General features: G+C 44.2%; 223 protein-coding genes, 1 other RNA gene, 7 pseudogenes and 1 riboswitch (2 of these 232 cut by a window edge). Of the genes and pseudogenes, 188 read left to right on the top strand and 43 right to left on the bottom strand.

Features of this window, described 5'->3' with window-relative positions; genetic code table 11:
* The 6 genes from sleB to rpsA all read left to right on the top strand — a co-directional run.
* Positions 1–179: the end of a spore cortex-lytic enzyme gene (gene sleB, locus QNH15_RS14460; protein ID WP_283889085.1), read on the top strand. 715 nt of this gene lie to the left of the window's left edge; only the last 179 of its 894 coding nucleotides appear in the window; its start codon lies off the left edge, out of view; its stop codon occupies positions 177–179.
* Positions 180–193: 14 nt separating this feature from the next.
* Complete coding sequence (ypeB, locus tag QNH15_RS14455) at positions 194–1,543, top strand: germination protein YpeB (RefSeq protein WP_283889084.1); 1,350 nt, start codon at positions 194–196, stop codon at positions 1,541–1,543.
* Between the two features lie 117 nt (positions 1,544–1,660).
* Entirely contained in the window at positions 1,661–1,840 is a 180-nt protein-coding gene (locus QNH15_RS14450) for a DUF5359 family protein (protein ID WP_283889083.1), read from the top strand.
* A gap of 132 nt (positions 1,841–1,972) precedes the next feature.
* Positions 1,973–2,647: a (d)CMP kinase gene (gene cmk / locus QNH15_RS14445; protein ID WP_283889082.1), complete on the top strand. Its 675-nt coding sequence runs from the start codon at positions 1,973–1,975 to the stop codon at positions 2,645–2,647.
* Positions 2,648–2,650: 3 nt separating this feature from the next.
* A complete protein-coding gene (locus tag QNH15_RS14440) occupies positions 2,651–3,232 on the top strand; it encodes a lysophospholipid acyltransferase family protein (RefSeq protein WP_283889081.1) in 582 nt (193 codons plus the stop codon).
* A 75-nt stretch (positions 3,233–3,307) separates the two neighbouring features.
* Positions 3,308–4,453 carry a 30S ribosomal protein S1 gene (gene rpsA / locus QNH15_RS14435; protein WP_283889080.1) on the top strand — a complete coding sequence of 382 codons (1,146 nt, stop codon included), beginning with the start codon at positions 3,308–3,310 and terminating at the stop codon, positions 4,451–4,453.
* A 77-nt stretch (positions 4,454–4,530) separates the two neighbouring features.
* Here rpsA and QNH15_RS14430 read toward each other — a convergent pair whose 3' ends face one another.
* Complete coding sequence (locus tag QNH15_RS14430) at positions 4,531–4,671, bottom strand: YpzI family protein (RefSeq protein ID WP_074440490.1); 141 nt, start codon at positions 4,669–4,671, stop codon at positions 4,531–4,533.
* Between the two features lie 92 nt (positions 4,672–4,763).
* On the opposite strand from QNH15_RS14430, the gene QNH15_RS14425 reads away from it, so the two are divergent.
* The 33 genes from QNH15_RS14425 to QNH15_RS14265 all read left to right on the top strand — a co-directional run bounded on the left by QNH15_RS14425 (position 4,764) and on the right by QNH15_RS14265 (position 32,125).
* The gene (locus tag QNH15_RS14425) at positions 4,764–5,375 is read left to right on the top strand and encodes a YphA family membrane protein (protein ID WP_283889079.1); all 612 of its coding nucleotides are present in this window, start codon (positions 4,764–4,766) and stop codon (positions 5,373–5,375) included.
* Between the two features lie 127 nt (positions 5,376–5,502).
* A complete protein-coding gene (der, locus tag QNH15_RS14420; protein WP_129475233.1) occupies positions 5,503–6,816 on the top strand; it encodes a ribosome biogenesis GTPase Der in 1,314 nt (437 codons plus the stop codon).
* 15 nt (positions 6,817–6,831) lie between these two features.
* The gene (plsY, locus tag QNH15_RS14415) at positions 6,832–7,419 is read left to right on the top strand and encodes a glycerol-3-phosphate 1-O-acyltransferase PlsY (protein ID WP_283889078.1); all 588 of its coding nucleotides are present in this window, start codon (positions 6,832–6,834) and stop codon (positions 7,417–7,419) included.
* An 18-nt stretch (positions 7,420–7,437) separates the two neighbouring features.
* Positions 7,438–8,478 carry an NAD(P)H-dependent glycerol-3-phosphate dehydrogenase gene (locus QNH15_RS14410; protein WP_283889077.1) on the top strand — a complete coding sequence of 347 codons (1,041 nt, stop codon included), beginning with the start codon at positions 7,438–7,440 and terminating at the stop codon, positions 8,476–8,478.
* An 87-nt stretch (positions 8,479–8,565) separates the two neighbouring features.
* Positions 8,566–8,826: a stage VI sporulation protein F gene (locus QNH15_RS14405; protein WP_061970689.1), complete on the top strand. Its 261-nt coding sequence runs from the start codon at positions 8,566–8,568 to the stop codon at positions 8,824–8,826.
* A gap of 174 nt (positions 8,827–9,000) precedes the next feature.
* A complete protein-coding gene (locus QNH15_RS14400) occupies positions 9,001–9,201 on the top strand; it encodes a DUF2768 domain-containing protein (RefSeq protein ID WP_129475239.1) in 201 nt (66 codons plus the stop codon).
* A 14-nt stretch (positions 9,202–9,215) separates the two neighbouring features.
* The gene (locus tag QNH15_RS14395; RefSeq protein WP_283889076.1) at positions 9,216–9,932 is read left to right on the top strand and encodes a hypothetical protein; all 717 of its coding nucleotides are present in this window, start codon (positions 9,216–9,218) and stop codon (positions 9,930–9,932) included.
* Between the two features lie 295 nt (positions 9,933–10,227).
* A complete protein-coding gene (gene spoIVA, locus QNH15_RS14390) occupies positions 10,228–11,706 on the top strand; it encodes a stage IV sporulation protein A (RefSeq protein ID WP_061970681.1) in 1,479 nt (492 codons plus the stop codon).
* A 263-nt stretch (positions 11,707–11,969) separates the two neighbouring features.
* The gene (locus tag QNH15_RS14385; RefSeq protein WP_061970679.1) at positions 11,970–12,242 is read left to right on the top strand and encodes an HU family DNA-binding protein; all 273 of its coding nucleotides are present in this window, start codon (positions 11,970–11,972) and stop codon (positions 12,240–12,242) included.
* Positions 12,243–12,431: 189 nt separating this feature from the next.
* Entirely contained in the window at positions 12,432–12,998 is a 567-nt protein-coding gene (gene folE / locus QNH15_RS14380; RefSeq protein WP_061970677.1) for a GTP cyclohydrolase I FolE, read from the top strand.
* A gap of 24 nt (positions 12,999–13,022) precedes the next feature.
* Positions 13,023–13,244 (top strand): trp RNA-binding attenuation protein MtrB, encoded by a 222-nt coding sequence (gene mtrB / locus QNH15_RS14375; RefSeq protein WP_061970674.1) that lies wholly within the window; start codon positions 13,023–13,025, stop codon positions 13,242–13,244.
* A 117-nt stretch (positions 13,245–13,361) separates the two neighbouring features.
* The gene (locus tag QNH15_RS14370; RefSeq protein ID WP_283889075.1) at positions 13,362–14,069 is read left to right on the top strand and encodes a heptaprenyl diphosphate synthase component 1; all 708 of its coding nucleotides are present in this window, start codon (positions 13,362–13,364) and stop codon (positions 14,067–14,069) included.
* A 3-nt stretch (positions 14,070–14,072) separates the two neighbouring features.
* A complete protein-coding gene (locus QNH15_RS14365) occupies positions 14,073–14,780 on the top strand; it encodes a demethylmenaquinone methyltransferase (RefSeq protein ID WP_283889074.1) in 708 nt (235 codons plus the stop codon).
* Between the two features lie 16 nt (positions 14,781–14,796).
* Positions 14,797–15,660 (top strand): UbiA-like polyprenyltransferase, encoded by an 864-nt coding sequence (locus tag QNH15_RS14360; protein ID WP_283889073.1) that lies wholly within the window; start codon positions 14,797–14,799, stop codon positions 15,658–15,660.
* A 65-nt stretch (positions 15,661–15,725) separates the two neighbouring features.
* On the top strand, positions 15,726–16,574 hold the full coding sequence (locus QNH15_RS14355) for a menaquinone biosynthesis protein (RefSeq protein WP_283889072.1): 849 nt from the start codon (positions 15,726–15,728) through the stop codon (positions 16,572–16,574).
* 9 nt (positions 16,575–16,583) lie between these two features.
* Entirely contained in the window at positions 16,584–17,549 is a 966-nt protein-coding gene (hepT, locus tag QNH15_RS14350) for a heptaprenyl diphosphate synthase component II (RefSeq protein WP_061970661.1), read from the top strand.
* Positions 17,550–17,649: 100 nt separating this feature from the next.
* Positions 17,650–18,093, top strand: coding sequence for a nucleoside-diphosphate kinase (gene ndk / locus QNH15_RS14345; protein ID WP_061970659.1), 444 nt, complete (start codon positions 17,650–17,652; stop codon positions 18,091–18,093).
* Positions 18,094–18,203: 110 nt separating this feature from the next.
* Positions 18,204–18,986: a CheR family methyltransferase gene (locus tag QNH15_RS14340; RefSeq protein ID WP_283889071.1), complete on the top strand. Its 783-nt coding sequence runs from the start codon at positions 18,204–18,206 to the stop codon at positions 18,984–18,986.
* Between the two features lie 353 nt (positions 18,987–19,339).
* Positions 19,340–20,380 carry an anthranilate phosphoribosyltransferase gene (gene trpD / locus QNH15_RS14335; protein ID WP_283889070.1) on the top strand — a complete coding sequence of 347 codons (1,041 nt, stop codon included), beginning with the start codon at positions 19,340–19,342 and terminating at the stop codon, positions 20,378–20,380.
* On the top strand, positions 20,361–21,119 hold the full coding sequence (gene trpC / locus QNH15_RS14330) for an indole-3-glycerol phosphate synthase TrpC (protein ID WP_283889069.1): 759 nt from the start codon (positions 20,361–20,363) through the stop codon (positions 21,117–21,119). Before trpD ends, trpC begins: the two co-directional genes overlap by 20 nt.
* Complete coding sequence (locus QNH15_RS14325; protein ID WP_283889068.1) at positions 21,109–21,768, top strand: phosphoribosylanthranilate isomerase; 660 nt, start codon at positions 21,109–21,111, stop codon at positions 21,766–21,768. Before trpC ends, QNH15_RS14325 begins: the two co-directional genes overlap by 11 nt.
* Complete coding sequence (gene trpB / locus QNH15_RS14320; protein WP_283889067.1) at positions 21,749–22,957, top strand: tryptophan synthase subunit beta; 1,209 nt, start codon at positions 21,749–21,751, stop codon at positions 22,955–22,957. Before QNH15_RS14325 ends, trpB begins: the two co-directional genes overlap by 20 nt.
* Position 22,958: 1 nt before the next feature.
* A complete protein-coding gene (trpA, locus tag QNH15_RS14315; protein WP_430667167.1) occupies positions 22,959–23,765 on the top strand; it encodes a tryptophan synthase subunit alpha in 807 nt (268 codons plus the stop codon).
* An 18-nt stretch (positions 23,766–23,783) separates the two neighbouring features.
* A complete protein-coding gene (gene hisC, locus QNH15_RS14310) occupies positions 23,784–24,896 on the top strand; it encodes a histidinol-phosphate transaminase (RefSeq protein ID WP_283889065.1) in 1,113 nt (370 codons plus the stop codon).
* A gap of 317 nt (positions 24,897–25,213) precedes the next feature.
* Complete coding sequence (locus QNH15_RS14305) at positions 25,214–26,473, top strand: tetratricopeptide repeat protein (protein ID WP_283889064.1); 1,260 nt, start codon at positions 25,214–25,216, stop codon at positions 26,471–26,473.
* A gap of 93 nt (positions 26,474–26,566) precedes the next feature.
* Positions 26,567–27,103, top strand: coding sequence for a ReoY family proteolytic degradation factor (locus QNH15_RS14300; protein WP_283889063.1), 537 nt, complete (start codon positions 26,567–26,569; stop codon positions 27,101–27,103).
* A gap of 90 nt (positions 27,104–27,193) precedes the next feature.
* The gene (locus tag QNH15_RS14295; protein WP_283889062.1) at positions 27,194–27,655 is read left to right on the top strand and encodes a YpiF family protein; all 462 of its coding nucleotides are present in this window, start codon (positions 27,194–27,196) and stop codon (positions 27,653–27,655) included.
* Between the two features lie 133 nt (positions 27,656–27,788).
* Positions 27,789–28,292 carry a Rieske (2Fe-2S) protein gene (locus QNH15_RS14290; protein WP_061970638.1) on the top strand — a complete coding sequence of 168 codons (504 nt, stop codon included), beginning with the start codon at positions 27,789–27,791 and terminating at the stop codon, positions 28,290–28,292.
* 3 nt (positions 28,293–28,295) lie between these two features.
* Positions 28,296–28,967, top strand: coding sequence for a menaquinol-cytochrome c reductase cytochrome b subunit (gene qcrB / locus QNH15_RS14285; protein ID WP_061970636.1), 672 nt, complete (start codon positions 28,296–28,298; stop codon positions 28,965–28,967).
* A 138-nt stretch (positions 28,968–29,105) separates the two neighbouring features.
* On the top strand, positions 29,106–29,864 hold the full coding sequence (locus QNH15_RS14280; protein ID WP_283889061.1) for a menaquinol-cytochrome c reductase cytochrome b/c subunit: 759 nt from the start codon (positions 29,106–29,108) through the stop codon (positions 29,862–29,864).
* 68 nt (positions 29,865–29,932) lie between these two features.
* On the top strand, positions 29,933–30,517 hold the full coding sequence (lhaT, locus tag QNH15_RS14275; RefSeq protein ID WP_283889060.1) for a lipoprotein heptaprenylglyceryl N-acetyltransferase LhaT: 585 nt from the start codon (positions 29,933–29,935) through the stop codon (positions 30,515–30,517).
* A gap of 58 nt (positions 30,518–30,575) precedes the next feature.
* Entirely contained in the window at positions 30,576–31,376 is an 801-nt protein-coding gene (locus QNH15_RS14270) for a sporulation protein YpjB (protein WP_283889059.1), read from the top strand.
* A 71-nt stretch (positions 31,377–31,447) separates the two neighbouring features.
* Positions 31,448–32,125, top strand: coding sequence for a zinc metallopeptidase (locus tag QNH15_RS14265; protein WP_283889058.1), 678 nt, complete (start codon positions 31,448–31,450; stop codon positions 32,123–32,125).
* Positions 32,126–32,223: 98 nt separating this feature from the next.
* On the opposite strand, the gene QNH15_RS14260 is transcribed toward QNH15_RS14265, so the two are convergent.
* The gene (locus QNH15_RS14260; RefSeq protein ID WP_283889057.1) at positions 32,224–33,096 is read right to left on the bottom strand and encodes a YitT family protein; all 873 of its coding nucleotides are present in this window, start codon (positions 33,094–33,096) and stop codon (positions 32,224–32,226) included.
* A 143-nt stretch (positions 33,097–33,239) separates the two neighbouring features.
* Between QNH15_RS14260 and QNH15_RS14255 the strand changes: the two genes are divergently transcribed.
* From QNH15_RS14255 to QNH15_RS14160, 20 genes are all read left to right on the top strand, one after another.
* A complete protein-coding gene (locus QNH15_RS14255; RefSeq protein ID WP_283889056.1) occupies positions 33,240–33,578 on the top strand; it encodes a nucleotide pyrophosphohydrolase in 339 nt (112 codons plus the stop codon).
* A 1-nt stretch (position 33,579) separates the two neighbouring features.
* A complete protein-coding gene (gene dapB, locus QNH15_RS14250) occupies positions 33,580–34,383 on the top strand; it encodes a 4-hydroxy-tetrahydrodipicolinate reductase (protein ID WP_283889055.1) in 804 nt (267 codons plus the stop codon).
* A 15-nt stretch (positions 34,384–34,398) separates the two neighbouring features.
* On the top strand, positions 34,399–34,815 hold the full coding sequence (gene mgsA / locus QNH15_RS14245; protein WP_283889054.1) for a methylglyoxal synthase: 417 nt from the start codon (positions 34,399–34,401) through the stop codon (positions 34,813–34,815).
* Positions 34,812–35,504 carry a bacillithiol biosynthesis deacetylase BshB1 gene (bshB1, locus tag QNH15_RS14240; RefSeq protein WP_283889053.1) on the top strand — a complete coding sequence of 231 codons (693 nt, stop codon included), beginning with the start codon at positions 34,812–34,814 and terminating at the stop codon, positions 35,502–35,504. Before mgsA ends, bshB1 begins: the two co-directional genes overlap by 4 nt.
* A gap of 10 nt (positions 35,505–35,514) precedes the next feature.
* The gene (gene bshA / locus QNH15_RS14235; RefSeq protein WP_283889052.1) at positions 35,515–36,642 is read left to right on the top strand and encodes an N-acetyl-alpha-D-glucosaminyl L-malate synthase BshA; all 1,128 of its coding nucleotides are present in this window, start codon (positions 35,515–35,517) and stop codon (positions 36,640–36,642) included.
* Between the two features lie 8 nt (positions 36,643–36,650).
* A complete protein-coding gene (locus QNH15_RS14230) occupies positions 36,651–37,838 on the top strand; it encodes a CCA tRNA nucleotidyltransferase (RefSeq protein WP_283889051.1) in 1,188 nt (395 codons plus the stop codon).
* On the top strand, positions 37,823–38,809 hold the full coding sequence (locus tag QNH15_RS14225; protein WP_283895576.1) for a biotin--[acetyl-CoA-carboxylase] ligase: 987 nt from the start codon (positions 37,823–37,825) through the stop codon (positions 38,807–38,809). Before QNH15_RS14230 ends, QNH15_RS14225 begins: the two co-directional genes overlap by 16 nt.
* 207 nt (positions 38,810–39,016) lie before the next feature.
* Complete coding sequence (gene panB / locus QNH15_RS14220; protein ID WP_061970608.1) at positions 39,017–39,850, top strand: 3-methyl-2-oxobutanoate hydroxymethyltransferase; 834 nt, start codon at positions 39,017–39,019, stop codon at positions 39,848–39,850.
* Between the two features lies 1 nt (position 39,851).
* A complete protein-coding gene (gene panC, locus QNH15_RS14215) occupies positions 39,852–40,709 on the top strand; it encodes a pantoate--beta-alanine ligase (RefSeq protein ID WP_283889050.1) in 858 nt (285 codons plus the stop codon).
* An 8-nt stretch (positions 40,710–40,717) separates the two neighbouring features.
* Positions 40,718–41,101, top strand: a complete 384-nt coding sequence (gene panD / locus QNH15_RS14210; protein ID WP_283889049.1) for an aspartate 1-decarboxylase — start codon at positions 40,718–40,720, stop codon at positions 41,099–41,101.
* 83 nt (positions 41,102–41,184) lie between these two features.
* Positions 41,185–43,995: an ATP-dependent DNA helicase DinG gene (dinG, locus tag QNH15_RS14205; protein WP_283889048.1), complete on the top strand. Its 2,811-nt coding sequence runs from the start codon at positions 41,185–41,187 to the stop codon at positions 43,993–43,995.
* 85 nt (positions 43,996–44,080) lie between these two features.
* Positions 44,081–44,251: a YpmA family protein gene (locus QNH15_RS14200; RefSeq protein WP_283889047.1), complete on the top strand. Its 171-nt coding sequence runs from the start codon at positions 44,081–44,083 to the stop codon at positions 44,249–44,251.
* A 14-nt stretch (positions 44,252–44,265) separates the two neighbouring features.
* Positions 44,266–44,745, top strand: coding sequence for a cell wall elongation regulator TseB-like domain-containing protein (locus tag QNH15_RS14195; protein ID WP_283889046.1), 480 nt, complete (start codon positions 44,266–44,268; stop codon positions 44,743–44,745).
* 18 nt (positions 44,746–44,763) lie between these two features.
* Complete coding sequence (locus QNH15_RS14190; protein ID WP_283889045.1) at positions 44,764–45,948, top strand: pyridoxal phosphate-dependent aminotransferase; 1,185 nt, start codon at positions 44,764–44,766, stop codon at positions 45,946–45,948.
* Positions 45,949–46,026: 78 nt separating this feature from the next.
* Positions 46,027–47,319: an asparagine--tRNA ligase gene (gene asnS, locus QNH15_RS14185; RefSeq protein ID WP_283889044.1), complete on the top strand. Its 1,293-nt coding sequence runs from the start codon at positions 46,027–46,029 to the stop codon at positions 47,317–47,319.
* 192 nt (positions 47,320–47,511) lie between these two features.
* On the top strand, positions 47,512–48,231 hold the full coding sequence (locus QNH15_RS14180; protein WP_283895574.1) for a DnaD domain-containing protein: 720 nt from the start codon (positions 47,512–47,514) through the stop codon (positions 48,229–48,231).
* A 56-nt stretch (positions 48,232–48,287) separates the two neighbouring features.
* Complete coding sequence (nth, locus tag QNH15_RS14175; RefSeq protein WP_283889043.1) at positions 48,288–48,974, top strand: endonuclease III; 687 nt, start codon at positions 48,288–48,290, stop codon at positions 48,972–48,974.
* Positions 48,961–49,425, top strand: coding sequence for a YpoC family protein (locus QNH15_RS14170; protein ID WP_283889042.1), 465 nt, complete (start codon positions 48,961–48,963; stop codon positions 49,423–49,425). Before nth ends, QNH15_RS14170 begins: the two co-directional genes overlap by 14 nt.
* Positions 49,426–49,479: 54 nt before the next feature.
* Positions 49,480–50,751, top strand: a complete 1,272-nt coding sequence (locus QNH15_RS14165) for a glycosyl hydrolase family 18 protein (RefSeq protein WP_283889041.1) — start codon at positions 49,480–49,482, stop codon at positions 50,749–50,751.
* Between the two features lie 114 nt (positions 50,752–50,865).
* Positions 50,866–52,031, top strand: a protein-coding gene (locus QNH15_RS14160; RefSeq protein ID WP_283889040.1) for an IS3 family transposase whose coding sequence is annotated in 2 segments (ribosomal slippage) — positions 50,866–51,142 and positions 51,142–52,031 — 1,167 coding nt in all. Because the reading frame shifts where the segments join, the coding sequence is not laid out codon by codon here.
* 60 nt (positions 52,032–52,091) lie between these two features.
* Here the strand turns inward: QNH15_RS14160 and QNH15_RS14155 are convergent.
* The 3 genes from QNH15_RS14155 to QNH15_RS14145 all read right to left on the bottom strand — a co-directional run bounded on the left by QNH15_RS14155 (position 52,092) and on the right by QNH15_RS14145 (position 55,788).
* Positions 52,092–54,770 (bottom strand): PBP1A family penicillin-binding protein, encoded by a 2,679-nt coding sequence (locus QNH15_RS14155; protein WP_283889039.1) that lies wholly within the window; start codon positions 54,768–54,770, stop codon positions 52,092–52,094.
* Positions 54,771–54,846: 76 nt separating this feature from the next.
* A complete protein-coding gene (gene recU / locus QNH15_RS14150) occupies positions 54,847–55,455 on the bottom strand; it encodes a Holliday junction resolvase RecU (RefSeq protein ID WP_283889038.1) in 609 nt (202 codons plus the stop codon).
* Positions 55,456–55,539: 84 nt separating this feature from the next.
* Positions 55,540–55,788, bottom strand: a complete 249-nt coding sequence (locus QNH15_RS14145; RefSeq protein ID WP_061970577.1) for a glutaredoxin family protein — start codon at positions 55,786–55,788, stop codon at positions 55,540–55,542.
* A 111-nt stretch (positions 55,789–55,899) separates the two neighbouring features.
* Here QNH15_RS14145 and QNH15_RS14140 point away from each other — a divergent pair, with 111 nt between their 5' ends.
* Entirely contained in the window at positions 55,900–56,886 is a 987-nt protein-coding gene (locus tag QNH15_RS14140; protein ID WP_283889037.1) for a DUF2515 family protein, read from the top strand.
* Positions 56,887–57,054: 168 nt separating this feature from the next.
* Here the strand turns inward: QNH15_RS14140 and QNH15_RS14135 are convergent, their stop codons facing one another.
* Entirely contained in the window at positions 57,055–57,177 is a 123-nt protein-coding gene (locus QNH15_RS14135) for a hypothetical protein (RefSeq protein WP_276203847.1), read from the bottom strand.
* A 191-nt stretch (positions 57,178–57,368) separates the two neighbouring features.
* Here QNH15_RS14135 and QNH15_RS14130 point away from each other — a divergent pair, with 191 nt between their 5' ends.
* The 8 genes from QNH15_RS14130 to QNH15_RS14095 all read left to right on the top strand — a co-directional run bounded on the left by QNH15_RS14130 (position 57,369) and on the right by QNH15_RS14095 (position 63,662).
* Positions 57,369–57,887, top strand: coding sequence for a MerR family transcriptional regulator (locus QNH15_RS14130; protein WP_283889036.1), 519 nt, complete (start codon positions 57,369–57,371; stop codon positions 57,885–57,887).
* A 62-nt stretch (positions 57,888–57,949) separates the two neighbouring features.
* The gene (locus QNH15_RS14125; RefSeq protein WP_283889035.1) at positions 57,950–58,324 is read left to right on the top strand and encodes a YppE family protein; all 375 of its coding nucleotides are present in this window, start codon (positions 57,950–57,952) and stop codon (positions 58,322–58,324) included.
* A 150-nt stretch (positions 58,325–58,474) separates the two neighbouring features.
* Positions 58,475–59,002, top strand: a complete 528-nt coding sequence (locus QNH15_RS14120; RefSeq protein ID WP_283889034.1) for a hypothetical protein — start codon at positions 58,475–58,477, stop codon at positions 59,000–59,002.
* A gap of 5 nt (positions 59,003–59,007) precedes the next feature.
* Positions 59,008–60,231, top strand: coding sequence for a DEAD/DEAH box helicase (locus QNH15_RS14115; protein WP_283889033.1), 1,224 nt, complete (start codon positions 59,008–59,010; stop codon positions 60,229–60,231).
* Complete coding sequence (locus QNH15_RS14110; RefSeq protein WP_283889032.1) at positions 60,232–60,702, top strand: hypothetical protein; 471 nt, start codon at positions 60,232–60,234, stop codon at positions 60,700–60,702.
* A 170-nt stretch (positions 60,703–60,872) separates the two neighbouring features.
* Complete coding sequence (gene trhO, locus QNH15_RS14105; RefSeq protein ID WP_283889031.1) at positions 60,873–61,784, top strand: oxygen-dependent tRNA uridine(34) hydroxylase TrhO; 912 nt, start codon at positions 60,873–60,875, stop codon at positions 61,782–61,784.
* A gap of 149 nt (positions 61,785–61,933) precedes the next feature.
* The gene (locus QNH15_RS14100; RefSeq protein ID WP_283889030.1) at positions 61,934–63,283 is read left to right on the top strand and encodes an IS1182 family transposase; all 1,350 of its coding nucleotides are present in this window, start codon (positions 61,934–61,936) and stop codon (positions 63,281–63,283) included.
* A 193-nt stretch (positions 63,284–63,476) separates the two neighbouring features.
* Positions 63,477–63,662: a hypothetical protein gene (locus QNH15_RS14095; protein ID WP_061970556.1), complete on the top strand. Its 186-nt coding sequence runs from the start codon at positions 63,477–63,479 to the stop codon at positions 63,660–63,662.
* A 40-nt stretch (positions 63,663–63,702) separates the two neighbouring features.
* On the opposite strand, the gene putP is transcribed toward QNH15_RS14095, so the two are convergent.
* Complete coding sequence (gene putP / locus QNH15_RS14090; RefSeq protein ID WP_283889029.1) at positions 63,703–65,196, bottom strand: sodium/proline symporter PutP; 1,494 nt, start codon at positions 65,194–65,196, stop codon at positions 63,703–63,705.
* Positions 65,197–65,501: 305 nt separating this feature from the next.
* Positions 65,502–66,890, bottom strand: a complete 1,389-nt coding sequence (locus QNH15_RS14085; RefSeq protein WP_283889028.1) for a peptide MFS transporter — start codon at positions 66,888–66,890, stop codon at positions 65,502–65,504.
* A gap of 202 nt (positions 66,891–67,092) precedes the next feature.
* On the opposite strand from QNH15_RS14085, the gene QNH15_RS14080 reads away from it, so the two are divergent.
* Both QNH15_RS14080 and QNH15_RS14075 read left to right on the top strand, forming a co-directional pair.
* Complete coding sequence (locus QNH15_RS14080) at positions 67,093–67,590, top strand: metallophosphoesterase family protein (RefSeq protein WP_283889027.1); 498 nt, start codon at positions 67,093–67,095, stop codon at positions 67,588–67,590.
* A 271-nt stretch (positions 67,591–67,861) separates the two neighbouring features.
* A riboswitch (ZMP/ZTP riboswitch) is annotated at positions 67,862–67,940 on the top strand.
* A 112-nt stretch (positions 67,941–68,052) separates the two neighbouring features.
* Positions 68,053–69,252, top strand: coding sequence for a phosphoglycerate dehydrogenase (locus QNH15_RS14075; protein WP_283889026.1), 1,200 nt, complete (start codon positions 68,053–68,055; stop codon positions 69,250–69,252).
* A 64-nt stretch (positions 69,253–69,316) separates the two neighbouring features.
* On the opposite strand, the gene QNH15_RS14070 is transcribed toward QNH15_RS14075, so the two are convergent.
* Positions 69,317–69,673: a DUF2512 family protein gene (locus tag QNH15_RS14070; protein ID WP_283889025.1), complete on the bottom strand. Its 357-nt coding sequence runs from the start codon at positions 69,671–69,673 to the stop codon at positions 69,317–69,319.
* A gap of 123 nt (positions 69,674–69,796) precedes the next feature.
* On the opposite strand from QNH15_RS14070, the gene mutM reads away from it, so the two are divergent.
* The 10 genes and pseudogenes from mutM to QNH15_RS14020 all read left to right on the top strand — a co-directional run bounded on the left by mutM (position 69,797) and on the right by QNH15_RS14020 (position 79,984).
* Entirely contained in the window at positions 69,797–70,606 is an 810-nt protein-coding gene (gene mutM / locus QNH15_RS14065; protein WP_283889024.1) for a bifunctional DNA-formamidopyrimidine glycosylase/DNA-(apurinic or apyrimidinic site) lyase, read from the top strand.
* Positions 70,607–70,820: 214 nt separating this feature from the next.
* The gene (locus QNH15_RS14060) at positions 70,821–72,203 is read left to right on the top strand and encodes an extracellular solute-binding protein (protein WP_283889023.1); all 1,383 of its coding nucleotides are present in this window, start codon (positions 70,821–70,823) and stop codon (positions 72,201–72,203) included.
* A 42-nt stretch (positions 72,204–72,245) separates the two neighbouring features.
* Entirely contained in the window at positions 72,246–73,160 is a 915-nt protein-coding gene (locus tag QNH15_RS14055; protein ID WP_430667166.1) for a carbohydrate ABC transporter permease, read from the top strand.
* 11 nt (positions 73,161–73,171) lie between these two features.
* Positions 73,172–74,002 carry a carbohydrate ABC transporter permease gene (locus tag QNH15_RS14050; protein ID WP_061970541.1) on the top strand — a complete coding sequence of 277 codons (831 nt, stop codon included), beginning with the start codon at positions 73,172–73,174 and terminating at the stop codon, positions 74,000–74,002.
* 110 nt (positions 74,003–74,112) lie between these two features.
* Entirely contained in the window at positions 74,113–75,261 is a 1,149-nt protein-coding gene (locus tag QNH15_RS14045) for a GntR family transcriptional regulator (protein ID WP_283889022.1), read from the top strand.
* A 17-nt stretch (positions 75,262–75,278) separates the two neighbouring features.
* Positions 75,279–76,301: a Gfo/Idh/MocA family protein gene (locus QNH15_RS14040; RefSeq protein ID WP_283889021.1), complete on the top strand. Its 1,023-nt coding sequence runs from the start codon at positions 75,279–75,281 to the stop codon at positions 76,299–76,301.
* A gap of 16 nt (positions 76,302–76,317) precedes the next feature.
* Complete coding sequence (locus QNH15_RS14035) at positions 76,318–77,451, top strand: Gfo/Idh/MocA family protein (protein ID WP_283889020.1); 1,134 nt, start codon at positions 76,318–76,320, stop codon at positions 77,449–77,451.
* A gap of 167 nt (positions 77,452–77,618) precedes the next feature.
* On the top strand, positions 77,619–78,416 hold the full coding sequence (locus QNH15_RS14030) for a formate/nitrite transporter family protein (RefSeq protein ID WP_283889019.1): 798 nt from the start codon (positions 77,619–77,621) through the stop codon (positions 78,414–78,416).
* 174 nt (positions 78,417–78,590) lie between these two features.
* Positions 78,591–79,262, top strand: a pseudogene (locus QNH15_RS14025) (5-oxoprolinase subunit PxpA); the annotation flags it as partial.
* Positions 79,263–79,363: 101 nt separating this feature from the next.
* Positions 79,364–79,984: an NTP transferase domain-containing protein gene (locus QNH15_RS14020; RefSeq protein WP_283889018.1), complete on the top strand. Its 621-nt coding sequence runs from the start codon at positions 79,364–79,366 to the stop codon at positions 79,982–79,984.
* A gap of 7 nt (positions 79,985–79,991) precedes the next feature.
* Here QNH15_RS14020 and QNH15_RS14015 read toward each other — a convergent pair whose 3' ends face one another.
* Together QNH15_RS14015 and QNH15_RS14010 are read right to left on the bottom strand one after the other, a co-directional pair.
* The gene (locus QNH15_RS14015; protein WP_283889017.1) at positions 79,992–80,549 is read right to left on the bottom strand and encodes a PadR family transcriptional regulator; all 558 of its coding nucleotides are present in this window, start codon (positions 80,547–80,549) and stop codon (positions 79,992–79,994) included.
* A 155-nt stretch (positions 80,550–80,704) separates the two neighbouring features.
* Positions 80,705–81,183: pseudogene (locus QNH15_RS14010) on the bottom strand (cytochrome P450); the annotation flags it as partial.
* 133 nt (positions 81,184–81,316) lie between these two features.
* Here QNH15_RS14010 and QNH15_RS14005 point away from each other — a divergent pair.
* The 15 genes from QNH15_RS14005 to QNH15_RS13940 all read left to right on the top strand — a co-directional run bounded on the left by QNH15_RS14005 (position 81,317) and on the right by QNH15_RS13940 (position 97,265).
* On the top strand, positions 81,317–83,623 hold the full coding sequence (locus tag QNH15_RS14005) for a DEAD/DEAH box helicase (protein ID WP_283889016.1): 2,307 nt from the start codon (positions 81,317–81,319) through the stop codon (positions 83,621–83,623).
* Positions 83,592–84,842: a ribonuclease H-like domain-containing protein gene (locus tag QNH15_RS14000; RefSeq protein WP_283889015.1), complete on the top strand. Its 1,251-nt coding sequence runs from the start codon at positions 83,592–83,594 to the stop codon at positions 84,840–84,842. Before QNH15_RS14005 ends, QNH15_RS14000 begins: the two co-directional genes overlap by 32 nt.
* 373 nt (positions 84,843–85,215) lie before the next feature.
* Positions 85,216–85,788: an SLOG family protein gene (locus QNH15_RS13995; RefSeq protein WP_283889014.1), complete on the top strand. Its 573-nt coding sequence runs from the start codon at positions 85,216–85,218 to the stop codon at positions 85,786–85,788.
* 184 nt (positions 85,789–85,972) lie between these two features.
* Positions 85,973–86,281 (top strand): cell division regulator GpsB, encoded by a 309-nt coding sequence (gpsB, locus tag QNH15_RS13990; protein ID WP_420889640.1) that lies wholly within the window; start codon positions 85,973–85,975, stop codon positions 86,279–86,281.
* Positions 86,282–86,360: 79 nt separating this feature from the next.
* Positions 86,361–86,753, top strand: an RNA gene (rnpB, locus tag QNH15_RS13985) — RNase P RNA component class B.
* A 109-nt stretch (positions 86,754–86,862) separates the two neighbouring features.
* Positions 86,863–87,999 (top strand): THUMP domain-containing class I SAM-dependent RNA methyltransferase, encoded by a 1,137-nt coding sequence (locus tag QNH15_RS13980; RefSeq protein ID WP_283889013.1) that lies wholly within the window; start codon positions 86,863–86,865, stop codon positions 87,997–87,999.
* A gap of 270 nt (positions 88,000–88,269) precedes the next feature.
* Positions 88,270–88,479, top strand: a complete 210-nt coding sequence (locus tag QNH15_RS26210; protein WP_430667094.1) for an N-acetylmuramoyl-L-alanine amidase — start codon at positions 88,270–88,272, stop codon at positions 88,477–88,479.
* Between the two features lie 34 nt (positions 88,480–88,513).
* Positions 88,514–88,714 carry a hypothetical protein gene (locus tag QNH15_RS13975; RefSeq protein WP_283889012.1) on the top strand — a complete coding sequence of 67 codons (201 nt, stop codon included), beginning with the start codon at positions 88,514–88,516 and terminating at the stop codon, positions 88,712–88,714.
* 169 nt (positions 88,715–88,883) lie between these two features.
* Positions 88,884–89,588 (top strand): DUF421 domain-containing protein, encoded by a 705-nt coding sequence (locus tag QNH15_RS13970; RefSeq protein WP_283889011.1) that lies wholly within the window; start codon positions 88,884–88,886, stop codon positions 89,586–89,588.
* A gap of 82 nt (positions 89,589–89,670) precedes the next feature.
* Positions 89,671–89,865: a hypothetical protein gene (locus tag QNH15_RS13965; protein WP_283889010.1), complete on the top strand. Its 195-nt coding sequence runs from the start codon at positions 89,671–89,673 to the stop codon at positions 89,863–89,865.
* 121 nt (positions 89,866–89,986) lie between these two features.
* Positions 89,987–91,501, top strand: a complete 1,515-nt coding sequence (locus QNH15_RS13960) for a carboxypeptidase M32 (RefSeq protein ID WP_283889009.1) — start codon at positions 89,987–89,989, stop codon at positions 91,499–91,501.
* Positions 91,502–91,673: 172 nt separating this feature from the next.
* Positions 91,674–92,090, top strand: a complete 417-nt coding sequence (locus QNH15_RS13955) for a CoA-binding protein (RefSeq protein ID WP_283889008.1) — start codon at positions 91,674–91,676, stop codon at positions 92,088–92,090.
* 175 nt (positions 92,091–92,265) lie between these two features.
* On the top strand, positions 92,266–94,239 hold the full coding sequence (parE, locus tag QNH15_RS13950) for a DNA topoisomerase IV subunit B (protein WP_283889007.1): 1,974 nt from the start codon (positions 92,266–92,268) through the stop codon (positions 94,237–94,239).
* 3 nt (positions 94,240–94,242) lie between these two features.
* Positions 94,243–96,681 (top strand): DNA topoisomerase IV subunit A, encoded by a 2,439-nt coding sequence (gene parC, locus QNH15_RS13945; RefSeq protein WP_283889006.1) that lies wholly within the window; start codon positions 94,243–94,245, stop codon positions 96,679–96,681.
* 83 nt (positions 96,682–96,764) lie between these two features.
* A complete protein-coding gene (locus QNH15_RS13940) occupies positions 96,765–97,265 on the top strand; it encodes a metal-dependent hydrolase (RefSeq protein ID WP_283889005.1) in 501 nt (166 codons plus the stop codon).
* Positions 97,266–97,301: 36 nt separating this feature from the next.
* Here QNH15_RS13940 and QNH15_RS13935 read toward each other — a convergent pair whose 3' ends face one another.
* Positions 97,302–97,733 carry a DUF4395 domain-containing protein gene (locus QNH15_RS13935; protein WP_283889004.1) on the bottom strand — a complete coding sequence of 144 codons (432 nt, stop codon included), beginning with the start codon at positions 97,731–97,733 and terminating at the stop codon, positions 97,302–97,304.
* A 147-nt stretch (positions 97,734–97,880) separates the two neighbouring features.
* On the opposite strand from QNH15_RS13935, the gene QNH15_RS13930 reads away from it, so the two are divergent.
* The 7 genes and pseudogenes from QNH15_RS13930 to QNH15_RS13900 all read left to right on the top strand — a co-directional run.
* Positions 97,881–98,162, top strand: a complete 282-nt coding sequence (locus QNH15_RS13930) for a hypothetical protein (RefSeq protein ID WP_061970486.1) — start codon at positions 97,881–97,883, stop codon at positions 98,160–98,162.
* 79 nt (positions 98,163–98,241) lie between these two features.
* Positions 98,242–98,787: a GNAT family N-acetyltransferase gene (locus QNH15_RS13925; protein WP_283889003.1), complete on the top strand. Its 546-nt coding sequence runs from the start codon at positions 98,242–98,244 to the stop codon at positions 98,785–98,787.
* A 93-nt stretch (positions 98,788–98,880) separates the two neighbouring features.
* Positions 98,881–99,123, top strand: coding sequence for a transcriptional regulator SplA domain-containing protein (locus QNH15_RS13920; RefSeq protein ID WP_061970480.1), 243 nt, complete (start codon positions 98,881–98,883; stop codon positions 99,121–99,123).
* A 15-nt stretch (positions 99,124–99,138) separates the two neighbouring features.
* Positions 99,139–100,170, top strand: a complete 1,032-nt coding sequence (gene splB, locus QNH15_RS13915) for a spore photoproduct lyase (protein ID WP_283889002.1) — start codon at positions 99,139–99,141, stop codon at positions 100,168–100,170.
* A 135-nt stretch (positions 100,171–100,305) separates the two neighbouring features.
* Positions 100,306–100,791, top strand: coding sequence for a DinB family protein (locus QNH15_RS13910; protein ID WP_283889001.1), 486 nt, complete (start codon positions 100,306–100,308; stop codon positions 100,789–100,791).
* Between the two features lie 257 nt (positions 100,792–101,048).
* Positions 101,049–104,903, top strand: coding sequence for a beta-galactosidase, LacZ type (lacZ, locus tag QNH15_RS13905; protein ID WP_283889000.1), 3,855 nt, complete (start codon positions 101,049–101,051; stop codon positions 104,901–104,903).
* 98 nt (positions 104,904–105,001) lie between these two features.
* Positions 105,002–105,307: pseudogene (locus QNH15_RS13900) on the top strand (MGMT family protein); the annotation flags it as partial.
* A 45-nt stretch (positions 105,308–105,352) separates the two neighbouring features.
* Here QNH15_RS13900 and QNH15_RS13895 read toward each other — a convergent pair.
* A complete protein-coding gene (locus QNH15_RS13895; protein WP_061970472.1) occupies positions 105,353–105,532 on the bottom strand; it encodes a hypothetical protein in 180 nt (59 codons plus the stop codon).
* Positions 105,484–107,586, bottom strand: a complete 2,103-nt coding sequence (locus QNH15_RS13890) for a molybdopterin oxidoreductase family protein (protein WP_283888999.1) — start codon at positions 107,584–107,586, stop codon at positions 105,484–105,486. Before QNH15_RS13890 ends, QNH15_RS13895 begins: the two co-directional genes overlap by 49 nt.
* A 232-nt stretch (positions 107,587–107,818) precedes the next feature.
* On the opposite strand from QNH15_RS13890, the gene QNH15_RS13885 reads away from it, so the two are divergent.
* Positions 107,819–108,559 (top strand): L,D-transpeptidase family protein, encoded by a 741-nt coding sequence (locus QNH15_RS13885; RefSeq protein WP_283888998.1) that lies wholly within the window; start codon positions 107,819–107,821, stop codon positions 108,557–108,559.
* A 367-nt stretch (positions 108,560–108,926) separates the two neighbouring features.
* Positions 108,927–109,421 (top strand): cytoplasmic protein, encoded by a 495-nt coding sequence (locus QNH15_RS13880; protein ID WP_283888997.1) that lies wholly within the window; start codon positions 108,927–108,929, stop codon positions 109,419–109,421.
* 197 nt (positions 109,422–109,618) lie between these two features.
* Here the strand turns inward: QNH15_RS13880 and QNH15_RS13875 are convergent, their stop codons facing one another.
* The 5 genes from QNH15_RS13875 to QNH15_RS13855 are packed head-to-tail and all read right to left on the bottom strand — an operon-like array spanning position 109,619 to position 113,536.
* The gene (locus QNH15_RS13875) at positions 109,619–109,963 is read right to left on the bottom strand and encodes a MaoC/PaaZ C-terminal domain-containing protein (protein WP_283888996.1); all 345 of its coding nucleotides are present in this window, start codon (positions 109,961–109,963) and stop codon (positions 109,619–109,621) included.
* On the bottom strand, positions 109,935–110,354 hold the full coding sequence (locus tag QNH15_RS13870; RefSeq protein ID WP_283888995.1) for a MaoC family dehydratase: 420 nt from the start codon (positions 110,352–110,354) through the stop codon (positions 109,935–109,937). Before QNH15_RS13870 ends, QNH15_RS13875 begins: the two co-directional genes overlap by 29 nt.
* A complete protein-coding gene (locus tag QNH15_RS13865; protein ID WP_283895570.1) occupies positions 110,351–111,445 on the bottom strand; it encodes an acetyl-CoA C-acyltransferase in 1,095 nt (364 codons plus the stop codon). The genes QNH15_RS13870 and QNH15_RS13865 overlap by 4 nt, the downstream gene beginning before the upstream one ends.
* Entirely contained in the window at positions 111,441–112,910 is a 1,470-nt protein-coding gene (locus QNH15_RS13860) for an AMP-binding protein (protein WP_283888994.1), read from the bottom strand. Before QNH15_RS13860 ends, QNH15_RS13865 begins: the two co-directional genes overlap by 5 nt.
* Positions 112,911–112,957: 47 nt before the next feature.
* Positions 112,958–113,536: a biotin transporter BioY gene (locus QNH15_RS13855; protein ID WP_283888993.1), complete on the bottom strand. Its 579-nt coding sequence runs from the start codon at positions 113,534–113,536 to the stop codon at positions 112,958–112,960.
* 204 nt (positions 113,537–113,740) lie between these two features.
* Between QNH15_RS13855 and QNH15_RS13850 the strand changes: the two genes are divergently transcribed.
* The 14 genes from QNH15_RS13850 to QNH15_RS13785 all read left to right on the top strand — a co-directional run bounded on the left by QNH15_RS13850 (position 113,741) and on the right by QNH15_RS13785 (position 130,358).
* Complete coding sequence (locus QNH15_RS13850) at positions 113,741–114,793, top strand: anthranilate phosphoribosyltransferase (RefSeq protein WP_283888992.1); 1,053 nt, start codon at positions 113,741–113,743, stop codon at positions 114,791–114,793.
* Between the two features lie 118 nt (positions 114,794–114,911).
* Positions 114,912–115,220, top strand: coding sequence for a DUF4870 domain-containing protein (locus QNH15_RS13845; protein WP_283888991.1), 309 nt, complete (start codon positions 114,912–114,914; stop codon positions 115,218–115,220).
* Positions 115,221–115,494: 274 nt separating this feature from the next.
* Complete coding sequence (locus QNH15_RS13840) at positions 115,495–117,177, top strand: NucA/NucB deoxyribonuclease domain-containing protein (RefSeq protein ID WP_283888990.1); 1,683 nt, start codon at positions 115,495–115,497, stop codon at positions 117,175–117,177.
* A gap of 117 nt (positions 117,178–117,294) precedes the next feature.
* Entirely contained in the window at positions 117,295–117,516 is a 222-nt protein-coding gene (locus QNH15_RS13835; protein WP_283888989.1) for a spore germination protein, read from the top strand.
* A 77-nt stretch (positions 117,517–117,593) separates the two neighbouring features.
* A complete protein-coding gene (locus QNH15_RS13830; protein ID WP_347343382.1) occupies positions 117,594–119,165 on the top strand; it encodes a PucR family transcriptional regulator in 1,572 nt (523 codons plus the stop codon).
* Between the two features lie 150 nt (positions 119,166–119,315).
* Entirely contained in the window at positions 119,316–120,779 is a 1,464-nt protein-coding gene (locus tag QNH15_RS13825; protein WP_283895566.1) for a CoA-acylating methylmalonate-semialdehyde dehydrogenase, read from the top strand.
* 15 nt (positions 120,780–120,794) lie between these two features.
* Complete coding sequence (locus tag QNH15_RS13820) at positions 120,795–122,141, top strand: aspartate aminotransferase family protein (RefSeq protein WP_283888988.1); 1,347 nt, start codon at positions 120,795–120,797, stop codon at positions 122,139–122,141.
* A gap of 298 nt (positions 122,142–122,439) precedes the next feature.
* The gene (locus tag QNH15_RS13815) at positions 122,440–123,330 is read left to right on the top strand and encodes a nitrilase-related carbon-nitrogen hydrolase (protein WP_129475358.1); all 891 of its coding nucleotides are present in this window, start codon (positions 122,440–122,442) and stop codon (positions 123,328–123,330) included.
* Positions 123,331–123,358: 28 nt separating this feature from the next.
* Positions 123,359–124,732 carry an NAD(P)-dependent oxidoreductase gene (locus QNH15_RS13810; RefSeq protein WP_283888986.1) on the top strand — a complete coding sequence of 458 codons (1,374 nt, stop codon included), beginning with the start codon at positions 123,359–123,361 and terminating at the stop codon, positions 124,730–124,732.
* A 25-nt stretch (positions 124,733–124,757) separates the two neighbouring features.
* A complete protein-coding gene (gene preA / locus QNH15_RS13805) occupies positions 124,758–126,026 on the top strand; it encodes an NAD-dependent dihydropyrimidine dehydrogenase subunit PreA (protein ID WP_283888985.1) in 1,269 nt (422 codons plus the stop codon).
* Positions 126,027–126,041: 15 nt separating this feature from the next.
* Positions 126,042–127,460, top strand: a complete 1,419-nt coding sequence (gene hydA, locus QNH15_RS13800; protein ID WP_283888984.1) for a dihydropyrimidinase — start codon at positions 126,042–126,044, stop codon at positions 127,458–127,460.
* Positions 127,461–127,497: 37 nt separating this feature from the next.
* On the top strand, positions 127,498–127,728 hold the full coding sequence (locus QNH15_RS13795; RefSeq protein ID WP_283888982.1) for a hypothetical protein: 231 nt from the start codon (positions 127,498–127,500) through the stop codon (positions 127,726–127,728).
* A gap of 63 nt (positions 127,729–127,791) precedes the next feature.
* On the top strand, positions 127,792–129,042 hold the full coding sequence (locus QNH15_RS13790; protein WP_283888981.1) for a M20 family metallo-hydrolase: 1,251 nt from the start codon (positions 127,792–127,794) through the stop codon (positions 129,040–129,042).
* 146 nt (positions 129,043–129,188) lie between these two features.
* Positions 129,189–130,358, top strand: a complete 1,170-nt coding sequence (locus tag QNH15_RS13785) for a prolyl oligopeptidase family serine peptidase (RefSeq protein WP_283888979.1) — start codon at positions 129,189–129,191, stop codon at positions 130,356–130,358.
* A 26-nt stretch (positions 130,359–130,384) separates the two neighbouring features.
* On the opposite strand, the gene QNH15_RS13780 is transcribed toward QNH15_RS13785, so the two are convergent.
* Both QNH15_RS13780 and QNH15_RS13775 read right to left on the bottom strand, forming a co-directional pair.
* A complete protein-coding gene (locus QNH15_RS13780) occupies positions 130,385–130,885 on the bottom strand; it encodes an FUSC family protein (protein WP_283888978.1) in 501 nt (166 codons plus the stop codon).
* Positions 130,886–130,969: 84 nt separating this feature from the next.
* Entirely contained in the window at positions 130,970–131,506 is a 537-nt protein-coding gene (locus QNH15_RS13775; protein ID WP_283888976.1) for a GNAT family N-acetyltransferase, read from the bottom strand.
* A 132-nt stretch (positions 131,507–131,638) separates the two neighbouring features.
* On the opposite strand from QNH15_RS13775, the gene QNH15_RS13770 reads away from it, so the two are divergent.
* The gene (locus QNH15_RS13770) at positions 131,639–131,962 is read left to right on the top strand and encodes a winged helix-turn-helix transcriptional regulator (protein WP_283888974.1); all 324 of its coding nucleotides are present in this window, start codon (positions 131,639–131,641) and stop codon (positions 131,960–131,962) included.
* Between the two features lie 66 nt (positions 131,963–132,028).
* On the opposite strand, the gene QNH15_RS13765 is transcribed toward QNH15_RS13770, so the two are convergent.
* Genes QNH15_RS13765 through QNH15_RS13755 form a run of 3 tightly spaced genes read right to left on the bottom strand, consistent with a single transcriptional unit; the run spans position 132,029 to position 136,072 of the window.
* Positions 132,029–133,876: an ABC transporter ATP-binding protein gene (locus QNH15_RS13765; protein WP_283888973.1), complete on the bottom strand. Its 1,848-nt coding sequence runs from the start codon at positions 133,874–133,876 to the stop codon at positions 132,029–132,031.
* Positions 133,873–135,597 (bottom strand): ABC transporter ATP-binding protein, encoded by a 1,725-nt coding sequence (locus tag QNH15_RS13760; protein WP_283888972.1) that lies wholly within the window; start codon positions 135,595–135,597, stop codon positions 133,873–133,875. Before QNH15_RS13760 ends, QNH15_RS13765 begins: the two co-directional genes overlap by 4 nt.
* A 16-nt stretch (positions 135,598–135,613) precedes the next feature.
* Positions 135,614–136,072, bottom strand: a complete 459-nt coding sequence (locus QNH15_RS13755) for a MarR family winged helix-turn-helix transcriptional regulator (RefSeq protein ID WP_283888970.1) — start codon at positions 136,070–136,072, stop codon at positions 135,614–135,616.
* Between the two features lie 250 nt (positions 136,073–136,322).
* Between QNH15_RS13755 and QNH15_RS13750 the strand changes: the two genes are divergently transcribed.
* From QNH15_RS13750 to QNH15_RS13600, 31 genes and pseudogenes are all read left to right on the top strand, one after another.
* Positions 136,323–138,005, top strand: a complete 1,683-nt coding sequence (locus QNH15_RS13750) for a propanediol/glycerol family dehydratase large subunit (protein WP_283888968.1) — start codon at positions 136,323–136,325, stop codon at positions 138,003–138,005.
* Positions 138,006–138,017: 12 nt separating this feature from the next.
* On the top strand, positions 138,018–138,602 hold the full coding sequence (locus QNH15_RS13745; protein WP_283888966.1) for a propanediol/glycerol family dehydratase medium subunit: 585 nt from the start codon (positions 138,018–138,020) through the stop codon (positions 138,600–138,602).
* Positions 138,602–139,024, top strand: a complete 423-nt coding sequence (locus tag QNH15_RS13740) for a diol dehydratase small subunit (RefSeq protein ID WP_283888965.1) — start codon at positions 138,602–138,604, stop codon at positions 139,022–139,024. The genes QNH15_RS13745 and QNH15_RS13740 overlap by 1 nt, the downstream gene beginning before the upstream one ends.
* A gap of 2 nt (positions 139,025–139,026) precedes the next feature.
* Positions 139,027–140,862: a diol dehydratase reactivase subunit alpha gene (locus QNH15_RS13735; RefSeq protein WP_283888963.1), complete on the top strand. Its 1,836-nt coding sequence runs from the start codon at positions 139,027–139,029 to the stop codon at positions 140,860–140,862.
* Positions 140,852–141,151 (top strand): glycerol dehydratase reactivase beta/small subunit family protein, encoded by a 300-nt coding sequence (locus QNH15_RS13730; RefSeq protein ID WP_283888962.1) that lies wholly within the window; start codon positions 140,852–140,854, stop codon positions 141,149–141,151. The genes QNH15_RS13735 and QNH15_RS13730 overlap by 11 nt, the downstream gene beginning before the upstream one ends.
* A gap of 21 nt (positions 141,152–141,172) precedes the next feature.
* Positions 141,173–141,586, top strand: coding sequence for a GlcG/HbpS family heme-binding protein (locus QNH15_RS13725; RefSeq protein WP_338082307.1), 414 nt, complete (start codon positions 141,173–141,175; stop codon positions 141,584–141,586).
* A gap of 127 nt (positions 141,587–141,713) precedes the next feature.
* The gene (locus QNH15_RS13720) at positions 141,714–142,484 is read left to right on the top strand and encodes a response regulator transcription factor (RefSeq protein WP_283888961.1); all 771 of its coding nucleotides are present in this window, start codon (positions 141,714–141,716) and stop codon (positions 142,482–142,484) included.
* A gap of 39 nt (positions 142,485–142,523) precedes the next feature.
* Positions 142,524–143,732: a sensor histidine kinase gene (locus QNH15_RS13715; protein ID WP_283888959.1), complete on the top strand. Its 1,209-nt coding sequence runs from the start codon at positions 142,524–142,526 to the stop codon at positions 143,730–143,732.
* Positions 143,733–143,829: 97 nt separating this feature from the next.
* On the top strand, positions 143,830–145,200 hold the full coding sequence (locus tag QNH15_RS13710) for a M28 family peptidase (RefSeq protein WP_283888957.1): 1,371 nt from the start codon (positions 143,830–143,832) through the stop codon (positions 145,198–145,200).
* Positions 145,201–145,323: 123 nt separating this feature from the next.
* Positions 145,324–145,860, top strand: a complete 537-nt coding sequence (locus QNH15_RS13705; RefSeq protein ID WP_283888956.1) for an RDD family protein — start codon at positions 145,324–145,326, stop codon at positions 145,858–145,860.
* A gap of 102 nt (positions 145,861–145,962) precedes the next feature.
* A complete protein-coding gene (locus tag QNH15_RS13700) occupies positions 145,963–146,835 on the top strand; it encodes a YitT family protein (RefSeq protein ID WP_283888955.1) in 873 nt (290 codons plus the stop codon).
* A gap of 173 nt (positions 146,836–147,008) precedes the next feature.
* A complete protein-coding gene (locus QNH15_RS13695) occupies positions 147,009–147,887 on the top strand; it encodes an aldo/keto reductase (RefSeq protein WP_283888953.1) in 879 nt (292 codons plus the stop codon).
* A gap of 201 nt (positions 147,888–148,088) precedes the next feature.
* Complete coding sequence (locus QNH15_RS13690) at positions 148,089–149,084, top strand: thiamine pyrophosphate-dependent dehydrogenase E1 component subunit alpha (protein ID WP_283888951.1); 996 nt, start codon at positions 148,089–148,091, stop codon at positions 149,082–149,084.
* A 21-nt stretch (positions 149,085–149,105) separates the two neighbouring features.
* Positions 149,106–150,137 carry an alpha-ketoacid dehydrogenase subunit beta gene (locus QNH15_RS13685; RefSeq protein WP_283888950.1) on the top strand — a complete coding sequence of 344 codons (1,032 nt, stop codon included), beginning with the start codon at positions 149,106–149,108 and terminating at the stop codon, positions 150,135–150,137.
* 28 nt (positions 150,138–150,165) lie between these two features.
* Positions 150,166–151,407: a dihydrolipoamide acetyltransferase family protein gene (locus QNH15_RS13680; protein ID WP_283888948.1), complete on the top strand. Its 1,242-nt coding sequence runs from the start codon at positions 150,166–150,168 to the stop codon at positions 151,405–151,407.
* A 15-nt stretch (positions 151,408–151,422) separates the two neighbouring features.
* Positions 151,423–152,805 carry a dihydrolipoyl dehydrogenase gene (lpdA, locus tag QNH15_RS13675; protein WP_283888947.1) on the top strand — a complete coding sequence of 461 codons (1,383 nt, stop codon included), beginning with the start codon at positions 151,423–151,425 and terminating at the stop codon, positions 152,803–152,805.
* A gap of 21 nt (positions 152,806–152,826) precedes the next feature.
* The gene (locus QNH15_RS13670) at positions 152,827–153,600 is read left to right on the top strand and encodes an acetoin reductase (protein ID WP_283888946.1); all 774 of its coding nucleotides are present in this window, start codon (positions 152,827–152,829) and stop codon (positions 153,598–153,600) included.
* Positions 153,601–153,764: 164 nt separating this feature from the next.
* Entirely contained in the window at positions 153,765–155,612 is a 1,848-nt protein-coding gene (locus QNH15_RS13665) for a sigma-54-dependent Fis family transcriptional regulator (RefSeq protein ID WP_283888945.1), read from the top strand.
* A 64-nt stretch (positions 155,613–155,676) separates the two neighbouring features.
* Positions 155,677–156,078 (top strand): DoxX family protein, encoded by a 402-nt coding sequence (locus tag QNH15_RS13660; protein WP_283888944.1) that lies wholly within the window; start codon positions 155,677–155,679, stop codon positions 156,076–156,078.
* Positions 156,079–156,161: 83 nt separating this feature from the next.
* Positions 156,162–157,997: a sigma-54 interaction domain-containing protein gene (locus QNH15_RS13655; RefSeq protein ID WP_283888942.1), complete on the top strand. Its 1,836-nt coding sequence runs from the start codon at positions 156,162–156,164 to the stop codon at positions 157,995–157,997.
* A 164-nt stretch (positions 157,998–158,161) separates the two neighbouring features.
* Entirely contained in the window at positions 158,162–159,247 is a 1,086-nt protein-coding gene (locus QNH15_RS13650; RefSeq protein WP_283888940.1) for a tartrate dehydrogenase, read from the top strand.
* Positions 159,248–159,261: 14 nt separating this feature from the next.
* Positions 159,262–160,707, top strand: coding sequence for an aldehyde dehydrogenase family protein (locus QNH15_RS13645; protein WP_283888938.1), 1,446 nt, complete (start codon positions 159,262–159,264; stop codon positions 160,705–160,707).
* Positions 160,704–161,477: an SDR family oxidoreductase gene (locus QNH15_RS13640; RefSeq protein WP_283888937.1), complete on the top strand. Its 774-nt coding sequence runs from the start codon at positions 160,704–160,706 to the stop codon at positions 161,475–161,477. Before QNH15_RS13645 ends, QNH15_RS13640 begins: the two co-directional genes overlap by 4 nt.
* Positions 161,478–161,505: 28 nt before the next feature.
* Positions 161,506–162,864: an MFS transporter gene (locus tag QNH15_RS13635; RefSeq protein ID WP_283888936.1), complete on the top strand. Its 1,359-nt coding sequence runs from the start codon at positions 161,506–161,508 to the stop codon at positions 162,862–162,864.
* Positions 162,824–163,681, top strand: coding sequence for an energy-coupling factor transporter ATPase (locus QNH15_RS13630; protein ID WP_283888935.1), 858 nt, complete (start codon positions 162,824–162,826; stop codon positions 163,679–163,681). The genes QNH15_RS13635 and QNH15_RS13630 overlap by 41 nt, the downstream gene beginning before the upstream one ends.
* On the top strand, positions 163,678–164,550 hold the full coding sequence (locus QNH15_RS13625) for an energy-coupling factor transporter ATPase (RefSeq protein ID WP_283888933.1): 873 nt from the start codon (positions 163,678–163,680) through the stop codon (positions 164,548–164,550). Before QNH15_RS13630 ends, QNH15_RS13625 begins: the two co-directional genes overlap by 4 nt.
* On the top strand, positions 164,547–165,401 hold the full coding sequence (locus tag QNH15_RS13620) for an energy-coupling factor transporter transmembrane component T family protein (RefSeq protein ID WP_283888932.1): 855 nt from the start codon (positions 164,547–164,549) through the stop codon (positions 165,399–165,401). The genes QNH15_RS13625 and QNH15_RS13620 overlap by 4 nt, the downstream gene beginning before the upstream one ends.
* Positions 165,402–165,428: 27 nt before the next feature.
* Entirely contained in the window at positions 165,429–165,986 is a 558-nt protein-coding gene (locus QNH15_RS13615) for an ECF transporter S component (protein ID WP_283888931.1), read from the top strand.
* A complete protein-coding gene (locus tag QNH15_RS13610; protein WP_283888929.1) occupies positions 165,986–166,954 on the top strand; it encodes a P1 family peptidase in 969 nt (322 codons plus the stop codon). The genes QNH15_RS13615 and QNH15_RS13610 overlap by 1 nt, the downstream gene beginning before the upstream one ends.
* A gap of 18 nt (positions 166,955–166,972) precedes the next feature.
* A complete protein-coding gene (locus tag QNH15_RS13605; protein WP_283888927.1) occupies positions 166,973–168,190 on the top strand; it encodes a M20 family metallopeptidase in 1,218 nt (405 codons plus the stop codon).
* Positions 168,191–168,266: 76 nt separating this feature from the next.
* A pseudogene (locus QNH15_RS13600) lies at positions 168,267–168,443 on the top strand (LUD domain-containing protein); the annotation flags it as partial.
* Positions 168,444–168,613: 170 nt separating this feature from the next.
* On the opposite strand, the gene QNH15_RS13595 reads toward QNH15_RS13600, so the two are convergent.
* Positions 168,614–170,212 (bottom strand): glycoside hydrolase family 10-like protein, encoded by a 1,599-nt coding sequence (locus QNH15_RS13595; RefSeq protein WP_283888925.1) that lies wholly within the window; start codon positions 170,210–170,212, stop codon positions 168,614–168,616.
* A 268-nt stretch (positions 170,213–170,480) separates the two neighbouring features.
* On the opposite strand from QNH15_RS13595, the gene QNH15_RS13590 reads away from it, so the two are divergent.
* Complete coding sequence (locus QNH15_RS13590) at positions 170,481–171,188, top strand: YukJ family protein (protein ID WP_283888924.1); 708 nt, start codon at positions 170,481–170,483, stop codon at positions 171,186–171,188.
* 18 nt (positions 171,189–171,206) lie between these two features.
* On the opposite strand, the gene QNH15_RS13585 is transcribed toward QNH15_RS13590, so the two are convergent.
* On the bottom strand, positions 171,207–172,052 hold the full coding sequence (locus QNH15_RS13585) for an AraC family transcriptional regulator (protein WP_061970352.1): 846 nt from the start codon (positions 172,050–172,052) through the stop codon (positions 171,207–171,209).
* A 220-nt stretch (positions 172,053–172,272) separates the two neighbouring features.
* Between QNH15_RS13585 and QNH15_RS13580 the strand changes: the two genes are divergently transcribed.
* The 24 genes from QNH15_RS13580 (at position 172,273) to QNH15_RS13465 (ending at position 202,176) form a co-directional block, all read left to right on the top strand.
* Positions 172,273–173,280, top strand: a complete 1,008-nt coding sequence (locus QNH15_RS13580; protein WP_283888919.1) for a Gfo/Idh/MocA family protein — start codon at positions 172,273–172,275, stop codon at positions 173,278–173,280.
* A 25-nt stretch (positions 173,281–173,305) separates the two neighbouring features.
* Entirely contained in the window at positions 173,306–174,526 is a 1,221-nt protein-coding gene (locus QNH15_RS13575) for an ABC transporter substrate-binding protein (RefSeq protein WP_283888917.1), read from the top strand.
* 18 nt (positions 174,527–174,544) lie between these two features.
* Positions 174,545–175,486, top strand: a complete 942-nt coding sequence (locus QNH15_RS13570; RefSeq protein WP_283888916.1) for a carbohydrate ABC transporter permease — start codon at positions 174,545–174,547, stop codon at positions 175,484–175,486.
* Positions 175,486–176,322 (top strand): carbohydrate ABC transporter permease, encoded by an 837-nt coding sequence (locus QNH15_RS13565; protein WP_283888914.1) that lies wholly within the window; start codon positions 175,486–175,488, stop codon positions 176,320–176,322. The genes QNH15_RS13570 and QNH15_RS13565 overlap by 1 nt, the downstream gene beginning before the upstream one ends.
* A gap of 28 nt (positions 176,323–176,350) precedes the next feature.
* Positions 176,351–177,319: a sugar phosphate isomerase/epimerase family protein gene (locus QNH15_RS13560; RefSeq protein WP_283888913.1), complete on the top strand. Its 969-nt coding sequence runs from the start codon at positions 176,351–176,353 to the stop codon at positions 177,317–177,319.
* Positions 177,310–178,509 carry a Gfo/Idh/MocA family protein gene (locus tag QNH15_RS13555; protein WP_283895560.1) on the top strand — a complete coding sequence of 400 codons (1,200 nt, stop codon included), beginning with the start codon at positions 177,310–177,312 and terminating at the stop codon, positions 178,507–178,509. The genes QNH15_RS13560 and QNH15_RS13555 overlap by 10 nt, the downstream gene beginning before the upstream one ends.
* Before the next feature lie 207 nt (positions 178,510–178,716).
* A complete protein-coding gene (locus QNH15_RS13550; RefSeq protein WP_283888912.1) occupies positions 178,717–181,815 on the top strand; it encodes an efflux RND transporter permease subunit in 3,099 nt (1,032 codons plus the stop codon).
* Between the two features lie 163 nt (positions 181,816–181,978).
* The gene (locus tag QNH15_RS13545) at positions 181,979–184,723 is read left to right on the top strand and encodes a bifunctional YncE family protein/alkaline phosphatase family protein (protein WP_283888911.1); all 2,745 of its coding nucleotides are present in this window, start codon (positions 181,979–181,981) and stop codon (positions 184,721–184,723) included.
* A 145-nt stretch (positions 184,724–184,868) separates the two neighbouring features.
* Positions 184,869–185,972 (top strand): 5-methyltetrahydropteroyltriglutamate--homocysteine S-methyltransferase, encoded by a 1,104-nt coding sequence (locus tag QNH15_RS13540; protein WP_283888910.1) that lies wholly within the window; start codon positions 184,869–184,871, stop codon positions 185,970–185,972.
* 149 nt (positions 185,973–186,121) lie between these two features.
* A complete protein-coding gene (yhfZ, locus tag QNH15_RS13535; RefSeq protein WP_283888908.1) occupies positions 186,122–187,042 on the top strand; it encodes a GntR family transcriptional regulator YhfZ in 921 nt (306 codons plus the stop codon).
* A gap of 27 nt (positions 187,043–187,069) precedes the next feature.
* The gene (locus QNH15_RS13530) at positions 187,070–187,414 is read left to right on the top strand and encodes a PRD domain-containing protein (protein WP_283888906.1); all 345 of its coding nucleotides are present in this window, start codon (positions 187,070–187,072) and stop codon (positions 187,412–187,414) included.
* A 15-nt stretch (positions 187,415–187,429) separates the two neighbouring features.
* Positions 187,430–187,795 (top strand): DUF2620 domain-containing protein, encoded by a 366-nt coding sequence (locus QNH15_RS13525; RefSeq protein WP_283888905.1) that lies wholly within the window; start codon positions 187,430–187,432, stop codon positions 187,793–187,795.
* Positions 187,796–187,826: 31 nt separating this feature from the next.
* Complete coding sequence (locus QNH15_RS13520; protein WP_283888904.1) at positions 187,827–189,125, top strand: YhfT family protein; 1,299 nt, start codon at positions 187,827–187,829, stop codon at positions 189,123–189,125.
* A 12-nt stretch (positions 189,126–189,137) separates the two neighbouring features.
* Entirely contained in the window at positions 189,138–190,058 is a 921-nt protein-coding gene (locus QNH15_RS13515) for a phosphotriesterase family protein (protein WP_283888902.1), read from the top strand.
* Between the two features lie 47 nt (positions 190,059–190,105).
* Positions 190,106–191,173: an aminotransferase class V-fold PLP-dependent enzyme gene (locus QNH15_RS13510; RefSeq protein WP_283888901.1), complete on the top strand. Its 1,068-nt coding sequence runs from the start codon at positions 190,106–190,108 to the stop codon at positions 191,171–191,173.
* 13 nt (positions 191,174–191,186) lie between these two features.
* On the top strand, positions 191,187–192,350 hold the full coding sequence (locus tag QNH15_RS13505; RefSeq protein ID WP_283888900.1) for an alanine racemase: 1,164 nt from the start codon (positions 191,187–191,189) through the stop codon (positions 192,348–192,350).
* Positions 192,351–192,380: 30 nt separating this feature from the next.
* Positions 192,381–193,661, top strand: a complete 1,281-nt coding sequence (locus QNH15_RS13500; RefSeq protein ID WP_283888898.1) for a serine hydrolase — start codon at positions 192,381–192,383, stop codon at positions 193,659–193,661.
* 36 nt (positions 193,662–193,697) lie between these two features.
* Positions 193,698–194,504, top strand: coding sequence for a histidinol-phosphatase (locus tag QNH15_RS13495; RefSeq protein WP_283888897.1), 807 nt, complete (start codon positions 193,698–193,700; stop codon positions 194,502–194,504).
* Between the two features lie 188 nt (positions 194,505–194,692).
* Positions 194,693–196,219 carry an acyl-CoA synthetase gene (locus QNH15_RS13490; RefSeq protein WP_283888896.1) on the top strand — a complete coding sequence of 509 codons (1,527 nt, stop codon included), beginning with the start codon at positions 194,693–194,695 and terminating at the stop codon, positions 196,217–196,219.
* 28 nt (positions 196,220–196,247) lie between these two features.
* Positions 196,248–197,549: an MFS transporter gene (locus QNH15_RS13485; RefSeq protein ID WP_283888895.1), complete on the top strand. Its 1,302-nt coding sequence runs from the start codon at positions 196,248–196,250 to the stop codon at positions 197,547–197,549.
* A 185-nt stretch (positions 197,550–197,734) separates the two neighbouring features.
* Positions 197,735–197,935: a DUF3311 domain-containing protein gene (locus QNH15_RS13480; RefSeq protein WP_283888893.1), complete on the top strand. Its 201-nt coding sequence runs from the start codon at positions 197,735–197,737 to the stop codon at positions 197,933–197,935.
* On the top strand, positions 197,932–199,434 hold the full coding sequence (locus QNH15_RS13475) for a sodium:solute symporter family protein (protein WP_283888892.1): 1,503 nt from the start codon (positions 197,932–197,934) through the stop codon (positions 199,432–199,434). Before QNH15_RS13480 ends, QNH15_RS13475 begins: the two co-directional genes overlap by 4 nt.
* Before the next feature lie 4 nt (positions 199,435–199,438).
* Positions 199,439–201,079 (top strand): amidohydrolase, encoded by a 1,641-nt coding sequence (locus tag QNH15_RS13470; RefSeq protein ID WP_283888890.1) that lies wholly within the window; start codon positions 199,439–199,441, stop codon positions 201,077–201,079.
* Positions 201,076–202,176 carry a C45 family autoproteolytic acyltransferase/hydrolase gene (locus tag QNH15_RS13465; protein WP_283888889.1) on the top strand — a complete coding sequence of 367 codons (1,101 nt, stop codon included), beginning with the start codon at positions 201,076–201,078 and terminating at the stop codon, positions 202,174–202,176. The genes QNH15_RS13470 and QNH15_RS13465 overlap by 4 nt, the downstream gene beginning before the upstream one ends.
* Before the next feature lie 112 nt (positions 202,177–202,288).
* Here the strand turns inward: QNH15_RS13465 and QNH15_RS13460 are convergent, their stop codons facing one another.
* The 5 genes from QNH15_RS13460 to QNH15_RS13440 form a co-directional block, all read right to left on the bottom strand.
* The gene (locus tag QNH15_RS13460; RefSeq protein WP_283888888.1) at positions 202,289–203,119 is read right to left on the bottom strand and encodes a carbohydrate ABC transporter permease; all 831 of its coding nucleotides are present in this window, start codon (positions 203,117–203,119) and stop codon (positions 202,289–202,291) included.
* The gene (locus QNH15_RS13455; protein ID WP_430667165.1) at positions 203,119–203,958 is read right to left on the bottom strand and encodes a carbohydrate ABC transporter permease; all 840 of its coding nucleotides are present in this window, start codon (positions 203,956–203,958) and stop codon (positions 203,119–203,121) included. The genes QNH15_RS13460 and QNH15_RS13455 overlap by 1 nt, the downstream gene beginning before the upstream one ends.
* A gap of 134 nt (positions 203,959–204,092) precedes the next feature.
* The gene (locus QNH15_RS13450) at positions 204,093–205,358 is read right to left on the bottom strand and encodes an ABC transporter substrate-binding protein (protein ID WP_283888884.1); all 1,266 of its coding nucleotides are present in this window, start codon (positions 205,356–205,358) and stop codon (positions 204,093–204,095) included.
* A gap of 213 nt (positions 205,359–205,571) precedes the next feature.
* Positions 205,572–206,630: a LacI family DNA-binding transcriptional regulator gene (locus tag QNH15_RS13445; RefSeq protein ID WP_283888882.1), complete on the bottom strand. Its 1,059-nt coding sequence runs from the start codon at positions 206,628–206,630 to the stop codon at positions 205,572–205,574.
* Positions 206,631–207,174: 544 nt separating this feature from the next.
* Positions 207,175–208,155 carry a LacI family DNA-binding transcriptional regulator gene (locus QNH15_RS13440; protein ID WP_283888880.1) on the bottom strand — a complete coding sequence of 327 codons (981 nt, stop codon included), beginning with the start codon at positions 208,153–208,155 and terminating at the stop codon, positions 207,175–207,177.
* A 222-nt stretch (positions 208,156–208,377) separates the two neighbouring features.
* Here QNH15_RS13440 and QNH15_RS13435 point away from each other — a divergent pair, with 222 nt between their 5' ends.
* The 7 genes from QNH15_RS13435 to QNH15_RS13405 all read left to right on the top strand — a co-directional run bounded on the left by QNH15_RS13435 (position 208,378) and on the right by QNH15_RS13405 (position 217,286).
* On the top strand, positions 208,378–209,385 hold the full coding sequence (locus QNH15_RS13435; RefSeq protein WP_283888878.1) for a TRAP transporter substrate-binding protein: 1,008 nt from the start codon (positions 208,378–208,380) through the stop codon (positions 209,383–209,385).
* A gap of 17 nt (positions 209,386–209,402) precedes the next feature.
* Complete coding sequence (locus QNH15_RS13430; protein WP_283888876.1) at positions 209,403–209,927, top strand: TRAP transporter small permease; 525 nt, start codon at positions 209,403–209,405, stop codon at positions 209,925–209,927.
* Positions 209,928–209,941: 14 nt separating this feature from the next.
* A complete protein-coding gene (locus tag QNH15_RS13425; RefSeq protein ID WP_283888874.1) occupies positions 209,942–211,237 on the top strand; it encodes a TRAP transporter large permease in 1,296 nt (431 codons plus the stop codon).
* Between the two features lie 27 nt (positions 211,238–211,264).
* Positions 211,265–213,658, top strand: a complete 2,394-nt coding sequence (locus tag QNH15_RS13420) for a glycoside hydrolase family 31 protein (protein WP_283895374.1) — start codon at positions 211,265–211,267, stop codon at positions 213,656–213,658.
* A gap of 612 nt (positions 213,659–214,270) precedes the next feature.
* Entirely contained in the window at positions 214,271–215,947 is a 1,677-nt protein-coding gene (locus tag QNH15_RS13415) for a M4 family metallopeptidase (RefSeq protein ID WP_283895372.1), read from the top strand.
* An 80-nt stretch (positions 215,948–216,027) separates the two neighbouring features.
* The gene (locus QNH15_RS13410; RefSeq protein WP_283895370.1) at positions 216,028–216,411 is read left to right on the top strand and encodes a hypothetical protein; all 384 of its coding nucleotides are present in this window, start codon (positions 216,028–216,030) and stop codon (positions 216,409–216,411) included.
* A 275-nt stretch (positions 216,412–216,686) separates the two neighbouring features.
* A complete protein-coding gene (locus tag QNH15_RS13405) occupies positions 216,687–217,286 on the top strand; it encodes a CalY family protein (protein ID WP_283895368.1) in 600 nt (199 codons plus the stop codon).
* Between the two features lie 52 nt (positions 217,287–217,338).
* On the opposite strand, the gene QNH15_RS13400 is transcribed toward QNH15_RS13405, so the two are convergent.
* The 3 genes and pseudogenes from QNH15_RS13400 to QNH15_RS13390 all read right to left on the bottom strand — a co-directional run bounded on the left by QNH15_RS13400 (position 217,339) and on the right by QNH15_RS13390 (position 218,786).
* Positions 217,339–217,728: a DoxX family protein gene (locus QNH15_RS13400; RefSeq protein WP_283895366.1), complete on the bottom strand. Its 390-nt coding sequence runs from the start codon at positions 217,726–217,728 to the stop codon at positions 217,339–217,341.
* 93 nt (positions 217,729–217,821) lie between these two features.
* Positions 217,822–218,205: pseudogene (locus tag QNH15_RS13395) on the bottom strand (DUF2690 domain-containing protein); the annotation flags it as partial.
* Between the two features lie 107 nt (positions 218,206–218,312).
* Complete coding sequence (locus tag QNH15_RS13390) at positions 218,313–218,786, bottom strand: DUF2690 domain-containing protein (RefSeq protein WP_283895362.1); 474 nt, start codon at positions 218,784–218,786, stop codon at positions 218,313–218,315.
* Positions 218,787–219,018: 232 nt separating this feature from the next.
* Between QNH15_RS13390 and QNH15_RS13385 the strand changes: the two genes are divergently transcribed.
* The 4 genes from QNH15_RS13385 to QNH15_RS13370 all read left to right on the top strand — a co-directional run bounded on the left by QNH15_RS13385 (position 219,019) and on the right by QNH15_RS13370 (position 222,782).
* Positions 219,019–219,927: an ArsR/SmtB family transcription factor gene (locus QNH15_RS13385; RefSeq protein ID WP_283895360.1), complete on the top strand. Its 909-nt coding sequence runs from the start codon at positions 219,019–219,021 to the stop codon at positions 219,925–219,927.
* 124 nt (positions 219,928–220,051) lie between these two features.
* Positions 220,052–220,681, top strand: a complete 630-nt coding sequence (locus QNH15_RS13380) for a carbohydrate ABC transporter permease (RefSeq protein WP_283895358.1) — start codon at positions 220,052–220,054, stop codon at positions 220,679–220,681.
* A gap of 13 nt (positions 220,682–220,694) precedes the next feature.
* Complete coding sequence (locus tag QNH15_RS13375; RefSeq protein WP_283895356.1) at positions 220,695–222,455, top strand: glycoside hydrolase family 2 protein; 1,761 nt, start codon at positions 220,695–220,697, stop codon at positions 222,453–222,455.
* A gap of 3 nt (positions 222,456–222,458) precedes the next feature.
* The gene (locus QNH15_RS13370) at positions 222,459–222,782 is read left to right on the top strand and encodes a beta-galactosidase (protein WP_283895354.1); all 324 of its coding nucleotides are present in this window, start codon (positions 222,459–222,461) and stop codon (positions 222,780–222,782) included.
* Between the two features lie 1,107 nt (positions 222,783–223,889).
* Here QNH15_RS13370 and QNH15_RS13365 read toward each other — a convergent pair.
* On the bottom strand, positions 223,890–224,294 hold the full coding sequence (locus tag QNH15_RS13365; protein ID WP_283895352.1) for a hypothetical protein: 405 nt from the start codon (positions 224,292–224,294) through the stop codon (positions 223,890–223,892).
* A gap of 171 nt (positions 224,295–224,465) precedes the next feature.
* A complete protein-coding gene (locus tag QNH15_RS13360) occupies positions 224,466–224,966 on the bottom strand; it encodes a hypothetical protein (RefSeq protein ID WP_283895350.1) in 501 nt (166 codons plus the stop codon).
* Positions 224,967–225,232: 266 nt separating this feature from the next.
* Between QNH15_RS13360 and QNH15_RS13355 the strand changes: the two genes are divergently transcribed.
* Positions 225,233–225,913, top strand: coding sequence for a hypothetical protein (locus tag QNH15_RS13355; RefSeq protein WP_283895349.1), 681 nt, complete (start codon positions 225,233–225,235; stop codon positions 225,911–225,913).
* A 552-nt stretch (positions 225,914–226,465) separates the two neighbouring features.
* Here QNH15_RS13355 and QNH15_RS13350 read toward each other — a convergent pair.
* The 6 genes and pseudogenes from QNH15_RS13350 to QNH15_RS13325 form a co-directional block, all read right to left on the bottom strand.
* Positions 226,466–226,711 (bottom strand): hypothetical protein, encoded by a 246-nt coding sequence (locus QNH15_RS13350; RefSeq protein ID WP_283895348.1) that lies wholly within the window; start codon positions 226,709–226,711, stop codon positions 226,466–226,468.
* 166 nt (positions 226,712–226,877) lie between these two features.
* Positions 226,878–227,501: a phosphatase PAP2 family protein gene (locus QNH15_RS13345; protein ID WP_283895346.1), complete on the bottom strand. Its 624-nt coding sequence runs from the start codon at positions 227,499–227,501 to the stop codon at positions 226,878–226,880.
* Between the two features lie 280 nt (positions 227,502–227,781).
* Positions 227,782–227,964 (bottom strand): annotated as a pseudogene (locus tag QNH15_RS13340) (helix-turn-helix domain-containing protein); the annotation flags it as partial.
* Between the two features lie 109 nt (positions 227,965–228,073).
* On the bottom strand, positions 228,074–228,493 hold the full coding sequence (gene arsC, locus QNH15_RS13335; protein ID WP_283895345.1) for an arsenate reductase (thioredoxin): 420 nt from the start codon (positions 228,491–228,493) through the stop codon (positions 228,074–228,076).
* A 21-nt stretch (positions 228,494–228,514) separates the two neighbouring features.
* Positions 228,515–229,813 (bottom strand): arsenic transporter, encoded by a 1,299-nt coding sequence (locus tag QNH15_RS13330; RefSeq protein WP_283895344.1) that lies wholly within the window; start codon positions 229,811–229,813, stop codon positions 228,515–228,517.
* Between the two features lie 14 nt (positions 229,814–229,827).
* Positions 229,828–230,181 (bottom strand): ArsR/SmtB family transcription factor, encoded by a 354-nt coding sequence (locus QNH15_RS13325; RefSeq protein ID WP_283895342.1) that lies wholly within the window; start codon positions 230,179–230,181, stop codon positions 229,828–229,830.
* Positions 230,182–230,254: 73 nt separating this feature from the next.
* Here QNH15_RS13325 and QNH15_RS13320 point away from each other — a divergent pair.
* Positions 230,255–230,404 (top strand): annotated as a pseudogene (locus QNH15_RS13320) (arsenical-resistance protein); the annotation flags it as partial.
* Between the two features lie 141 nt (positions 230,405–230,545).
* Here the strand turns inward: QNH15_RS13320 and QNH15_RS13315 are convergent.
* On the bottom strand, positions 230,546–230,686 hold the 3' end of the coding sequence (locus QNH15_RS13315; RefSeq protein ID WP_283895339.1) for an ArsI/CadI family heavy metal resistance metalloenzyme. It continues 309 nt past the right edge of the window; 141 of the gene's 450 nt are visible here — the last part of the coding sequence; its start codon lies beyond the right edge, outside the window; its stop codon occupies positions 230,546–230,548.

The following is a 230,686-nucleotide window of genomic DNA, read 5'->3' as shown; positions in this document are numbered from 1 at the left end:
ATGGACAAATTTATTTAACTCCGAATGAAAGGGCTAAGAAAGCCGTCATGGATGCATTGAATGGCTGGGATCCAACCGGTGAAGCACTGTATTACTTTAACCCGGATACAGCTACATCAGGCTGGATTTGGACACGGCCTCAAATTAAAAAAATTGGTAAGCATATCTATACCAAATAACGGAGGTGATTTCCTTGATACGAAATGTATTGATTGCTCTTCTAGTAGTGGCCGTTGCAGGTACAGGGTATTGGGGATATAAACAGCAGCAGGAAAAGAATGCGATACGAATTCAGTCAGAAAATAACTATCAGCGCGCGTTCCATGATTTGAACTTTAATATCGATGCACTGCACGACAAAATCGGTGAGACTCTTGCCATGAACTCAAAGCGCCAAATTTCCCCGACATTGGCACAAGTATGGCGCTTAACGTCAGAAGCGCATAATAATGTGGGACAGCTGCCTCTCGGATTGCTGCCGTTTAATAAAACGGAGGATTTCCTGACGAAAATGGGAGATTTCAGTTACCGTGTCTCATTAAGGGATCTTGAAAAAAAGCCACTCACGGATAAGGAATACAATAAATTGAAGGAACTTTATGCGAATTCTTCCAGCATTCAGAATGACTTGCGCAAAACAGAAGCAGTGGCAAGCAAAAAGAATATACGCTGGACAGATGTCGAAATGGCATTGTCCAAAAAAGACCAGCCACAGGATAATACGATTATTGACGGTTTCAAAACGGTTGACAAAGCTTCACAAGGATATGGTGAAACCGACTTCGGGCCGGAAGTAGCAAGCATGCATAATGCGAAAAAACGAAACGTGAACAAGCTTGAAGGCCGCAACATCACGAAGGAAGAAGCCAAAAAAGAAGCAATTAAATTCTTCCAATTAAAGAAAAATGTAAAGATTACTGTAAAAGAAACGGGTAAAGGCTCTCAATACCGGGCCTATTCCATTACGATGTATAATCCGGATACAAAAGCCACCACGTACATGGATGTGACCAAAAAAGGAGGATACCCGCTCTGGGTGCTTCAGGATCGTAACGTAGGTGCACAAAAAATCAGCGTGAATAAAGCGCAAAAAGAAGCCATATCCTTTCTAAACATGCACATGAAAAGCAAAATGGAAGTGGTATCGGCAAACCAGTATGACAATATTGCTGTATTTACCTTTGTCAGCACAAAAGACGGAGTGAGAATTTATCCTGACACGGTCTCCATCAAAGTCGCACTCGACAATGGTGATATCATGGGGTACCAGGGCACAGATTTCCTCACTTCCCATTATGACAGGAAGATTCCGGCTGCAAAAATTACGGAGCAGCAGGCAAGAACGAAGCTTAACCCGAAATTTAAAGTGATGGAAAAGCACATGGCCATCATTCAGAATGACGTTAAACAGGAAGTGTACTGTTATGAATTCCTCGGTGTGCTCGGCGATGAAACATACATTATTTATATCAGTGCGCAAAATGGGGATGAAGAGCAAGTGAAGAAATTGCGCGAAGGGCAGCCAGATTACGCTTCCTTGTAAGGAAGGTTTGAAGGAACAAAGGAAAAGTCATTTGACTTTTCCTTTTTGCCGTGCCTTTACAGGGTATAGAGGGACAGGGGATTGGTTATATTAGTTCCAAATATGGAGGGGACTGACATGAAAAAAGTAGAAAATCTGCTCGTAAAGCTTGCTCTGATTCATCTGGTTTTTCTTCTATTGTCTCAATGGGTGCTGACACATGACAGCTGGAAGAGGAATGTCAATAAGAGCATTTATTATGAAGGGGTCATCAAAGGAAACCAGCCAAGGACAACCGAGACCATAGACCACCAATAAGCTTTATGGTATAGTTAATGGCGGAAAGTTACCTATGAATAGTTATGATTCTTAGCTTACAAAAAAGCAGGGTAAATACCTGCTTTTGTTCGTATGGTACTAAAATATGTTGTTTGATAAGCAGGAGGAAACATGAACAAGAAATTAAAAATCGCCATTGACGGACCGGCCGGAGCGGGTAAAAGCACAGTCGCCAAGTTGGTCGCAGATCAGCTTTCCTACATTTACATAGATACAGGAGCAATGTATCGTGCACTTACTTATAAAGCGCTTGAGTCGGGCAGTAATTTGCATGAAGGCAGTGTTTTGCAGTCCCTTCTAAAAGAGACGGAGATCGAGCTTGAAATCACCGATGCCGGACAGGCTGTTATTCTTGACGGTAAAAATGTTTCAGAGGAAATTCGAAGCGCCGAGGTCACAAATAATGTTTCATTTGTTGCCACTCCCCAGGATGTGCGTGAGGAGATGGTCCGCCGGCAGCAAAAGCTGGCAGCCCAGGGCGGCGTCGTGATGGATGGCCGTGACATTGGCACACACGTTATGCCGGATGCGGAACTGAAGGTGTTTCTGGTGGCATCCGTAGAAGAACGTGCCAAGCGAAGATATGAAGAGAACCGGAATAAAGGGTACGAAACCAGCCTGGAACAACTAAAAGAAGAAATCAGCCTGCGCGATAAGCGTGACTCTGAGCGGGAATTTGCTCCTTTGAAAAAAGCAGATGACGCAATAGAGCTTGACACCACATCAATGTCCATTCAAGATGTTGTTAATGAAATTCTTCATTTGGTGAGTGAAAGGGCTGAATAATAAGTGAACCTTTACAGATTTGGGAAGATGGTCTGCGGCGCATTTTTAAAAAGCATGTACCGCATCGAGGTTAGAGGAGTGGAAAATATTCCCAAAACCGGCGGGATTCTGCTCTGCAGCAACCATATTAATAATTTTGATCCTCCGCTCGTCGGAGTAGCCGCGTCAAGAGATGTTCATTTTATGGCCAAGGCAGAGCTTTTTGACATGCCCATCCTAAAAACGCTTCTACCCAATATCAATGCATTTCCGGTCAAACGCGGAATGAGCGATAAGCAAGCGTTGAGAAACGGCCTGAATCTGCTAAAAGAAGGCAAGGTCCTCGGTCTTTTTCCTGAAGGCACAAGAAGCAAGACAGGAGAACTCGGACAGGGGCTTGCCGGTGCCGGTTTTTTTGCTTTAAAATCCGAAGCTGCAGTCATTCCATGTGCCATTAAAGGACAGTATAAGCGCGGCAAAACAGTTACCGTAATTTTTGGTAAACCGATTGATTTTTCTGAAATGAGGGAGCAAAAAGCTTCCGCTAGGGACGCAACAAACCTTATAATGTTAAATATAGAAAAGCTTCTAAAGGAATCATCGTAAAAGGCATACTGTATACATCCTTCAAATTGAAGGTTGAAAATATATACTTATACGAAATTGAGGAGGCAGTGACATATGGCTGACGAATTAAACACAAGTCTAGAAGAAACAAAGGTCCTTGAAGTGGGGGATATCGTAGAAGGTACCGTTTTAAAGGTTGAAGATAAACTGGCCATTCTTGATGTGAGCTACAAACAGGATGCGGTTCTTCCCGTCAATGAAATTTCCAATGTTTTTGTGGAAAAAGCTTCAGATTTCCTGAAAGAGGGGGACAAGGTTACAGTGAAAGTCACGTCCCTGACAGAAGATCAGCTGACCGTTTCAAAAAAAGCGGTGGATACTGTGAACTCATGGGAAGAACTCAACAAAAAGTTCGAGCAAAATGAGACATTTGAGGTTACCGTTCATGAAGTGGTCAAAGGCGGCCTTGTGGTTGACCTTGGTGTTCGAGGCTTTATTCCGGCCTCCATGGTCGAAAAACGATTTGTTGAAGATTTCACCGATTACAAAAACCGCACACTTGAAGTAAAGATTGTTGAGCTGGATCAGGAAAAGAACCGTGTGATCCTTTCACACCGTGCGGTTGAAGAAGAACTGGAATCCCAAAAGAAACAAGAACTGCTCAATAACCTTGAAGCAGGACAAGTGCTTGACGGAACCGTTCAGCGTCTTACTGATTTCGGTGCGTTTGTGGATATTGGCGGTCTTGACGGTCTTGTCCATATTTCCCAGCTTTCGCACAAACGGGTTGAAAACCCATCCGAAGTGGTATCGGAGGGAGATACAGTAAAAGTAAAAGTGCTTTCGGTTGACCGCGACAATGAGAGGGTTTCCTTGTCTATCAAAGAAACACAGCCCGGACCGTGGGAAAGCAATGTTTCCAGCTTATCCCCCGGAAAAGTTATTCAAGGCACCGTTAAACGTCTTGTTTCCTTCGGTGCATTTGTGGAAGTAGCTCCTGGTGTTGAAGGTCTTGTCCATATTTCCGAGATCAGCAACCGCCATATCGGAAGTCCTGGTGAGGTATTGTCAGAAGGTGAAACGGTTACCGTAAAAATCCTAGATGTAGACACGAAAGAGAAAAGAATTTCACTCAGCATTCGTGCAGCCCAGGAAGATACTGAGCAGAAGGATATCCGAAATAATTTTCCTAAAGAAGAAAAAGGATTTTCTCTTGCAGACATGATTGGCGATCAGCTCAAAGGGCTTAAAAAAGACTAATTAAAAAGAACTCCGTCATTCTTTCCACACCTATCTTGTAGAAAGAACTCCACGGAGTTCTTTTTTTGAAGGGAAAATTAATCCTTCTGGTGGTTTCTTTTTCTGGCTTCTTCTGGTCCTTCGAGTGATGTTGCACCTGAGTATTTTAAGGACTGGTCACGATCGGATTCTACACGGTGTGATTCTCTCAGCTTTTTCTCCTGGCGGTCTTTTCCCATCTGGATTTCCTCCTTTCGCTTTTCTTTTATTATGACTGTGTGATTAGGTTTTATTCGATTGAGCCATAATGGAGGATGAGGAGGAGAGCAACATGGATGGTATTTTCTTTTATTGGTTTACATGGATTGGCTGGGCCTACTGCTCATTTTTGATGAAAGCAAGCCGGCGAAGGACGATTTATTCCATAATGCTTTTAATGATCGTGATCTTGCAGGGGTTTACACTGAGAGCGGGGAATTTATTACTCCATTTTTCGTTTGTATTTTTGCTGGTGTGCGGTTTTCTTTTTGCATTCAGGCTGGATTTTAAACGAATGCTGTCATTTGTCTTTTGTTCCTGTTTGATTGCTCTTGCCTATAACGCCATGATTCTTTTCGCCATGTATGATCCGGTATGGATAGTTCTGGAAGTGAAATGGCTGCTTGCAGGGGTACTGTTCCTTTTATCTCTGTTTTTAATGCGGGAAACAAGTCTGAGGCCGTTTATGCTGGGAGCCGGGATGGCTGTCGGTGAAATGGTGTATCATTTCATTATAAAAAAACTGACGTTTGATATTGAGCTGGGCAGCCTGACATTTTTTGATGTTTTGACATTGTCAATTGCACTCTGCTTTGCATGGGAAGGACTTCATCAATTTTCAGCTTACGTTTATGCAGAAACAGTAAAAGGAAAAGGGAGAGTGCTGAAGCGGGTTTCCCGGTAAGCGTGTCTCGTCGCCTGGTGGTTGTGGGTTGGACTTTTATCTGCTAAAATAAATGAGCTAACTCTAGGCCCTTCATGACGGAAGGGTTTTCTTTTTTGGGAATTATTAAGTAAAAGGATGTGTCGACATGCAAAAGCCAGTATTGGCCATCGTCGGAAGACCAAACGTGGGAAAGTCCACGATCTTTAATCGGATTGTAGGAGACCGGGTATCCATTGTGGAAGATATGCCGGGTGTAACGAGAGACAGAATCTACAGTTCGGCTGAATGGCTGAACCGTGAATTTAATATTATTGATACAGGCGGAATAGAAATCGGGGATGAGCCACTGTTACACCTGATGAGGCAGCAGGCTGAAATCGCCATTGACGAAGCGGATGTGATCTTGTTTTTGGTGGATGGAAAAGAAGGAGTAACCGCTGCGGATGAAGAAGTGGCCAAGCTTCTTTATCGGTCAAAAAAACCGGTTGTCCTCGGTGTGAACAAGATTGACAATCCGGAGCGCAAGGAACTTATCTATGATTTTTATTCACTGGGTATGGGTGAGCCTTATCCATTGTCCGGTTCTCATGGGATCGGTCTTGGAGATATGCTTGATGCTGTATTCAGCCACTTTCCGCAGCAGCCGGAGGGCGAGGAAGATGAAGAAACCATCCGTTTCTGCTTGATCGGCCGACCGAATGTCGGAAAATCCTCGCTTGTGAACTCCATCCTCGGCAAGGAGAGAGTGATTGTCAGTGATATTGCAGGAACAACTAGAGATGCTATTGACTCTGAATTTACTCGTGAAGGCCAAAAGTATACGATTATCGATACAGCAGGCATGCGTAAAAGAGGGAAAGTGTATGAGTATACCGAAAAATACAGTGTACTGCGCGCTTTAAAGGCGATTGACCGTGCGGATGTCGTTTGTGTGGTGCTGAATGCCGAAGAAGGCATCATTGAACAGGACAAGAAGGTGGCAGGCTTTGCCCATGAGGCAGGAAAAGCGGTCCTTATTATTGTGAACAAATGGGATGCGATTGAAAAGGATGATAAGACACTCCGTGAATTTGAGCAAAAGATCAGGGATCACTTCCTTTATTTAAGCTATGCGCCGATTCTTTTTGTTTCGGCTAAAACCAAGCAACGTCTTCATGCCCTTTATCCGTTGATCAACCAGGTGGCGGAGAACCATGCTCTGCGTATTCAAACCAACGTATTAAACGACGTGATTATGGATGCAGTTGCCATGAATCCAACACCGACAGATAACGGAAAACGACTGAAAATAAATTATGCAACACAGGTGGCAACCAAACCGCCGACCATCGCTCTCTTTGTTAATGACCCTGAACTTCTTCATTTTTCGTACAGACGCTTCCTTGAAAACCGGGTAAGAGAAACATTTGGTTTCATTGGCACTCCGATCAGAATTATTGCCCGCAAGAAAAATGATTAGGTGCTGGTGCCTTTTATGGACATTCTTTTATTATTCATTGGAGCCTACCTTTTAGGTTCCATCAGTTTCAGTTACATCATTACCAAAGGGTTGAATAAGGGAGATATACGAAAGCTTGGCAGCGGAAATGCCGGTGCCACCAACACACTGCGGGTAATCGGGGTCGGCCCTGCCATTTTTGTACTTTTGCTTGACGTGCTAAAAGGCATGGTTCCAGTCTGGGTAGCCTTGTCTCTTCATTTTCCTCTGACCACGGCCATTATCGCAGGCGGTATGGCCATCATCGGACACAATTGGCCGGTGTATTATGGATTTAAAGGGGGGAAGGGCGTCGCAACCACGATTGGTGTGTTTGTTGTGGCCTCGTTTTTTCCTTCCCTGATTGCCGGTATCCTGGTGATTCTTATTATTGCGTTAACACGTTATGTTTCTTTGGGGTCGATTGTTTTCATGATTTTAACACCGGTTTTAATGTTTGTTTTTCGATCAGTGCCAGTTGAGGCAGCACTCATTGCCTTGTTGATTGGCTTGCTTTCCATTTGGAGGCACCGTACCAATATTTCCAGACTGTTAAATGGAAATGAACGAAAATTAGGACAATAGGTAAGGAGTGGAATAGGAATGGAAAAAGTTGCTGTAATCGGAGCAGGAAGTTGGGGAACAGCCTTGGCCCTTGTACTTGCCGATAATGGACATGATGTCCGATTATGGGGGAGAAGGCAAGAGCAGATCAACGAAATTAATACCATACATACAAATGAAAAATATTTACCTGGTGTCGTTCTTCCAGCAGGAATTGTTGGCTACAACCATTTAAAGGAAGCGGTGGAAGGAGCACGAACTCTGCTGCTTGTCGCTCCTACAAAAGCGATGCGGGAAGTGCTGCGTGATCTTGTTCCTGTACTTGATGAGCCTGTGACCCTGGTTCATGCCAGCAAAGGGATTGAGCCTGAAACCTATAAACGGGTATCAGAAATCATTGAAGAAGAGGTTCCCGCCGAAAAACGGCGGTCCATTGTTGTTCTTTCAGGACCGAGTCATGCTGAAGAAGTTTCACTCAGGCAGCCGACGACAGTGACTGTTTCATCTTCTGCTATTGAAGAGGCAGAGTTTGTACAGGATTTATTTATTAACCAGAACTTCCGTGTCTACACCAACCCTGATATTGTCGGTGTTGAACTTGGGGGCGCCTTGAAGAACATCATTGCATTAGGAGCAGGCATGTCAGACGGTCTGGGCTATGGCGATAATGCAAAAGCGGCCCTGATTACACGGGGTCTTGCTGAAATCGCAAGACTGGGAACGAAAATGGGAGCAAATCCATTAACATTCTCGGGCCTGACCGGCATAGGCGATTTGATCGTAACATGTACAAGTGTTCACAGCCGAAACTGGCGGGCGGGCAATATGCTTGGCAAAGGCGAGGCGCTTGATGATGTCCTGAAAAAAATGGGCATGGTAGTGGAAGGCGTAAGAACAACGAAAGCAGCCTACCAGCTCGCCAAACAGGAAAAGGTGGAAATGCCCATAACGAGCGTGCTTCATGATGTCCTGTTTGATGGTAAAGATGCAAAAGAAGCGGTCGATGAACTCATGAAAAGAAGCCGTACTCATGAGGTGGAAGACGTTTCTTCCCTCATTTCAGACGGGCTCGCAGAATAAACGCACCGTCCTTCTCCCGGATTTCTATCACGATTATTAGACCTATGCATAGGATAGTGGTGAATAGGTTGTGGAGGAGGACGAAAAATGGATCGTAATCATCAATTTTTTGATAAAGTTGAAAAGAAAACGAACGTAAAAAAGGAAGATATTTTCAAACTGGCCCAAACGGTCAGTAATGAAAATTTACGGGATGAACGCACATTAAGAAGACTGATCTCCCAGGTAGCCTCCTTGGCCGGTGTTCCTGTTTCCAAACAAAAAGAAGACCAGATTGTCAGTGCTGTAATTAATAACAATGTACCCCTTGATTTTAGTACATTGTCCAAAATGTTCGACAACAAGTAGGGGAACGCACAGCCAATCTCTCTGCAGGTCGGAATACTTAGTCATCTAAGCAGGCGGTGCAACGCGCACCAGCCTGCCTTTTTTTTGCAGATTATGCCTCTTGAATTAAATAAGAGCGCTTACGCAATTCTTATATTTTATGCTATAATTTACGCTGTAAAAAGGAGGATACATATGGACGCAGGATTAATGAAAATGTGGGTCGCTCTGTCATCCATCGGTCTAATGTTTATTGCCGTTTTTTCGATTATGATCAGCAGGGCGAAATTAAAAGGCTTTTTTAAATACATACTGGCAGCTATCGCATATCTTTGCATGTTCACGGCAGGCATTTTAATTGTACTCGTCGTCTTTAGCGGTCCGGTGAAAGGATAAGGAAAGCAGCTGGAATGAAAAAAATATGTTTAATTATCGCAAGCATCTGTATGCTTTTCAGCCTGACAGGTTGCTTGTATCCTGATCAACAGAAAGCTGAGAACCGGGTCCCCTATAATGACCAGATTCAAATGGTGCAGGGAGCGGTGAATGACTACAAAAAAGATACCTCCGTTTTGCCGATTAAGAATAAGGATGCATCCACTGATATTTATGAAAAATATCCCATTGATTTTGGACGACTGGTACCCAAATATATGCAGCAGCCTCCAGGCAATTCGTTTGAAAAAGGCGGAACCTTTCAGTATGTGCTCATAGACGCGGAAACGAAGCCGAAGGTAAAGCTGATCGATCTTGTGATCGTAAACAAAGCCCAGGATCTCGAGCTTCGTCTCAAGGAATATACCCGCACGCACAAATATCCTCCCTATGACAAGATTTTGGCCAGTGGCAGGTATACCCTCGATTACAAAAAGATGGGGTATAAGGAAGCACCCTATGCCGTAAGCCCTTACAGCGGGAAAAATCTTCCGTTTTTTGTGGACAATGACTCGAAAGTACACGTGGATTATTCGATTGATTTATACGAAGCGCTAAAAAAATCAAAAGATAATAAAGAAGGAAAAGACATTCGCCCTCTGCTGACGAAAAATTCCTATTTTGTTCCTGTGCGTTCAGTTCCCTATAGCGTGAAGAATGGAGAACCCGAGTTCCTGATCGGTAAACGGTAAGTTTATAGGGTGCGGCACAAATAATAGTCATGAACTCTCCCCTTTTTTAATACATTCATAGAAAAGGAGGAGAGTTATTTATATAAAAAACGGACATGGTGAACACCTGGACAGTTTGCACACGGAAGGTCACAAGCAATTGTGCTTCTCTCCCGGTCTATACAACGAACTCAGGTCCACGCTCTTTTTTGTATGAAAAAACTTTCATTCCTTATCATATTTTTGGGACAACATCATATAGATGTAATGTCCAAGAATAGCATCCGGAACTTATTTGGATCGGGAGGGAATTGAATTGGAAAAAATCGATATTTTCAAAGATATCGCTGAACGGACAGGAGGAGACATTTATCTCGGAGTAGTCGGTGCTGTTCGTACAGGGAAATCAACGTTTATCAAGCGGTTCATGGAACTGGTGGTGCTTCCGAACATTCAAAACGACGGCGAGCGCCAGCGGGCACAGGATGAGCTTCCGCAGAGCGCAGCAGGCAAGACCATCATGACGACTGAACCGAAATTCGTTCCAAACAATGCAGTGAGTATTCATGTGGCAGAGGGCCTTGATGTGAATGTCCGTCTTGTGGACAGTGTCGGATACGCTGTACCGAGTGCAAAAGGCTATGAAGATGAAAATGGCCCACGCATGATACACACTCCGTGGTATGATGAACCGATTCCTTTTCATGAGGCAGCCGAAATCGGAACAAGAAAAGTCATTCAGGAGCACTCCACGCTGGGCGTGGTTGTGACGACGGATGGTTCGATTGGTGAAATACCAAGATACGATTATATTGAATCCGAAGAGCGTGTCATTGAAGAGCTGAAAGAGGTAGGCAAACCGTTTATTCTGGTGGTCAATTCCGTTCACCCGCACCATCCGGATACCGAACAGCTGCGCAAGGAATTAAATGAGAAATATGATATTCCCGTACTTGCGATGAGTGTGGAAAGCATGACAGAGCATGATATTAACAATGTGCTTCGAGAAGTTCTTTACGAATTCCCGGTTCTTGAAGTCAATGTGAACCTGCCAAGCTGGGTGATGGTCCTGCGGGAGGAACATTGGCTGAGAGAGAGCTATGAGGAAGCTGTGAGAGAAACCGTGAAAGACATCCGGAGATTAAGAGATGTAGACCGGGTTGTCGGCAGTTTCAGCGATTTTGAGTTTATTGATGATGCGCGTCTTGCGGGGATTGAAATGGGGCAGGGAATTGCCGAAATCGATCTGTTTGCTCCCGATGATTTGTATGACCAGATCCTAAAAGAAGTTGTGGGAGTGGAAATCAGGGGAAAAGACCACCTGTTACAATTGATGCAGGAATTTGCCTACGCGAAGCAGGAGTATGATCAAGTGGCGGATGCTCTCAGAATGGTGAAGCAAACCGGCTATGGAATTGCGGCTCCTGCACTATCTGATATGAGCCTCGATGAGCCTGAAATCATCCGCCAGGGCTCGCGCTTCGGAGTCCGCCTGAAAGCGGTGGCCCCGTCGATTCATATGATCAAAGTGGATGTTGAATCGGAATTTGCCCCGATTATCGGTACGGAAAAACAGAGCGAAGAGCTGGTCAGGTATTTGATGCAGGATTTTGAAGAAGACCCGCTTTCCATTTGGAACTCCGATATTTTTGGACGTTCACTCAATTCAATTGTACGCGAAGGCATCCAGGGCAAAATCTCGCTCATGCCGGAAAATGCAAGGTACAAACTGAAGGAAACATTGGAACGCATCATAAACGAGGGCTCCGGAGGATTAATAGCCATTATTTTATAGCAAAAGACTCCTATTTGGAGTCTTTTTTGCATGGAAAGAAAGGAGGTTATTCCAAAAAATAGGCCTTTTGGCCAAGGGAAAAGGGGTTTTTCGCTATTTTTCGCATAAAAACATTGAATTCTTATGGCTTATCGTTTAATATAAGGCTTGTCATCAAAGTATTTAGTAAATCCTGTATAAAACAGGAGCGAGAGCTTTATGATAGTAGTACAACCGAATATTTAGAGCATAGATACAGCGTTCTTTGAGAGGAGGTGAATGGAATGAACAAGACTGATCTTGTAAACACAGTAGCTGAACAAACTCAACTTTCTAAAAAGGATGCCACTAAAGCTGTTGATGCAGTTTTTGAGGCAATTGCTGATACGCTAAAAGAAGGTGATAAGGTACAACTTATCGGTTTTGGTAACTTCGAAGTTCGTGAGCGTGCAGCTCGTAAAGGCCGCAACCCGCAAACTGGTCAAGAAATCGAAATCGCAGCAAGCAAGGTACCTGCTTTCAAACCAGGAAAAGCCCTTAAGGATGCTCTAAAATAAGCTTATACATAGGGCAAGCAAGAACCGCATTGTGCGGTTCTTTTATTTTTTATGTAAAACATGCGACTTTAGCCCCCTACCTTTGCCTTTGCCTGATTCATATGCTAGAATCGGTTTAGAAAAACGTACAGCAATCGTTAAGTAAAAACTACTTGGAACGTTGCACGAACGAAATTGGAGGATAATGCAGTGAAGGAATTTGATCAGGCGAAAATAGAACAGGCGGTTACCATGATTCTTGAGGCCATTGGCGAAGATCCATCGCGTGAGGGCCTTGTCGATACACCAAAACGAGTGGCTAAAATGTACCAGGAAGTTTTTCAGGGGCTGAATCAGGATCCGAAAGAGCACTTTGCCACTATTTTCGGGGAAGACCATGAAGAATTGGTTCTCGTTAAGGATATTCCTTTCTATTCCATGTGTGAACACCATCTGGTTCCTTTTTTCGGAAAAGCCCATATCGGCTACATCCCTAAAGGAGGAAAGGTGACAGGCCTCTCCAAACTGGCGCGTGCAGTTGAAGCCGTTACTCGCCGGCCGCAGCTGCAGGAAAGAATCACGTCAACTGTCGCTGATTCTCTAGTTGAAACACTGAACCCGCACGGCGTGATTGTTGTTGTTGAAGCCGAACATATGTGCATGACCATGCGTGGAGTAAAGAAACCCGGCTCGAAAACCGTAACTTCTGCCGTAAGAGGAGTTTTTGTAGATGATGCAGCCGCCCGAGCAGAAGTTCTTACTTTTATTCGGAGCTAAAATTTTAGGAACGGAGTGTACGGAATGAAGGTAAATGAGAATGAGTTTTTCGTCATCAAGGCAAAAGAAAACGGAGTCAACGTCATCGGTTTGACAAGAGGGACAGAGACCCGCTTCCACCATTCAGAGAAGCTGGACAAGGGCGAAGTTATGCTCGCACAATTTACAGAACATACGTCTGCTGTGAAAGTGCGGGGCAAAGCCGTTATTTATACACGGCATGGTGAAGTCGACACGGAAGTATAAAAAAAGCTTGGCACGAGCCAAGTTTTCTTTATGCAGTAATCAATAGTTGAATGCTCAATATGATATGATACATAATAGATAGAGTAAGCTTTAGTTGCAGGATGCGGGGGCAGTGACATGAGGATCATCCATGAAGTGAATAAGTTAAATGAATACGTTTTACAGAAAATGGAACATTCGTTTTTAAAGGAATATGTTAATGTTCCCCAGTTAAACCAGGATAAATGTCTGATCACCTATTCGCTGCTGGCCGAGAGCGGATACGAGGGAGAGGAGCTGCAAGAGTTATATGCTGCGGTTATGCTTGTTCAATGTGCATTGGACACGCATGAAACGATCTTGAAGATCAGGGACGGTCATGTCAAGGAGAGGCAGTTGACCGTACTGGCAGGAGACTATTACAGCAGCCTTTACTACTTTATGCTTTCCGTCTGTGAGGATGTGGCGTTAATTCGTGCACTCTCTTTGGGGATTCAGGATGTCAATGAAAACAAGATGCGGCTTTTTTACAGCAAACATATAAAGCCAGAAGAGGTAACCAACAGTATAAAAGGAATGGAGGCAGGGATTTTAAACCGTGTCGCCCGTCATCTGAAGAAAGAACAATACATACCTTTTATCTCAGAATTTTTGTTTATTTCTGCCACCTCCCATTGCCCTGACTCTCTTTTTTCAAATTATCATCTCCAAATTAAAAATGATGTGCTGCTTGCCCGGCATAAATTGAAAACACAAAAGCAGCCGTTATCGCTAAAACCAGTCATGGAAAAGAGAATGAGGGGACTGCTTGACGGGCCTCACTATTTATTGCCGGAGGAAGGGTAAGCCATGGAACAATTAAAGGAACAGAGAGTCCACTCGGTATTTGAAAAAATATCGGATCAATATGATTTCATGAACAATGTGATCAGCTTCCAGCGGCATAAAAGCTGGCGGAAAGACACGATGAAACAGATGGCCGTTAAAGAAGGAAGCATGGCGCTTGATGTTTGCTGCGGAACGGGTGACTGGAGCATTGCGCTGGCAGAAGCTGTTGGCAAGAAGGGGCATGTCAAAGGCCTGGACTTTAGCCAGAACATGCTTGAAGTCGGTAAGAAAAAAGTAGAATCGCTTAACATGGAAAATGTGGAGCTGATCCATGGCAACGCTATGGAGCTGCCATTTGAAGATAATACCTTTGACTATGTAACGATCGGGTTTGGACTGAGAAACGTACCCGATTATCTGCAGGTAGTTAAAGAAATGAGCCGCGTCGCCAAACCTGGAGGCAAGGTCGTCTGTCTAGAAACCTCTCAGCCTACCACCCCGGTGGTCAGGCCTCTGTTTCGTTTTTATTTTTCAGTGATCATGCCCGTTCTTGGCAAGCTTCTTGCAAAAAGCTACAACGAATACTCATGGCTTCAGGAATCGGCAGGGGAGTTTTTAAACAGAAACGAACTGAAGTCCCTGTTTGAAGAAGCCGGGTTGACCCGTGTCATGGTTAAGCCATATACGTTCGGAACGGCGGCTATGCACATGGGAATTAAACAAACATAGAAAGAGAGATTGCCTTGTGTTTAAGAAATTAGCTATCATTCTTGAAATGATAAAATTCGAACATACCTTGTTTGCTCTTCCGTTTGCTTTCCTTGGAGCAATACTGGGAAATGTGGTGGAGGAAGGAACGTTTCCCTCCCTGATGGAGTGGGTTTGGATTACCCTTGCGATGGTAGGCGCGAGAAGTGCAGCAATGACGCTGAATCGTGTAATTGATGCGAGAATCGACCAGAAAAATCCGAGAACCGCCATGAGGGCCATCCCGGCAAAGCTGATCAGCATGAAAGAGGCAGCTTTGTTTATTGCCGGTTCTTTTGTACTGCTTTTTGTCAGTGCCTACCAGCTGAACATCCTGTCTGTCTGGCTGTTGCCGCTTGCTGTTTTCTTTCTGGTATTCTATTCATATACAAAGCGGTTTACCTATCTATGCCATGTCATTTTGGGCGGGACCATCGCCCTCGCTCCTCTTGGCGGATGGGTGGGAGCAACCGGAACATTGTCAGCTGAAGCGTTTTTGCTCTATGCCGGTGTCGTGTTTTGGACTGCCGGGTTCGATGTGATCTATGCCACTCAGGATGCGGACTATGACAGGAAGCACGGATTATATTCCATCCCTTCTTATTTCGGCATTCCCAAGGCCCTTGTTATCGCTCGCATTTTTCATTTGATCAGCTTTACAGCTTTTCTTGTTTTAGGGGCGGTATCCTCCTTTGGCTGGGTTTATTTCGCAGGTGTATTTTTGTCCGGTACGATTATGGTATATGAACACTCCATGGTTTCTGCCGATGACCTGTCAAAGCTGAACCTTGCGTTTTTTACAATGAACGGAATTTTGAGTGTTGTTATGTTTATTTTCTCTTTGGGAGATTTGCTTTTATAAAAGTTTTTGCTGTAGGGGTAACAACCTGGGAAGCATCATGAATCATTCAGAAGGTGGGGAGAGTAATGGCGCTGAATATTGGCGAAATTAAATATACTAACATTCTTCCTTTGTTTTTTTATTTAAATAAAAAGGAAATTGAAAAGACCGGAGCCCAGTTTATCCCGCAGGTTCCGGCCGAATTAAACCGCAGAATGGCAAGGGGAGAAATTGATCTGGGCGGAATATCGTCATTTGCCTATGGCGAGAACAGTCACCAGTACAGTCTTTTTCCCAACCTGTCTGTTTCTACGTACGGAAAGGTAGGTTCCATTCTTTTATTCTCCAAAACAAAAATTGAAGAGTTGGACGGACGAAGTATAGCCCTGACCTCAAGCTCGGCAACTTCAGTCGCATTATTGAAGGTGATCCTAAAAGAATTTATAGGCGTGAATCCTTACTATGAAACAATGACTCCGAATTATGACGAGATGCTCTCCAGCCATGATGCTTGCCTCCTGATCGGAGAGGATGCGATTAAAGGCGGCTGGAGGCAGGAAAAAGATATTTACGTCTACGATCTTGGAGAACTATGGTATGAGAACACCAACCTTCCAATGACGTATGCCGTCATGGCAGTAAGAAACGATGCGATCAAAAGAGAAGCTCCACTCTTGGAGAAACTCCTGATTCAAATGACGGAAAGTAAAGGCCGTACAAAGGCGGATGGCTATCAGGAGATGATTGAAGATGTCCTTCATGAGCATGGCGGCGAATCCGCGTTTTGGTCCCATTACTTCCAGGGCATTAATTATGATTTGAGTGAAAACCATATTAAGGGGCTGAAGCTTTATTTTGAACTGGCCTATAAGCATTCCTTCATTCAATCTCTTCCTGAATTTACATTTTTCAATTATTCCTTACAGGGCATTTAGGTGAAGAAAATGAAACTGACAGAACTGTATACGCATGTTAAAAAGGATTTACAACAGATTGAAAAAGAACTGGAACAGACCATTTCCTCTCAGCACCCTATTATGCAGAACGCAGGAAACCAGTTGCTGAAAGCGGGCGGAAAACGAATCCGCCCCGTTTTTGTAGTGCTTTCCGGACATTTTGGAAATTATGATATTGAACCTGTCAAAAAGGTGGCAGCTGCTCTTGAAACCATCCATATGGCTTCGCTCGTTCACGATGATGTGATTGATGACGCTGAATTGCGGCGTGGAGCAAAAACGGTAAAGGCGGCTTACGACAACAAAGTAGCCATGTATACGGGCGACTTCCTGTTTGCCAAGGCGATTGAACTGATGTCGGATATTCATCAAATTGCCGCACATCAGATTTTGTCTTATGCCATGAAGGAAATGTCCCTTGGCGAAATCCAGCAAATCAGGGAACAATATGATCTTAATCAGAATGTCCGGCAGTATTTGCGCAGGATCAAAAGAAAAACCGCACTGCTTATTGCCATCAGCTGCCAGCTTGGCGCCATTGCTTCGAATGCTTCAATCGAGCTTCAGCAGCGACTGTACCGCTTTGGATATTCGGTTGGAATGGCGTATCAGATTACCGATGACATCCTGGACTTTACGGGCACCGAGAAAGAGCTGGGTAAACCCGCAGGCGGCGATTTGAGGCAGGGCAATATTACCCTTCCTGTTTTTTATGCCATGCAACAGCTTCCCGGACTTAAAGAGAAAATCGGCCGTTTTTACAAAACGATGGATGAAAGCGAGCTTTCATCTATTATTGATACAATAAAGACCAGCGGATCCATCCAGCGTGCCTCCAAAACGGCACAGTCTTATTTGGCTGATGCGCTTGCTGCAGCGGAAGGTCTGCCTGCGGGACAGGCGAAAAACAGCATGATCAAGATTGCTAAATATATTGGCCGCCGGAAATTTTAACACGTTGCTAAATACCTTAATCTTTGTTACTATTTTCTAGGGGTTGAAGATTATAGACGACCCTCAAAAGCAACTACATAGAAGATAGGGGAGAATTATTGTGGAACAAACGTTTCTAATGGTAAAGCCCGACGGTGTACAACGCAATCTGATCGGAGAGATCGTTTCACGATTCGAGAAAAAAGGATTCCAGCTTGCTGGTGCAAAATTGATGACCATTTCACGCGAGCTTGCGGAAAATCATTATGCTGAGCACAAAGAACGTCCTTTTTTCGGTGATCTTGTAAACTTTATTACATCCGGGCCTGTATTTGCAATGGTATGGCAAGGTGAAAATGTAATTGCAACTGCAAGAAACATGATGGGCAAAACCAACCCTGGCGAAGCTGCACCTGGCACCATCCGCGGAGATTTTGCTGTTCAGGTGAGCAACAATGTGATCCACGGATCTGATTCTCCCGAGAGCGCTGAACGTGAAATCGGATTATTCTTTCATGAAGAAGAGCTCGTACAATACGAAAAAGCAGGTTCTTCCTGGATTTAATGTAAGCGTTACAAACCAGCCCGCTGCGGCTGGTTTTTTCATTTTGTAGAAAAGTAAAAGTTGTCCCTTTTCAACCGATAAATAAGGTATCACCACAAAAAAGGGGAAGAATGATGGATCAGGATTACATGCGTTTCGTTGAGAGGATCAATTTGTTAACTTCTATTGATTTGTCTCTGTATAAAGAGGCTCAGATGAAAAGACGCCTTACCGCTCTGCGCGATAAAAAAAATCATGCCAGCTTTTCCGGCTATTATGATGCATTAAAAGGAGATCAGCGCCTGATGGATGAATTTCTCGAACGGATGACCATCAATGTTTCCGAGTTTTTCAGAAATCCTGAACGATGGGATGTGGTTCGGCATAGGATACTTCCAGAGCTTATCGCCCAAAAGAGGAAATTGAAGCTGTGGAGTGCCGCATGTGCTGCAGGAGAGGAGCCGTATACCCTTTCCTGTCTTTTGCATAATGATTCATCAAAGAGAGAATATTCCATTCTTGCAACAGATCTTGACAAGGCCGCCCTTAAAAGAGCGCAGGAAGGGATTTATGACAACAACGCACTGAAGCACGTGCCTGAAGCAATAAGGTCCTCATGTTTTAGCGATACTGAAAAAGGAACAGCCATAGGGGCCCATCTAAAAAAAAACATAAGGTTTAAACAGCATAACTTGTTGCTGGATGCCTTTGAAGATGGATTTGATCTGATTGTCTGCCGGAATGTTATGATTTACTTTACGGAAGAAGCTAAAGAGGAACTGTTCCGTAAATTTTCAGAAGCATTGAGGCCGGGAGGTTATCTGTTTGTAGGCAGCACCGAACAGATTTTTTACCCGGGAAGATTCAATTTGCATCCCATGGAGCCGTTTTTTTATCAGAAGCCGATCAGTTGAACAGATATCGATGATTCTTGCGGGTTGACAAATTGAAGTAAATGCTTTATCTTGTGTTTTAACGATTTAGTTTAGTTGATCAGAGTTTAGAGATGAATTTAGAGAACCAGAGTGAGTTTAGCAGAGAGATGAGAATAGCCGAGAATGATGAGTGGAGCGGAGCAGAGGGTTTATTACATAGATATCACCCATGCCTCTTCGTGCATGGGTTTTTTTGTCCCCTTTTTTTCCTCATTCATTCTCCATCCTGATGGAGGTGGATCAACACATGTTTTGTCTTCCAATTTATTTAACCCCGGTATGAAACGCGCCTTGCACCCTAATGCCTATACAATCATTAAGGAGGAATCGCAATGGCGATCAAAGAACTGCTTCAAAAAGGAATCCTGGGAGAAACGTATTCAGAAAGTGAAGCTTACGAAATGATGAATGAAATATTGGAAGGGAAAGCAACAGAAGTTCAACTTTCCAGTTTGCTTACCATACTGCGTCTCAGAGGAGAAACGATTTCTGAGATCATCGGTTTTTCCACTGCGATTCTTGATCACACTTTACCTTTGCACGTCGATTTTCCGCAGCTTCTTGACACGTGCGGAACCGGTGGCGACGGGGCTTCCACTTTTAATATCTCCACAGCTTCAGCGCTCATGCTTTCATCAGATGGCGTGAAAGTCGCAAAACACGGAAATTCGGCCGTTACTTCCAAAAGCGGAAGTGCCGATGTATTGAGCAGGCTTGGTATCCAATCGAGCAGTGATGTATCTGAAATTAATCGAAATCTGGATGAGTTTTCTTTATGTTTTCTTTTTGCGCCGAATTATCATCCGGCACTTCGCCATGCCAGCCAGACGCGAAAAGGCCTTTCATTCCGAACCGTGTTTAATATCCTTGGGCCACTTGTAAATCCCGCACATCCTACACATCAGCTGATCGGAGCGTTTAACCGGGAAACGGCCGAAAAAATGGCGATTGCCATTTCACAGTTTAAGAATCAGAGAACGTTGGTTGTAACCGGGGAGGACGGCCTGGACGAGTGCTCGATATTTGCACCGACACACTTCTTTGAAGTGAAAGATGGCCAGGTTTCAGAATTTACCCTTTCACCGGAAGATGTGGGGCTCACGTACGGTAAACTGGAGGAAGTGACCGTTTCATCCAGCCAGGAAAGCGCCGCTCTAATCCAGGGAGTCCTTAAGGGGAATGCACCTGAATCGGCACGCAATATTGTGGTTTACAATACGGCGGCATCGCTATACCTCACCGGAAGATCGGATAGTATCCGGGAGGGAGTGTCTTATGCCCAGGATCTTATTGCCAGTGGCAAAGCCCTTGAGCACCTTGAAATGATACAAAACCAGACAGGAGGAGTACCCTATGCTGCAACAAATTCTTGAAGTGAAAAAAGAAGAAATAACAAAGCTTGACCGCGAGTTTGATGGCCAGCCGAACCAGAAAAAGGTATCCCTATATGAAGCGATTGCCAATTCCAGCCGAAAACCGGCCCTGATTGCCGAGGTGAAAAAAGCCTCTCCTTCCAAAGGAGTCATTAAGGAACATTATGTGCCGTCTGAAATTGCAGCGTCATATGAACAGGGAGGAGCCGCAGCCATTTCCGTTCTGACGGATCAGCGTTTCTTCCGCGGACATGCAGCTGATCTTGTGGCTGTAAAGCAAATGGTCTCGCTGCCTGTGCTAAGAAAGGATTTTATCATTGATAAGGTACAGATTAGGGAGAGTGCCCATATTGGTGCTGATGCGATTTTATTAATCGCGGCAGCCATGGAGCCCGGAAAGCTTCATGAACTGTATGAGTATGCTCGTGAAGAAAATCTGGACTGTCTGGTAGAGGTTCACTCTGTGGAAGAGCTGGAAGGGGTCCTTAATGTATTTACCCCAAAATTAATCGGAATCAATAATCGCGACCTCAGAACCTTCAAAACGGATGTAACACATACCGAGGCCATCGCTCGCCATATTCCAGACGGGATACTGACCGTGAGCGAAAGCGGGATCAAAACGGCAGAAGATCTAACGTTTTTGCGTGAGCATAACATCGATGCCATTTTAGTGGGGGAAACCTTGATGCGCGCTTCTTCTCCGGGAAAAGGAATTCAGCTGCTGTATGGTGAATAAGAATATCGCGGTAAAGTATTGCGGATGCAGGAGCAGGGAAGATTTGGAGCTTGTCATGAATTCTTCTGCAGGGTATGCGGGATTTATTTTTGCGCAAAGCAAACGAAAGGTGAGGCCGGAAGAAGTCTCACTCTGGTTAAAGGAACTTCAACCCGTTCCTCAAAAGCTCGTGGGTGTATTTGTGAATTCATCCATTGTGGAGATTGAACAGGCACTTAATGTGCTTCCTCTTGACGTGATTCAGTGCCACGGGGACGAAACACCCCAGTTTCTGAAGCAGTTAAAGAAGAAGACTGGCAAAACCATTTGGAAAGCGGTCAGGCATGAAGAGGAAGGATGGAAGGCACTGGCAGAATACGCGGGCGCTGCTGACGGTTATGTCATCGATGCCAGAGTGGCAGGTGCATATGGAGGGACAGGCACGGCGTTTGACTGGGAAGCTGTACCCTTTTATCTTGAGGCTGCTTCGGTGCAAGAAGTGCCGTGCTTCATTGCAGGAGGAATTTCAGCCAGTAATATCACCAGGCTGCTGAGCTTTCAGCCTCATGGAATTGATATCTCGAGTGGAATTGAAATGGACGGCAAGAAAAGCAAAGAGGCAATTTCAGAATTGGAAGGGATGATCATCAATGAAAACAGTATATCCTGACAGCAAGGGAAGATATGGCCAGTTTGGCGGGAAGTTCGTACCTGAAACGATTATGTTTGCACTGGAAGAGCTGGAAAGAGGTTTTTTGGAAGCAATCAATGATGAAGATTTCAAAAAGGATCTTGAACATGAGCTTACACATTATTCAGGAAGACCTACTCCGTTAACCTATGCAGGGAAGCTGACCGAACGGCTTGGCGGAGCGGGCATCTATCTGAAAAGAGAGGATCTGAACCATACCGGCGCACACAAAATCAACAATGCGATCGGACAGGCGCTCCTCGCCAAACGGATGGGGAAAAAGAAGATCATTGCAGAAACAGGAGCGGGCCAGCATGGCGTGGCGGCGGCAACTGCGGCGGCACGCTACGGGCTTGAATGCAAAGTATACATGGGGGAAGAAGACATCCGGAGGCAGGAATTGAATGTGTTCCGAATGAAACTTCTTGGAGCAGAGGTCATACCCGTAACCAGCGGAACACGGACCTTGAAGGATGCGACAAACGAAGCCATCCGGCAGTGGGTATCAGCGGTGGAAGATACGTTTTATTTGATCGGTTCCGCTGTTGGTCCGCACCCTTATCCGAAAATTGTTAAAGAGTTTCAAAGTGTGATCGGGTTTGAAGCGAAAGCCCAGTACAAGGAGATGAATGGCGGAAAGCTGCCCGAGAAGGTCGTAGCCTGTGTGGGAGGAGGAAGCAATGCGATCGGCATTTTTGCCGGATTTGTCGATGAGAATGTAAAGCTTGTAGGCGTTGAAGCCGGAGGCAAGGGAATCCTGACAGGACTGCATGCAGCCACAATGGCCAACGGGAGAGAAGGCGTTATCCACGGTTCTCTTACGTATCTGCTCCAGTCAGAGGAAGGGCAGATCCATGAGCCTTATTCGATCTCGGCGGGACTTGACTATCCAGGTGTGGGACCTGAGCATGCCTACTTAAAATTCACTAAACGGGTGGATTATCAATGTATTACCGACGAGGAAGCGCTCGAGGCACTGAACATTCTGTGCCTGGAAGAGGGGATTCTTTGTGCGCTTGAGAGTGCGCATGCTGTTGCCCAGGCGATCAAAGAAGCAAAAACCATGAGCCCTGACGAAAATATGATTATATGCATCTCCGGCCGCGGAGATAAGGATGTTCATACTCTGTTTGAACAGCAGAAGGAGGAAGATTCCCATGACCAATAGGATGAAAGAGTTTCAGAAGCAAAAGACGCCACTTTTTGTACCCTTTATTACAGCTGGCGATCCTTCTCCAGAAGCGACAGTTGACCTTGCTCTTGCCCTGCAACAGGAAGGAGCTTCGGCCTTGGAACTGGGGATTCCCTATTCCGATCCGCTCGCTGATGGACCGGTCATCCAGCGTGCGTCCCTGCGTGCTCTTAAAAACGGGATGTCGCTCGAAAAGGCGATACAGCTAGTCTCCATTATGCGGGAGAAAGGACTGACGATACCGGTTATCATCTTTACTTATTACAATCTTTTGTTACAATTGGGAGAACAGAAATTTTTTGAATTGGCAGCACAGCATGATATTGACGGGCTTCTTGTGCCGGATATGCCGTTTGAAGAAAGCAAAGAGCTTCATGAGGCGTGCCAGCAACATGACTTGAGCTTCATTTCCCTGGCTGCCCCTACGACATCCAAGGAGCGGCTGGGAGAGATCAGCCGAACGGCCCAAGGCTTTTTGTACTGTATTTCATCCCTTGGCGTGACAGGGACAAGAACTTCATTTGCCAATGACCTGAACCGTTTTCTGGAAAATGCCAAGGCTTCAAGCCAAGTTCCGGTACTTGTGGGCTTCGGTCTTTCCAGCAGGGAACAGATGCAGCAGTTTGAAGGGAAATGCGATGGATTTATCATGGGCAGTGCCATTGTCAAAAAAATTGAAGAACTGGGGCCTGAACTTGTGAACGAGGAAACAAAGAACAAAGCCATTGCGGCGTTTTCTGATTTTCTGTCCAAAGTGGTCCCGGTGAAGAAAGTGTACAGTTAACAGAAAGGAAGGGTCTTTGTGGAGGCGAAAAAACAACTGCAGAATTTAACACCCTATCAACCGGGAAAACCAATTGAAGAAGTAAAACGAGAATACGGTCTGACTAAAATTACAAAATTGGCGTCAAACGAAAACCCTTATGGCAGCTCCCCGTCAGTACGTGATGCCATTATTGCAGAAACCGCTCATCTTGGATTATATCCGGATGGCTACAGCGCAGAACTGAGAGAAGAGCTTTCTGAATTTTTGGGAGTTAAACAAGAAAAACTCATTTTCGGTAACGGTTCGGACGAAGTTGTCCAGATTCTTTCAAGAAGTTATTTGCGTGAAGGCACCAATACGGTGATGGCGGAACATACCTTTCCACAATATAAGCATAATGCAATAATCGAAGGGGCAGAAATCCGTGAAGTCCCGCTAATTAACGGTGAGCATGACCTTAAAGGCATGCTCGGAGCAATTGATGAAAACACGAGAATTGTCTGGCTCTGTTCTCCAAACAATCCGACGGGGCACTATATCAGCCAAAAAGCTTTTGAATCCTTTATGGCCGAGGTGCCTGAGCATGTTCTCGTCGTAAGTGATGAAGCGTATTATGAATACGTGGTGGCGGAGGATTATCCTGAAACCATTCCTTACCTCTCACAATATCCTAACCTTGTAATCATGCGGACTTTTTCAAAGGCCTATGGTCTGGCAGCACTAAGAATCGGCTATGGAATTGCGGACGAGCGCATTATTCGCGCCATTGAACCGGCTAGAGAACCGTTCAACACTTCAAGAATTGCCCAGGCAGCTGCCCGTGCAGCCATTAAAGACCAGGACTTCCTTGCATCATGTCTGGACAGGAACAGAAAAGGACTCAAGCAGTATTACGACTTTTGCGAGAAGAATGGACTGTCCTATTATCCGTCACAGGGTAATTTTATTTTGATGGATTTTAATGAAGATGCCAATAAGCTGTTTCAGCATTTGCTTGAAAGGGGCTATATTGTCCGCTCGGGAGCGGCGCTCGGGTTTCCAACAAGCCTGCGGATCACGGTAGGCGATGAGATCCAGAACAAGGAGATTATCAGCCACTTGGAAACTTATCTGGAGACGGCAGCCGGTATAAAAAAGGAAACCGTATAATAAATCACAAGAAAGAAGCCATCGAGTGGCTTCTTTCTTGTTGTATTCAAAATTTTCGAAAAATACGGTTGATTTTTATCATGTACCTGCTATACTATAACTAATATGGTTTCTCTCCACTCCTATCCATATTATTGTTTTCCCTGACAGCGCTTTCACCGTCGGGGATTTTTTTATTGGAAGGCAATCATATCTTTGGAAGAGGCCTCATAGCCTGTCTATAGAAGGTTAGCCAAACGTACCTTTTGAAGTACACCCTTACTCTCATGTATAATAATCGTATAGAACAATTGTAGTGAGAGAAGGAGTTATTGCCAGTGGAAAAGTTACAGGAAGCCATTACCCTTGTTGAAATGGGACATGTTCAGGAGGGTATCCAGCTAGTTGAAGTTTTAAGAAAAGAAGCCGATCATCAAACCTTGTATGACATTGCCAGGCTTTATGAAAATTGGGGCCATCTTGATGAAGCATTAAAGATTGTTACCCAGTTGAGAGCGCTCTATCCGGAAGAAGGCGACCTTACCATCTTTGCGGCTGAACTCCTCATTGAAATGGAAAAAGAAGATGAAGCCCTTGAAATACTGGGGCAAATCAGTACCTATGATGAATCATATGTCCAATCCCTTCTTTTGCAGGCTGACCTTTACTTCATGCAGGGTCTGCATGAAGTGGCAGAGCAAAAGCTGCTGAAAGCCAGAAAAAGCAATCCGGAGGAACCAGTTCTTGCATATGCGCTCGGTGAACTTTATTTGGAACGGGGCGATTTCCTGAAAGCCGCTGCCTTCTTTAAAGAAGCCGAACCGATTGCAAACACCCTTCCGGAAGGAGATCTTTACTTAAGGCTTGCCGAATCGCTGAGCAGAGGAGGCAAGTTTGAGGAAGCGCTTGAGTACTACAAAAAAGGCTTGGAGATTAAAAAAGAATTGCACAGTTTGTTCGGTTATGGCCTGACAGCCTTTAAAACAGGTGAGTTTAAAACGGCAATTACAGCCCTGACAGAATTAAAAGACCTTGATCCTGATTATACGACCCTTTATCCCCTGCTTTCTTCTGCCTATGAGGAAGAAGGAGCGCTTGACGAAGCATTGGAAGCTGTCCGGGAGGGGATTGCCAAGGATGAATTCAATGAAGACCTGAAAGTCCGCGCAGCAAAGCTTTTGTATCGAATGGGCAATCAGGAAGAAGGTGAGCGCTTTGCAAGAGATGTCATTGCGCTGAACCCTTCCAATGCAGATGCCGTTCTTCATCTGTCTTCACAGCTGAAGAAAGAAGAGCGGTTTGATGATATCATCGAGCTCCTCACGCATGTAAAGGGACAGGGAGATGAGACGCCTGAGATGGCATGGGACCTCGCCTATGCCTACAAGGAAGCAGAAGAATTTGAAGCCGCTCGTAGACAATATGAATCAGCTTATCCTAATTTTAAAAACCATGAAGTCTTTTTAGAAGAATACGGAATGTTTCTGATTGAAGAAGGAGAACCTGAAAAGGCATCCACAGTCCTGAAGCATGCCTTGTCATTAAACCCAAACCTTTATCATCTGGAAGAAACCATCAGCAGGCTGGAAGAATTTTAATTCAATTATTCTTTCCGGAAAGCAGGATTTATCGAGCAGGGCAAGAATATACTAAAGTAATATACTTTGGTTAGGAATGATGGGGGGATCACAATGAGCAGCACCGTTTCTGTCCTTGAAAAAAAGGATTTTATTAAATGGTTTTTAAATCATTATCAATTAAAAAAACGTGAGTGCGTCTGGTTGTTAAACTACCTTGTCAGTGACGACCAGCTCATGGAAAAGGTTCACTTTGTAGAAAAAGCCGAGTACTGCCCTAAAGCCATTATCATGTCAGCTCAGTGTACGGATGGGGTTCCGTTCCGTTTTTACAAACAAAACGTGCTGACGACCGATGCTGAGAAATCATTCCACGACATTCGCCTTAACCAGGAAGAAGATATTTTTATAGAACTTAATTTCAACTCCTCGAGACTAACGCCAGAGTACGCGTCCGTATTGGAGGAAAATCCGCACCTGCCTGACAATATGGTAACGGACCGCAAATACGGACTATGGGCCGAACTCATATTGGATCAATCAGTTTCCCAGTTCAAAAGACAAAAAATACTGGTGAAGATTGATCAGGCACTGGACCAAAAGGATGAAGTTGCATTCCAAAAACTTACGGATGAACTAAGAAAATTGTAGCCCTCTTTCAAAAAAAGAGGGCTTTATTTTTTATTTTCTGATACGATGATGAATACAACGACAATACATACATAAAAAGGAGTTTCGCAGATGAAATGGAGTTCAGGAGATATTACCGTTTACCAGCAGTCAAAAGAGTTTGTGGATACTGCCATCATCCCGCTGCTTCCTCTGTCGTTCGGTGCTTCCATCAGGACAAGCGCCAGCATGGCAGATTATGCGACGCTGATCGGAGAGGAGACTGAGCGGCAGCTTCACGGACGGCTGTTTCTTTTCCCCCCGTTCACGTATTTGATGGAGGAAGACAGTGAAACGTTGATGCTTCGCCTGCATTCCTGGGTGAAGGAACTCAAGGATGAAGGACTCCGCCATGTTTATTTTCTGACGAGTGACCCGGAGTGGAAAAAGCGAGAGCAGGAGCTTGGGGAAACTCTCTTATGGATGCCTGTCATTCCGATGGAGACGATGGATGCCGATTACCGGGAGGAAATTGTCAAAGAGCAAGTGAAACAGCTGTTTCAAGTCATTTTGCATAAATGGCAGGAAAGCTAAAAAGCAAGCATTGGAGATTCAGGTTCATATTGACAGTAAAAGTCAACTTACGCTATCATGTTAATGTCCTAGTAATATGTGTGTAAACCAATTGTCCGGATGGACGTTATTTACAGCAAGGGGGGGAAACGAAATGTCTAAGGAAGATATCTCCAGGCGCCAGTTTTTGAACTACACATTAACCGGAGTTGGAGGATTCATGGCTGCAGGAATGCTGATGCCCATGGTGCGTTTTGCCATCGACCCCATTCTTGAAAAGGGTGCGAGCCAGGATATGGTAGCGGTTACTGAAGTCAGCAAAATCGGCAAGGAACCAAAGCGTTTTAACTTCAAAATCAAGCAGAAAGACGGCTGGTATGAATCAGAGGTGACCCAATCAGCATGGGTTTACAAAAACGGAAAAGGTGAATTAATAGCGCTTTCACCGGTTTGTAAACATTTGGGCTGCACGATTGACTGGAATACTGATCCTGCCCATCCGAACCAGTTTTATTGTCCTTGCCATGGGGGCCGTTATGAGAAGGACGGTACGAATATTAAAGGTACACCGCCTCTTGCGCCTCTCGATGTGTACGACAGCCAGGTAAAAGACGGAAAATTGTATCTAGGAAAGGCAAAACCACGAAAGGGGGCGTAATCAGTGCTGCAAAAGATTTACGACTGGGTAGACGAGCGTTTGGATATTACGCCGCTCTGGCGAGATGTGGCTGACCATGAAGTGCCTGAGCACGTGAATCCCGCCCATCATTTTTCCGCGTTTGTTTATTGTTTTGGAGGATTGACGTTTTTCATTACCGTCATCCAAATACTGTCTGGAATGTTCTTGACCATGTACTATGTTCCGGATATTGTAAATGCCTGGGAATCTGTGTATTATCTGCAGAATCAAGTGGCATTCGGTGTCATTGTTAGGGGAATGCATCACTGGGGAGCCAGCTTGGTAATTGTTATGATGTTTTTACATACTTTACGCGTATTCTTCCAGGGAGCATATAAGAAGCCTCGTGAATTGAACTGGGTGGTAGGAGTATTGATCTTTTTCGTTATGCTTGGTCTTGGTTTCACAGGGTACTTGCTGCCTTGGGATATGAAAGCGCTATTCGCAACGAAGGTTGGGATCCAGATTGCTGAAACAATTCCCGTTATTGGACCGATTGCAAAAACTTTCCTTGCTGGAGGAGAAATTATCGGGGCGCAGACGCTTACACGCTTCTTTGCCATTCACGTTTTCTTCCTGCCGGCTGCACTTTTGGCGCTGATGGGAGCCCACTTTATCATGATTCGTAAACAGGGGATCTCCGGACCGCTGTAAAACTGTTTTCTTAATTATCTTTATTTTTAAAATTCAGCTTGAAACCGCTCTTTCAGGTAAAGAGAGGATGTTGGCTTTTGGAAGCGTCCACTGTTGATTTAGAAAGCTTCCAGACGCTACGAAAAGGGAGGGAGAAAGATGCATCGAGGCAAAGGAATGAGATTTGTAGGCGACTCGCGTGTCCCTGCAGAGCGAAAGCCAAACATTCCAAAAGATTATTCAGAGTATCCCGGAAAGACAGAAGCATTCTGGCCAAACTTCCTTTTAAAAGAATGGATGGTAGGTGCCGTCTTTTTAATAGGGTATTTAATCTTAACCATTTCGCACGAATCTCCGCTGGAGCGTAAGGCAGATCCCACAGATGCCGGGTATATCCCGCTTCCTGACTGGTATTTCCTTTTCTTGTACCAGCTATTGAAATACAAGTATGCTGCCGGTGATTATGTATTAATCGGTACCATTGTTATTCCGGGTCTTGCGTTTGGAGCATTGCTGCTTGCCCCATGGCTGGACAGAGGGGCTGAAAGACGTCCTTCGAAACGGCCGGTTGCAACAGGTTTAATGCTTATTGCACTAATTTCCGTTACATACCTGACGTGGGAGTCCGTTGTAACCCATGACTGGGAAAAGGCAAAAGAGCAAGGGAAGATCGTTAAGACCAATATTGATAAAAATGATCCTGGTTATCAAGTGTTTAAAAGTCAGTCATGTGTAGGCTGTCACGGATCGGAGCTGTCGGGCGGAACGGGTCCATCTCTGATCGGAACCGGGCTAAAGCCAGAGGATATTATGAAAATTGCCAAGGAAGGCCGTGGAGCGATGCCTGCCAACGCTTACAAGGGCAATGAAGAAGATTTAAAAAAATTGGCTAACTTTATATCTAAACTGGAAAAATAGCAATGGAAAAAAGCTGGCTTCTATAGTCGGCTTTTTTTTACATCATTCAGCATGTTAGGAGAAAAGAAATGATCTATCTTTACGGAATCCTGAAGCAAAGGTGGTTTTTAACCTGTTTGCTGATTGTCAACATAATCGGGACAGCTTATGGATACTACTGGTATAAAGACCAGCTGGCGGCGACGCCGCTGAAATTTGTTCTTTTTGTGCCGGACAGCCCTACAGCAAGTCTGTTCTTTGTCTTTGTGCTTATTGCATTTCTGTTCGGAAAAAATATTCCGTATATCGAAGCACTGGCTGCCGTCAGCTTATTTAAATATGGCATATGGGCGGTGGGAATGAACATTGCTGGCGGCCTGGTGGCTCCTCCACTGTATTGGGAAAGCTACATGTTGATATTTTCACATTTGGGGATGGCCATAGAAGGACTTTTGTACGCCTCATATTATAAGATCCGGCTTCGCCACATGGCTGTCGCCGCTCTGTGGGTGTTCCATAATGAGATGATTGACTATGTTTACGGAATGATGCCCCGTTACGATATACTCGCCGACCATATGCAACTGATCGGCTACCTGACCTTCTGGTTGAGCGCATTTTCAGTTGCACTGATCTATGTGCTAACCCGTGACGTGCAGCATCGCGGTAAATAGAGGTCTATCCTTGTCCGTTTTCTCATATGATGGGTTATACCGTATGGGAGGGACAGGAATGGGAATAAAACGAAAAACCGCTGCAGCGTTAAGCGCTTTTCTGCTTTTGATGCCGGCTGCTGTGCATGCAATCGGCAGCGGCCGGCATGCAGACTTTGACAATGTTACTCAATTGTCGGATAAAGCGCTGGAGCTTGCCAAGGAAGAACGGTATAAAGAAGCAAGCGAGGTTCTCTTCTATATGTCATCCCAGTTTGGCAAAGATGTGGCAAATAGTGATCTTGCGGATGACAAAATCCGAATGGTGGACATGACCATGGAGAATACGATAGAAGCTCTGGGCAGGGCAGAGGAAACCCGTGATGTGAAAATCAGCCGCTTGACTGGCGTCCGGCTGCTTATGGACGCTCTGGTTTCAGACCATCAGCCACTGTGGAAACAGACGGAGTACCAAATCATGAACCCGATTAAATCGATGCAGCTTTCTCTAAAAAAGAAGGAAGATCAGTCATTTCAGGAGGCTGCAAACGAATTTTTGGCGAATTACAACATGATCCGCCCCGCTGTCAGCATGGACGTGACAGAAGCCGTCTTTGACCAGGTCGACCGGGATGTGGAATATATCGAAAACACAAGAACTAACATGATTTCATCGAAGGAAAGCCGCGAAAAACTCACTTCGATTCAGGGAGATTTTGAAAAACTGTTTGATGCAAAAGAAGACACTTCAGATCCTTCTTTATTTTGGCTGATTTTTTCGATCGGAGGCATTATTTTCTCTACATTATTTTATGTCGGATGGAGAAAATATAAAGCAGAGACAGAGAGTGAAAAGGCAGTAGAGTGGCCGGAGGAATGAGCGTTCTAATTGACATAAGAGCTGCAGATTAATAAAATTAGAGTATAACTAATAGTGGAGGAATGCCATAAATGTCTTTTCTCATCTACTTTGCACTTTTGTTGATTATCCCGCTTTGGGCTCAAGGAAAAGTGAAAAGTACCTACAATAAATATTCCAAAGTTGAAAACTCTACAGGTAAAACGGGAGCTGAAGTTGCCCGTGAAATACTGGACCGAAATGGGTTGTACAATGTGGCGGTGGAGCCGATTCGCGGCCGTCTGTCCGACCATTATGACCCACGTACAAAAGTGGTCCGCCTATCGGAAGAAAATTATTACGGCCATTCAATCGCCGGCTCTGCTGTCGCTGCCCATGAAGTGGGACACGCGATCCAGGACAAAGAAAGCTATGCACCGCTGCGCTTTCGGCATGCATTGGTGCCTGTTGCCAATCTCGGGTCCAACTTTTCGTACCTTCTGATTTTAGCAGGCATACTCTTCACATCAGCTAACCTGCTGTTGGTCGGTATTGTCTTTATGGCCGCAGCCGTACTGTTTCAACTGGTGACGCTGCCGGTAGAATTTAATGCCAGCAGCCGGGCTATGGACCAGATTGTATCCACCGGCATGATCCGTAACAATGAAGAGCGCCAGGCAAGAAAAGTGCTGAATGCCGCTGCACTCACATACGTGGCAGCCGCGCTCGTCGCCGTTCTCGAACTTCTGCGCTTTGTGCTCATGTTCGTTGGCATGAATAATGATGATTAAAATTGATAAAACCTCCGCATTCAGCGGAGGTTTTTTGTTGCGTATTTGTGTTCAAAGCCTCCAACGTCTGCGCTTCTAAGCGGACGCCTCAGCTTTTCTTATAACCCTATTGGGTTTTTGTCTGCGTCGAGTGTGAAGCCTTCTCCGAGGACTTCGTGAACGTCGTTGACGGTCACGAAGGCGTGCGGATCGACTCGTTCAATAACCTGCTTGAGACGGACAATTTCATTACGGGCGAATACACAGTACAGCACTTCCTTCTGTGTGCCGGTAAAGCTTCCCTTGGCCGTAAGAAGGGTAGCTCCCCGGTCCATTTCTTTCATGATCAGGGCAGCGATTTCGGTGTTTTTTTCGGAGATGATCATCGCTGCTTTTCCGGCATACGCGCCTTCCTGCATGAAATCAATCACCCTTGCGCCGACAAATACGGCGACCAGGGTATACATGGCTTCTTTATAATCGAGATAGACAAGCGAGATGGAAATAACGACGAAATCAAACATGAACATCGTTTTCCCCATGCTCCATCCCATAAATTTATGACCGAGCCGTGCAATGATATCCACTCCGCCTGTTGTTCCGCCGTAACGGAAAATAATACCGAGCCCGATGCCGATAAAGACGCCAGCGAACAGGGCTGCAAGCGGCATATCGTGTTTCAGGTCAACCCTGAGCGAAGAGAAACGCTGAAAAAGGTATAGAAAAAGAGACACACCAAGCGTACCGATTAACGTATAAATGAATGCATTTTTTCCAAGCAGCCTCCAGCCCACAAAAAAAAGCGGGAGGTTGAGCGCCAGGTTTGAATATGAAGGGTCAATATGAAACAAAAAGTAAAGAATGAGGGTAATGCCGGTGAAACCGCCTTCTGCCAGATTGTTCTGCATGTTGAAATGCACGATGCCAAAAGAAAAGATGGCGGAGCCTAATAAAATAAAAAAGACGTTTTTAGTGCGGATGGGAAAAGTCATATGTTCCTCCTGATCGGTTACGTTGCCTTGATGGCGTTTTCATTATAATGCAAAAACGGGGGGCGTTCAATCGCTCAAGAAATTTGTCAAATGCTTTATTCTCCGCTAACATTAACGTAGGATTGAACAAGAGGTGATATACGATGAACAAGACCATGCAAGAGATGCAAAAAGAAGTAGATACATACATCAGCCAGTTCAAAGAAGGCTATTTCAGCCCCCTGGCCATGACCGCCCGAATGACCGAAGAGCTTGGCGAGCTTGCCCGTGAAGTTAACCACTATTATGGTGAAAAACCGAAAAAATCAACTGAAAAAGAACAAACGATCGAAGAGGAACTTGGCGATGTTTTCTTTGTCTTACTATGTTTTGCCAATTCACTCAATATTAGTATGGAAAAATCGTTTGATATGGTCATGAAAAAATTCAATACAAGAGATAAAGACCGTTGGACACGGATTGAAGAAGGAGAGGAACAATAAGATGAACAAGGAAATATCTATTGTCATTGCAGGACCGCGAGGAAAGATGGGGAGCGAGGCTGTCCGGATGGTAACAGAAACCGCTCATTTTAAACTTGTTGCCGTTATTGATTCAAGAAATGAAGGCATGAAGTTGAAGGATGTCGAGGGCATGCCTGCGCTTGATATTCCGGTGTATGTGGATGCGCCAAGGTGTTTTTCGGAAATCCGTCCGGATGTTCTGATTGACCTGACAAAACCCGATGTAGGAAAAGTTCATCTTGAACAGGCACTGGAGCACAATGTTCGTCCGGTGATCGGAACTACCGGTTTTTCCGACGAAGATCTTGAACGACTGAAAAACCTCGCATCCGAACGTGAACTTGGGGCCATAATTGCCCCAAACTTTGCCGTTGGCGCCGTTTTGATGATGAAGTTTGCGCAGATGGCTTCAAGATACCTTCCGGATATCGAAATTATTGAAAAGCATCATGACCAAAAACTGGATGCCCCGTCAGGAACAGCGCTGAAAACTGCACAGTTGATCCGTGAGGTCAGAGAATCCAAACAACAGGGGCACCCTGATGAAAAAGAAGACCTAAAAGGAGCAAGAGGCGCCAAACTCGACGGCATCCGGATTCACAGTATCCGCCTGCCAGGGCTTGTTGCCCATCAGGAAGTCATTATGGGCGGAGAAGGACAAACACTGACCATTAAGCACGATTCCATGAACCGGGCTTCATTCATGCCTGGTGTCAAACTGGCGGTCGAAGCGGTCATGAATGTGGACCATCTTGTTTACGGCTTGGAAAATATTATTGAATAAAAAGGGTGGGGAACGATGAGAATTGCGTTGGTGGCGCATGATAATAAAAAACAGGAAATGATTAATTTTGCCGTTGCTTATGAACCGATTTTGAAGAAGCATGAATTGTATGCCACAGGCACTACAGGGCAAAAAATTATGGAGGCATCCGGATTAAATATCCACAGATTTCAATCCGGCCCGCTTGGTGGCGATCAGCAGATCGGTGCGTTAATTGCGCAGAACGAGATGGATCTTGTTCTTTTTTTCCGTGATCCCTTAACCGCACAGGCACACGAACCCGACATTTCCGCGCTCATTCGCCTCTGTGATGTTTACCAGATTCCGGTCGCTACGAACGTGGCGAGCGGAGAGCTGTTCATCCGGGCCATGGAGCGGGGCGATTTTAATTGGAGAACCATAATTAGAGAGAGAGAAGGGCAATCATCATGAAATTAGAAAGCTGGCTCGCGTTTGGCGCTCATTCGGACGATGTTGAAATTGGAATGAGCGGTTCCATAGCGACGCATACGGCCAATGGAGGAAGGGTTACCATTTGTGACCTTACCCAGGCCGAACTTTCATCCAACGGTACGGTGGAGCGAAGGAAAGAAGAAGCAAAGAATGCTGCTGCCGTGCTTGGAGTCACCGAACGGCTGAATCTGGGTCTTCCCGACCGCGGTCTCTTCCTGAAAGAGGAATATATCGCGTCGATCGTTTCGGTCATTCGAAATGTAAAACCGGACAGTATTTTTGTTCCTTATCCGAAGGACCGCCATCCGGACCACGGCAATTGTTCGAAGCTTGTGGAAGAAGCGGCATTTTCCGCAGGTGTGAATAATGTAGTGGATCCCGATGGGCTGCCTTCTCACAGGGTGAAAAATATTTATTTTTATTTTATCAACGGCTTCCACAAGCCTCATCTGCTCGTTGATATATCGTCTGTTTTTGAAAAAAAGGTGGCGGCGCTGAATTGTTATGGAAGCCAGTTCGTTAAAAGCGATGAAAGCTTTGCTACACCGCTTGTTAATGGATACATTGAATCGGTCAGCGCCAGGGAAAAGATGTTTGGCTTTGAAGCGGGTGTCGCCTACGCGGAAGGGTTCATCACCAAAAAGCCTTATTTATTAAAGACATTGTAAGGAGAACCATATGAAGCTGAAAATTGGAATTACATGTTATCCTACCGTTGGCGGTTCCGGGGTTGTAGCTACTGAGCTTGGAAAACTGCTGGCTGAAAAAGGGCATGAGATACATTTTATTACCTCTGCCCTGCCCTTCCGCCTTGGAAAAGTATATGCAAATATCTTTTATCATGAAGTGGAAGTCAACAATTATTCCGTCTTTAAATACCCGCCGTACGATTTGGCATTGGCTAGTAAAATGGCGGAGGTTGCCAAGCGTGAAAAGCTGGATATTATCCATGCGCATTATGCGATACCGCACGCGGTGTGTGCTTTTTTGGCGAAGCAGATGGCAGGTGAACAGCTGAAGATTGTCACCACCCTCCACGGAACTGACATTACGGTCTTGGGATATGATCCTTCTCTGAAAGAGATGATCAAATTCGGAATTGAAAAGTCGGATGCTGTAACGGCCGTATCCAATAGTTTGAAAATTGATACGTATCGCCTGCTTGGCGTGGAAAATGAGATTTATCCCATCTATAACTTTGTAGATGAGCGTGAATATTTTAAGCGGGATGCGAGCCATCTGAAAAAAGGATATGGCATCATACCGGAAGAAAAGGTCATTATTCATATTTCCAACTTCCGGACCGTTAAACGGGTACCTGATGTCATTAAGGCGTTTCATAAAATCGTAAGTGAAATTCCGGCAAAACTTTTATTGATTGGAAACGGTCCGGAATTTACGGTCGCCTGCAAGCTTGTCCAGGAACTCAACATTGAAGAACATGTTCTCTTCCTTGGAAAGCAAGAAAATGTGGCTGAATTGTTTTCCATAAGTGACCTGAAGCTTCTCCTTTCTGAAAAAGAGAGCTTTGGGCTGGTTTTGCTTGAAGCAATGGCTTGTGGAGTACCTGTCGTTGGAACAAACATTGGTGGAATACCGGAAGTGATTCTGGACGGGGAAACGGGATACATTTGCGAACTGGGAGACATCGATGGCATCGCCCGTGCATCGCTTTCCATTTTGACGGACGAAAGTAAGAAACAGAGATTTTCCTATCAGGCAATGCAGCATGTAAGAGATCATTTTCATTCTTCCAAGATCGTGGAAGATTATGAGCAGCTATATTATAGTGTTTTAAAAGGATAGGATGCCAAATGAAAGATCTTTTTAAAGGTGCACAATATATCATGGACAGGTTGGAAGAGGCAGGATTTCAGGCTTATATGGTTGGCGGCTGTATCCGGGATCTTTTGCTGGACAGGAAAATGGGGGATATTGATATCGCCACTTCCGCGCTTCCGGTGGAGGTTTCTTCCCTGTTTCCAAAAACAATACCCGTCGGTATTGAACACGGAACGGTGATTGTTCGGTATGAGGCGGTTTCATATGAAGTGACAACGTTCAGAAAAGAAGGAAAGTATGTGGACCGCCGTCATCCTTCGTCTGTTCAATATATTGATTCCCTTGAAGAGGATCTGGCAAGAAGAGATTTTACCATCAATGCGATGGCCATGGACCGATTCGGGACTATTCATGACCCTTTTGGCGGAAGACAGGATCTTCAAAATCAGCTCATAAAAACCGTCGGAGATCCCCTTGATCGACTCCTTGAGGACCCTCTCCGAATCATGAGAGCCCTCCGCTTTTGGTCGGTCATGGGGTTTACGCTTGAGACCCAGACGAAAAGGGCCTGTGTGTCTTTGTCGAAAGAATTGAGGGAAATTGCGGTTGAACGCCTTGCAGTCGAGTTTACTAAGCTTCTTGGGGGGATGGATGCTCCAATCTGCCTGGCGTTTATCTTTGAAGAAGGATTTTCTTCTTCATTGCCAGAACTCGAGAGATACAAAGACAGGGCGGACTCGCTTTCTTCATTTGGGTGGACCGGTTTAGAAAAGGATGAAGAAAGATGGGCCGCTCTTCTTTTTTTGCTTGGGGTTTTTGATTTGACTGGCTTTTTAAAAGCCTGGAAACGGTCCAATGCCCTCATCCGGGAGGTTGGTCTGCTCTTCCGTTTTTTGGACAAGGATGTACGGCAGCCGGTCTATTTGTACGAACTAGGCGAGGAACGGGCCGTGTCCTGTTTACGGATAAGGAATCTGCTGCAGGGGAAAAAGGCCAATGAAGAGCTCAGCGAGCTACAGGAATCCTATCGCAGGCTGCCCATCCATTCGAGAAAGCAACTGGCAGTCAATGGCCGGGACGTTGTGAAATCGTTTGAAAGGGAAAAGGGGCCCTGGATTCAGGAGATTCTTGGTGAAATTGAAAAAGGTGTCATCGAAAAGACAGTGCAAAACAATAAAGAGGAAATTCTGAGTTGGGTAAGGAGTTGGAAGGGAAAATGAGACAGCATTTGCTGCAGATGCTCATGAACAATGAGGGGGAGTATGTTTCGGGACAGCAAATCAGCGATAAACTGAACTGTTCGCGCACAGCGATCTGGAAGCATATTGAGGAATTGCGCAAGGAAGGATATGTGATTGAAGCGGTGCCTCGCAAGGGATACCGGATCCAATCTGCACCTGACCGAGTCACAGCGGCAGAAATCAATGCGCGGCTCAAAACAGAGGTTCTCGGGAAGGACATCATGTACGAGGAATCTGTTAAAAGTACACAAGAGATTGCTCAACGGCTTTCACAGTCTGGTGCGTATGAAGGAACGCTGGTGGTTGCCGATGAACAGACCGGCGGACGCGGGCGTCTCGGACGCCAATGGCAGTCGCCAAAAGGAACAGGAGTCTGGATGAGCCTTATTCTTCGCCCGGACATTCCTCTCCAAAAGGCTCCACAGCTTACCCTGCTGGCAGCGGTCGGCATCACCAAAGCCATCTCGAAAGTTACCGGTCTCCGTCCGGAGATCAAATGGCCGAACGACATTCTGGTTAATGGAAAAAAGGTTGTCGGAATCTTAACGGAACTGCAGGCGGAATCCGACCGTGTACATGCGGTCATTATCGGCCCAGGTATTAATGTAAACGTGGGAAGTGACGATTTTAACGACGAGCTCAAGGATATTGCCACCTCCCTGAAAATAGAATCAGGAAAAGAAATCAAACGGGCAGAACTCATTTCAGTCATTCTTAAAGAAATGGAAGAACTTTATCATGATTATTTAAATAACGGATTCGCGCTCGTGAAGCTTATGTGGGAAAGCTACGCAAACAGCATCGGACGGCGCATTCGCGTGCGCACCCTCAATCAGCAGATTGAAGGCATCGCAAAAGGCATTACTGATGATGGAATTTTGCTTCTTGAGGATGATGAAGGGAACATTCACCCGATTTATTCGGCTGACATTGAGATTCCCGGAACCTGAATATTGTGGTAAAGTAATAGGTGTAGAAAAGGCGGTATCCTGCGTTTAGGAACTGCACTTTCTGAGAAGGAAAGATTAACGTATTAATCTGCCTAGATCCATAAAGGACCGGGACAGAGGGATTGCAGAAACACACGTACTTTAAAACCCCTCTGATTACTTCGAGGGGTTTTTCCTCTGTGCCTCCTTAAAAAAGGAGGAGTAAGGATGAAAACGACTCAAAGTTTTCTTGCAATGAAGCAAAACAAGGAAAAGATCGCAATGGTGACAGCCTATGATTACCCATCTGCCCAACTGGCTCAAAGAGCAGAAGTGGATGTGATTCTGGTGGGTGATTCGCTCGGGATGGTGGTTCTTGGATATGACTCAACCGTTCCGGTTACAGTGGATGACATGATCCACCATGCCAAAGCGGTAAAACGGGGAGCGCCAGATACCTTTATTGTCACCGATATGCCGTTCATGAGCTATCACGGCACAAGGGCTGAGACCGTTAAAAACGCCATGAGAATCATGCAGGAAACAGGTTCACAGGCCCTTAAACTTGAGGGAGGAAAAAGCGTCATCGAGACCATCCGCTATCTGGTGGAAGGCGGCGTTCCTGTTATCGGCCATCTTGGTCTTACGCCGCAGACGGCCGGTGTGCTGGGCGGCTATAAAGTACAGGGAAGAGAATCCGCACAGGCCAGGCAGCTATTTGATGATGCGAAACGGGTAGAGGACGCCGGAGCTTTTGCTCTTGTTCTCGAATGTGTGCCTAAGCAGCTCGCCCAACTGATTTCCGAATCGATCAAAATACCGGTGATTGGCATTGGAGCCGGTAGTGAAACGGACGGTCAGGTGCTTGTCTACCATGATTTGATCGGATATGGTTTTCACCATATACCGAAATTTGTGAAAATGTTTGCCCACTCCGCCCATCCGATGCTGAAAGGGATTGAAACGTATGTTTCCGAAGTGAAAGCCGGAACCTTTCCTGATGAAGCGCATTCGTTTTCCATGAAACCAGAAGAAGCACAAGCGCTGTACGGAGGGAAATAAATTGAAAATCATAAAAAGCATCCAAGAGATGAGCGCATACAGCCAAGCACAATTGGCAGCAGGAAAGAGCATCGGGTTTGTTCCGACGATGGGGTATCTTCATGAGGGGCATGGAGCTCTTATGGACAGAGCACGAAAAGAAAATGATTGTGTAGTTATCAGCATTTTTGTCAATCCGCTTCAATTTGGACCAAATGAAGATTTTGAACGGTATCCAAGGGATTTTGCACGGGATGAAAATGTGGCGATAAACAATGCGGTTGACGTAGTATTTTATCCGGAAGTGCATGAGATGTATCCGAATAACCCATCTGTCGTTTTGCACGTGAAAAGAAGGGTTCAAGCACTTTGTGGGAAAACAAGGGAAGGGCACTTCGATGGAGTGGCAACCGTTCTTTCCAAACTGTTTCACCTTGTTTCCCCTACAAGAGCTTATTTCGGAATGAAGGATGCTCAGCAGGTGGCGGTTGTTGAAGGATTGATTACCGATTTGAATTATCCAATGGAACTGGTGGCCTGCCCGACTGTGCGGGAAGAGGATGGTCTGGCAAAAAGCTCGAGAAACGTTTACTTATCACCGCAGGAGAGAAGAGAAGCGCCTGTATTATTCCGCTCGTTGAAATTGGCAGCAGAACTCCTGGAAAAAGAGAAAAATATTACACTTGTGAAAGAAAAAATGGTAGAGTATGTAGAGACAGAAACAAGCGGAAATGTCGATTATTTTGAGATTCTTTCCTACCCTGAACTTGAGGAAGTTCCCTACTCCACGCAAACCATGATCATCGCGCTTGCCGTCCAGTTTGAGAATGCCAGGCTGATTGATAATCTACTGATTACACCCAAGGAAAGGGACCTATAGGTGATGTTATGTACAGAACAATGATGAAAGGCAAGATCCATCGCGCCCGTGTAACAGAATCGAACTTGAATTACGTGGGAAGCATAACGATAGATGAAGATATTCTTGATGCGGTTGACATGGTTCCCAACGAAAAGGTGCAAATCGTCAACAATAATAATGGGGCAAGATTTGAAACCTACATCATTCCCGGTCCCCGAGGAACTGGAGTGATGTGCCTGAATGGTGCAGCTGCACGCCTTGTGCAGGAAGGCGATGTTATTATTGTGATTTCATACTGCATGCTTTCTGAAGAGGAAACCGCGGCTCATCAGCCAAGGGTTGCGATCATGGATGAAAACAACCGTATTACAGAAATATTAGGTTATGAACCGGCTTCAACGATTCTTTAACCCCTTCTTCAAGGGGTTTTTCTATTTACATACAAGAGCTGCACTGCTTATAAGTGCATGCCGTTTGACCCGAGGTGAAAAGGATGAACAACCGTTATGTTGTTATTGATGTAGAAACGACTGGAAACTCCCCCGCACGTGGAGACCGGATCATTCAGATCGGAGCTGTGGTGGTTGAAAATGACATAATCGTTGACCGTTTTTCTTCCTTTGTGAACCCGGAAATCCCCATTCCTCCGTTTATTGAGCAGCTTACCGGGATCAATGATGAGATGGTTACGGATGCCCCTTTGTTTGAAGAGATTGCACCGGCCATTTTACAGATGCTTGAAGGATCTTATTTCGTCGCCCATAACGTATTATTTGATTTGAACTTTTTGCAGGAAGAGTTTGAAAACAGCGGGTACCGGCGATTTTCCGGACCAATGATTGACACCGTGGAACTTTCCAGAGTTTTATTGCTGCAGGCCGACAGCTATCAGCTGGGGCAGTTGGCAGATTATCTGGGTATTGTCCATGAAAACCCCCATCAGGCCGATAGTGACGCGGAAGTAACCGCACATTTGCTCGTTCAGCTGCTCGATAAGCTCAACACTCTTCCGCTCTTGACGCTTCAGCGACTTGAACCTTTTTTGAAAAAGATGCAGAGCAGTCTGGAGGAAATCGTAAAGGACATCATCATTTCGAAGTCTTCCAGAATAGAAGATGAGGAAGGAATGGATTATTTCCGGCAGCTCGCGATCAAATCTTTTTCACCGGTTGAAAAAGAGGACATCGGAGCAGACGCCGGCGTAGACCCTCAATCATTGCTTCGCACCCTTGCGGAGGAAATGGAACATTATGAAACAAGAGAAAGTCAGCAAAAGATGATCGGTATGGTTTTTGAAGCCATGGAAGATCATCAGCATGCCGTGATTGAAGCCGGAACGGGTGTTGGAAAGTCGCTTGGCTACCTTATCCCTTCCTTGGTGTACGGAAAGCAGCATGACCGGCCGATCGTCATCAGTACACATACGATTCAGCTTCAGCAGCAGCTTATGGAGCGGGATATTCCCATTCTGAAGAACATTTTGCCGTTCCCCTTTCATGCCACAGTCCTGAAAGGCCGCAATAACTATCTGTGCCTGCGCAAGTTTGAACAATCACTGGATGACAGCTACGATGATAATTACGATACGAATCTGACAAAGGCCCAACTGCTCGTCTGGCTGACTGAAACCACCCAGGGCGATGTTGAAGAGTTAAACCTTGCATCAGGCGGCAAGCTGTTCTGGCAACAGGTGAAAAGCGATTCGGGCTCATGCCTGAATCAGCGGTGTCCCTGGTTTTCCAGATGTTTTTATCATCGGAAACGAAAAGAGGCCATGGTGTCGGACCTTGTCATCACAAACCATGCTCTTTTGTTTACCGATGTAAAATCCGACGCCCAGCTGCTGCCTTCTTACAAGGAAGTAATTATTGACGAAGCCCATCATGTGGAGGAAGTAGTAAGCGATCATTTCGGCGTTCAAACGGATTATTTTGTGTTTGTAAGGTTGCTTGAACGCATGGGCACAAAGGAAGACAATGGGCTTGTGCAAAAACTTTACGAACTGACAGAGACCACAGAAGTACCAGGACTGGAAGAGTCCCTGGACAAAATCGCCATGAAGCTGCCAGATCTGAAAATGGAACTGGATGATTTGTTCCGTACCCTTCGTGACTATGTGCTTGAAGCCAAAAAAAGCAGCATGAACGACTTTGGCCGCGTGAGCTACCGGTACGGGGAACGGGAGGGAAAACGCGTAGCCTGGCAGGCGATCATGGAGATGTCCCAGCGTGTTCATTTTGAAGTCAATGATTTGGAAAAGCTGTTAAAAAAAACGACACAGCTTTGCGAAGAAAAAGAAGACCATTTCAACTTTAAACAAAAAGGGCTTGTCGCCGATTTTAATGGTGTGAGAAACCAGTTGCAAGAGGAAAAAGAAAAACTGCGTCACCTGTTATGGGAGGTGAACGATGATGAAGTATTCTGGCTTGAGGTGGAGGCGAAGGGGGCAAAAAATGCCGTATATCTGTACAGCAAACCGATCGTTATCGGGGATATGCTGGCTGATGAATTTTTTGCCAAGAAAAACAGCGCGGTTCTTACTTCAGCAACGCTATCGGTCAGAAACTCGTTTCAGTATATGACCTCCCGGTTGGGTCTCGATGATTTCGGGCCAATTACTGCTAATCTTCCATCACCGTTCTCGTACGATCAGCAGGTGAAGTTCATGGTTCCTGAGGATGTACCGCTCATCAATGAAGTGGACCAGGAAACCTTTGTTGCCGTTATTGCCCGGCAGCTGTACCATATTGCCAAAGTGACCAGAGGCAGGATGCTTGTTCTGTTTACCTCAAGCGACATGCTCAGGGAAACCTACAATGTTTTCAAAAACATTTCGAATTCAGATGAGTTTGTCCTGTTTGGACAGGGAATTGACAGTGGAAGCCGGGCACGTTTGACGAAGAATTTCAAGAAATTTGAACAGTCGATTCTGTTTGGCACAAGCAGTTTTTGGGAGGGGATCGACATTCCGGGCGAAGATCTGTCCTGTCTTGTCATCATCCGGCTTCCTTTTGCCCCGCCTGATAATCCGGTAACCGCAGCCCGATCAGATAAACTTAAGAAAGACGGCGGCAATCCGTTTATGGAACTTTCCCTGCCGCAGGCCATCATCCGCTTCAAGCAGGGGTTTGGACGATTGGTCCGTACACAAAGGGATAAGGGTGTCGTATTTGTCTTCGACAGAAGGATAACAGAGACGCGCTACGGCAAGTCGTTCATTACTTCTCTGCCGCCGGTACCCGTTCAAAAGGGTCTGATGGCCGACCTGCTCACCGATCTTGAAGGATGGCTCGATCCGTCATAAAATAGATGGAGATTGCCTGTCCCAAAATTGGCAGAAGTCTGATATAGTAAGTTACGAGATGGAATTGGGTAAGGAGGCAGCAGATTTGGACAGCAGAATCAAAGTTCTTTCCACTGTGAAGATCGGCAAATCGCCTGACCTTTACAAGGTTGTGACCGAATTAAACAAAACATTGAAATATAAGGATGTCATGTTCGGTCTGGCACTCGATGAACAGGATGAAAATAAAATGATATTTACCATCTACAAAACGTAAAAAGGGTGCACGAGATGAAAAAATGGTGGATTATTCTGGGGATTGCCTGTATCGGAATTATCCTCTGGCAGAGCATTTCACTGTATAATAAGATTCTTTCGAACCGTGATGCGGAACAGGAGAGAGCAGTACAGGCTGCACAAAACGATTATCATTTAAAGGTTGACCAGGTGGATTATTATCACGGGAATCAGGCGCTGGATGTGCTAAGCGGTACCTCCGGCAAGTATGGCAAAGTATATGTGATGGTTAATAACAAAGGCAAGACCAAACTGGTAAAACAAAGTGATGGCCTGACAAAGCAGCAAATGAAGAGCTATGTGGACAAAAACTTCAACCCAAAGAAGTGGGTGAATCTCCGGCTTGGAATGGAGAACAACCAGGTGGTATGGGAAGCCGTTTATCTGGATGATAGCGGAAGGTATACGTTTTACTACGGCGATTTCCAAACTGGAGAACGCTATAAAAAATACAGCATCAAGCAAGAAATCTAAAAGTGAGGGATGAGAAGAATGGAACTGGCAAACCGAGTAAAAGCACTTACACCATCTACAACACTGGCCATCACGGCAAAAGCGAATGCATTAAAAGCAGAGGGGCATAATGTGATTGGACTGGGCGCAGGAGAACCGGACTTTAATACCCCTGAACACATCATTGAGGCTGCCTACCGGGCCATGAAGGAAGGACATACGAAGTATACCGCTTCAGGAGGCCTGCCTGCTCTTAAAAAGGTAATTGCAGAAAAATTCAAGAAAGACCAGAATCTCGACTATTCACCTCAGGAAATTGTAGTTGGGACGGGAGCGAAACAATCGCTCTATTCACTTTTTCAAGTTTTACTAAACGACGGAGACGAGGTCATTATTCCAACACCGTACTGGGTGAGCTACCCCGAGCAGGTGAAACTGGCAGGCGGCGTACCGGTTTATGTGGTAGGCAAGGAAGACAATGCGTTTAAAATTACACCTGCACAGCTGGAAGAAGCGGTGACAGGACAAACAAAAGCGATCGTCATCAATTCCCCAAGCAATCCAACAGGCTCTTTGTACAATGAAGAAGAACTGAGACAAATCGGGGAAGTATGTTTAAAACATAATATTCTTATCATCTCGGATGAAATCTATGAAAAATTAATTTATGGCGGTGCACAGCATACATCCATTGCCCAGCTTTCTCCGGAGCTGAAAGAACAAACCATAATTATTAACGGGGTTTCAAAGTCCCATTCCATGACGGGATGGAGGATCGGCTATGCGGCAGGCAACAGCACGATCATTAAAGCAATGACCAACCTGGACAGCCACAGCACCTCCAATCCAACCACGATTTCCCAATATGGCGCGATTGCTGCTTATGAGGAAAGCCAGGAACCGGTGGAAGAAATGAGGAATGCTTTTGAATCCCGCCTGAATACCGTCTATGAAAAGCTGATTCAAATTCCGGGCTTTTCATGCGTGAAACCCAAAGGTGCGTTTTATCTTTTCCCGAATGTGAAGGAAGCGGTTAGAATGACCGGCTTTAACAGTGTGGATGAATGGGTGGCAGCGCTCCTTGAGGAGGAGAAAGTTGCGCTTGTTCCGGGTTCAGGGTTTGGATCACCGGACAATGTAAGGCTTTCTTATGCTACATCCCTTGAAAAATTTGAGGAAGCTTTGGAGCGGATTGCCCGGTTCATGGAAAAAAAGAGCAAATAATAGATTTTGAGGGTATTTGATTTTTATAAGTGATTAGATGATAATCACTTATACATAGAATGATTTGGAGGGTGTCACGTGAAAACAACAATATCCCAATTAAAAAGCCATATCGATAAGACAGTAACCATCGGTGCCTGGCTGAGCAATAAGCGCTCGAGCGGCAAAATTGCATTCTTGCAGCTTCGGGACGGAACGGGCTTTGTTCAAGGAGTGGTCGTTAAAGCTGAAGTGGCTGAAGACATCTGGACAACAGCCAAAGGACTTACACAGGAAACCAGTCTGTATGTGACAGGGAAAGTCCAGCAGGACGACCGCTCTCAAACAGGTGTGGAGCTCGTTGTTTCAGACGTGAAGGTCATTCATGAAGCAGTGGATTATCCGATTACGCCAAAAGAGCATGGCACAGAGTTTCTGATGGATCACCGCCATCTCTGGCTGCGTTCCAAACGCCAGCATGCGATTATGAAAGTCAGAAATGAAATTATTCAGTCCATGTATGAGTTTTTCCACAAAAATGAATTTATCAAAGTCGACCCGCCTATTTTGACAGGCAGTTCCGCCGAAGGAACAACGACTTTGTTCCATACCAAATATTTTGACGAAGATGCATATCTTTCTCAAAGCGGACAGCTGTATATGGAAGCTGCAGCCATGGCGCTTGGAAAGGTATTCTCGTTCGGTCCGACTTTCCGTGCCGAAAAGTCAAAAACACGTCGCCATTTGATCGAATTCTGGATGATTGAGCCTGAGATGGCTTTCGTGGAGCATGAAGAATCCCTCGAGATTCAGGAGCAGTTTGTCAGCCATGTGGTACAATCCGTGCTTGAACGCTGCAAGCTTGAACTGACTGTGCTAGGCCGAGATCTTTCCAAGCTTGAAAATGTAAAAGCTCCGTTTCCGCGGATTTCTTATGATGATGCGATTACACTTCTGAAAGAAAAAGGATTTGATGATATCGAGTGGGGAGAAGATTTTGGTGCGCCTCATGAAACAGCGATTGCCGAAAGCTTTGACAAGCCTGTTTTTATCACCAATTATCCAAAAGAAATCAAGGCCTTTTATATGAAGCCGCATCCTGAACGAGATGATGTCGTGCTTTGCGCCGACCTGATTGCACCGGAAGGCTATGGGGAAATCATCGGAGGAAGCCAGCGTATTGACGATCTTGAACTCATGAAAGCCCGCTATGAAGAGCATGGACTTACAGATGATGCCTACAAATGGTATCTTGAGCTCCGCCAATATGGCAGTGTGCCGCATTCCGGATTTGGTCTGGGTCTTGAGCGTACTGTCGCCTGGATTACCGGCGCCGAACATGTGCGTGAAACCATTCCGTTCCCACGTCTGCTGAACCGACTGTATCCTTGATTTTTTAAACTTACTTTAGAAAAAACTTTTAAAAAACCTCCTCTTTAAGGAGGTTTTTCACCTTTCACCCGGGACCTGTCTGTAGGGCGGTTACACCTATCCGTCTTAAGCTTCATCGATGTTTTCACGGCAACATCATGATTGGGGAAAGAAGGCTTACTCGTGGTATACTGATGAAGAAGGGGTGTTATGATGGAAAAGGCATTATTTTTGAAATGGCTGTCAGAAGGAACGATTTCAATACCCCATGTTCTGTTTAAGCATTACCGGTCCATCGGACTTCAGGACGAAGAATGCATGCTACTTCTGCATGTACATACATTTATAGAATCGGGGAATCCCTTCCCGACTCCGGAGGAGCTTTCCGGAAGGATGAGTATTACCCCGACACGTTGCATGGGAATGCTGAGAGGTTTTATCCAGCAGGGGTTATTGGAGATCGGCCAATATGAAGACGATGAAAGAGGCATGTACTACGAAGCGTATTCCCTGAATCCGCTTTGGGAAAAATTGCTTTCGATCCTTTCCGGCCAGGAAGCTGAGCGGGACTTAGCCAATAAAGAAAAAGAAGAACAAAGTGTCTATACCATTTTTGAACGGGAATTTGGACGGCCGCTGTCCCCCATGGAATGCGAAACTCTGAAGATTTGGATCGATCAGGACAGGCATACTTCGCCATTGATCATTTCCGCGTTAAAGGAAGCAGTCATGACAGGTAAGCTTAATTTTCGCTATATCGACCGGATTCTGTTTGAATGGAAGAAGAATAATATACAAACACCAGAACAAGCCAGAACGTACGGAGAGAAGTTCAGGGCGCGGCAAAACAAACCTGCGGCCAGGCCGGCAGAATCCACTGACAGCCGCAATCAATTCTCTGTTCCCGTATATAACTGGCTTGAGCAATCATAGACGAGGAAAATCTCGTCTGTTTTTGCATGCAAGGGTATTAAATCAGGAGGATGACTATGCTGAATAAAACAGAGATTGCTTATTGCTTGGATACCATAGGAGAGATGTTTCCCAATGCCCATTGCGAACTGAATCACAGCAATCCCTTTGAACTCACTATCGCTGTTCTTTTATCGGCACAGTGTACAGATGCCCTGGTGAACAAAGTCACACCGGGGCTCTTTGCCAAATATAAAACACCAGATGATTACCTCAAGGTGCCGATTGAGGAATTGCAGGATGATATACGTTCCATAGGACTGTACCGGAACAAGGCAAAAAATATACAAAAGCTGTGTTATATGCTGCTGAACGATTATGGCGGCAAGGTGCCCGAGGACCGGGATGAGCTTACAAAGCTGCCGGGTGTCGGGAGAAAAACGGCCAATGTTGTCGTTTCTGTTGCCTTTGGCATTCCGGCCATAGCCGTGGATACGCATGTGGAACGGGTGACAAAGCGTTTGGCCATCTGCAAATGGAAGGACTCTGTGCTGCAGGTTGAAGAAACATTAATGAAAAAGGTGCCTAAAGAACAGTGGGGCATCACTCATCACCGTCTCATTTTTTTCGGAAGGTATCATTGCAAGGCACAAAGTCCGCGCTGTCCGGAATGCCCGCTGCTTGAACTATGCCGGGAGGGCCAAAAACGAATGAAATTGAGCGTCAAAAAAGCTCAACTTGTAAAAAAAGATGAAAATTCCTGATTCCATGAACCATCCGCTTTTTTTTGGAAAGGACAATAAGCGGGCAGAAGTCCCGTTTAGGGAAGACATAGAGGCCATTAGCTTTCCGCATCAATGGCCGTTGTCCCCTGAGCAGCTGCAGAATAAGTTTGATCAGTGGAAAACAGAGGGTGAGAGGATCAGGCAGTTATTTTCAGACCGGAAGCCCCTGGAAGCAAGAGGCCCCATGATCCGCCAGCTGAGCTGTTTCATACAGGCGCTGTATTGGTCCAACAAAAGAAGGGTGGACGATTTGGTTCAATGGCACGACACAGTGCCCTCCCTCCCGGTAAAGCCTGTCAATATCGTGGAGCGGCTGGAGATGATTATTAACCGGCCCGCCCATTTTACAGCGTGGATTCAGCTGAATGAGCTGTTTTCGGAACTGGAAAAAAAGGTTGCTACCCATTCCCGTTTCCCCCACAAGGAATAGGGACAGATTCTTATCACATAGAATGTGTCATGAGAACGTCTAGGAGGGGGAGTTATGCAAATCCATATCGTCAAGAAAGGGGATTCGTTGTATAAGCTGTCACAATTTTATAATTTACCTTGGCAAAAAATTGCTTCAGTGAATGCCCTTGGCCAGCAGGATGTGCTGGCAGTCGGACAAACGCTGCTTATTCCTGCGCCTTTTGAATATAAAGTAAAAAAAGGGGACACGTTCGAAAAGATTGCCGCAAAGCTAGGCGTTACGAAAGCGGAACTTCAGCAGGCAAATCCTGAAGTATCGGAAGGCCAGCTGATGGAAGGGCTCGCACTCACTTTGCCCCAGAAACGCAAACGCACGATTACAACGAACGCTTTCGCCGAACCTTCGGATAAGTCCCAGGAAAATTTTAATCATGCGGCCAAGGCATTGAGCTATATCTCTTTGTTCAGCTATGAAGTGAAAGAAAATGGTGATCTGGAACCCTTGGATGATGGCTCGTTTTTACAGGATATCAAAACAGAAAATGTCCGTCCGCTTCTTTCATTGACAACCATAAAAGATGGAGCGTTCAGCAGGGAACTGGCTACCACTATTTTAAAAAACCAGGCCATCAGCAATAAGGTGATCGAGAATACAGCGAAAGTCATGAAAGAAAAAGGGTATGTGGGTGTTAACGTGGATTTTGAATATATCGGGGGAGAGAACAGGGAGCGGTACAACCGGTTCCTGCGCGCCATGACCGAACGTATGCATAAAGACGGGTATATATCCACTACAGCTCTTGCTCCCAAGACCAAAGAAAAACAAAAAGGAATTTGGTACGAAGGGCATGACTACAAGGCACATGGACAGACCGTGGATTATGTGATCCTCATGACATATGAATGGGGATACAGTGGTGGTCCCCCATTGCCGGTAAGCCCGCTCACAGAAGTGAAAAAAGTGATTGACTATGCGGTAACAGTGATTCCGAGAAGCAAAATCCTCATGGGAATCAACCTGTACGGCTATGACTGGAAGCTTCCCTTTGTTCAGGGAGGGCCGCAGGCCAAGGCGCTCAGCCCGGTTCAGGCCGTACAGCTCGCAGCCAAGCGAAAAGCGGCGATCCAATATGACAGCAAGGACCATGCTCCGTATTTTGTATATTATGATAAAGAAAAGAAAGAGCATAAAGTCTGGTTCGAGGATTACCGCAGCATGAAAGCCAAATTTGACCTGATCGATGAATACAAGCTGGGAGGCGCCAGCTTTTGGAATCTCGCTTTTGATTATCCGGGTTTGTGGAATTACCTGGAGGACCGGTACAACATCCGTTTTCAATCATAAAAAGAACGCCGCCCTGGCTGACCGGGGCGTAGACTAACCTAAGTAAATAAGACACAATAAAACACCTTCGAAATGTTACACTTAAAACAAGTGAGAATTCGGAGGTGTTTTTGCATGGGCAAAAACGTATATTCAAGTGAAGTGAAGTGGGCTGTGATTAAAGATAAAATGAGCGGCCAATTGACCAACCAGGAGATTATGGAAAAGCACGGGATTAAGAACAAAACGCAAATTAGTACCTGGATGAAATGGTATAAAAATAATGAGATCCATCGGTTTGATCAGCCGATTGGAAAGCAATACACCTATGGGCTTGGTCCAGACATCCTGAGTGAGGAAGAGAAAAAAGAGAAGAAATATGCCCATTTAAAACAGGAGAACGAAATCTTAAAAAAGTACTTGGAGATGGTAAAGGAGTTGAAAGAGAAGTAGTCCTGCAGCTTGTGGAGAAATTGCGGAAAAAGTATACGGTCTCTGCCGTTCTATCCGTATTAAATGTGCCGCGGGCGAATTACTATCGCTGGGTCAAGACGCTTCCGTTGAAATCATTAAGCAGAGAAGAAACGGTCATTATTTCATTGTGCAAGGAAACAAAATATCGATATGGACACCGCAAAATCAAAGCCTTATTATGGCGTCAGCACCAAGTAAAGCTCAATCGAAATACCGTTCAGCGCATAATGCAGAAACATCATCTTCAATGCAGGGTAAAGCCGAAAAAAAGATGGAAATCCCAAGGAGAAACGATCGTGGTGGCCCCCAACCTATTAGAGCGAAATTTTCGGGCCAGCGCGCCCAATCAGAAATGGGTGACGGATATTACCTATATTCAATATGGATCGTCTACCCTTTATTTATCGACGGTTATAGATTTATATAATAACCAAATTGTAGCCTATAAACTCTATACACATCAGCAAACCCCCTTAGTCATGGATACGCTAAAAGAGGCTTTGGACCATAGAGGGAACCCGAAAGGGGTAATTCTCCATTCCGATCAGGGCAGTGTGTATACTTCCTATGCCTTTCAGAACTTTGTGAAAGAGGAAGAAGTAATCAGCAGCATGTCGCGAAGGGGCAACTGTTGGGATAACGCCGTCATCGAGTCGTTTCATTCCAATTTAAAATCGGAACAATTTCAGTATGTAAAATTCAATTCTTTATCTTTAGATAAGGTACGTGAGCAAATTGACCATTATATAAACTACTACAATGAAGAAAGAATACAAGAAAAATTAGGCTACCATTCACCCATGGAATTTGGTCGAATGGCAGCCTAATAAAGGTGTTTTATTCTTGTCTCATTTCAATATGGCAGTCTAGCGGCGTTCTTTTTTATTCTATTGGTTAAGATCCGGAAGGGCAGGGAATTGCTGATGGTTCTGTCGCTGCTGCTGCCGTTGATTTTGGTTATTCCCATTTCCCTGGCCATTTCTATGGCCGTTTTGGTTTCCTTCAGGGCCTTGTGGATTTTGCGGCTCTGTCGTGTTTGGCTGCCCGGTACCGCCTTGCTGGTTTCCGCCTTGATCAGGCTGATTATTTTCGCCGCCTTGGTTTTGGTTCTGATCACCATGCTCCTGATTTTGATTGCCGCCCTGCTCTTTTTTGCCACCCTGGTTTTGATCGCCAGGATTATTTTGATCAGGCGGAGTACTTTGTGCAGGAGGCTGTTCGCCAGGAACGGTGACCGACGTTTGCGCGGGCGGGCTTTCCTTATTCGTTTCACTGTTGATGGCGGTCACTTGGAAGCTGTAGGTTTTTCCTGCTTCTGCGTTAGGAACGGTAAAGGACTGGTCCTTGATCGTTTGTTCGGCTGCCTGTGTGCCATCCACACTTGCGGCTACTTTATAAATGGTCTTATCATTGCCTTTATAGTTCCATTTTACATCAATGGCATTTTTCTTTTTATTGTACTCGGCTTTAAGGCCTTCAATGGAAGCGGGTTGGTCGTATTTATCAGATACTTCATTTGGCTCTGTACCGCGTACGAACAATTCATGCGTTTTCTCGTTCTCAGGTGTAAATTCGCCTGCCTTTTTATTGGTGCCTTTTTCAAGCGTGACATCGACAACTGAATTCGGTTTTTTGAAATCTGAACCATCATGGTTAAGCCTGCTCATGACCTCTTTAAAGATGAGCTTGGAATAGTTCCGCTGATTTGTATCCAGATAATGAACCCCTTCATTGTCCTTTTTGCTATTGTAGCCTGTCCACACGGCTGCGGAGTAGGAAGGAGTATAACCTGCCATCCAGGCGTCATTTGTTGCACTTTTCGGGATTCCGTTGGCGTCCCTGAACTCCTTCGGCAGGTTGGTGGTTCCTGTTTTTCCGGCAAGATTTAAGCCGGGAACATTCGCCATTGCCCCTGTTCCTCCGCTTTTCATGACACCCTTGAGCATGTCGGTGATCATATAAGCGGTAAAGTCATTCATCGCCTTGACCGGTTTAGTATCCGGCTTAACAACGTCGCCATTTGGAAATTCAATTTTTCGGATCGTCGTTGGTGCATTGTAGACCCCTTCGTTACCAAAGGCTGCGTAGGCACCCGCAAGATTTAGCGGTGTGATCCCTTTCTGGAATCCTCCGATGGCATAGGCGGGAGGCGCTGAATCAATATTGATGCCAAGCTTGTTGGCAAAATCAACGGCTTTATCTTCGCCCACTTCCATAAATGTGCGGACGGCCGGCGTATTTTCTGATTTTACAAGCGCCTGGCGCATGGAAACCTCGCCGAACTCCTCATCATTAAAATTATGGATGGTCGAACCATTAATCGTAATAGGTGAATCCTTCAAAATGTGGCCGGTATTCCATTTAAAATGATCAATGGCCGGACCATAGTCCAAAATTGGCTTAATGGTGGAACCTGGCTGGCGCTGATTTCCGGAAGCGTAGTAGGCACTCATAAGGTTTTCCTCACGGCCGCTTCCAATGGCGCGGATGCTGCCTGTTTTTGTGTCGACGATCGCGATGCCTGATTGCAGTTTTTTGTTTTCGTTTTTAAGGAACGAAGCGTTTTGCAGAACATCTTCGGTGGCTTCTTGCGCTTTCGTATCCATGTTGGTGTAAATTTTCAGCCCATCGGCAAACACATCGACATTTTTCATGCCATCCATCTTATGAATGTCTTTGATTACCTGCTGAAGATAGGCTTCATGGATGCGCGTTTCCTGAAGGCTTCCTTTGTGCAGGCCTTTCGTAACCGGTGTGGCTTTTGCTTTGTCTGCTTCCGCCTTCGTAATATAACCGTACTTTTCCATTTGACCCAGAACGACATTTCTTCGTTTTTCTGCAGCTTCGGGGTGATTCAATGGATCATAGTTGCTTGGTGCTTTTGGAAGCCCAGCAAGCAATGCGGTTTGCGGAAGCGTCAGCTGATCGAGCCGGTCCACATCGAAATAGGTTTTGGCCGCTGTTCCGATGCCGTACACGTTGTGACCAAAGTAGATTTTATTGAGATACATTTCTAGAATTTGTTCTTTCGAGTATTTCTTGTCAAGTTTAATCGCCAAATAAGCTTCCTGGATCTTACGGGTCAACGATTTTTGATTCGTTAAAATGGTGTTTTTTACCACCTGCTGTGTAATCGTGCTTCCTCCCTGGGAACCGAAGCCGCCGGTTACATTGGCGAGGGCAGCACCGAAGATACGGCGCACATCAACGCCGGGATGTTTATAGAAACGAACATCTTCGACTGCGATGAATGCATCCCGAACGTTTGGCGGAATATCCTTTATTCCTGCTTTTACCCGGTTTTGCTCAGAAAAGAGCGAGGTGACCATTTTTCCGTCTTTATCATAGATCTGGGAAGACAAAGGCGTCTTCAATTTGTCAGGATCGAGTTTCGGTGATTTCGCCATAATGACTCCGACCGATATCGCTCCAATAATAAACATAATAACGATAAAAGCTAAAATCGCTTTAAAAAAAGGGAACTTCTTTTTCTTTTTTGGGGCAGGTTGTTTTCCGTTTTCGGCTGCCTGCCTTCGTTCTTGCCTGCTGCGGTATTCATTCGACATAGTTGTATCAACCTTTCAATAACTGCAATGTACATTATGATTATTCGTCAAAAAGGCGCTGTTTATGAACCTTGCCTTAATCTTCGTCATGAAAGTACATTTTATCAATGATTTTAAGATAGTCAATTCTCGGCAAAAAACCCGATGAGATGGGTTGTCCGAGCGACTCAATCTCCTTTTTTGGAATCGACTTTCTTCCGTTCGTTTGATCGTTCCAGTAGGGGATCAGGTGGCGGGCGTCGAGAAGGTAGATTTCGTTTAATGTTGAAAAGCGCAGAATGATGAAGGCAATTCCGCCATGAGCAAGAATCGCTTCCATATGCCGAATCTGGTGTTCATGAAAATTGCGAAGCGGAAAAGAAGTTTTGTTTTTCGTTTCCTTCGCTTCAAAGTCAATATACTTTCCCCGGTATATGCCGTTATAATCCGTGGTTGAAGCAAGCTTAAAGTAGGCTTCCTTAATTACAGCTGCAGACCGCTTGGGGTATTCAACATTGACAATTTGAACCGGTGTCGGTTTTTTATGAATGACGGCAATACCCCGTTCCAGATAGTATTCATTGCTTTTGTTCAGATCTTCCTCCAGTGTCATTCCCCGGTTTCCGTAAGAAACAGTATTTTTTGAAGTGGGGGGAGACAGGGCAGAAGACGGTTTTTTTCCATTAGGATATTGAATCGGTGCCATGTTTTCACATCCTTTTAAAGAATGGCAAATAAAAACTATGTCAGCATGATGGCCGGCATAGTCATTTTCCCTTTGTTCATTTTCTTATCCCAGTTGAAGAAGGGATTCCAGTTCGTCTTGCTTGAATCCAAGCACAATGTTTTTTGATTCTCCGTCCATGATGACGGTTACTGGAGTGGCACTGGCTCCAAGGTCAATCACTTCATTCATGTATTGAGGGTTCTTGCGGATATCGCGCTCCTCGAATGGGATTTGTTTTGAAGTCAGCCATTCTTTTTCAGCAAAGCATGGGGAACAAGTTTCCTGCGTGTAAATAATTACTTTCTGCTTCATGGTTAATCCTCCAGAGAGATTCTTATCCTTTCATTTTAGCGTTTTTCTTTCTGTCTTACAAATATTTTACCAACAGTTGCGAAGGCTAAAAGAAATGAAGGGAGGGCTTATATGGTCATCAGTGCATGGGGAAAGGCGATTGTTGAGGAAATCCGGCAGAAAACAGATGCCGGCAATCTTGATAATATTTCACGTACCGTATTATATGAACACTTTTTTAGAAACCATCCGGAAATCAAGTGGTCGTTTCTCGCTTCTCTTGTTTCAAGAAATGCGGGATATAACATGTGTGACCTGGAAGGTGAATGGATCAGCCGCTCCATTCCGCCTCATTATCGAAACCTTCTTTTCCTAACTTATGAACGGGCGAACTGGTTGATTTTTTCCGATGCATACCCCCAGTTGCTTCTATATGAAAAAAGCAAGGAGGCAGGAGAACCTCTCTTTTCGCTTCTTCCATTCTTTAATGTTTCTGCCTTTATGCAAAACGAATGGCTTGCGTTTTGGCAAAAAAGGGATGAAGAGCGGCTTTGGACATCCCTCATCATTAATGAACAGCATTTGATCCAAAAACCGGTGATTGAGCACCCGGTATACCGGAGGCGGGTTTTTTTGTCTATCCCCTACAGGCTTCAGAACTGGCTTCATTTCAGCACTGTGCTTTTTCCCACCCTGAACGGAGAAATTTATGGCTTTTCCGTACATGGTTTCCGAAAGGTGCAAAACCGCATTTTGCTTGGAAGAAGGCTGGCCTGGCTATTGTTTCGGTCTCCGTACGCAAAAGCTTTTGATGAATTTTCGCGGGTCATACCCCACACCGGATCCCGGCATGACTATGAACAATACGTTTATCCCAACCAGAGGCGGGAACCGGAACTTCTCAGGCTTATATATCCACTTGTGCAGCATGGCCGTCCTTCGCTGCCCGACTGGAGCCGGAAAACAAAAAACCTGCAGGCGTATTACCATAAGCTCACTATTCCGAGAAACATTAACTTAACAAACTGGTATCACCATAAAGAATTGCAGCTGCAGCTCGGTATCTTGCTGCAGGAATTGATATTTAAAGATAAAAATGGTTCGAAAAAAGAACGTTAAAAAAGTGTCCCGGATGAGCGGGACACTTTTTGTAGGTTCAGCTTTTCATGATCCAGCTTCAGGACCCAGAGACTCGATCATTTCACTCTTTGTCAGAAAACAAAAAACGTTTTATGACAAAGACCTCCAATGCTTTTCGTCTCTATACGGGTCCTTCAGCTTTTCTCTTTATGTAGCTGGGTAGTTGGGGCCTTCCAGTTTTTTGTCGCCGTATCCTTCTTTTTTTTCCTGTTCAGGGGCGTTTGTCATTTTTTCCTGCTCCTGCTCCAGGCTGTTTTCGTGCTGTTCCATGTTTCTTCACCTCCTTCTCGTAGTGTTAGGCAGTAGGTCCTGTTTCATACAGGATAACAGTGTCGAAAGGCGGGTTTTTTTGAATAAAACCACTTTCTTTGCCGAATCAGTTCTAGTTTTGTCACCTGTGAAGGGAAACGCTAAAGAGGAGTGAATACTTGTGTTATAAGATAACGGGGAGGGAATTAGAAATGGAAATGGTGTTTAAAACAAAAACGGTTTCGGAAGAACTTGGTGTCAATCCAACTACCATTCAGCGCTGGGTAAAGCATTTCAATCTTGCGTGCCAGAAAAACGACCATGGTCATTATCTGTTTTCCGAGCAGGATATTGAAGATTTGCGGGAAATCAAAAAACAGCTGGACGCTGGTTTACTAATGGGTGATATTCAAATCGCAGCAGCAAAGATTAAAACGCCTGAGGCAAAAGGCCAGCCGGCAGGAGCGTTTGATGAACGGTTCGATCAATTGATGGCCCAGATCGAAAAGCTGGAAAAAAAGCTGGAGGAAAAAGCAGACGATGTATTGTCATACCAGGTTTTGCAGCATGCAACAGAAATGGATGACATGATGAAGCGGCTGGTTAAAATAGAAGAAAAAATTGAAGATATTGAAGTAAAACTTTTAAAAATGCCGGATGGGGCACAGGAAGATGCTTCAGGGTTTAAAAAACAGCGCCGCAATTGGCTGGTGGGACTTTTCACGCTGTAACCTTCTTTTAAAGGAAGCTCGTGCATTTTGTCCTTTGTTTTGATAGGATAGAGGGGTCAGGAGTGAAATCATTACGTATGGAACAACGTCTTATTCAACTTACTCAACAGCTGCTGGGTAAAAACAAAGCAGCAATGGACCAATATCTTACCAAAACAAAAAAAGAAGGGTATGAAGTCGACTTCTATGGCGAGGTTAAGCCGTTTGCCGACGAAATCCGGATGTTAACAGAGGAATGGAAACCCCTTGCGCTTAAGTGGGTGGAAAACAACCGTCCAAAGTATATCCATGTGCCCCAGATAAATGATACGTTTGATAATCTGAACTTTATTGCGGTATTTGCCTTCCAGCTCGACACCCGGGAAAAACGATTTACCGAGATGATCAAATCCATTGATTATGTCCTGAGTACTTTGCTGGATCGGCTTCTTTCATAAAAGACGGAAACTGCCACCGTCTTTTTTATTTTGCCCGTTATAAATTCGCGCTGGCCGGATGAAATGGGTAAAATAAAAGAAATGAAATTGTCATTCATTAAAATAATTTCACGTACCGTATTATAATGATTTAAAAGAAAGGGTACTTACATGTTTGATCCGACCATCTATGAAAACTTGAAAGTTATTCTTGAGGGAATGGCTTACGATCTTGATTTTGAAGGAGTTTTAAAAGTAACCGGCCGGAAAGACCTCGTTGACTTGGCTTCGATGAGCAGAACCTACAGTTTAGAGGTTTTGTTAAGCGGCAAAAAAGAAAAGGATGTTCGCGCGAAAATCGGATTAAAAGCTGGTTTAGAAGATCTGGCTGATGAAATAATGGAAAGAGAAACCGAACGTACAGGCTGTATTTTTTCTGTTACTTTTTACACCACTGTACAGGATATAGAAGCAGAATGTTCCAGGATTGGTGAAGCTATGAGAAGACTGTGGAAAACGGATGGAGAGGTTACACAAACTCTTTCCTATATTTATGGTTTGCCAAGAGGAAGCTACCAGAATCAAATCGATGTTGTCATCCATCTCAAATTGCATGAAGAAAATAGTGAACAGCTTGAGGATTATGTTAACCGGATCCTTCTTGCTGCTGAACGAATACTAAATAAAGGGGGACGTTAATCGTTATGGCTACAAAAACACCGATTCAAGAATTACAGCCTTATTTGCAGGAGAATTGGAAGGAGGCGGCTTTCGATTCCTTAACGCCAGTTCAGAAAGAAATGCTGCCGTTTATGCTTGAGCGAAAGGATCTTGTCGTAGAATCACCGACAGGGACAGGAAAAACGCTCGCCTATTGTCTGCCCTTACTTGATAAGATTGATAGCTTATCGACGGCATTGCAGGCTGTTGTAATCGCGCCAACTAAAGAACTTGTGATGCAAATTCACTCGGTCCTTCAGGAATACGCGAAAGGAAGCAACATTACAGGGACAACATTAATCGGCGGGGTAAATGTGCAGCGACAAGTGGAAAAGCTCAAGAAAAAACCGCATTACATAGTCGGTACACCGGGAAGAATCCTGGAGCTTTATAAAAATAAAAAAGTAAAGCTTCATGAGGTGAAAACCATTGTTGTCGATGAAGCTGACATTGTTTATGATATGGAATTAATGGATGAAGTACAGAATATTGTTAAAGGAACGATGAAGGATCGTCAGCTTGTTTTTGTGTCAGCAACCATTTCTAACAAAGCAGAAGAGATCGCCAAAGAGTGGATGAATACTCCGCATTTCATAAAAATCAGCCGTGATACAGAAGCACGGGAGTCCATTGCAAATATCTATCTGATTTCTGAAAGACGTGATAAAATAGATAATCTGAGGCGCATAATTCGACACAATTCGAACATGAAAGCGATCGTTTTCTTTGGGGCCAATTTAAAACTTGAAGAGATCGCCGCCAAGCTTGCTTACCGGGGCATTACTGTAGGTGTATTATCCGGACAGGCAACAAAACAGGAACGGCAAAAGGTAATGAGAGAATTTCGTTCCAGCAGCCATGCGTTGCTTCTTTCTACAGACCTTGCTGCCAGAGGACTTGATATTAGCGGATTAACACATGTTATTCATTTCGATCTCGCCGATTCCGAAAAACAATTCATACACCGTTCGGGCAGAACAGGAAGAGCGGGACAAACAGGAACCGTCATTTCGCTGGTTACCGAGAGAGAGGAAAATGTTCTGTTAAAATGGGCAAAAAAGCTCAATATGCCTGCAGAAAAGGCAGTGATTAAGCAGGACCAGCTGCTGCCGGCTTCACAGATTCAGCAGAAGCCAGCCAAAAAGAGAAATCCAAGGAAATCAACTCCCCAGCGAAGCGGTAATTTTATAAAAAAGAAGGGGAAGTAATTGCTGGTTAATGAAAGATTGGTACAAAAAATAAATCAAATGGTTGAAAACTTTAATATTTCGGTGGACATTCACATTGAAGCCAAATGCCCGCTGAACCGGAATATCGGAGGCAAATATAATGCGGGCGAACAGTGCATCACATTGTATCTGGAAGAAATTCAGGCACAAAGCGAGTGGTTGTTTCCCAATGAGGATGTTTTCGTAGAGTATGCGAGTGTCATTTTTGCTCATGAAGCAGGACACGCCACAGATCCTTATTTGCAAAAACTCGTGGAGCTTTATGATTCGACAGAAGATGAATTCAAACGCAAAAAAATTGAACTGCTTGTAGAAGTTCAAGCATGGAAGATCGCCAAGGAGCTCGTACAGGAGCTTCCTGATGAATTTTTCAGTAAAATAAAGAGAATTTCCTTAGAACATCATTATGAAGCTGTCTCGCAAGGTTTCAAGGATGAAGGGGTTGCCTAAACCGGAAAGGTCCTGTGCCAAGAGCACGGGACCTTTTTTATTAAGAATCAAATGAATCATACTTTTATACATAGCTGCACCGGGAAATGCTGCTAATAAGAGGTCTGCCCTTTTTCTTGGAAATTTGATATGATAGTTGAGTTGAAACTACGCAATTGGAGTGAAAATAAGTGAATTATCAGGTATTGCTTTTTTATAAATATATTGCGATTGAAGATCCGGAAGCGTTTGTTTCCTCTCATCTTGATTACTGTAAGTCAGTAGGCTTGAAAGGGCGAATTTGGGTGGCGAAGGAAGGGATCAATGGTACGGTCTCCGGAACGTTGGAGCAAACATCTGAATATATGAACCATATGAAGAACGACGAACGTTTTCAAGATATGGTTTTTAAAATTGAAGAATCGGATCATCATGCGTTTAAAAAAATGAAGGTCCGGCTCAAAAAGGAAATTGTAAATTTAAGTTTGGATGATGATGTGAATCCGAACGAACTTACAGGAAAACATCTTACCCCGAAAGAATTTTATGAAGCATTGCAGCAGGAGGATGTGGTAATCCTTGATGCCAGAAATACGTATGAATACGACCTTGGGCACTTTAAAGGAGCCATCCGGCCGGAGATCGAAAACTTCAGAGATCTTCCTGCTTGGGTCAGAGATAATTTTGATAAATTCAAAGATAAAAAGGTGCTGACATATTGTACAGGAGGGATCCGCTGCGAAAAGTTTTCTGGATTTTTGATAAAGGAAGGATTTCAGGATGTTTCCCAGCTCGAAGGCGGCATCATCTCCTATGGCTATGATCCTGAGGTAAAAGGAGATCTTTGGGACGGAAAATGCTATGTATTTGATGAAAGAACCTCGGTCGCGGTTAATCGTGCAGGAACGGAAAAGGTAGTCGGCAAATGCTATCACTGCGGAAAGCCGGAGGAGCGGTATGTTAAATGCGGAAATCCCGAATGCAATCAACATCTATTAATGTGTGAACCTTGTGAACACAGGTCTAAAAGAGCGTGCAGCACGCAATGCAGAGATCATGAACGGAACCGTTATGTCACAGAGAAAAATATAGCTCCATCATAAATCGTAAAAAAAGCATCCTTTGACAAAAAGGATGCTTTCAGGCTGTCGAGAAACTCTCGACAGTCTATTTTTTTATCCATCAACTTTATTTATTCACCGCGTTAATTTGTTATAATATAACTAACAAATAAGGATCGGACGGTGTTTGTATGTATAAGCCTAAAAAGGATACTCAGAATGAAGCAGAGTTTGTTTTTATCGAAGATTTGGTTCCTGAAGACCACCTCTTGAGGAAGATTGATCGCTATATCGATTTTTCTTTTATCGGTGAGAAAGTTCGTCCTTATTATTCAGAATCTACAGGACGTCCTTCGGACCCTATTCTGCTTTTCAAGATGATGTTCATCGGCTATTTCTACGGCATTCGCTCAGAACGACAACTTGAACGAGAAGTCAAAACCAATATCGCTTATCGCTGGTTTCTTGGCTTAAAACTGAATGACCCTGTTCCAGATCATTCCACGATCAGTTGGAACCGGCGGACTCGTTTCAAAGATACCCACGTCTTTCAAGAGATCTTTGATGAGATCGTCCTTCAAGCCATGAATCATAAAATGGTGGGAGGAAGAGTCTTATTTTCCGATTCTACCCACCTTAAAGCGAATGCCAATAAACATAAATTCACAAGAGAAGAAGTGGAAGCAGAAACAAGAGGATACATTGAAGAATTAAATCAGGCGGTCGAGGAGGACAGAGAAAAGCACGGAAAAAAGCCCTTAAAAGAGAAAGAGGAGGTGAAAGAAAAGAAGCAAATTCGCAAAAGTACGACTGATCCCGATTGTGGTTTTATGTCGCGAGACCATAAACAAGAAATGTTCTGTTATTTAGATCATAGAACGACCGATATGAAATTCAATATTATCACCGATGCCTATGTCACCCCTGGGAACGTGCATGATTCTGTGCCTTACCTTTCTCGTTTAGACCGCCAAATCGAACGATTTCAATTAGGGGTAGAAGCTGTGGCTTTAGATTCAGGCTATCTCACCACTCCGATTTGTAAGGGACTTTATGACCGGACGATTTTCGGGGTGATCGCCCACCGCAGATACCACCCAACAAAAGGGCTGATGCCGAAATGGAAATTTACATACGATAAAGAACGGGAAGTATATGTTTGTCCCAATGGCCAGGAACTCGTCTACTGCACAACCACAAGGGAAGGATATCAGGAGTATAAATCGGATCCCAAGCTATGCGCAGAATGCCCACTATTAAATGAGTGCACGCGTTCAAAAAACAAACAAAAAGTCGTAACGCGCCATGTCTGGGAAGAACATAAAGAAAAAGTACGCGACAACAGACTGTCGGCTTCTGGAAAGATGCTTTATAAATTTAGAAAAGAAAAGGTGGAGCGAAGCTTCGCAGATTCGAAAGAGCTGCATGGGCTTCGCTATTGCAGGTTGAGGGGATTACAGAATGCGAGTGAGCAGGTGCTTCTCACAGCAGCCTGTCAGAATATGAAAAAGATCGCCACACACCTAGCCAAGCTTGGCTAGGTGTGTGAGGATCTTTTTCTTCAGAGAAATCACACAACAGGGCAGTAATTCTAAACAAATAAAAAAGCTTGTGGAGAAAAAACAGAGCTTTCTCCACAAGCTGAAAGCATCCTTTGACAAAAAGGATGCTTTTTTAGCCGGGAGTCTACGGTGTATAATGAACAGGAGAGATAACAGGGAAGGTGTGTAGTTGATGATCGATGTAGAGATGCCGGAAAATAAACTGGAACTGCTGCCTGCTGTATTTATTTTTATTATTTTCGTGATCCTTGCATGGATGACAGTCAAGTTCCTAAAAAAACTTCATGAACGTGAATTGAAAAAAGCAGAAGAGGCAGAAGCAAAAATGAAAGAATATTATCTTCATAATAAACATTAAATAAAAAAACGAGGCAGCTCAATGCGGCCTCGTTTTTTATTTAAGCGTTCTTCATGTTGTTTACTTCTTCTGTCAATGTTTCTTCCATCTCTGCAAATGTGTTTTGTACTTTGTTGGTTGGTGATTTCGTCAACAAACTTACAACTACAACAGCAATAAGGCTGAGGAAGAAACCAGGAATCATTTCATATACCTGCTCTTTTAAGCCAGGGAACTGTACCCAGGTAATAACAGCTACAGCACCGACAATCATACCAGCAAGTGCTCCCCATTTGGTCATCCGTTTCCAGTAAAGACTGAGCAAAATCGCTGGACCAAACGCTGAACCAAAACCAGCCCACGCATAGCCTACAAGAGACAGGATTGTATCATTTGGGTGGTAGGCAAGGATAGACGCAATAACGGCTACAAGCAATACAGCCAAACGTCCAATGGTTACAAGCTCTTTATCTGAAGCTTCTCGGCGGAAGAAGGCTTTATAAAAGTCTTCTGTCATCGCACTGGATGTAACCAGCAGCTGAGACGAGATCGTACTCATGATCGCAGCCAGAATGGCAGCGAGCAGGAATCCGGTGATCAGCGGGTGAAACAGTATCGTTGAAAACTTGATAAATACTGTTTCCGGATCGCCCAGTTTAATTCCTGATTTATGGAACCATGCGATTCCGACCAAACCAGTAAGGACTGCTCCCAGCAAGGAAATACCCATCCAACCCATTCCGATACGGCGGGCAACTTTTAAATCTTTGATGTTCGTAATCGCCATAAAGCGGACGATGATGTGGGGCTGTCCAAAGTATCCGAGTCCCCAGGCAAGCATGGAAATCAGGCCAATTGCTGACGTACCTTTAAACAGATCAAACTTGGTTGCATCCATCTGTTTAACGGTATCAATCGTTGATTGCACTCCGCCTACGTCTGTAAAGGCGACAATAGGCACAAGCACAAGGGCAATAAACATGATGATGCCTTGTACAAAGTCAGTCCAGCTTACCGCAAGGAATCCCCCAAACAGCGTGTAAGCAACCACTACTCCGACGGTAACGAATAATCCCACTTTGTAATCAAGGTTAAAGGAACTTTCAAACAAGCGGCCGCCTGAGACCAATCCGGCAGAAGCATAGAAAGTAAAGAAAACCATGATGACAATCGCTGAAACAAATCGTAAGATCCTGGCTTTGTCGTTAAAACGATTTTCCAAAAAGTCAGGAATAGTAATGGAATCATTCGCTACCTCAGTGTAGGTACGCAGGCGTGGAGCTAGTACAAGATAGTTTACATACGCTCCAATCAATAGTCCTACGGCAATCCAAATACTTGATAGTCCGGTCGCATACATGGCTCCGGGTACACCCATAAGCATCCATCCGCTCATGTCTGAAGCTCCTGCTGAAAGCGCGGTAACCGCGGGTCCAAGACCTCTGCCTCCAAGCATGTAATCCGACAGATCGGACGTTTTCTTGTACGACCAATATCCAATTCCTAGCATGCCGGCCATATAGATAGCCAGCGAAGTGATAACACCAATTTGCACCAAATCTCCCCTTTTTTAAGTTTTTCTTTAGCAGCTGGTCTTTTTCATCTTTGAGCAGCTGCAGGTTCTTCCTCGACGAAAGTGCTTACGGTTACTTAACCTAACAAAAACTTTACATCCCTTCAAGTCGCGAGCTGGTTGCTAATCGATTGGAAAAACAGGTTGAGCGTATACAGGACAAGAGGTTCAGGGGATACAAGAGAGGGATAAAGTAAAACAATTTCAAATTTTCAGTCAGGGAATTACCACAAAAAAAGAGGATTCAGATCCATAAGAAAATGGACCAAGAATCCTCGTACAAAACGTTATTGAGCGGACATTTTTACCAATTTTTTGGATAGTCCTAATAGGACCAGCCCAAGGAAAATTGTCACACCGCCGATAATCATAAACACTTCGAAATAACCAAGTGACTCAGTGGTTGAAGCCAATTGTCCGGCAAGGATATTTGCAAATCCGGACCCAGCAAGCCACACACCCATCAACAGTGAAGCCAGCTTAACTGGTGCAAGCTTACTTACCATGGACAAACCTACTGGCTGCAGGCATAGCTCCCCGATCGTATGAAGGAAGTAGGTAAGGACCATAAAGATCATATTGGCCTTAACAGCAGAAGAGTCGCCTGTTCCTGTTTGAAGAAGAGCAGGGATAAGAACAGCAAATCCGGCGCCAAGCAAGATCATACCTGTTGCCATTTTGGTTGGTGTAGCCAAATCGCCACGCTTCGTTTTTGATAATTTTACCCATAGTACAGAAAGAATTGGCGCAAAGATGACGATAAAAAGAGGGTTTAATGACTGGAACCAAGAGGTTGGAACGGTCCATCCAAATACCGTACGGTCAATAAACTTGTCTGTATAAAGGGTTAACGAACTACCGGCTTGTTCAAATCCGGCCATAAAGAAAATAACAAAGAATGTTAAAATAAAGATAACTTTAATTCGGCTTTTTTCAGCCTTGGTAAGAGGTTTCTTTTTCTCTTCTGTGCTGATTTCATTCTGCGAAACGCCAACCGGCTTTTTGCCGATGTCTCCCAAATACTTATTGCCAAGAAGGTTGAACAGAAGCTGCCCGACAATCATGCCGATCGCAGCAGCAAGGAATCCGAATTTGAACCCGAAGTGCTCAACCCCATTTACCGTAGTCTTAAAGTAATCTTCAGCCAGGAAACCAACAATTAATGGAGAGAAAAAGGCTCCAATGTTAATACCCATATAGAAAATGGTAAATGCAGCATCTTTACGTGCATCGCTTTGCGGGTATAGATCCCCAACGAGTGTAGAAATATTAGGCTTAAAGAAACCATTCCCGATAATCAATAAGGCTAGCCCAATGTAAAATGCCGCATGGCTTTGGTTGGCAAACAATACAAAGTTACCAAGTGCCATTGTGACACCGCCAATGGTGATCGCCAGACGTTTCCCTAAGAAACGGTCGGTTAAATATCCTCCTATCAACGGGGTAAAATAAACGGCGCCGGTGAAGAATCCGTAAATACTAAGCGCAAGGCCTTCACTCATACCGAGTCCGCCGCTAATCAACGATTTTGTTAAATAAAGAACAAGAATTGCTCTCATGCCATAATAACTGAATCTTTCCCACATCTCAGTGAAGAAGAGCAAGTATAGGCCAGGTGGATGTTTCTTTTTTGGCTGGAGCTGAATGTCCTGCTCCACTTTAACAGTTGCTTCCATCTTGATGCCTCCAATATATTTAAACTATTAATATTTTAATTTACTAAATATTTAGTAGTCAATGAAAATTATAGGAAAATGTTATTATAATTTAATTATGAAAATAATGAATTATCTAAATATAAAGCGTTTTCCTTGCTGATACAGTGAAAATTGACCCGTGCCAAATGAATCAAAAAGAAATAAGGAGCTGAATTTTTCTGTGAAAATTGTTGTGTTATCGGATACTCACATGCCCAAAAGGGCCAAAAAAATACCTGAGAGGCTAATTGCCGATCTCAAGACTGCTGATTTAATCATCCATGCCGGTGACTGGCAGACACCAGATGTGCTTCATCAATTGAAGCAGTATGCTCCGGTTGAGGGGGTAACCGGAAATGTTGACGGACCCGAAATGAGATATTTTTTCAATGAAACCCTTTTATTGAATGTGAATCAATTTATTATAGGTGTGGTTCATGGCCATGGCACCAAACAAACAACTGAAAAAAGGGCAATAGCCGCATTTAATGTAGTAGATGTGGATTGTATCATCTTCGGCCACTCGCATATTCCAAAAAATTACCGCCGTAACGGAGTCTTAATGTTAAACCCCGGCTCACCGACGGATAAAAGAAGGGAAAAGTGTTATTCCCATGCAATTCTTACAATTGATGATGAGATGACTGCCAAACATATATTTTATGATAATAAAGATTAACATTATTAATCATTATACACCTTTCATTTCATGTTTTCAAAAATTGGAATTTATCCCTTATGCCTTATGACATATTAGCAGTGTTTACATATTTATCATCTTTCAAAGTGATGAGAACTTGCTCGGTAAATAATATGATTTCAACCAGCAACAATGACAATATCAGCCAGATTCCAGAATATTTAGCCATACTAGGAATGATATTAACAGAATTTTTACGAAATAAGTGTTGATACGTGCAGAAAAGTCTGATAGAATGATACAAAATCTAAAGGCTATGTGTAACTGGCGAAACGCGGATCACCGCGAGGGAGCACATAGTGTCGTTGCCGTTCGCCTGGGCAGAGGTAAGGGGATATTTATCCCTTTGCCTCTTTTCGTTTATTTGTCAAGGCATGTTCACCTTATCTTTTTGGCAAAGAGGCGAGACAAAAACCCATAAAAAAAGAGGAGAGAACCAAAATGACCACAACTGCATTGGAAACAGTAAAGACCATCAAAACCTTGAACAATATCGCGGAAAGCGGATTGAAGGTTTTCAGCAACGGGGTTTATAAGATTGATAATGAAAGTGAAAATCCTGATGCCATTGTTGTACGAAGCTTTAATATGCATGCTTTAACTTTCGGTGATGAACTAAAAGCCATCGCGCGTGCGGGAGCCGGTGTCAACAATATTCCGGTCGATCAATGCACAGAAAAGGGAATTGTTGTTTTCAATACTCCAGGTGCAAATGCCAATGCTGTAAAAGAAATGGTTCTTACTACACTGATGGCTTCTTCCCGTAACCTGTTTGCAGGCATAGCCTGGACAAAAACCCTTGAAGGGGAAGGAGACCAAATTCCAAAACTGGTTGAAGCAGGGAAAAAGCAGTTTGTCGGAAAAGAAATCAAAGGAAAAACACTAGGTGTCATCGGTTTAGGGGCGATAGGTGCGCTCGTCGCCAATGATGCGCTCGATCTTGACATGGATGTTATCGGTTTTGATCCATTCATCTCTGTGGACACAGCATGGAACCTGTCCAGAAATGTCCAGAGGGCGATGACGATTGAGCAGCTGTACGCAGAGTGTGACTATATTACGGTTCATGTTCCCTTTACACCAGATACAAAAGGAATGTTTAATCAAAAGGCCTTTAACGAAATGAAACCCGGAGTGCATATCCTAAACTTCTCCCGTGGTGAGCTTGTAAACGAAGCTGATATGCTGGCCGCACTGGAAGACGGTACTGTTGGCCGCTATATTACGGATTTTCCAAACGAAAACGTGCTGAAGATGAAGAATACGGTTTCTATTCCACATCTTGGCGCATCCACAAATGAATCTGAAGAAAACTGTGCCATTATGGCTACCCGACAGGTCAAAGAATTTTTGGAAACCGGTAATATCAAGAACTCTGTTAACTTTCCAAACGCCTCTTTGCCATATACAGGTAAGCTTCGAGTGGCCGCGTTTCATGAAAATGTGCCCAATATGGTCGGTCAAATCACTCAGGCGGTGTCCAGCTATCATTTGAATATTGCCGACATGGTGAACAGAAGCCGGGGCGGATATGCGTATACCATTGTTGATATTGACAATAAGGTAAATGGCGACGTCATTCCGGGACTGGAAGAAAAAATTAGAAACATTGAAGGTATTGTAACAACACGTGTCATTTAAAGAGGTTCTCGTACGAAAAAAGACCGTCATTCCAAGAATGGAATGGCGGCATTTTTATTTAGATTTAAATGGGTTCGCTATGAGCCCTGTGGGTTGCCAAAAGAAAACGGTGAGTTACATATTCCAGAACACCGAGCAACAGGCTCGTCAATAATGCCCCATACCATGTCATGGATGCCTCCCATTGAAAGTTCGAGGCATAGTAAACAAGGATCCATGAAACCAGAACATCAATGAGGACACTGATCCAAAGTACTCCTTTTCTTAAAACAAAATATTCGAGTGGCACACCAAGTACCGCCAGGGTGATGGCAACAACGGCAATTTGCCAATAGTCCTCAAAATGTACGCCTGGAAAGAAAACGGCGGAAAGAATTAACACAACGGGAATCGCTATAAGTTTTATGATCAGACTGCTCATGTTGTACCTCCTACCTCCTGTTCTTCCTTGATATTGTAACCATGATGATAAACTTTCATGTCTGAACGACAGAAAAATGGCAAATACTAAACGTCAAATAAAAGGGAGCGGGAGGTTTGAAAGATGCCGGAATTACCAGAAATGGAAACCTTCAGAACGATTTTATCCAATCAATTAAAAGAAAGACCCATTATTCAAGTGGAGATTAACCGGGAAAAATCCATTAATCTTAATCCGTCGCTTTTCACTGCTCATGTGAGAGGAGCCGTGATTACTGACATTAGAAGGCGGGCCAAACATTTGATTTTCCAATTGAATAACGGAAATGCCCTGCTTCTTCACCTCATGCTCGGAGGCTGGATGTACATTGGAAATGACGAAGACAACCCTGAGAGAACCAAGCAGGTGATTTTGTCTTTTGGTGATCGAAAGCTGTATTTTATTGGGCTTAGATTGGGCTACCTTCATTTATTAACAGCAGCGCAATTGAAAGAAAAATTGGAGGAACTGGGTCCGGAACCGCTGGATCCCAATTTTACAGAAGAAATCTTTCTAGAGCATCTAAGCAAGAAAAGGGGAACACTGAAAGCAGTGCTCATTGACCAGAAGTTTATTGCAGGGATTGGAAATTGTTATTCCGATGAAATTTGCTGGCAGGCCCGGCTGCAGCCGGAACGAAAAGCTTCTGAATTGACTAAGGACCAAGTCCGCCTGCTGTTTCAAGCCATTCAACCTATACTCACGAGGGGTATTGAACACGGTGGTTATATGGAGAATCCCACCTATAAGGGAGACCAAAAGACGGGTGGATATAACCACCATTTGCTGGTATATGACAGAGAAGGCCAACCTTGCAGGCGCTGTGGAACACTTATTCAAAAAACAGAGATTGCTTCCAGAAAATCATTTTCATGTCCTGACTGCCAGAAATAATCGGTAAAGACCATAATTATGCAAGGAGACAGAAATGTCTTCTTTTTTTATTAAATAATATGTTGACATATACCATCTATATCATTTAAGTTATTGATAGGAATTATTTACTGAAAATTCAGAAAGGAGGCCTTTTTTAATTTATTTTGAAAGCGCTATCATACTTACCTCCAAGAATCTACATACATTCCATTAATATTGAGGAGGGGTTGAAATGAAAGTAAAAAGCTGTAAAAAACTTGCGGCTGTAACAGTGATCGCAGGAAGTGTCCTTTTTAGCTCGGCATGTTCGGACAGTGATTCTGCTTCAGGGAAAAAAACGGCAGGTGATAAAAACACAATCAGCATTACGTTCCGTGATGGTGGAGGAACGAATAAAGGACTGACACAATGGTTGAATAACGACATAATCCCAGCGTTCAAAAAAGAGCATCCGAAAGCAAATATTAAGCTATCGCCCATCAGCGCTTCGGAAGGTGATTATTTTGCAAAGGTTGCGCTCATGCTAAAGTCAGATCAATCGGCTCCTGACATCGTGACAGAAGATACCTTTATGGTGAACTCCGATGCCAGCGCAGGGTACCTTGAACCGCTTGATAACAGGATCGAAAGCTGGGATGAATGGGATCATTATATTGATAATGTTAAAAATGGTGTAAAAGCACAGGACGGAAAAACATATGGTGTGCCTTTTAATACTGATTCACGCGGACTTTGGTATAACAAGGAAGTATTTAAAAAAGCAGGTCTGCCGGTGCCATGGGAGCCAAAGTCGTGGGATGATATATTAACCGCTGCCCGAACGATTAAAAAGAAGTCTCCTGATGTGATTCCTATGTGGATGAATTCCGGAAAAGCAACTGGTGAAGCCACATCCATGCAGACATTTGAAATGCTATTGTACGGAACAGAGTATCCTTTATACGATGAGAACAAGCAAAAATGGATTGTTAATAGCCCTGGGCTGGAGGATACGTATACATTCATTGATACGATTTATAAAGAAAAGCTTGGACCGAATTTATCCCAAGTTCTCAATGGGCAGGGTGGAACGATTGCTTATACCCAGCTGATGCCGAAAGGGAAAATTGGAATTGGCCTGGACGGAATCTGGCAGGCTGGGAACTACCGGAAAGACGGGCCGGCTCCTTGGCCAGTTGCATTTGATAAGCTTGGCTTTACGGCAATGCCAACACAAAAGGGGCAAGCGCCTGGAACAACTTCAATGTCAGGCGGATGGGCGTTCTCCATTCCCAAAAAATCAGATAATAAGGATTTATCGTGGGAGTTCATTAAATTTGTTTCCTCAAAAGAAAACAACCTTAAACTGCTGCTGAAAGAAAACAATTTGTCACCGCGTAAGGATGTTTCAAAAGAGAAGGAGTATCTGGATCTGCCGATGTTTAAAGAGGCATCAGAGTTTTTGAAGAACACTCATTTTAGGCCATCTGTTGATAAATATCCATCTGTGTCAACGGTTATTCAATCAACTGTTGAAGATGTGGTAACAGACAAGCTCTCACCAAAACAGGCGGTTGAAAACTACAAGAAAAACGTAACTCGCGTCGTGGGAAAAGACAAGGTGATCGAACGTTAACTTGTATGGAAAGGAGTGATTCTTGTGGATGCAAACCCTGTGATCTCTTCGTCAACTGCGGTTGATGGAGGATCCACCTCTCGTAAAAAGCATAAGAGAAAGCTGTGGGCGTCCGCTCTATTTTTGCTGCCGGCCTGGTTATTGCTGCTTATTTTCTTTATTGGACCCATTCTTTTAACCTTTTATTTTGCGTTTACCAATTTATCGCTCACTGGCAGTGAGGCACAATCCACACAGTTTGTTGGATTCAGCAACTTCCTGAATATGTTTCAGGATCCCAACTTTCGGATTAGCGTGATGAAGACTGTCGTATATTTACTGTTTTCAGCTATTATCGGACAGCAGGTGCTTGGATTTATTCTTGCTCTTCTGATGAAAGAAAAAAATCCTGCATTTCGGCGTGTGATCGGAATTATTATCATAGCCGGCTGGGTAACACCGGAGATTGTGGTCGCATTCTGCTGGGTGGCATTTTTAAATGACAGCGGAACACTGAATGCGCTGCTTCAGCAGGTGGGCTTAAAGCCTGTAGCCTGGCTTTTCACTTTTCCGATGGCAAGTGTGATTATCGCAAACATCTGGCATGGAACGGCGTTTTCCATGCTGGTCTTTCAGGCAGCGCTTGATGATGTGCCCAAAAGCATTGAAGAGGCGGCAGTGGTAGATGGTGCCTCACGGTTACAGGTACTTTACAAAATTGTACTGCCCATGATCAAAGGTTCAGTGGTAACCAATATGATACTGGTTACTCTTCAAACGTTAGGCGTGTTCACTTTGATCTACGCAATGACTGGAGGGGGTCCTGGAACATCAACACAGACACTGCCTATTTTTATGTACAACCAGGCCTTTGTAAACTATCAGCTCGGATATGGCACGGCCATTTCGCTGATCCTTTTGTTAATTGGAGTGCTTGTAAGTGTACTTTATTTAAAATCGATGAAGGTTAAAGTGTAGGGGGGAGAGTAATGAAACGGAAATCGATAAAGGTTGAAAAAGTGCTGCCGTACAGCATTTTAACGGTGATTGGTGTTTTGTTCCTTCTGCCACTGCTTTGGGTGGTTGTTGCTTCGGTTGATCCCAATGCCAATTCTTCGATTAAAGTGCCGTCAGCCTTTACCATGGATAATTTTAAAAGTGTCATAACGGACCCTGTGAATATCCGTGCGTTTATCATCGGGCTTCTTCTTTCAATGGGACAGGGGCTGCTCGTTGTCCTGGTGGCGGGTCTTGCTGCGTACCCTCTTTCCAGGTATCAGCTTAGATATAAGAAGCCGTTTATGTTTACCATTTTATTCATGACCTCTTTGCCAATAACGGCAGTCATGGTCCCGGTTTATCAGCTTTTTATTTATATGAAGCTTCAAGATTCCCTTTGGGGAACAATGTTTTTTTTAACAGCTGCCGGCTTGCCGTATGCGATCTGGATGCTGAAGAATTTTATGGATGCTGTTCCGCTCGAACTTGAAGAATCAGCATGGATTGATGGCGCGTCCGTATGGCAAGGACTCAAACGGATTGTGGCCCCCTTAATGATTCCCGGAATTTGTACAGTCGGCATCTTTACCTTTTCAGGAAGCTGGGGCAATTTCTTTGTTCCATATATTTTGATTCAAACACCGGAAAAATTGCCGGCTTCGGTTACCATTTATCAGTTTTTCGGGAACTTTGGCATGGTGGAGTATGGAAAACTTGCTGCCTTTTCGATTATGTATACCTTCCCGGCAATCGTGCTTTATATTTTTTCTCAGCGGTTTATGTCACAGGGCTTCAGCCTTGGTGGAGCTTCCAAGGGATAAATTTACAGAGATAAGCATGAGTGTTAGAATTGTCTGACCATTCAGGTATAATAAATATGTATGCGTTTTCCGAATTTTTGTATACATATTTCTGGTTTTGGAGTGGTTTTATGGAGCCTTTATACAAACAAGTCTATCAATCAATCAAAAGAAACATCATGAATGGCAAATACGCGGCAGGCGAACGCGTGCCTTCTGAAAAAGAGTTATCGAACTCTTTTCAGGTGAGCAGAATCACAAGCAAAAAAGCCATCGAACTGCTGGTTACAGAAGGACTCGTCTTCCGCCAGCGTGGAAAAGGCACATTTGTTTCCGACATGAAGGACAGCCAGGAACGTTCGGAAACTCTCGAAAAAAGTAAAAATAACTTTCTGGTGGGACTTGTCATAACAGATTTTGATGACAGCTATGTATCAAAAGTGATATCGAGCATTGAAGAAGCGGCTGGTGAGAGGTGCTTTGTGATCTTGAAACGGACACTAGGCTCTGTTGAAAAAGAAGCAGAGGCGATCAGACAGCTGATTGAGTATGGGGTAGATGGATTAATCCTTTATCCTGCTCAGGCGGAGCATTATGGAACGGAAATTTTAAAAATGATTATCGCGGAGTATCCGCTGGTTCTGATTGACCGGACGTTTAAAGGAGTCGGGGCAGCTTTTGTATCCACTGACAACATTAAAGCAGCAAAACAAGGAATGAAACACTTATTTGATTTAGGTCATGAACACGTTGGCGTTCTGGCGCCTTCCATCATTGAAACAACCACGATTGTCGACCGTTTTTCGGGCATACTGCAAGCCTATGAGGAACAAAACAAAATCGTGAACCGGCAATTATGGTGCACGGACTTAAAAAAGTCGCTGCCGATTGCCTTCAGCAAGAACATCACGCCTGAGCATGACATTGATATCATCAAGAATCATCTGAAGAAGCATCCGGAAATGACTGCATTGTTCGCGATCGAGCACAATATTGCTGTCCTGGCCAAGCGAGCTGCTGACCAGCTCGGTCTGCGTGTACCTGAGGATCTGTCCATTCTTTGCTTTGATGCACACGATAATAATTTAAGCGGTTGGGAATTTACACACCTGCGGCAAAATGAAAGAGAGATGGGACGCCTGGCCATGAACCGCTTAGTGGAGATGATGAACGGAAACCTAGAAATAAAAAAAGAATTTCTGGATGCCCAACTTGTTGAAGGAAATTCGACGTGTTCGATGAACAGAATACCTGTCAAACAAACCAGTAAATCATTTTAACAGGAGTGTGATTGTAAATGATACAAGCCGCAATGCTGAGCCGATGGCATGTTCATGCCGATGACTACGCCAGAGACGCAAACAATAATCCTTCCATTGCCATTCGCATGGTTTGGGATGAGGAGGAAGACCGCGGGAGAAAATGGGCTCAGGAACTGGGTGTGGGGTTCGAAAAAGACTTGGAAGTTATACTGGAAAATCCCGAAATTGATGCCGTCATCGTGAATACGCCGACCAACAAGCACAAAGAAATCATTATGGCTGCCATCGAGCACAAGAAGCATGTGTTTACGGAAAAGGTGCTGGCATTTACGACAGCAGAGTGTGAAGAAATTTATGACGCGGCCGAAAAAGCGGGAATCAAGCTGATGGTTTCCCTTCCCCGTTTAACTTCGGATTATTATTTGTATGCACAGCATGCTTTGGATCAGGGTTGGATTGGTGATTTAACCTCGATCCGCTGCCGGCTCGCGCATAACGGGGCGGTTCCCTCAGCTGGCAGTAAAAATGGCTGGCTTCCTGAACATTTTTTTGATAAAGAAGCGTGCGGAGGAGGGGCATTGATCGATCTCGGCGCCCATCCCATTTATTTGACCAACAGACTGGCTGGCCCTGCTGCCTCTGTCACCGCCATCTTTCAGCAAAGCAGTGAAAGAGTGGTGGAAGAGAATGCAACCGTGCTGATTCATTACGAATCCGGGGCTCTCGGAACGATAGAAACGGGTTTTTTATCGGAAAACAGCCCGTTTAAGCTGGAGCTATACGGCACAAAAGGAGCATTGCTCATCGAGGAAAATCAGGTCAGGCTGAACAGCTCTTCTGTTGGGAAAGACGGTTGGATAACTCCAGACGAGCTGCCTGAAGCACTCCCTATGCCGATGAAACAATGGATATCCTCCATCGTAATGGATGAGAAAACAACGATCACAAAAAAGGATGTTTGTGACCTGACTCTCATTAATGAAGCGGCTGAAAAGTCTAATCGTGAAGGACGAAGAATATTGGTTTCTGAAATGAAGGAAGTTCAATTTAATAAATAATTAAGGGGGAAAAGATATGTCTAAAAAAATTAGAATCGGAATCATTGGGTGCGGCGGAATTGCCAATGGAAAGCATATGCCGAGTTTGTCAAAGATTGATGAGGTGGAGCTTATCGCTTTTTGTGATATTGAGGAAGAAAGGGCGATAAAAGCAGCCAGGGATTTTGGAACCGCCGATGCAAAAGTCTACATCGATTACAAAGAACTCCTTCAAAATGAAGACGTGGATGTAGTGCATGTCTGCACGCCCAATCACTCTCACGCAGAAATTACCATTGATTCGCTTGAAGCCGACAAGCATGTCATGTGCGAAAAACCAATGGCCAAGACGTCGGCCGATGCGAGGCGCATGGTCGATGCAGCAAAACGAACAGGGAAGAAGCTGACTATCGGATATCAGTACAGATTCCGTGCCGACAGCTGGCATTTGCACAAGCTGTGCGAGCGAGGTGACTTTGGAGACATCTATTATGCAAGAGCTCACGCCATCCGCCGTCGTGCGGTACCGACATGGGGAGTCTTTTTAGACGAAGAAAAGCAGGGTGGAGGCTCACTCATTGATATTGGCACCCATTCACTCGATATGACGCTGTGGATGATGAACAACTATGAACCAAAAGCTGTTCTTGGCACGACGTTTCATAAATTAGGACAGAAAAAAGATGCAGCCAATGCCTGGGGTTCCTGGGATCCTGACAAATTTAAAGTAGAGGACTCTGCATTTGGCATGATTACGATGAAAAATGGTGCGACCATTTCGCTTGAGACCAGCTGGGCGCTCAATACACTGCATACAGGTGAAGCCCGCTGTACGTTATGCGGAACAGAGGGAGGAGCAGATATGCACGATGGCCTGAGGATCAATGGAGAAGATCTTGGCAAACTTTACACAAATCAAATTCAAATTGATGGAAAAGGCGTTGCGTTCTATGATGCAGACCAGGAAAGCGATGCTGATCATGAAGCAAGACTTTGGATCGATGCTCTCCTGAATGATAAGGAACCAGTGGTGAAACCGGAGCAAGCGCTCGTTGTAACGGAAATTTTGGAAGCGATATATGAATCGGCAAGAACAGGGCAGGCGGTTTATTTTGACGATAATGAAAAGGAAGTACCCGATGAAAAAAGAACAGATCAGGTGCTACAATAATTGAATAGCTTTACAGCGGCAGAAAAGCTCTCTGCCGCTTTTTTTATAGGGGAATTTTAGTTTACATAACACCTTTACATGTTTATACCTCCTAATATTGGGCTAAATTCTAAAAACATATATGTATTTGCATTTGGCTTTTAAACTATCAACAGGGAGGCATCACCATGGCATTTAATAAGCCGGATAGAGTTAGTGAAATCGCCATTAAGGCAGGCGTTGATAAAGCACGATCACCGGTAATGACGCTCCTAATCCTCGGTTTCTTAGGCGGAGCTTTCATTGCACTTGGGTTTTTGCTTGATATCCGGGTCAGTGGCAACCTGCCGAAAGACTGGGGAAGCTTTGGCTCTTTTCTTGGGGCAGCCGTTTTTCCGGTCGGGCTTGTACTCGTTGTTCTTGCGGGAAGTGAGTTAATTACGGGCAATATGATGTCTGTGCCAATGGCATTGTACGCGAAAAGGATTACATGGAAAGGCCTGCTGAAGAATTGGGTCTTTGTCACGATTGCCAATTTGATCGGAGCACTTTTTGTGGCCTATTTTTTTGGACATGTAGTGGGACTGACGGAAACAGGACCTTTTCTCGCTAAGACACTGGCCATTGCACAGGGAAAACTGGAAGAGTCGTTTTTCCAAACGTTAATTTCAGGTATTGGCTGCAACTGGCTCGTTTGTCTGGCCATTTGGCTGGCGTATGGAGCTGATGATGTTGTCGGGAAAATTTTAGGAATCTGGTTTCCAATCATGGCGTTTGTAGCTATTGGCTTTCAGCACGTGGTCGCTAATATGTTCCTCATTCCGGCTGCAATCTTTGCCGGTTATTACACATGGATGGATTTCATCGCAAATGTCATCCCTACCTTTATTGGTAACATAATTGGTGGAGCTGTATTTGTAGGATTCGTTTACTTTTTTACCTACCATAAAAATATAAAGGACAAAGCGAAAAGAAAAGTTTCCTAAAGTTTTCGAATAGCTCTTGCGAAGAATCGTAAGAGCTTTTTTGTTTGGATAATCTCACACGTGTGTTTGGTGGAGCAAAGAAATGGTGTTAGAAAACCTTACATATAACATGAAATGAGGAAGGATATGTTTTATGCTCAAGTTACTTAGGAAAACTTTCTAAACGGGGCAGATGAAGCCATGATGCCTTTCATCAGTTCTGCCAATATCGCCTGCGGATTTCATGCAGGAGATCCACACGTCATTAAAAAGACCATTGATCTTGCCGCTGCTTATGGCGTACGCATCGGAGCCCATGTTGGATTTCCGGACCGGGCAGGATTTGGAACCCGCGAAATAAAAGCAGAAGCTCAGGAAGTCTATGATTATATCATCTACCAGCTTGGTGCCCTGGATGGGTTCTTAACAATAGCAGGATTGTCCATGTCACATATTAAGCTTCATGGTTCCCTCTATATGATGGCTTCGGAACAGGAAGACATTAGCTGTGCCACCATTGAGGCGATTCAAGCGTACAACCCTGAACTGGATATTTATGCATTGCCACGGTCAGAACTGAGCATAAGGGCAGACCAGGCTGGATTACGGGTCATGAATGAGTATTATGCTGATCGGCCATATGGTAAGAATGGTGAAAAACGATTTGGATGGTGCGAAGAGGAGATCGGCAGCCCTTTCGAAATTGCTGAAACGGTTTTAAAGGTACTCGACCAGGATTCATAAGATTTACAGACCGTTTGTGTACATAGCGATACACCCGATGCCCCACATATTATGAAACTGGTTCACAATACACTTGTTCATGCTGGGTGGAGTATCCGCTCATGTAAAAAACTCTTGGTCTAGCCAAGAGTTTTTATTTGCCGTAATAAATTGAGGTTCTTTACTTATACATATGATTAGTGCTTTTTCATCAATATACGATGTGTAGAAGGTGATATCAATTTATGCGAAAAATGATGGGGATTTACTTGGCAGCAGGATATAGCCGGAGGATGGGTGTAAATAAACTAGCTCTTCCTTTAAAACACTCAACGGTAGGAAGCCTGGGTTTGGAAAATGCATTGAGCTCAAGACTCGATGACATAATCGTTGTTGTAAGAAAAGAGGATGATCTTGACTGGATAGATCCTGCCCTAAGAGGCAATACGAAAAAAAACGGCTTGAATCTTGTCCGTTGCGGAACTGAAAACCACGGGCAGGCAGAATCATTAAAAACCGGCATTAAGCAAGCGATACAATTACAGATGGATGCTATAGTGATCATGCTGGCGGACCAGCCTTTTGTAACGAAAGAAATAATTGAGGACTTGATTAATCAGTATGAAAGGTTTGATCCTCCATTTGTTGCGGCCCGTTTACAGGGGATTATTCAGCCTCCCGTTCTGTTTACCAGCCGTGTTTTCCCCAGTTTGCTAAAGCTTGAGGGAGACCAGGGTGCAAAGTCCCTTTTTGCAAATCACCAAATCGGACAGGGATCATTTATCGATTTTAAGGATGACCGTTTATTATTGGATGTAGATCAAATAAAAGACTATGAAAAAGCAATAAAATATACATCAAGTTGAACCTGTCTCAACCGTTATCTGTTGCCATCTTGCGAAGAAAAATCAGCAGCTTTTCAAGCCATTCAAGGTCATACTCGATGTTGCTTCTGGCGTGCGATGTAATAAAGTCTATGTTTTCCGAGACTTTTTCGCTGTAAATTCCCCACCATTCAGGCATTTGAGAATCATATAGCAGTTGAAATCTCTTTTTTGTCCGTTCAACCGCTTTCTCCGTAAGATCGATAATTTTTCCGAGGTCTACGTGTTTTAAAAAAAGAAGAGAGGCATATAACGAACGGAGATTACTAAAGTTTTGGAAGCTTTTATAAATGTCTTTTTTAAGGGCATCACGCCCCTGGTCGGTAATTCCATAGGTCGTTCTCTCAGGCCGGTTATTTTCACGGCTAACCTCTATTTTCACAATGTATCCCTTTTTTAACAGTGATTCGAAGCGGTAATACAGTGTACCGTCGTTCACCTTGACGATTTCTTCATCATTTATATTTTTTTGGATAAGTTTTTTGATTTCATAGGGATGATTATTGCCTTCGCACAATATTCCCAATATGAAAATTTGAAGTTGCATAAACTGGGCACCGCTTTCAGCCATATTGCTTTGTTTTTTGTATAGTTTACCCTAAATAGAAGCGGAATGCATCATGAGGTAATAATGAGATTTCATGAGAAAAAGAGCCGCATTAATTTTTGCGGCTCCATGGAAAGGAAGAACAGTTTTATATATTAGTAGACGTGCATTGGTAAATGAGTCAAAGATTGGCCAGTTGCTGCATCGGTTAAGTTTTTTCAAGTTCAAATGATTCAACAGGCTGTATGCCAGGAAATTTCTGTACAAAGGTTTTTAATGCAATGTTCAATTCAAGCCTTGCCAGAGGGGCACCCAGACAAAAATGGGGACGGCTTCCGAACGTAAGGTTCTTTTTATTGTTTGGGCGGTGGATATTCAGAGAAAAAGCGTCTTCAAACATTTCTTCGTCAAAGTTGGCAGCGCTCATCCATGCCACGACAACATCACCTTTTTTTACCGGAGTTCCGAGCAGGTCATTGTCCTGTTTAACCGTACGATCCCGCTTGGAGGTGTGAAACCGGTAGCGGAGCATTTCCTCAACGGTGTTCGGAACAAGCTCATGATTGCTGTGCAATTCTTCATATAAATGAGGATCGTCATAAAGCATGGAATAAAACGTATTGGCCAGCATATGCTCCATTTTATACTTTAATTAAAGTAATGAATTTTTAACTTATAATACTTTAATTAGAGTATATATGTCAAATGAAAAGTTAATGGTTTTCTTGCGAACGTTTATTCGATAAAATAGGAGATGAGGTGACGATATGGAAATCAAAAAAACAATGCAGGAATTGCTTGCATTATTACGAACGGAGCCTTCTATTTCAAATCAGATTGTTCATTGGGAAACCATCGAAGAAAAAGAGGCGGTAACAGGAGCAATTCCTGACTCCCTTCATTCACATATAAAAAAAGCATTGAAAGACAGGGGGGTAACCTCTCTGTATTCACATCAGCTTACGGCGTTTCAAACTTCGCTCGAAGGAAACAGTTTTGTAGCTGTAACACCAACGGCATCCGGTAAAACGCTGTGCTACAATCTCCCGGTGCTCCAGGAGATTGCCAATCATCCTGATAGCCGGGCATTGTATCTTTTTCCGACCAAGGCGCTGGCTCAGGACCAAAAAGCAGAAATGAACGCATTCATTGATGCGATTGAACTGGATATTAAAAGTTATACGTATGATGGGGACACACCGGCCAACATCAGGCAGGTTGTCCGAAAAGCAGGTAATATCGTAATGACCAATCCGGATATGCTGCACTCGGCGATTTTGCCGCACCATACGAAATGGGTATCTCTGTTTGAAAATCTGAAGTATATCGTGATCGACGAGCTTCATACATACCGCGGGGTGTTTGGCAGCCATGTAGCCAATGTAATCCGGCGGCTGAAGAGAATTTGTTCTTTCTATGGCAGCAATCCGATTTTTATTTGCACATCAGCCACCATCGCTAACCCGAAGGATTTGGCTGAAAAGCTGACAGGATCACCCATGAAGCTGATTAATAACAACGGGGCCCCAAGCGGCAGGAAGCACTTTATTTTCTATAATCCGCCAGTCGTAAACAAGCCGCTCAATGTAAGGAAATCGGCCACCCTGGAGGCAAGGGATCTGGCAGGATACTTTCTAAAAAACAAGATACAAACCATTGTGTTTGCACGGAGCCGGGTACGGGTTGAAATTCTTCTTACGTACCTTCAGGAACTGGCCAAAAAAGAGTACGGCATGAAATCCATCCAGGGATATCGTGGCGGTTATTTGCCAACCCAGCGCAGGGCTATTGAAAGAGGGCTGCGCAATGGGGAAATCATGGGCGTTGTGAGTACGAATGCCCTGGAACTTGGAGTGGATATCGGTCAGCTGCATGCCTGTATTTTGACAGGGTATCCAGGATCGATCGCGAGTGCCTGGCAGCAGGCAGGACGGGCCGGCCGCCGGCAGGATGAGTCTGTGGTCATCATGGTCGCGAGCTCAAGCCCAATGGATCAATACATCGTCAGCCAGCCGGAGTATTTTTTCGACCGTTCTCCCGAATCTGCCCGTATTAATCCTGAAAATCTCATTATTCTGGTGGATCATGTGAAATGTGCCGCCTATGAGCTGCCCTTTGGTGAAGGGGACACATTTGGAGAGGTTGAGATTGAGGATATCCTTGAGTTTTTAACAGAAGAGCAGGTGCTTCATCACCAAGGGAAACGTTTTTTCTGGATGAATGATTCCTTTCCAGCTCATAATATTTCTCTGCGCTCGGCTTCACAGGAAAATGTTGTGATCGTCGACCAGAGTGATGTGGCGAACGTAAGGATCATTGGTGAGATGGACCGGTTCAGTTCCATGACGCTTCTGCATGAAGAGGCCATTTATCTGCATCAGGGTGTTCAGTATCAAGTGGAGAAACTGGATTATGAGGAAAAGAAAGCCTATGTAAGAGAAGTGGATGTAGATTATTTTACGGACGCAAATCTTGCAGTTTCGCTGAAAGTACTTGAAGTCGATAAAAACACCGTTTTACAAGGTCAGGAAAGGGCGTTTGGGGAAGTTACAGTCAACGCCATGGCCACGATATTTAAAAAAATCAAATTTGAAACGCATGAAAATATCGGTTCCGGACCGATCCATTTGCCTGAAGAGGAGCTTCACACGTCAGCGACATGGCTGGAATTTGACCGGAAGTCATTTGATGATGTGGCTGAAAGCTCCATGGAACAGGGCCTGATCGGAATTGCCAATGTGCTAAAGAATGTAGCTCCGTTGTTCGTGATGTGTGACCCAAGTGATCTGCATGTAGTGCCGCAGATTAAAGCGGTCCATTCGGGCAAGCCGACTATTTTCCTGTACGACCGCTATCCTGGTGGCATCGGCTTGAGTGAAAATGTGTATAAGATCTGGGACACCGTCATCAGTGAAGCGTACCATGTTATTGACACCTGCCCTTGTGAGTCAGGATGTCCTTCCTGTACCGGAACCATGCTTGAGGGCGAAAACGCGAAAGAACTTTCGCTTAAGCTGCTGAAAAAAGTAAGGAGAGATCACCATGTCGATGCAGTCCAAACTGAATCGCTTTAAGAAGCATCTGGTTTCGGAGAAAAAAGCCCCCGTTATCAAAACCCCTCCAGTTCAGGATATGGAGCATGGTGAAACCTGGGCATCATTTGAGACGTCTCCCTACTTTTATGAGGATTCATTTTGCCTGATCAGAGAAGTTCGTTATCCCATCAACCACCGCTGGGGGCGTTATTCTTTTGAAGAATTGATAGGGGTAATGGAGGGATGGAAGCAGGCGGGTGATGGCCATCCGCTGTCGTCCGGCCGGCTGACCCCCTCTGATCTTTTGTTTTTCGATACGGAAACGACGGGTTTAAGCGGAGGAGCGGGAAATACAATTTTTCTACTGGGCCACGGCCAGGTGGAAGACCAAGAAGTGAAGGTGAAGCAACACTTCCTCCCGGGGCCGGGTGCCGAAATAGCCATGTACCACTATTTTTTAACGCAAGTGAAAGAACTGAAGAACTTGGTCACGTATAACGGAAAATCATTTGACTGGCCACAGGTAAAAACACGACACACGCTCATTCGTGACTTTGTCCCATCATTGCCTGCCTTTGGTCATTTTGATCTGCTGCATGGTTCGAGAAGACTGTGGAAGAGCAGTTTGGAATCCGTTCGGCTGTCTGTGGTTGAAAAGGAGATTTTGGATGTAAAGCGGGAGCATGACACGCCTGGATACCTGGCGCCCATGCTTTATTTTCAATACCTGAAGAACAACGATCCCGAACTTGTAAAAGGGGTAATGACCCATAACGAATGGGATGTACTTTCTCTGATCACCCTTTATATTCATATTTCCAAACTCTTGCAGGGCAGCGGCACACTAATGACCACCGTGGAACAATATGAGAGTGCGAGATGGTATGAAGCGGTTGGACAGCATGAACTGGCGCTGCAAAAGTACAGCGCGCTTCTTGCGACTGAAAACAGCCATAGCCGGCTGGCCAAAAAGGCGGTCGCAGCTCTGTACAAAAAACAAAAACGCGAAGATCTTGCCGTACCGTTATGGGAGGAATTATGTAAGGATGCTCTGCAAAATGATGAAACTCCCTTTATTGAATTATCCAAATGGTACGAACATCAGAGAAAAGATGCTCAAAAAGCCCTGCATTTTGCAGAGGCGGCGTATGGGGTTTGGAAAAACAAAAAACGGCTTTTAAAACGGACGGAAGAAAAGGAAAAGGCGGCCTTCGGAAACAGAATCCAGCGATTAAGAAAAAAATGTGAATTGTGCTAAAAAAATATAAATTTTGGTGGATAAATGTATTTTAATCTTGTCCTGTATTGTGTAGAATAGGAATGGAGATTTTCATAGGAAAATAATAATTTATTCCCCAGGCAAGCGCAAAAAGTGCGCCGCTTTGACGAAATTCGCAAAAAATGATAAGTGTGTGTAAAAAATTGGGGAATCGGACATTTTCCTGTAAAAATATACTCGTATATTACGTAATGGAGAGATGTTTCCGTGAGGCAATGGGTTTTGTTTGCTTTTTTTCTTGTTTTGGGTCTAACGTTGTTTGTTGCAAATGAATTAAGTCATGCTACGTGAGGGAACTAATCATTTTTGATTGGTTCTTTTTTTGAAATCTGGAGTAAAAAAGGAGAAGTTCATGGTAAAAAATCTGCTGGTAACTGGATATAAATCCCATGAACTTGGGATTTTTAAAGAAAAAGATCCCGGGGTACACTATATTAAAAAAGCGCTGGAAAAACAGCTGACCGCATTGCTCGAGGAAGGATTGGAGTGGGTGATCATCAGCGGCCAGCCCGGGGTGGAGATGTGGGCAGGAGAAGTGGTTGTCGCTCTAAGGGATAAAAGCTATCCAGAACTGAAATTGGCAGTCCTTACTCCTTTTCTGGAGCAGGAAGCAAACTGGAATGAGGGCCGGCAGGAGCAGTACCATTCTCTCCTCGCGCAGGCTGATTTTGTTGAATCGATTTCCAACAAGACGTATTTCAGTCCCAAGCAACTTGCTGCAAAAAACGGGTTTCTCGTGGAAAAAACGGATGGCATGCTTGTCTTATACGATGAAGATACGCCAGGGACGCCCCGTTTTTACCTTGAACCGGCCAGGCGCAGGCAAGAAAAAGACTCGTCCTACGAAATACTATATATCACACCGTATGACCTTGAACTGATTTATCAGGATGAACAGGATCAAAAGGGGCAATTTTGGGAATGAAGCAAGCCTCCTTGAGAATAGAAATTGACTTTTTCTATAACATTTGAAAAAATATAGGCTAGATTAATGTATTTGCAAGTCGTTCAATATGGTATGCAACGGTGTTTTAAGCTTTACAAGTGTAAAGCATGGCTTTACACCGTAAAGTATAAATGAAAACAAGCTAAATATTGAGGTGAGACCAGTGAATGGTGAAAAGCGATTGAATTTAACAGCGAAAGAAATTCTGGAAAAAGATTTTAAACAAGGGTTCAGAGGTTATGATCAGGATGAAGTCGATAAGTTTCTTGATTTGATCATTAAGGACTATGAGAACTTCCAAAAAGAATTTGACAAAGTCATTCAGGAAAACAACCGACTTCGAAAAGAAGTTCAGAATTCTTCTGAACAGACAAGAAGAGTTCCTACTTCATCAATGAACATCAATTCTGATATTCTTCAGCGTTTATCGAACCTTGAGAAGCACGTGTTCGGAAGCAAGTTATACGATTGATTCAGTTATTATTATCCATTTGATTTTTAATCCGTATCCTGTTATACTGAATTTTGCTTTGATAAATTACAAACTAATAACGTTCGGGTAATCGCGGCATCTTTTTAAAGATGTTGAGGAAAGTCCATGCTCGCACGGTCTGCGATGGCCGTAGTGTTCGTGCCTGGCGAAACGATAAGCCAGGGTATTCCGGTTTCGACTGGATTAACGGCAGGGAACTCACCTAAGTCCTTTTGGATATGGTGACACTACCTTTAAAGTGCCACAGTGACGTAGTCTTTTCGGAAACGGAAAGAGTGGAACGCGGTAAACCCCACGAGCGAGAAACCCAAATTATGGTAGGGGAGTTTTCTTCGCGGAAATGAACGCGAAGAAGAACAGATGTTAAAGCCATCTGGAGATAGATGATTACCACCGGAGTACGAGGCGGCAGCCGCATGCAGTACAATGGAACAGAACATGGCTTACAGAACGTTATTGGTGACACTTAACAAATGAGAGGCCCTAGAGGCCTTTTTTATTTTTACATAAGAAATTTAGGGTATATTAGTACTGGAAAATCAAACATAAGGAGATCTCTTATGAATTTAACGTATATTGCGACGGCAGCCATGGGGCTGGAATCTCTTGTTGCCCATGAGGTGAGAGACCTCGGCTTTGAAGATGTAAAAGTGGAAAACGGAAAGGTGATCTTCAAGGGGGATGAATCCGCCCTTTGCAGATCCAATCTCTGGCTGAGAACGGCCGACCGCGTAAAGCTTTTGGTTGGTGAGTTTAAAGCAGAAACGTTTGATGAATTGTTTGAACAGACGAAGGCGCTTCCCTGGTCGGATTTTATCCCGGAGAACGGCGAATTTCCGGTGATCGGCAAATCGGTAAAGTCCAAATTATTCAGTGTGTCTGATTGTCAAGCGATCGTAAAAAAAGCGGTCGTGGATCAAATGAAGAATGCCTATCAGAGAGAAACCTGGTTTCCGGAAGATGGTGCCCTTTACCGGATCGAAGTCGCTCTGTTAAAGGACGTTGCTACACTGACGATTGATACGAGCGGCACCGGACTGCACAAACGGGGATATCGGGCACTTCACAGTGAAGCACCGTTGAAGGAAACGATGGCTTCGGCCCTGATTAAATTAACCAACTGGACCCCGGATAAACCGTTTGTAGACCCGTTTTGTGGTTCCGGAACCATTCCTATTGAAGCTGCCATGATTGGCCAGAACGTTGCACCGGGTCTGAACCGGGAATTTGCATCCGAAGAATGGTCCTGGATTGATAAAAAGGTTTGGTACCGGGCTGTTGAAGAAGCAAATGATCTGGCGAAATATGATACCCCCCTTGATATCCAGGGTTCAGACATTGACCACAAGATGATTGAGCTTTCCATTAATAATGCAGAGGAAGCGGGTTTCGGCGAATTTATCACGTTCAAGCAGATGCAGGTGCGGGACTTTACCACAAGGAAAGAATACGGGTATGTCATTTCCAATCCGCCATATGGTGAGCGGATCGGTGAAAAGGAAGAAGTGAAACAGCTTTACCGTGACATGGGAAATGCATTCCGTTCGCTTGAAACGTGGTCGGTTTATGTTATCACCTCCAATGAACATTTTGAGCAGCTTTACGGAAAACCTGCTACCAAGAAGCGAAAGCTGTACAACGGCCATATCAAAACCGATTACTACCAGTATTTTGGCAAGAGACCGCCAAGAAGCTAAAGCGTAGCAAGGGTTTTATGTAGTTTGGTTAATGTAATATTTAAAAAGTAATTTGGTGACCACATTATTTTTCTAAATCATTTTAGGAAAAGGATGTGGTCTTTTTTGTTGCAGAATACTGATACTTATCACCACACACGATTACAATGTACAAAACCGGCTCTGAAATGACATATGTTCCTTTACGAACACTTTCTAATGCCGCAAAAGCTGACTTACACGTATCTTTTCACTACAACGCATCAGCTGGAAAATGGCGTGATGGTGTAGGTGGTATTCAGACATTGGCTGGTTATTGCAGCAAAGGTTCAAACACAACTCATCAAAGTTACTGGCCTACGTGATCGTGGCATTAAAGACGGAGGATGGTTGTATTTAAACCATACAAAATGTCCTCTGGTCCTTGTAGAGTGTGGATTCATGGATATTAAAGCCGAAGCAGTACTGATGTTTAAAGAATCTCACAAAAAACTGTGCTGAAGCTGTTTTGAAAGGGATTTGTGAGCATTTTGGTGTGAAGTACGTTGCTGAAAAGAAAGAACATTCTAAACCTGCACCTAAACCAGCTAAAAAGCCAGCAACTAAACCTTCTACATCTACTGGTGCAAAGTTTAAAGTAGTTGCAGACGGTAAGCAAGTTGGAGTATTTAACGTTAAAGAGAACGCTGTAATGATGCTTAAAGAAGCAAATGAAGTAAGAATTACAAACAAATAAATAGATACATAATTAATAACCCATTCGACTTAGGAATGGGTCAGATTGTATAAAACGCCTTTTTACGAGGAGGGCTTGTTTCATTAAACGCTTCTTTTTTACACTAGATATATATAGGAATAATAAGCCTTAAAACAACGGATACTTTGATTGGAAAGGTGTGAGAAGTGTGCATTTTTTTTATGGTCAAGATTCGTTGTCAATTATTCAATGGATATTAAGAGCCGTTATTTCTTTTTTCTTTTTATTGCTAACAACAAAAATCATGGGTCAACGTTCGATATCTCAGTTAAGATTGCTTGATTTTATCATGGCTATATCTATTGGTAACATCATTGCCCATCCTTTGTCAGACCAACACCTTAGCATGAAAGGAGCAATGGTCACCATAAGCGCACTAGTCATTTTATATCTAATCTTAATAGTCTTAAGTCTTAAATGGTCACCATTCACAAAGTTTATTGATCCTCCCCCGTTTACACTTATAAAGGATGGAGCCATTTATTATAAAGGACTACGTAAAGCCCGAATTCCACTTGATATCTTACTTTCTGAATTAAGAAAAAAACAGATAGAGGATCCTCAAAAAGTTGCATTAGCTTTATGGGAACCTGACGGGACTATTTCCTTTTTTTTAAAAGCCGAATATAATGCAATAACCCCTAAGGATTTAAATATAAACATACCATCCTTCAAACATCCCATAACCCTCATCAAGGACGGACAGGTTGATATGAATCATCTAAAGAAAATTGGCAAAGATGAGGATTGGTTAAAAAAACAAATTAAAACAGAATATAGTGTAGAACTCAGCCAAATATTATTAGCTACTATAGATACTAATAACCAACTAACCGTATTTTTATATTACTAAATGATCTGGACCGCCAAGAAGCTAAAGACGGGATGTCATGAAGAATCCGTAATTGGTCCATACTGTTACAGAGGTGATGGAAATGGACCAGAAAGCGGTTTATATTCTTCAGCTGAAGCATGCGTATGAGAATATCAAGTCAATATCGGAACAGCATGGGGAGCCTTATGGTCAGGCATTAATCGAAGCTGATGATGCACTGAAACAAGCGCTATATTTCGAATTTGGCATTTGTGGAGAACACGGTGTATCGGCCTACATGGAACGATTGCATTAATACACAAGGAGAAAACAGTCCAAGCCGGGCTGTTTTTTTGCTGTAGAAGGATTTTTTTATTTTCCGGCGAATAGTAAGCATGGTATGGTTAGTCTACTTAGATATAGAGAGGAAGAAAAGAATGTCAAAAATCTTGCAAACAGTGGAGAAGGAATTTTTAGAGTATGTAAAAAAGATGACGCATTTGAATGAGGCGGTAGGCCTGATGTATTGGGATCTTCGTACAGGAGCTCCCAAAAAGGGTGTCAGCCAGCGTTCAGAAGTCATTGGCACACTATCCGCTGATGTGTTTTCCATGTCCACTTCAGAACAAATGAAATCATACATAGATGAATTATCTCAAGAGCAGGTGTACAGCTCGTTGTCTGATGTAACCAAAAAGACACTTGAGGAAGTCAAAAAAGAATATGAACGAAATGCGAAAATTCCTCCTGAAGAATTCAAAGAGTACGTGATCTTGCAGTCGAAGGCGGAAAGTGTATGGGAAGAAGCAAGAGAACAGTCTGATTTCGCCATGTTCCAGCCTTATCTGGAGAAGCTTGTGGATTTCAACAAACGCTTTATCGGATATTGGGGATATGAGGGCAACAAATACAATACCCTTTTGGATATGTATGAGCCGGGTGTAACCGTTGATATCATTGATGCCACATTCTCCAAGCTGCGTGACCGTATTGTTCCCCTTCTGCAAAAAATTACAGAAGCCGGAAAGCCGGAAGCTTCATTCCTTTTTGAGCAATTTCCAAAAGAAAAGCAAAAGGAATTCAGCCTTCAGGTATTAAAGGAGATGGGCTATGATTTTCGAGCTGGCCGTCTGGATGAAACGGTTCATCCATTTGCGATCGGGCTAAATCCTGGTGACGTGCGTGTAACGACCCGTTATGTAGAAAATGATTTCAGGACAGCTGTGTTTGGAACCATTCATGAGGGCGGACATGCTCTATATGAACAAAACCTTTCAGAAGAACTGGTTGGTACACCGCTCTCTACGGGCACATCTATGGGAATTCACGAGTCACAGTCCCTGTTTTGGGAAAATTTCGTTGGCCGGGACCGTGGCTTCTGGAAGCACCATTATGCTTCTCTCAAAAAATATGCCGGCACGCAGTTTGATCAAGTGGACCTTGATACCTTTTATAAAGCCATTAATATTGTGGAACCTTCTTTCATTCGTATCGAAGCGGACGAGATGACATATGCGCTTCATATCATTGTCCGTTATGAAATTGAAAAGGGATTGTTCAATGATGAAATTGAAGTGAGGGATCTGCCACGCATCTGGAATGAGAAAATGCAGGAGTACTTAGGGATTACACCGGAGAATGACAGCCAGGGTGTGCTTCAGGATGTTCACTGGTCCGGAGGAAGCTTTGGGTATTTTCCATCCTACGCTCTCGGTTACATTTATGCAGCCCAATTGAAACAGGCTTTGGTGCAGGACCTTCCTGAATTTGACGAGTTGCTCGAAAAAGGAGAACTGAAGCCAATTCAGAAATGGTTGAGCCGAAATATTCATCAATATGGAAAAATGAAGAAGCCGATGGAAATTCTTCAAGACGTAACAGGTGAAGGATTGAATCCAGATTATTTGATCCGTTACTTTGAGGAAAAATATTCTTCCATTTATTCACTTTAATCGTTCCCAGAAAGCCGGAATCCCGACGGAGCTTGGAAGCTTTCGGTTGATTTTCTCTACCGAAAAGGCCCAACCCATCATGGGACGGCTTTTTTATGTGTTTGAAAAGTCGAATTTCAGTCGATATATAAGATATAAAATGAAATTTTTTATATTTAAGGGGGAGAAGAGAATGCGGTTTGAAAATCCAACCAATGAAGAAATCAGGGATATCTTAAAAAACAAAAAAAGGATCGCTGTCGTGGGGCTGTCTGACAATCCCATGAAAACCTCCTATATGGTCAGCTCCGTTATGAGGGATGCCGGTTATGAAATCATCCCTGTCAATCCCGCCGTGGATGAAGTGTTCGGGATTGAGGCTGTGAAAACCTTGCAGGACATTGAAGGCCATGTGGATATTGTAAACGTATTTCGCCGAAGTGAGTATTTACCCGAAGTGGCAAAGGATACCGTAGCGATTGGAGCGGATGTTTTTTGGGCACAGCTCGGTCTTGCCAATGACGAAGCATATGATTATCTGAAAGAACACAATGTGATTTCCATCATGGATAAATGCATCAAAGTAGAGTATGCCAGGCTAGCCAGATAGGTCTTAACCACCCGTTATGAAGGGGTGGTTTTTTATATAAGTTCAAAAGGTTTTTGCACGATTGAAGCAGAAAAGATAAAATAGAAAGCGGTGTACGTATTTTTTGATTTCTGGAATAGAAACAAATGTTCTGGTATGATTAGTTTATTGTATGTTTTTGAAGGGAGAAAGTGTTTTGGCTAGTAAACCACATTTAGATTACAACGATGACGCCATTCAGGTATTAGAAGGCCTGGAAGCGGTCCGAAAGCGACCCGGGATGTATATCGGGAGCACAGACAGCCGCGGGCTGCATCATCTCGTTTATGAAATCGTAGATAATGCCGTCGATGAAGCACTTGCTGGGCACGGCAACAATATATACGTCACGATACATAAAGATAACAGTATATGTGTTCGGGACGAAGGACGTGGCATGCCAACGGGGATGCATAAGATGGGAAAACCAACGCCGGAAGTCATCCTGACTGTGCTTCATGCGGGAGGGAAATTTGGTCAGGGAGGCTATAAAACATCCGGCGGACTGCACGGTGTTGGAGCATCCGTCGTTAACGCGCTGTCTGAATGGCTTGAGGTGACGATTCACAGAAACGGAACCATTTATCAACAACGTTTTGAGTTTGGCGGAAAGCCGGTAACTACACTTGAAGAAATAGGTACTACCAGGAAAACGGGTACCATCATCCACTTTAAGCCGGATCCGGCCATTTTCAGTACGACCAACTACAATTATGAAACGTTAAGTGAGCGCCTGAGAGAAGCAGCTTTCCTTTTAAAAGGGGTAAAAATTGAGCTCAGTGACAAACGAAGCGGCGAGAGTGAAAGCTTTCAGTATGATACAGGCTTAGAAGCGTTTGTTGGCTACTTGAACGAAGATAAAGATGTTCTTCATCCGGTGGTCAGTTTTGAAGGTGACCAAAATGATATCGAGGTCGACTTTGCGTTTCAATTTAATGACGGATATGCAGAAAATGTCCTCTCTTTTGTAAATAACGTCCGGACAAAGGATGGCGGAACACATGAGTCCGGAGCAAAGACGGCCATCACCCGGATCATGAACGATTACGCAAGAAAAGTTTCTCTTTTAAAGGAGCGAGATAAAAACCTGGACGGTTCAGACATTCGTGAAGGATTAACCGCCATTGTTTCTGTACGGATCCCGGAGGAGAAACTTCAGTTTGAAGGACAGACGAAAAGCAAGCTTGGAAGCAGTGATGCACGCTCGAGTGTAGACAGTGTGGTTTCAGGCCATCTTTCCTATTTTCTCGAGGAAAATCCGCAAACGGCTGATATGCTGATCCGAAAGGCTGTAAAAGCTGCTCAGGCGCGCGAAGCGGCCCGTAAGGCAAGAGAAGATGCGCGTAACGGCAAAAAAAATAAGCGGAAGGAAACGATGCTTAGCGGAAAGCTTACACCGGCTACCTCCAGAAATCCGGCTAAAAATGAGCTCTATCTCGTAGAGGGTGACTCTGCCGGAGGATCGGCCAAGCAAGGACGAGACCGCCGGTTTCAGGCGATTCTACCGCTTCGTGGTAAAGTCATCAACACGGAGAAAGCAAAGCTAGCCGACATTTTCAAAAATGAAGAAATCAATACAATTATCCATGCTTTAGGTGCTGGTGTAGGGTCTGATTTTACCGAAAAAGACTTGAATTACGAAAAGGTCATCATCATGACGGATGCGGATACGGACGGAGCCCATATTCAGGTGCTGCTTCTGACGTTCTTCTACCGCTACATGAAGCCGCTCATTGAAAACGGGCGTGTGTATATCGCTCTTCCGCCCCTGTACAAAGTCAGCAAGGGAAGCGGAAAGAAAGAGATCATCGAATATGCATGGGATGATGATGAGCTGAAAGAAGCCCAAAAGAAGGTGGGTAAAGGCTATATCATCCAGCGGTATAAGGGTCTTGGCGAGATGAACGCCGATCAGCTGTGGGAAACTACGATGGATCCGGAAACCAGAACATTGATCAGGGTGAAAATCGATGATGCGGCCCGTGCAGAAAAGCGGGTGTCGGTTCTGATGGGAGATAAAGTAGAGCCCCGCAGAAAATGGATCGAAGAGCATGTCGAATTTGGTTTAAATGAGGATACCAACATTCTTGATAACGAAAACTTATCAGATCAGTATCCTGAGGAGGTTTAGATTTTGTCAGTATTAGAACGTTTTATGGATCTTCCGCTCGAAGAGGTGATCGGTGACCGCTTTGGGCGTTACAGTAAATATATCATTCAGGACCGAGCCCTTCCTGATGCAAGGGATGGATTGAAGCCGGTACAGCGACGTATTTTATACGCGATGTTCCAAGAAGGAAATACAGCTGAAAAACCGTACCGAAAATCAGCAAAAACCGTCGGAAACGTCATCGGCAACTACCATCCGCACGGTGATTCGTCTGTTTATGAAGCGATGGTACGGATGAGCCAGGACTGGAAAGTAAGAAATGTGCTGATTCAAATGCACGGAAACAACGGAAGTGTTGACGGAGACCCTGCGGCAGCCATGCGGTATACCGAGGCGCGCTTGTCCTCCATTGCTTCAGAACTGCTTCGTGATATTGAAAAGAACACGGTGGAATTTGCGCCGAACTTTGATGATACGATTGAAGAGCCGGTCGTTTTGCCAGCTAGATATCCGAACCTTTTGGTCAATGGTTCTACAGGAATCTCAGCAGGTTATGCCACCGATATTCCTCCCCATCACCTGGGAGAGGTAATCGATGCGGTTACGATGCAGATTGAAAACCCGGATGTTACGCTTGATGAATTGATGACCGTCATAAAAGGGCCTGATTTTCCAACTGGCGGAATTGTCCAGGGCAAGGAAGGAATTCGCAAAGCCTTTGAAACAGGAAAAGGCCGTGTCATCGTGCGCGCGAAAACAGAGATCGAGGAAATTAAAGGCGGACGGCAACAGATCAGGATTACGGAAATTCCATATGAGATCAATAAAGCGAATCTCGTCAAACGGATTGATGAACTTCGCCTCGACAAGAAGGTGGAAGGCATTGCTGAAGTGAGGGACGAAACCGACCGAACCGGAATGAGGATCGTTATTGAACTAAAGAAAGAAGCGCATGCTGAGGGTGTGCTGGCGTATCTTTTCAAAAATACAGATCTTCAGGTTTCCTATAACTACAACATGGTGGCGATTCATAATAAGACGCCGAAGCTGATGGGCCTCAAGCACATCATTTCAGCTTATGTCGACCATCAAAAGGAAGTTGTGACGAAACGCTCACAATATGATCTCAACAAAGCCAATGAGCGGCAGCATGTGGTGGAAGGGCTGATTAAAGCTATTTCCATTCTGGACGAAGTGATCCGGATTATCCGCGGTTCCAAAGATAAAAGAGATGCAAAAAACAATTTGATTCAGCAGTATGACTTCACGGAGGCGCAATCAGAAGCCATCGTGACCTTGCAATTGTACAGATTGACCAATACCGATGTGACGACCCTTGAAAAAGAAGCAAAAGAGCTTGAAAAGAAAATCGCTTATTTGACGGGTATTTTGAAAAGTGAGAAGAAACTGTTCAACGTTATAAAAAAAGAGATGGAAGAAATCAAAAAGAAGTACGCTGATGAACGCCGGACAGTCATTGAAGATGAAATCGAAGAGATTAAAATTAATATGGAAGTGATGATTCCATCTGAAGATGTGATGGTTACTGTAACAAAAGACGGCTATTCCAAGCGTTCTTCTCTTCGTTCTTATTCCGCTTCCAACGGTGAGGCGCCTGGCATGAAAGATACAGACCGTCTGCTTTTGGCCGAACAATTAAACACAACGGATACGTTGTTGATGTTCACCAACAAAGGAAATTACATTTATATGCCGGTTTATGAACTTCATGAAGCCCGATGGAAAGACATGGGCCAGCATTTGGCGAACATGGTCGGGTTTGACCGGGATGAACAATTGATCAAGATTATGCCGATTAAAGAATTTACAGATAATCAGTACCTCATCTTTTTCACAAAACAAGGAATGGCCAAAAAGACAGAACTCTCTTCCTACAAAGCACAACGCTATAACAAAATGCTGATGGCCATGAAGGTAAAGGGAGAGGATGAAGTGGTCGATGTTCAGCTGACGAGTGGAAATGATGATATTTTTATCGCTACTCACTATGGATATGGGTTATGGTTCGGTGAGAACGAAATTAATGTAGTGGGACAGCGTGCAGCAGGTGTGAAAGGCATTAATCTGAAAGATGGAGATTTCGTTGTCAGCGGCAAATCGTTGCAGGATAAAGAAAAGGCATCACTCGTATTGATTACACACCGCGGGGCAGTCAAGAAAATGAAGATTACGGAATTTGATAGAACAACGAGAGCGAAAAGAGGCCTCGTCATGCTGAGGGAGCTTAAGAGCAATCCGCACCGCGTGGTTGATGTGGAACTTTCAGAAAACGATGCCGTATTGGACGTAAAAACGAAGAATGGAAGTATGGTAACAGTGGAGACCGGAAAGTTAAAGAACGCAGACCGGTATAATAACGGATCCTATCTTGTGGACATCAGCGACTCTGGAGAAGTGGTTGAAGTCTGGAGGAAGATTGTGATTGAAGAAAACAAAGAGTAGCGCTTTGCTGCTCTTTATTTCTTTTACAACCAATTGTTTACCATCATTATATTATGTTAACTAACAACTAGAAAAGGTGAATAATGAAAGGCAATACACATTTAATGGGAGGATTGGCCGCGGCGGCATTGGCCAATCAATGGATCGAAGGACCAACTTTATTGGATCATCAGCTCGTTTATTATGGTGCAGGAATTTTGGGGAGCCTACTTCCTGATCTCTGCCACCCCAATTCATGGGCGGGACGGAAAACAAAACTGGTTTCAAAACTAGTAAGCAAGACCTTTGGACACCGGACCATAACGCACAGCTGGATTTTTATTATGGCTGTCATCTGGGTGTCAAATCTGCTTGAGACAAGTTACAGTACGGATATAAAATATGGATTATTGGCAGGTGTAATCAGCCATCTCATATTAGATGCCTGCACGACCAGGGGAATTCAGTTTTTATATCCGATACATATTCGATTTCGTTCACCCATCTACACGAAAACAGGGTCCTCTGCAGAGACGGCGATCTCAGGAATCTTGATGATCGCAGCATGTGCATTGCTGGCCAAAGAGCATATTTTTCATACTTAAAAAAACAGCCAATGGCTGTTTTTTTAGTTTTTTATTTTAACTATTGGCCCGCTGTCTTCTGTACTTGAATTGCTGCCATTGAAAACGGATAAAGCAGCCGATGCAAAACCCAAGAATGGCAATAAATGCGGCGGCAAATACCATAGCTGTGAATACATAGACGGCTGTCTGCCATTTCAGCAGGTAAGAAACACAGGCAAGAAAGAGACAAAGAACGGCAATTTTTTGATTAAACTGTTGTTGGTCCCAGTCTTCTGGAATATAAGAAGAAAGGGGTTTGGTTAAGAAACGTTTACCTAACTGCATGATCGGGTTATAACGAAATAAAAGTCCGGACAATCCTGCAGCAAGTGGAAGGAGCAGCAACCAATAGGCTCCGGTGATCCAGACAGATGCCACCGACAAAACGATAAACCATTGATTGAGCTTTACTAAGGGTCTGGGAATGGAAATAGGATGTTCTCGCATATATAAATCCGACCTTTCGCATAGGAATATAATTAGTATATAGTAACAAGGAGAAAGTGTGAAGTAAAGCAGATAATCTGAAAATTTTTCGAAATATATGAATAATTAAACCGAAGAACGTCTATTATGTATATAAGGAGGCGCATAATGAAAAGATTCGTAGATTTTATATGGGATGGACTCACATTACAGCACATGAATTGTAACCGTTTTATGATGTTTTATGTAGTTCATTATGTTCTTTTATTTTTATTTTCCATAACGCTGTTTATCTTATCACTCGGCGTGCTTCTGTTATATAAAACCTTTCATATAGCTCCACCTTTTGGCATTTGGGCAGGAATACTGGTTTCAGCCATGTCTATGTGCTGTTTTCCAATTATTGGGACGGCAGCCGTGAAACGATTATCAAAGGTTTCACACGTCTGAAAGGTACAAGCCGCACTGGACACAAAATTTATAACTCCTTATTCTATAGATAGACTTATATAAAATAAGGAGCGAAATAATGGGAAAACAAACAGGGACCAACATCTACATACGCCCTTTTACAGGGGATGATTCGGAAGCACTGCTTGACTTGGAACAAAGGAACAAACACTTTTTTGAAAAGTTTTCAATGGCACGTTCGGATGAATTTTATACACTCGATTACCAGCAATACCGAATCAACGAATTTGAGCAGTGCCAGAAGAATGATGCGGGATATGACTTTGGAATCTTTTTACAAGATGGAAAACTGATCGGTACGATTAGTTTATTTCATATTATGCGTGGTTCACTGCAGAGCGCTTTCATCGGCTATTTTCTCGACAAGGAACAAAACGGCAAGGGATATACAACGGAAGCCGTTAAGCTCATTTCGACTTACGCGTTTAATGAAGTGAATCTGCACAGAATTGAAGCGGGAGTCATGCCCCATAACATCGGATCGATTCGTGTGCTGGAGAAAGCGGGATTTCATAAAGAAGGATTGGCCGTGAAAAATGTAAAAATCAATGGCAAATGGGAAGATCACCAAGTGCTGGCCCTTATTAATCCAAATGACGAGTAAAAACCTTTCCTTTACGGAAGGGCTTTTTTGACATAAAAAATGGATGTGAAGGCAAGGATAAAATGGACAGCGAACATGAAAGGAGGAGTACTTATGGAAAAAAGAGAGTACAAAGCAGGAGACCAGGTATTTGTGATATATCGCAATCCCCACACGCCAAACGTGGCGAATATCACAGAGGCTGAAATAGTCCGGCATCCCGAGAACGAACAGCAATTGGCTTTATTTCTGCATGAGTCATATCATCTATTGGCAGAGGATGACGCAGTTTATGATACATATGAGCAAGCCGAGGAGAAATATAAAGAAATCTTTGATTATGATCAGTATCAGTAAAAGGATGTGTCCTCATTGAAGAATAAACCTTTTGTTCCTCAGCTTGTATATATTGAACCAAGAGCATTGGAGTATCCGCTCGGTGTAACCCTTAAAAAGAAATTTGAAGATATGGGCCTTGAGATTCGAGAAACAACGTCCCATAACCAGGTCCGAAACATCCCGGGTGACACCGATTTTCAGAAATACCGGAATGCAAAATCCACGCTTGTGATAGGTGTGAGAAAAACGCTTAAATTTGACTCCTCCAAGCCATCCGCAGAATACGCCATCCCATTTGCAACCGGCTGCATGGGACATTGCCATTATTGTTATTTGCAGACGACCATGGGAAGCAAGCCGTATATCCGTACTTATGTCAATGTGGAGGAAATATTGGATCAGGCACAGCAGTACATGGAAGAACGGGCCCCGCTAATTACCCGGTTTGAAGCTTCTTGTACTTCGGACATCGTGGGTATTGACCATTTAACTCATACGTTAAAGCACGCGATTGAGTATTTTGGCCAGTCAGAGCTGGGCAGATTGCGTTTTGTCACCAAGTTTCATCATGTCGATCATCTGTTGGACGCGAAACACAACGGGCGTACACGGTTTCGGTTCAGTGTTAATGCCGATTATGTGATTAAATATTTTGAACCGGGAACCTCACCGCTTGATCTGCGGATTGATGCCGCAAGAAAAGTGGCAGAGGCCGGCTACCCGCTTGGTTTTATTGTTGCGCCCATCTATATCCATGAAGGCTGGCAGGAGGGCTATCGCGAGTTGTTTGAAAAACTCGATGCCGCCCTTCCACAAAGCGCAAGAGACGACATCACGTTCGAATTGATTCAGCACCGTTTCACGAAACCCGCCAAACGCGTCATTGAAAAAAATTATCCGAAGACAAAGCTTGAAATGAATGAGGAAGAGCGGCGGTATAAATGGGGAAGGTATGGAATCGGAAAATACATTTACAGCAAAGAGGAAGAGCATGCATTGCGTGAAAGTCTGGAATCCGATATTGACACCTATTTTCCGAACGCAAAGATTGAATATTTTACATGAATACCAGCCAGGCCCTGTTAACGGGGTACTGGTTTTTGTATTTTTGCAAGGAAGAAAAGGGGGACACGTCGAAATAAAAGCTGGAAGACCATGACACCCGATGTATTCATTATTTTTGGGAAGTGAGTGAGACAATTGAGTGGAACAAATGAAATGAAAGAACTTCTTCTGAATGAACTGGAACTGATCGTCAGAACCTCCTCAAACCTGATCGAAAAGATTTCCCCCAACCATCTGGACTACAGGCCCCGTGAAAATATGCGTTCCTTGCATGAAGTGGTGCTGCATCTGGTTTCGGTTCCGTTCACCGATCTCCTGATCCTCCAGGAGAAACCTGAGGAAGACATTCGGGAACTTGAAGCAAGCCTGTCCAAGGAACATGATCCGGCGCAGTGGACGGGATTCATGAAAGAAGGACTGACTGAGGTCAGGCGCTATATGGAAAGCCTTGAAGAGGATGATTTTTTGCGTAAAGAAACAAAGGCCTTCTACTTGGATCATGGGACGGCTCAGGCGAAATGGCTGATTGAAATTGTGACCCATGCCCAGCACCACCGCGCCCAGCTGTTTAACTACATGAAAGAACAGGGTTATGACATCAATATGTTTGATTTATATTAAAAGCCTGTTCCTGAGAGCCTCTGCATCATTGCAGGGGCTTTTTGCTGTGGGTACATAACTTTTATCTTATTCAATTAATAGATAACAAAATAATCCATAAATTCGCAAAAAAGTGAAGATGTCCGGGACTTACTTCATTGGTTTAGCTTGTTAAACTAGATGTAAGCGATTACAATCCATTCAGAAAAAATGTAAAAGGGGGGAAGAACGAGCGTCCATTACAGTCCATAGATTTCATTGATAGGGAGGAATGGCAAGTGGGAGTAAAACAGCTGCTTTTTACCTGCACATTGGCAGGTCTGTTTGCATGTGGCACCGGTCAGGCGGTATATGCAGAGAATCAGGAAAATCCTGAATGGAACAATAATCCTGAAACCTTTCAGGTCAACCGGGAGCCAGCACATGCAACACTCATGCCCTACAAGAATGTTCAATCAGCTTTAAAAGGAGAGCGTTCAAAGTCATCGTATTATCAGTCATTAAATGGCAAGTGGGATTTTCACTGGTCAAAAAATCCGGCAGAGCGTCCAGAAGATTTTTATAAAGAAGACTACAATATTAAAGACTGGGACAAGATTGATGTTCCTTCCAACTGGCAGCTAAAAGGCTATGATTATCCGATCTATACGAATATCACCTACCCGTGGACCGGCTACGAAAAACCAAATCCTCCTTCTGCCCCGACAATATATAATCCTGTAGGCTCCTACAAACGCAGTTTTACAGTGCCGAACAATTGGAACGGGCAGCCCGTCCATATTTCATTCCAAGGGGTTGAATCCGCGTTTTATGTCTGGGTGAATGGTAAAAAGGTTGGATACAGTGAAGATAGCTATACACCGGCTGCGTTTGATATTACAAAATACTTGAAGCCGGGCAAAAATTCCATCGCAGTAGAAGTCTACCGCTGGTCCGACGGCAGTTGGCTGGAAGATCAGGATTTTATCCGTTTAAGCGGTATCTTCCGTGATGTTTATCTTTTTTCTACACCAAATGTTCACGTGAACGATTTCAAGGTGGAAACAGATCTGGATGAGAACTATAAAAATGCCACGTTAAAGGTCAAAGCCAGAATGAAAAATTCAACAGAAAAAGCGGCAAATAATCAAACCATTGAAGCGATGCTTTACGATAACAAGGACAAACCGGTATTAAAAACACCGGCAAAAACAAACATTTCTGCTGAAGGGAATTCAGAAGCAGCAGTTTCAATTCAACAGCCTGTAAAAAATCCAAAAAAGTGGTCCGCAGAAGATCCCAATCTTTACACTCTGGTGTTAAGTTTGAAAGATTCCAAAGGCAAATTGATTGAAACCGAAAGCACAAAGGTCGGCTTCAGGGAATTTGGACTGAAAGACGGACAGATGCTGATTAACGGAAAACCGATTGTTTTTAAAGGCGTAAACCGCCATGAAGCAGATCCGGAAAGAGGCCGTGCGATAACGGAAGAACGAATGATCCAGGATATTAAATTGATGAAGAAGCACAACATCAATGCGGTACGCACCTCCCATTATCCGAATCAGGAGCGTTGGTATGAACTTGCTGACAAATACGGTCTTTACCTCATTGACGAAACGAATCTCGAATCACATGGAGCCAATAATGTTTTGCCAAAGAGTGACCCAAGGTGGCTTCCGGCATCATTGGACCGTATCAAAAGCATGGTTGAACGGGACAAAAACCATCCTTCCATCCTCATCTGGTCCCTTGGCAATGAAGCAGGAACAGGTGATACGTTCAAGAAGATGGCAGAATGGGCCCACATGGCGGACCCTACACGAATCATCCATTATGAAGGAGATAACCGATGGACAGACGTCGAAAGCCATATGTATGCAAGTGTCGAAAGTGTAGAAGAGTGGGGGAAATCGGGCATCAAACGCCCTTATATTCTCTGCGAGTATGCACATGCCATGGGGAACAGTGTAGGAAACCTGTATCAATATTGGGACGTGATTGACAAATATCCGAATCTCCAGGGCGGATTTATCTGGGATTGGGTGGATCAGCCATTAAAATGGCCCACACCTGAAGGAAGCAAGGAGAAATGGTATTTTGCCTACGGCGGTGACTGGGGCGATAATCCGAATGATGGAAACTTTATGGCCAATGGACTTGTATCACCTGACCGTACGGTTCAACCAGAGTTGACCGAGGTCAGAAAAGTCTACCAGAATATTGATATTAAAGAAGAAGACCTGGCCAAGAAAAAAATAAAAATCAAGAATGAAAATCTCTTTACGAACCTCAGCCAATATAACGCGAAATGGACGCTGAAGGAAGACGGAAAGGTAGTCGAGAAAGGTAACTTCGGCAAACTTAACATTAAACCGGAACAAACTAAAATAGTGACCGTCCCTTATCATAGGCCTGACTTGAAACCAGGGAAGGAATACTGGCTCAATGTTCAGTTCACCTTGAAAAAAGATACTTCATGGGCAAGAAAGGGATATGCGGTAGCGACACAGCAATTCAAGCTGCCGTTTGAAGCTCCTGCAGCTCCGGCATTAAACATGAAGAAGATGAGCGATATCAACGTGAAGAATCAAGGTCAAAACGTAAAAGTAACCGGAAAGGATTTCAAGATCAATTTTAATAAATCCGAGGTCACGATTACATCCTTTAAATTTCATAACAAAGAGCTCTTCACTTCAGGCCCGATGCCGAACTTCTGGCGAGCCCCGAATGACAATGACAAAGGAAACGGTATGCCGGAACGTACAGGAACCTGGCGGCATGCAGGAAGAGATATGGACGTTCAGAAAGTGGACATGAAGAAAGTGGGCTCGAAAGCGGTTGAACTGCGCGTACTGGCGACACTGCCTTCAACCACAGAATCTCATTACAAAGTAACGTTCACGGTATACGGCAGCGGCGACGTTATAGTTAAAAGCACAGTTGTACCCGGCGAGGGATTGCCGGAAATTCCTGCCGTAGGAATGGAATTGAAACTCCCTAAAGATTTTAAAAAGATCAGCTGGTACGGCCGCGGTCCTATCGAAAATTACTGGGACCGAAATACCGGTGCTGACGTAGGTGTTTACAAGGATTTAGTTGACCGACAGTTCTTCCCGTATGTGGAACCGCAGGAAACAGGTAACAAAACGGATGTACGGTGGGCCGCCTTTACGCGCCCGGATGGAACTGGATTAATGGCAGCAGGTTTGCCGTTGATTGAATTTTCCGCTCTGCGTTATTCAGAGGATGATATTGAATCGGCCAAACATCCATATGAACTGACAAAACTTGATGATGTGGTGGTCAGCCTGAATTATAAGCAGATGGGTGTCGGAGGAGACAATAGCTGGGGAGCAAGAACACATCCGGAGTTTACCTTATATGCTAACAAGCCGTATTCCTACAGCTATCGCCTCAAACCATTTACTGCTGACGAGTCCCCGATGAAGCTCAGCAAAAAATCTGTGGCTACAGAAATCGTTAAAAATGTAACCGTCGATGGGAAGCCGCTTGAAGGGTTTAATTCGGATGTCAACAGCTATGAAATGCAAATTTTCAAAGGTGCTGCTGACCGGATCCCTGTTGTTGCCGCAGAAGCTGCTGATAAAAACATTAAACTTCATATTGAGCAGGCAAAAGACCTGCCTGGACAAGCGGTTCTCACAGCGGTATCGAACGATGGGCTCATCAAGGAAAAATACGTGGTCAAATTTAATGTGGTGTCGGAACAATTTCTTTCGGATCTCGAATGGAAAAGTGCCACTACCGGATGGGCGACTATCCAGAGGGACAAGAGCATCGATTCCAATCCATTAAAACTTCAGGGTCCAAATGGGGTTGTCACCTACAGTAAGGGAATCGGAACCCATGCCAACTCGGAGATCGTATATGATATTGCAGATAAAGGATACCAATCATTTGAGTCATGGGTCGGTGTGGATAAAGAAGTAGGAAGCAATGGAAGCATTTCATTTGAGGTTCAGGTAGACGGCGAAACCAAATTCGAAAGTGGAAAAATGACAGGAAACTCCGAAGCCAAGTTTGTGAACATTGATCTTTTCGGCAAAAAAGAACTGAAGCTGATCGTCACGGATACCGGTGACGGAAATTCCTGGGATCATGCAGACTGGGCGGACGCCAAATTTAAGTAATGGACAAAAATAAGAATAATTTAACCGGTACAGCTAGGGTCAGCTGTGCCGGTTTTTCATGTACACTATAGAAAAAGGATGTAAGGGGAAAATGATGAAGTTTTACAGATGAGGTAGTAAGGATCATAAAAACTATTCCAACAGGCAAGGTAATGACGTACGGCCAGATTGCAAAGCTCGCTGGCAGTCCCAGGGCAGCAAGACAGGTCGTCCGGGTTCTTCATTCCATGAGCAAAAAACATCAGCTCCCGTGGCACCGTGTCATCAATGCGAAGGGCGAGATTGGGTTCAAGGATGAAGAGATGTATGCGGTCCAAAAACTGTCTTTGGAGAGTGAAGGGATTGCAGTGAGTCCTGAGGGTAAAATTAATTTGACTGTTTACCAGTATTGGCCAGAATGTTAAAAAGGATGTACACCCCATACCGGAATGTACATCCTTTTTGATTAATTATGTGCGTTTCTTTTTATATTTTTCAATCACATGCCGCATGCCTTCTTCGAGCAAATCGTTGGCCGGACGGTCAAGTCTGGCAGCCAGGGACTTAATTTCTTTGTAGAGGGACTGGCTGAGTGTGGTGTTTACATTTTTTCGGTCATCATTTTTTGGCCGGATCCTGCTTTGGTACATGATATCCTCCTGAAAGAAATTTTTTCAATACTGATTCTGCCCGAAAAGAAGGTGGCGCCCCCTCCCATATCGGCGATCCGGTCTGGTGTCAGGGTATTGACCAGCTGTTTGGTTCCAGGCAGGTCTGCCCATAGCCCCATCGTTACCGCTACGCCTGGCAAAACATTTTCTCCAACTGCAGCATGAAGCTGACATTCCCCACGGTCGTTCCAGATACGGATCAAGTCTCCATTTTCTACGCCCAATTCAACGGCATCACGGGCATTCAGATGGACTTTCGGCTCTTTTTCCAGCTGGATATGCTTATCATTATTACTAAAGGTTGAATTTAAAAAGTTGTGATTCGGCCCCGGCACAAACAGAAAGGGATGATCTCCGTCTTCCGGCAGCGGAATATAAGTCGGAAGCGGAGGGTGGCCGTCGCGTTCCATCTGTTTGGAATACAATTCAATTTTACCGCTTGGGGTGGAAAGCTTTCGCGAGAACAGCGGGATATTCTTGGATTTAACAAACTTGCTTTTTTTTAGTGTCCGCAGGCTAATATCCTCCACGTAAGGATTGGCCGGGTGTTCAAAAGCTTGTTCGATCATTTCTTCGTCTGAATCTTTAAATGCTTGATCATCAAACCCCATGGCTTCAGCAAGGAGACGAAACACGTCGGGATTTGACTTGCTTTCTCCATACGGCATTATGACCGGCTCTTGCAAATGAGCGTGTTTATGCCAGTAGGAGGTGTAAAAATCGGTATTTTCAAATGAAGAGGTGGCAGGCAGCACAATGTCTGCATAGGCAGCGGTTTCGGTCAGAAAGAGATCGTGAACCACTGTAAAGAGATCCTCCCGCTCGAATCCTTTTCTTACCTTATTTCCTTCAGGTGCCACAACCACCGGATTGCTGTTATACACATACAATGACGAGATGCGCGGTTCCGCTTCCAGAAGCGCACTGCCGATTTGATTCATGTTAATGATCCGGGTATTTTTGTTCTTCAAAAGGTCCGGACGCTGCACAGCAGCTGTATTATGGGACAGATAGCTGGAATTGGATTTAATGGCACCGCCGCCCTTTTTCAGCCATTGCCCGGTTACGGCGGGCAGGCAGGCAATGGTGCGTACAGCCATTCCGCCGTTGTCATGATGCTGCAGGCCATTTCCGATCCGGATGAACGAAGGAGAGACCGTTCCATACTCAAGTGCGAGCTTTTTCAGATCATCTGCAGAAACGCCTGTAATGGCAGCTACAGTATGCAGGTCATATTGCTTAACATGTTCGATCAATTCTTCATAACCTGTGGAAAACTCTTTTAAGAAATCCATATCGGCCATGTTGTTTTCAAAAAGAAAGTTCATGATGCCAAGGGCCAGCGCACTGTCTGTTCCAGGAAGGATCGGAATAAACCAGTCAGCAAGAATACCCGTCCGGTTTTTGTGAACATCAATCACGATAATTTTTGCTCCGTTTTTCCTTGCTTTTTGGGCGAGTGCCACCTGATGCATATTCGTGCTGACGGCATTGATTCCCCAAAAAATAAACAGCTTGGCATGGGCGGTGTCCATAGGGTCAATGCCGAAACCACCGCCCATTGTGTAACGGTAACCAACCGATCCGGCTACAGAACAAATGGTTTGATCAAGCCGGCTCGCACCAAGCCGATGGAAAAAACGCCGGTCCATCCCCTCGGCACTTAAAATCCCCATGTTTCCATAAAAGCTGTAGGGGAGAATGCTCTCAGGCCCTTCGAAAGCTACAAGCTCTTTCCATTTGGACGTAATCGTATCAACCGCCTCATCCCAGCTGACCGGTTCAAATTCCAGGCTTCCTTTCGGGCCAATTCTCTTAAGTGGAGTTGTCAGCCGCTTCGGATCATACAGCCTCTCAGGCATATTCCTTACTTTATTGCAGATATTGCCCTGTGTGACAGGATGGTCCGGATCTCCTTGTACTTTTATGATTTTTCCGTCTTTTTTATGAAGAAGCAGACCACATTGGTCGGGACAGTCAAGTGGGCATACAGAAGGAAAAATACCATTTTCCTTTGTCGTATATGTGCTCATTGGTTACTCCTTTCGAAGCTCATAGTTGCCTTTGTAAGTTGATATTCTCTATATTATCAATGAATTTGAACAAAATGAAAAGGATTCTTTAGAAAAAAGCATACATAAACGAAAAGCAGAATTTTAACGCAAACGACATCTTTTTGTAAAATTTGTAATCTATTCCAGTGGATGATGCATATGATTTATTGTTTGGCAACAAACAGCAAATCTTATGTAAGGAAGGGAATCCATGAAAAAATTTGTCGTGCTTTTGTTAACGTTTAGCTTTCTTCTGTTCTTTGCCCACCCGGCCAAGGCAGCAGCCGCCAGCCAATTCATTATCATCAATAAATCGAAAAATGAATTGGCGTACTATGAAAATACCCGGCTCAAAAGTGTATTTAAAGTGGCAACCGGAAGACAAAAATCTTACACACCGGAAGGAAAGTTCAAAGTTGTAAACAAAATTGTAAACCGGCCCTATTACAGTGGCCACATTCCAGGGGGAGATCCCAGAAATCCACTCGGAAACCGGTGGCTCGGATTGAACGCCAGGGGAACATGGGGCACCACTTATGCCATCCATGGAAACAACAATGCTAAGTCAATTGGCACCTATGCAAGTGCAGGCTGCATCCGTATGTACAATAATGAGGTGCAATGGCTGTTTACGAGAGTAAAAGTGAATACACCTGTAGTCATTGTGAGCTCAAGCAAATCGTATGATTCCATCGCATCAGCCTATGGCTTGAAAGGAAAGGGGTCATCACTGCCGGCCTATTCCACCGGCACCTTAAAAAAGGGAAGCAAGGGCGAGGCAGTGAAGGAATTGCAAAAGCTCTTAACACAAAAGGGCTACAGCACCAAAGGAATCGATGGCATCTTCGGCAAAAATACAGATTCTGCGGTTCGCAAGTTCCAGAAGGTGAAGAAGCTGAAGGTGGATGGCCTTGTAGGTCCGGCGACCAAGAAAGCGCTTGGTATGCTGTGAGGAATGAGAATTATAATTTGGATCTCATAAAAGCCAAGAGACTTAAAAAAGTATTTCCATTTCATATAAAATATGGTAAAGTTAAACTAATCTGTTTGAAAGAAAGGAACTTCAGTGACCTGTATGCCAACATATAATCTGTAATGGAAACAACTGGATCGCTTCTCAACCGTAAAAAACATTTCGTTTTTGACCACGGGAGAAGTCTGTCTACATCCCATTACAGAGGAAGTACAGCGAACTGCAGTCCGTTAACTTTTTACCGATGCGTTCTTCGCTCTCCTTGCTAAAGGGGGAGCTTTTTTGCGTCCTGTAAGACTTTCAAATAGAAGTTGTATTCCCTCGCTACTATTTCGAGGTGAAGTAAATGCAAACAGAGGAATACTCTTTAGTGCTTCGTAAAAAACAGGAAGCCGATACAGTGAAAAAGCAATGCAAAATGTGCGGGAAAGTAACGATTTTTACAGATACAACGATTCAAAGACATAACGCGAACGGTAAAAATATCTATCAGTTTGCCATCTATAAATGTCCGAAGAATCATTCGTGGAACAAGAAGCTAGATATCTATAAATCGTTTTCTGAACATGTTGACCCAGCCAATCTTGTCGCAACAGAATTAATCCAGCATGGTGAGAAAATTTCTCTTTTTATATCAACTGAAACATCCTGTGAAATTAACATATCTTCAGTTGAAGGCAGCTTCCGTTTAGACCGTACACTTGCAGACTATATTGAAGATTGGAGTCGAACTGAAATCGTTCAAAAGATTAAAAACGGCGAGATTCTTCTAAACAATCGTGTAACAAAACCAAGCCAAAAGCTGTCTTTTCTTGATAAAATTTTAATAGTTGTAAAATAAGTAAATGACTTCTAAAGCCAAGAGACTTAAAAAAGTCTCTTGGTTTTAGATATTGATAAAACAGGGAAATCAAAAGAATATAGCATCTCCACCTTCTTAGTGGGGAAAAACGAATTAAAAAGGCCAAATGTGTTTCAAACATGCGAAAAAATTGGTAGCCTCCAGGCTTCACATCACTGGGAAGTTCGCAGGCATTTTTATAGAAGAAATACTGATCCTTTTATGACTTTCTTGTCTTCACATTCTCCTGAAACATTGATGCTGTTCTCGGTTTGGTTGATGTGGAGCGTTATTTGATTCCCTGCAAAAACTGGAGCTGAAAAGCTGAAATTATAGTCTGTTATAGCATCGCAGGGTGAAAGAACTTCATTGGAAAGCACGCCGAGTACTTTGGAAATGGTTAACATCCCGTGAGCGACTTTATCAGTAAACCCATGCTGTTTTGCTGCATCGATATCCAGATGAATGGGATTATTATCTCCTGAAATGACAGCATATTGTTCAACATCCTTTTCAGTTATTTGAAAGGTGAGTACGCTCATGATATCCCCCCGCTACCAAATCAGATATACCTTCAAAGCAAAGTAGTCCATTTCCGTCGTAAAGGTAGAGAGTTTGTTGGATAAAAAAATGGTGATGGCGTTCATATTGATCTGTAACTTTTATCACTGCACGATAACGTTCTTCAATAAACATCCTTTGATGCAGAACGCATTTCTGTTTTCGATGGATAACAGGGTCTTGCAGATTCCATGGAATTTCAATCCACTGATAGGCTATGTTTGGCATAGCCGGGGGCAGAGGTATTGTTTTAAATCCATATTCTTTAGCCTTATCGATACTCTGGTAGATTGGGTTTCGGTCCCCCGTCAGCTGAACAAACTCTTGAACCTTTTCGTGACTGAACGTAATTTCATGGTCTTTTGTCTTCATGTTACCACCTCTAATAGTATAGCCACGCCGATACCTCCGCCACTCCCGATCGCTGCCAGTACATAGTTAACATTTTTTCTTCTTTGAACTTCATGGAAAAGCCGGGTCATCATAATACTGCCGGATGCACCATAAGGGTGTCCGAGAGATAATGCTCCGCCTAGAACATTTAATTTTTCATAAGGAATGGTCAGTTCCTTTGAGCAAGCGACGATTTTGGAGGCAAAAGCTTCATTGATTTCAATTAAATCGATATCTGAAATGGTTAACTTGTTTCTCTGTAATAAAGATCTAATCGCAGGGATTGGTGCTGCACCGGGGTACTTTGGATGAACACCAGCCACCTCACTATCCATAAATCGTAAAACAGGCTGCAACCCGTTCTTTTTTGCTGTGTTTTCTTCCATAATAAGGACAGCAGCCGCTCCGTCATGGATCCCGCAGCTGTTAGCGGCAGTAACCGTACCGTCCTTTTTAAATAGAGGCTTCGCCCTCTGTACGAGAAGCTCCATCTTTCTTTTTTTGAGAAACTGTTCGTCCAGGCGGAATGTGCCGACCGGAATGATCTCTTGATCCAAATATCCTTTATCAAAAGATTCCCAGCTTCTTTTATAACTCAATAGCGCATATTCATCTTGAACTTCTTTTGAAATATCGTATTTTTCAGCCACGTTTTCTGCGGCAACACCCATATCGGGATCACCAATGTGATCAGGGGCGAATCTGGCTCTGGCAGAGTAGGTGGAGGTGCTGGAGCTTTCTGCACCACCTGCAATGTAACACTGGCCAGCACCTCCTTGGATCAGGTACGAAGCCAGTCGAATGGCTTCCAGTCCCGCACTGCATTGGCGGTCAATGGTGAGACCGGTAAGTGAGAGGGGAAGTCCAGCTTCTAATGCGGAAACCCTGGCTACATTTCCACCCGGCCCGACGACATTTCCCAAAATAAGATCATCGATTTTTTCCTCGACCCCAGCCACTGTATATTTTAGAACGGGAGCCGTAAGCTCATGTATGGGAATGTCCTTAAAGATTCCACCTGCTTTTCCGATCGGAGTCCGAATAGCTCTTACAATAACCGCTCTTTTAATGATGGCTCACCTGACTTTCAATCTGTTTCACAAGGTCTGCGCGAGCGATCTTTCCGCTGGTTGTATAGGGCATTTCATTTAGAAAGAACCATTTTCTCGGAATCTTGTAAGAGGACAAGTGCTTTTTGCAAAACCTCTTTAACTGCATTTCTGTCAGATTATTTTTTCCTTTAATTACAGCTGCAGTCACCTGGCCCCAATAAGAATCGGATAAACCAATGATTGCTACTTCTTCAACATTCGGATGAACGGAAATAACCTTTTCAATTTCCTCAGGAAAAATATTGATTCCACCATATAAAATCATGTTTTGTTCACGACCTGTGATGTATAAAAAACCATCCTCGTCAATATAGCCCATATCATGGACTGTAGCCCATCCCTCATCATCCTTAATAGTTTGAATGACTCCTTCTTGATCAAAGTACCCGGCTATCATATAATTGCTTCTGACGTATATTTTCCCGGTGGAATATGGTTTTACAATTTCCTGATCCTCATCACGCACTTGGACTTCGACTCCGTAACAAGGTTTTCCTACTGTTCGATCCTTCTGCATTCCTTCTTTTTCGGAAAGCACTGAAATAAAGCTCAGTTCACTGGCTCCATAAAATTCATACAGAGACAGTTCAGGAAACCTTTGCCTGATTTGAATTTTGGATTTTTCATTCCATTTGGCTCCGGATGAGATGACTTTTAGCGGTTTATTGATAGAAATCGTTTCTTTCAATAATCCTTCAATCATCGTTGGAACGACATAGACGGCTGTAATGGGAAAGGTGTTTGTCCATGATAAAACCTTTGCAGTGGAGAACTTTTCTAATAAATAAACTGTCCCGCCCAAGTATAGTGTGCTTACAGCCCCATACAGAAAATGAGAATGGATTAAGGCGCCAGGAATAAGTACATGATCGGTTTTATTTAATTCAAAATCAATGCGATTGCAATCAAAACTGGCGCCCCACGAGTCCTGAGAGCGAATAAAGGCTTTGGGGCTTCCGGTGGTTCCGGATGTAAAACCAATATAAAACGGAAGGTCATCTTCTGGCTCCCATTCAAAGGAGGTGCTACATTGAGAGATTTTGTGTAAGCAATCTTGCAGCACCGTCACATTTGGTATCTGATGTTTTATTTTTGAGTATATCTCTCGTGTGGTTACAATGAGAGAAGGGTTTGAAAGATGAATTCGTTGTTTTAGTTCGGTTAGATTCCATTTTAAATCATAAGGAACAGCAATCCAGCCGGCCTTGCAAGCTCCGAGGAACATTTGTAAAAAAGGGATGTCATTTGGCAGCAGGATGCCGATGGTTTTGGTTTCTGAGGGAAGGGCATGCAGCCAGTGGGCCGTCTGATTAATTAACACGTTCCATTTTTTATAACTGATTTGTTGGTTAGTGGTATGAATTGCCGTTTGGTCGGGGGATAATCTTGCGAAAGAGTCATAGGTTTCTGTAATGAATCGCACAATGCACTGTCCTTTCAAAAAAGAGACACAATACATGTCTCTGGTAGTTAACTATTTTTAGAAGCATGATGGATATAACTTGTTGCCAATGAGCGGGAGAAAAAAGGGTTTTTTCTAATTTTGTAGACTAAAAGCGACGCAAGGACTGCTTTTATTACGTCCCCAGGTATATAAACGAGGCTTAACTTTACAGCAGCCAAAACCGGTATATCCATCATGAAGGCTTGAACGGGAATTCCAATGGCATAGATGAGCAGAATTCCAACTGTTAAATTAATGAAAATAATATGTTGTACTTTTAATGGCTGTAAACGGGATAATAGATATCCGATACAAAAGGCAGTAATCGGATATGAAATTAAATAACCTGCACTTGGCCCTGCAAATACACTTAAGCCCCCTCTGCCTCCAGAAAGAAGTGGCAGCCCGGCAGCGACAATCACCAGGAAGAGAATTTGACTGGTTGCTCCTAATCTTGCACCGAGTAAACCTCCTGCAAGAATAACACCAAATGTCTGGAGTGTAATAGGGACTGGTGTAAAAGAAAGCATAATTGGCGGAACCAGCCCGAGTACTGCCATAACTGCTGCAAATAATGCTACATAAGTAATTTCAATCACTTTCATCTGGTTTTCTCCTTATGTTCATTTTATTATAACAACTTTATGGTAAGGGATTCTTATTTCTAATGTCAACTTAATATTTATTAAGGTTAACATATAAAGCGAATTATACTGTATGACCGTTATTCTTTAAAAGAAACGGTTGCCCTATCTTTGAAAGAAATGAGATAATTCTAAAATAAATTGAGAAGAGAGGTGGCGCGTGCCATGCAAAAATGGATCAAAGAAGTAGGACGGGGAAAAAGAGGAGCGAAAGACCTTTCCTATGAGGAAGCACTCGAAGCTGCAAAGTGTATTACTTCAGGTGAAGCCACTGAAGCACAAATGGCCGCTTTTTTAATGGCGGAACGGATAAAAACCGAGAGTCCGGATGAGCTGCTGGCTTTCATTCATGAATTCAGGAGACATACTCAGCGGCTTGAGCAGCCCCGAGCCGAAAGAGGTATATTGGATTGCGGAGGTCCGTATAACGGCCGCAACTCGTTTGCTGCTACGATACCCGTCAATATATTACTATCACAGCAGGGTCTTTCTGTATTTTTGCATGCCAGCGAATCGCTTCCTCCCAAAAACGGGACTTCGCTAAAAACGATACTGGAAAAGCTTTCGGTTCCTGTTGCACAGACGAAAGGTGAAGTTCAAGCAACGCTCGAAGCTGTAAATATCGGTTTTGCATGGACGGACAAGCTGTGCCCTCCTCTGGCTGACTTACGAAAAATCCGTGAGGAAATGGGCGTTAGGACCATCATGAATACCGTGGAAAAGCTCTTGGATATGTCCGGGGCGAATTCCATCATTCTCGGTGTTTTTCACCGAACAGCGGTGAATAAGATTGTTCCGAGTCTTCAACAATTAAACTATGAAAGAGCGTATATCGTCCAAGGGGTGGAAGGGTCAGAGGATCTGCCTGTTCATCGAAGCAGTTTTATTTATAACATCGGCACGGAATCAAGCGAGTCCATCATTATTGACCCGTCTGATTACGGTTTGAAACATGAAAAAGAACTTAACAAAGAAGTGCTGAGTGCAGATGAACAAGCAGGTTTGATGACACAACTCCTGGCAGGAGAGCAATCGGATGCTTTGTTGCCATACCGGAACCAAGTGGTACTGAACGCAGGGCTGCGTTTCTTTTTGTTGGGCCATACACCTACCATTGAAAAAGGCACCCAACTGGCCGACCGCCTGCTAAATGAGAAAAAAGGGGAAGAACAGCTTACCCTGTGGCGAGGGGTTTTACAGGGTTCTATCGGTTCCTGAGGAATTTCTAAGCCTTAAGTCGTAGCAAATTTCAGTCTCAGGTTCAGTTACAAGACTTCATAACTTGTATATGATAAGAGTATACTAAGTATGAAAGTTAAGGGGAGTTTCGAAACATATGGAAAATAAGGGATTACGTATTTTAATTCATGCGAGCACCTGGTTTGCGCCGATTGTGGTGCCGCTTATCATTTACTTGCTCATTGCCGACCGCGAAGTGAAAAGCCTGGCTCTTCAAGCCCTGATCTTTCACTTTGTGATTGGAATATTAATCGGTATATCTGCGTTCCTGTCATGGGTGCTCATTGGTATTCCATTCCTGATCATCTTCGGACTGATGGCTATTATTGCACCAATAATTGGTATCGTCCGGGCATTGAACGATCGTCATTTTCAGTATCCGATTGTAGGATCCTGGGTCAATTAATAAAGGTTAAAAAGTATTTTTCCCAAAAAGGAAAGATGCTTTTTTTTATGCCATTGGTCGTTCTTCCATATGCCTAATGAGAATGGTTGTATCATTATAAGAATAGGAGGTTGGAAGGGTTTTCTATGGGAAGTATTGTAAAGAGTTACATTTCTATAGTAATATGACAGCGATTTGGAGGGGGATTAAAGGGTACTGTTAGGCAAAAATGCATAGTAATCATCATCTTTTGGCACCTCTTATTCCAAATCAAAATAAAAGAGGAGGTAAAGCAATGGCCAGATTGATCAGGCTTCCCGTTTCTGCTGTTCTCTTGATATTTTTGATCACTGGGATAGCTGCACCTGCAGCAAATGCACAAGCAAACGATAAAGGAGGAGCGTATTGGATCAGTAACGACCAGACTGAAAAAGCGGAACAGCAACTGAAAAAAGGAAAATCGCTTGAAAAATACCGCGAGAAGCAGATGCAACAAAAGAGCGACGAAGGACAAAAAAGCTTGAATGAAATCCAAACTGAAGACAGGAATGCAAGTACTTCATATGAATCACCAATGGGTCCACCGGTATTTACAGCACTTGGCTGGGAACCCCCACCCTTCAACTATGATCATATCAACACGGTTGAGGAGTGCCGGCGGAGCCCTGACAGCGGATCAAGTACAGGCTATATTAAAAATCGCTATTCGTTCTGCTGGTCCCATGTGGCCACGTATCAGGTGCCGCGGTCATGCCGTTTTGGTATTTGCTCCTATGATGGGGTACAAATCCAGTTTACCGAGATTGGATTCGGTTCCAATCAAAGCCGAAAGATGAGGATTTATTACAGCATTGACGATATCTTTGTGACCAACCCTTCACTGAACGGAGCCAAATTAAAAATTGATTTTGAATGCGAAGCGAAGATAAATCCGGGAGACTGTAAGCCTGATCCGGATACACCGCCAGTCGAACGTACCATTGCGCAATGGAAAAATGTCAACTATGGTTTGAAAACCTTTCTTTCTGATGCTCCATCCCCAAGCGACATCAATCCCGATCAGGTGGGTTATATGGATTTCTCTCCCAAGCTCACCATCAAACACCCACCCAAGAAATTTACGAAAACAATAGAAGGAATCAAACAGCGCGTCCGCTTTGATTCTGCAAAATATATGTTTGCCTTCCCGGATCAGCATTTTTGGCAGGGAGCGATTTTCAGCCGGGCAGATCCCATCCTGAATGTTCCGATTACAGATCAGGCATTCGCTCCTCTGAAAGAAGCGGGAGAACATTGGAAATTCGCCATGGATCATCCCGAGGAGACAAAGCCGTATGTGCTGGGCAAGAAAATACCAGGTGCCGTTGGGAAAATGCCGCTTACTCGCATGTATACGAAAAGACATCCGGATGAATATGCAAAAAACAGAAACAAAACCCGCGCTGTCTGCAATAAGGAATTTAAGGATGAAGACCGGACCGGAAAGGAATGCGATGAGTTTCCATTCGCGTCGACGTGGGAAGGTTCAGCTATGAACGGACAGGATTGGTTCTCTGTCCGCCTGATTTCTAAGGAATCCAATAACGCGGCAGGAAGATGGCTTGGTGCCTGGTATGCCTATGACCGCATCCTGGACAGGGATGCGTTTAACGTGCAAGTAAAAGCACCGGTCAAAGTGGCGACCATCTCGTCTTATGGAACCCCCAAACCCGGACAGGACCATCGATCCAGCGATAACTTTGAGATTGGTGATATCCCTGCATATGCTAACAAGCTCGAATGGAGGATTACTTCAGGGCCAGCCGGCGCCAAATTCGATGTGATGCATGATGACAGTTTTGGCATCGATGAAACCATATTTTATGATTTAACCAATAAAGCAAAATCAGATATTAAAAAAATGAAAGACCTTTACATCGCCAATCCGGAAAATACAGATGGCCAGGAATTTACGGTTGAAATTTACGCCATTCCGTAAACATATCATTAAGATGAAACCATGTCTCATATTCATTGGGGCCATGGTTTTAATTTGTTGTGGAGTTTCCACCATTACCTACATAAGATATCCTACAAAATCAAGGAGGCGTTTGACATGAGTGCGACTGTGGGATCGATTGATATTAAAAAAATCCATCAAAGCTCAGTATTAAATTTTGGTGATGCCAAAGTGATTCAGCCTAAACGAAGCGAGAAATCGTATACCGGCTCAGGATTTGGCAACACCGGAAATAATATTGCTACCCAGACGTATTACAGTGAAACACGGACATTTGATAATGATCAGGTTGATGACAATGGCAATATCAATGATTAATAGCGAAATAAAAGAGGATTTATTGTAGACTAAAAGAGTGAATAGTATAAATATTGATCCAGGAATGAGGTGCCACTATCGTTCTACATCTAAAAATCACAGTTTCTGATGTCTTAAACAGAGAAATGTTTGAAAAAGCCATTGTGATTGCCGGAGAAAATGGATTAAACCGGCTGATTAAATGGGTTCATGTGATGGAAGTGACACAGATTGGCAATCTCTTGAATGGAAATGAATTGATTCTGTCAACAGGAATGGCATGGAAAAATGATGAAGCTGCCTTTTTGTCATTGGTGCAAGAACTGATCGAACATAATGTTTCGGGATTATGTATTGAACTGGGGACTCATTTGAAGGAAGTACCGGCTAAAGTGATGGACCTGGCTGACAAACATGGATTTCCGATCATCGTATTTCAGGAAGAAGTACGCTTTATCGACATTACACAAGATCTTCACACCTACCTGATTCAGCAGCATTTTCAAATGATTTCAGAACTCGAAGCCTTTTCTCAAGAACTGAACAGGCTTTTGCTTGGCTCTGACCCCCAAGCCTTGATTTTGAATCATCTCCATGAAACGGTGAAATCACAGGTGATCTTTAAGTGCAGCCAGCAAAAAGAATTGTGCGTTCCTGTTCTTCAGGAACAAGAGAAAAATGAGTTGCTTCACAGGATTAAATCAAACAAGGAGGAAGTCAAGCAGATCAGGCAGCCGATACAGGCGCTCGACCACCAGCTGGCCGAGCTGATTCTTTTCTCCGAAAATCGACCCTTTACAGAGCTTGATGTTCTTCTTGCTGACCGAACGGCCACCGCGCTGGCCAACCAGCTGCTGCGTGAAATGTATGCGGCAGAAAAAAGGAGGGCAGAAGAGAACAGCTGGATGCAGGAATGGCTGGAAGGAAGGCACCGCGAAGACGAGATTGAAAAACATCTTTCTTTGCTGGGGATGAGAAGCAAACATGAGGGAGCCACGGTATTTTGTGTGGAGCTGCAGCACTGGGAAGCCGGGCTTTCGGAAAATCAGTACCCCTACATACAAATTATTGTTCGTTCTGCGTTTGAGCCACTTGGATTTTATATTCTTCCTTATTCCAAAAGGGAACAGCTTATTTTCATCATGATCAACCTTAAAGAAAAACCAACGATGAAAGAAAGGCTCCTTCAGGGCATGGAACAAGCCAGACAGAATCAAAAACTGCCTGCTGTTCACATGGCTGCGGGGAAACTCATCGGGCAGCTGAGTGGCATGGATAAAAGCTATAAAACGGCCCAGAAGGCACTGCGCCTGCAAACAAAGCTGGCGGATGGGAAAATTAGTCCGTTATATGATGAGCTTCATATGTACAGGCTCATTTCGATGATCCGGGAAAGAGAGGAGCTCCATGATTTTGTAAAAGATTATTTACAGCCCGTCATTGATCATGATGCCAAGTATCAAACCCGACTGCTAAAAACACTTAAAATTTATCTCATGTGCAACGGTTCGAAACAGGAAACGGCAGGTCACCTTTTCATTGTCCGACAGACCCTTTATCATCGATTAAAGCAGCTGGAAGATTTGCTTGGAAGCGACCTTATGCAGCCTGGCAAGAGGCAGGCCCTTGAATTTGCGGCGATGGCCCATGAATATTTGGAACTGGAGTAGAAGACCGGCGATGAGCCGGTTTTTTTAATTTACCATAATGTATAGCAATATCCACCCATCATTTTACACTTTGTCTAATGAAACAACACCGTACTATCGATATAATAGAATTGGAAAGTTTAGAATTTTTAAAAAATAAGGAGTGAGATGATGGCTGTAACAACGAATACGGTGCAAACACTGAAGAACTTTGTCAATGGACAGTGGATCGATTCCCAGGCAACCGATTTTCTTGAAGTTCCCGATCCAGCAACAGGAATTGTGCTGGCGAGTGTTCCCATTTCAACGAAGGAAGAAGTGGACCAAGCGGTCAAAGCCGCAAAAGCAGCATTTAAAACGTGGCGCAAAGTTCCTGTTCCCAAACGGGCACGGATCCTGTTTAAGTATCAACAGCTTCTCACCGAAAACCATGAAAGTCTCGCACAGCTTGTCGTTAAAGAAAATGGGAAAAGTTACAAGGAAGCGTACGGTGAAGTCCTGCGGGGAATCGAATGCGTCGAATTTGCCTGCGGAGCCCCATCCCTCATGATGGGAGATTCTCTGTCAAGTATCGCTGAAGACATAGATTCTGAAATGTTCCGTTATCCGCTTGGTGTGGTGGGCGGAATTACGCCTTTCAACTTTCCGATGATGGTTCCTTGCTGGATGTTTCCACTGGCAATTGTATGTGGTAATACATTCGTGCTGAAGCCATCGGAACGCACGCCGATTCTAGCCAACCGTCTTGCGGAACTGCTTCACGAAGCCGGATTGCCCCAAGGCGTTTTCAATATCGTTCATGGCGCTCATGATGTGGTCAATGGATTGATCGAGCACAATGACGTGAAAGCGATCTCATTTGTCGGTTCCCAGCCAGTAGCCAAATATGTGTATGAAAAAGCTGCAGCCCAGGGCAAACGGGTGCAGGCGCTATCCGGAGCGAAAAACCACCATATAGTCATGCCGGATGCTGAACTCGACAAAGCCGTGCAAAATGTGCTCAGTTCTTCTTTTGGAAGTGCAGGACAACGTTGTATGGCGTGCAGTGCCGTCGTTTTGGTTGGCCACCAGGATTCATTTGTTGAAGCATTAAAAGAAAAGGCAGATCACATGAAAATGGGATCAGGACTGGATGATGAAGTCCTTTTGACGCCGGTCATCCGCCAAAGCCACCGGGAAAAGGTGCTTGGTTTGATTCAAAAGGGACAGGAAGAAGGGGCAGTATTGGTACGGGATGGAAGAGAGGACATGGAACGCCATCAGGATGGAACCTTCCTTGGCGCCACGATTTTTGATCAGGTCACTCCTGATATGACAATTGCCCGTGAAGAACTGTTCGCGCCGGTCCTCAGCATTTTGCGTGCGGATGATCTGGACGAAGCGCTTGAGATTGTAAATACATCCCGATTCGGAAATTCAGCAACCCTTTACACTCAGGATGCAAAAGCGGTCCGCCAATTCAGGGAAGAAGCAGAACCCGGCATGCTTGGCGTCAATGTGGGCGTACCTGCTCCAATGGCATTTTTCCCGTTTTCAGGGGCAAAGGATTCCTTTTACGGCGATCTTCATGCGAACGGAAAAGACGGATTGAACTTTTATACACGCAAAAAGATGATCACGTCCCGTTTTGTCTAACAGAGAGGAGAATATGTGATGCAAACTGAGCAAAAAGATGTGCTGCAGCAAAAGGATGAAAAATATATATGGCATTCCATGAAGCGCTATAATCCTTCCACGATGGTAGTGAAATCGGCAAGCGGTTCATGGATCACAGATCAAGAGGGGAAAAAGTATCTGGACGGGATGGCGGGGCTTTGGTCCGTCAACGTCGGGTATGGCAGGCAGGAGCTGGCACAAGCCGCCTATGACCAATTACAAGAACTCCCTTACTATCCTTTAACGCAGAGCCACCAGCCGGCAGTTGAACTGGGAGAAAAGCTGAATGAGTGGCTGGGCGGAGATTACGTGATCTTCTTTTCAAACAGCGGTTCAGAAGCGAATGAAGCGGCCTTTAAAATTGCGCGGCAATATCATCAGCAAAAAGGAGAGCATGGCCGGCATAAATTTATTGCCCGTTACAGGGGCTATCACGGAAACTCGATGGGCGCTCTGGCCGCAACAGGACAGGCGCAGCGGAAATACAAATACGAACCCCTGGCACAAGGATTTCTGCATGTTACACCTCCGGACAGCTACCGGCATCCGGATTATCATACACCGGAAACCTTCAGTGAAGAGTGTGCGGGCGAGATTGACCGCGTGATGACCTGGGAACTTTCAGAAACGATTGCTGGTGTCATCATGGAGCCCATCATCACTGGGGGAGGTGTCCTACTCCCCTCCGACAGCTATATGGGCCGGGTAGCAGAAATTTGCAAGAAACATGGAGCCCTTCTCATTTCCGATGAGGTGATCAATGGGTTCGGGCGAACCGGAAAACGATTTGGATTTATGAATTATGATGTGCAGCCTGACATTGTGACCATGGCCAAAGGGATTACAAGTTCCTATCTTCCTCTGTCGGCCACTGCCGTTAAACGTGAAATCTATGAAGCGTTTAAAGGAGAAGAGGAATATGATTATTTTCGCCATGTGAACACATTCGGCGGGAATCCCGCCAGCTGTGCAGTGGCATTGAAAAACCTTGAAATTATGGAAAATGAAAATCTCGTGGAACATTCGAAGAGTCAGGGCGAAAAGCTAATGCAGCAGCTTAGTGAACTTGAAGATCATCCTTTAGTCGGCAATGTGCGTGGAAAAGGGCTTCTGATCGGTATTGAGCTAGTAGAGGATAAGCAATCCAAAACTCCGTTGGATGCCAAGCAGGTCAATGGGGTAATTGCGGCCTGCAAAGAAAAAGGCGTATTGATTGGCAAAAATGGTGATACAGTTGCCGGATACAATAATGTTCTGACACTTGCTCCGCCTCTCAATATCAATGATGAAGACCTCGAGATTCTTGGTAAAACGGTAAAAGAAGTCCTAGCGGCATTATAAAGAAACGGAGCCATTGGCATATACCCTTGCGATGGCTCCAATCTGTCGTATGTATTTTACATAGTGTCCATGAATATGGGGTATTTATTTAACAAATTGTATAATGAAAAATGGAATAAAAACAGGTATAGTTAAAATATTCAGAATTTTAAAAAGAGTACATACCATCTTTGGAGAATAGTTTAAGCAAGAAATTTTTGAAGAATCCATACCGCCTTTCCGTTTCCACACCACAAGCCTTCCGACACCAACGTTTCATGCCTTATCAAATAATTAAATAAATAAAAGGGGAGATATGATGTCAAACTTGGTTACGATTGGTCTCATCCAGGCTTCCAATGAAGCAGAAGGAAGTGAATCAGTAGCGGTTCACAAAGAAATGGCAATTGAGAAGCATATCAAACTGATTCGACATGCAGCTGAAAAAGGAGCACAGATCGTCTGTTTGCAGGAGATTTTCTATGGTCCTTATTTTTGTACGGAACAAAATGCCAAATGGTATGACGCTGCAGAAGAAATTCCGAACGGTCCCACGACCAGCCGGTTTCAGGCATTAGCCAGAGAATTGGGCATTGTCATCGTTCTGCCGATCTATGAACGGGAAGGCATCGCTACTTACTACAATACGGCTGCTGTCATTGATGCAGATGGCTCCTATCTTGGAAAATACCGTAAGCATCATATTCCTCAAGTCAATGTTGGTGATAGCGGAAACGGCTTTTGGGAGAAATATTACTTCAAGCCGGGCAACCTCGGTTATCCCGTATTTGATACCGCTTTTGCGAAGGTTGGAGTTTACATCTGTTACGACCGGCATTTCCCTGAAGGCGCCAGATTGCTTGGTCTGAATGGCGCAGAAATTGTTTTTAACCCTTCGGCCACGGTCGCTGGTCTCTCTGAATATCTGTGGAAACTGGAACAGCCTGCCCATGCCGTGGCTAATGGCTATTATATCGGCGCAATCAACCGCGTTGGAATGGAAGGACCATGGAACCTCGGAGAATTTTATGGACAATCCTACCTTTGTGATCCAAGAGGAAGTTTTGTGGCGATCGGAAGCCGGGACCAGGATGAAGTGGTCATAGGAACCATGGACCGTGAATTGATCCGTGAAGTAAGAAATACATGGCAGTTTTTCAGAGACAGACGTCCGGAAACGTATCAGGAAATGACTGAGCTTTTACCATAAATCAAAAAGATCACGGGAGGCGAGGTTGATGAATAACGGAAGCCAGGTGTTTATATCGCTGGAGGATCTTCAGCGGAATTTCGATGAAGTCAAGTCTGGATTAAGCCCCTCGGACGCGAGGGATGAATCAAACCGCTGTTTATACTGTTACGATGCTCCTTGTATTCAGGCGTGCCCGACGGGAATTAATATCCCTTCTTTCATTAAGAAAATTGCATCCGGCAATTTAAAAGGCTCAGCGCGCACGATCATGGAATCCAATCCTGTGGGAGCAAGCTGTGCACGGGTCTGCCCGACAGAAGAGCTTTGTGAAGGGGCATGCGTGCTGAATCATTCCACCAAGCCGATCATGATCGGCGACTTGCAGCGCTTCGCGACCGACTGGGCCATCAAAAATGAACAGGCTCTGTTTGAACGGGGGCAAAAGAACGGTTTGAAAGTGGCCGTGGTGGGAGGCGGACCGGCTGGGTTGTCGGCAGCTCGTGAGCTTGCGCGCTTCGGTTATGAAGTTACTATTTTTGAAGCAAAGGAACGGGCCGGCGGGCTCAATACCTATGGCATTGTGTCTTTCCGTCTTCCTGAGCGTATTTCGCTTTGGGAAGTGAAGCAGGTCGAGGAACTGGGCGTTGAAATCAAGACCAGCACTATGGTTGGAAGAGACATTGATCCAGCCGAGATTTTGGAAGCCTATGACGCGGTTATCCTCGCGGTTGGGATGTCCAAAGTGCCGATGCTGAAAATTGAAGGAGAAGAGCTCGATGGGGTGCATGATGCCATCCAGTTTGTTGAAGAAACAAAAACAAAAGAGCTGACTCATCAGTATGTCGGGAAACGGGTCGCCGTTATTGGGGCGGGAAATACGGCAATTGATGCCGCTACCTGTTCTGTCCGCCTGGGTGCCGAGAATGTAAAAATTCTCTACCGCCGTACAAAGGGTGAAATGACGGCTTATGATTTTGAATACGAGTTTGCCAAACAGGATAATGTGGAGTTCCGCTGGCTGACAGCCCCGGTGCGCATTGTCGGGGATGAAAACGGCGTTGTGAAACAACTCGAATGCATCCGGATGGAGCTTGGCGAACCGGGGCCGGACGGGCGAAGAAGGCCTGTGCCGGTTGAGGGCTCCGAATTTCTGCTTGAAGTGGATACCGTTATTAAGGCAATTGGACAAACCCGCCATACGGCTCTTGTGGAGGCTTTTGGCCTTCAACATCAATGGGGTGTCGTAAAAGTGGATTTGGAAACGTATCAAACGTCCAATGAAAAGATTTTTGCAGCTGGAGATGTCATTTTTGGTGACGGTCAAGGAGAAGCAATGGTGGTGACAGCCGCCCAGCAAGGCAAGACAGCGGCTTATGCGGTCCATCAGAAACTAAGAAACTCAATGATCGAAACAGCCTAACCATTCAAATGAGGAGGTTCATAGTATGGCAGATCTTCGAATCAATCTTGCAGGCATAGAGTCTCCAAACCCTTTTTGGCTCGCTTCTGCACCGCCAACCAATTCCGGCTATCAGGTTCAGCGAGCATTTGAAGCAGGCTGGGGAGGAGCCGTATGGAAGACGCTGGGGGAACCGATCATCAATACAACCGCCCGCTTTGCGGCTGTCAGCTTTAACGGTAAAAAAGTAGCCGGGTTCAACAACATCGAGCTGATTACCGACCGTCCGCTTGAAGTCAATTTAAAGGAAATTTATGAAACGAAAAAAAGGTTTCCTAACCACGCCATTATTGCTTCGCTCATGGTAGAACCCCAGCGGGAAAAGTGGCATGAAATTGTCAAACGAGTGGAAGATGCGGGTGTGGATGGGCTTGAGTTGAACTTCGGATGTCCCCATGGCATGGCGGAACGTGGAATGGGCGCTGCTTCCGGGCAGCAGCCGGACCTTGTGGAAGCCCAGACCATGTGGGCAAAGGAAGCGGCACGGACACCCGTTATTGTAAAGCTGACTCCAAATATTACCGATATTACCGTAACTGCGCGGGCTGCTGTTCAGGGAGGCGCGGACGCGATCAGCATGATCAATACGATCAACAGCCTGGCCGGCGTGGATATTGATACATGGAATACCATTCCTCATGTGGCCGGAAAAGGCGCCCACGGAGGCTATTGTGGTCCGGCTGTTAAGCCGATCGCGTTAAACATGGTGGCAGAATGTGCGAGAAACCCGTTGATCAATGTGCCTATTTCAGGCATTGGCGGTATATCCAGCTGGAAGGATGCCGTTGAATTTATGCTTATGGGCGCAAGCGGTGTACAAGTATGTACCGCAGCCATGCACCATGGATTCAGCATTGTAGAAGATATGATCGACGGTTTGAACAACTATCTGGATGAAAAGGGCCTTCCATCTGTTCAGGATCTGATCGGCAAGTCGGTGGAACGCTATTCCGATTGGGGCAACCTTGATCTGAATTACCGGATTGTCGCCCGCATCAACCAGGATATATGCATCAACTGCAACAAATGCCATATTGCTTGTGAAGATACCTCACATCAGTGCATTGACATGCTGACCGATCCGGACGGCAACCGTTACTTACAGGTGAGGGAAGACGATTGTGTCGGATGCAATCTTTGCTCTATCGTCTGTCCGGAAGACGGCGCCATCGACATGGTGGAACTGCCGCATGAACAGCCGCCCATGACTTGGAATGAACGCCAAACGGTACTGGCGGGTTTTAAAGGAAATTAAGGGAGGAACAAGCCGATGAAAAAGATCATAAAAAACGGAACCATTGTTACCGCATCTGATACGTATGTTGCCGATGTGCTGGTCGAAGACGGAAAGGTTGCCGCCATTGGGCGGGACTTTCCATCTGATGGACTCGAGGTGATTGATGCCGAAGGATGTTACTTATTTCCCGGCGGAGTAGATCCCCACACCCATCTTGAGATGCCTTTTGGAGGAACCGTAAGCCGCGATGATTTTGAAACGGGAACCATTGCTGCAGCTTTTGGCGGAACAACAACAGTTATTGACTTTTGTTTAACGGACAAAGGAGTACCATTGAAAAATTCGATTGAAACGTGGCATAAGAAATCGAAAGATAAAGCGGTCATTGATTATTCATTCCATCTAATGATTGGAGAAATCAATGAAGAGGTGCTGCAGGAAATTCCCCAAGTAATCGAAGAGGAAGGAATCACATCCTTTAAAGTCTTTATGGCCTATAAAAATGTGCTTCAGGCAGATGACGAGACTCTCTATAAAACACTGGTTATGGCCAAAGAGCAAGGAGCTCTTGTAATGGTTCATGCTGAAAATGGAGATGTGATCGATTTTCTGACAAAAAAGGCGCTTGATGAAGGAAAGACCGACCCAATCTATCATGCTTTGACGCGTCCGCCGGAGCTCGAAGGCGAAGCAACTGGTCGTGCCTGCTTAATGGCAGGACTTGCCGATTCTCAATTGTATGTGGTTCACGTCACCTGCCGCGAAGCCGTGGAAAAAATAGCGGAAGCACGAAGCAAAGGCTATAACGTGTATGGCGAAACCTGTCCGCAATACCTTGTATTGGAGCAAAGTGATATGGAACGGCCCAATTTTGAAGGCGCCAAATATGTCTGGTCACCGCCGTTGCGTGAAAAGCAGCATCAGGAGCATTTGTGGAATGCTTTAAAGAACGGCCAGCTGCAGGCACTGGGTTCGGATCAATGCTCGTTTGATTTTAAAGGACAAAAAGATCTTGGCAAAGGTGATTTTACGAAGATTCCAAACGGCGGTCCGTTTATTGAAGACCGCTTTACGGTTCTTTTTTCAGAAGGCGTCAAAAAGGGTCGAATTACCCTTAATCAATTTGTAGATATTATTTCTACTCGTTCTGCGAAATTGTTCGGTCTCTTTCCGGAAAAAGGAACCATTGCTGTTGGCAGTGATGCGGACATCGTCATTTTTGATCCGGCAGTGGAACGAACCATCTCCGTACAAACCCACCATATGGCTGTAGATTATAATGCCTTTGAAGGCATGAAGGTGACAGGAGAGCCGGTTTCCGTTCTGTCTCGCGGTGAGTTTGTCATCAAGGATAAACAGTTTGTCGGCGAACTCGGAAAAGGGCAGTATGTGAAGAGAAAACGGTTCAATGCCGCAGAGAACAAACAAATGGCAGCTCTTTCTAAATCCTGAATCGGTTCGTATTTTAAGAGTCAAGGGAGGCTGGTGTATGATGACTGCGTCACAGGAATATTTTGAAGAGAAGGCAAAAATTGATCTCCTGCTGAACCAGGGCTTTAAGATAACAAAAGTTACAGAAAATCTGGATGGAGCCACGGTTGTTTTTGAATCAGCGAATCAACGGAATCAAGAGGTATTGCTGATTGAAACAGCCGATGCGAGAAAATATTTTTCTTCTGTTATGGTTTCATTGCAAAAGAATCTTACGATGGCAGAATAATAGAGTAAGAAGGTTGTTGGGCAATAGTCAACAGCCTTTTTATACATAGAAGGAGGAGTACTGATGCAGGTTCAAGAACTAAAGATTAATAGTGAGCGGTTGAATGGCCGTCTCGATGAGCTTTCCAAAATAGGGAGAATAGGAGATACTGGCGTATGCCGTCCCGCTCTTTCTATTGTTGAAAAGGAAGCGTTCGAACGGGTTGGCTCCTGGATGAAAGAGGCTGGATTAAAAGTCAGGATTGACCACTTTGGAAACCTCATAGGGAGAATGGAAGGGAAAAACCCTGATGCACCAGTTCTCATGATGGGTTCTCATTTGGATTCACAGCCCTACGGAGGAAGGTATGACGGTCCGGCAGGCGTCCTTTCTGCTATAGAAGCTGTCTCTACGCTCAATGAACAGGGCATCACGCCGGAACGCCCCATTGAAGTGGTATCTTTTTGTGATGAAGAGGGCTGGCGTTTTAACCGTGGGCTGTTCGGCTCCAGGGGGATTCTTGGCAAGCTGGAAGAAGCTGACCTGGAGCGTAAAGACCAGGATGGCGTAACAAGAGAACAAGCACTCCGTGAATTTGGCTGTGACCCAAAAAAATTTCAGGAATCGCAATATAAACCTGGCAGCATCCATGCTTTTTTGGAACTGCACATTGAACAGGGTCCTGTTTTGGATAGAGGGAACTTGCCGCTTGGTGTCGTTTCCGGTATTTCAGGTCCGCTTTGGTGGACAGTGAAACTAAAAGGCTTTGCCGGTCATGCAGGTTCCGTTCCCATGGCTATGCGCCAGGATGCCATCCTCGGCATGTCGGAAATCTCCCTTGCTCTCAATCGCATTGTCCGGCAGGATGAGAAAGCACCCACCGTAGGAACTGTAGGGCATGTACAGGTGTTTCCGAATTCAAGAAATATTATCGCAGAGGAAGTGACCTTTACCATTGATCTGCGGGATATTGACCAAAATCGCAGGGACGCCTATGAAAAACAGCTAAGGCAGGAGATCAACGACATCTGTGATAAATACCATTTATCTTATGACATACAAGAAGACACCAACAGCGAACCCAGATATTGTGCGGAATGGATTAAAGAAACCATGCACAGTGAAAGCAAGAAAATGGGACTTGAATTGCCAGAATTGATGAGTGGCCCGTTTCATGATGCACTGATGCTTTCCTATGCATGTGACTATGGAATGATTTTTGTCCGCTGCAAAGATGGGATCAGCCATAATCCGGCAGAGTATTCCTCTCCGGAGGATTTGGCGCTTGGTGCTGAACTGCTTTATCGGACAATGAACAAAATGATGGTCATTTAATCAATAGGATGGGCCCCTGCTACAACAGGGCCCTTTTTTGCGTTAGTCAGATACAGTAAAAAAGTATAGAAAATCATAAATAAATGCTAGAAACGAGCGTTGAAAAGAAACCGTATCATGTTACCTTTTATGTAAGGGCTTACATATTGATAAAGGAGGAACTGAGGCTGAATGTGAAAAAGACGCTTCGTTTCTGTTTTGTTCTCGCAGCTGCAACCGTTATGGCCATTTCTATTGGCACGAGCGCATTTGCAAAAGAAAATGAATCGAAAAAGATTACGTCCTACCGGACCGTGACGAACGCTTATGTGTCCAGTAAAAAAGGCACGCCGGTCTCCAAGGGCAAGTATGCCGTGCTTGAGATGAAAATAGGACCGAATGTTTCTTTAGGCTCTCCGCTCAATTATTATAATGGTCTAAATGTCTGGATTGATAATGCCTACACCATCCTTCAGGTCAAAGACATCCCAGCAAATTCCGGAAAAATATCCGGTCTGGTGGCCAAACGATTTGCCGGAGGAACCAGGGAAATCATCGATGACTTTTCGAAAGGGGAATTCTCTTACCAAAACAAAACGTTAACTTATGCCGATTTTACCCCTAAAAAAGATAAAAACAAAAAGCCGTTAATTATATGGCTTCACGGAGGGGGGGAAGGTGGAACCGATCCAACCATTCCGCTCGCAGCCAACAAAGCCGTAAGTTTTGCGACTGAACAGACCCAAAGCGTTTTTGACGGTGCTTATGTTCTTGTTCCGCAGGCTCCTACCCGGTGGATGGAAGGTTTTTCAGGGGGAGCAGATGGAACATCAGTGTATGAAAAGTCCTTAAAAGCCCTGATCGACAGTTATGTTTCCAAACACCCTGATATTGATGCGAACCGGATTTATATCGGAGGAGCTTCCAACGGCGGGTACATGACCATGCTTATGATCAGGGATTATCCCGGCTATTTTGCCGCAGCCTATCCGGTATGTGAAGGATTGAATGATTCATTGATTTCGGATGATGACATACAGAGCATCAAACAAACACCAACCTGGTTTGTTGCAGCCAAAAATGACACAACCCTGCCTGTGGCGATTAACACGGTTCCTACCTATAACCGGTTAATGGGGGCTGGAGCAGATAATGTTCATTTATCGCTGTTTGACGATGTTCACGATCTGACTGGCTTATATAAAAACAGTGACGGAACGCCGTATCAGTACAACGGACACTGGTCTTGGATCTATGTATATAACAATGTGCCGGAGCTTCATATTAACGGAAAGAGAACGACGATTATCGAATGGATGGCATCCCAGTCAAGATAATTTACAATATGAAAAAGAGCTCCATTTCAATTTGAAATGGAGCTCTTTTCTTTTGAGAATAAACGGAACCACACAATCTGAATCACACCCGCAACCAATACACCAATGATAGTATCCCTAAGCCGGTCTAAGGCGTAGTGCCTGGTCTGATGCTCAAAGACAAAAACAAAAAGTATGGTAAGGGCAACCTGGTGAATCACTTTTTTGCTAAAGTGAAAATATTTTGCGATGTAGCATCCAATCAGTATTAAAAGTCCAAGATTCCAACCCTCGACCTTGAAAAATTTTGCAATCAGGACCGTTACTGAAATTCCAATCAGTGTACCAATCACCCGTTTTACAGAAATTGAAACGGTTTGATCAACGGTGGATTGGATGGTCAGGATAACAGAAAGTGGAGCCAGGTAGGGGTGACTGGAGCCTAAATACTTTGAGATTTCCCAGGAAACAGCGGACCCAAGCGCCAGCTTCCAAACGAGAATGGAGAGATTTTCAGATTCATTTTCATTAATATTGCTGTTCATCATAACCCCGCTTCGTTTTGACTTCTTATTAGTATTTTCTTCAATTAAGAAGATATGTACTTTTTGAAAAGAGCGAACAGCGGGGTTTTATCGACATTTCCTGTTTCGCAACACAGTAATAAAGCCGCCCAATATATCATGAGTCACGACAAAACCTTTGCGCTGATAAAATTCAAGCGCGTTTTTGTTTCCATTTGAAACATAGATGAACAAATCTTCAACCTCGTGAAATTGCCGGAGCCATTCCATAGACATTTCAAATAACTTCGAGCCGATCCCATATTGGCGGTAGCCGTCTTTTATATAAAATTGGGAAAGACAGCCGACTTGATCGCCCGAAACAGAATTCAAATCAAAGAACGTGGCAAAGTCATTGGAATACGCGGTCTTGGGAGAAACATTGGTATAAACATAGCCAATCATCTCATCTCCATCCTTCACGGCGACGAGGTAATTATGAAGAGCCGACTCGATGGATGGGAGCATCCTTGTTTCAAAATTCATGGTGTTAAAGAGTTCCGGCTTGATTACGGCCTTTGACTTTTGGTAGATCATCAGTTCATTGCACAGCTCTTTGCATTGTACAGCCTGATCAGCCGGCAAAATCTCATAGGTTAACTTCATATCTTTCACCCTTTCATTTTCTCAAATTAAAAAAGCTACGATATAATCATAATACAGCCAGTATGGAAAACAAGTATGCAGTATTTTATGAGTAAGTCAGTAAAAACTGAGTAAAGGGTGGTATAGTGCTTCGTGGAACAGTATAAAAGAAAAGAAGATTGCCCGTTAACGTTCGCCCTGACTTTAATTGGCAGCAAGTGGCGGCTTCCGATCATATGGGCGTTATGGAACGGAAAAACCTTGCGCTACAACGAACTCAAACGAAGAATAGATGGCATAACCAATATGGTGTTATCTCAGTCATTAAAAGAAATGGAGAACCAGGGGTTGATTCTTCGCAAGCAATATATGGAAATTCCACCGAGAGTCGAGTACTCACTGACAAAGGATGGAGAAGCTTTGATTCCATCTCTTGAATCATTGGCGAAGTGGGGAAAAGCCATGCAAAATAAATAGGCGTTTTGAAAAAAATTTGGGACAAAGATAAAGACTCCCTTGCGTCCAGCAAGGGAGTCTTCTTGTTTATCCGGCTTCTTTTTCCGAAAACTGGCTGTTGTACAGATCGGCATAGAAACCATCTGCTGCTAGCAGCGTATCGTGTGTTCCTTGTTCGATCACTTTACCCTGGTCCATGACGAGAATCAGGTCCGCATCCTTAATGGTTGAGAGGCGATGGGCAATCACAAAGCTGGTGCGCCCTTTCATCAAATGGTTCATGGCCTTCTGAATATAAATTTCTGTCCTTGTATCCACGTTGGAAGTCGCTTCGTCAAGAATCATGATGGGCGGGTCCGCCAGAACAGCTCGGGCAATGGTTAAGAGCTGTTTTTGACCTTGCGAGATATTGGACGCTTCTTCATTCAACACGGTCTCATATCCCTCAGGTAGAGTGCGGATGAAATGGTCTGCATGCGCCGTCCGGGCGGCAATGATAATTTCTTCATCGGTTGCTCCCGTTTTCCCAAAAGCAATATTTTCTTTAATCGTTCCATGAAAAAGCCAGGTGTCCTGAAGAACCATGCCAAACTTGCGCCGGAGTTCAGATCGTGGCATCTTCCTCGTATCTGTTCCATCAATTTCGATCTTTCCGCCATTCAGCTCATAAAATCGCATCAAGAGGTTGATGAGGGTCGTTTTGCCTGCACCTGTTGGTCCGACAATTGCCACTGTCTGGCCGGGAGCTACCTCGATGTTCATATCCTCAATCAGCAATGATTCTCCATAACCAAAGTCCACATGTTCAAAACGGACAGCACCTTCCGTTCGGTTCAAAACCGTATCTGTCTGTTCTTTTTGTTCCTCTTCTTCATCCAGCAGTTCAAAGACCCGCTCAGCAGCAGCCACCGTCGATTGAATGATATTGGCGATGTTGGCGGTCTGGGTCACAGGCTGTGTGAATTGTTTGGAATACGTAATAAAGGCTTGTATGTCACCAATGGAGATCGCGCGTTTGGTGACCAGGATCCCGCCGATCACACTGATGAGTACATAGCTTAGATTCCCGATGAAGAACATCATGGGCATGATGATTCCGGAAATAAATTGTGCTTTGCTTCCGGCACGGTACAGTTCTTCATTGATCCCTTTGAATTGCGAGATGGCCGCTTTTTCATGACCGAACGCTTTCACCACCTGATGCCCTGTATACATTTCTTCAATATGGCCGTTCAATTGGCCCAACGTCTTTTGCTGGTCTGCAAAATGTTTCTGAGACCGTTTCAGAATAGGACGGATAACAAACATGGACAGCCCGAGACTTACAATGGAAATCAGTGTGAGCAGGGGACTGATCGAAAGCATCATGATAATAATTCCGAGGATAGTCACGATGGAAGTAATGAACTGTGTCAAACTTTGCTGAAGCGTGCTTCCGATCAAATCAATATCATTGGTCATCCGGCTCAGTGTTTCTCCGTTTGGCCGTCCATCGAAGTATTTGAGAGGCAGCTTTTCTAGTTTCTGATTAACATCCCGCCTGAGGTCAAACACGGTGTCCTGAGCCACGGTCGACATTAAATACTGCTGAAGAAAATTAAAAAGGCTGCTGAGCACATAGAGTCCTGCAAGGATGAGAAGCAGCTGTCTGATTTTTTCAAAGTCAATGGCAGCGCCGGGTATGCCTTTATATTTTCCGTAGGCTCCTTCAAACAATACCGTAATGGCTTTACCCGTAATCTTCGGTCCAATAATCATAAAAACTGTACTGATAATTGCTGCGATAAAGACTGCGACCAGTTTTCGTTTTCGCGGTTTTAAATAGGATAAAAGGCGGAGGAGTGTTCCTTTGAAGTTTTTTGCCTTCTGGCCCATCATTAACATGCTGCCTCCGCCAGGGCCGTGGCCCATTCTGCCGCCTTGTGGCCTGCTCATGCAATTTCCTCCTCTGTGAGCTGGGACAGGGCGATTTCCCTGTAAACCTGATTGGTTTCCAGAAGTTCCTCGTGTGTTCCCATACCAGCTATTTTTCCTTTTTCAAGAACAATGATCTGGTCGGCATCCATTACGGTACTGACGCGCTGTGCCACAAGCAAGACGGTGGCGTTTCTGGTTTCTTCTTTAAGCGCAGCCCTTAACCTGGCGTCTGTCTTGAAATCGAGTGCTGAGAAGCTGTCGTCAAATAAGTAAATGTCCGGTTTTCGAACGATTGCCCGTGCGATGGAAAGTCTTTGTTTTTGTCCTCCCGACAGGTTGGAGCCACCTTGTTCCAGTCTGGACTCAAAGCCGTCTTTCATCTTGAGGATAAAATCTTCAGCCTGAGCGATTTCCGCAGCATGCCGGATTTCTCCATGAGAAGCTTCGGGTTTTCCATAGCGGATGTTTTCAGCAATCGTTCCAGTAAAAAGGACTGCTTTTTGCGGAACAAATCCAATCTTCGACCGGATTTCGTCTTGCGTGGCATTTTCAATGTTCACACCGTTCAATCGGATGGTTCCTTCTGAACACTCATAAAAGCGCGGGATCAATTGAAGCAGAGTGGATTTCCCGGATCCGGTTCCGCCGATGATGGCTGTAATCTCTCCGGCCTGTGCCTTAAAACTGATGGAGGAGAGAGCGGGTTCCTCGGCACCTGGATAGCTAAAGGTAACCCGATCAAATTCAAGAGTTCCCGGCTCAGCGTCTGCCCGTTCTGCACCCTTATCCTCAATTGCCGGCTGAATGTTCAGCACTTCATTGATCCGGCCGGCCGAAACGGCTGCGCGCGGAACCATGACAAACATCATCGATGACATGACGAGGGCAAACATGATTTGCATGGCATACTGTGTGAAAGCCATTAAGTCACCAATCTGCATGGTGCCGTTGTCTATTCGCATGCCTCCGAACCAAATGATGCCGACGATGGTCAAATTCATAACCAGCATCATGACTGGCATCATAAAGGCCATAATCCGGTTTACACGGATCGAGACATCCCTGAGGTCTTTATTCGCGTGCTGAAGACGTTTCTTTTCCTCGAATTCACGATTAAACGCCCGAATCACCCGAATGCCCGTTAAATTTTCCCGAAGGACCAGATTCAGACGGTCCAGCCGCTTCTGCACTGTTTTAAAAAGCGGAACTGCTTTGTATAAAATCAGCAGGATGGAGGCGACCAGCACGGGAAGAGTCACCACAATGACCAAAGACAACTTGGCATCTTTTGAGACAGCCATGATGATGCCCCCAACCAGCATGATGGGGGCGCTGATCACCATACGAAGCATCATGATAACCACTTGCTGCACCTGGGTAATATCGTTCGTCGTTCTCGTAATGAGGGAAGCGGTTCCCACCTGATCAAATTCATGCAATGAGAAACGTTCCACGTGTTCAAACACCTTCAGTCGAATGTCACGCCCGAGGCCAATGGCTGCTTTGGAAGAAAAATAGCTTGCAGTAACCGAAGCCAGGGCACCAACCGCTGAGACAAGGAGCATCCAGCCTCCGACTTCCCAGATGTAGGATAACTTACCGGGAACAACGCCTTTGTCGATAATGTCTGACATAAGAGTGGGCAGGAACAGGTCTGACATGGATTGGATGAAAATCAATCCAAACACCGAGGCGACCATCCACTTATAGGGCGCTAAGTTTTTTAGTATTTTTATCATTGGGCATTTTCCTCCTTTACTCTTTTTCTTCAAGATGCTGAGCAATATGCAGGTGTGTTTTTAGAAGGTTATGAAACTGGTCATCTTCCAGACCTTGAACTGCCTCCCCGATAGCCTGGTGGATGCCGTCTTTTTGCTCATGAATGGTTTTTAATAGTTTCTTTCCTTTTTCGGTAATGGAAAGCTGAATTTCCCGTCGGTTATCTTCGACCGGCTGCCGATGGAGCAAGTCTTCCCGAACCAAAGCATCCACCGACTGACTAAGTGTACTTTTTGGAAAAAAGGTCTTTTCTCCAAGATTCTTCTGAGTTAGTTCCTTATGATGAATCATGGCGGTCAAAATGGTATATTGCGGCACGGACAAGCCGTTATCAGCTGCTGTCCGCTGGACAATCCGCATGACATTTTTTTGCACATTCCAAAAAGAGCGGAGAAGCTGAACCGACGGGGTGGTGTGCAGTGTTTCAAATTCCATGAACGACCCTTCCTTCTGTTTATTAACTGTTCATTTTAGAACAATTCATCTATGAACTATTATACGTTACCTCCAACGTCTTGCACAGTCAATAGGCTGAAGTAACAATAGGCAAGGTTACGATTCTCCTAAAATTAAGACAGAAGGTTTTATAAATCCAAAAGAAAGTAGCTTTTTTTCAAAGACTGCATTTTTTTACCGCTGTAGAATAAAGATACAGAAAATTTGAACTTTTGAAGGAGTTGTTGGCATGAATCGAACGATGACAGAAAAGCGTTCCAAGCGGTTTAAAGTGCTTGAAGAGCGGCCGGTTAACAAAGACGGCTTTGTAAAGGAATGGCCGGACCAGGGATTTGTTGCCATGTCCAGTCCTCATGATCCAGACCCGTCGTTAACAATAGAAAACGGCAAGATTACCGAAATGGACGGCAAAGAGCGAAAAGACTTTGATATGCTGGATCAGTTCATTGCGGACTACACGATCGACGTGTCGGCAGCAGGGGAAGTTATGAAAATGGAAAGTATCGAGATTGCCAGAAAACTGGTGGACATTCATGTTTCCCGTTCTGAAATGATTTCGATCGTTAAGGGAATGACACCGGCTAAAGTGGTGGAAGTGCTGAACAAGCTGAATGTCGTTGAAATGATGATGGCCCTGCAGAAAATGAGAGCAAGAAAAACCCCGGCTAACCAATGCCACGTAACCAATGTTCGTGACAATCCGATCCTGATGGCTGCCGATGCGGCAGAAGCTGGAATTCTCGGGTTTGATGAACAGGAGACCACGGTCGGCATTGTTCGGTACGCTCCTTTTAATGCACTAGCCTTGCTCGTAGGTTCACAGACCGCAAGAGGCGGAGTCTTGACACAGGATGCGCTTGAGGAAGCAACGGAATTGCGGCTGGCCATGCTGGGGCTTACCACCTATGCCGAAACCATTTCCATTTACGGAACGGAATCTGTCTTTATGGATGGAGATGACACGCCGTGGTCCAAGTCCTTTTTGGCATCGGCCTATGCTTCAAGAGGCGCAAAAATGCGCTTTACGTCCGGAACTGGTTCAGAAGTGCAAATGGCAGGGGCGGAAGGGAAGTCCATGCTTTACCTTGAAGTCCGTTGTGTCATGATGGCAAAGGGCGCCGGCGTTCAGGGGCTGCAAAACGGGTCCATCAGCTGTATCGGTATTCCTGCGGCTGTGCCGAGCGGGTTGCGGGCGGTCCTGGCGGAAAACCTGGCCACAACTATGTTCGATCTTGAAGTCGCCTCGGGAAATGACCAGACATTCTCCCATTCGGAAATCAGGCGAAGCGCCAAAATGCTCTGTCAAATGCTGCCAGGCACCGATTTTATTTTCTCCGGCTTTAGCGCAGTACCCAATAGTGATGATATGTTTGCCGGCTCCAATATGGACTCATCGGATATTGACGACTATCTTATCATTCAGCGGGACATGATGGTTGACGGCGGACTGAAACCGGTAGAGGAAACGGACGTTATCAATGTCCGCTATCAGGCAGCGAAATCCATGCAGGCGATCTTTGAAGAGTTGGGTTTTCCGAGGATCACGGATGAAGAAGTCGAAGCGGCAACCTATGCCAACAGCAGTGCGGATATGCCAAAACGCAATGTAGTGGAAGATTTGAAGGCGGCAGAGCGGATCTTAACGGAAGAGATTACTGGATTTCAGGTAGCCCTCATCCTTGCCAAAAGAGGCTACCAGCAAACGGCGGAACGGATCTTCAATATGCTGAAGCATAAAGTAGCAGGTGATTATTTGCATACTTCCGCGATTATAAATGCGCAAAATGTAGTGTTGAGTGCGGTTAATGATGAAAACGATTACAAAGGACCGGGAACAGGCTACCGATTGGGCGCGGAGCGATGGGAAGAAATCAAAAATATCCGCCAGGCGATCAGTCCCAGCGATTATTAAGGAGGGAAGCTCATGATTTGCACGTTTGAAATACTCATGAATCTGAATGACGGAGAAACGGCACAAAAAGGAACAAATGCCAACGAAGTGGTTATTGCGATTTCTCCTGCTTTTGGAAAAGAACTCAATAAAACGATTGTGAAAGTCGATCACAGCAAGGTGCTCAGAGAAATCGTTTCAGGCATTGAAGAGCAAGGAGCGCTTCCCCGCATTATTCGGAGTTACCATACAGCAGATTTGGCGTTCATGGGCCACCAGGCAGCAAAGCTCAGCGGTTCAGGCATCGGAATCGGCCTGCAATCCAGAGGCACGACCGTTATTCATCAAAAAGACCTGGATCCCCTGAGCAACCTGGAGCTCTTTCCGCAATCCCCGTCGATTACGCTGGAAACCTACCGCGCTATTGGAAAAAATGCCGCGCTTTATGCGCTCGGTGAAAGTGTCGACCCTGTCCCTTCGGTCAATGATCAAATGGCACGTCCCAGATATCAGGCGATTGCTGCCCTGCTTCATTTACGGGAAGCTGAGCAGGTGATTAAAAACAAAAAGCCGGTCGAAGTCGAATGGAACTTTTCAATCAAGGAGGAGGCAAACTGATGGCAGGTTTAACAAAAGCAGATTATCCTTTAGGACAAAAGCGGTCAGAGTTAATCTACACTCCAACGCAAAAAAAATTGGAGGATCTCACACTCGAAGCGGCGATAAACGGTGAGATTACGAGCAAGGACATGCGGATCAGCCCCGAAACACTTTCCATGCATGCTGAGATCGCCGAAAGTCTTCACCGCGATCAGCTGGGGCAAAATTTCCGGCGCGCTGCTGAACTCATCAACTTATCGGACCAGCGCATACTGGAAATTTATAATGCATTACGACCTAACCGTTCCACAAAAGGAGAGCTGTTGCAAATTGCCGATGAGCTTGAAAACGAGTACCAGGCAGCAGAAAATGCAAAGCTCGTACGGGAAGCTGCAGAAGTTTACGAAAGACGGGGCATTCTGCGGCAAGAAGGGGAGTAACGATGGCAAAAGATATTCTTGCCGGAATTGACATTGGAAACTCCACGACCGAGATTGCCATTGCGGAGGTGGGCGATAGAGATCCTCTGTTTCTGTCTCAGCACCTTGTTCCTACAACTGGTGTAAAAGGGACGGCTGAGAATATCCATGGGATTGTCGCCTGTCTGGAAAAAGCCGCGGAAAAAGCAGGTATCAAAGTTTCGGATTTATCACGAATCCGGTTGAATGATGCAGTGCCTGTAATTGGAGACCTTGCGATGGATCTGATCAGTGAAACCATTATTACTGAATCATCCATGATCGGCCATAATCCCGATACACCGGGTGGCGGAGGGCTCGGTGTGGGAGAAACCGTCATGATTGATGAGCTGCCGGATCAAAGAAGAGATAAAGATTTTATTGTGGTCGTTCCCCAATCCTTTGATTATGAATGGGTGGCCTATATGATCAACCGATGTATAAAGGACGGAATCTCCGTGAAAGGAGCCATCATCCAAAAGGATGATGGCGTACTGGTTCATAACCGGCTGCAGGAGAAAATCCCTATTGTGGATGAAGTGGACTTCATTGAAAAAGTTCCGCTTCACAAGCTGGCTGCAGTAGAGGTGGCGCTCTCTGGGCATGTGATCCGAATGCTTTCCAACCCCTATGGACTTGCGACCGTATTCGGTTTGAGCCCGGAAGAAACACGGCAGATTGCACCAGTGGCCAAATCTCTGGTCGGCATCCGTTCCGCGGTTGTGATCCGGACACCTCAGGGCGAAATTGTGGAACGAAAAATAGAAGCAGGCAACATTACATTAGTAGGAGACAAGGATTCAGTTTCTGTTCCGATCAACGATGGAGCGGAGAGGATTATGAAAGCCTATGAGAACATTGGGGATCTGGTCGATGTTCAGGGTGAAATGGGTACGAACGTTGGCGGAATGCTGAACGGTCTCAGACAGGACCTGGCAAATTTGACGGGTCAGGATGCCAATGACATTCATATTTCAGACATGCTGGCGGTGGATGCAGGCATACCGACTTCCATTAGCGGTGCGATGGCTGGAGAAATTGCCATGGAACAAGGCGTTGCCCTGGCTTCCATGGTAAAAACAGAAAAACTCTCTGTTCATAAAGTAGCTGATTTGCTTCAACAGCGATTGGACGTTGAGGTGGAGGTCGGAGGAATTGAAGCGGAAATGGCGATGCGCGGAGCATTGACAACACCGGGAACAGAACAGCCTCTGGTCATCCTTGATATGGGTGGAGGTTCAACAGATGCTGCCTCCATTGACCATAAAGGACAAATAACGACAACACACCTTGCAGGGGCGGGTGACATGGTCACGCTAGTCATTAAGTCAGAATTGGCGCTGGAAGACGCTGATCTGGCTGAAAAAATAAAGAAGTATCCTTTGGGAAAAGTGATCAGCCTTTTTCATATGCAGCTTGAGGATGGGACCATTTCCTTTACGGAAACACCGTATGCTCCTGAGACGTTTGGCAAAGTCGTTATACGTGAGGATAGCGGACTAACGCCATTGCCCATACGGGACAGTCTTGAGAAAATCCGCCATGTACGCCGGGAAGCCAAACGAAAGGTTTTTGTAACTAACGCCTTGAGAGCCCTGGAAAAAGTGTCGCCTACCCAAAATCTCCGTCATCTTTCGTTTGTTGTAATGCTTGGCGGGTCTGCACTTGATTTTGAAATCCCGCAAATGATCACCGAAGAGCTGTCCAGATTTTCTATTGTTGCGGGCTTTGCGAATACCAGAGGAACAGAAGGGCCAAGAAATGCTGTTGCCACAGGACTTATTTTGTCTGTAACCGAAGGGGTGGCTAATGGATCTTAAAGAGGTGTTTGTCCCTATCGTTCGTCAAAACGTTTCTCCTTCCATCTTGTTAAAAGAATTATGCGCGGGTTTGGAAGAAGAAGGTGTTCCATACCGAATTTCAGCAGAATCTGAAAAACTTTCATCCTCCCTGCCTATTTCTATTCTGGTAAAAGGAAACCAGTTCATGGTTTTTCATGAAAAACTTCCCGATGGTCAAAGTTATCTGAACGGTACTGAGGGTCAGGAGCGGTGGGGAGGGAAAAATGCGGCCAGATTGGTTAAAGGCCTTCCACTTTGTCTTGAATAACGTTAAGAGAATAAGGAGGATATGATGGAAAAACTTACTTTATCGACAGTCAAATCCATGATTGAACAAGGTGAAGGAAAAGCGCAGGAACTTGGTGTACCCATGGTGATTACCGTTGTGGACGGCGGCGGAAATCTCATCGCCACCCACCGCATGGATGATGCGCTTCTAGTAAGTGTGGATCTTTCATTAAATAAGGCATGGACCTCTGTCGCTTTTAAACAGCCTACTGCGGCACTCGCTGAAACATGTGCAAACGGCGGGGAGCTTTTTGGAATAAACACCTCAAACAGTGGACGGGTCATCATTTTTGGTGGAGGAATTCCTTTAGTGTCCGGGAATGAAATTATCGGCGCGGTTGGTGTTTCCGGCGGGTCGGTAAGCCAGGACATTGAAGTGGCCGAAGCTGTCGCTGATGCATTGGTTATGGCGTGATAAGAAAGTTGACAAGAGACCAATTCGGAAGCTGGATTGGTCTTTTTGTGCTGTACCCTTTATCTTGTAATTGTATCCGCTTTCATAGATACTAAAAAAAAGAAAACCTTTAAAAGGCGGTGACTCAATGAATATCATGGTCGTTGACGATGAGCCGTTGGAACGGGAGGTATTGCTTGATATTGTTTCCAAAAGCTCTCTCGAGTTTGACCGGTGTTTTGAAGCAGAAAATGGACGGGCTGCTTTAGATCAGATGAGGAATGAGCAAGCAGATATCGTCATTATGGATTTAAAAATGCCTGTGATGGATGGCATCCATGCTGCTGCAGAAATGAAGGATCAGTACCCACAAGTGAAAATTATCATACTGACGGCATATAACGATTTTGATTACGCCGTCAAAACGGTAAAAATAGGGGTCGAGGATTTCCTGTTAAAGCCTGTAAGTCCAAAAGAAATTCTGACTTCATTATCCGAAATAACCGAACAGATGGGCCTTCATGCTGTAAGCATGGTATATAAAGAAGACGCGAGTGATGCCATACAGTCGGTGACAGAGTATATCCGGATGAATTTGGACGAAAAACTTTCTTTAAAGCAGCTTGCTGACCATGTTTTTCTCCATCCTCAATATTTAAGCCGGCTGTTTAAACAAGAAACCGGAAAAACGGTCACTGAATACATTACGCAAAAACGGATTGAAAAATCAAGAGAGCTGTTAATCCAGTCCCATTCCTCTATCACAGAAATCAGCCAGCAATGCGGCTTTACTGACATCAATTATTTTTCCAGGGTGTTCAGCAAGCTTGAGGGTGTGCCGCCAAAAAAATACCGTACCTATCATGAAAGCTTACGCAAGGAAAAACGAAATCGGTTTCCTTATGATAAAATCATGTAAAAAAGAGACTGAACATTTCAATAACAAGGAGTGACAGAAGTGAAAAAGCTGCTTGATTTGGTGGATGTCAGTATATTGCAGGAAATCCAAAACAAGTTTGCGGATGCGACCAGTGTCGCGGTTTTGATTTGTGACGATACAGGTGTGCCCATTACCGAAGCAAGTAACTTCACAAGCTTTTGTAGATATGTCCGCTCTTCTCCCGAAGGCTTCCGCCGCTGCATGCTTTCAGACGAAAATGTTGGAAGAATGGCTGCCCACTGCCAGCGCCCTGTTCTTCATCGCTGTCATTCCGGATTGGTAGATTTTGCGGCGCCTATCGTGCTGCGGGGAAGGTACATGGGCGCCATTCTTTGCGGTCAGGTCTTAATGACAGAAACAGAATTGAACACCATTTCCGATATGAGAATGGACAAGGATCAATTGGACCTGAACACAGAGGAGCTAGGGATGCATTACAATCAACTGCTGTTCAAGAAGAAAAGCGAAATTGAAGCGATCGCCGAATTACTCTTTGTTACTGCCAATCATATCGTAAAAATCTGTGATGCCTATTTGACGAAAAAAGAGCTGTCCCGTAAAAGCGACAAATTGGTTAAGGAGCTTCAGCGCAGAACTCAGCTGGAACGCGATCTGAAAGAAACAGAACTTAAATTTCTTCAATCACAGATTAACCCCCATTTTCTATTCAATACACTCAATACGATCTCCCGCATCGCTTATATGGAGCAAGCCGAGCAAACTCAGGAAGTCACCTACCTGTTGGCTAAAATCCTTCGTTACAGCCTGAAAAATACCGAACAATACGTCACCTTTCAAGAAGAAATCGAGCATGTCAGAAACTATCTATTAATCCAGCAAACACGTTACCGCCATAAAATTGATTTTCAGCTGGAAGTGGATAAGTCCTTGTTGACCATGCAAGTCCCGATTTTCACCATCCAGCCCATCATTGAAAATTCCATTGTGCATGGTTTTGAGCCATCAGGCGAACCGATACAAATTTCACTGCATGCCTATCAAACTGACAATAAAGTTATCATAGAAATTTTGGATGATGGTATTGGCATTGAGGATCAGACCCGGTCACTTCCTTCCGAAAAACAGAGGCAGACGACAGGAATCGGTTTGGCGAATGTTGACAAGCGATTAAAGCACGGTTTTGGCATGCAATGGGGCATAGCGGATATTAGAAAACGAGAACATGGAGGAACAAAAGTGAATATAGAACTTCCGCTGTCAGTGTAGAGATTTGTAGAAATTTAGTACAGGCTTTTGATTTACAAAACGACAGTATTACTAAATACTAGAATAGTAGTTAAATTTAACCAAAAGGAGAGAATTCATGTATCGAAAAAGTGTGGTTTCATTACTTGCTGCAGGTCTGGCCTTTTCTATGGGCACATCCGCAGTCCACGCCAAAATATCACCAAACACCATTGCAGTTTCCACCGAAGCGAAGAAAGATTCAGGATTACCCATTAGTGCGGACCGGATGTACAACACGATTGCGTTTTTATCTGAACAGCCGCGTGAAGCGGGCACACAGGGAGAATGGAGAGCGGTGCAGTATATAAGCAAACAATTTAAAGCTCTCGGTTATGAAACAAAAATTCAACCCTACACGTTCAGCGCGTTTGAAGTGGATTCGGTATCCGCTGCAATCAACGGGAGTGACATGGGTGAGATTCCTCACGCGTTTACCGGAACAGTCAATGGGAATGTAACCGCCCAGCTGGTTTACGTTGGTAAGGCGAATCCTTCTGAAATCGGTGATGTAAAAGGTAAGATTGCCCTTGTAGAACGCGGGGATCTGACGTTTGTGGACAAGGTGAAAAATGTGATGGACCGGGGAGCAATTGGGGTCATCATGTTCAACAATACCGGTTCTTCGAATGAATTTGGACAGGTGGCCAGCGGCCAGAACATTCCGGCAGTCGGCATTACCCGTGCAAAAGGGCTGGAGCTCGTGGAGCGTTTAAAGTCTGAAACAATCACTGCAAATGTCAAGGTGACTGGCGCAGGATTAAAAGAAAAAACCTCTTATAATGTTATTTCCTCCAAAAAAGCGATGAAGAGCATGGATACCGGGAAGACCATTTTAATTGGTGCGCACCATGACTCTGTTCATGGCGGACCGGGAGCGAATGATGATGCCTCTGGTGTTTCTGGTGTGCTGGAACTGGCTAAACTGTATGCCAAAATTCCTACCGATACGGAAATCCGGTTTGTAACATTTGGCGGTGAGGAAAAAGGTCTTCTTGGATCCTATCATTATGCACAAAGTCTCACACCGAGTGATGCGAGCCGGATTGTCGCCCATTTCCAAATGGATATGATCGGAGGAAGGGATGCCGGGGCTGACCATCCGCTCGGCGGCTTGATTATGTATACCATTGACGGAAACAAAAACCTTGTGACCGATCTTGGCACAACCGCAAGCTCACAATTGTATGAAACCATTCCATACGGCAAACTGGGAAGAAGTGATCATCAGCCGTTCCATGAACTCGGTATTCCAGCAGCTTTGTTCATACATAGTCCCGTGGAGCCATGGTACCACACCCCTGAAGATACGCTGGACAAGATCGATAAGGAAAAACTGAAGCAAACAGCGGAAATCGTTGCAGCATCAACGTTCCAGATCGTCCGCCCAGGACCAAACTATAACCAGAATCCGGTCGAATATCCTTTTGAAAACCGTCCGGTGGATTGAGGAACAAAGAAAAGGACAGCTTATCACAGCTGTCTTTTTCTTGTGAGATCAGAAATAAAATCCTGTATTAACAAATAATGTGAAATTAACCACCGTGTTTCGTTTGGGATAAGGGGGCATAATATGACGGATCGAACTGAGATGCAGAAGTACGTTTCCTTTGGCTTGCGTTTAAAAGCTTTTTTATGGGATTATGTTTTTATTTTGGCATATCTCTTGGTGGTGTTTGGTTTTTCTTTTATTGCTCACCCCTTGCTTTTGCCCTTGTTCGGGGAAAGTCCTTCGTCTGCTGAAATTACTGGATTTTTACTAATTACGCTCCCTGTGTCTCTTTATTTTGCTTTAAGTGAAGGTTTTCAATTTCATGCGACATGGGGAAAACGAAAAATGGGAATCATAGTCACGGACAGGAAAGGTCAACTGGCTGGACTTGGACGATCAGTTTTCCGCACCGCTTTAAAATTTGCCCCGTGGGAGCTTGCCCATTTTACGATTTGGCACATGATTTTGCCTTCCAAATACTCCGAAGTGTTCATTTCTTTTTTGCTAATAACGGATTATGTCCTTATGTTTGTATACTCGATCAGTCCTTTCCTCAATAAAAAGAAACGGACCCTTTATGACTGCCTGGCGGGTACTGAAGTGAGGTACAAGGAGTAACATTCGTTCCTCATTTGACTCTTTCATTCCATCCTTGGGAAAAGTAATAAAAGACCACTTTATGTTACACTTAAATCAGATAAAGAATGAAAGAGGATTGATATGCGAACGATTAGAAAACGAAAAAACAAAGCACTATGGCTAACTTTACGAGGCTTGGCAATCATTATTGGAGGATTTATTGCGGCATATGGACTGGAAACCGTTTTAATTCCCAACAGCGTTTCAGACGGGGGAGTGACAGGGCTTAGCATCGTTGGTTCAGAGTTATTTGATCTGCCTCTGGGGATCCTGATTGCCATTATCAATATTCCTTTTATCTGGTTAGGGTATCAACAAATTGGCAGAAGCTTCGCGATTTTTTCCGTCATTGGCATTGCTTCGCTTGCACTCGGAACAAGCCTCATGCATCATATGCCGGCAATTATTGAAGGAGACACCTTGCTGATAACGGTTGTCGGGGGAATCATTCTTGGACTAGGAATGGGTTTGGCTTTGCGTAACGGTGGTGCCTTGGATGGAATCGATATGCTTGCCGTATTACTCGCAAGAAAATTACCATTCGGTACAAGTGATTTTATCCTGTTCCTGAATTTGTTTGTTTTTATATTTGTTTCCTTCGTATTTGGTCTTCAGGGGGGCATCCTGTCTGCGATTGCCTATTTCATTGCTTCGAAAGTGATACATATTGTTGAAGAAGGATTAAGCGGCTCTAAAATGTTTAAAATTATTACCACTGAACCTGAATTAATGGTAGAAACCATTCGGGACCGCTTAGGTCGAAGTGCTACGTATAATGAAGTATATGGCGGCTACACAAATGAAAAATTTAAAGAAATTACGTGCGTCATCAACCGTCTGGAGGAAAGCAAAATTAAAGAAATCATCAACGAGATAGATGAAGGTGCTTTTGTTACGGTATATGACGTAGCCGAAGTTAAAGGCGGAAACTTCAGAAAGAATAATATTCATTAGCGATCCGGGAAAAAGCCTGCAGACAAGTTTCATGTCTGCAGGCTTTTTTCAATTTGTTTAAGTTTATAGTTTTGAAAAGTCTAAATATTTGATTTTTTTATTTTGCTTGGTTACATTTCTCCATAGAATGTGTTTTTTATCCAGGGAAGCTCACAAATAGGGAGGGTTTTACAATGTTAAAACGCAAAATTGGCCGTTTGGGTTTTGAAGGTTCAGTGGTCATGTTTGGAGCAGCAAGTTTGGGAAGTGTAACGCAGGAAGAAGCGGATCAGTCGATATCGTATGCGCTGAACCATGGAGTGAATCACTTTGATACTGCCGCCGATTATGGGGATGCAGAGGTGAGGTTGGGACCGATCATCAGCGAAGTCCGCAACGATATCTTTTTAGCAACGAAAACGGGACAACGGACGAAAGAAAAAGCGAAGGAAGAAATCTATCGTTCGTTGGAACGGATGCGGGTGGATTCAGTGGATTTACTTCAGTTGCATGCCGTAGGGACGATCGAGGAGCTGGATAAATGTACAGCAAAAGGAGGCGCGCTGGAGGCGGCCATTGAAGCAAAAGAAGAAGGGATCATTAAAGCGATTGGTATAACTGGCCATGGACATCAGGCTCCTGTTACCCACTTGGAAGCTTTAAAGCGCTTTTCATTCGACACCGTATTGCTTCCGCTTAATTATTATATGTACTCGCTGGTTGATTACCGGGCAGCGTTTGATGCACTAATGGCCGAAGCGAACAGCCAAAACGTGGCAGTTAGAGTGATTAAGGCCATTGCAAAGGCACCATGGGAAGAAGGACAAGAGCGGAATTATGCCACATGGTACGAGCCTTTCGACCAACAAGAAGTAATCGATGCCTGTGTTCACTTTGTTCTTTCCTTCCCAGGTATCGCTGGTTTTGCCAGTGCGGGAGATATTCACTTGTTCCCTAAAATTGTCGATGCGGTTGAGCGCTATGGTTCGATGAATAACGAAGAGGCGGAACGGATCTTAAGCTCAATCAGTGGGTACACCACAATATTTGGTTCACCTACTTCTATTGCTTAGTACTGATTTAACAGACACTAGTAAAACTAATGAAACTATCAGAGACAGAACGAAACAAAATGAGACAACGTCTCATTTTGTCTCGTTTTTTTTTTTCGTAATAATACAAAACTCTATTCCTAAAGGGTTTTTCAAGTTGGCACGGATCTTGCTACATAGTAAAGTGAAGTTTTTAAAAAAGGAAGACAGGGAGGCTGAAGTATGGAAGCGACGCAAAGTCAGACCGTAGAATCTTTAACAAATGACAGGGCGCAGTGGATGTACCGAAAAATGCTCGAGATCAGAAAGTTTGAGGACAAGGTGCATGAGTTGTTCTCGCTTGGTAAGCTGCCGGGATTCGTGCATCTTTATGCCGGAGAGGAAGCGGTAGCTGTTGGTGTTTGCTCGCATTTGACGGATTATGACAGCATTACGAGCACACACCGCGGACATGGCCACTGTATTGCCAAGGAATGTGGACTGAATGGCATGATGGCCGAGATTTATGGAAAAGTGACGGGACTCTGTAAAGGAAAAGGCGGATCCATGCATATCGCTGACTTTGACAAGGGCATGCTTGGGGCGAATGGAATCGTTGGAGGTGGCTTTCCTTTGGCTTGTGGTGCTGCATTGACGGCCAAGTATAAAAAGACCAATAATGTAAGCGTTTGCTTTTTCGGTGACGGTGCCAACAACCAGGGAACTTTCCATGAAGGCATCAATCTGGCCGCCATCTGGAAGCTGCCAGTTGTGTTTGTGGCGGAGAACAATGGCTATGGAGAAGCTACACCGTTCTCTTATGCTTCAAGCTGTAAAACCATTGCTGACCGGGCTCACGGCTACAATATTCCTGGAATCACGGTTGATGGGAAAGATATCCTTGCCGTTTACAAGGCGGCTGAAGAAGCGGTTGAACGTGCACGAAGAGGTGAAGGACCAACATTAATTGAGTGTGTCACGTACCGTAATTACGGACATTTTGAAGGGGATGCACAGAAATATAAGGTGGAAGAAGATAAACAGGAACATAAGGAAACAAAGGATGCCATTATCAATTTCAGAAAATATTTGTTGGAAAAACAGATGTTTGCTGAAAATGAACTGGTCGAAATTGAAAACGCTGTTGATCTGGCGATCGAAGAAGCGGTCAAATTTAGTGAAGACAGCGAGTATCCTGAACCATCCGATTTATTGAACGATGTATACGTAAGCTATTAATCGAAAAAGGAGGAAGGGACAATGGGAAGAACAATCAGTATGGCTGATGCCATCAATGAAGCAATGAAGCTTGCGATGAGAAAAGATGAAAATGTACTGCTGCTTGGTGAAGATGTGGCAGGAGGTGCGCAGGTTGACCACCTTCAGGATGATGAAGCCTGGGGCGGAGTGCTTGGTGTAACGAAGGGCCTTGTTCAGGAATTCGGACGGGAACGCGTGCTGGATACTCCCATTACCGAAGCGGGATATGTCGGAGCTGCAATGGCAGCGGCTTCCACAGGGCTTCGGCCGATAGCCGAGCTGATGTTTAATGATTTCATCGGGTCCTGCCTCGATCAGGTACTCAACCAGGGGGCAAAATTCCGCTACATGTTCGGCGGTAAAGCAAAAGTTCCGATCACCATCCGGACCACACATGGCGCCGGCTTTCGAGCAGCGGCCCAGCATTCCCAAAGCCTGTATGCCCTCTTTACGGCCATTCCTGGTATTAAAGTGGTGGTTCCATCCACTCCTTATGACGCCAAAGGATTGCTGTTAAAGGCGATTGAGGACGATGATCCTGTCATCTTTTTTGAAGACAAGACTCTGTATAACATGACAGGCGAAGTGCCGGAAGACTATTACACTATTTCATTTGGAGAAGCAGATATCAAACGTGAAGGAAGCGACATTACCATTGTTGCGATCGGAAAAATGGTCCAGGTTGCCCTGACCGCTGCTGATCAGTTGGCGGAAAAAGGCATCCAGGCTGAAATTGTTGATCCAAGGAGCCTTTCTCCTCTTGATGAAGATACGATTCTGGCTTCGGTGTCCAAAACAAACCGCGTGGTAGTCATTGACGAAGCGAATCCACGGTGCAGCATGGCGACAGATATCGCAGCGCTTGTTGCCGATAAAGGGTTTGATTTACTGGATGCTCCGATCAAGCGCATTACCGCTCCGCATACACCGGTTCCGTTTTCTCCACCGCTGGAAGACATTTATCTTCCAACTCCGGAAAAGGTCGTACAGGTGGTTTCCGAGCTCTTGGGAGAAAACGCGCTTAGCGTGTAACATCATAAAGGAAAGGAGAGAAACGAAGATGGCCATCAATGTTGTCATGCCAAAACTCGGAATGGCGATGAAAGAAGGAACGGTCTCTGTCTGGAACAAGAAAGTGGGAGATCCGGTACAAAAAGGAGAGCTGATCGCCAGCATTAATTCTGAAAAAATAGAGATGGAGATTGAGTCTCCCGCAGAAGGCATTCTTCTGGAAATTGCCGTAGATGAGGGGAAGGGTGTGCCTCCCGGAACGCCGATCGCCTACATTGGACAGCCGGATGAAAAGGTTGTAAGTGGAGCCCAAGAGGAGGCAGCTGCGAGTATTGTCGCGGAGCCTGAGGTTCCAGCTCCCGCATCCCCGCAGGTAAAGGAAACCCCTTCACATGTAACAATCTCTGGTGAGAAAGTGAAAATCTCACCGGTTGCCAGAAAAATGGCTGCCGAGGCCAATCTGGACATCCAGACGCTGGCCGGAACGGGTCCGGGAGGAAGGATTACCAAAGAAGATGTGCAAAAGGCGCTCGAAAACGTTTCTCAACAGTCCCGGCCGGAACCTCCTGCACGGAAAGAAAATGAAACAAATACCAAGGCTGATCAGGCATCACGGCCGCTAACTGGAATGCGCAAAGTGATCGCTGAACGGATGCACAGCAGCTTGCAAAACAGCGCTCAGCTGACCATTTACATGAAAGCGGACATTACAGAGCTGAAAACGCTGCAGGCTCAAAGTGCAGCTTCTGTCAAACGCAGGTTTGGAGAGAAACTCACCATAACGGATTTTATTGCTCGTGCCACAATTTTAGCGTTGCAGGTGCACCCGTTGATGAATAGTGCCTTGATTGATGATTCGATCCATGAAAGAAACAATGTTCATTTGGGGATGGCAGTTGCATTGGAAAAAGGTCTTGTTGTACCGGTCATTAATGATGCTGAAAAACTTTCTTTGTCTCAATTGTCCGCTTCGATTAGGGAGTTGGCGAAAAAGGCAAGAGAGAATCAGCTTGGCAGTGAAGAAATGACAGGTTCAACCTTTACCATCACTAACCTGGGAGCGTATGGCGTTGAGCATTTTACTCCGATCCTGAATCCTCCGGAAGCGGGAATCCTTGGTGTGGGGGCAGCGGAAGACCAGCCTGTGTACCGGAGAGAAAATTTGGAACGCCGCAGCATTCTGCCGATCAGCCTAACCTTTGATCACCGGCTCGTGGATGGCGCACCAGCTGCCGTTTTTTTAAAGGAAATTAAAGGGTATCTGGAAGAGCCGTTTTCAATGCTGGTATAGAAAGAAGGTGATGAAATGGAAACAATCGCCGTAATCGGGGGCGGCCCTGCCGGCTATGTTGCTGCCATTACTGCGGCACAACAGGGAAAAGAGGTAATTTTAATTGATCATACCGCTTTGGGAGGCACCTGTTTAAATAAAGGTTGTATGCCGACAAAAGCTCTCCTAGAAAGCGCGGAAGTACTCGAAAAGGTTCAGCATGCAGGGGAATTCGGCATCACACTCTCCTCTATGGAACCGGTTATTGACTGGAGAACCGTGCAGCAGCGCAAAAACTCAATTAGAGACCAGCTGGTTGCCGGCATACAATATTTGATGAAAAAGAACCGGATAACCGTCATTCAGGGGAAGGCCGGGTTTCTGACGAAGAATACCCTGCATGTTCGTGAGAGGAGCGGTTCTGAAAGAGTGATAGATTTTCATTCATGCATTATCGCTACAGGATCAAAGCCTGCAGAGCTCCCTTTTGCGCCTTTTGACGGAGAATGGGTTATTGACAGCGGGAAAGCGATGGAACTCGATTCCATCCCTGCAACTCTTCTAATTGTGGGCGGAGGAGTAATAGGCTGCGAGTTTGCAAGTATTTACACCCGGTTTGGAACAAAGGTAACGATCATAGAGATGGCAGATCAACTCCTTCCGGGGGAAGACGAGGATATGGCAGCTGTTCTTCAGGACCGGCTGGCCAGAGACGGTGTAGACATCCATACGTCCGCTTCTTTAAAATTGCTTGATGCTGACAGAAGAACGGCGGTTTATGAAGATGCTGGCCGGACGGTTGAATTAAAAGCGGATAAGGTGTTGGTCTCGGTAGGACGAACCCCCTTAGTATCCGATCTGGGGCTTGACGAAATTGGAGTAGCTGCTGATCGAGGCGGAATACAAGTAAACGAGTTTATGCAGACGAACGTGCCGCATATTTATGCGGCGGGAGATGTGACAGGGGGAATATTGCTTGCACATGTTGCATTTCACGAAGGAACGGTTGCCGCTTTAAATGCCTGTGGAAGACATAAACGAGCCGATTACAAAGCAGTCCCGCGGTGCATTTATACATCACCGGAGATCGCCAGTGTCGGCTTGACGGAAAAGCAGGCAAGAGAACAGTACACAGAGGTGAAAGTGGGAGAATTCGCGTTTGGAGCCAACGGCAAGGCGATGATCCTTAACGAACCTTCCGGAAAGGTCAAAGTGCTCATTGAACCTCAGTACAATGAAGTTCTGGGGCTTTCCATTGTCGGTCCGCGGGCGACAGAACTGATTGGCCAGGGAACACTTATGATACACGGTGAACTAACCGTGGATGTTCTGGAGGATTTTATTGCTGCCCATCCGACGCTGTCTGAAGCCATTTCAGAAGCAATCGCCATTACAATTGGCCAGGCTGTTCATGCCTGATTGAAGGGAAGGGGAATGTAAATGGAAGAAACAAGAACAGCCATTGTCACAGGTGCCGGACAGGGAATCGGACGGGCGATCGCCTTGAGGCTGGCGAGCGATGGATTTAATGTGGTCATCAATGATGTAAACCAGGAGAGGGCGGACAGTGTTTCTCAGGAAATTCAGCAATTTGGCAAAAAAAGTATTGCAGTCAAGGCGGATGTGAGCAACAGGGAAGAGGTATTCTGCCTTGTTTCCAGGACACAGGAAGCGTTCGGCAGCGTGGATGTTATGGTATCAAACGCCGGAATTGCCCAGGTAAAGCCTCTCCTTGAGGTAACCACTGAGGAATTGGAGCGCATTTTTAATGTGAACGTCTTTGGTGTATTGTATGGCATTCAGGCAGCGGCCGAGCAGATGAAAAAACAGGAAAACGGAAAAATTATCAATGCCTGCAGCATTGCCGGCTATAAAGGATTCAACCTTCTCGGCGTGTATTCGGCCACCAAATTTGCGGTAAGAGGCCTGACACAGGCGGCCGCACAGGAACTGGCACCGTTCGGAATTACAGTGAACGCCTACTGTCCTGGCATTGTTGGAACCCAGATGTGGGAACACATCGATGAAAAAATGGCTGAATATATGGATTTAAAAAGAGGAGAAGCCTTTAAGCAATTTTCGGAAGGAATTGCCCTTGGCCGTCCTGAAGAACCGGAGGATGTGGCGCAATTTGTTTCGTATCTTGCTTCAAATGATTCCAACTACATGACCGGCCAATCGATCATGATTGACGGCGGAGTTGTATTTTCCTAAAAATGATGATAAACATACCCAAAAGGCACGAAGTTCTGTGCCTTCTTTTTGTGTGGATTGTAAGCGCTTTTAAACTCCGGTATAATAATAGAAAAACAGACAGAAAATTCAAAAATATGCACAAGCTTTATTCCCGGACTCTTATTGCAACAGAGGAGGTTAAAATGCTTGCGTCTACCTGTTATTTGAGCACATGGAAGCGATTTGTACAGGAAGGAGTGCTTGATCCAGCGAGGTTAAATAAGCGCATTCAAGAATCGTGGCACCGCTGCAAGGATGTGGAGGTGGATCCTTATCTGACCAAGGGGCGCCATATTTTATCTGAGAAGGAGCTGCATCTCAGAAAAAACCAGAGCTCCAGTTTTTTGGAAGCTGCCGAGCCGCACATGAAACGGATGAAAGAGGCGTTTCAGGAGCTGGGCATGATGGCGCTTTTAATTGATTCAGAAGGCTATGTTCTTTCGCTGAACGGCAACCGGAAAATTATAACCGAAGCATCCAAGATCAACTTTATTGAAGGTGTAAAGTGGACGGAAGATGAAGTTGGCACCAATGCCATCGGCACAGCTCTTCAAACAAAAGAGGCCGTGCTGGTCAGTGGTACAGAACACTACTCCATCGCATCCCATCAATGGAGCTGTTCAGCCGTGCCCGTACATGACCCAGAAGGGAGAATCCTCGGTGTATTGGATGTCTCCTGTCCTGTCAATACGGCTCACCCTTATATGCTCGGTGTTGTCGCCTCGGTATCCCAGGCGATTGAACAGGAACTGAGAATCCAGTCCAGTCATAGGGAGATCGAACTCATCCGGCAGTGCATGGATCTCTTAGAAATGAATCCCCGTCTTGTTGTCTGCAGCCCAAACGGAAAAATATTAGCCATGGGACAAGCGCTCCGCCGAAGCTCCGCGGATTTGGCGGGCCGAAACATTGCGGAAGCCGTCCATTATGGTCTGGTGAATGAAAAGCAAATGGCCATATATAATGAACAAAAAAGAATCCTTGGTTATTGTGTGAGCCTTGTTCCTGATCAGCACTACTCTTCCAGGCAGGGGGCGAAAGCTGCAGCGGGTTCTGTTTTTGTGTTTCCTGGTGAAACGGGGAGAAGTACGGCTTTTTTGCAAACCGTCGAAGAAATCAGAAGGGTCGCGCCTAGCTCGTTGAGTGTCTATATATCAGGAGAAACCGGAACAGGAAAGGAACTGGTAGCACGGGCGATCCATGATAACAGCCCACGAAAAAATGGTCCTTTCATCGTGGTGAACTGTGGAGCTCTTTCAGCTGAACTGCTTGAGAGCGAGCTGTTCGGCTATGAACCGGGAGCATTTACCGGTGCCAAAAAACAAGGCGCGGAAGGAAAGTTTCGGCAGGCGGATGGCGGAACCATTTTTCTGGATGAAATAGGCGAGATCCCTCCGGCTATGCAGGTCGCCCTTTTAAGAGTGCTGCAGGAGAAAAAAGTCACGCCTGTTGGCGGCACAAAGGAAATTCCGGCGGACTTCAGGGTGATTTGTGCCACCCATCAGGATTTGGGACAGCTCGTTCAACAAGGATTGTTCCGGAAAGATTTGTTTTATCGTCTGCACGTATATCCGCTGGCTGTTCCGGCACTTCGTGAAAGAAAGGAAGATATTCCACATCTCATACGGTATTATTGTGAAAAGCAGGGATTGGTTATAAACCTGCCGGATCATGTGATGGATACTCTGATGGCCTATGACTGGCCAGGAAACATCAGAGAGTTGTTTAATGTGATGCAGCGTTTACATGTTTTGCCTGAAGCTGAGATGAACACCGGGCAATTAAATCTTTTGTTACGGCCGTTGGAGCAAGAGGTTACGACCTGTTTACCTTCTGAGGAAAAAAAGGCCCTAACATTCCGCGATCAAGTGGAACGGGACGTTATCATGGACGCATTGAAGAAAACAAAGGGAAATGTAACGCTCGCTGCCAAACTTTGTGAAATTCCGAGAAGTACCTTCTACAAAAAAATTCATAAATATGGACTATAAGGTTTTTAGACAGGCTGCGAGTGAATAAAGTGATGGGAAAAGGGGTGTTAAAGGGGGACATAATATGGCGGTTGGTTCGAAAGGAAGCACGTGGACAGGGCGGATCATAAGCGGGCTGGTTGTTCTTTTCCTGCTTTTTGACAGCATTTCCAAACTGTTTAAAGCACGAGCAGCTGTGGATGGAAGCACCGAACTGGGATTTGCAGAGCATCATGTCGTGGCCATTGGACTTCTTGGCCTTATTTCGGTTCTGCTTTATCTTTATCCAAAAACAGATGTACTGGGTGCGATCCTGCTGACCGGGTATTTTGGAGGCGCTGCCGCCACTCATCTCCGGCTCGACAATCCATTGTTTTCTTACACACTTTTCCCTGTATATGTTGGAATACTAGCCTGGGGAGGATTATGGCTGAGAAATGAAGAGGTTCGAAGCATAATCCCGCTGTATAAAAAAAGAGGTAAATAGACATACATGAATGAGGGCCCAACAACGGGCTCTTTTTTTATAAAAGAATGATAGAGTGCTAATAAAGAAAGGAGTGTTTACCAGTGATTGCCCTATATAAATGTAACGAAATGCTCGAGTCTTGCCTTGTTCAGCTTTTTCATCAGCAGGGAATACGTCCCTCTTGCTTTCATTCCAAAAAAGCGTTGATTGATCAATCAATGAATCCTTTTGTTTTAATTGCCCCATTGCCATTTGTCGATGAACTTCAGTCCTTGAATGTCCCGATTGTACCCCTTTCATTACATAGGCAGGATTTTCTTGAAGCAGAGATAAGAACTCAAGCTCATAAAGAACATACCGTCCTTTTTGTTTCGACAAAAGAAAAGGAGTGGCTGGAACTGGAATCACAATTCATGGATGAACCCTTTTTTCCTGTTTTCAGCAGTGAGCACGAATTGAATAACGCAGCAAAATATGAGGTATCCCTTTTTATTCCCGCCTGGCATAAGCAGGCAACGTTCCCGCAATGGAAGAAAGAGAACGTGGTCTTTGTAAATCCTTCAACCGGCACTTTAATGGCAGCGGTCCGACAAGCGTTGCAATTAATGGAAGTAACAAAAGAATTTGTAAAAGAAAAGCTGCAGGTTCAAGCCATTGTGCATTCTGCACACGATGGGGTGATCGCTGTCGACAAGAATGGAAGAATCACCTTGACCAACGAACACGCAAAAAAATATCTAGGGCTGGAAGCAGAGGTTATTGGGAGGAATATCACCGACTTTATTCCCAATTCCGATATGTTGAGAGTACTACAGGCAGGAAAAAAGGAAATAGGAGATATCGCCACCATTCATGATAAGCAGTACCTTATTAACCGGTATCCTGTTTTGCTGGACAATACGGTCGTTGGTGCGGTTTCAAATATTAAGGAAATCACCGACCTTCAAAAAATGGAGATGAAGCTAAGGAAAAGACTGCATGAAAATGGTCTTGAAGCGAAATACACACTGCGTGACATCATCGGAGAAACAAAAACAATTTTGAATGCCAAACAGCAAGCCGAAATTTTCGCCAAGACAGATGCAACCGTGCTGATCACAGGAGAATCTGGAACTGGAAAGGAATTGTTCGCACAAGGAATCCACCTGCAGAGCAGGCGGGCAATAGGTCCTTTTGTTGCGATGAATTGTGCCGCTATTCCGGAGCACCTTCTGGAGAGTGAACTGTTTGGCTATGAAGAGGGAAGTTTTACGGGGGCGAGAAAAGGAGGAAAGCCAGGGCTGTTTGAATTGGCGCATGGCGGGACACTGTTCTTGGATGAAGTAGGAGAGATGCCGTTGCAGATTCAAGCTCATTTGCTCCGCGTCCTTCAGGAAAAAACGATACGGAGAGTCGGAGGACAGCGTGCCATCCCTGTTAACGTAAGAATTATTGCGGCAACCAATACTGAAATGGAAGAAGCACTTCGCAGCAAAAAATTTCGTACTGATCTCTTTTATCGTTTAAATGTACTCTCTCTTGACCTTCCTCCTCTTCGATACCGGAGGGACGATATTCCTCTTCTTGTAAATCACTTTATGGAACAGTTTAATGAACAGCATAGCCGGAAGATCATTGGCGTTGATTCGGGCTTTTTGCCCCTTTTGAAACAGTATGACTGGCCAGGAAACATTCGAGAGCTGAGAAATGTGATTGAACGGTTAATCCTCCTTGATCCAGGTATATCATTGAATGCACAAAAGGCAAAACTCTTTTATCCAAAGCTGAGTTCTGAGAGAAAAGACTGCGAAGAAAAGAGAGAGAGTCTGAAAGAAAATGAACGAGAGTTGATTCAAGATGCTCTTAGGAAATATGAAAATAAGACCGAAGCGGCAAGGTTTTTGGGAATCGGCCGTTCCACGTTATGGCGAAAAATGAAACAGTATGATCTAATTTGATTCATTTTGGTACAAGGTGTGCCATTTTAAAACATTATGTATAGCTGCTTTATTTGATGCAAAGCAGGAATACACACTAAATAGTAAGAATATTCAAAATTAATAGAATTGGCATGGAACTTGCATACCCTCTTTTGACATCAAATTTTAAAAGAGGTGATTTTTTGCAGCATTTTTCCATCGCAGCTATTCCGGGAGATGGAATTGGTCCGGAAGTCATGAAAGAAGGAATCAAAACTTTAAAAAAGATTGAGGAAATACATGGGGGAGTCCGGTTCTCTATTGATCTGTTCGACTGGAATTGTCATTACTACCTCAAGCACCGCAGAATGATGCCGGAAAATGGACTGGATGCGTTAAGGGATTATGACGTTATTCTTTTAGGTGCCATTGGAACGCCAGAGGTGCCAGACCATGTGTCGGTATGGGAATTGATTCTGCCGATTCGCCGAACCTTTCAGCAGTATATTAATTTGCGGCCCATCAAGCTTTTGAAGGGATTGGAAAGTCCTTTGCGGTACAAGAACCACAGTGATTTGGATTTTATAGTCGTACGGGAAAACACAGAGGGTGAGTATTCCAATATGGGTGGCCGGCTGCACGAAAATACCCCTTATGAAATGGCGGTACAGAACAACGTATTTACTCGTTACGGAACAGAGCGGGTTATCAACTATGCCTTTCAATTGGCTGAAAAAAGGAAAGCCAAGCGGCTGACAGCAGCCACTAAGTCGAACGGAATTAATCATTCCATGCCATTTTGGGATGAAATTGTGAAGGAGACCAGCAGGCAGCATCCATCGGTTCAAACCGATATTTATCATATTGATGCCCTTGCAGCTTATTTCATTACCAGACCCGAGCAGCTGGATGTGGTGGTTGGAAGTAACTTATTTGGAGATATTCTCACGGATTTGGGAGCGGCTATTGTCGGAGGCCTGGGCATGGCTCCTTCTGGGAATATCAATCCGGAAAAAGCCTTCCCGTCCATGTTCGAGCCGATACACGGATCGGCACCTGATATCGCTGGAAAAGGAATCGCCAATCCAATCGCCCAAATTTGGAGCATTGGCCTAATGATGGAGCACTTGGGTTTTGAAGAGATGAACCATTTGGTTGTTTCGTCCATTGAGGAGGTCTTAATTGAAGGTACCATCAGGACGCCCGATTTAGGAGGAAAAAATAAAACCTTTGAGCTTGGTCATGCGATTCATAAGAAAATGCAAGAAGTAAGCGTGCAGCATAACTAAAGGAGGATGAATGAGTGGGAAGCTTATCATTAGTCGAACAAAATAAGGAATTGCCGTTGTACATTGATGGTGAATACATCAAAACTGAAGAGAGTATTCCAGTCTATCACAAATATACAGGTGAAGTTATTGCGTCCATTTCAAAAGCTGGCCGTCAACATATTATCCAGGCAGTAGATGCTGCCGAGAGGAATTTTAACAAAGATTCCCTGACTCCGGTACAGAGATATTCCATTCTTTTAAAATGCGCTGAACTCATGGAGGGGCGCAGAGATGAATTTGAATGTTCATTGGTTAAGGAAGTGGGAAAAACAAGAAAGGATGCCAAAGGGGAATTGGATCGCACCATCAATACACTTCGACTTTCTGCAGAAGAGGCGAAGCGGATTGCGGGTGAGATGGTTCCACTTCAGGCAACAGAAGGTTCGGAAAACCGTATTGGCTTTACGATTCGGGTTCCAAAAGGAGTAATTGGCGTCATCACACCATTTAACTATCCACTCTTGCTTGGCGTACATAAAGTGGCCCCTGCGATAGCTGCAGGCAATACGATTGTTATCAAGCCCGCAACATCTACCCCGCTTGCGACTTTCATGCTCGTTGATTTGCTGGAAGAGGCCGGACTTCCAAAAGGTTATGTCAATATTATTACCGGTGCAGGAAGTGAAGTAGGAGAGTGGCTGCTTGCGGAGGAACGAATCGCTATGTACACGTTTACTGGTTCTGGGGAAGTTGGAAAACATATCAAGGAAAAAAGCGGACTGCGCCCTGTGGCGCTCGAGCTCGGAAACAACTCACCAAACATTGTCCATAAGGATGCAGATTTGGATCTCGCTGCCCAGCTTACGGCTAGCCGAAGCTTCCATAACGCTGGACAAGCTTGTATTGCGGTGCAGCGCCTTTACGTCCAAAAAGAGGTGTTCGAAGAATTCACACAAAAATATGTGGAACATGTTAAACAGTTGAACATAGGAGATCCTGAGAAAGAGGAAACCGATGTTGGACCGATGATCAGTGAGAAGGAAGCCATCCGTACAGAAGAATGGGTTAGGGAAGCTGTCAGCCAGGGAGCACGCCCTCTCGTTGAAATTAAAAGGGAAGGAGCACTCTTTTATCCTGCAGTACTGGTCGACACAAAACCTGACATGAAAGTGATATGCCAGGAGGTGTTTGCCCCAGTCGTCTGTATTGTTCCATATGACGAGGTGCAAGAGGCGTTTGAAGCAGCGAATACATCCGATTACGGGCTGCAGGCCGGGATTTTTACGAAAGATCTTCAACTGGCCATGCGGGCTGCAAAAGTTCTTCAATATGGTGGCGTGGTTATAAATGATGTTTCAACTTACCGCAATGATGTCATGCCCTACGGAGGAATAAAAAATAGCGGAATAGGCAAAGAAGGGCCGCATTATGCCATTCAGGAATTAACAGACGAACGAATGGTGGTGATGAACCTATGAATGTGAATCTGTTGGAAGGGAAAACGGCGGTTGTTACAGGAGCTGGGTCTGGTATGGGAAAGGAAATCGCCAAAGTATTTGGCAGCCAGGGCGCCAACGTTGTACTGGCGGACTTGAACGAAGAGGCAGCCAGAAGGACAGCCAGTGAAATGGAACTAAAGAAACGTGTGCTGGTCGTACCGACGAATGTCGCACAGGATGACAGTGTTCAGGACATGGTTCGGCAGACGACAGAAGCGTTTGGGGACGCTCATATCCTCATCAACTGTGCCGGTGTTCCTCAATTCTTTACGCCGATCGAAGAACTTCAGTTGGAAGAATGGGACAAAATTATGGCCGTAAATTCAAAATCTATTTTTCTTACCACGCGTCATCTTGTTCCGTTAATGAAGCAAAAGGAAAGTGGGGTCATCATTAACATCGCGTCTATTGCCGGCGAACGGGCCAGACCGGGTTTAAATGCCTATTGTGCGTCAAAAGGGGCAGCCCTCATGCTGACCAAAGCACTTGCCCTGGAACTGGCTCCTTATGGCATACGCGTGAATGCAATCAATCCAGGACCTGCAGAAACTCCTATGCTTGGCCGGTTTTTACCAGGTGACGCACAGAAAGTAGAAGAAGACAAGAAAAAAATCTTTTTGGACAGTGTTCCCCTGGGCAGGCTGATCCAGCCGCACGACATCGCACAGGCGGCATTATACCTGTCTTCTGATCTAGCCAAAGCTGTGACCGGTGAAGTGTTGAATGTTGATGGCGGAAGAGGCGTTTAATTCGTTCTAATAAAAAGGGGGAAACAAGATGAATCAGCCGAACATCTCGTTGGAAGAACGCTCCACAAAAAAAGTGTTTTGGAGGGTTATTCCATTTATTTTTCTGCTCTATATTATCGCTTTTCTTGACCGGGTGAACCTTGGATATGCAGCGCTGGACATGAATGAAGATCTGGCGCTTGCCAGTTCCACTTTTGGATTGATCTCAGGAATCTTCTTTCTCGGTTATTTTTTATTTGAGATTCCAAGCAACATTTTGCTGCATAAAGTGGGAGCGAGAAAATGGATCGCACGCATTATGCTTAGCTGGGGTGTTGTTGTCATCATTACCGCATTTGCTCAAAATGCCGGGCAGTTGTATATATTGCGCTTTTTGCTTGGTGTGGCGGAAGCCGGTTTTTTCCCTGGCATTATATTGTACATCACCTACTGGTTCAGAGGAAAAGAACAGGCACGGGCATTTGCTCTGTTTATGACAGCACTTGCAGCTTCTAATATCATTGGAGCTCCGCTTTCTACCTGGATCATGGATCATATCCAATGGGGTGGTTTAGCGGGCTGGAGATGGATGTTCGTTCTGGAAGGGATTCCGGCTATTCTAATTGGTGTTGTAACCTACTTTTACCTGACTGATCGGCCGCAGGAAGCCAAATGGCTGGACAAAGAGGAGAAGGAATGGCTCATTCAAGAAATCCAGCGGGAGAATGAGCAAAAGTCAAAGGAGGGGCAATTAACCACTAAACAAGTGCTCAGCAACCCTCAAGTTTGGAGGCTGTCCTTTATTTACTTCACGCTGGTTGTCGGGTTATACGGTGTCGGCTTCTGGCTTCCTACCATCATCCAATCCTTTTCATCTTTGCTGTCCAACACACAGATCGGTCTGATATCCATGGTTCCCTATATTGCAGGAGGCTTGTGCATGATTCTGTGGGCGAGGCGTTCCGACAGCACAGGAGAACGAAAGGTGCATACGGCCGTACCGCCATTAATTGGCGCGCTCGGATTAATCGGTTCTGGTTTAACCTCCAATCCCTATGTCTCCATCATCATGCTTTCCATTGCCACCATTGGCATTTATAGTTTTTTTGGACCGTTTTGGTCCCTGCCCGCTCTCTTTTTAACTGAAGCTTCGGCTGCTGTGGGGATTGCGTTGATTAACTCGATTGGGAATTTAGGAGGCTTTGTTGGTCCTTACATGATCGGTTATTTAAAGGATAGCACCGGCAGTACAAAATCAGGATTGTATTTTTTAAGTATCTGTCTGCTCATTTGTTTTGCACTTGTTATTACGATCAAAAAACAAGCGTCCGAGTCTTCAGAACTTTCTTCCGAAAAGGGGGGATCCTATGGCGGAGCCGCTGATTCAGGTGAAAAACCTTTCATTTGAGTATGCTGTTAATCAAACAAAGATACCGGTGCTTCATGATATTTCGTTTGATGTGCATCCTGGCGAATATGTGGTCATCATTGGCCATAATGGTTCGGGGAAATCCACTTTGTCCAAACACTTGAACGGCATTTTAACACCAGTTTCCGGTGATGTTATTGTCAATGGATGGAATACAAAAGAGCGGTCAAGTATGCGGGAGATTCGTCAGAAAGTAGGCATGGTGTTTCAGCATCCAGACAATCAGATTGTAGCGACCATTGTTGAAGATGATGTGGCTTTCGGTCTGGAGAACCTTGAGATCCCTCATTCTGAAATGAAAGAACGTATTGATTTTGCGTTAACCGCAGTTGGTATGAATGAGTTTCGGGACCGGCCACCGCATTATTTGTCCGGCGGACAGAAACAGCGTGTCGCAATCGCAGGTATTCTTGCCATGAAACCGGCCTGTTTAGTGTTGGATGAAGCAACAAGCATGCTTGATACGTACGGACGAAATGAAATTCTAAAGGTAGTGAGGAAGCTGAATGATGAGGGCATGGCGATCATTTCGGTTACCCACCATATGTCTGAAGCAGCACAGGCGAACCGGGTGATTGTGATTGAAAAGGGGAGAATCATTATGGACGGTGCTCCCCGTGAGATTTTTCAACAGGAAGAGCAGTTGAAACGACTTCATCTTGATATTCCAGTTGCGAGCCAGATGGCGAGGAGGATCCAAGCCCATCATCATGCTTTCAATGGAACGTTGCTTCATACCGATGAGATCATTAAGGAAGTCGTCCGACTATCACAAAGGGAGGTGCCGGTTAGTTGACAGAGCAGCCCATTTTAGAAGTAAAGCACCTTCAACACATCTATATGAAAGGTACCCCACTCGAGCATCACGCATTGGCAGGAGTGAGTCTAAAAATAAATAAAGGTGAATGTATCGCCGTCATCGGTCACACAGGTTCGGGAAAATCGACGTTGATTCAGCATTTTAACGGGCTGATGAAACCACAGGCAGGAGATGTGGTTGTGGATGGAAGGAATCTCGCTGATCCAAAGCTTGATATAAGGATGCTGAGAAGAAAAGTAGGATTGGTTTTTCAAAATCCGGAAGACCAAATCTTCGAAAAGATCATTGGGGACGATATTGCTTATGGACCATTTAAAATGGGGCTTCCGATCAAGGAAGTAAGAGATCGTGTAAAGTGGGCTATGGAATTGGTTGGCCTTTCGTTTGATGAAATGAAAGACCGGGCCACTTATGCATTAAGCGGCGGACAAAAACGAAAAGTGGCGCTTGCTGGAGTTCTTTCGTTGCGGCCGGATATTCTTGTGCTGGACGAGCCTACTGCCGGACTTGATCCCCGCTCACGCAATGAGCTGTTGGAAAGGCTGAAGAAGCTAAACGAGCAGGAGAACATGACCATCATTTTTGTCTCCCACAATATGGAGGAAGTAGCTTACTTGGCCGACCGGATTTATGTGCTTGCTGATGGAATGAATCTTGTTGACGGTACACCGGAGGAGATTTTCGGAGAAGCTGATAAGCTCAGGGAGCATCATATCGGTACACCTGATACAGTTGAGATTCTGGCTGAATTGAAAGCAAGGGGATTCGCTGTCCGGCAAAATGCGTATCAGCTGGAAGAAGCAGCCAATGAGATCGTGGCTGTTCTACAACAAGAGAGGAGATGAGGAAAATCGCCGGTTTTGAATTCGAACTGACCCGAAATATTACAATTGGTCAATACGTACCTACGGGATCCGTCATTCATCGTATGGATCCGCGCATCAAATTAGCAGCGTTTACTCTCCTTGTCATCTCCATGGCGATCTGTGATACCTATGCCGGAAACCTCCTGGCGCTGATGTTTGCATGCCTGTTATTTTATGTATCAAGAATTCCTATTTCCTATGGTTTATCCGGTGTAAAGCCAGCGATTCCATTTATTTTGATTCTCGCTCTTCTGCAACTTTTATTTTACAGTGAAGTGGCTTCCGGAGGGAAAGTACTTATGAATTACGGGTTTATTTATATTACGACCGACAGCATCCGGCTTGTGATCGTGTCGGCCCTTCGGTTTGTCGAAATTATTTTTTTAAGCAGTGTTTTGACGCTGAGCACGTCTACTACACAAATCACGTATGGAATAGAGAGTCTCCTTCGTCCGCTGCGAACAGTAAAATTTCCGGTGCATGAATTTGCCCTGATTATCACGATTGCGCTCCGCTTTGTTCCTACTTTTGCCTTGGAAATGGAAAAGATGATGAAAGCTCAGGCGTCAAGAGGTGCAGAATTTGGGACGGGGGCTTGGTGGCGTATCGTTCAGCGTACAAAAGACGTTTTCCCTATTATTATCCCTTTGTTTAATGTGGCCATGTCACGGGCTGAAGATCTCGTGCTGGCTATGGAATCCAGATGTTATGTTCCCGGAAGTGAAAGGTCAGTATCCAAAAAGTATAAAGCTTCCCGAACTGACTATGCCGCTTTATTGTTTTGTATCGTGTTTGCTATCGTGCTGCTTACTTTTCCGTTTCCATATTAAACGGAATAAAATAAGGAGGGTATTGAAATGGAGAAAGGTCTGACGACACGAAAAATTGTTACGGCGGGTGTATTGGGAGCAATCGCGATTTTGCTTGGTGTTACTCGCTTAGGTTTTATTCCCGTGCCGACTGCTGCAGGCAATGCCACAATCATGCATGTCCCGGCAATCATTGGAGGCGTCATGCAGGGGCCGTTTGTAGGTCTTATCATCGGTCTTATATTCGGTGTTTCCTCGTTCCTGGATGCCACCATTCCATTATTTAAGGATCCTCTGGTTGCGATTGTGCCCCGACTATTCATTGGAGTTACAGCTTATCTTGCTTACCGGTCGTTAAAAGGAATAAATGAAATCACAGCGATAGGCGTGGCTGGCTTTATCGGGGCTATCACAAATACCCTTCTTGTTTTGCTTATGGCCGTAATCCGGGGGTATATTGCTCCTGGTGTGGCAGTTACCATTGCCCTGACAAATGGTATTCCGGAAGCCATTGTGTCAGTAATAATTACTCTTGCCATCGTGGTGGCCTGGAAGAAACTTGATCACGGGGCGAATAAGAAATCCAAAATATCAGGAGAGCTGTAGTGGAAAAAAACTATCAAGATATCACTGATGTTCCTGGAGTTGCGGTGGGGCATAGTGAAGATCGTGAGGCTTATACAGGCTGTACGGCCATTTTGTTTGAGCAGGATACAGTTTGCGGTGTCGATGTTCGCGGATCCGCTCCAGGAACAAGAGAAACGGATCTTTTGAATCCTGTGAACCTGGTGGATCGTGTTCACGGCATATGTTTAGCCGGAGGTAGTGCCTACGGGTTGGACGCGGCAGGCGGTATCATGAAATATTTGGAGGAGAAGGGAATCGGACTGAACGTTGGGGCTGGGGTTGTACCTATTGTTCCTGCCGCAGTGCTGTTTGATTTACCTGTTGGAGATGCATCTGTACGGCCGGACGGGAAAATGGGATATGAAGCGGCTTCCCTTGCAAAACGGGGAGATCTGTCCTGGGGAAACGCGGGTGCAGGCTGCGGTGCAACGGTGGGAAAAGTTGCCGGCCTTCATCGGGCCATGAAGGGTGGAATCGGATCCTCTTCACGCTTTCTTCCGGGTGAATTAGTCATTGGTGCCATCGTTGCCGTAAATGCAGTAGGAGAAATCAGAGATCTTGATGGAAACGTAATGGCAGGTGCCAGAGATGATCACGGAAAAATTGTGAGCAGTTTGGATTTGATGGTGGATCAAGCATCCATCCCCCTTCTTCCCGGAACGAACACCACGATTGGCGTTGTTGCCTGCAATGCCAAGTTAACAAAAAGCCAGGCAGCCAAAGTTGCATCCATGGCTCACAACGGTCTTGCCAGAACCATTTTTCCGGTGCATACCATGATGGATGGAGATACAATCTTTGCAGCAGCCACCCAGGAAGTAGAGGCCTCCGTTGATCTTGTAGGAACCTTTGCCGCTGAGGTAATGGCAGAAGCTGTCGTCTCTGCCATTAAGCATGCAAAAGGAATTGACGGTTTTCCGGCTTATAGGGATTTGCATAACAAATAAGAAAGGAGAACTGATTGAATGAATACCCGAACAATTGAAACTGTACTTCAGTTTGTTGACAAAAGCGAAGCCGTACAATTGACACAGCAGCTCATACAAATTCCCAGTGTATACAGGCCTGCAGCCGGAGGAAACGAAGAAAAGGTCGCTAAATATCTTGTAGACTATTTACGTGACATGGGTCTGGAGGTATTTTATGAGGAGGTAGTGCCCGGACGTCCTAATGTGATCGCCATCTATGATTCTGGCATACCTGGAAGAACGCTTCTATTTGAGGGACATACGGACGTGGTTACTGAAGGAGATCATGAAACCTGGAAATATGATCCGTTTGGAGCCGAAATCGTGGATGGAAGAATCTATGGAAGGGGTTCATGTGATACAAAAGGTAATCTCGCTGCTGCCATTTGTGCAGTACATACGATAAAAAAATCAGGATCCAGGATTAAAGGAAAAATCATATTATGCATTCCGTGTGATGAAGAAGACATGATGATTGGAATAAAGGATTTTATTAAAAATGGATGGGCGGATGGTGTGGATGGAGCCATTATTTGTGAACCTGAAGAAAACCAGCTTTGCATCTCCCAAAAGGGTGCCATGCGCATCATCTTAAACACATATGGAAAAATGGCGCATGGAGCTATGCCGCTTACAGGAATCAATCCAAATATTAAAATGGCACGATTAATTGTTGCACTTGAGGAACTGGAACGTAGAGAAAAAGAACGGCTTGGGAAACACCCGTTTCTTGGCTATCCGAGCATAACACCAACCATTATACAAGGACCGGTAAAAGGGGATCCGCAGATTAATGTGGTACCTTCACAGTGCATGACCGCCCTGGATATTCGGACCGTTCCCGGTCAGAATCATGATCAATTAGCACACGAAATAAATGAGATTATTAACCTCTTAAAGAGCCGGGATCCTGAATTCAAGGCGACAATGGTAGTCATTGAAGACCGGCCATGGACGGAAACTCCAAAAGAACATTATCTTGTTCAGTCTGTTGCCCAAGCTTATACCCAGGTTACGGGTAAGGCACCCGTTTTTAATGGTGTCCCGGGAGCTACAGACGGAACGTTTCTGCATCTGGCAGGTGTACCGATTATTACAACAGGAGCGGGTGACCGGCACATACCTCACCATGCCGATGAATATGTTGAAATTGATCAACTTATAGAAACCGTACAGCTTTATACTTTATCGGCAATGAATTTTCTGAAGCAATAATATAAAATATAAAACCTGCAGCGTCTCTCTCGTTGCAGGTTTTATTCATAAGATCATCTGATGAATGCGTTTCGATCCGAGGATAACCCAGGCGGCGCAAGCGATCCAGGAAAAAGTACGAAAGGGTGAAATAATACCTTCATGCATAAACTACATCACCGGGCCGAGCAATTCCGCCGATATTGAAATGAACCTCGTTGTCGGCGGGCATGGGCCGGTTAAAGCGGCTTACATTATGGTAGAAGATAAATAACATAGTGAAAAAAGAGAGCCTTTTCATAAGTGAGAACTCCCTTTTTTAACGAATGAAATAATTTCACGTACCGTATTTTAATATTAAATTTTTTAATATAAAATTAACTAAAGAAATCAAAGATACCACTCTAGCACAAGTGGTATCTTTTTACCTTGAAAATTATTTTTTTAATTTGTTTTTATTTTAAAACTTTTGGAAGGTTTACTTTCATTGTGGATTCGATCGAGTGCGGTTACCACATAGGTATATGTCTTTCCGGCTTCAGCTGTTTGATCAGTGAACAAGTACTTTTGTTTAGGACTGTAAACAGTCGTAAGCATGTGGGACGCATCATCAATACTGCCTTTTTTCTTTCCTTCAAACCGATAAACGGCATAGGCAGTGGCATCACTGTGTTTATTGTGCTTTTCAATCACAAAGGAGACCGTATCATTTCTATAACTTATTCCGCGTATCTTTGGTGACTTTGGAGCTTGATCATCAATCCATGGCATGGAAGGAATGAGTGAAGGATATTTGTATATATCATTTTTTAAGCGGTCCGCAATGCCCAGTGGGTTTTTGCGTAAATCCTTAGCACTGAAATGCATGCTTCCTTTGAATTCATCATACGTACGGTTTAGTTGCAACTGATGGGGCATCTCTTCAGGATTCAGCCAGTTGGATACACCGTTCGTTATCGTATTGATTTTGTAATCAGCTTGTCCCACATACAGCTGGACCGGTTTGTCCTTAACTTCTTTTGCCCACCAATCGAGAAGCTTGGCATAATCCGCAACAGGCAGGCCAATGTTCCAATAAATTTGCGGAGCAATATAATCAATATACCCATTGTTGATCCAGGTTCTTGTGTCTGCGTATAAATCATCGTAATTCGTTTGGCCGGCTGCTGTATCAGAGCCTGTAGGATCAACAGCTTTGTTGCGCCAAACACCAAACGGGCTGATGCCAAATTTCACATAGGATTTTTCCGATTTAATCGCTTCATTCAAGTGCTTTACCAGCTGGTTTACATTGTCGCGCCGCCAATCTTCAATGTTCGAGAAACGTGATCTTCCGTATGTTTCGAAAGTGGCTTGATCCGGAAATGGAACTCCGGCGATTTTATAAGGATAAAAATAGTCATCCATATGAACCGCATCAATGTCATAGTTTTTTACCACTTCTATAATACCGTCAATGATAAACTTCTGTGCAGCCGGAATCCCGGGATTAAAATACAGCTGCTGGCCATACGGAACGACCCAGTCGGGATGCAGCCTTGCAGGATGATCGGCTGGCAGTTTATCAAGATCTGACAGATCGGCCGTTTTGCCTAATGGCATGGTAATGCGGTACGGATTAAACCAGGCATGAAATTCCATATTACGCTTGTGAGCTTCTTCTACCATAAAAGAGAGGGGATCATAGCCAGGATCTTTGCCCTGGACACCTGTCAGATATTTCGACCAGAGACCATATTGGGAAGGATAAAAAGCATCCGCAGTCGGTTTAATTTGCATGACAACCGCATTCATGTTCATTGCTTTTTGCTCATCCAGGTACCGGTTGAACTCTTCTTTTTGCTGTGAGATGGACAGCCCGGGCTTGGAAGGCCAATCGATGTTGGTTACACTGGCAATCCAGGCTGCACGAAGTTCTTGCTTAGGATAGGTTTTTGCTTGATGAGGGGATGATTGAGCATTGACAGCTTGGGTGGATAGGAGTAAGTTGCCGCCAAGAAAAGCAGCAAGCAGCAATGAGCCTGCTTTTTTCTTTGATACCATGACAAAACCTCTTTTCCTTATTTTCTATTAATTGGTAATAACAGTATAATTATAGAAGATTCCTAGAGAAATAACCCATTGCTTTAGATTTATTTTTAAGGAGGAATAAGTAGGAAGAAATTCACAGATTACTTACTATGATTCCTACAATGGGCACTTGCGGCGGTAACTTTCCTGGTTTACAATAAGAACAAATGTTCCTGTTTGGTTTATAAAAAGGATTTAGAGATCGTGCAACGAATTATATGGGTTCAAGGAGGGGAAGTACATGTCATTGAACAACTACGGAGTGTTAAAAGGGAAAGTACTAGATTCCAAGCATGGCAGTGATGCCAGTCCTCATTACCAGATCCTTGTTGAGGGGGAAGAACAAACGAAATACCGTGTGGCGGTTAACATTAAGTCACAATCCTACCCTTCAGAAGTATTGTATTTTGTCAGTGACCAGTTTCGATCCGAAGATTTAGCCGCATTGCCGAACTTACCAGCTGGATTTATGGATATAAAAAATAACCATCCGGATATCGCGCTTGATTTTATCCGAGGAAATTTATTTGATCCCAAAAAGATGGTTCCGTTGCCTGCTGACGTTGAAGGACCGGATAATGACCTGAATGAAAAGTTAAGTTTTTACATTGAAAAAGCACAACAGGAAAAGGCAGTTCTTTATGCCTTCGGCCAGCGCTGGGGACCCGAGAATAACAAACCGGATCAGTATTTTGGATTTACCCCTGGGAATGGAATTCATGATATCCATATGAACCAGGGAAACGTGGGACAGTGGAAACGAGATAATGGAACTTGGCAGGATGGCGGTTTGCTGCTTTATTTTGAAGAATCGAATTCGTGGGTAGGAACGTTCCTTGCTTTTCAATCACAGTCCTGGTGCACCGATGATCAAGGTAACGCCGTGCTGCCTGTAGAGGAATGCAATTATTTGAATTATGATCAAGCCAACAGAAAAGCCAAACAGTGATCCATTGCTGTTTGGCTTTTATTTTTTTCGGATAACAGAAGGAGGCACATTTTTAATTTTTTTAAACACTCTTCCGAAATAGGTAATACTGCTGAATCCGACATTCCCTGCAATTTCTGTGATCGAAGCGTCAGTGTCCACCAGCATTTTTTCTGCTTCGTTGATTCGAAGCAAATGAAGATATTCAATTAATGTTTTTCCCGTTATTTTCTTAAAGACTTTGCAAAAGTGATTGGGGCTTAAGTTAACCATCCTCGCAGCTTCTTCAATGCTGATTTCCTGGTTATAGTGTTCTCTCAGGAATTTTAACAGGCCGGTGAGATGATAAGACTTTTTGGAAAAAGCAGGAGACTGTTCTTTCAGCTGATGATAATAGCGGAAAATAAGACCGAAAATCCGGAACAGCTCTGCCTTAACTAAAAGTTCATAACCGACCTCGCTCTTTTCAAATTCGGTGATCAAGCAAGAAATGGAACGGCTGAGTTCATTCGTGTACACTTCTTCTTTTCTTAAAAAGTTTTGAAGCTTTAATTCATTGTTGAAATAGGGATAAAGATAAAGGCGTTCGGTACAATCGAGGCCCGTGTTCCGAAGCAGGGCATCATTAAACACAATAGCTGCAATTTCAGCATGGTCAGTCAGCCCCTCTGCGGCATGCAGCTGTTTCGGGTTCACAAAGGCAAGTTCTCCTTTTTCGAGATGGACGAATGTATCATCTATTTGCACCTTTACTTTTCCTTCTTTAATAAAAATCCATTCCATATGATTGTGCCAGTGAAGAGGAAACTTATTGATGAAGAAAATATTAATAGGAAATGTCTTATCCGGAATATATGTTGCTTCCTTTAAATCACTTCTGGTCATACCATTCCTCCTCAATCCACTCATATTTTTCTATTAAGATAACAGGTAAACGGAAGAATGACAACGCTTTCTTTGTCTGAGTTGCGTAATATTGTGCGAATTATGAATAAGATTGTGAATAGCCATAAGAAAGCGCATTCAGTACGATAAATGCGAAGAGTGGAAATACATCAACAGAAAACTGAATACTAGGTAATTTATTCAACAGGAGGCTAGAGATATGGAAAAAATACGTATCATTCAAATTGGTTCAGGAGGATTCGGCCAATCATGGCTTGAAGTGGCCATGAAGTATGAACAAGTTGAGCTTGTTGCTGTTGTAGATATGATGGAGGAAAACCTGAAGCAAGCAAAACAGATTACTGGCTTACCGGGGGAAATGTTGCTCTCAACTATAGATGAAGCTTTAGGGGAAATCGAGGCGGATGCCGTGTTGATCGTCACTCCGCCGCAAACGCATAAAGAGCTGGCGATAAAAGCCATCCAGCAGGGGTTTCACGTGATGATGGAAAAGCCACTTGCACATACGCTTGAAGAAGCAAAGGAATTGCTGGATTTTAAACAGAACCATCATAAACAGCTGATGGTCAGTCAAAATTACCGGTGGAACCGTCCGATCCAAACGGTAAAACAGTTGCTTGATGCGGGTGAAATCGGAAAAGTGGAATGGATGAATTATTCCTTTCAGCGCGCAAGCCACTTTGGAGGCTGGAGAGACCGATATGATCATATCCTCCTGGAGGATATGTCGATCCATCATTTCGATCTGATGAGATACCTGCTGAATAAAAACCCGATTGAAGTTTACGCACAAAGCTACCGTCCATCCTGGAGCTGGTTTCAGGGGAATCCGAATGCCCATGTATCGATTGCCTTTGAGGATGATGTTCATGTCAACTATGCGGGAAGCTGGGTGACAAAAGGAAAGGAAACCCCGTGGAATGGAGAGTTTCGGTTGGTCGGAGAAAAAGGTGCCATTGAACTAATAGAGGATAAAGTTACTTTATATGATTCAACTAATAAAGCACGAAATGTGCCTTTAGTCGACCTGCCTTATGATGACCGTACGTTGTCACTGGATCATTTTGTTCAATCGATTATTTACGGCAATCAGGCTGCCACTTCTATTGAAGATAATATTAAGAGTTATGAGCTCACCTGCGCCGCCATCGAATCAGCAGTTACTCACAAGGTGGTCAAGCTGCCTTTATCCCTGGTCCAAAACTGATTACAGGCTAAAGGAGGGGTATGGAATGGCAAAGAAACTGTCGGTTTTTATCATGTTATTAGCCTTAATTCTGGTTTTACCCGCGTGTGAAAGCGCAGAAGGCAAACAAGATGGAAAGATTAAATTAACGTGGTGGGACTATTACGGCAGTGAAGCCGCTGTCGCAATGAACAACGCCATTAAAACATATGAGAAAGCCCATCCAAATGTGGATATCGAACGAATCGAGGTTTCGTTTGGAGAGTTGAAAAAGAAGATACTCTTGGGAGCAGCCGGAGGGGAATTGCCGGACATTTTGATCATTGACAACCCTGACCATCAGATGCTGGCAGAGGCGGGGATTCTGGCAGATCTTACGAAGAAAGTGAAAGTATGGGGACAGGAAAAGAATTACTTTGAAGGGCCGCTGTCATCTACCGTTTATAAAGGGAAAAATTACGGAATACCGCTTGGAAGCAACAACCTTGCCCTCTTTTATAATGAGGACCTGTTAAAAGAGGCAGGGATAAAGCCTCCAAAAACCTGGGACGAGCTTAAAAACGCAGCTAAGAAATTGACCCATAACGATGTATATGGCATATCGGTATCGGCCATCAGTCAGGAGGAAGGTACGTTTCAATTTTTGCCATTCGTCTGGCAAGCAGGTTCTGACCTGACTCATTTTAATACGCAGGGATCAGTCGATGCAATTTCCCTCTGGAAGGAACTGATTGATAGTCACTCTATGTCCAAAGGCGTTCTAACACAAACCCAGCAGGATGTTGCTTTGCAGTTCATCAACGGAAAAACCGCGATGATGGTGAACGGTACCTGGCAAATTCCTGTTTTGGAAAAAGAAAAGAAATTGAATTGGAATGTAGTGGAGCTTCCAGGATACAAGGAAAACAGCACCATTTTGGGCGGAGAAAATTATGCTATCACAAGTACATCCAAACACAAAGAGGCAGCATGGAATGTGCTTATGTTTTTGCAGGAGAAAGAAAATGCCAAAAAGATTCTCATTCAAAAAGGGAATTTGCCCCCGCGAAAGGATTACATCCAGGATGACTATTGGCAAAAGGATCCCAGACTAAAAACCTTTGCCAACAGTATGGAGTTTGCCAAAGCCAGAGCTTACGGGGCATATTATCCTTCCATTTCTGAAGAAATTCAAAAAATGATGCAGGAGGTTTTAACCGGAAGCATGCCCGCTGATCAAGCGGTCAAACAAGCAGCCAAAAAGATCAAACCCTATATCACTCAATAGGAAAAGGTGGTGAGAGTCATGAATGTAGAAACGGATACTTCTTGGCAACGGAACGTCACTATGGAAAGCAGAAAAAAAGCAAAACGAAAAAAGTCGTTGGGTAATTACCTGTTCATACTGCCAGGCGGAGTCTTTCTGCTTCTGTTTTTGGTGTTGCCCATCGGCTATAACTTGAAAATTACGTTTGAGGATTTAACAGCCTTAAATATTTTAAAGGAACAGTCCTTTGTCGGTCTGGAAAATTATGTGACGGTGCTGAAAGATAAAATTTTCCTTCTTTCGCTAAAAAACTCTGTAATCTTTACCGGTCTCTGTATCTTTTTCCAATTTACGATCGGCTTTGCCTTTGCTCTGTTTTTTAACAAGAAATTTCCAGGAAGGAACGTAATGAGGGCGCTCATTTTGATTGCCTGGATGATTCCCATGGTGATTACAGGCACCTTATTTAAATGGATGTTTGCCGGTGACCACGGAATCATTAACCATCTTCTTTTATGGCTGGGAGTGATTGACCAGCCGATTCATTGGCTGATCAATGATCATACTTCATTGTACAGCACCATCATGGCCAACATCTGGATCGGGATTCCGTTCAATATGATCATTTTGCTGGCCGGTCTCCAATCGTTGCCTGAGGAAACCTATGAAGCGGCCAAAGTGGATGGAGCAGGAAAGATTCGGCAATTCTTTTTTATCACCCTTCCGCTTATGAAGCCTACTATCTTGACCTTGCTCATACTGGGCATTATTTACACCTTCAAAGTCTTTGACATCATATTGATTATGACCGGCGGGGGACCAGTCAACAGTTCAACGGTCTTGCCGTTCTACTCCTATGAAATGGCATTTACCAACTATAATTTTAGCCTTGGCGCCACCATAAACACCATTATGCTCGGTTTATTGGTACTTGTAGCTCTGGTCTATTTATGGCTGGTCAGAAAGGAGGAAAATGTGTAATGAATTCGCTCCCGAAGGTCAACAATAAATATTTTACGACGGCCATTGCTGTCATATCGACCATCATTTTTCTGTTCCCTGTATACTGGATGGTCACCACATCCATAAAACCGATGTCTGGCATTTTGGCAACCACTCCACAGATCATCCCTCACGAGATACAGTTTCAAGCTTATGTGAAAAATTTTATACAAGATACCGAGATTCTGAGATTCTTTTTAAACAGTGTTATTATCGCAACAGGTTCCATGATATTGACCTTGCTGTTTGCTTCACCATTCGCCTATGCGCTGGCCCGTCTGGAGTTGAAAGGAAAGGGCTGGATGATAGGATTTCTGCTGGTCGTCCAAATGCTGCCGAACATCATGCTTGCTTTACCGTTCTTTATCTTGTTTTCTAAACTTCATTTATTAAACCATTTTATTTCCTTGATCATTGCCAATGCCACGCTTTCCATGCCATTTGCCATACTTGTGCTTCGCCCATTTTTCATGTCCATTCCAAAAGGGCTTGAAGAAGCAGCGGTCATTGATGGATGCAACCGCTTTACCGCATTTTGGAAAATCGTTCTGCCGCTGGCAAAGCCCGGCCTCCTGACAGTTGGATCTTTCTGCTTTTTACACGCATGGGGGGACTTGCTGTTTGCTTTAATTTTGACCACGGACAAAAGCGTCCGGCCATTAACGGTTCATTTGTATACCTTTGTCGGGCAGTATGGAACCGATTGGAACTCCTTGATGGCGGTGGCAACCGTCTGTGTTATTCCGATCATCATTATTTTTATCGCGTTTCAAAAACATATCGTTGGAGGACTGGCCTCCGGGTCTGTTAAATAATCAGAAAATCAAAAAAGGAGAGAGTTCGATGAAATTAGGAGTATTTGCTGTGTTATTTTCAAAAAAGACATTTGAAGAAGCTTTGGATTACATAAAGGAAAGTGGGCTGGATACGGTAGAAATCGGCACTGGAGGCTATATCGGTGATGCCCACTGCAAGCCGGCTGAATTGCTGGCAGATGAAACAAAATTGAATGACTTTAAATATGCACTGGAGTGCCGGGGGATTCAGATCAGTGCCCTCAGCTGCCACGGAAACCCGTTGCATCCCAATCAAAATATTGCAGAAGAGCACCATCGAGTCTTTCAGGATACGGTTCGCCTGGCCGCAAAGCTTGGTGTTGAACAGGTGGTTACTTTCTCGGGATGTCCGGGTGAATCCGAGTATTCTCTTCATCCTGTGTGGATCACATGCCCTTGGCCGACCGATTTTTCTGAAGTTGTGGATTGGCAATGGAACGAAAAAGTCATTCCGTATTGGAAGGAGCAAAATGAGTTTCTAAAAGAACATGGCGTAAAAGCAGCCATCGAGCCGCATCCCGGATTTGTTGTATACAATACGGAAACGCTGCTTCGATTACGAAGAGAATGCGGAGATCAAATTGGCGCAAACTTTGATCCAAGCCATTATTTTTGGCAGGGGATGGACCCGGTCGCATGCATCCGGGCACTTGGAAGAGAAAAAGCGCTGTTTCATTTTCATGCCAAAGACACAAAAATCGATGGACAAAACCATCCATTAAATGGTGTACTTGATACAAAGAGTTATAGCGACATCGCCAACCGGTCGTGGGTGTTCCGAACCGTGGGTTACGGCCATGGAGAAGATACATGGAGGGATATCATCAGCGCTCTTCAAACGATTGGTTATAACGGAGCAATCAGCATTGAGCATGAAGATGGATTAATGAGTGTCGAAGAAGGATTCACAAAAGCAGTAGCCTTTTTAAAGGACAAATTGATTGAAGAAGGAGCTGTTGAGATGTGGTGGGCGTAAACCAAAAGCAGGTAAGGGTAGGACTGGTCGGCTATAAGTTTATGGGAAAAGCGCATTCTCATGCGTACCGGGATGTGTCGTTTTACTTTGACACAAAGGCGAAGCCGGTCCTGCAAGCCATCTGCGGACGCAATGAAGAAGGCGTGAAAGAAGCGGCAGCCACCATGGGCTGGCAAAGCTATGAAACAGATTGGCGAAAACTGATTGCACGTGATGACATTGATCTCATTGATATTGTCACTCCTAACAACAGTCATGCAGAGATTGCTATTGCAGCCGCACAAGCCGGCAAACATGTTTTTTGCGAGAAGCCGCTGGCTTTGACGCTGGAACAATCCCAACGGATGCTGGATGCGGTGGAGAAAAATGGTGTGGTACATATGATCAACCATAACTACCGGTTTGCTCCGGCCGTACAGTGGGCAAAAAAACTGATCGAAGATGGCCGGTTGGGTCAAATCTATCATATCCGAGCGACCTATTTGCAGGATTGGATCATGGACCCCGAATTTCCACTGGTTTGGCGGTTAAGCAAAGAGGTCTGCGGCTCCGGTGCATTGGGTGACTTGGCCGCACACAGCATCGATCTCGCCCGTTTTTTAGTCGGAGAATTCAAGGAAGTCAGCGGGATTATGGAAACATTCATTAAAGAACGGCCCATTGTGGAGGACAGTTCGGGATTAAGTGGCAAAGGATCATCCGAACAAAAAGGTCCTGTTGAGGTAGACGATGCAAGTGTATTCCTCGCCCGTTTTGAAAACGGTGCCATCGGAACGTTTGAAGCGACACGCTTTGCAGGAGGCAACCGAAACGGAAACCGGTTTGAGATCAACGGAGAAAAAGGATCCATTCGTTGGGATATGGAAAACATGAACAATCTTGATGTTTATTTTCATGAGGATGAAGATGGACTCCAGGGGTTCAGAACCATAAATTGTACCGAAGAGGTCCACCCTTATGCAGGCGCCTACTGGCCGGCAGCCCATATCATAGGTTACGAGCATACCTTCACCAACCTGATGGTGGAATTGATGAATGGCATTGATCAAGGATACAGTCCGCTACCAAACTTTGTTGACGGCGTCCGGAACCAGGCAATATTGGAAGCTGTGCAGGAATCGGCCCGGACTAAGCAGTGGGTTTCCCTGGCCGATGTCTTTAAAAAAGCAGAACACTCAGTAAAAAGTTAGACACATAGAAAGGCCCCTTAACATTTACGTGTTAAGGGGTTTTTTGTATGGAGAAATAGTTTACAAGAAAAGTATTTAACAATATACAATTCTTTTACGCTGAATTAACAAGGTTTTTACACAAGGGTTTTATACTGGACTAGTAACAGGAAAAATTTACATAAATCAAAGATCCATGATAATCAACAAAACAAAGGGGGGGATAAAATGAAGTCAATTCTCAATGCGGTAATGAACCGCGCCATACTTATGATTACGTTAATCGTATTAATTATGGTCTGGGGTGCTGTCGGCGCCTGGAAGATTCAGCGGGATTATCTGCCGGAGATCAGCAATGCGACTCTAACCGTTTCTGCTCAAGCTCAGAATTTCTCAGCCGATCAAGTGAAAACCTCTATTACCAAACCTATTGAACAAGCCGTCAGAGTGGTTGATGGCCTTCAGGACATTGAGACAAGTTCGTATCAGGGAGGCTCATTCTTGCGGCTCAATTTTCCCATGAGCTACGATATGAAACAAGCTGAAACGGATGTACGTGCGGCTATTGATGATTTGCAATTGCCTTCAGGGTTAAAAAAGCCAGTTGTTACCCGGTTAAGTACTCATTCGTTTCCGATCATGAGCATCAATCTGACCAGTTCATCTGCCAATGTGACAGAAAACGGGTTAAGGACCCTGATACAGGAAGAGATCGCGAATGAGCTAAAAACGGTACCAGGTGTCAAAGATATAAAAGTTACTGGCGGCGGAAACGCGGGTTACTCTCTACAATTAAATCCTGAAAAGCTGAAGAAAGAAGGATTGTCGATTGACGATGTACAATCCGCATTGGAAAAGAAACATTCAACCATGCTTCAAGGCAATGTAGCTAATCAAATCTCTTCTTTTCCCATTCAAGTCACCGGCTGGATATTATCTAAAAATGATCTCATGCAGTTGCCAATCAAGCGACAGGATGGTCATACAATACCTCTTTTCCGTGTAGCTGATATTTCTAATGCTGTTGTCAATCTTCAAACCATTTCACGGACAAATGGATCACCGAGTGTGCAGCTTGATGTACTAAAAACTTCCGAATCTACCATCACAGAAGTAGGGGAACGGGTAAAAAGCAAACTGAGTGCTATACCTGAAATTAAGAACCATGAAGTCAAATCGGTTATTTTATTTGATCAAAGCCAGGAAGTAAACACTTCATTACAGGGTCTGGTAAAAGAAGGACTGCTCGGATGTCTCTTTTCCATGATTTGTGTCTTCCTCTTTTTCCGTCAGGTGCGTTCAACGTTGCTTATCGTTTTATCTCTGCCCGTTTGTTTACTGGCAACAACAGGGATTTTGTACACGATGGGAATAAGTTTAAACTTGCTGACAGTTTCCGGGTTAATTGTTGCAATGGGACGTGTGGTTGATGATTCCATTGTAATTCTGGATAATATGAACCGAAAAATTCAGGAGGCTGGCGGAAGAATTAGAAAACAACTAGTAGTTGGAGCGGTTGCTGAAATGCTGCCTGCCATCGTTTCCTCAACTGCAACAACAATAGCTGTTTATATCCCAATCGCGTTGATCGGAGGACTGATCCGTTCTGCTTTTTCCGGTTTTGCCTGGTCGGTGGTTATCGCGCTTGTTATTTCTCTTGCTGTTGCCATGTTTATCGTTCCTACACTTTATTATGTAGTCTGGAAAACAAGTCCAGGAAAAAGTCAGGATCCACTTGAATCACAAGCCAGAATGCTGTTGCATTGGGGGTTCCAATATGAAAAGAGAATTGTTGCGATCATCCTTGTCCTATTTGTTCTAAGTGGTGTGGGAGCTGCTTTTTTGCCGGTCAATTTTCTTCCAATGGCCCATAAACCAGGTCAAATTGGCGTGCGTCTGGAATTACCCCAAACCACATCATTAGAAAATATGGAAGCTGAAGTTGAAAAACTTGAAGGGGAGTTAAAAGCAAACAAAAAGGTAAGCGGGTTTTCTTCTTTGCTTGGATCATCGTTCACCCCGGAATCAGATGATGTTTTTGATGCAGGGGGCGGTTGGATTCAAAAGCCAAACGTGGCCAATTTATTGGTTAGCCTAAAACAAGGAACAGATGTTAATTCGTTTATGAAAGTATTGCAAAAACAACTGGATGCACGGTCAGGAAAAGCAATTTATACCGTAACCAATCAACGAATAGCGGGAGATGATTCTCAGTTAAAGATTAATCTTACAGGAGCAGCTCCCGAGACATTGGAAGCTATGGCGCAAAGTATAGGGCAGCATCTCTCACATATTCCCGGGCTCGCAGTTGAGAACATAGCAGACCAGGAAGGAACGGTGAAAGGGTATCGCATCAATCTCGATCAAAAAGCGATTGAACGAAATGGCATTAAAGAAAGTGATGTGCTCCAGCGAATACAGTACTATACTTCTGAAGGAGCCATCGGACAATTGAACATTAATGACACTTCATTCCCGGTTGTTTTCAAAAATACTCAGAGTTTAAATCAGAATGAAGAGGCGTCTGATTCCTTAGCCCGGCTAAGTAATGAAACGTTTACTGCAAACAAGGGACAGCAAGTGAAGCTCCGTGAGCTGGCAACGGTTGAGGCAGATAAAGATGGTACGGAAATTCAGGAAAAAGCCGGAAAGCCATATGCAGAAGTGACCGCAAATATCATCTCCAGTGATCTGGGTGGTGTTTCAAGGCAAGTGAAGGATGAAATGGAAAAACTGGATTTACCAGAGAATATTCAGTATTCATTTTCTGGCATACCGGAGCAAGTTAATGAAATGATGTATGAAATGGCCATAGCTCTCGCCTTTTCCTTTCTGCTCGTACTTATGATTGTCAGTTTGGTATTTAAGGGCTGGAAGGGACCATTATCTGTTCTGATATGTGTTCCATTAGCATTTATCGGCTCAGTCATCGCCATGTTCATCTTCCGGCTGGAATGGGATTTGGCAGCTTTGGTTGGATTATTAATGCTAACAGGAATTGTAGTTACCAACGGAATCGTCCTTGTGGATAAAATCGAAAGAAATATTGCAAGAGGAGCTTATCTTGAGGAGGCTGTTCGTTCTGCTGCTTTAACAAGGGCACGCCCCATTATAACAACAGCTCTTACGACGGTATTAACGGTTCTTCCTTTGGCACTTTCTTCACGTCAGGATGCTGTGGTATCACAAACTCTGGGTATTGTTGTCATTGGAGGCTTAGTCACTTCCACTTTTTGCAGCTTGATCATTATTCCGATTTTTTATAAGGGGATGAATAGAAAGGCACTGCCTGACCGTACAGAACACGAGCAAAAAAATTATGCCTGAATGAAACCTGCAGCAACCATGCTGCAGGTTTCATTCATTAAGAAATAATTTGAATATTTTACATTATTAATCAATTAAATTTACGTTAACGTAAAGAAAGATTAAAAGTGGAGGAGTATTCTAATCTAGAAATACATACCAAATGATAGGAGAGAGGCAATTGTTGAAAAACAAGAAAAAGTTCATAACGGGGATCGCGCTCAGCACTGTTCTGCTTGGCTCGGCAAGCGTATATGCCACGGTGCAGGATCCTTTCGGTAAAAAACTGGTCGGTCGGCAGCCCGGCGGTAAAGTGGTAACTCCGGTCAACCAACTCGTAACACCTGCCGGCAAGCAAATTGAATTTGGCGGAAATCCTATTTCACTGGCGGTTCATCCGAATGGTAAGACAGCAGTTGCATTAAATGGAAGAACAGATTATGGCGGAAATGGATTAAATGTGATCAATCTTGAGACCGGGAAACTTATGGCTACAAGTTTTAAATTGAAACTTTCTCACATGTGGGGTGTAGCCTATTCTCAGGACGGAAAAGAGTTATATGCAACAGGTTCAACCGGCAAAACTGGTAAAGTTGTTGTCATGTCTGTCGCTCAAGATGGAACTCCATCAGTTAAAGCGACTTATGACCTTCCTGAGGCAGCTGCAGGCGGAAATATTAATCCTCTCGATATCAGGGTAGCGCCATATGGACAACTCCTTGTTGCGCTAAACCGGGATAACAGTCTGGGGCTGATCGATCCGACAACCGGGGAAATCACATCCAAAATCGCGGTTGAAAATGCGCCCACCAGTGTTTGGATAGACGGAGATAAGGCATATGTAACCAATCAGGGAGGAAGAAAGCCAAAGCCTGGTGATGCCACCGTTGATTCTTCCGGGACACAGGTGGTCATTAACAAGAAAACAGGGGCGACATCAACAGGAACCGTTTCAGTCATAGACCTTAACACAAAGAAAGTAATCAAAAACATTAAAGTGGGCGTCCAGCCTGAAAGAATGACGCAATCCGGTCAGTATTTATTTGTAACGAATACCAACAGTGATTCTGTATCCGTTATCAACACAAAAACAAATAAAGTGGTTCAAACCATTGATGTAAAGCCATATCCTAAATCGAAAAAGGGAGCAGCTCCAAACTCGATTAAAATGCTGGATGATCAACGTTTGCTTGTAACATTAGGAAGAGCAAACGCTGTAGCCGTCTATGACTGGCAGGGACCAAAAAAGAAACCGGAACTTCTCGGTTTGCTGCCAACCGCTTGGTTCCCGGTCGATATGGCAATGGATTCCAAAAATAAACGACTCATTGTGGCAAATGCTGATGGAGTCGGCTCTCTTGGACCGGCAAGGACATCCACTATTCAGGGTATTACGGTTTCCGGCCACTCTTCCTATGCTCAGGTTGGGTCGATATCACTGATGCCGATTCCGTCAACGGGAGACATAATTAAAGGGACAAAGAAAGTGTATGAAAATAACAATTGGTATGGCTTAAAAGATTTAAATGCCAAGGCCCGCCCAAACAAAAAGCCGGTTGCCATGCCGGAACGGGTAGGTGAGCCTTCTACCATTAAGCATGTATTTTACATTATTAAGGAGAACAGAACGTATGACCAGGTACTCGGTGATTTAGGAAAGGGCAATGGCGAACCGGCCATCACTCAGTTTGGTGAAGAAGTGACACCGAATTTTCACAAGCTGGCTAACACTTTTCCGCTTCTGGACAATTTTTATGTGTCAGGGATTCAATCAGCAAGTGGCCATCAATGGGTGATGCAAGGAACCAATACAGATTACGAAGACAAAGAAACCGATACAGCTAACGTAAGAAGCTACCCCGGTGGAGCAGGAGATCCAATGGCCTATGCACCGACTGGACATCTATGGGACCAAGCCCGTAAATATAATGTTTCTGTAGAAAACTTCGGAGAAGATACCACCGGCTTTGTCGGGCCGGAAGAGTTTGGAACGTGGACAGACTGGTACAATGATTATTTAAACCTTTCTGGTAAACAGGAAGGAGATCTTCATGTTCCGATTGGCCATTATAAAGCTACTTACGATATTCCATCATTAGGACCAATCACGCACAAACCGTACCCAACGTTTGATATGAACATTCCAGATCAATACCGTTTTGAAATCTTCAAAAAGAAATTTGAGAAACATGTAAAAAATAATGATCTTCCGGCATTAAACACGCTTTGGGTAACAAATGATCATACAGCAGGAACAGCCACCGGGAATCCTACCCCGCAGGCCATGGTGGCAGACAATGATTTGGCTGTCGGGAAAATAGTTGATCTTATTTCTCATAGTCCGTATTGGAAGGACTCCGTGATCTTCGTTACAGAAGATGATGCACAGAACGGATTGGACCATGTAGACGGACACCGGGAACCGGCTTATGTTATAAGTCCATGGGTTAAAAAGGAGATTACCAACAGCCGTTATTGGACCGTTATCAACATGGTTCGAAGTATTGAACAAATCCTTGGACTTCCAGCAATGAACCAAAACGATGCGGCTGCTCAGCCAATGAGCGAAATTTTTACGAACAAGCCTGATTTTACACCGTATAAAGCTGAAGGTAACCGCATTCCGCTGAATACCCTGAACGGCCAGCCGAAAGCTAATACTGCTGCACTAGCCAATACAGAAGAAACGACATCAACTTCAAAAATACTGGCGCAGAAATGGACGGAGTGGTCAAATAAGAACAAAAAGTTCTTGAGCGGAAAAACCGCTTCCCCAGATGAAGTCAACGCCAATATGTTAAATCACGCCGTCTGGTATGCAACAAAAGGGTTTGATACTCCATATCCGGGAGATAAAGCTCCTCTTGCGCCTGATGTAGTGGCTCAGCAACCCGAAAGCAAAGCACCGTCACCTGCAGACAATGACTAATAATGAAAAAATGGGTCTCTCCGAATAAGGAGAGACTTTTTATGATAAAAAATTTTCATTATTTGATGAATTAAGACAAAAGCATAGCGAATAGCTCAATTTTATGGTTATAATAGGGTTAAAAAATTTCAAGGAGCTGTGACAATTGACAACAACGTTAACAAAAGGACCGTACAAAGCCGATCATGTTGGGAGTTTTTTACGCCCTGAGCGAATTAAAGAAGCCCGTGTCCTTCACCAAAATGGAGACATTACGAGAGAGCAGCTTCGTAACATTGAAGATGAAGAAATTACACGTCTTGTGGAAAAACAAAAAGAAGCAGGGCTGCAGGCCGTAACGGACGGAGAGTTTCGCCGTGCCTGGTGGCATTTTGATTTTTTGTCTCAATTAGAAGGTGTGGAACTTTACGAAACAGACGCTGGCATTCAGTTTAACGGTGTACAAACGAAAGCACACGGAATCAAGGTCGTTGGCAAACTGGACTTTAGCGACCATCCGATGCTTGAAGATTATAAATTCCTTCATGACCTTGCAGGGGACCATGTCGCAAAATTTACCATCCCCAGCCCCAACATGCTGTTTTTCAGGGGAACGATTGATGAAAAGGTATATCCGGACAAAGATGAATTTTTTAACGATCTGATCACGGTTTACCAGAAAGCCATTCAAGCCTTTTATGATGCAGGCTGCCGGTATCTGCAGCTGGACGATACGGCGTGGGCGGTTTTCTTCTCTGAAAAGGGTCAGGAACAGATTGCCGCTAAAGGTTACTCAATGGATGAATTGCTTGAACGATTTACACGTGCCATTAATGAATCCATTGCCAAAAAGCCCGAAGACATGGTCATCACCATGCACATCTGCCGAGGAAACTTTAAATCCAGCTATACGGCAAGCGGAGGCTATGACAATGCTTCCGAATACATTTTTGGAAAATTAAAGGTGGACGGGTTATTCCTTGAATTTGATGATGAGCGTTCCGGCGGCTTCGAACCTCTTCGCCATGTGAACCGGCAGGATTTACAGATTGTTCTGGGACTGATTACATCAAAATTCGGCGAATTGGAAGATTCGGAACTCATCAAAGAACGAATTCGTGAGGCTTCCCAGTATGTGCCACTGGATCAAATCTGTCTCAGCCCTCAGTGCGGATTTTCTTCCACAGAGGAAGGAAATCTGCTGACAGAGGAGCAGCAGTGGGAAAAAATTAGACATGTCGTTTCCATTGCAAACGAGGTATTGAAATAAAACATTCTATAAAATAGTAAGAGAACGAGGGGCATCCTGCTGGGATGGCTCTTTTTTTAATTTTCAAAAAATTTATTGTCTCCTTCTTTCGCATATGGTATGTTGATGTTGAAAATACAAAATTTTGTACAAAGCGTGGTAGAACACAAATGAATGAACGGCTTTTATCAAAAAAAGGAATGATCCTGCAAAAAATAGCAGAATCCTTCTTATTCATTAAAGTGGATCATCGCATCCCAAAGATTGGCGATTTAGCCAGTAGAAACGGTGTGGGCAGAGGCACGATCCAGACTGTTCTAAAATACCTGGAGGAAAGCGGAAGTATCCGGCTTCATGCCAAAGGTCATTTGGGGACTTTTTTACGGTACAAAAACACCCCTCAGCTCTTGAAATTTTGCGGCATGGAGCGATTAACGGGAATTATGCCTTTGCCTTATTCCAAAAAGTACGAAGGGCTCGCATCCGGACTTTCTTCCGAGTTTCAGGCGCAAGGAATGGAATTAAGTATTGCATTCATGAGAGGAGCAAAACTCCGGCTTCATGAGGTAGTGCAGGGCAGGTACGATTTTGCCATCGTTTCCAGGTTTTCGGCAAATGAAGCCATGAAGGAGCATCCTGAACTTTCCATTCTTCTTTCGTTTGGAAGCTACTCCTATGTATCCAAACATGCGGTTATTTTTTCAGACCGAAAATACAAAAGGTTTGAAGACGGGATGAAGATTGGAATTGACCCGTTCTCAACTGACCAACAAGTTTTGATTAAAGAAGAGACAAAGAATAAAAACGTGCAATACATCGAGCTGAACTACATGCATTTGCTTCGGCATATTCAGGCAAAAACAATCGACGCCACCATCTGGAATATGGATGAGGTGGATAATGAACGCTATCACACCATGCCGCTTTCTTCGCCACTTGCACAAAAGAAGGAAGAGTATATGGGGGAGGCCGTATGTGTAGCCCGGAAAGACAATAAAAAGGGAGCTTATGGACTGAGCCTGGTTCATTTAGAAAAGGTAAAACAGATTCAGGAAATGGTAGAAACAGGAGATCATCTCCCTAAATATTAATGAAGTTTTTTTGAAAGGAGGATTTAAGTGAAAGGATTGCTGGAACGCCTGGAGTTGTTAAAAAGCAGCGATTCCATTACAGAGACGGCTTTTGACATCTGCCGGAAGACCATTCAGAAATTTGTAAGCGAGAATGAAGCGGACCAGTACACCATGCTGATTACACATCTCGCAATGGCACTAACAAGAATAGAAAGAGAGCAGGAGCTGTTCCCGCCGCCAACGGATATCATGATGGAAGTCTATCAATCTCCGAAAATGGAGGAAGCACGGGGACGTGTCGGCTGGATTGAAAAACTGTTAAATCAAAACTTGCCAGAAGAAGAAAAAGAGTTTTTATACCTGCATTTTGTGAATGTGCTATCAGCCTAGCAGAGGGGGAGACAAATGAGGATTGCAATCGGAGGACAAGTGGAAAAGCAGGAAATTGAACAGTTGGTCAAGGCTGCAGGAGGAGATCAGGTTAACGTCGTTATAAAATCGGATCTGGAAGCGGCCATGCTCATTAAATCAGGCGGAGCGGATTATTACCTCGGAGCCTGCCATACCGGGGGAGGCGGAGCACTTGCCATGGCCATTGCTCTATTGGGAAAACCGCAATGTGCCACCATTTCCATGCCTGGTAAAAAGCCGGTTAAAGAACAGGTGGAACAAGCGGTGGAATCAGGAATAAAAGCATTTGGTTTTACAGGAGATCATAAGGAACAAGCGGTGGAATACGTAATGGGAGCCTTACTGAAACAATACACATAGATCAAAAACAAAAAAATAAGGGGGATAAATCATGCTGGAAGCGGGGTTAATGGTTTGTATTGGTGCGCTTGCTGCAGTTATGGCAAATTTGGGAATCGCCGTTTTTAATGATGGTCTCCGTCCAATCGTACCAGAAAATCTGGAAGGACGGATGAGCCGCAAAGAATTGGGAGTAACTGCATTCGCCATGAGCTTTGGTCTTGTCATCGGGTTTGGAATTCCGATCTCGATTGCAGGAAGTATTATCTTAATCCACAGTATCTTGCTTGGTACTGATATCATCGGTCTGGCGTTTAACCGGAGCAAAGTGAATGCCGTATTGGCAGGTGTGGCAGGAGCCCTATATGGACTTGGCATTTACTATGGACTCCAGTCGGTCGTTGAAGTGTTTAAAATGCTGCCTCTTAATTTCGTGGATGGATTCAATAAAGTGGGCGAACCGGTGGTTGTTTCTTTTATGGTGTTCCCTGCCATTGCTGTTGCCTTGCAATTCAGCATCAAGAAAGGTGTACTTACCTTTATCGCAGCAGCCATTGCCCGTCAGCTTATCGTCTTTGCCAACACGGAAAAACTGATTTCGATTAACGGAACACAAGTTGTATTAAGTCCTGAAGGTATTGCTTTAATCATAGGAATGGTCTTTTTGCTTTCGTTTGCCATGAGGGAAAAATCCGAAGATCAGAACCTTTCCATACTTGCCTCGTTGTTTACCGAACGGGTCGCAAAGATCAAGAAATACTCCTGGGTATTAATGATCAGCGGCGCGCTCGTGGCCGTTGCAACCAATCAGCTTATGATTGCCGGAGATCCCATTTCTCTTAACCTGCTTTCTGACGGCAAGATTTCCGAAGGCGGTATTGCTTCACTCGCTAAAGCGATAGGATTCGTCCCGTTAATCGCAAGTACCGCCATTGCAACGGGGGTTTATGGCCCTGTTGGATTTACCTTTGTTTTTGGCGCAGGTATTTTTTCACCTAACCCTTTCCTCGCCGCCCTTCTGGGGGCAGTTATTATCTTTGCCGAAGTAATGCTGCTGACACAGTTAGCCAAAGTGCTTGACCGCTACCCGGGTATTCGTGAATCCGGCGAAAACATTCGTACCGCCATGACACGGGTGCTTGAAGTGGCTTTGCTGATCGGCGGTGCGAACGCGGCCAACGCCATTGTTCCAGGACTCGGTTTTTTTGCGATTGCCGGACTCTATTTGCTCAACGAGGCGGCAGGCCGGCCGATTGTCCGCATGGCTGTAGGTCCAATCGGGGCTATCGCCGTGGGGATTCTCGGAAATATTCTCGTGTGGATTGGATTGTACACACCGCCTGCAGGCTAAGGAGGAGAATACATGCTTATACAAACCGTGAAAGGTCTGATCGAGCCAGATGAATTAGGTATCTGTGCCTGTCATGAACACCTATATGTGGATTTAAGTCATATCAAAAACGACAAGGATTGCTGTTTGCAGGATGAAAAGTTAGTCGCCGAAGACTTGGAGCAATTTAAAGTGCTCGGCGGCCGGACGGTGATCGAGGTCACGAATGATGGAATGGGCAGGAACCCAGAGATCCTGAAACAATTGAGCACAACGCTCGATCTGCACATTGTCGCAAGTACAGGCTGTTATAAGGATCCTTTTATCCCAGAAGATAAACAGCAATGGACCCGTGATCAGTTTACTGAGTGGATGGTAGATGAAATTTGTTACGGTATTGCTGGAACAGGCATCAAGCCAGGGGTCATTGGTGAGATTGGCAGCAGTTTCAATGAATTTAAACCCATTGAAACAGAATTATTCCATGGCGCTATAGAGGCAGCCCGTCAGACGGGTTTGCCTCTCTCCACCCATACCACTCTGGGAACGTGCGCTGCCGAACAGATCGATTTGTTTATTACAGAAGCATTACCGCTTCATCAGGTCATCATCGGACATCAGGACTTAAACCAGGATAACGGAGTCGTTTTGGACGTATTGAAAAGCGGGGCATATGTCGCTCTCGACACGATCGGTAAAGAGAATTACCGATCGGATCAGGATCGCTTGAATGCTCTGCTTCTTTTTTTGGAAGAGGGATATGAAGACCAACTGCTGCTTTCCAGTGATCTAACGAGAAAATCCCATCTGCGTTCTTTCGGCGGACAAGGGTATGATGTTGTTCTCCGGTCGTTTGTTCCTGCCTTGAAAAAACAGGGAGTGACAGACGCGGTCATGCAGAAGCTGTTGAAGGAAAATCCGAAAAAGGCGTTCAGCATTAAGGAGAGGGGGTGAACAGGGTGCGACTTAAATATGCGGAATCTATGTTGGAGAACCGAACAATGGAAGAAGCAAAGGAACTGCAGTTTCGATTGGTAGAAGAGATGACTAAAGTCTTTCACCACAATTCATTTTTTACCCTCGGCGATGTCGGGTTGCATCCCGACCATCACCGGCCGCAAACGACAGCAAAGGCGGAAAAAGTAATCGCCAATGTATTTGGCAGTGAAGCGTGTGCACTGGCAAGAGGAAGCGGAACCGGTGCCATCCGGTTAGCGTTAAGTATTTTAGCTGGGCCGGGGGATTCCATTTTTGTCCATGATGCACCGATATACATGACCACAAGGGAAACCTTTCGCCTGATGGGGTTAGTGCAGAAACCGGTAAATTACAACAGCAAGGAGCAACTGATTAAAGCCTTACAGAAACATACAGAAATCAAGGTATTTTATGTTCAGCATGCAAGGCAGCAGCCAACAGACACTTATCGGATTCAGGAAGTGATTTCTCAAGTCAAAGATCTCCGGCCGGATGTAATGATCATTGTCGATGATAATTATTGCGCTTTAAAAATGAAAGGAATAGGCGTTGAATATGGGGCCCATGTTTCCACCTTTTCCGGTTTTAAAGTTCTGGGGCCAGAAGGAATTGGAGTCATTTTGGGAACGAAAAATTTCATCGAAACACTCCATAAGCGCAATTATTCAGGAGGGGGACAGGTTCAAGGGCATGAAGCCCATGAATTGCTGCGCGCCATGACGATGGCACCTGTTATGCTGGCCATTCAAAATGAACAGGTGGAAGATTTGTGCGAAAGACTAAATAAAGGAGAGGTCCCCTTCGTAAAAGAGGCGTATATTACCAATTCCCAGTCAAAAAATGTGATCGTAGAGCTGAAGAAGCCCATTGCACAAAAAGTAATTGAAAACGCAAGTTGCCATGGTGCAGCGACCTACCCGGTTGGCGCTGAATCGAAATATGAACTGTTGCCCATGATTTACCGTGTATCCGGCAGTTTCCTTGAGCATCAGCCGCGGTTAAAGGAATTTGGTCTCCGCGTCAATCCGATGAAAGCTTCGGCACTAACCGTGCTAACGATACTTAACAAGATAATGGATGACATATCATAAGGAGCTCCCGACGATGTTTACAGACATGATGAAAAAGAGAAACCCGGCATTAGTCAAAGCAGCTGCAGCCCTTCATCAAAACGGGTCCATTCCGCCCAATACGTATGTGATTGACCTCGATTCCTTTTGCCGCAATGTTCAAAGTCTCTCCCGGTGTGCCAAAGAGCATGATTTGCAATTGTATTACATGACAAAACAAATCGGGCGAAGCGGTTATATTGGACAGGTCATTGAAAAGAACGGCATTTCAAAAGCAGTTGCTGTGGATATCGATGAGGCATTTAATCTGAAGAAAGCAGGCTGCCAAATCGGAAACGTCGGGCATTTGGTTCAGCCGGGAAACAAGCAGTGGAAGGAAGTTCTCACCAAAATCTGCCCGGAAGTGATCACCCTTTTTTCCTTGGAGCGGGCAGAACAGCTGTCTGAGGCCGCTTTGTCTCTTGGAAAATCGCAGAATGTGATACTCCGTGTTATCAGTGAACACGATGTGTTGTATCCAGGCCAGCATGGAGGGTTTCCCCTCAACACAATAAATGCTGCTGTCCCTGAATTGCTCAAGCTTCCAGGAATAAACGTGACTGGCTTGACCAGCTTTCCGGTTCTGCAGCTAAACAAAGGTCAAACCGGTTTTGATTTTACAATGAACCTCGAAACGTTAAAAAAAGCGAGAGAGATCATGGAGGATAAGGGGGTGAGGGTGACTCATATTAATGCGCCGGGTTCAACAAGCTGCTTTACAATCCCTTTTTTAAAAGAACATGGTATTACCCATGGAGAGCCGGGGCATGCCATGACCGGAACCACACCGCTTCATGCTTATACATCATCACTGCAAGAAACCCCATGCCTGGTTTATGTTTCAGAAATTTCCCATATGGATGATTACGCGGCTTATACGATTGCTGGAGGCTTTTACGCAAGGTCCAATATGGAAAAAGCGTTTTATGGAAATACCCCTCAACGTCTATTGAAACAAGAAACAAGCGTGCAGCCTCCGTCTTACGAAAATATCGATTATTATGGAAGCCTTGAGAAAAACGATGGAATGAATGTTGGAGATTCAGTGATCTATGCCTTTCGGTCACAGATTTTTGTCACGAGGTCCCATGTGGCTTTTATTCAACGAACAAATTCTCATAGCCCGGAGGTGGTTCACTTTCAGCGGAGAGGGATGTGAAAAAAATAAAAGGGTAAAGGAGTGATTGTGTTGAAGAAATGGTTGAGTACTTTTATGGCGCTTTGTTTGATTTCTGCTGCAATACCTGCCGGAGCGGAGGCGTCTGCTCAAGCGACAAAACTAACATACGGTCATGCTGAATCGGTAGGAATGAGTTCCACGACGTTAGGGAAAATTGACGGGGTAGCCAAGCAGGCGATCCAAACCGGAATGACGCCTGGCGCTGTCGTCTTGGTCGCGAGAAATGGGAAAATCGTAAAAGAAACTGCATACGGAGATGCACAAAAATATGACATGGGCGTTCTGCTCTCCCATCCCCGTAAAATGAAAAAGAACACGCTTTTTGATTTGGCTTCTGTAACCAAAGTTATGGGTACCACACAAGGCATCATGAAGCTTGTAAATGAAAAAAAGCTGAAGCTCTCCGACCCGGTTGTAAAGTATATCCCTGATTTCGGACAAAATGGAAAAGAGCATGTGACGATTGCCGATTTACTTACACATACTTCCGGATTAACCCCTTGGAAACCAACTTACTTATATGCCAGAAATCCTAAGCAAGTGTTGGAGATCATCAACAACTTACCCCTGGAATACCCGACAGGCACTAAGCGCGTTTACAGTGATTTTAGTTTTATGACCCTTGGCTTTGTCATCGAAAAAATCACCCACCGGCCACTTGATGTCTATCTGGAAAAACAAATCTACCAGCCACTGAAACTAAAAAATACGATGTTTACCCCTGATGCCAGTCTGAGGCACAAGATTGCTGCGACTTCATGGGGAAACCCTTACGAATATAAAATGATAGACGATCCCAATTTCGGCTATTATGTAGAAGAGGATCCGAACATGTTTCCTGGCTGGCGGCATTACACGCTGGTAGGAGAAGTGAATGATGGCAACAGTTTTTATGGAAATGGAGGAGTTGCCGGCCATGCCGGACTGTTTTCAACAGCAAGGGATTTAGCCGTCATCGGCCAAATGATGCTGAACGGCGGTTCTTATGGGAAGGAAAAGGTGTATGGGGCAAAAACCATTCAAAACTTCACCTCGGAGCATGCATTTGGACAGGCATATGGCTGGGAAAAGGGCAAAAACTGGTACATGGGAGACTATTACTCTTCCAAAGCGTTCGGACATACCGGCTTTACCGGCACACAAGTAATTTTTGATCCGGCATATAACCTGCAAATTATCGTACTGACCAACAAGCAGAATAACGGACCACTTCCAAGTGGGAGTTATCCAAGTACAGGTCCGCTTTCAAAGGAAATCGCCAATCTAGTTTATACTTCTATCAAAAAATAAGATACTAGACTTTAATTTTAAAAGAGGTGGTTTTACATGAAGTTTGACTATCATACTCACCATGACCGATGTGGCCATGCGGAAGATTGCATTCGCTCATACATTGAGGCCGCAATCGAAAACCATTTGGGCATGATCGGAATCTCTGACCATTCACCTTATCTGTACAGTGAAGAAGACCATCTCTTTCCAGGTATTGCGATGGCCAAAAGCCACTTTCCCCAATACATCAAGGAGGTTCTTCAGCTCAAGGAAGAGTATCAGGGAAAAATTGAAGTGCTATTGGGTGTGGAATCGGACTTTTTTCCCGAGCATGCCGAGATGTACCAGCAATACTATGAGCAATTTCCGCTCGATTACATTATCGGATCGGTGCATCATGTGAGCGGACTAAGTATTTTTAAAAGAAACCGCTGGGAGGGGTTAACCGAAAAACAAAAGCAGGAAACGAAAGAAACCTACTATGATTTGATCGAGCAATCGGCCAAAAGCGGGATTTTTCAGATCCTCGGCCATATCGATGCCATGAAAGGTTACTATCCTGCTTTTTCCACAATTCAGACCGAGGCCGTCGATAAAACGTTGAAAACCATCTCGCAGTATGAAATTGCCATCGAAATTAATACATCCGGAAAGAACAAAGACTGCGGAGGATGGTATCCCGCAGATGAGCTACTCGAACGTGCCCTGTTCCATGGTGTAGCCGTGACGTTTGGCTCTGATGCTCATACCCCGAAGCGAGTCGGCGATGAATTTGAAGAAGTCCAGACGCGATTAAAAGAGATCGGGTTCCGGGAGTGGGCATATTTTAGAAACAAAAAAAGATATATGACGGAATTATAAGCAGCTTCTTCTGAAGTTGCTTTTTATTTTTGTATTTACAAGGATTTACTTTTTTAGATGGTAGGTCTATTATAGAAGATAATTTAATAGCAGAATAGTCTGATAACTTCATCTTTAAAGGAGGGAAATGATCGTTATGGGAGATACCGTTTTATGCAACCGCTATCAAAGTGAAAGGAGAGTGAAGAATGACAGCGATGAATCTGGCGTATTTGTTAAGCAAATCTGCAGCGGCTTATCCGGATCATAATGCCATTATTTATGGAGAAAAAACTTTAACATTTCAACAGCTGAACCATCGGGTTAATCGATTGGCTCATGTATTGAGAAATAACTTTAAACCCGAAGATCGGGTTGCCATTCTTTCTCCCAACCGGCCGGAAATCCTTGAAGTGATGTTTGCGGTTTGGAAGGCAGGCCTGGTTGTTGTTCCGCTGAACTTTCGTCTCCATAAAAATGAAGTCCTGTTTATTTTAAACCACAGTAAAGTTTCCGGCTTGTTTTATGATGGCATGTATCAGGAACAAATTGCAGGAATGAAGGATAATCTATCAGCACATCAGCTTATTTCATTCGATCAAAACTACGAAAGCCTTTTGTGCCAGGGGAAGAAGGATGAAGAAACGGCCACTGTTAATGGAGATGATTTGGCCTGGCTTTTTTACACCTCCGGAACCACTGGCCGCCCTAAGGGAGCTATGCTGACTCATCGTAATTTGCTGCTTATGGTCCTTAGTTTGTGTACTGATTTGTATCCTTTCAGTCACCGTGACATTGGTTTGCATGTCGCTCCATTAAGCCACGGATCCGGCTTATATGCATTGCCTCTTATCGCGCAAGGGGGAACCCAGGTTATTTTGGGGTCAAGCAACTTTAAGCCTGAACGAGTTTTTGAGCTTATAGAAAAGCATAAAGTGAGCATTTTGCCGTTTCTGGCCCCGACCATTGTGAAGCGGTTAACCGATTCGGATGTGAAAAAGCAATATAGGCTGGATTGTCTTAGGTGCGTCCTATACGGTGGTGCGCCGATGTATGTGGAGGATTTAAAAGCGGCTATGCATTCCTTTGGTTCGATTTTTGCCCAAGTGTATGGCCAGGGAGAATGCCCAATGACCATTACCGGTTTAAACCGGGAACAGCACCAGCTGGGAGACGAGGCCGTATTATCATCCGCGGGAACAGCCCGGACAGGAGTTGAAATTGCTGTCTTTAATCAAGATGATAAATTACCTGCCGGGCAGATCGGAGAAGTAGCCGTTAAAGGAGATTTGGTCATGAAAGGCTATTGGAATGATCAGTCAGCCACTGAAAAAACCGTAAAAGATGGCTGGCTTTATACAGGAGATGTCGGATATATCGATGATAAAGGATTTCTGTACATACTGGACCGTACGAAAGACATGATCATCAGTGGAGGCAACAATATTTATCCGCGTGAAGTGGAGGAGGTATTGCTACAGCATCCTAACATTGATGAACTGAGTGTATTTGGCCTTCCGGATGCGGAATGGGGCGAGGCGGTCTGTGCCGCCATTGTCTTAAGAGAAGGGCAGAGTCTTTCAGAGCAGGAAATAAAGGAGTATTGCAAAGCATATTTAGCCAGCTATAAAAAACCATCAGCTATTCATTTTGTAAACTCGTTGCCCAAGAATGCCTATGGGAAAATCATGAAAAAAGAGCTTCGTGGCCACTTTTCAAAGAATTACTCTTTATAACAATAACATAAGCAAAGGAGCATGCATCATGAAAAAAAGCCGAATTTTGTTCGCAAGTCTGGCCGGATCGGTTATTGAATGGTATGACTTTTATTTGTATGGTACCGCTACGGGTCTTGTTTTTTCAACACTTTATTTTCCTTCACATGATCCGTCTATTTCTCTTTTGCTTGCTTTTTTAACCTTTGGAGCAGGGTATGCTGCAAGACCCCTGGGAAGTATTATTTTTGGTCATATGGGAGACCGGATCGGAAGAAAAGCGTCCTTGATATTTACGTTAATTGGCATGGGCGGCAGCTCAATGCTGATTGGTGTACTCCCTACCTATGCGCAGGTTGGGTTGTTGGCACCGATATTGCTCGTCGCACTTCGCCTGATTCAGGGAATTGCTCTTGGAGGTGAATGGGGAGGAGCGATTTTGCTGGCAACGGAGTATGCACCGAAAGGCTTGCGCGGGCTATATGGCTCTATTCCGCAAATGGGCGTTCCGATTGGTCTGGTTACAGGTTCATTCAGCTTAACGTTGATCAGTTATCTGACAACCGACAGTCAGTTTATGGCATGGGGATGGAGGATTCCCTTTTTGCTGAGCGGCATTCTTATTGCTTTGGCCATCTGGGTAAGAAGCGGAATTGAAGAAACTCCCGCCTTTAAAAAGGAAAAGGAAATCGGCAATATTGCAGCGGTGCCGATTGTTGAAACCTTCAGGAAGGATTGGAAGAATGTTCTCCGTGCCATTGGTTTAAAGGTTGGCGATGGGTTCTTTAATGTTTTTTCCATGTCTTATTTGCTCGTTTTCGCCACCGTGTATCTCGGCTATTCCCGTGACACTGCATTGACGGCACTTACAATCGGGTGTGCAACAATGCTGGTATCCATCCCGGTCTTTGGGTATTTATCCGATTATATTGGCCGTAAATTAATTTACATAGGCGGTTTGGTGTTCATGTTTCTCCTTGTTGTTCCTTACTTTTCGGTCATTGATGAAGGTGCCGGCTGGTTATATCTGATGCAGGCTATCATGCTTGGCGTATTGTGGGGGGCAATCTTTGCCACACAGGGGACGCTGTTCTCGGAGCTGTTTCCCGCCAATGTACGGTATACGGGCCTGTCTGTAGGCTATCAGGTTGCTGCAGCCATTGCAGGGTTTGGCCCGATTATGTGGGGAGCTATGGCTGAATCATTCGGTCCTTCACCTTGGGTATTCGGCGGGTTCATGATGGCTGGATTAACTCTTTCTATTGTCTTGAGTGTGTTTATGCCTGGATCGGAGAAAAGAGTAATTAACCGTAATCTTAATCAAAAAGAAAAAGCTGCAGTTCAAAGGTAAATACGCAAAAAAGCTGCCTGAGGGCAGCTTTTTTTATTGAAACATTTACCACTTTGTTAATAAAACAAGAAAAAACACTTACACTTTGTCCAATGAATTTTTAAGTACAAAAAGTTATAATGGGGATTAGTTTAAAAATTTGAAATTTTTAAACTATATCAATTAAAAGAGGGAGGCGTTGTTGTTTGAAATCAGTAAAGCTACTTCTTTTTGTTCCTTTTATTGGTCTGCTGGGATTCATACCCGTAGCCAACCGGATTGAACCTTATGTGTTTGGATTGCCTTTTTTACTGTTCTACATTGTTTTTTGGATGGTATTGTCTTCTATTCTATTGACTGTGATTTACAAATTGGATCCTGAGAACCAAAGGAGGGATAGCCAATGAACAGTGCATTGCTGATCATTCTTTTGTTCCTGTTGTTCTCATTGTATCTTGGTATACGGGCTAAAAGAGGCAAAGAAATGAATATGGAACAATTTGCAGTTGGCGGCAGAGGATTTGGAACGTTGTTCATATTTTTGCTTATTGCTGGAGAGGTCTATACGACATTTACATTCCTCGGCGGCAGCGGCTGGGCATATTCCAAGGGTGCTGCAGCCTATTATGTTCCTGCATACATATTCCTGGCTTATGTTCTTTCCTACTGGCTGGCGCCTAAAGTTTGGCGATATGCGAAAGATCACAACATTATTTCGCAGCCGGACTTTTTCGCCTCCAAGTACAACAGCCGAGTTCTTGGGATTATCGTAGCCATTGTGGGCAGCATGGCCCTGGTCCCTTATATTGTGATTCAGTTCAAAGGGTTGGGCATTATTGTTGGAGAAGCATCTTATGGGGCCATTCCACCTTTGGCAGCAAGTATCATTGGAGCTGTGGTGGTGACCATCTATGTAATGGTTTCCGGTATTCATGGATCAGCATGGACAGCATTGATCAAAGATTTTATGATTCTTGCGATCGTTATTTTTCTTGGAATCTACATTCCTTTCCATTATTTTGGCGGTATTCAGCCGATGTTTGAAAATATCCAGGCAGTAAAACCAGAGATGTTGACCTTGTCTACGGAAGGACTTAGTCCTGCCTGGTTTATATCTACTGTATTGTTGAATGCATTGGGATTTTATTTGCTGCCTAATTCATTTGTCGTCGTGTTGTCAGCAAACGGCGAGAAATCCATTCGAAAAAATGCGATTACCTTGCCGTTGTATACACTTCTGCTGTTGTTTGTATTTTTTATTGGGTTTGCGGCTGTGCTCAAGATCCCTGGCTTGCAAGGCGCTGATGGTGATTTGTCATTATTGAGACTCGCTATCCAAACCTTTGATCCCTGGATGATTGGATTAATCGGAGCTGCCGGTTTGTTGACAGCGCTGGTCCCGGCATCGGTCATGCTTATGGCCGCGTCGGTGGGGCTCACCAAAAGTTTTTATAATGTGCTTGTCCCGCAAGCAACAGAAAAACAACAATTGAGGGTTTCAAAACTATTCATTCTATTAATCTCCTGTGCAGCATTGGTATTAACCGTAACGGGAGGAGAGGCACTGGCGATGTTGAATATCATGTCATACAGTCTGGTTACACAATTGGCTCCATCTTTGTTTTTTAGTCTGTTTAGAAAGAATGTAGTAAACAAGTACGGAGCAGGTGCAGGAATTATCATCAGTGTTCTTTTGGTTCTCTACGTTACAGCAAAAGAAATTAAAATCAGCACGTTCCTTCCCCACATTCCCCATGTAATCAATGATATTAGTCTTGGGTTCATCGCTTTAATCATTAACGTCATTGTCATGCTGGCCGTCAGCTTCATTACCAGAGCATTGGCCGTAACGTCTACTCCGCTAGAAGGAGTGGAAAACAGCAGTTTTCTAAAAAGAGAGGGATGAGAATATGAAAGCAGATGTTGTTTTTATAAACGGGGAAGTACTCACGGTGGATAAGCACAACTCGAAACAGCAAGCCGTTGCCGTCAAAGAAAACGTGATTGCTGCAGTGGGCTCAAACGACGATATAAAGTCATACATTGGAGAACAAACAGAAGTCATTGACCTTCTAGGGAAATCGTTGATTCCAGGGTTCATTGATTCACATTTGCACCTTACGATTTATGGGACAAACCTTTTGGGTGTAAGCTGTATTGAATCCCACATCCATTCCCTTGAGGACATATTTATTGATCTCCGAAAGAAAGTGAAAGAAACACCAAAAGGAAAATGGGTAAGAGCCTGGGGCTTTGATCAGCTGGAGATAGATGAAAAAAGGTTTCCCACACGTGAGGAAATGGATCAAATATCGACGGAACATCCCATCCTCGTCATCCGGACGTGCAATCATATGTGCATTGCCAACAGCAAAGCGTTGGAGCTGGCAAACTTGGACGAACATACACCTGATCCTGAAGGGGGCATTATCGAAAGAGATGCCCATGGCCAGCTTACAGGGAAGCTGATTGAAAATGCTCATATGCAAATGTTTAAAGTTGCGCGTTACAGCAGTGAGGAACTGAGTAACTCCATGAAACTGGCTTCTGATGCATTTATCAAAGAGGGAATAACAAGTATTCACGATGCCGGTGCATATGGCGAGGGCTCAGAAACCCTTCGTATTATGGAACAAGCGGTCCGGAACAAGGATATCCGGGTCCGGGTCTATGCCATCATGGGTTCGTTAACAAATTCTCATGATTTTGTTCAACAAATGGTACAAGCAGGAACGGTTACCGGGTTAGGTGATGATTATTTTAAACTTGGGCCTGTGAAGCTGTTTACTGATGGGAGCAGTACGGGTCCAACCATAGCGACACGCCAGCCATATACAAGTGATCCAAACAACAGCGGAATTATATATTACAGCCAGGAAGATCTGGACCGTTATTTGGGAAGTGCTCATAAAAAAGGCTTCCAGATTACAGCCCATGCCCAGGGAGACCGTGCCATTGAGATGCTGCTCGATTGTATTGAAAAAGCGCTGAAGGAATACCCTCGAACCGATCATCGCCATCGAATTGAGCATGCCGGGATCGCTTCGCCAGATTTGCAGCAAAGAATGAAAGAGCTTGAAGTCATTCCAATTCCAAACCCGGTATTCATGTATGTAAACGGAGATGTATACAAGGAATACTATGGAGAGCGGATAAATGTCATGTATCCTGCTGGTGACTATCAGAAACTGGGAATCGTTGCCGCCTTCGGTTCAGATGCCCCAGTTACTTTTGTTAATCCATTGCTGGGTATCCATGCTGCTGTCAACCGGAAATCAAAAACAGGGCAGGAAGTGGGAGAACAACAAAAAGTGGATGTGTTGGAAGCTCTCCGGTGCTATACCATCAATGGAGCATTTGCGAGTTTTGACGAAGAAAGGAAAGGAAGTATAGAAGCCGGGAAACTGGCTGATCTTGTTGTATTAAGTGACAGTCTGTTAACGATCGATCCAGCAAGGATAAAAGATTTAGGTGTTCAGCTGACCATGATCGACGGACAGATTTTATTTAAGAATGAACAGCTGGAGCATCCTGCCAGGGTGAGCCGATGAAAACATTTCCTCTCATTCGGGTTCAAGGCTCTCCCAATGAACGGGGCAAAAGGATTGGCGAAAAAGCCGGAGAATACATCATTCATAACATTGAAACTTATAGAAAGATCTTACTTGAGATGGGCAACATCAGCTGGTCGGAGGCGCGAAAATTTGCCGAGCAATATATTCAAAACATTGCAGAATACGATCAGGAAATTCTTGATGAAATCATTGGAATCAGCGAAGGTTCTGGGCAGCATCTGCTGGATATCATGGCATTAAACGCCCGCAGTGAAATTCTATTAAACTCTGATGGCTGTACAAGCATGGCATTTGTGCCTAAAGCTACTGAAAGCAGGGAGACATGGTTAGCACAAAACTGGGACTGGAGTCCAGAAATAAATCCGGGTGTTATTCTGCTTGAAATCGACCAGACACCCCGTCCGAACATTCTTATGGCAACCGAGGCGGGAATTGTAGGAAAAATCGGATTGAACAGTGAAGGACTAGGAGTTTGCTTAAACCTGCTTGGCCCAGAGCATAATACTATGCGCGGTGTTCCTATTCATATCATTCTCCGGGGGATATTAAACAGCAGCTCCATTTCTCAAGCTATAGGCCAAATTGCAAGAGCAGAGAGAGGAACTGCAGCGAATTTTTTAATCGCAGACGGTGAGGGAAGCGCCTTTAATGTTGAATCCACAAGCACAGATTTTGATGTCCTCTTCCCTGATGAAGGCATGCTGTGCCATACCAATCATTTTACAAGTAGCCAACTGAAAGTGGTTGATACCGGAAGAGTAAAGTTTCCGGATACGTATTTGAGATTATGGCGCTGTAGAGAGCTTTTGAATAATAGTTCAGAAAAAATGAATTGGAACCGCATTAAATCTATTTTGGCTGACCATCATGGTTATCCCGATTCTATATGCCGGCATGGTAATAATATTCCCACTGATCTAGGAAGAATGGCTGCCAGCAATACCGTTTTTTCGATCATTATGAATTTATCCAGCAAGTCATTTGAAATTACAAATGGTGAACCCTGTTCTGCAGAGTATGTCCCATATATACCAGAATGGAGTTGCCGTAAACATATAAAAACTAAAATATAAAATGCTACAAACTGGGTGCTGAAAAACCGACGACGCACACTGGAGGTTTTAAAGCTGAAAGCAACAATTAGCGGGACTTAAAAGACAGAGACATTTCGTCTCTGTCTTTTTCTTATCCTTTTACAGAACCGGATGCCAGACCCTGGATAAAGTGTTTCTGCAGCAAGAGGAAGAGGATAACCATGGGAGCAACGGCCATAATAGCCGCTGCAGCCACAAGATTCAGGTTGTTTGTATTTTGTCCGAAGAAACTGGATAAGGCAACGGTAATGGTTTTCACTTCCTCAGCTTGAAGGAAGAAAATCGCAAATTGATAATCGTTCCAAATGTATACACAAGAGATGATGAGAATGGAAGCGGTGACCGGTTTCAACAAGGGAAACACGACTCTGAAAAATATGGAGAGTGTACCCGCTCCATCCATTTTTGCCGCTTCTTCCAATTCCTTGGGTATGGTGGATCGGATAAAACCTGCATATAAAAAGATAGCCAGTGGCAGATAAGCGGCAACGTTATTTAGCACAGCAATGGTACGTGTGTTCATCATTCCAATATCAACGACCAATTGATAAAGAGGCACCAATGCAGTTAACGGAGGAATAACCATTACCGCGATAAAAAAGACATAAACCAGCTTGTTTGCCTTTGTGGTACGGCGTGCAAGCGGATAGGCCGCGAGCGAGCCTACAATGATGAGAAGCACCGCCGAAAAGAACGTAATGATAACGGTATTCCATAAAGACTGTCCCAAATTGGCCATTTCCCAGGCTTCACTGAAGTTTTCAAAAGAAAACTGTTTAGGGAACATCCATTTTGAACTAAAATCACCCTTCGCCTTGAATGCAGTGGTAAGCAGGATATAGAAAGGGACCAGGTGATACAGGGCGATGATTAAGGCTATGACTGACAAAAACAGCTTAGGTTTCCGGTACGTCTTCACCATCAGGCTTCAACCTCCTTGCGTTTAAAGAAGAGCAGGGCAGAGAGGCTGATGATGAGGATGATGACCGCCATTAGCACACCTTCCGTCGCTGCATAACCGGCATCCTGCCGATTAAAGTACAAATCGTACATGAAGGTGGACATGGATTGAGAGGCATTCCCCGGTCCGCCGCCTGTTAGCGAAACAATTACATCAAATAGCTTCAAGCCGCCGATCACATTAATGACAATGTTAATGGTGATGGAAGGCATTAAAAGTGGAAGCGTAATATTCTTAAACTGGTTAAAAGCGGAAGCGCCGTCGAGCTGGGCCGCCTCGTAATAATCCTTGGAAATGCTTTGCAGACCTGCAAGATAGATAATCATCGCCACGCCAACAAATTGATAGGTATTCACAAAAACGATCAGCCAGGTATTCACCTCTGGATTAGCCAATGCATTGATTTTTTCCATCCCCATGGCTATAAGAATATCGTTCAATGCGCCGCCCTGATAGGCGAAGAAAAAGTACCAAATGTAGCCCATAATCAACGGACTGATAATAACCGGCAAATAAATGACGGTTCGTGTTAGACCCCTTATCTTAATGCTTTGGTTCAGCAATAATGCGTACAATAAGCCTATAATATTTTGAAACAGCGTACTTCCCAAGCCGTAAAGCAGTGTATTTTTAACGACCAGCCAGGTATCGGGGTCCTTTAACAAACGGCTGTACTGCTTTAAGCCGACGAAATCATAGGTTTGCGAAAAACCGTTCCAATTGGTTAATGATATTTTTAATCCATTCAAGAACGGATAAAGAATGAAAAAGGCGACAAGAGCAAGGGCGGGTAAATACATCCACCAAAGAGAGGACTGTGAAGAATGCTTCGTGCGTTTGTTAACCTTTGCAAGTGCCGCTTTCTCCTTTTTCACACCGACTGCGGTATTCATGAATTTCAGCTCCTTTTGAACTCACGGATGAAAAAAGCCACTTACTTTTTCGGTTTGTACAATCGTTTATATTCTTCACCGATTTTCTTTGACACTTGGTCAGGGGTCATCGATTTCGATAACAGCTCTTGTCCGGATGCTCCAAGTACATCCCACATGCCGCTAGGGAGGTAAACGCGGTCAAAATACGGTTCAACTTTTACATCTTTATATTTTTCATAGTCTTTGGAAAAGTAATTATCTGCTTTGGCGTTTGTTAGGCCGGCAGGCAGCGAGGTCGCTTCAGCGATCTTTTTGACCATCTCGGGCTGTGAAAGAAATTCAATGAACTTTTTTGCCTCCTTTTTGTGTTCGGAATCCTTCCAAACAGCCAGGGTATGCCGTTCTCCGCCAATCCAGCTCGGTTGATCGCCTTTGTAGATGACCGGCATCGGAATGACACCGAGCTGCACATCGGGGTTCAGCTCCTTGACGGATGGACCAAGCAAGCCGCCGCCAATGACAAATGCGATTTTGTTTTGTGCCATCAAATCGGTCATCTGCTGGTTTTGGGCGGTAAGAACGTCTTTATTCAGCAAGCCTTTCTTTTGCATTTCTTTTAGCTTTTCTGGCAGAAAATCAAATTTAGACCAGTCCTTGAATGTGCCGTTCAGCAGTTCTTTTCGATAATCATGCTTGCTGTCAGTGACAAGGAGAGGAGTGGCGAACTGGTCGAAATATTGTCCGAATGAACTTTTATCGGAACCGGCAAACCAAAGCGGCGTGACTTCACCCTTGCTTTTCTTTTTGACCGTTTCCATGGCGCTCATCCACTCATCAAACGTGGAAGGCGGGGTGATTCCGTATTTTTTCAACAGGGTCGCGTTGTATGTAATCCCGTCTTTCGCCTGATTTAATGGGTAGGCATAAACTTTTCCCGATTGATCCTTAAGTATGTTATCCATGGCGGGATCCAGATCCTTAACCCACTTCATATCCTGCAGATCTTCTACATATTCACCATATCGGTCCTTTGACCAGCCATGGGTATCGAATAAGTCCGGCATATCGTTTGCCGCCATTTTGACACGAAGCATCCCCTCGTATTTGTCGGCCGGGTAGTTTTCCTTAATATCAATGTTTGGGTTTTTCTTTTCAAATTCCTTGATTGCATCGGTAAGCGCGGCTTTATCCGATTCATTGGTGACGGTGGAGAACAGCGTTAATTGAACGTTTCCGTCCTCACCGGAGCTCGACTGTTTATTACAAGCACTTAAAGCGAGCACAAGAGCAGAGGACAAAAGCAATGTTTTACCTAACTTTTTCAAAAGAATTTCCCCCTCAAATTTTTTGGTTAATCAACCAGACAAACAAAAGCAATGTTTGCACAAAATCAGGGGCTACTATATAATTTATAGTTGCTCCTTGGAATGGGAGTACGGGCGGTTCGCAAGAAATAGTGTGTGATGGCAGTCACTCCTTCCGATGACTAGATCGGTCATTTCTTTGCGAATTCGCCTTTTTTATTGCTTCATCTCACCTTATTGAACCACCTCCTTAAAAGGATTTACAGCTAATGGAGAGCCGCAGCTTTGCCGGATGACCAACGAAGTCGGAAGAGTCACATTAACAGGAAGTTTCCTGCCGCTCATGCGGTCCATAAGAAGTTTAACTCCGGTTTGCCCCATTTCCCTGGTGTACACTCGAACGGTGGAAAGGGGAGGATTGGAGAATCTGGCGGCTTCTATATCATCAAATGCAACAATCGCCACATCCGAAGGAACGGATAGTCCCGCCTCCTGCAAGGCACGCAATGCACCAATGGCCATGGGATCACTCGCAATAAAAAATGCCTTCGGATGCTTCTTTTTCTGAATGGCTTTTTTCATGAGTTCATATCCGGATGACATGGTGTATTCCCCGATGTAAATCGCATCATTCCCTTCAAAATCGCCTTTCTTGATCATGCTTTCAAACGTCGTCAACCGCTTGTCCTCCGAAATTACTTTCTTCCGTTGTAAATGCTCCCGCTCAACACCACCAATATAACCGATTTTGTAATGTCCAAGGCTCATGAGATGCTTGAGGGCTTTTTTCGTTGCTTTTTCAAAGTCTACAGTCACAGAATCATAGAGTTCTTCATCAGGAACATAGTTTAAGTAAACGATGTTAGTAATCTTTTGAGAAACCTGCTTCAAAACATCCTCTCCCAAGCGTCCGATTACCAGAAGACCGTCGATTGCGGGAAACTCTTGAGGGACGGTCAGCATATCATTCAAACGGTAGCTGCCGACCCTGCTGATTCCCTGACGATACAATTCTTCTTCAATGCCCTGGCGGATGGAAATAAAATAGGGATCGTTCAGCTCCTCTTCCACGGTTTGACAGGCAATGATTCCGATGCTTGGAGCAGATTTTTTCGCTTGTGTCTGCTGTCTTCGCCTCTCATGCAATGTTTGATATCCCAATTCTTTGGCTGTTTGCAGGATACGCTGCCGGGTTTCCTCCAATACGGTTATTGAATCATCATTATTTAGCACCCGAGAGACAGTAGCGGTGGAAACATTGGATTTTTGAGCAATTTCTTTTATGGTAGCCATAGAGTATCCTCTCAAAACGAAATAGAATTTTACTAAATTTTTTACTGGTATTTGAATTTTAACATCGATTGAAAGTGCTTACAATAGTAAATTTAGATTATTCTGATTTTTATATACGGTATAACTCAATAGTAAAGTCGTATGATAATTGAGTTAAAAATTTACTGAATTTTAAATTAAATTAACCTCGAGATAAAAAAAGAGGGGCTGTCCTGAAAGTCAAAAATTGACCTTCAGGCATCCCCTTTTTGCGTAAAAAATCTTCAATGAAAAGTTGATTGTAGTGGAAGGTGCGAGATCCTCGAAAATGAAAATCACATTTTCTTCGTGCGATGCACCGCTGCCGCAGCGTTACTTGTCCTGCGGGACTTGTGTGACAGGTGAGACTAATGAGGTGCTAGCACCGGTACCGCAGGCGCTTGCGCCAAAAGGTAGGCGTTCACGCCGGTAAGGCTCACCGCACGCCCCGCGGAAAGCGAGCGGGCCTGGAACGAAAATCAACGGCTTACAGACTTCTTGGACAGCCCGTTTGGTAAAAAAAGAATTATACAGGTGATGTAGATTTTCTAATCTGTATTTCCGGCTCCAACCGTTTGGTAAAATGAGCGGTGTCTTTGGAATCAATAAGAGAAAGAAGCGATTCGACCATCGTATGAGCCAGTGTTTCAATGGGAACACCTACACTTGTTAACGCGGTTTCCAAGCTGGCCATTTGCGGGATATTATCATACGAAACAAGAGAAAGGTCTTCAGGAATCCGTAGATGATGTTCTTTTGCCGCTCGCAGGATACCAATGCTGATGTCATAGCTCCCGCTGATCAAAGCGGTGGGCAGGGATTCCTGCTGAAGCACTTTTTGTGCGGCCAGGTATCCGTCATACCAGCTCAACCCATTTGTATCCGTTTGATTCACAGGAAGATGAGCTTTGCCCATTGCTTCTAGAAAGCCGTTCCATTTTTCGTACTGCCGTTTATCGGCATGAGAATTTTCCCCGATATAATGAATGTTCGAGTGGCCGAATGAGACAAGGTGATCAACTGCTTTACGAATGGCGTTTTTATGGTTGACATCCACAATCGGATAAGGATGGCCGCCTCGAGCCACTCCATACGTTAGAATCGGTACGGAAGAAGAGAAGAGAGGTGGGAGCTGATTTTCAATTCCTCCTTCAAATAAAAGAATGCCCTCTACTTGAAAACTTTCAAACATTTTTACCGCATGGTCGGCAGAGTTTACCGACAGGATCATGAAGTAATTTTTCTCGGTAACGATCTCGTTGATTTTAGCTACCAGTTCTGTGAGAGCCACACGATCGATTGCCGGCCAGACAAGACCGATGGTCCGGCTTTTTTTCGACACCAGGTTCTTTGCGGAGAGATTTGGGGTATACCCTAATTCTCTTGCCGTTTCTACCACTTTTCGTTTCGTTTCGGGTTTGACCAGAGAGCTGTCATTGAGTGCTTTTGATACGGTCGAATAGCTTACTCCGGAAACTCGTGCAATGTCCTTTATGGTAACACTCATCACAGTCCTCCTTAAATCCAATGTTGATAATTTTCAGAATACCGCTTATACTGGTCATTAACAACGTTGTTAATACGATTATATATTTGAACTGGCAAAGAAGTAAATCCTTAAATCAAAAAATAACAACGTTGTTATTTTTTGATTTTGCAAACGCTGTCAGTTTTGAACCATTATGTAAAGGGGGATTTCAATAAAATGATGAACAAAGGAGGTTCACCGTTGAAAACTTGGATATCAATCACTTTTGTATGCGCTTTAATTCTATCCGTGTTTTCCGGATGCAGCACGACAGCAAAAAGTGAAGATCAGACGATTACCATGCGGTTGGCCCACAATCAAAGCGAAACACATCCAGTACATAAATCACTCGTCGAATTCGCTAGATTGGTAGAAAAGGAAACGAACGGAACAGTGAAAATCAAGCTTTATCCAAACGGTCAGCTTGGATCTGAAAGAGAAGTGATTGAATTAACACAGACTGGTGCCGTTGACTTTGCAAAAGTGAGTGCCAGTGCACTGGAAAGCTTTTCACCGGTATATTCACTTTTCAGTCTTCCGTATTTATTTGACAGCCGAGATCAATTTTATAAGGTAATGAACAGCAGTATTGTTCAGGATATTTATAAAACCACAACAGATGTGGGATTCAGGGGGCTTACCTTTTATGATGCGGGGACAAGGAATTTCTATACCAAACATAAAGCCATCATGAAGCCTGAGGATTTAAAAGGGCTGAAAATCAGGGTACAGCCCAGTGCCACATCCATTAAAATGATTGAACTCATGGGGGGATCACCTACCCCAATGTCATTTGGCGAAGTGTACACCGCATTGCAGCAAGGCGTAATTGACGGTACTGAAAATAATGAAACCGCTTTAACAGATAACAACCACGGCCAGGTAGCTAAGCAATACTCATACAGTGAACATGCCATTGTGCCGGATATCCTCATCATGAACAATAAAAAGTGGGAGAAATTGAGTAAAGAGCAAAAACAAGCTATCACAGAAGCCGCCAAAGAATCCACTGCCTTTCACAAAGTAGTGTGGGAAAAAGCGATTGACAAAGCAACAAAAGAAGCCAAAACAAAGATGAATGTCACATTTAATAAACCGGACAAAGAACCGTTTAAAAAAGCGGTAGAGCCATTGCATAAAGAATTTGCGAAAAAGAAAGCAACGGCCCGCTATTACAAAGAAATCAGGGCAGAAGGAACAGGAAACTAGAAGGGAGGATCTGCGCGATGAATAATGTAAAAAAGAAGCTGGACCATGTGTTGGCATTTATTACATGCACCATCATGGGTTTTATGGTGATTGTAGCCATTTGGCAAGTATTCACACGTTATGTATTGAATTCACCAAGCACGATTTCTGAAGAGCTGCTCCGCTATTCTTTGATTTGGGTTTCGATGCTTGGAGCAGCCTATGCGTTCGGTAATAAAAAGCATATCGCCATTGAATTTATTATAGAAAAGCTCTCGCCTAAAAAAGCACTAAGGATGAGCGTACTCATTGAAATATTGGTTGTTTTATTCGCTGTGATTGTTATGGTCGTTGGCGGGATTATGACGGTAAACATAACGATGGCCCAAACCTCAGCTTCATTGGGTATTCCGATGGGATACATTTATCTGTCGCTTCCTGTAAGCGGTATCCTTGTTATCAGTTATAGCGTAATCAATATATATGAAGCCGTTGTAAAACGAAAAGTAGAGTTGTATTCAGAAGAAATGGACGGAGAATCTGTAACCCAGCTGCACGGGTAGAAAGGAGTAAATCTATGACGTTAACTGCAGGAATTCTTTTATTAAGTATCTTCTTCATTTTGTTGTTTATCGGTGTGCCGATTGCCATCAGCATTGCCGGTGCATCCATTGCGACGATGCTGATCCTGTTCCCATTTGATGTTGCCGTGTTTACATCGGCACAGAAAATGGTAACCGGTCTTGATAGTTTTGCGCTTCTGGCCATTCCGTTTTTCATCCTTTCTGGAATTATTATGAACAACGGCGGGATTGCGCTTCGTTTAATTAATGTGGCCAAACTGTTATCCGGACGGCTTCCGGGATCATTGGCCCATACGAATGTCATGGGCAATATGCTGTTTGGTTCCATTTCAGGATCATCGGTTGCCGCAGCCGCCGCGATTGGCGGTGTAATGTCACCCATTCAGAAAAAAGAAGGATATGACCAAACCTACTCTGCTGCTGTTAATATTGCATCAGCTCCGACAGGTTTATTGATTCCTCCAAGCGGCCTTTTGATCATCTATTCGCTTGTCAGCGGTGGCACATCCGTTGCCGCTCTGTTTATGGCCGGTTATGTTCCGGGAATTCTTTGGGGAATTGCCACCATGATGGTCGCATATGTGATTGCCAAAAAGAAAAAGTATTCGGTTTCCCAGCGGATCACTGTAAAAGATGGCTTAAAAGTCATTTGGGAGGCTATTCCCAGTTTATTGCTGATAGTCATTGTACTTGGCGGGATCATCGCCGGTATTTTCACAGCGACAGAAGGAGCGGCGATTGCGGTGGCCTACTCTTTAGTCTTGTCGATGATTTACCGCACGTTCAAGTGGAAGCAGCTTCCGAATATGCTGCTTGAAACGGTGGGGATGACAGCGGTCATTATGCTTCTCATCGGCACGTCCACGATTTTATCACTGGTCATGTCGTTTACCGGTATTCCGGAAGCCATCAGTCAGGGATTGTTAAGCTTAACAGATAATCCAATCATCATCTTGCTGATTATGAACGTGATTTTATTGATTATCGGAACCTTCATGGATATTACGCCAGCAGTCCTTATTTTCACGCCGATCTTCCTGCCGATTGTATCCTCGTTTGGAATGGACCCGGTTCATTTCGGAATCATGATGGCGTTTAACCTTTGCATCGGAAACATTACTCCTCCGGTAGGGAGTGCTTTATTTGTCGGAGCCAGTGTTGCAAAGGTGAAAATTGAACATGTGGTAAAGCCACTACTGCCTTTTTATGCCGTAATCATTCTTGTCTTAATGATCGTTACATTTATTCCACAAGTCAGCTTGGCATTGCCAAAACTATTTGGACTGTAAGCATCAAAGAGAAAGCGGGTTGAAATCATGAGTATTTTAGTCAAACATTCCTTTACATTAGTGAAAGAAGAAAGCAATATCCTGCATTTCCAATCGGAACTGGATCATATAGAAGTAAAAATTATGATACTGGAAGAAGACATCATTCGCGTGCTATTTGTCACGGACGATAAATTGCAAGTGAAGAAAACGTGGAGCGTGGCGCCCGGTTTGGTTGACGTACCAACAGAGGGCCGCGACCGCATGGAAACGAGCGGCTTTTCCCTGCCGGAATACACGTTTGAATTCGCGGAAGAAGAATATACAGTCAAAACAAAGAGACTAAAATTAACAATCAGTCTGGATGGATTTAAACTGAACTGGTTTTTTCGACAGGGGGGAGATTGGATTCCTCTGGCGAGTGACCGGAAAACCCAGGCGTATCATTATGAATTGGGGCTAAATGGACCGGCTCACTATTTAAACCGTGACCACGAAGAACAGTATTTTGGACTTGGCGAAAAAAGCGGCTATGTGGACAAGCACGGTAAACGCTATCGCATGCAGACGATTGATGCGATGGGGTACGATGCAGAATTTACAGATCCGCTGTACAAGCATATTCCCTTTTATATTACCAGGAATCAGAAAACGGGATTATCTTTTGGAATCTTTTATGATAATCTGGCCAATTCGATTTTTGAAATGGGTTCTGAGCTGGATAATTACCATGGGTATTACCGGTATTATGAAGCAGAAAAGGGCGACCTGGATTATTACATCATTGCTGGCCCTCAGGTTAAAGATGTGACTCGAAAATTTGCGTGGATGACAGGAAAAACAATTCTTCCTCCAAAATGGAGCTTGGGCTATTCAGGCTCAACGATGAGTTATACGGATGCTCCAAATGCTCAGGAGCAACTCAACCGGTTTCTGGAGCTTTGCAAAGAGCATGATATCTTATGCGATTCGTTTCAGTTGTCTTCCGGCTATACATCCATAGAGGATAAGCGCTATGTGTTTCACTGGAATGATTCCAAATTTCCTGATCCTCAAAAAATGGCAAAAGATTTCCATGAACAAGGCGTAAAGCTCTGTGCCAACATCAAGCCTTGTTTGCTGCATGATCATCCGTTGTTTGATGAATTAAAGCATAAAGAGATGTTCATCAAAAATCTAGTAACAGGACAGCCGGAAATTGCTCAATTTTGGGATGAAACTGGAGCATATCTTGATTTTACCAAACGGGAAACCTATGACTGGTGGAAACAGCAAGTCAAGGAGAAACTGATGGAATATGGGATTGATTCAACCTGGAATGACAATAATGAATTTGAAATTTGGAGTCAATCCGCCAGCTGTGATGGATTTGGTGAAACCATGGACTTTGATGTGATCCGTGCGGCTCAGCCTCTTCTTATGATGAAAGCTTCCTATGAAGCTCAAAAGGAATTTCATCCGGACACGCGTCCCTATTTGATCTCAAGATCAGGCTGTGTAGGCATGCACCGTTATGTTCAAACCTGGACGGGAGATAACCGCACCAGCTGGAAGACGATTAAATTCAACAACAAAATGGGCATTGGACTTAGCTTATCGGGTATTTATAATTTTGGCCATGATGTAGGAGGCTTCTCCGGGCCTGCACCTGAACCCGAGCTTTTTGTGCGATGGATTCAAAACGGTATTGTACATCCGAGGTTTACGATTCATTCGTGGAATGATGATGAGACGGTAAACGAACCGTGGATGTATCCGGAAGTCCTTCCTGAAATACGTGAACTCATTAAGTTCAGGACCAAGATCATTCCTTACTTGTATACGTCACTCTATGAGGCTTATGCTTCTCATTTGCCCATTATCCGGCCGACATTTTGGGATTTTGAGCATGATGATACGACGTTTGAAGAAAATGATGATTTTATGCTCGGAGACAGCCTTCTGGTTGCCTCTGTGGTTGAAAAGAATCAGCGTGAACGTTCGGTTTACCTGCCACAACATGCGGAAGGATGGTATGACCTGCATACCGGGATATGGTACGAGGGAGGTCAGCATGTTACAATTCCTGCGCCTTTAAGCTATGTACCATTACTTGCAAAAGCGGGAAGCATTATACCTGTTAATCAAGCCGAAGTAACCTTTGAAACGAAAGAAAAGGATGAAAGAGCCTTTTTGCTTTTCCCTCAAAAGGGAAACGGAGTCAGTTCGTATAAATGCTATGAGGACGATGGTATCAGCAATCAATATCAAAACGTTTTTGCATTTTTAACAGTAGAAACACAGGTAACGGAAGAACAGATTTCCATTACCATCCATAAGGAAGGAACCTATGAATTACCTTTTAACGAAGTGTCATTTATCGTCCCGGATCAGGAACACCGTAAACTTACTGTAAATGGATTACCCTATGATAGTGGTGCATTATTCAGTTTGAAAAACTAAAAAAACAGAAGGCTGTCTTGTTTTGTCAGCCTTTCTTTTTGTTCTTTCGTTCTTGTTTTACTTACCATACTGACAACTACAAGATGTGTTCTTTGGAGACCGAGGCCGGTATCAATGCTATTGAATTGGGGAAAGGATTATTAAACTATGAAGCTCTTTTTCATCTATTCAGAGAGCGGGAGCCCGTAATCAATATTCTTTTGGAAGGTGCACAGGTACCTTTTATCACCGAATGCACAGAATATTTAAAGCGAAAATATGACTATGCTTTAGTAACATTTTAACGGTTGAAGGATAGACAACCGAGACGTTCTTACCATTTTTTCTTTTAGTGCATAAAAGCGTTGACTTATTAATGTGCTATGGTAAGATAAATCTATAATCGTTGGGAACAAGATTTTGACACACCCCCTAATGAAATACCCTCATTGAGTAGCCAAGTCCCTATGTGGATTTGGCTCTTTTTTGTTTTGCTCACAAAGCTTTAATAACTTAAATATTAATAAGAAGACTAATTGGAATAAATATACAAAATAGGAATATCAGTCTATTTTTTCTTCTCTTTTACTCTACTATACTAAAATGGTAATACAATTTACAGGAGGGATTCTATTGAAGAAAAAAGTTGTCATTCCTATGCTTTTATCTGCTTCACTCCTTACCTCACCATTTGTTTCTTCTCCATCGGCAGCAGCCCAGTCCAAAACCAAGGACACCTTGTCATCGCAAGTAAAGGCTGGCAAAGCGGAATCTATTTTTGCGACAGGTCTTAAGTCACAGAAATTCAAAGCAAAAAACAAAGCGAATGCCATTTCTTATTTACAAATAAATAAGAAGAAACTCGGCATGAAAAATCCTGAAGGTTCATTCAAACAAAAGCAAATCGAAACTGATAAGCTGGGCATGACACACGTACGCCTTCAGCAAACCAAAAACGGTGTACCAGTTGAGGGGGCGGAAGTTACCGTCCACTATTCCCAAGCAGGTGAAGTTCAAGGAGTAACGGGCTACTATAATGACCAGTTGGAGTCCGCTCCACTTGATACGGCTCCTTCCGTTTCCAAAGATGCCGCAGTAAAAACCGCAAAAAAAGCGGTCAATGCACCGGACGTTCTGGAGTATGATCCTACTGGCGAACTGGTTGTTTATTATCATAACGGAAAACACTATACTGCCTATAAGGTCAATGTGAACTTCCTTGGAAAGCAGCCAGGCAACTGGTTTGTGTTTGTGGATGCCAACACGGGAAAAGTGATTGACCAGTATAATGGAATTATGGATGCAGGTGAACTCACACCAAGCACCGGCAATGGGATTGGAATAAAGGGCATCCTGCGCAAACAATTACATATCTCTCATACAAGTGGAGAGAATGGACAGCAATTCTTCTTGAAAGACATTTCCCACCCTGGCCTAAAAGCAATTTCTACGTATGATTTTAAAAACCAGTGGGATTCAAGAACTGTTCCGCTGCCGGGAACGTTATATTCCGGGAATGATGCTTCATTCAGGGAAAAGTATGATGCTGCTGCAGTAGATGCACATTACAATTCCGAACAGGTTTATCATTTCTACAAGGATGAACTCGGCCGCAACTCCATTGACGGAAAAGGCGGAGAAATCATTTCCTCGGTCCACTATGGTGAGAATTACAACAATGCGTTTTGGAATGGCAGACAGATGACGTATGGTGACGGAGACAACATCTTCTTCATACCGCTGTCTGCTGCACTGGATGTAGCTGCCCATGAAATGACACATGGGGTAACAACGAACACCGCAGGTCTTATTTACCGAAATCAATCTGGAGCATTGAACGAAGCGTTCTCCGATATTTTTGGAACGTTAATTGACAAGGATGATTGGGAAGTGGGAGAAGATGCAATGGCTCCTGCGGCTATTTTTGACGGACGTCCTTCGCTTCGCAGCTTAAGCAAGCCTGACAAGTATCCGGTCAAAGCGGACTATGTTCCATACGGCAACGGAAAAGGCATGTATCCCAAACATATGGACGAATACTACAACTTGCCGCTTAACCTGGATAACGGCGGAGTGCACATCAATTCTTCCATCATTAACCATGCCGCGTATTTAACCGGTATTAAAATTGGAAAACCGAAGCTTGCGCAAATTTATTACCGTGCATTAACCACCTATTTGACACCCAATTCCACGTTTATTGATTCACGCCATGCGCTCATCCAGTCTGCCGTTGATTTGTATGGAGAAGGAAGTGCTGAAGAATCAGCTGTTATTTCAGCTCATGACCAGGTAGGAATTACAGAATAACCAAGAATAGCCGTCTTTTGAATCAAGAGAGACGGCTATTTCTCATAAACTATCTTCATTAAGACTATGGAGGTATAAATATGAAAAAATGGAGTGTAATCAGTTTGGCTGGACTTACTGTCCTGGCAGGAGCCCTTGGTGCTTCTCACGTTTGGGCCGGTGAAAAAGCTAAGGTCGAAAAACAAACCATGCAGGCTGAGAAGAAAGCGGTCTCTGGTACCACATTTAAAGATCAGGAAGAAACAAAACAGCTGCGCAAGCAACTGGAATCCTTGAATTCCCAAATGAAAAAGCTCAATGCTGAAAAAGAAGGCGAGAAAACTTCAGCGAAAAGGGCGAAGCTCAGCAAGAATTATTTAAAAGTGTTCGAGAAACAAAAAGCATTAGGTAAAAAGTTCAACGTTGATTCCAAAGCACTTGATCATGTCATTTCAGCATTAAAAGAGAAAGAGAGCCGAGAGTAACCATTACTCTCTTTTTCTTTCATTTTATGTTCTTTATATAGAACTACGAAAATGTATGAAATAAGGTAATTTAGTAAGATATTGGAATTATTATCAGGGTATTATTATGAATTCAGACAATTTTCGGAGTTTTTTTATCAGATCATACAAACTATGATAAAGATATGATGTTCTTAAAAAAGAACATCAGATTGGAAAGGTTGTTCTTTGCGTCAGGAAAAGGCCTGTGCAAGTTCAATATAAAATGGTTAGGAAGAAAAGGAGATGAGCGTAACATGAGTTTGAAAAAGAAATTGGGATTAGGGGTTGCTTCTGCAGCTCTTGGATTATCATTAATCGGTGGAGGTACATACGCATACTTTAGTGATTCAGCAGAGGCGAGCAGCACATTTGCAGCCGGAACGCTTGATTTATCTGTTGATCCTTCAACGGTAGTTGATCTTAGCAACCTTAAGCCTGGAGACAAGATGTTCCGCGGATTTGAGCTGAAAAATTATGGAACACTTCCAATTAAACGTGTTTTCTTGAACACCGACTACACGGTGACTGATGCAAAAGGCGACAACGGCAGTGCTGATTTCGGAGAGCATATTCGTGTAAACTTCCTGTTAAACATCGATAAAATGGACGAAGTCGTTTGGACAACTACACTTAAAGATCTTAAAAACATGGATCCAAAAGCAGTGAGGAATAAATTCGAATCTATTTTTGGTGATGAATGGGGTACAAGAGGACTAGTTCCCGGTTCTAAAGACTTGTTAGGTGTTGAATTCGAATTCGTGGATAACGCACAAGATCAAAACGTTTTCCAGGGTGATTCTCTAAACCTGAAATGGACTTTTAACGCTGAGCAGACAAAAGGACAAGAAAAGTAATCAAGGAAATGGAAAGGCAGGTTCACTTTATGTGAGCCTGCCTTTTTTAGCATTAGGAACTCGCACTCCTCTCTGCTTTTGCTTGCAGTCTTTTGTGGTGGTACACATAGGACCCTGCAGCAAGAACCAGCCCAACAACCATTACCCACCAGGAGCTGAAGGGATCGCCAACTGCGATCGTGGAATAGGTGGCTCCTGCCAGATCAAATACAAATCCTGCATATACCCATTCTTTTAAACGCGAAAAGCCTGGCAATAAAAGTACGATCACTCCGAGCAATTTGGCCACACCTAGGAATGGAAGCAAGTATTCCGGGTATCCAAGATGATTAAACAAGTCAACCGCTGATTCCACTTTGGCGATATCCGGAATGGAACCGACGAGCATAAGCACCGCTAATAAACCTGTAAAAATCCAATAGATACTTTGAATCTTTTTCATTTCCTCATCCCCCTACGCATTTTCATGATGTGAATGGTTATCCACATTGAAATATACTCAGGTGAAGAGAAAAATATCATTATTTATTATACTTTAATACCAAATGGTTTCTTCTTGATTATACGCATCACTGGTGGCAATGGCGTGTTTCCCTTGAGATTGTGCTTTTCTGGGATTGTAATCATAAACCATGGCTGTATAACAGGAAGTCTGGCCTTTATTTACAGCTCCGTTTCCGCCAGAACTGTCACATGTATAAGCTTTTCCATCCGTACTGCGGACAATTCTGGCATCTGCTTCATAGTTGGAAGTAGCGTTTCTAGTGAGCGTTACTTTGGCCCATGCCGTTTTACACGACGTACTGTATTTTAATTCAACGTAAGAAACAGAATCAATCCACACTTTATCCTTGGTTACCGCGCTGTCCGCGCAATGATTGTAGTAGGGGCTTTTACCGTCGTACGTATGGGTTTCAGCTAGTGTTGAGTTCGCAGGATGAAGGGATGCCAGAATGACAGTTACTACGATTGACAGAACCATAGGTATTCTCTTGACCTTTTTCATTCATTAGCGCCTCCTTAAGGTTAGTACCAGTCCGTTTCACCGCGGGTGTATGGCCAAAAGCCAACAGCCTTTGCCTTTCGGGGATCCAGATCATACACCATTGGCGTATAGCAGGAAGTTTGTCCTTTGTTGACCTCCCCGTTGCCGCCGGAATTATGGCAGCCGTATTGTTTATTGTCGGTACTCCGAACTACTAAAGCTGTAGCCTCTCCGTCCGACTTTGCAGGCCGGCTTAAAGTGATTTTGGCCCAAGCTGTTTTGCATGTGGTGCTGAATCTGAGTTCAAGATTGGCGTAGGATCCATCATCATTCGTGATTTTTAACTTTTTCTTTGTAACGGCACTATCATCGCAGTTGTTGTAGCTTGGCGCTTTTCCGTCATACGCATGGGTTTCCGCAAGAACTTTACTGCTAAAGCCTCCGGGTAAGATCAGCAAGGAAAACGTCAGAAGGGTAATGAACAATCCAGTGAATCCTTTTTTGAACCTCTTCATTCTTTCCATTCCTCCTTTAACTTTATCGAACAAAGCGTAACGCGGTTGGAATAATATGTTAAGTGCATTTTTTCCCAACTTTTCCAGTGCAAACAAGCAGTGGTCGAATACAATGACCTAGTTAAAAAGGAGGGACTGTCAGTATCCATAGGAGATATCCCCTTGACAAATAAGTACCCGATGCATTATATCTTTTTATAACACTATTTTTTGTAATAAAACGGAGGTCTATGTGAGAGTACTGCATTTAACACTAGAAGAAGCATTAGCGGTAAGCAAAGCGCTTGGGAATCAGCAGCGGATGGAAATGCTGAGTGTCCTGACGGAAGGGCCCAAAAATGTGAACGACTTGGCAGAACGGCTGGAGGTTCCCTTTTCCACCGCCGCCGTGAACATTAAAAAGCTGGAAGAAGCGGGTTTAATTGCGACCGAAATCGTACCTGGACGGGGCAGCCAGAAGGTGAGTTCCAAACGCTTTGACCGTATCGTCATTGATCTGGCCAGTAAAAAAGAAGCGCCTGAGAAGTTCATTACACTCGAAATGCCGATTGGAAATTATGTTCAATGCGAAGTTGAGCCGACCTGCGGTCTTGCCAGCGAGAACGGGATTATCAGTATTATTGATGATCAGCGCTCCTTCTTTGAGCCGGAGCGCAAAGATGCGCAAATCATATGGTTCAGAGCAGGATTTTTGGAATATCACTTTCCAAACCGTGTGCCCTATGGGTCAAAAGTGGAAGAAATCAGCCTGAGTGTGGAAATGTGTTCGGAAGCTCCTTATCACAAGCTGGATTGGCCTTCTGATATAACCTGCTGGATTAATGGGATTGAAATCGGTACATGGACAAGCCCTTCAGATTTTGGCGGGGAACGGGGATTTCTTACACCTTCCTGGTGGGAAGACCACAATACACAGTATGGAATGCTAAAACAATGGAAGGTGAATGAGAGCGGCAGTTTTGTGGACAGTTTGAAGATTTCAGATCATACCGTTCAAACCCTTCAGTTAGAAGAAAGACCCTATGTTTCCGTAACCTTTGGCGTCAAGCGGGATGCCGAGAAAGTAGGCGGTCTCAATATTTTCGGCTCTAAATTCGGCAATTACGAACAGGATTTGCTCATGAAAATCAAATACTCATAAATCAAGAATCGGATTCTGTTTAATGGAGTCCGTTTTTTTATTTATAAAAAAGTTGAAACGAAATATTTTTGTATGTAATAATAAGCCCATATATGAAAGCGCTTTTAAAAAAGGAGGGGAACAAATGAAAAAGATCAATTTTAATTCATTGTTTGTCGGGATTGGCGGATCGTTGTTGGTGGTCATCATTGATGCCTTGGCTGCTTACGGGCTTGCCCGGCTGAATGTGCCATTTAAGAAAATCCTGTTTCCCATGTTCATCGGTACATTGATGATTCCTTGGGTCATTACCTTTATTCCTTTATATCTGCAGTTTGGCAATATGGGGTGGCTCAACACGTATGCTGCGTTGATCTTCCCGTATACGGCAAATGCTTTTGGTGTTTTTCTTCTGTTTCAGTTTTTCAGAGGATTCCCCAAGGCGTTGGAAGAAGCTGCGGTGATTGATGGAGCAAACAAATGGCAGGTATTTGTACGTATTGTGCTGCCTTCAGCCAAACCGATGCTTTGGACGCTTGGAATCTTTACATTCATGACGATTTACAATGACTTTTTATGGCCGCTCGTTTCCACGAATTCGATCGAGCTTCGGACCATTACTACGGGGATTGCGATTATGCAGCAAGGAAGTTTCGTTTCCTCTTACGGAAAGCTAATGGCGTTGACAACGTTGGCAACTCTGCCGATGTTAGCGATTTTCTTGGTCGGCCAGCGCCAATTTATAAAAGGAATTACACAAACAGGGATCAAATAGAGGAGGCAAATGTATGACACAAAAACGCAGCGAATACCCACGTCCCCAATTTCAGCGGGACAATTGGTTAAATTTAAACGGTGAATGGAACTTTATCTTTGATGATGAAAATGAAGGGATGAATAAAATATGGTACAAGAATGGATTGCCTGAAGAATCATTAAAAATCCAGGTGCCGTTTGCTTATCAATGTGAAGAGAGCGGGATTCATCAAACCGCCTTTCACGATGTAGTCTGGTATGAACGAGAGCTTCTTGTTCCTGACGAATGGAAGGGGAAAGAATTGTATCTTCATTTTGGTGCGATCGATTATCGTTCATGGGTCTATGTGAATGGATCACTCGTCGGTTTTCACGAAGGCGGTCATACCTCTTTTTCGCATAACGTTACACCGTACCTGAATGAAAGTAATAGAAATGATCTCGTGATTCGTGTAGAAGATCCGTCGGAAGATGAGACCATTCCGCGGGGCAAGCAATATTGGAAAGAACAATCAGAATCGATCTTTTATACAAGAACAACAGGGATCTGGCAGACGGTGTGGCTTGAACCGGTAGATCCTGTCCATTTCACGTCTATTCGCTGGACACCGGATATTGACAACGGATCGATCGGGATGGAGCTGGAGGTTAGCCGACTTTCAGAAAACTTGAAGGCGGAGGTGCGTATCTCTTTTGGAGGAAAGGTGATTATTCAGGATTTGTTATCGTTGCATGACACCTATACGAAACGAAACATTGACCTTCGCAGCCGTTTTACCGAACGAAGCAATATTCATGGAGCGGGCTGGTATTGGTCTCCTGAGCACCCCAACCTGTTTGATGTGGAGCTTGTTTTAAAAGATGACACATCCACGCTTGATACGATTTCCAGTTATTTTGGTATGAGAAAAATTTCGATTGAAAACGGAAAAATTTTATTGAATAACAAGCCTTATTACCAAAAACTCGTCCTGGATCAAGGATACTTCCCAACTGGCCTGCTGACGGCTCCCAGTGACGACGATTTAAAGAATGACATCCTGTTGGCAAAGGAGATGGGGTTTAATGGGGCCAGAAAGCACCAAAAGGTCGAGGACCCGCGGTTTTTTTATCATGCAGATAAACTTGGTTTTCTTGTATGGGGAGAAATGGCCAATGCGGCCGAATACAGTGAGCAGGCCGCTGGCCGTCTTACCCGTGAATGGATTGAAGCGATAAAACGGGATTACAGCCATCCTTCACTAATTGTCTGGGTTCCGCTTAATGAAAGCTGGGGTATCTCCCGGGTAGAACGTGATGCTCAGCAGCAAGCTCATTCACAGGCGATGTACCATTTAACAAAATCTCTGGATACGACCCGTCCGGTGCTATCCAACGAGGGATGGGAACATACGCAATCTGATATTTGCGGCATTCATAATTATCAATCATCGACCGAGATGGAAAAAGCCTATGAAACTACCGAAAGTGCCATTTCTACTGAGCCTGCCAACCGTGCCATCTATGCGCGGGGTTTTAGTTATCAGAAGGAACCAATTATGATTACGGAATATGGGGGAATTGCGTACAAGGTGTCAGCAGCAGGATGGGGCTATTCTTCAGTTGAAAGCGGGGAAGAACTGATCGAGGAGTACAGGAACGTAACTGAAGCTTTAATGAGGTCTTCTGTTGTGCAGGGGTTTTGTTATACGCAGCTGACCGATGTGGAACAAGAAATCAACGGACTGCTTACCTATGACCGCAAACCGAAGTGTGAGCTGTACAAAATTAAATCCATTAATGATCAAAGGTGATAAATGATGAAAAATTTTGTTTTTGCAGTTGGGATTGAAGATACCTTTGTGATCCAGACCGAGCGGGGCGAACGTCCCCTGGATGAGTATGCATTGACCCAGCATTATGAAAAATGGAGAGAAGACCTGGACTTGGCGAGAAATAGTGGATCTAGCATGATTCGTTACGGAATACCCTGGCATGTGGTAGAGGAAACGAAGGGTCAGTATAACTGGTTGTGGGTGGATCAGGTAATGGATTATTTCAGGGAGCACCGGGAGCTGGTACCGATTATCGATTTGATGCATTACGGTACGCCCGGCTGGGAGGACAGCTCCTCCGAATGAAAAATCGTGTATGTACAGCCTTTGAGGAGGCCGTTAAGAGCTTTTAAAATAAAAATTCCCTCTGTAAGACTAGTAATGTCTTAAGCAAGGGGGAATTTTTATGAGGTTAAGGATAAAGACCCTTACAAAATTAATAGAATCGACAGGGATGATAAAATTTGTAAAATGCATTCATACCCGGAAGAGCTTTCGGAGATTTCATTGATGAGATGGAGATTTATATATTACATACCAGTTGTTGGCGGTTGTGAATCTCGAGGATGAAAAGATTTTGTTCGTGATTCTTCACGAGGATCCTTGAAACCGCCTTTTGGCTGGTGTCCAACACTACTTAGAATAACAATGGAGGCAAAAATAAGCAGGATATTCTTCAATTTTAAAATCCTTCTTTATAAATTTGTATAATATTAGTTTATACTTGGAAGCAAATGGTTTCAATGAAGGATTTTTTTAACAACGGTTGACTGATCGATGAAATTTTTAATTTCGTCTCATTATCCTAAGAAAACTTATCAATTGATACAGAAATCAACTTCTTCTACATAGCTTCCTAGAATATATATTATGTTAACTAGAAACAAACATAATGTTTCTCAAGGGCTTCCGCGGCCTCCAGGTTTTTTATGGGACGATAAGAATTGTTTTCTGATATGTCTTGCAATGGATTTAAAAACAGCTCTTTGATTTGATACAAGGTCATTTTTATCGGAGAGATTAAGTTTGAAGGAATTATAAATAGCCGACCTCCCCACTCCCTCTTTATTTCGCATCATAAAGAAATTTTGAATTGGATTAATGTATCCTTCTAACCTCAGATTCTCGGGGAAATAATGAATTTCATTGTTGGCATCTTCTCGTTGAATAAAATTTGTTAAGAAATTAGATTGATTTACTTTCTTGCTAAATAAATTATGAGTCCCTAAGTCACACTTGGAGTAAATCAAGGGATTATTTTCTAACTGATACTGAAAAAAGCGTGTATCCAGAATACATCAGGCACAAGACATTTATTGGAACCGATTTAACAAAGAAGGAAAGCTCTTGAGCTTTCCTTTTAAGCTAATGATCAACTTTGATTAGTGTCAGTATTCAAAGTTCACCATTGAATTACATACCAACAAACATATTTCTGCTAAAGGGAGCCCAGTTTTCTCCCCTAAAACCAGTCATTCCCTCTAAGTTAACAAAACAAGGGAGTACAGTGTACATTATGCCAGCCATTGTATTATCCCTAAATATCATGATGTATCTCATCCTCGAATTGTCAGCTGGTGTTATCATTGCCATATCGGGACGTATTGCGTTCTCTGCTGTTAGTGCATCCTTCATTCCTACACTCGCGATTCCAACAGGCCCCATATTGCTTCTAATCCAATAATTCGAAACATTTGTGGCTGACTCTAAATCAGTCCGCTTGTCATATGTTAATAATATTTGATTTGATGAAATTTGTCTTGCCTCCAAAAGAATCGGGTGAGGTACCATCTGTCGATCCCTATCAAAATTTACCATTATCAACCTCCACATTTTGATTAAACGTCAAATGACCTATTTCAAGATATGTGGGGTCACTTATTTAAGTTCATAAACAAAGCTGTTTTGATGATATTCTAACAGTCCAGCTACAACATAACCGTTTTCCCAAGTGAAGCTATTGATCCTTCCTTTTTTAGTATAAAATGTTCATCTGAATTTGATTAGCTTACTGACCTTATATTCCTTTTCTTCGTATTTACCATCTTCCCCTTTCCAAGCAGCTTTCAAGACAATCGAGTCGAATGCTTCTTTTATATCGTCTTGGCTTAACCCTTTGGAGTAAAAGAGAAAGTCCATATGATAAAGTGCAAAATTTTCTTCTTCATTATCTTGTTGGTATTCTTCACCACCCCAGTACCTAACTTTCCCATCTACCGAGTCTATGGATTTCCTCCAATCTATCCCCTTGGGAAATTCAATTTTTCGTTTGGTGTCAAGTGGGTTTTCCATTTTAAAATTAAAGTTAAACTTACGAAAATCATTCTTTGAAGGATTTTTTAAACCTTGAGTTCCGACATCTTCAAACTGTTTATTACTTAATTCTGAAACCGTTGATCCAACAGAGATTTTTGGTTTTCTAATGTCATTACAACCAACCATGAAGAACAGAAAACAGAATAAAAGAGTTGAAGCAGATAGTTTTCTCAAGGATGTCTCCCCTTCTCTTCTAATCAGAACTGTGTTCATAACTATTTTCTATGACTTAAACGGTTTGTCTTATTCATCCTGCTGTTTGACGGCTATGTTTATTTCATCAAACTCACCATTGTTCAGCTGTTTGAAAATCGTTTAGAAATGATTTAGGCGATTCATCAAGAATGTGATGATCCCGTCCATTGGGAAGAGATTGCGGATACACCTGCCCCGTTTGATTCTGGAGAAAAAGGCCCTAAGAAAAGGCAGCCATTCAAACCTTGGAGGATTATTCACCTGGTTTCTTCGCCAAATTATTTAAACTAGAGGAAAAGAAAAGAAGTCAGTTAGATAACAACATTGCTCTTGCTCGTTCCGAGGATCAATCCGATTATTCAGAGTGGCGGCATATGGTTGAAACGGCTTCAAGAATTGTTAACAAAGACATTGATGCCTACTTTGAAGTAATCGAAGATTTTGCACCTTATGATGACCTAGCTGAGTTTGGCAGCGGCTTTGAATTTTTCATTGATGAACCCTCCACGATGGAGATCAATTTTGATGTACAAACAGCAAACGCTGTACCCACTCAAAGAAACACATTAACTAAGACAGGCAAGGTCTCTATCAGTAACATGCCTAAAACCCAGTATTATGACATCCAACAAGATTACGTTTGCAGCTGTATCTTACCGATTGCTAGGGATTCGTTTGCTTTATTGCCATTAGAGTCTGTGTATATCAATGCCTTAGATGATCGAATCAACACTTCAACAGGCCAAACCGAAAAAGTAGTAATTCTCTCGATATGTATTGAAAGAAACCAGTTAGAGAAGCTGCACTTTGAGCACATTGATTGTTCTGATGCCCTGGTCAATTTTAAACACAATATGGTATTCAAAAAAACCAAAGGATTTGAGCCCGTTGCACGATTGTTATCTCATGAAGTTAATATGCAATAAATGGAACAAGGGAAAAATAAGAGAAAAACAACATGAAGAAAAATTATTTCAGTTCTTGGGTTTTGGTGATGACGAAAACCCTGTGGCAGAGGAACCTATTTATACTGAGAAAGGATACTTATGTCCTGCTTGTTGGCATGAAGTAGAACATTTATTTCCATATTGCAAACAAACGAAAAACTATTTTGATAATGCGTCAACATAAAAATAAGCCTGCTTTTTTATGTACAAAGAGGAGTTGTGGTTCTATGCTGCATCTCGATATTATATTGAATAATACTTTATGGGTCTTCTTACTCGTTAAATAATAAAGAACGGTTAAGTAAGCTTTCCAATTTGAGCTAAGAGCTGCACAGGCATTCCGTACTTTTATGTCCATTGCACAAGCATTCCGTACTTTCTTGTCGCATTGCTAAGACAAGAAAGTACGGACGTTATAAATAAAATTCCCGATATACATAGGATTACACTGTTCGTATTTTCTTGTCGTTGTACACCAGGTTCGTCGTTTTTTATTCATCAATCATGGAACCATGCATGCATCATGTTTAATCATTCCAGATTTCTCCAACACTGCTTTTTTGGTCGGTTCAAAGGATTAGGAATTGTTTGCAATAGATTATTATCAAAAAATAAAAAAGAACCAGACCGACAGGCTGATTCTTCCACGATAATCGTACGTTTAAAGCGGTCAACTTTTGCATAATCGTTTTTCACATGTCTTTCCAAAAAACTTTTTAATATCATCATTTTGTTTGGTAATATACAATTGAGTGCCTGCAATGCATCCTTTTGCATGAAAAGCTCTCCCATATCACGAATACCTCACCGTAATCTGTTTTTATTACAGATGATCCTTTTTGATCTCGAAATTGCACTAATTTTCGATTCCGATTTTAGGCAGGTTGCACCAGGAAAGATATTATACATATTTTAAGGGAGTAACTGTTCATATTCTCTAAAATCATTTACGCATACATTTTTGAAATTTATCGGAATAAAATACTAAAGCGATCGAAGTCAACCAGATTGTGCCTCCTGCAACCCCAGTCAGTACATCCGTAATATAGTGAATACCTAGATAAATTCTGCTCCAGCATATACAACCAAGATGCAAAGCTAGTAAGTAAAATTTCATCTTACCACTCTTTTTTGAAAGGAGTAAAAAAAAACCATATAGCGCTGTTGAATTCATCGCATGAGCACTTGGATATCCATACTTAATATAAAACGGCTTGGTAGATGGAGGCCGCCGATATTTCCCTTTCTTTCTCCAACTAGAATTTATCCAGCGGCATCCAATCAGATTAGCGATCATTAAAAAAGCTATAATCCTCTTTCCCTTTTGGTAATTTTTGTAGGCCAAATAAAAAGTAATAGGAATCAAAAAAAATCCAGAACCCAACAAAGAATAACTTCTTAGAAAGAAGTCCATCATACGACCGCCTCGAGCTGAAAATAAGCCCAAGCTTGCTATTTGATCAAGTTTCATCCAAAATTTCTGATTACGAAGTCTGTTCATTAGCTTTAAGGCCAAAATGCCCATGATAATCACGGTGCTTAAGTTTTTCATATAACTTTTTTGCATACCCGCCCTCACTTAAACTTACTTGTATGTACATATACTATCATTTGGCGGGATATTTTATGCGTGCATGAATATCTCTAAATAAATGATTGCTTTTGACTGAATCTTTGCAGAATCCATGATGCTCCGTGTTCGTTTTTTGTACGAATTGTCTTAATGTTCACTAAACCAACATGACCTTCTTCTCCGTTATCTTATATAACCTTTGCAAGTTGTATAGAGGCTCTTTGTTCTGGAGTAAACAGCTATAAAAACTTTGTCTCCTTTTAATCAGAAACAGGCCTATAGGTTGGGCTAACCGTTGTTCCTCCCCATCTCGAAACCACTTCATCCACGTTTTAATTTGCGTACGATTCTTAATCCCAAATTGATTCATCAGTTCCTGGTTGGAATACTCTCCTGGTAATTTTAGACGAATCACTTCTCTTTTTAGCTCTTCTGAATAGACCTTCTTTTTTCTCATCATAAGAAAAAACACCTCCACTTTGTCGATAATTGTATTTACGACCATGGGGGTGTTTTTTCCTTTGTCTCATTTAATTAGGTCACTCTACCCCTTGGCACATTGGTTCTTATTTTCCAGTTTTCGCAAAGGTGGAGATGCGATCTCCAATTTCATCTCGAACACGCTGGAAGAACTTCCACTTTTCTTCTTCTGTTCCTTGAGCTTTCGCAGGGTCATCAAACCCCCAGTGATCGCGTTTTACGTGAGGTGGTGTCATCGGGCATTTATCGGCTGCATCTCCACAAAGGGTCACCACGAAGTCTGCGTTGTTCAAGATTTCGGGATCGATGATATCGGACGTTTGGTTAGAGATGTCGATATCCACTTCCTTCATCGCTTTTACGGCGTTCGGATTCAAACCGTGAGCTTCGATCCCCGCACTTTTCACTTCCCACTCGTCCCCAAGAAGTTTTTTACCCCAGCCCTCAGCCATTTGGCTTCGGCACGAGTTTCCTGTACATAAGAAGTAGATTGTTTTTTTTGCCATTTGAAACACTCCTTCAGAGAATTAATGAATGATGGTTAACCAGATATAAAGTCCCGTCAAGGTAATGAATAACGTTGGAACCGTTAAGACGATACCTACTTTGAAATAGTATCCCCACGAGATTTTTACCCCTTTAGTGTTTAACACATGAAGCCAAAGCAGCGTGGCCAACGAACCGATCGGTGTGAGCTTGGGTCCAAGGTCAGAACCGATGACGTTCGCATAGATCAAGGCTTCTCTCATCGCCCCTGTGGTATGCGTGTCTGAAATCGCCAAGGCGTCAATCATAACGGTTGGCATGTTGTTCATGATCGATGAGATAATGGCGGCAATAAAGCCCATTCCAACCGTGCCGACAAACAACTCATGGTGGGTGACATTCTGAATCAAGTCAGCTAAAAGACTCGTTAGCCCCACGTTTTTAAGTCCATAAACCACCACATACATCCCAATGGAGAAAAAGACAACCGCCCATGGTGCCCCTTTGAGGACCGTTTTCGTTTGAACGGCATTACTTTTTCTTGCGGTTTGCAAGAAAACAATCGCGATGATCCCCGCGATAATCGATACAGGCACGGAAAAGAACTCTCCAACAAAATAGCCTATCAGCAAGGCGGCGAGTACAAACCAGGACGACTTGAACATCTCCAGGTCTTTAATCGCATCGGCAGGCTTCTTCAGTTGGTTGACGTCATACGATTTTGGAATGCTCTTTCTGAAATACAGATACAGCACCAAAATACTGGCCAGCAAGCTGAAAATGTTGGGCACGATCATTCGGCTGGCATATGTGGAAAAGCTGATGCCGAAAAAGTCTGCCGAAACGATGTTCACCAGGTTACTGACCACAAGAGGAAGAGACGTCGTATCGGCGATAAATCCGCTGGCCATGATAAATGGCAGGATCATCTTGTCCTCAAATTTCAGGTTACGTACCATGGCAAGTACAATCGGTGTTAGGATCAACGCTGCCCCATCGTTGGCGAAAAAAGCAGCAACAACCGCCCCGAGTATCGTAACAAGCAAGAACATTTTGATGCCATTTCCATTGGCATAACGGGCCATGTGAAGAGCCGCCCATTCAAAGAACCCGATTTCATCTAAAATAAGGGAAATAATAATGACCGCAACAAAGGCAAGGGTCGCGTTCCAAACAATGCCTGTTACATCGATCACATCCTGGAAGGAGACCACTTGGAACAGGAGGGCTAAAACCGCTCCCCCACAAGCACTCCACCCAATATTAAGGCCTCTCGGCTGCCAGATAACAAGCGTCAGTGTAATTAAGAAGATGGCACCGGCAATAAGTACTGAGCCCACAGAACTAATACCTCCTATTCATCGCAACAAGTTACTCGTTTTCCTTGTGCTTGTAGTTCTTCAATTCGATAATGTTGGCTGGGAAGATCTTTAATAATTCGCAGCACAAAGGAATAATACGGGTAGGTAGTATTCAATGAATAGTAAATCCATTGGCCTTTTCTCCGTTCCTTCACAATCCCGCTGTCCCTTAACTTTCGCAAATGCTGACTGACAGCTGGCTGGCTCATGTCGAACAGGTCCACAAACTCACATACGCAACATTCATTCTCTGAAACAATTTTGACCATCGCCAGTCTTGTTTTATCCCCCAGAACCTTTAGAATGTTCGCTGCCGTTTGTAATTCAACGGTTTCATTGGTAATCATATAAGCACCTCCTCAAATCAACATTATTTTCATTCATCATTGTATAAGTATATTCTTATATATGCAACCATGAATTTATCCGGCGATAGGAATTGGCTTAGGGGCTTTATTCCCCAAGGTTGTCGATGGGCTACATGAAGGGCAGGTCGGTACAACATACATTCCGCTTGCAGTCGGGCTAATTCTCATGATGTACCCTCCCCTTGCAAAAGTACGTTATGAAGTCCAAAACGCCCTTTGTCTTGCTTTTTACGATTGCTTTGGTGAATGTAGCCTTTTGGTTTCAACGAAAATACTTCAAAAACCAAGCGGACTAAAAAATAGGTGTCCATTAATTATCATGGGCACCTATTTTTAGCTCCAATTAGCAGCAAGACGAAGAAGAAGAATTGGTAATTTCAATCTTTTGCTTCGGTGCACAACAAGCTGAATCCTTTGGTTCCATGCTTTCTACGTCACTCTTCGTATAAAAGAACTCCCATTCGTTGCCGTCAGGATCAGTAAC

The organism is Fictibacillus enclensis (genome assembly GCF_030123385.1).
Classification (GTDB): domain Bacteria; phylum Bacillota; class Bacilli; order Bacillales; family Fictibacillaceae; genus Fictibacillus_C; species Fictibacillus_C enclensis.
The sequence above is the reverse complement of the archived record's forward strand: the minus strand, read 5'-3'. Positions and strand labels throughout refer to the sequence as shown.

What these genes read in the sequence shown, in the direction of transcription:
- QNH15_RS14450 (WP_283889083.1), top strand. Translation starts at nt 1,661, where the DNA reads ATGAAAAAAGTAGAAAATCTGCTCGTAAAGCTTGCTCTGATTCATCTG.
- cmk (WP_283889082.1), top strand. Translation starts at nt 1,973, where the DNA reads ATGAACAAGAAATTAAAAATCGCCATTGACGGACCGGCCGGAGCGGGT.
- rpsA (WP_283889080.1), top strand. Translation starts at nt 3,308, where the DNA reads ATGGCTGACGAATTAAACACAAGTCTAGAAGAAACAAAGGTCCTTGAA.
- QNH15_RS14430 (WP_074440490.1), bottom strand. Translation starts at nt 4,671, where the DNA reads ATGGGAAAAGACCGCCAGGAGAAAAAGCTGAGAGAATCACACCGTGTA.
- QNH15_RS14425 (WP_283889079.1), top strand. Translation starts at nt 4,764, where the DNA reads ATGGATGGTATTTTCTTTTATTGGTTTACATGGATTGGCTGGGCCTAC.
- der (WP_129475233.1), top strand. Translation starts at nt 5,503, where the DNA reads ATGCAAAAGCCAGTATTGGCCATCGTCGGAAGACCAAACGTGGGAAAG.
- plsY (WP_283889078.1), top strand. Translation starts at nt 6,832, where the DNA reads ATGGACATTCTTTTATTATTCATTGGAGCCTACCTTTTAGGTTCCATC.
- QNH15_RS14410 (WP_283889077.1), top strand. Translation starts at nt 7,438, where the DNA reads ATGGAAAAAGTTGCTGTAATCGGAGCAGGAAGTTGGGGAACAGCCTTG.
- QNH15_RS14405 (WP_061970689.1), top strand. Translation starts at nt 8,566, where the DNA reads ATGGATCGTAATCATCAATTTTTTGATAAAGTTGAAAAGAAAACGAAC.
- QNH15_RS14400 (WP_129475239.1), top strand. Translation starts at nt 9,001, where the DNA reads ATGGACGCAGGATTAATGAAAATGTGGGTCGCTCTGTCATCCATCGGT.
- QNH15_RS14395 (WP_283889076.1), top strand. Translation starts at nt 9,216, where the DNA reads ATGAAAAAAATATGTTTAATTATCGCAAGCATCTGTATGCTTTTCAGC.
- QNH15_RS14385 (WP_061970679.1), top strand. Translation starts at nt 11,970, where the DNA reads ATGAACAAGACTGATCTTGTAAACACAGTAGCTGAACAAACTCAACTT.
- mtrB (WP_061970674.1), top strand. Translation starts at nt 13,023, where the DNA reads ATGAAGGTAAATGAGAATGAGTTTTTCGTCATCAAGGCAAAAGAAAAC.
- QNH15_RS14370 (WP_283889075.1), top strand. Translation starts at nt 13,362, where the DNA reads ATGAGGATCATCCATGAAGTGAATAAGTTAAATGAATACGTTTTACAG.
- QNH15_RS14365 (WP_283889074.1), top strand. Translation starts at nt 14,073, where the DNA reads ATGGAACAATTAAAGGAACAGAGAGTCCACTCGGTATTTGAAAAAATA.
- QNH15_RS14355 (WP_283889072.1), top strand. Translation starts at nt 15,726, where the DNA reads ATGGCGCTGAATATTGGCGAAATTAAATATACTAACATTCTTCCTTTG.
- hepT (WP_061970661.1), top strand. Translation starts at nt 16,584, where the DNA reads ATGAAACTGACAGAACTGTATACGCATGTTAAAAAGGATTTACAACAG.
- QNH15_RS14340 (WP_283889071.1), top strand. Translation starts at nt 18,204, where the DNA reads ATGATGGATCAGGATTACATGCGTTTCGTTGAGAGGATCAATTTGTTA.
- trpD (WP_283889070.1), top strand. Translation starts at nt 19,340, where the DNA reads ATGGCGATCAAAGAACTGCTTCAAAAAGGAATCCTGGGAGAAACGTAT.
- trpC (WP_283889069.1), top strand. Translation starts at nt 20,361, where the DNA reads ATGCTGCAACAAATTCTTGAAGTGAAAAAAGAAGAAATAACAAAGCTT.
- QNH15_RS14325 (WP_283889068.1), top strand. Translation starts at nt 21,109, where the DNA reads ATGGTGAATAAGAATATCGCGGTAAAGTATTGCGGATGCAGGAGCAGG.
- trpB (WP_283889067.1), top strand. Translation starts at nt 21,749, where the DNA reads ATGAAAACAGTATATCCTGACAGCAAGGGAAGATATGGCCAGTTTGGC.
- trpA (WP_430667167.1), top strand. Translation starts at nt 22,959, where the DNA reads ATGAAAGAGTTTCAGAAGCAAAAGACGCCACTTTTTGTACCCTTTATT.
- QNH15_RS14300 (WP_283889063.1), top strand. Translation starts at nt 26,567, where the DNA reads ATGAGCAGCACCGTTTCTGTCCTTGAAAAAAAGGATTTTATTAAATGG.
- QNH15_RS14295 (WP_283889062.1), top strand. Translation starts at nt 27,194, where the DNA reads ATGAAATGGAGTTCAGGAGATATTACCGTTTACCAGCAGTCAAAAGAG.
- QNH15_RS14290 (WP_061970638.1), top strand. Translation starts at nt 27,789, where the DNA reads ATGTCTAAGGAAGATATCTCCAGGCGCCAGTTTTTGAACTACACATTA.
- QNH15_RS14280 (WP_283889061.1), top strand. Translation starts at nt 29,106, where the DNA reads ATGCATCGAGGCAAAGGAATGAGATTTGTAGGCGACTCGCGTGTCCCT.
- lhaT (WP_283889060.1), top strand. Translation starts at nt 29,933, where the DNA reads ATGATCTATCTTTACGGAATCCTGAAGCAAAGGTGGTTTTTAACCTGT.
- QNH15_RS14270 (WP_283889059.1), top strand. Translation starts at nt 30,576, where the DNA reads ATGGGAATAAAACGAAAAACCGCTGCAGCGTTAAGCGCTTTTCTGCTT.
- QNH15_RS14265 (WP_283889058.1), top strand. Translation starts at nt 31,448, where the DNA reads ATGTCTTTTCTCATCTACTTTGCACTTTTGTTGATTATCCCGCTTTGG.
- QNH15_RS14260 (WP_283889057.1), bottom strand. Translation starts at nt 33,096, where the DNA reads ATGACTTTTCCCATCCGCACTAAAAACGTCTTTTTTATTTTATTAGGC.
- QNH15_RS14255 (WP_283889056.1), top strand. Translation starts at nt 33,240, where the DNA reads ATGAACAAGACCATGCAAGAGATGCAAAAAGAAGTAGATACATACATC.
- dapB (WP_283889055.1), top strand. Translation starts at nt 33,580, where the DNA reads ATGAACAAGGAAATATCTATTGTCATTGCAGGACCGCGAGGAAAGATG.
- mgsA (WP_283889054.1), top strand. Translation starts at nt 34,399, where the DNA reads ATGAGAATTGCGTTGGTGGCGCATGATAATAAAAAACAGGAAATGATT.
- bshB1 (WP_283889053.1), top strand. Translation starts at nt 34,812, where the DNA reads ATGAAATTAGAAAGCTGGCTCGCGTTTGGCGCTCATTCGGACGATGTT.
- bshA (WP_283889052.1), top strand. Translation starts at nt 35,515, where the DNA reads ATGAAGCTGAAAATTGGAATTACATGTTATCCTACCGTTGGCGGTTCC.
- QNH15_RS14230 (WP_283889051.1), top strand. Translation starts at nt 36,651, where the DNA reads ATGAAAGATCTTTTTAAAGGTGCACAATATATCATGGACAGGTTGGAA.
- panB (WP_061970608.1), top strand. Translation starts at nt 39,017, where the DNA reads ATGAAAACGACTCAAAGTTTTCTTGCAATGAAGCAAAACAAGGAAAAG.
- panD (WP_283889049.1), top strand. Translation starts at nt 40,718, where the DNA reads ATGTACAGAACAATGATGAAAGGCAAGATCCATCGCGCCCGTGTAACA.
- dinG (WP_283889048.1), top strand. Translation starts at nt 41,185, where the DNA reads ATGAACAACCGTTATGTTGTTATTGATGTAGAAACGACTGGAAACTCC.
- QNH15_RS14195 (WP_283889046.1), top strand. Translation starts at nt 44,266, where the DNA reads ATGAAAAAATGGTGGATTATTCTGGGGATTGCCTGTATCGGAATTATC.
- QNH15_RS14190 (WP_283889045.1), top strand. Translation starts at nt 44,764, where the DNA reads ATGGAACTGGCAAACCGAGTAAAAGCACTTACACCATCTACAACACTG.
- QNH15_RS14180 (WP_283895574.1), top strand. Translation starts at nt 47,512, where the DNA reads ATGGAAAAGGCATTATTTTTGAAATGGCTGTCAGAAGGAACGATTTCA.
- nth (WP_283889043.1), top strand. Translation starts at nt 48,288, where the DNA reads ATGCTGAATAAAACAGAGATTGCTTATTGCTTGGATACCATAGGAGAG.
- QNH15_RS14170 (WP_283889042.1), top strand. Translation starts at nt 48,961, where the DNA reads ATGAAAATTCCTGATTCCATGAACCATCCGCTTTTTTTTGGAAAGGAC.
- QNH15_RS14165 (WP_283889041.1), top strand. Translation starts at nt 49,480, where the DNA reads ATGCAAATCCATATCGTCAAGAAAGGGGATTCGTTGTATAAGCTGTCA.
- QNH15_RS14155 (WP_283889039.1), bottom strand. Translation starts at nt 54,770, where the DNA reads ATGTCGAATGAATACCGCAGCAGGCAAGAACGAAGGCAGGCAGCCGAA.
- recU (WP_283889038.1), bottom strand. Translation starts at nt 55,455, where the DNA reads ATGGCACCGATTCAATATCCTAATGGAAAAAAACCGTCTTCTGCCCTG.
- QNH15_RS14145 (WP_061970577.1), bottom strand. Translation starts at nt 55,788, where the DNA reads ATGAAGCAGAAAGTAATTATTTACACGCAGGAAACTTGTTCCCCATGC.
- QNH15_RS14140 (WP_283889037.1), top strand. Translation starts at nt 55,900, where the DNA reads ATGGTCATCAGTGCATGGGGAAAGGCGATTGTTGAGGAAATCCGGCAG.
- QNH15_RS14135 (WP_276203847.1), bottom strand. Translation starts at nt 57,177, where the DNA reads ATGGAACAGCACGAAAACAGCCTGGAGCAGGAGCAGGAAAAAATGACA.
- QNH15_RS14130 (WP_283889036.1), top strand. Translation starts at nt 57,369, where the DNA reads ATGGAAATGGTGTTTAAAACAAAAACGGTTTCGGAAGAACTTGGTGTC.
- QNH15_RS14120 (WP_283889034.1), top strand. Translation starts at nt 58,475, where the DNA reads ATGTTTGATCCGACCATCTATGAAAACTTGAAAGTTATTCTTGAGGGA.
- QNH15_RS14115 (WP_283889033.1), top strand. Translation starts at nt 59,008, where the DNA reads ATGGCTACAAAAACACCGATTCAAGAATTACAGCCTTATTTGCAGGAG.
- QNH15_RS14100 (WP_283889030.1), top strand. Translation starts at nt 61,934, where the DNA reads ATGTATAAGCCTAAAAAGGATACTCAGAATGAAGCAGAGTTTGTTTTT.
- QNH15_RS14095 (WP_061970556.1), top strand. Translation starts at nt 63,477, where the DNA reads ATGATCGATGTAGAGATGCCGGAAAATAAACTGGAACTGCTGCCTGCT.
- QNH15_RS14085 (WP_283889028.1), bottom strand. Translation starts at nt 66,890, where the DNA reads ATGGAAGCAACTGTTAAAGTGGAGCAGGACATTCAGCTCCAGCCAAAA.
- QNH15_RS14075 (WP_283889026.1), top strand. Translation starts at nt 68,053, where the DNA reads ATGACCACAACTGCATTGGAAACAGTAAAGACCATCAAAACCTTGAAC.
- QNH15_RS14070 (WP_283889025.1), bottom strand. Translation starts at nt 69,673, where the DNA reads ATGAGCAGTCTGATCATAAAACTTATAGCGATTCCCGTTGTGTTAATT.
- mutM (WP_283889024.1), top strand. Translation starts at nt 69,797, where the DNA reads ATGCCGGAATTACCAGAAATGGAAACCTTCAGAACGATTTTATCCAAT.
- QNH15_RS14060 (WP_283889023.1), top strand. Translation starts at nt 70,821, where the DNA reads ATGAAAGTAAAAAGCTGTAAAAAACTTGCGGCTGTAACAGTGATCGCA.
- QNH15_RS14050 (WP_061970541.1), top strand. Translation starts at nt 73,172, where the DNA reads ATGAAACGGAAATCGATAAAGGTTGAAAAAGTGCTGCCGTACAGCATT.
- QNH15_RS14045 (WP_283889022.1), top strand. Translation starts at nt 74,113, where the DNA reads ATGGAGCCTTTATACAAACAAGTCTATCAATCAATCAAAAGAAACATC.
- QNH15_RS14040 (WP_283889021.1), top strand. Translation starts at nt 75,279, where the DNA reads ATGATACAAGCCGCAATGCTGAGCCGATGGCATGTTCATGCCGATGAC.
- QNH15_RS14035 (WP_283889020.1), top strand. Translation starts at nt 76,318, where the DNA reads ATGTCTAAAAAAATTAGAATCGGAATCATTGGGTGCGGCGGAATTGCC.
- QNH15_RS14030 (WP_283889019.1), top strand. Translation starts at nt 77,619, where the DNA reads ATGGCATTTAATAAGCCGGATAGAGTTAGTGAAATCGCCATTAAGGCA.
- QNH15_RS14020 (WP_283889018.1), top strand. Translation starts at nt 79,364, where the DNA reads ATGCGAAAAATGATGGGGATTTACTTGGCAGCAGGATATAGCCGGAGG.
- QNH15_RS14015 (WP_283889017.1), bottom strand. Translation starts at nt 80,549, where the DNA reads ATGCAACTTCAAATTTTCATATTGGGAATATTGTGCGAAGGCAATAAT.
- QNH15_RS14005 (WP_283889016.1), top strand. Translation starts at nt 81,317, where the DNA reads ATGGAAATCAAAAAAACAATGCAGGAATTGCTTGCATTATTACGAACG.
- QNH15_RS14000 (WP_283889015.1), top strand. Translation starts at nt 83,592, where the DNA reads ATGTCGATGCAGTCCAAACTGAATCGCTTTAAGAAGCATCTGGTTTCG.
- QNH15_RS13995 (WP_283889014.1), top strand. Translation starts at nt 85,216, where the DNA reads ATGGTAAAAAATCTGCTGGTAACTGGATATAAATCCCATGAACTTGGG.
- QNH15_RS13980 (WP_283889013.1), top strand. Translation starts at nt 86,863, where the DNA reads ATGAATTTAACGTATATTGCGACGGCAGCCATGGGGCTGGAATCTCTT.
- QNH15_RS13965 (WP_283889010.1), top strand. Translation starts at nt 89,671, where the DNA reads ATGGACCAGAAAGCGGTTTATATTCTTCAGCTGAAGCATGCGTATGAG.
- QNH15_RS13960 (WP_283889009.1), top strand. Translation starts at nt 89,987, where the DNA reads ATGTCAAAAATCTTGCAAACAGTGGAGAAGGAATTTTTAGAGTATGTA.
- QNH15_RS13955 (WP_283889008.1), top strand. Translation starts at nt 91,674, where the DNA reads ATGCGGTTTGAAAATCCAACCAATGAAGAAATCAGGGATATCTTAAAA.
- QNH15_RS13940 (WP_283889005.1), top strand. Translation starts at nt 96,765, where the DNA reads ATGAAAGGCAATACACATTTAATGGGAGGATTGGCCGCGGCGGCATTG.
- QNH15_RS13935 (WP_283889004.1), bottom strand. Translation starts at nt 97,733, where the DNA reads ATGCGAGAACATCCTATTTCCATTCCCAGACCCTTAGTAAAGCTCAAT.
- QNH15_RS13930 (WP_061970486.1), top strand. Translation starts at nt 97,881, where the DNA reads ATGAAAAGATTCGTAGATTTTATATGGGATGGACTCACATTACAGCAC.
- QNH15_RS13925 (WP_283889003.1), top strand. Translation starts at nt 98,242, where the DNA reads ATGGGAAAACAAACAGGGACCAACATCTACATACGCCCTTTTACAGGG.
- QNH15_RS13920 (WP_061970480.1), top strand. Translation starts at nt 98,881, where the DNA reads ATGGAAAAAAGAGAGTACAAAGCAGGAGACCAGGTATTTGTGATATAT.
- QNH15_RS13895 (WP_061970472.1), bottom strand. Translation starts at nt 105,532, where the DNA reads ATGTACCAAAGCAGGATCCGGCCAAAAAATGATGACCGAAAAAATGTA.
- QNH15_RS13890 (WP_283888999.1), bottom strand. Translation starts at nt 107,586, where the DNA reads ATGAGCACATATACGACAAAGGAAAATGGTATTTTTCCTTCTGTATGC.
- QNH15_RS13885 (WP_283888998.1), top strand. Translation starts at nt 107,819, where the DNA reads ATGAAAAAATTTGTCGTGCTTTTGTTAACGTTTAGCTTTCTTCTGTTC.
- QNH15_RS13880 (WP_283888997.1), top strand. Translation starts at nt 108,927, where the DNA reads ATGCAAACAGAGGAATACTCTTTAGTGCTTCGTAAAAAACAGGAAGCC.
- QNH15_RS13875 (WP_283888996.1), bottom strand. Translation starts at nt 109,963, where the DNA reads ATGAGCGTACTCACCTTTCAAATAACTGAAAAGGATGTTGAACAATAT.
- QNH15_RS13870 (WP_283888995.1), bottom strand. Translation starts at nt 110,354, where the DNA reads ATGAAGACAAAAGACCATGAAATTACGTTCAGTCACGAAAAGGTTCAA.
- QNH15_RS13855 (WP_283888993.1), bottom strand. Translation starts at nt 113,536, where the DNA reads ATGAAAGTGATTGAAATTACTTATGTAGCATTATTTGCAGCAGTTATG.
- QNH15_RS13850 (WP_283888992.1), top strand. Translation starts at nt 113,741, where the DNA reads ATGCAAAAATGGATCAAAGAAGTAGGACGGGGAAAAAGAGGAGCGAAA.
- QNH15_RS13845 (WP_283888991.1), top strand. Translation starts at nt 114,912, where the DNA reads ATGGAAAATAAGGGATTACGTATTTTAATTCATGCGAGCACCTGGTTT.
- QNH15_RS13840 (WP_283888990.1), top strand. Translation starts at nt 115,495, where the DNA reads ATGGCCAGATTGATCAGGCTTCCCGTTTCTGCTGTTCTCTTGATATTT.
- QNH15_RS13835 (WP_283888989.1), top strand. Translation starts at nt 117,295, where the DNA reads ATGAGTGCGACTGTGGGATCGATTGATATTAAAAAAATCCATCAAAGC.
- QNH15_RS13825 (WP_283895566.1), top strand. Translation starts at nt 119,316, where the DNA reads ATGGCTGTAACAACGAATACGGTGCAAACACTGAAGAACTTTGTCAAT.
- QNH15_RS13815 (WP_129475358.1), top strand. Translation starts at nt 122,440, where the DNA reads ATGTCAAACTTGGTTACGATTGGTCTCATCCAGGCTTCCAATGAAGCA.
- QNH15_RS13810 (WP_283888986.1), top strand. Translation starts at nt 123,359, where the DNA reads ATGAATAACGGAAGCCAGGTGTTTATATCGCTGGAGGATCTTCAGCGG.
- preA (WP_283888985.1), top strand. Translation starts at nt 124,758, where the DNA reads ATGGCAGATCTTCGAATCAATCTTGCAGGCATAGAGTCTCCAAACCCT.
- hydA (WP_283888984.1), top strand. Translation starts at nt 126,042, where the DNA reads ATGAAAAAGATCATAAAAAACGGAACCATTGTTACCGCATCTGATACG.
- QNH15_RS13795 (WP_283888982.1), top strand. Translation starts at nt 127,498, where the DNA reads ATGATGACTGCGTCACAGGAATATTTTGAAGAGAAGGCAAAAATTGAT.
- QNH15_RS13790 (WP_283888981.1), top strand. Translation starts at nt 127,792, where the DNA reads ATGCAGGTTCAAGAACTAAAGATTAATAGTGAGCGGTTGAATGGCCGT.
- QNH15_RS13780 (WP_283888978.1), bottom strand. Translation starts at nt 130,885, where the DNA reads ATGATGAACAGCAATATTAATGAAAATGAATCTGAAAATCTCTCCATT.
- QNH15_RS13775 (WP_283888976.1), bottom strand. Translation starts at nt 131,506, where the DNA reads ATGAAGTTAACCTATGAGATTTTGCCGGCTGATCAGGCTGTACAATGC.
- QNH15_RS13765 (WP_283888973.1), bottom strand. Translation starts at nt 133,876, where the DNA reads ATGAGCAGGCCACAAGGCGGCAGAATGGGCCACGGCCCTGGCGGAGGC.
- QNH15_RS13760 (WP_283888972.1), bottom strand. Translation starts at nt 135,597, where the DNA reads ATGATAAAAATACTAAAAAACTTAGCGCCCTATAAGTGGATGGTCGCC.
- QNH15_RS13755 (WP_283888970.1), bottom strand. Translation starts at nt 136,072, where the DNA reads ATGGAATTTGAAACACTGCACACCACCCCGTCGGTTCAGCTTCTCCGC.
- QNH15_RS13750 (WP_283888968.1), top strand. Translation starts at nt 136,323, where the DNA reads ATGAATCGAACGATGACAGAAAAGCGTTCCAAGCGGTTTAAAGTGCTT.
- QNH15_RS13745 (WP_283888966.1), top strand. Translation starts at nt 138,018, where the DNA reads ATGATTTGCACGTTTGAAATACTCATGAATCTGAATGACGGAGAAACG.
- QNH15_RS13740 (WP_283888965.1), top strand. Translation starts at nt 138,602, where the DNA reads ATGGCAGGTTTAACAAAAGCAGATTATCCTTTAGGACAAAAGCGGTCA.
- QNH15_RS13735 (WP_283888963.1), top strand. Translation starts at nt 139,027, where the DNA reads ATGGCAAAAGATATTCTTGCCGGAATTGACATTGGAAACTCCACGACC.
- QNH15_RS13730 (WP_283888962.1), top strand. Translation starts at nt 140,852, where the DNA reads ATGGATCTTAAAGAGGTGTTTGTCCCTATCGTTCGTCAAAACGTTTCT.
- QNH15_RS13725 (WP_338082307.1), top strand. Translation starts at nt 141,173, where the DNA reads ATGATGGAAAAACTTACTTTATCGACAGTCAAATCCATGATTGAACAA.
- QNH15_RS13720 (WP_283888961.1), top strand. Translation starts at nt 141,714, where the DNA reads ATGAATATCATGGTCGTTGACGATGAGCCGTTGGAACGGGAGGTATTG.
- QNH15_RS13710 (WP_283888957.1), top strand. Translation starts at nt 143,830, where the DNA reads ATGTATCGAAAAAGTGTGGTTTCATTACTTGCTGCAGGTCTGGCCTTT.
- QNH15_RS13705 (WP_283888956.1), top strand. Translation starts at nt 145,324, where the DNA reads ATGACGGATCGAACTGAGATGCAGAAGTACGTTTCCTTTGGCTTGCGT.
- QNH15_RS13700 (WP_283888955.1), top strand. Translation starts at nt 145,963, where the DNA reads ATGCGAACGATTAGAAAACGAAAAAACAAAGCACTATGGCTAACTTTA.
- QNH15_RS13695 (WP_283888953.1), top strand. Translation starts at nt 147,009, where the DNA reads ATGTTAAAACGCAAAATTGGCCGTTTGGGTTTTGAAGGTTCAGTGGTC.
- QNH15_RS13690 (WP_283888951.1), top strand. Translation starts at nt 148,089, where the DNA reads ATGGAAGCGACGCAAAGTCAGACCGTAGAATCTTTAACAAATGACAGG.
- QNH15_RS13685 (WP_283888950.1), top strand. Translation starts at nt 149,106, where the DNA reads ATGGGAAGAACAATCAGTATGGCTGATGCCATCAATGAAGCAATGAAG.
- QNH15_RS13680 (WP_283888948.1), top strand. Translation starts at nt 150,166, where the DNA reads ATGGCCATCAATGTTGTCATGCCAAAACTCGGAATGGCGATGAAAGAA.
- lpdA (WP_283888947.1), top strand. Translation starts at nt 151,423, where the DNA reads ATGGAAACAATCGCCGTAATCGGGGGCGGCCCTGCCGGCTATGTTGCT.
- QNH15_RS13670 (WP_283888946.1), top strand. Translation starts at nt 152,827, where the DNA reads ATGGAAGAAACAAGAACAGCCATTGTCACAGGTGCCGGACAGGGAATC.
- QNH15_RS13665 (WP_283888945.1), top strand. Translation starts at nt 153,765, where the DNA reads ATGCTTGCGTCTACCTGTTATTTGAGCACATGGAAGCGATTTGTACAG.
- QNH15_RS13660 (WP_283888944.1), top strand. Translation starts at nt 155,677, where the DNA reads ATGGCGGTTGGTTCGAAAGGAAGCACGTGGACAGGGCGGATCATAAGC.
- QNH15_RS13640 (WP_283888937.1), top strand. Translation starts at nt 160,704, where the DNA reads ATGAATGTGAATCTGTTGGAAGGGAAAACGGCGGTTGTTACAGGAGCT.
- QNH15_RS13635 (WP_283888936.1), top strand. Translation starts at nt 161,506, where the DNA reads ATGAATCAGCCGAACATCTCGTTGGAAGAACGCTCCACAAAAAAAGTG.
- QNH15_RS13630 (WP_283888935.1), top strand. Translation starts at nt 162,824, where the DNA reads ATGGCGGAGCCGCTGATTCAGGTGAAAAACCTTTCATTTGAGTATGCT.
- QNH15_RS13620 (WP_283888932.1), top strand. Translation starts at nt 164,547, where the DNA reads ATGAGGAAAATCGCCGGTTTTGAATTCGAACTGACCCGAAATATTACA.
- QNH15_RS13615 (WP_283888931.1), top strand. Translation starts at nt 165,429, where the DNA reads ATGGAGAAAGGTCTGACGACACGAAAAATTGTTACGGCGGGTGTATTG.
- QNH15_RS13605 (WP_283888927.1), top strand. Translation starts at nt 166,973, where the DNA reads ATGAATACCCGAACAATTGAAACTGTACTTCAGTTTGTTGACAAAAGC.
- QNH15_RS13595 (WP_283888925.1), bottom strand. Translation starts at nt 170,212, where the DNA reads ATGGTATCAAAGAAAAAAGCAGGCTCATTGCTGCTTGCTGCTTTTCTT.
- QNH15_RS13590 (WP_283888924.1), top strand. Translation starts at nt 170,481, where the DNA reads ATGTCATTGAACAACTACGGAGTGTTAAAAGGGAAAGTACTAGATTCC.
- QNH15_RS13585 (WP_061970352.1), bottom strand. Translation starts at nt 172,052, where the DNA reads ATGACCAGAAGTGATTTAAAGGAAGCAACATATATTCCGGATAAGACA.
- QNH15_RS13580 (WP_283888919.1), top strand. Translation starts at nt 172,273, where the DNA reads ATGGAAAAAATACGTATCATTCAAATTGGTTCAGGAGGATTCGGCCAA.
- QNH15_RS13575 (WP_283888917.1), top strand. Translation starts at nt 173,306, where the DNA reads ATGGCAAAGAAACTGTCGGTTTTTATCATGTTATTAGCCTTAATTCTG.
- QNH15_RS13570 (WP_283888916.1), top strand. Translation starts at nt 174,545, where the DNA reads ATGAATGTAGAAACGGATACTTCTTGGCAACGGAACGTCACTATGGAA.
- QNH15_RS13565 (WP_283888914.1), top strand. Translation starts at nt 175,486, where the DNA reads ATGAATTCGCTCCCGAAGGTCAACAATAAATATTTTACGACGGCCATT.
- QNH15_RS13560 (WP_283888913.1), top strand. Translation starts at nt 176,351, where the DNA reads ATGAAATTAGGAGTATTTGCTGTGTTATTTTCAAAAAAGACATTTGAA.
- QNH15_RS13550 (WP_283888912.1), top strand. Translation starts at nt 178,717, where the DNA reads ATGAAGTCAATTCTCAATGCGGTAATGAACCGCGCCATACTTATGATT.
- yhfZ (WP_283888908.1), top strand. Translation starts at nt 186,122, where the DNA reads ATGAATGAACGGCTTTTATCAAAAAAAGGAATGATCCTGCAAAAAATA.
- QNH15_RS13525 (WP_283888905.1), top strand. Translation starts at nt 187,430, where the DNA reads ATGAGGATTGCAATCGGAGGACAAGTGGAAAAGCAGGAAATTGAACAG.
- QNH15_RS13520 (WP_283888904.1), top strand. Translation starts at nt 187,827, where the DNA reads ATGCTGGAAGCGGGGTTAATGGTTTGTATTGGTGCGCTTGCTGCAGTT.
- QNH15_RS13515 (WP_283888902.1), top strand. Translation starts at nt 189,138, where the DNA reads ATGCTTATACAAACCGTGAAAGGTCTGATCGAGCCAGATGAATTAGGT.
- QNH15_RS13510 (WP_283888901.1), top strand. Translation starts at nt 190,106, where the DNA reads ATGGAAGAAGCAAAGGAACTGCAGTTTCGATTGGTAGAAGAGATGACT.
- QNH15_RS13505 (WP_283888900.1), top strand. Translation starts at nt 191,187, where the DNA reads ATGTTTACAGACATGATGAAAAAGAGAAACCCGGCATTAGTCAAAGCA.
- QNH15_RS13495 (WP_283888897.1), top strand. Translation starts at nt 193,698, where the DNA reads ATGAAGTTTGACTATCATACTCACCATGACCGATGTGGCCATGCGGAA.
- QNH15_RS13490 (WP_283888896.1), top strand. Translation starts at nt 194,693, where the DNA reads ATGACAGCGATGAATCTGGCGTATTTGTTAAGCAAATCTGCAGCGGCT.
- QNH15_RS13485 (WP_283888895.1), top strand. Translation starts at nt 196,248, where the DNA reads ATGAAAAAAAGCCGAATTTTGTTCGCAAGTCTGGCCGGATCGGTTATT.
- QNH15_RS13475 (WP_283888892.1), top strand. Translation starts at nt 197,932, where the DNA reads ATGAACAGTGCATTGCTGATCATTCTTTTGTTCCTGTTGTTCTCATTG.
- QNH15_RS13470 (WP_283888890.1), top strand. Translation starts at nt 199,439, where the DNA reads ATGAAAGCAGATGTTGTTTTTATAAACGGGGAAGTACTCACGGTGGAT.
- QNH15_RS13465 (WP_283888889.1), top strand. Translation starts at nt 201,076, where the DNA reads ATGAAAACATTTCCTCTCATTCGGGTTCAAGGCTCTCCCAATGAACGG.
- QNH15_RS13460 (WP_283888888.1), bottom strand. Translation starts at nt 203,119, where the DNA reads ATGGTGAAGACGTACCGGAAACCTAAGCTGTTTTTGTCAGTCATAGCC.
- QNH15_RS13455 (WP_430667165.1), bottom strand. Translation starts at nt 203,958, where the DNA reads ATGTATTTACCCGCCCTTGCTCTTGTCGCCTTTTTCATTCTTTATCCG.
- QNH15_RS13445 (WP_283888882.1), bottom strand. Translation starts at nt 206,630, where the DNA reads ATGGCTACCATAAAAGAAATTGCTCAAAAATCCAATGTTTCCACCGCT.
- QNH15_RS13440 (WP_283888880.1), bottom strand. Translation starts at nt 208,155, where the DNA reads ATGAGTGTTACCATAAAGGACATTGCACGAGTTTCCGGAGTAAGCTAT.
- QNH15_RS13430 (WP_283888876.1), top strand. Translation starts at nt 209,403, where the DNA reads ATGAATAATGTAAAAAAGAAGCTGGACCATGTGTTGGCATTTATTACA.
- QNH15_RS13425 (WP_283888874.1), top strand. Translation starts at nt 209,942, where the DNA reads ATGACGTTAACTGCAGGAATTCTTTTATTAAGTATCTTCTTCATTTTG.
- QNH15_RS13420 (WP_283895374.1), top strand. Translation starts at nt 211,265, where the DNA reads ATGAGTATTTTAGTCAAACATTCCTTTACATTAGTGAAAGAAGAAAGC.
- QNH15_RS13410 (WP_283895370.1), top strand. Translation starts at nt 216,028, where the DNA reads ATGAAAAAATGGAGTGTAATCAGTTTGGCTGGACTTACTGTCCTGGCA.
- QNH15_RS13405 (WP_283895368.1), top strand. Translation starts at nt 216,687, where the DNA reads ATGAGTTTGAAAAAGAAATTGGGATTAGGGGTTGCTTCTGCAGCTCTT.
- QNH15_RS13400 (WP_283895366.1), bottom strand. Translation starts at nt 217,728, where the DNA reads ATGAAAAAGATTCAAAGTATCTATTGGATTTTTACAGGTTTATTAGCG.
- QNH15_RS13390 (WP_283895362.1), bottom strand. Translation starts at nt 218,786, where the DNA reads ATGAAGAGGTTCAAAAAAGGATTCACTGGATTGTTCATTACCCTTCTG.
- QNH15_RS13380 (WP_283895358.1), top strand. Translation starts at nt 220,052, where the DNA reads ATGAAAAAGATCAATTTTAATTCATTGTTTGTCGGGATTGGCGGATCG.
- QNH15_RS13375 (WP_283895356.1), top strand. Translation starts at nt 220,695, where the DNA reads ATGACACAAAAACGCAGCGAATACCCACGTCCCCAATTTCAGCGGGAC.
- QNH15_RS13370 (WP_283895354.1), top strand. Translation starts at nt 222,459, where the DNA reads ATGATGAAAAATTTTGTTTTTGCAGTTGGGATTGAAGATACCTTTGTG.
- QNH15_RS13365 (WP_283895352.1), bottom strand. Translation starts at nt 224,294, where the DNA reads ATGGTAAATTTTGATAGGGATCGACAGATGGTACCTCACCCGATTCTT.
- QNH15_RS13350 (WP_283895348.1), bottom strand. Translation starts at nt 226,711, where the DNA reads ATGCAAAAGGATGCATTGCAGGCACTCAATTGTATATTACCAAACAAA.
- QNH15_RS13345 (WP_283895346.1), bottom strand. Translation starts at nt 227,501, where the DNA reads ATGCAAAAAAGTTATATGAAAAACTTAAGCACCGTGATTATCATGGGC.
- arsC (WP_283895345.1), bottom strand. Translation starts at nt 228,493, where the DNA reads ATGGCAAAAAAAACAATCTACTTCTTATGTACAGGAAACTCGTGCCGA.
- QNH15_RS13325 (WP_283895342.1), bottom strand. Translation starts at nt 230,181, where the DNA reads ATGATTACCAATGAAACCGTTGAATTACAAACGGCAGCGAACATTCTA.